Origin of the sequence: Nocardiopsis sp. CNS-639, assembly GCF_000381685.1 — a bacterium.
Taxonomy (GTDB): domain Bacteria; phylum Actinomycetota; class Actinomycetes; order Streptosporangiales; family Streptosporangiaceae; genus Nocardiopsis; species Nocardiopsis dassonvillei.
Map to the genome: position 1 here is coordinate 56,513 of NZ_KB906859.1, position 230,686 is coordinate 287,198.

Annotated in this window: 184 protein-coding genes, 3 tRNA genes and 1 riboswitch (2 of these 188 cut by a window edge); of the genes, 123 read left to right on the top strand and 64 right to left on the bottom strand. The window is 72.5% G+C overall.

Annotated features, from left to right (window positions below):
• Positions 1–918 carry the 3' portion of a PhoH family protein gene (locus G011_RS0111405; protein WP_019608586.1) on the top strand. 348 nt of this gene lie to the left of the window's left edge, so 918 of the gene's 1,266 nt are visible here — the last part of the coding sequence; its start codon lies off the left edge, out of view; its stop codon occupies positions 916–918.
• Positions 919–1,065: 147 nt separating this feature from the next.
• On the opposite strand, the gene G011_RS0111410 is transcribed toward G011_RS0111405, so the two are convergent.
• Positions 1,066–4,479, bottom strand: coding sequence for an SCO7613 C-terminal domain-containing membrane protein (locus tag G011_RS0111410; RefSeq protein WP_019608587.1), 3,414 nt, complete (start codon positions 4,477–4,479; stop codon positions 1,066–1,068).
• Between the two features lie 415 nt (positions 4,480–4,894).
• Here G011_RS0111410 and G011_RS0111415 point away from each other — a divergent pair, with 415 nt between their 5' ends.
• Both G011_RS0111415 and G011_RS0111420 read left to right on the top strand, forming a co-directional pair.
• Complete coding sequence (locus G011_RS0111415) at positions 4,895–5,614, top strand: lytic transglycosylase domain-containing protein (protein ID WP_019608588.1); 720 nt, start codon at positions 4,895–4,897, stop codon at positions 5,612–5,614.
• A gap of 58 nt (positions 5,615–5,672) precedes the next feature.
• Entirely contained in the window at positions 5,673–6,311 is a 639-nt protein-coding gene (locus G011_RS0111420) for a transglycosylase SLT domain-containing protein (RefSeq protein ID WP_019608589.1), read from the top strand.
• Positions 6,312–6,431: 120 nt separating this feature from the next.
• On the opposite strand, the gene G011_RS0111425 is transcribed toward G011_RS0111420, so the two are convergent.
• The 5 genes from G011_RS0111425 to G011_RS0111445 form a co-directional block, all read right to left on the bottom strand.
• Positions 6,432–8,456 carry a serine/threonine-protein kinase gene (locus tag G011_RS0111425; RefSeq protein ID WP_019608590.1) on the bottom strand — a complete coding sequence of 675 codons (2,025 nt, stop codon included), beginning with the start codon at positions 8,454–8,456 and terminating at the stop codon, positions 6,432–6,434.
• Positions 8,457–8,674: 218 nt separating this feature from the next.
• A complete protein-coding gene (locus tag G011_RS0111430; RefSeq protein WP_013151165.1) occupies positions 8,675–10,063 on the bottom strand; it encodes an aspartate ammonia-lyase in 1,389 nt (462 codons plus the stop codon).
• A gap of 158 nt (positions 10,064–10,221) precedes the next feature.
• Positions 10,222–10,812 (bottom strand): DUF1707 domain-containing protein, encoded by a 591-nt coding sequence (locus tag G011_RS0111435; protein ID WP_019608591.1) that lies wholly within the window; start codon positions 10,810–10,812, stop codon positions 10,222–10,224.
• A 218-nt stretch (positions 10,813–11,030) separates the two neighbouring features.
• The gene (locus G011_RS0111440) at positions 11,031–11,459 is read right to left on the bottom strand and encodes an RNHCP domain-containing protein (RefSeq protein WP_019608592.1); all 429 of its coding nucleotides are present in this window, start codon (positions 11,457–11,459) and stop codon (positions 11,031–11,033) included.
• On the bottom strand, positions 11,456–11,839 hold the full coding sequence (locus G011_RS0111445; RefSeq protein WP_019608593.1) for an RNHCP domain-containing protein: 384 nt from the start codon (positions 11,837–11,839) through the stop codon (positions 11,456–11,458). The genes G011_RS0111440 and G011_RS0111445 overlap by 4 nt, the downstream gene beginning before the upstream one ends.
• A 431-nt stretch (positions 11,840–12,270) precedes the next feature.
• On the opposite strand from G011_RS0111445, the gene G011_RS0111450 reads away from it, so the two are divergent.
• Both G011_RS0111450 and G011_RS0111455 read left to right on the top strand, forming a co-directional pair.
• The gene (locus G011_RS0111450) at positions 12,271–13,197 is read left to right on the top strand and encodes an ABC transporter ATP-binding protein (RefSeq protein WP_019608594.1); all 927 of its coding nucleotides are present in this window, start codon (positions 12,271–12,273) and stop codon (positions 13,195–13,197) included.
• A complete protein-coding gene (locus G011_RS0111455) occupies positions 13,194–14,021 on the top strand; it encodes an ABC transporter permease (protein WP_019608595.1) in 828 nt (275 codons plus the stop codon). The genes G011_RS0111450 and G011_RS0111455 overlap by 4 nt, the downstream gene beginning before the upstream one ends.
• 72 nt (positions 14,022–14,093) lie before the next feature.
• Here the strand turns inward: G011_RS0111455 and G011_RS0111460 are convergent, their stop codons facing one another.
• Both G011_RS0111460 and glpX read right to left on the bottom strand, forming a co-directional pair.
• Entirely contained in the window at positions 14,094–15,758 is a 1,665-nt protein-coding gene (locus G011_RS0111460; RefSeq protein ID WP_019608596.1) for a hypothetical protein, read from the bottom strand.
• 200 nt (positions 15,759–15,958) lie between these two features.
• Positions 15,959–16,999, bottom strand: coding sequence for a class II fructose-bisphosphatase (gene glpX, locus G011_RS0111465; protein WP_013151171.1), 1,041 nt, complete (start codon positions 16,997–16,999; stop codon positions 15,959–15,961).
• 153 nt (positions 17,000–17,152) lie between these two features.
• On the opposite strand from glpX, the gene G011_RS0111470 reads away from it, so the two are divergent.
• Both G011_RS0111470 and G011_RS0111475 read left to right on the top strand, forming a co-directional pair.
• On the top strand, positions 17,153–17,752 hold the full coding sequence (locus G011_RS0111470; protein ID WP_013151172.1) for a TetR/AcrR family transcriptional regulator: 600 nt from the start codon (positions 17,153–17,155) through the stop codon (positions 17,750–17,752).
• A gap of 50 nt (positions 17,753–17,802) precedes the next feature.
• Positions 17,803–18,357 carry a DUF4245 domain-containing protein gene (locus G011_RS0111475; RefSeq protein WP_019608597.1) on the top strand — a complete coding sequence of 185 codons (555 nt, stop codon included), beginning with the start codon at positions 17,803–17,805 and terminating at the stop codon, positions 18,355–18,357.
• A 119-nt stretch (positions 18,358–18,476) separates the two neighbouring features.
• Here the strand turns inward: G011_RS0111475 and G011_RS0111480 are convergent, their stop codons facing one another.
• Positions 18,477–19,448 carry a 4-hydroxy-3-methylbut-2-enyl diphosphate reductase gene (locus G011_RS0111480; RefSeq protein WP_174546873.1) on the bottom strand — a complete coding sequence of 324 codons (972 nt, stop codon included), beginning with the start codon at positions 19,446–19,448 and terminating at the stop codon, positions 18,477–18,479.
• A gap of 296 nt (positions 19,449–19,744) precedes the next feature.
• Here G011_RS0111480 and G011_RS32400 point away from each other — a divergent pair, with 296 nt between their 5' ends.
• The 4 genes from G011_RS32400 to G011_RS0111500 all read left to right on the top strand — a co-directional run bounded on the left by G011_RS32400 (position 19,745) and on the right by G011_RS0111500 (position 22,920).
• On the top strand, positions 19,745–20,650 hold the full coding sequence (locus G011_RS32400; protein WP_026338219.1) for a hypothetical protein: 906 nt from the start codon (positions 19,745–19,747) through the stop codon (positions 20,648–20,650).
• Positions 20,651–20,786: 136 nt separating this feature from the next.
• The gene (locus tag G011_RS0111490) at positions 20,787–21,299 is read left to right on the top strand and encodes a DUF3060 domain-containing protein (RefSeq protein ID WP_013151183.1); all 513 of its coding nucleotides are present in this window, start codon (positions 20,787–20,789) and stop codon (positions 21,297–21,299) included.
• A gap of 118 nt (positions 21,300–21,417) precedes the next feature.
• The gene (gene xseA, locus G011_RS0111495; protein ID WP_019608599.1) at positions 21,418–22,650 is read left to right on the top strand and encodes an exodeoxyribonuclease VII large subunit; all 1,233 of its coding nucleotides are present in this window, start codon (positions 21,418–21,420) and stop codon (positions 22,648–22,650) included.
• Between the two features lie 3 nt (positions 22,651–22,653).
• Positions 22,654–22,920, top strand: coding sequence for an exodeoxyribonuclease VII small subunit (locus tag G011_RS0111500; RefSeq protein WP_013151185.1), 267 nt, complete (start codon positions 22,654–22,656; stop codon positions 22,918–22,920).
• A gap of 43 nt (positions 22,921–22,963) precedes the next feature.
• On the opposite strand, the gene G011_RS0111505 is transcribed toward G011_RS0111500, so the two are convergent.
• Together G011_RS0111505 and rmuC are read right to left on the bottom strand one after the other, a co-directional pair.
• The gene (locus G011_RS0111505; protein WP_013151186.1) at positions 22,964–23,503 is read right to left on the bottom strand and encodes a DUF6542 domain-containing protein; all 540 of its coding nucleotides are present in this window, start codon (positions 23,501–23,503) and stop codon (positions 22,964–22,966) included.
• A gap of 35 nt (positions 23,504–23,538) precedes the next feature.
• Complete coding sequence (rmuC, locus tag G011_RS0111510) at positions 23,539–24,963, bottom strand: DNA recombination protein RmuC (RefSeq protein ID WP_019608600.1); 1,425 nt, start codon at positions 24,961–24,963, stop codon at positions 23,539–23,541.
• 303 nt (positions 24,964–25,266) lie between these two features.
• Here rmuC and G011_RS0111515 point away from each other — a divergent pair, with 303 nt between their 5' ends.
• Positions 25,267–25,965 (top strand): alpha/beta fold hydrolase, encoded by a 699-nt coding sequence (locus G011_RS0111515; RefSeq protein WP_019608601.1) that lies wholly within the window; start codon positions 25,267–25,269, stop codon positions 25,963–25,965.
• Here the strand turns inward: G011_RS0111515 and G011_RS0111520 are convergent.
• Positions 25,962–26,942 carry an FkbM family methyltransferase gene (locus tag G011_RS0111520; protein ID WP_019608602.1) on the bottom strand — a complete coding sequence of 327 codons (981 nt, stop codon included), beginning with the start codon at positions 26,940–26,942 and terminating at the stop codon, positions 25,962–25,964. The genes G011_RS0111515 and G011_RS0111520 overlap by 4 nt on opposite strands.
• A gap of 473 nt (positions 26,943–27,415) precedes the next feature.
• Between G011_RS0111520 and ychF the strand changes: the two genes are divergently transcribed.
• The gene (ychF, locus tag G011_RS0111525; RefSeq protein WP_019608603.1) at positions 27,416–28,501 is read left to right on the top strand and encodes a redox-regulated ATPase YchF; all 1,086 of its coding nucleotides are present in this window, start codon (positions 27,416–27,418) and stop codon (positions 28,499–28,501) included.
• Between the two features lie 100 nt (positions 28,502–28,601).
• On the opposite strand, the gene G011_RS0111530 is transcribed toward ychF, so the two are convergent.
• Positions 28,602–29,177 carry a 1-acyl-sn-glycerol-3-phosphate acyltransferase gene (locus G011_RS0111530; protein WP_019608604.1) on the bottom strand — a complete coding sequence of 192 codons (576 nt, stop codon included), beginning with the start codon at positions 29,175–29,177 and terminating at the stop codon, positions 28,602–28,604.
• 438 nt (positions 29,178–29,615) lie between these two features.
• On the opposite strand from G011_RS0111530, the gene G011_RS0111535 reads away from it, so the two are divergent.
• The 3 genes from G011_RS0111535 (at position 29,616) to G011_RS32870 (ending at position 35,531) form a co-directional block, all read left to right on the top strand.
• Positions 29,616–30,566 carry a conjugal transfer protein gene (locus tag G011_RS0111535; protein WP_019608605.1) on the top strand — a complete coding sequence of 317 codons (951 nt, stop codon included), beginning with the start codon at positions 29,616–29,618 and terminating at the stop codon, positions 30,564–30,566.
• Positions 30,567–30,638: 72 nt separating this feature from the next.
• Positions 30,639–30,956, top strand: a complete 318-nt coding sequence (locus G011_RS0111540; RefSeq protein ID WP_013151193.1) for a hypothetical protein — start codon at positions 30,639–30,641, stop codon at positions 30,954–30,956.
• 18 nt (positions 30,957–30,974) lie between these two features.
• Positions 30,975–35,531, top strand: coding sequence for a TcpE family conjugal transfer membrane protein (locus tag G011_RS32870; RefSeq protein WP_026338220.1), 4,557 nt, complete (start codon positions 30,975–30,977; stop codon positions 35,529–35,531).
• Between the two features lie 232 nt (positions 35,532–35,763).
• Here the strand turns inward: G011_RS32870 and thpD are convergent, their stop codons facing one another.
• Positions 35,764–36,672 (bottom strand): ectoine hydroxylase, encoded by a 909-nt coding sequence (thpD, locus tag G011_RS0111550; protein ID WP_019608606.1) that lies wholly within the window; start codon positions 36,670–36,672, stop codon positions 35,764–35,766.
• Between the two features lie 511 nt (positions 36,673–37,183).
• Between thpD and G011_RS0111555 the strand changes: the two genes are divergently transcribed.
• The 4 genes from G011_RS0111555 to G011_RS0111570 all read left to right on the top strand — a co-directional run bounded on the left by G011_RS0111555 (position 37,184) and on the right by G011_RS0111570 (position 43,305).
• The gene (locus tag G011_RS0111555; RefSeq protein ID WP_019608607.1) at positions 37,184–37,846 is read left to right on the top strand and encodes an HNH endonuclease family protein; all 663 of its coding nucleotides are present in this window, start codon (positions 37,184–37,186) and stop codon (positions 37,844–37,846) included.
• A 233-nt stretch (positions 37,847–38,079) separates the two neighbouring features.
• The gene (locus G011_RS0111560) at positions 38,080–40,551 is read left to right on the top strand and encodes an ATP-binding protein (RefSeq protein ID WP_013151197.1); all 2,472 of its coding nucleotides are present in this window, start codon (positions 38,080–38,082) and stop codon (positions 40,549–40,551) included.
• 273 nt (positions 40,552–40,824) lie between these two features.
• On the top strand, positions 40,825–41,859 hold the full coding sequence (locus G011_RS0111565) for a hypothetical protein (protein WP_019608608.1): 1,035 nt from the start codon (positions 40,825–40,827) through the stop codon (positions 41,857–41,859).
• 153 nt (positions 41,860–42,012) lie between these two features.
• Complete coding sequence (locus tag G011_RS0111570; protein ID WP_019608609.1) at positions 42,013–43,305, top strand: DUF6891 domain-containing protein; 1,293 nt, start codon at positions 42,013–42,015, stop codon at positions 43,303–43,305.
• 211 nt (positions 43,306–43,516) lie between these two features.
• Here the strand turns inward: G011_RS0111570 and G011_RS0111575 are convergent, their stop codons facing one another.
• Positions 43,517–44,020 (bottom strand): DUF3995 domain-containing protein, encoded by a 504-nt coding sequence (locus G011_RS0111575; protein ID WP_019608610.1) that lies wholly within the window; start codon positions 44,018–44,020, stop codon positions 43,517–43,519.
• Between the two features lie 93 nt (positions 44,021–44,113).
• The gene (locus tag G011_RS30580) at positions 44,114–46,093 is read right to left on the bottom strand and encodes a serine/threonine protein kinase (RefSeq protein WP_051104353.1); all 1,980 of its coding nucleotides are present in this window, start codon (positions 46,091–46,093) and stop codon (positions 44,114–44,116) included.
• A gap of 1,341 nt (positions 46,094–47,434) precedes the next feature.
• Between G011_RS30580 and G011_RS0111595 the strand changes: the two genes are divergently transcribed.
• Genes G011_RS0111595 through G011_RS31680 form a run of 4 tightly spaced genes read left to right on the top strand, consistent with a single transcriptional unit; the run spans position 47,435 to position 52,415 of the window.
• Positions 47,435–49,786: a type IV secretion system protein gene (locus tag G011_RS0111595; protein WP_026338221.1), complete on the top strand. Its 2,352-nt coding sequence runs from the start codon at positions 47,435–47,437 to the stop codon at positions 49,784–49,786.
• 19 nt (positions 49,787–49,805) lie between these two features.
• A complete protein-coding gene (locus tag G011_RS0111600; protein ID WP_019608612.1) occupies positions 49,806–50,480 on the top strand; it encodes a hypothetical protein in 675 nt (224 codons plus the stop codon).
• 5 nt (positions 50,481–50,485) lie between these two features.
• Complete coding sequence (locus G011_RS0111605; RefSeq protein WP_019608613.1) at positions 50,486–51,664, top strand: bifunctional lysozyme/C40 family peptidase; 1,179 nt, start codon at positions 50,486–50,488, stop codon at positions 51,662–51,664.
• Positions 51,657–52,415, top strand: coding sequence for a hypothetical protein (locus G011_RS31680; protein ID WP_155979750.1), 759 nt, complete (start codon positions 51,657–51,659; stop codon positions 52,413–52,415). The genes G011_RS0111605 and G011_RS31680 overlap by 8 nt, the downstream gene beginning before the upstream one ends.
• A gap of 75 nt (positions 52,416–52,490) precedes the next feature.
• Here the strand turns inward: G011_RS31680 and G011_RS0111615 are convergent, their stop codons facing one another.
• Entirely contained in the window at positions 52,491–53,042 is a 552-nt protein-coding gene (locus G011_RS0111615; RefSeq protein ID WP_013151206.1) for a thymidine kinase, read from the bottom strand.
• Positions 53,043–53,638: 596 nt separating this feature from the next.
• On the opposite strand from G011_RS0111615, the gene G011_RS0111620 reads away from it, so the two are divergent.
• From G011_RS0111620 to G011_RS0111670, 11 genes are all read left to right on the top strand, one after another.
• Positions 53,639–54,490: an ion transporter gene (locus G011_RS0111620; RefSeq protein ID WP_337797685.1), complete on the top strand. Its 852-nt coding sequence runs from the start codon at positions 53,639–53,641 to the stop codon at positions 54,488–54,490.
• Between the two features lie 322 nt (positions 54,491–54,812).
• Complete coding sequence (locus G011_RS0111625) at positions 54,813–55,823, top strand: STM4015 family protein (RefSeq protein WP_019608616.1); 1,011 nt, start codon at positions 54,813–54,815, stop codon at positions 55,821–55,823.
• A gap of 165 nt (positions 55,824–55,988) precedes the next feature.
• Complete coding sequence (locus G011_RS0111630; protein ID WP_013151209.1) at positions 55,989–56,216, top strand: hypothetical protein; 228 nt, start codon at positions 55,989–55,991, stop codon at positions 56,214–56,216.
• Between the two features lie 274 nt (positions 56,217–56,490).
• Positions 56,491–56,805, top strand: coding sequence for a hypothetical protein (locus tag G011_RS29740; RefSeq protein WP_064972191.1), 315 nt, complete (start codon positions 56,491–56,493; stop codon positions 56,803–56,805).
• A complete protein-coding gene (locus G011_RS30585; protein ID WP_231391427.1) occupies positions 56,802–58,073 on the top strand; it encodes a zeta toxin family protein in 1,272 nt (423 codons plus the stop codon). Before G011_RS29740 ends, G011_RS30585 begins: the two co-directional genes overlap by 4 nt.
• A gap of 35 nt (positions 58,074–58,108) precedes the next feature.
• A complete protein-coding gene (locus G011_RS0111645) occupies positions 58,109–58,690 on the top strand; it encodes a DUF4913 domain-containing protein (RefSeq protein ID WP_155979751.1) in 582 nt (193 codons plus the stop codon).
• Between the two features lie 786 nt (positions 58,691–59,476).
• Positions 59,477–60,529, top strand: coding sequence for a M48 family metalloprotease (locus G011_RS32410; RefSeq protein WP_231391428.1), 1,053 nt, complete (start codon positions 59,477–59,479; stop codon positions 60,527–60,529).
• 5 nt (positions 60,530–60,534) lie between these two features.
• A complete protein-coding gene (locus tag G011_RS0111655) occupies positions 60,535–61,905 on the top strand; it encodes a type IV secretory system conjugative DNA transfer family protein (protein WP_019608621.1) in 1,371 nt (456 codons plus the stop codon).
• A complete protein-coding gene (locus tag G011_RS0111660; RefSeq protein WP_231391429.1) occupies positions 61,902–63,065 on the top strand; it encodes a hypothetical protein in 1,164 nt (387 codons plus the stop codon). The genes G011_RS0111655 and G011_RS0111660 overlap by 4 nt, the downstream gene beginning before the upstream one ends.
• A 248-nt stretch (positions 63,066–63,313) precedes the next feature.
• Entirely contained in the window at positions 63,314–63,937 is a 624-nt protein-coding gene (locus tag G011_RS0111665; protein WP_019608623.1) for a DUF5956 family protein, read from the top strand.
• A 213-nt stretch (positions 63,938–64,150) separates the two neighbouring features.
• Positions 64,151–65,158 (top strand): STM4015 family protein, encoded by a 1,008-nt coding sequence (locus tag G011_RS0111670; protein ID WP_019608624.1) that lies wholly within the window; start codon positions 64,151–64,153, stop codon positions 65,156–65,158.
• A 60-nt stretch (positions 65,159–65,218) separates the two neighbouring features.
• Here G011_RS0111670 and G011_RS0111675 read toward each other — a convergent pair whose 3' ends face one another.
• Both G011_RS0111675 and G011_RS0111680 read right to left on the bottom strand, forming a co-directional pair.
• Positions 65,219–66,154, bottom strand: coding sequence for a hypothetical protein (locus G011_RS0111675; protein ID WP_231391431.1), 936 nt, complete (start codon positions 66,152–66,154; stop codon positions 65,219–65,221).
• A gap of 192 nt (positions 66,155–66,346) precedes the next feature.
• Entirely contained in the window at positions 66,347–67,513 is a 1,167-nt protein-coding gene (locus tag G011_RS0111680) for a DUF695 domain-containing protein (RefSeq protein ID WP_019608626.1), read from the bottom strand.
• Between the two features lie 189 nt (positions 67,514–67,702).
• Between G011_RS0111680 and mnmA the strand changes: the two genes are divergently transcribed.
• The 7 genes from mnmA (at position 67,703) to gatA (ending at position 77,267) form a co-directional block, all read left to right on the top strand.
• Complete coding sequence (gene mnmA, locus G011_RS0111685) at positions 67,703–68,791, top strand: tRNA 2-thiouridine(34) synthase MnmA (protein WP_174547162.1); 1,089 nt, start codon at positions 67,703–67,705, stop codon at positions 68,789–68,791.
• A 156-nt stretch (positions 68,792–68,947) separates the two neighbouring features.
• The gene (locus G011_RS0111690) at positions 68,948–69,478 is read left to right on the top strand and encodes a DedA family protein (RefSeq protein ID WP_019608628.1); all 531 of its coding nucleotides are present in this window, start codon (positions 68,948–68,950) and stop codon (positions 69,476–69,478) included.
• A 59-nt stretch (positions 69,479–69,537) separates the two neighbouring features.
• On the top strand, positions 69,538–70,581 hold the full coding sequence (locus G011_RS0111695; RefSeq protein ID WP_019608629.1) for a methionine synthase: 1,044 nt from the start codon (positions 69,538–69,540) through the stop codon (positions 70,579–70,581).
• A 40-nt stretch (positions 70,582–70,621) separates the two neighbouring features.
• Entirely contained in the window at positions 70,622–72,964 is a 2,343-nt protein-coding gene (gene ligA, locus G011_RS0111700; protein WP_019608630.1) for an NAD-dependent DNA ligase LigA, read from the top strand.
• 308 nt (positions 72,965–73,272) lie between these two features.
• The gene (locus tag G011_RS0111705) at positions 73,273–75,321 is read left to right on the top strand and encodes a bifunctional diguanylate cyclase/phosphodiesterase (RefSeq protein WP_019608631.1); all 2,049 of its coding nucleotides are present in this window, start codon (positions 73,273–73,275) and stop codon (positions 75,319–75,321) included.
• A gap of 144 nt (positions 75,322–75,465) precedes the next feature.
• Positions 75,466–75,765: an Asp-tRNA(Asn)/Glu-tRNA(Gln) amidotransferase subunit GatC gene (gene gatC / locus G011_RS0111710; protein ID WP_013151219.1), complete on the top strand. Its 300-nt coding sequence runs from the start codon at positions 75,466–75,468 to the stop codon at positions 75,763–75,765.
• 2 nt (positions 75,766–75,767) lie between these two features.
• On the top strand, positions 75,768–77,267 hold the full coding sequence (gatA, locus tag G011_RS0111715) for an Asp-tRNA(Asn)/Glu-tRNA(Gln) amidotransferase subunit GatA (RefSeq protein WP_013151220.1): 1,500 nt from the start codon (positions 75,768–75,770) through the stop codon (positions 77,265–77,267).
• Between the two features lie 253 nt (positions 77,268–77,520).
• Here gatA and G011_RS0111720 read toward each other — a convergent pair whose 3' ends face one another.
• The 5 genes from G011_RS0111720 to G011_RS0111740 form a co-directional block, all read right to left on the bottom strand.
• A complete protein-coding gene (locus G011_RS0111720) occupies positions 77,521–78,759 on the bottom strand; it encodes a thioester domain-containing protein (RefSeq protein ID WP_019608632.1) in 1,239 nt (412 codons plus the stop codon).
• Positions 78,760–79,166: 407 nt separating this feature from the next.
• Complete coding sequence (locus G011_RS0111725) at positions 79,167–80,105, bottom strand: Clp protease N-terminal domain-containing protein (RefSeq protein ID WP_019608633.1); 939 nt, start codon at positions 80,103–80,105, stop codon at positions 79,167–79,169.
• Positions 80,102–80,347 carry a hypothetical protein gene (locus G011_RS0111730; RefSeq protein ID WP_019608634.1) on the bottom strand — a complete coding sequence of 82 codons (246 nt, stop codon included), beginning with the start codon at positions 80,345–80,347 and terminating at the stop codon, positions 80,102–80,104. Before G011_RS0111730 ends, G011_RS0111725 begins: the two co-directional genes overlap by 4 nt.
• Before the next feature lie 249 nt (positions 80,348–80,596).
• Entirely contained in the window at positions 80,597–81,823 is a 1,227-nt protein-coding gene (locus tag G011_RS0111735) for a thioester domain-containing protein (protein ID WP_019608635.1), read from the bottom strand.
• 413 nt (positions 81,824–82,236) lie between these two features.
• A complete protein-coding gene (locus G011_RS0111740) occupies positions 82,237–83,406 on the bottom strand; it encodes a thioester domain-containing protein (protein WP_019608636.1) in 1,170 nt (389 codons plus the stop codon).
• Positions 83,407–83,704: 298 nt separating this feature from the next.
• On the opposite strand from G011_RS0111740, the gene gatB reads away from it, so the two are divergent.
• The 9 genes from gatB (at position 83,705) to cimA (ending at position 99,731) form a co-directional block, all read left to right on the top strand.
• Positions 83,705–85,201 (top strand): Asp-tRNA(Asn)/Glu-tRNA(Gln) amidotransferase subunit GatB, encoded by a 1,497-nt coding sequence (gene gatB, locus G011_RS0111745; RefSeq protein ID WP_019608637.1) that lies wholly within the window; start codon positions 83,705–83,707, stop codon positions 85,199–85,201.
• A 567-nt stretch (positions 85,202–85,768) separates the two neighbouring features.
• Positions 85,769–88,474 carry a bifunctional diguanylate cyclase/phosphodiesterase gene (locus tag G011_RS0111750; RefSeq protein WP_019608638.1) on the top strand — a complete coding sequence of 902 codons (2,706 nt, stop codon included), beginning with the start codon at positions 85,769–85,771 and terminating at the stop codon, positions 88,472–88,474.
• A 697-nt stretch (positions 88,475–89,171) separates the two neighbouring features.
• Positions 89,172–90,932 carry an acetolactate synthase large subunit gene (locus G011_RS0111755; RefSeq protein WP_019608639.1) on the top strand — a complete coding sequence of 587 codons (1,761 nt, stop codon included), beginning with the start codon at positions 89,172–89,174 and terminating at the stop codon, positions 90,930–90,932.
• A gap of 20 nt (positions 90,933–90,952) precedes the next feature.
• Positions 90,953–91,477: an acetolactate synthase small subunit gene (gene ilvN, locus G011_RS0111760; RefSeq protein ID WP_013151229.1), complete on the top strand. Its 525-nt coding sequence runs from the start codon at positions 90,953–90,955 to the stop codon at positions 91,475–91,477.
• A gap of 103 nt (positions 91,478–91,580) precedes the next feature.
• Positions 91,581–92,576, top strand: a complete 996-nt coding sequence (gene ilvC, locus G011_RS0111765; RefSeq protein WP_013151230.1) for a ketol-acid reductoisomerase — start codon at positions 91,581–91,583, stop codon at positions 92,574–92,576.
• A gap of 198 nt (positions 92,577–92,774) precedes the next feature.
• The gene (gene serA, locus G011_RS0111770) at positions 92,775–94,364 is read left to right on the top strand and encodes a phosphoglycerate dehydrogenase (RefSeq protein ID WP_013151231.1); all 1,590 of its coding nucleotides are present in this window, start codon (positions 92,775–92,777) and stop codon (positions 94,362–94,364) included.
• A 770-nt stretch (positions 94,365–95,134) separates the two neighbouring features.
• The gene (locus tag G011_RS0111780) at positions 95,135–96,199 is read left to right on the top strand and encodes a 3-isopropylmalate dehydrogenase (protein ID WP_013151232.1); all 1,065 of its coding nucleotides are present in this window, start codon (positions 95,135–95,137) and stop codon (positions 96,197–96,199) included.
• 249 nt (positions 96,200–96,448) lie between these two features.
• On the top strand, positions 96,449–97,564 hold the full coding sequence (locus tag G011_RS0111785) for a branched-chain amino acid aminotransferase (RefSeq protein WP_019608642.1): 1,116 nt from the start codon (positions 96,449–96,451) through the stop codon (positions 97,562–97,564).
• A gap of 556 nt (positions 97,565–98,120) precedes the next feature.
• The gene (gene cimA / locus G011_RS0111790; RefSeq protein ID WP_019608643.1) at positions 98,121–99,731 is read left to right on the top strand and encodes a citramalate synthase; all 1,611 of its coding nucleotides are present in this window, start codon (positions 98,121–98,123) and stop codon (positions 99,729–99,731) included.
• A gap of 190 nt (positions 99,732–99,921) precedes the next feature.
• Here the strand turns inward: cimA and G011_RS0111795 are convergent, their stop codons facing one another.
• The gene (locus G011_RS0111795) at positions 99,922–100,743 is read right to left on the bottom strand and encodes a DUF3152 domain-containing protein (RefSeq protein ID WP_019608644.1); all 822 of its coding nucleotides are present in this window, start codon (positions 100,741–100,743) and stop codon (positions 99,922–99,924) included.
• A gap of 336 nt (positions 100,744–101,079) precedes the next feature.
• Here G011_RS0111795 and G011_RS0111800 point away from each other — a divergent pair, with 336 nt between their 5' ends.
• From G011_RS0111800 to G011_RS0111835, 8 genes are all read left to right on the top strand, one after another.
• The gene (locus G011_RS0111800) at positions 101,080–101,880 is read left to right on the top strand and encodes a fumarylacetoacetate hydrolase family protein (RefSeq protein WP_013151236.1); all 801 of its coding nucleotides are present in this window, start codon (positions 101,080–101,082) and stop codon (positions 101,878–101,880) included.
• An 88-nt stretch (positions 101,881–101,968) separates the two neighbouring features.
• Positions 101,969–102,988: a GDSL-type esterase/lipase family protein gene (locus G011_RS0111805; protein WP_019608645.1), complete on the top strand. Its 1,020-nt coding sequence runs from the start codon at positions 101,969–101,971 to the stop codon at positions 102,986–102,988.
• Between the two features lie 112 nt (positions 102,989–103,100).
• Entirely contained in the window at positions 103,101–104,546 is a 1,446-nt protein-coding gene (gene gltX / locus G011_RS0111810; protein WP_081642953.1) for a glutamate--tRNA ligase, read from the top strand.
• 135 nt (positions 104,547–104,681) lie between these two features.
• Positions 104,682–104,753: transfer RNA gene (locus tag G011_RS0111815), tRNA-Gln, on the top strand.
• 51 nt (positions 104,754–104,804) lie between these two features.
• Positions 104,805–104,877: transfer RNA gene (locus tag G011_RS0111820), tRNA-Glu, on the top strand.
• Positions 104,878–104,986: 109 nt separating this feature from the next.
• Positions 104,987–105,062 (top strand) — tRNA-Glu (locus G011_RS0111825).
• A gap of 230 nt (positions 105,063–105,292) precedes the next feature.
• On the top strand, positions 105,293–105,556 hold the full coding sequence (locus tag G011_RS0111830) for a hypothetical protein (protein WP_013151239.1): 264 nt from the start codon (positions 105,293–105,295) through the stop codon (positions 105,554–105,556).
• Positions 105,557–105,742: 186 nt separating this feature from the next.
• Positions 105,743–106,660 carry an AlpA family transcriptional regulator gene (locus tag G011_RS0111835; RefSeq protein ID WP_013151240.1) on the top strand — a complete coding sequence of 306 codons (918 nt, stop codon included), beginning with the start codon at positions 105,743–105,745 and terminating at the stop codon, positions 106,658–106,660.
• Positions 106,661–106,798: 138 nt separating this feature from the next.
• Here the strand turns inward: G011_RS0111835 and G011_RS0111840 are convergent, their stop codons facing one another.
• A complete protein-coding gene (locus G011_RS0111840; protein WP_019608647.1) occupies positions 106,799–107,485 on the bottom strand; it encodes an IclR family transcriptional regulator in 687 nt (228 codons plus the stop codon).
• Positions 107,486–107,638: 153 nt separating this feature from the next.
• On the opposite strand from G011_RS0111840, the gene leuC reads away from it, so the two are divergent.
• From leuC to G011_RS0111855, 3 genes are all read left to right on the top strand, one after another.
• Positions 107,639–109,045 carry a 3-isopropylmalate dehydratase large subunit gene (gene leuC / locus G011_RS0111845; protein ID WP_019608648.1) on the top strand — a complete coding sequence of 469 codons (1,407 nt, stop codon included), beginning with the start codon at positions 107,639–107,641 and terminating at the stop codon, positions 109,043–109,045.
• Positions 109,046–109,070: 25 nt separating this feature from the next.
• Complete coding sequence (leuD, locus tag G011_RS0111850) at positions 109,071–109,667, top strand: 3-isopropylmalate dehydratase small subunit (RefSeq protein WP_013151243.1); 597 nt, start codon at positions 109,071–109,073, stop codon at positions 109,665–109,667.
• 349 nt (positions 109,668–110,016) lie between these two features.
• Positions 110,017–110,298, top strand: coding sequence for an HU family DNA-binding protein (locus tag G011_RS0111855; protein WP_013151244.1), 282 nt, complete (start codon positions 110,017–110,019; stop codon positions 110,296–110,298).
• 318 nt (positions 110,299–110,616) lie between these two features.
• Here the strand turns inward: G011_RS0111855 and cofC are convergent, their stop codons facing one another.
• On the bottom strand, positions 110,617–111,309 hold the full coding sequence (gene cofC / locus G011_RS0111860; protein ID WP_051104354.1) for a 2-phospho-L-lactate guanylyltransferase: 693 nt from the start codon (positions 111,307–111,309) through the stop codon (positions 110,617–110,619).
• Positions 111,310–111,477: 168 nt separating this feature from the next.
• Here cofC and G011_RS0111865 point away from each other — a divergent pair, with 168 nt between their 5' ends.
• The 4 genes from G011_RS0111865 to G011_RS0111880 are packed head-to-tail and all read left to right on the top strand — an operon-like array spanning position 111,478 to position 115,812.
• Positions 111,478–112,323 carry a 1-acyl-sn-glycerol-3-phosphate acyltransferase gene (locus G011_RS0111865; protein ID WP_026338224.1) on the top strand — a complete coding sequence of 282 codons (846 nt, stop codon included), beginning with the start codon at positions 111,478–111,480 and terminating at the stop codon, positions 112,321–112,323.
• Between the two features lie 8 nt (positions 112,324–112,331).
• Complete coding sequence (locus G011_RS0111870) at positions 112,332–113,387, top strand: NAD(P)H-dependent glycerol-3-phosphate dehydrogenase (protein WP_036552616.1); 1,056 nt, start codon at positions 112,332–112,334, stop codon at positions 113,385–113,387.
• Positions 113,388–113,398: 11 nt separating this feature from the next.
• A complete protein-coding gene (locus G011_RS0111875; RefSeq protein ID WP_026338225.1) occupies positions 113,399–114,628 on the top strand; it encodes a PLP-dependent aspartate aminotransferase family protein in 1,230 nt (409 codons plus the stop codon).
• 59 nt (positions 114,629–114,687) lie between these two features.
• Complete coding sequence (locus G011_RS0111880) at positions 114,688–115,812, top strand: D-alanine--D-alanine ligase family protein (RefSeq protein ID WP_019608653.1); 1,125 nt, start codon at positions 114,688–114,690, stop codon at positions 115,810–115,812.
• A gap of 265 nt (positions 115,813–116,077) precedes the next feature.
• Here the strand turns inward: G011_RS0111880 and G011_RS0111885 are convergent, their stop codons facing one another.
• The 7 genes from G011_RS0111885 to G011_RS0111915 form a co-directional block, all read right to left on the bottom strand.
• Positions 116,078–116,929, bottom strand: coding sequence for an EI24 domain-containing protein (locus G011_RS0111885; protein ID WP_019608654.1), 852 nt, complete (start codon positions 116,927–116,929; stop codon positions 116,078–116,080).
• Between the two features lie 59 nt (positions 116,930–116,988).
• Positions 116,989–117,768: an RNA ligase family protein gene (locus G011_RS0111890; protein ID WP_026338226.1), complete on the bottom strand. Its 780-nt coding sequence runs from the start codon at positions 117,766–117,768 to the stop codon at positions 116,989–116,991.
• 340 nt (positions 117,769–118,108) lie between these two features.
• Positions 118,109–119,875: a thiol reductant ABC exporter subunit CydC gene (cydC, locus tag G011_RS0111895; RefSeq protein ID WP_019608656.1), complete on the bottom strand. Its 1,767-nt coding sequence runs from the start codon at positions 119,873–119,875 to the stop codon at positions 118,109–118,111.
• Positions 119,872–121,659 carry a thiol reductant ABC exporter subunit CydD gene (gene cydD, locus G011_RS0111900; RefSeq protein ID WP_019608657.1) on the bottom strand — a complete coding sequence of 596 codons (1,788 nt, stop codon included), beginning with the start codon at positions 121,657–121,659 and terminating at the stop codon, positions 119,872–119,874. The genes cydC and cydD overlap by 4 nt, the downstream gene beginning before the upstream one ends.
• A 226-nt stretch (positions 121,660–121,885) precedes the next feature.
• Positions 121,886–122,938: a cytochrome d ubiquinol oxidase subunit II gene (gene cydB / locus G011_RS0111905; RefSeq protein WP_019608658.1), complete on the bottom strand. Its 1,053-nt coding sequence runs from the start codon at positions 122,936–122,938 to the stop codon at positions 121,886–121,888.
• Between the two features lie 12 nt (positions 122,939–122,950).
• Positions 122,951–124,396, bottom strand: coding sequence for a cytochrome ubiquinol oxidase subunit I (locus tag G011_RS0111910; protein WP_019608659.1), 1,446 nt, complete (start codon positions 124,394–124,396; stop codon positions 122,951–122,953).
• 400 nt (positions 124,397–124,796) lie between these two features.
• On the bottom strand, positions 124,797–125,528 hold the full coding sequence (locus tag G011_RS0111915; RefSeq protein ID WP_019608660.1) for a DUF305 domain-containing protein: 732 nt from the start codon (positions 125,526–125,528) through the stop codon (positions 124,797–124,799).
• Positions 125,529–125,617: 89 nt separating this feature from the next.
• Between G011_RS0111915 and G011_RS0111920 the strand changes: the two genes are divergently transcribed.
• Positions 125,618–126,412: a DUF3105 domain-containing protein gene (locus G011_RS0111920; protein WP_019608661.1), complete on the top strand. Its 795-nt coding sequence runs from the start codon at positions 125,618–125,620 to the stop codon at positions 126,410–126,412.
• Between the two features lie 391 nt (positions 126,413–126,803).
• Here the strand turns inward: G011_RS0111920 and G011_RS0111925 are convergent, their stop codons facing one another.
• Together G011_RS0111925 and G011_RS0111930 are read right to left on the bottom strand one after the other, a co-directional pair.
• Positions 126,804–127,271, bottom strand: coding sequence for a DUF3515 domain-containing protein (locus G011_RS0111925; protein ID WP_019608662.1), 468 nt, complete (start codon positions 127,269–127,271; stop codon positions 126,804–126,806).
• A 30-nt stretch (positions 127,272–127,301) separates the two neighbouring features.
• Positions 127,302–127,535, bottom strand: coding sequence for an Lrp/AsnC family transcriptional regulator (locus G011_RS0111930; RefSeq protein WP_013151260.1), 234 nt, complete (start codon positions 127,533–127,535; stop codon positions 127,302–127,304).
• A gap of 130 nt (positions 127,536–127,665) precedes the next feature.
• On the opposite strand from G011_RS0111930, the gene G011_RS0111935 reads away from it, so the two are divergent.
• Together G011_RS0111935 and G011_RS0111940 are read left to right on the top strand one after the other, a co-directional pair.
• Complete coding sequence (locus tag G011_RS0111935) at positions 127,666–128,658, top strand: thiamine-phosphate kinase (RefSeq protein WP_019608663.1); 993 nt, start codon at positions 127,666–127,668, stop codon at positions 128,656–128,658.
• 254 nt (positions 128,659–128,912) lie between these two features.
• Complete coding sequence (locus G011_RS0111940) at positions 128,913–129,578, top strand: cellulose binding domain-containing protein (RefSeq protein WP_026338227.1); 666 nt, start codon at positions 128,913–128,915, stop codon at positions 129,576–129,578.
• A 159-nt stretch (positions 129,579–129,737) separates the two neighbouring features.
• On the opposite strand, the gene rpmB is transcribed toward G011_RS0111940, so the two are convergent.
• Positions 129,738–129,923: a 50S ribosomal protein L28 gene (gene rpmB / locus G011_RS31085; RefSeq protein ID WP_013151263.1), complete on the bottom strand. Its 186-nt coding sequence runs from the start codon at positions 129,921–129,923 to the stop codon at positions 129,738–129,740.
• Positions 129,924–130,473: 550 nt separating this feature from the next.
• Between rpmB and recG the strand changes: the two genes are divergently transcribed.
• From recG to smc, 10 genes are all read left to right on the top strand, one after another.
• Entirely contained in the window at positions 130,474–132,681 is a 2,208-nt protein-coding gene (gene recG / locus G011_RS0111945; protein ID WP_019608664.1) for an ATP-dependent DNA helicase RecG, read from the top strand.
• A gap of 173 nt (positions 132,682–132,854) precedes the next feature.
• Positions 132,855–133,436, top strand: a complete 582-nt coding sequence (rsmD, locus tag G011_RS0111950) for a 16S rRNA (guanine(966)-N(2))-methyltransferase RsmD (RefSeq protein WP_019608665.1) — start codon at positions 132,855–132,857, stop codon at positions 133,434–133,436.
• A gap of 412 nt (positions 133,437–133,848) precedes the next feature.
• Complete coding sequence (coaD, locus tag G011_RS0111955) at positions 133,849–134,343, top strand: pantetheine-phosphate adenylyltransferase (protein WP_019608666.1); 495 nt, start codon at positions 133,849–133,851, stop codon at positions 134,341–134,343.
• A gap of 206 nt (positions 134,344–134,549) precedes the next feature.
• Positions 134,550–135,128 carry a DUF177 domain-containing protein gene (locus tag G011_RS0111960; RefSeq protein ID WP_051104355.1) on the top strand — a complete coding sequence of 193 codons (579 nt, stop codon included), beginning with the start codon at positions 134,550–134,552 and terminating at the stop codon, positions 135,126–135,128.
• A gap of 137 nt (positions 135,129–135,265) precedes the next feature.
• Positions 135,266–135,442 (top strand): 50S ribosomal protein L32, encoded by a 177-nt coding sequence (rpmF, locus tag G011_RS0111965; protein ID WP_013151268.1) that lies wholly within the window; start codon positions 135,266–135,268, stop codon positions 135,440–135,442.
• A 549-nt stretch (positions 135,443–135,991) separates the two neighbouring features.
• A complete protein-coding gene (rnc, locus tag G011_RS0111970) occupies positions 135,992–136,747 on the top strand; it encodes a ribonuclease III (RefSeq protein WP_019608668.1) in 756 nt (251 codons plus the stop codon).
• Between the two features lie 7 nt (positions 136,748–136,754).
• Positions 136,755–137,609 (top strand): bifunctional DNA-formamidopyrimidine glycosylase/DNA-(apurinic or apyrimidinic site) lyase, encoded by an 855-nt coding sequence (gene mutM / locus G011_RS0111975; protein ID WP_019608669.1) that lies wholly within the window; start codon positions 136,755–136,757, stop codon positions 137,607–137,609.
• Between the two features lie 59 nt (positions 137,610–137,668).
• On the top strand, positions 137,669–137,956 hold the full coding sequence (locus G011_RS0111980; protein WP_013151271.1) for an acylphosphatase: 288 nt from the start codon (positions 137,669–137,671) through the stop codon (positions 137,954–137,956).
• Positions 137,957–138,312: 356 nt separating this feature from the next.
• On the top strand, positions 138,313–138,504 hold the full coding sequence (locus G011_RS0111985; RefSeq protein WP_019608670.1) for a hypothetical protein: 192 nt from the start codon (positions 138,313–138,315) through the stop codon (positions 138,502–138,504).
• Between the two features lie 370 nt (positions 138,505–138,874).
• A complete protein-coding gene (gene smc / locus G011_RS0111990; protein ID WP_026338228.1) occupies positions 138,875–142,420 on the top strand; it encodes a chromosome segregation protein SMC in 3,546 nt (1,181 codons plus the stop codon).
• Between the two features lie 310 nt (positions 142,421–142,730).
• On the opposite strand, the gene G011_RS0111995 is transcribed toward smc, so the two are convergent.
• Positions 142,731–145,382 carry a S8 family serine peptidase gene (locus G011_RS0111995; RefSeq protein WP_019608672.1) on the bottom strand — a complete coding sequence of 884 codons (2,652 nt, stop codon included), beginning with the start codon at positions 145,380–145,382 and terminating at the stop codon, positions 142,731–142,733.
• Between the two features lie 639 nt (positions 145,383–146,021).
• Here G011_RS0111995 and G011_RS0112000 point away from each other — a divergent pair.
• The 18 genes from G011_RS0112000 (at position 146,022) to G011_RS0112085 (ending at position 163,984) form a co-directional block, all read left to right on the top strand.
• On the top strand, positions 146,022–147,023 hold the full coding sequence (locus G011_RS0112000; RefSeq protein WP_019608673.1) for an ABC transporter substrate-binding protein: 1,002 nt from the start codon (positions 146,022–146,024) through the stop codon (positions 147,021–147,023).
• 1 nt (position 147,024) lies between these two features.
• Complete coding sequence (locus G011_RS0112005) at positions 147,025–148,059, top strand: iron ABC transporter permease (protein ID WP_019608674.1); 1,035 nt, start codon at positions 147,025–147,027, stop codon at positions 148,057–148,059.
• 131 nt (positions 148,060–148,190) lie between these two features.
• On the top strand, positions 148,191–149,375 hold the full coding sequence (ftsY, locus tag G011_RS0112010) for a signal recognition particle-docking protein FtsY (protein ID WP_019608675.1): 1,185 nt from the start codon (positions 148,191–148,193) through the stop codon (positions 149,373–149,375).
• A gap of 504 nt (positions 149,376–149,879) precedes the next feature.
• Positions 149,880–151,220 carry an ammonium transporter gene (locus G011_RS0112015; RefSeq protein ID WP_019608676.1) on the top strand — a complete coding sequence of 447 codons (1,341 nt, stop codon included), beginning with the start codon at positions 149,880–149,882 and terminating at the stop codon, positions 151,218–151,220.
• Between the two features lie 399 nt (positions 151,221–151,619).
• The gene (locus tag G011_RS0112020; RefSeq protein ID WP_026338229.1) at positions 151,620–152,834 is read left to right on the top strand and encodes a hypothetical protein; all 1,215 of its coding nucleotides are present in this window, start codon (positions 151,620–151,622) and stop codon (positions 152,832–152,834) included.
• A 160-nt stretch (positions 152,835–152,994) separates the two neighbouring features.
• Positions 152,995–154,590, top strand: a complete 1,596-nt coding sequence (gene ffh / locus G011_RS0112025; protein WP_019608678.1) for a signal recognition particle protein — start codon at positions 152,995–152,997, stop codon at positions 154,588–154,590.
• A 402-nt stretch (positions 154,591–154,992) separates the two neighbouring features.
• Positions 154,993–155,457, top strand: a complete 465-nt coding sequence (gene rpsP / locus G011_RS0112030; RefSeq protein WP_013151281.1) for a 30S ribosomal protein S16 — start codon at positions 154,993–154,995, stop codon at positions 155,455–155,457.
• A 1-nt stretch (position 155,458) separates the two neighbouring features.
• Positions 155,459–155,701 carry an RNA-binding protein gene (locus G011_RS0112035; protein WP_013151282.1) on the top strand — a complete coding sequence of 81 codons (243 nt, stop codon included), beginning with the start codon at positions 155,459–155,461 and terminating at the stop codon, positions 155,699–155,701.
• A gap of 137 nt (positions 155,702–155,838) precedes the next feature.
• Positions 155,839–156,351, top strand: coding sequence for a ribosome maturation factor RimM (rimM, locus tag G011_RS0112040; RefSeq protein WP_019608681.1), 513 nt, complete (start codon positions 155,839–155,841; stop codon positions 156,349–156,351).
• Positions 156,352–156,362: 11 nt separating this feature from the next.
• Complete coding sequence (trmD, locus tag G011_RS0112045; RefSeq protein WP_013151284.1) at positions 156,363–157,127, top strand: tRNA (guanosine(37)-N1)-methyltransferase TrmD; 765 nt, start codon at positions 156,363–156,365, stop codon at positions 157,125–157,127.
• 186 nt (positions 157,128–157,313) lie between these two features.
• Positions 157,314–157,658 (top strand): 50S ribosomal protein L19, encoded by a 345-nt coding sequence (gene rplS / locus G011_RS0112050; protein ID WP_019608682.1) that lies wholly within the window; start codon positions 157,314–157,316, stop codon positions 157,656–157,658.
• A gap of 92 nt (positions 157,659–157,750) precedes the next feature.
• Positions 157,751–158,626, top strand: a complete 876-nt coding sequence (gene lepB / locus G011_RS0112055; RefSeq protein ID WP_019608683.1) for a signal peptidase I — start codon at positions 157,751–157,753, stop codon at positions 158,624–158,626.
• A gap of 206 nt (positions 158,627–158,832) precedes the next feature.
• A complete protein-coding gene (locus tag G011_RS0112060) occupies positions 158,833–159,162 on the top strand; it encodes a DUF2469 domain-containing protein (protein WP_013151287.1) in 330 nt (109 codons plus the stop codon).
• 152 nt (positions 159,163–159,314) lie between these two features.
• Positions 159,315–159,680, top strand: coding sequence for a YraN family protein (locus G011_RS0112065; protein WP_013151288.1), 366 nt, complete (start codon positions 159,315–159,317; stop codon positions 159,678–159,680).
• On the top strand, positions 159,680–161,203 hold the full coding sequence (locus tag G011_RS0112070) for a YifB family Mg chelatase-like AAA ATPase (protein ID WP_026338230.1): 1,524 nt from the start codon (positions 159,680–159,682) through the stop codon (positions 161,201–161,203). The genes G011_RS0112065 and G011_RS0112070 overlap by 1 nt, the downstream gene beginning before the upstream one ends.
• Before the next feature lie 32 nt (positions 161,204–161,235).
• Positions 161,236–162,402, top strand: a complete 1,167-nt coding sequence (locus G011_RS0112075) for a DNA-processing protein DprA (RefSeq protein ID WP_019608685.1) — start codon at positions 161,236–161,238, stop codon at positions 162,400–162,402.
• A 353-nt stretch (positions 162,403–162,755) separates the two neighbouring features.
• On the top strand, positions 162,756–163,112 hold the full coding sequence (locus G011_RS0112080) for a RidA family protein (protein ID WP_013151291.1): 357 nt from the start codon (positions 162,756–162,758) through the stop codon (positions 163,110–163,112).
• Positions 163,113–163,114: 2 nt separating this feature from the next.
• The gene (locus tag G011_RS0112085) at positions 163,115–163,984 is read left to right on the top strand and encodes a tyrosine recombinase XerC (protein WP_019608686.1); all 870 of its coding nucleotides are present in this window, start codon (positions 163,115–163,117) and stop codon (positions 163,982–163,984) included.
• Here G011_RS0112085 and G011_RS31090 read toward each other — a convergent pair.
• Positions 163,957–164,745 carry a M23 family metallopeptidase gene (locus tag G011_RS31090; RefSeq protein WP_081642954.1) on the bottom strand — a complete coding sequence of 263 codons (789 nt, stop codon included), beginning with the start codon at positions 164,743–164,745 and terminating at the stop codon, positions 163,957–163,959. The genes G011_RS0112085 and G011_RS31090 overlap by 28 nt on opposite strands.
• A 291-nt stretch (positions 164,746–165,036) precedes the next feature.
• On the opposite strand from G011_RS31090, the gene rpsB reads away from it, so the two are divergent.
• The 6 genes from rpsB to G011_RS0112125 all read left to right on the top strand — a co-directional run bounded on the left by rpsB (position 165,037) and on the right by G011_RS0112125 (position 170,684).
• Positions 165,037–165,996 carry a 30S ribosomal protein S2 gene (gene rpsB, locus G011_RS0112095; RefSeq protein WP_019608687.1) on the top strand — a complete coding sequence of 320 codons (960 nt, stop codon included), beginning with the start codon at positions 165,037–165,039 and terminating at the stop codon, positions 165,994–165,996.
• A gap of 124 nt (positions 165,997–166,120) precedes the next feature.
• Entirely contained in the window at positions 166,121–166,957 is an 837-nt protein-coding gene (gene tsf, locus G011_RS0112100; RefSeq protein ID WP_013151294.1) for a translation elongation factor Ts, read from the top strand.
• A gap of 183 nt (positions 166,958–167,140) precedes the next feature.
• Positions 167,141–167,866: a UMP kinase gene (gene pyrH / locus G011_RS0112110; protein ID WP_036552624.1), complete on the top strand. Its 726-nt coding sequence runs from the start codon at positions 167,141–167,143 to the stop codon at positions 167,864–167,866.
• A gap of 46 nt (positions 167,867–167,912) precedes the next feature.
• Positions 167,913–168,470 (top strand): ribosome recycling factor, encoded by a 558-nt coding sequence (gene frr, locus G011_RS0112115; protein ID WP_013151297.1) that lies wholly within the window; start codon positions 167,913–167,915, stop codon positions 168,468–168,470.
• A 3-nt stretch (positions 168,471–168,473) separates the two neighbouring features.
• The gene (locus tag G011_RS0112120) at positions 168,474–169,409 is read left to right on the top strand and encodes a phosphatidate cytidylyltransferase (RefSeq protein WP_019608689.1); all 936 of its coding nucleotides are present in this window, start codon (positions 168,474–168,476) and stop codon (positions 169,407–169,409) included.
• Positions 169,410–169,502: 93 nt separating this feature from the next.
• Complete coding sequence (locus G011_RS0112125) at positions 169,503–170,684, top strand: pyridoxal phosphate-dependent aminotransferase (protein WP_026338231.1); 1,182 nt, start codon at positions 169,503–169,505, stop codon at positions 170,682–170,684.
• Positions 170,685–170,728: 44 nt separating this feature from the next.
• Here G011_RS0112125 and G011_RS0112130 read toward each other — a convergent pair whose 3' ends face one another.
• The 6 genes from G011_RS0112130 to G011_RS0112155 form a co-directional block, all read right to left on the bottom strand.
• Entirely contained in the window at positions 170,729–172,156 is a 1,428-nt protein-coding gene (locus G011_RS0112130) for an APC family permease (protein ID WP_019608691.1), read from the bottom strand.
• Between the two features lie 249 nt (positions 172,157–172,405).
• Positions 172,406–173,068: a GNAT family N-acetyltransferase gene (locus G011_RS0112135; protein ID WP_019608692.1), complete on the bottom strand. Its 663-nt coding sequence runs from the start codon at positions 173,066–173,068 to the stop codon at positions 172,406–172,408.
• A gap of 217 nt (positions 173,069–173,285) precedes the next feature.
• Complete coding sequence (gene glgB, locus G011_RS0112140; protein WP_378812314.1) at positions 173,286–175,451, bottom strand: 1,4-alpha-glucan branching protein GlgB; 2,166 nt, start codon at positions 175,449–175,451, stop codon at positions 173,286–173,288.
• Between the two features lie 426 nt (positions 175,452–175,877).
• A complete protein-coding gene (locus G011_RS0112145) occupies positions 175,878–177,266 on the bottom strand; it encodes a maltokinase N-terminal cap-like domain-containing protein (protein ID WP_019608694.1) in 1,389 nt (462 codons plus the stop codon).
• Between the two features lies 1 nt (position 177,267).
• On the bottom strand, positions 177,268–179,316 hold the full coding sequence (treS, locus tag G011_RS0112150; protein WP_019608695.1) for a maltose alpha-D-glucosyltransferase: 2,049 nt from the start codon (positions 179,314–179,316) through the stop codon (positions 177,268–177,270).
• A gap of 109 nt (positions 179,317–179,425) precedes the next feature.
• A complete protein-coding gene (locus G011_RS0112155) occupies positions 179,426–181,396 on the bottom strand; it encodes an alpha-1,4-glucan--maltose-1-phosphate maltosyltransferase (protein ID WP_026338233.1) in 1,971 nt (656 codons plus the stop codon).
• A 736-nt stretch (positions 181,397–182,132) separates the two neighbouring features.
• Between G011_RS0112155 and G011_RS0112160 the strand changes: the two genes are divergently transcribed.
• The 9 genes from G011_RS0112160 to ligD all read left to right on the top strand — a co-directional run bounded on the left by G011_RS0112160 (position 182,133) and on the right by ligD (position 195,142).
• Positions 182,133–184,829 carry a transglycosylase domain-containing protein gene (locus G011_RS0112160; RefSeq protein WP_026338234.1) on the top strand — a complete coding sequence of 899 codons (2,697 nt, stop codon included), beginning with the start codon at positions 182,133–182,135 and terminating at the stop codon, positions 184,827–184,829.
• A 62-nt stretch (positions 184,830–184,891) separates the two neighbouring features.
• Positions 184,892–184,999, top strand: a riboswitch (TPP riboswitch).
• A gap of 108 nt (positions 185,000–185,107) precedes the next feature.
• Positions 185,108–185,725 carry an ECF transporter S component gene (locus G011_RS0112165; protein ID WP_019608698.1) on the top strand — a complete coding sequence of 206 codons (618 nt, stop codon included), beginning with the start codon at positions 185,108–185,110 and terminating at the stop codon, positions 185,723–185,725.
• A 2-nt stretch (positions 185,726–185,727) separates the two neighbouring features.
• The gene (locus tag G011_RS0112170) at positions 185,728–187,359 is read left to right on the top strand and encodes an ABC transporter ATP-binding protein (protein WP_026338235.1); all 1,632 of its coding nucleotides are present in this window, start codon (positions 185,728–185,730) and stop codon (positions 187,357–187,359) included.
• Positions 187,360–187,624: 265 nt separating this feature from the next.
• Positions 187,625–188,401, top strand: coding sequence for an energy-coupling factor transporter transmembrane protein EcfT (locus G011_RS0112175; protein WP_019608700.1), 777 nt, complete (start codon positions 187,625–187,627; stop codon positions 188,399–188,401).
• A gap of 57 nt (positions 188,402–188,458) precedes the next feature.
• Positions 188,459–189,247: an enoyl-CoA hydratase/isomerase family protein gene (locus G011_RS0112180; RefSeq protein WP_019608701.1), complete on the top strand. Its 789-nt coding sequence runs from the start codon at positions 188,459–188,461 to the stop codon at positions 189,245–189,247.
• A 408-nt stretch (positions 189,248–189,655) separates the two neighbouring features.
• Positions 189,656–191,920, top strand: coding sequence for a protein kinase domain-containing protein (locus G011_RS29760; protein WP_081642955.1), 2,265 nt, complete (start codon positions 189,656–189,658; stop codon positions 191,918–191,920).
• 460 nt (positions 191,921–192,380) lie between these two features.
• The gene (locus G011_RS0112190) at positions 192,381–193,160 is read left to right on the top strand and encodes an electron transfer flavoprotein subunit beta/FixA family protein (protein WP_036552590.1); all 780 of its coding nucleotides are present in this window, start codon (positions 192,381–192,383) and stop codon (positions 193,158–193,160) included.
• Positions 193,161–193,194: 34 nt separating this feature from the next.
• The gene (locus G011_RS0112195; protein WP_019608703.1) at positions 193,195–194,139 is read left to right on the top strand and encodes an electron transfer flavoprotein subunit alpha/FixB family protein; all 945 of its coding nucleotides are present in this window, start codon (positions 193,195–193,197) and stop codon (positions 194,137–194,139) included.
• Positions 194,140–194,263: 124 nt separating this feature from the next.
• Positions 194,264–195,142: a non-homologous end-joining DNA ligase gene (gene ligD, locus G011_RS0112200; RefSeq protein ID WP_019608704.1), complete on the top strand. Its 879-nt coding sequence runs from the start codon at positions 194,264–194,266 to the stop codon at positions 195,140–195,142.
• Positions 195,143–195,158: 16 nt separating this feature from the next.
• Here ligD and G011_RS29765 read toward each other — a convergent pair whose 3' ends face one another.
• From G011_RS29765 to G011_RS0112215, 3 genes are read right to left on the bottom strand one after another with little or no spacing between them, the layout of a single operon-like run.
• A complete protein-coding gene (locus G011_RS29765; RefSeq protein WP_036552592.1) occupies positions 195,159–195,659 on the bottom strand; it encodes a hypothetical protein in 501 nt (166 codons plus the stop codon).
• A 14-nt stretch (positions 195,660–195,673) separates the two neighbouring features.
• Positions 195,674–197,338, bottom strand: coding sequence for an alpha/beta hydrolase (locus tag G011_RS0112210; protein WP_019608706.1), 1,665 nt, complete (start codon positions 197,336–197,338; stop codon positions 195,674–195,676).
• A gap of 40 nt (positions 197,339–197,378) precedes the next feature.
• Positions 197,379–197,705, bottom strand: coding sequence for a hypothetical protein (locus G011_RS0112215; RefSeq protein ID WP_019608707.1), 327 nt, complete (start codon positions 197,703–197,705; stop codon positions 197,379–197,381).
• A gap of 295 nt (positions 197,706–198,000) precedes the next feature.
• Here G011_RS0112215 and G011_RS0112220 point away from each other — a divergent pair, with 295 nt between their 5' ends.
• Both G011_RS0112220 and G011_RS0112225 read left to right on the top strand, forming a co-directional pair.
• Entirely contained in the window at positions 198,001–199,266 is a 1,266-nt protein-coding gene (locus G011_RS0112220) for a hemolysin family protein (RefSeq protein ID WP_019608708.1), read from the top strand.
• A 126-nt stretch (positions 199,267–199,392) separates the two neighbouring features.
• Positions 199,393–200,877, top strand: coding sequence for an aldehyde dehydrogenase family protein (locus tag G011_RS0112225; protein WP_019608709.1), 1,485 nt, complete (start codon positions 199,393–199,395; stop codon positions 200,875–200,877).
• 138 nt (positions 200,878–201,015) lie between these two features.
• Here G011_RS0112225 and G011_RS0112230 read toward each other — a convergent pair whose 3' ends face one another.
• The gene (locus G011_RS0112230) at positions 201,016–201,774 is read right to left on the bottom strand and encodes a class I SAM-dependent methyltransferase (protein ID WP_019608710.1); all 759 of its coding nucleotides are present in this window, start codon (positions 201,772–201,774) and stop codon (positions 201,016–201,018) included.
• Positions 201,771–202,544: a class I SAM-dependent methyltransferase gene (locus G011_RS0112235; protein WP_019608711.1), complete on the bottom strand. Its 774-nt coding sequence runs from the start codon at positions 202,542–202,544 to the stop codon at positions 201,771–201,773. Before G011_RS0112235 ends, G011_RS0112230 begins: the two co-directional genes overlap by 4 nt.
• A 134-nt stretch (positions 202,545–202,678) precedes the next feature.
• On the opposite strand from G011_RS0112235, the gene G011_RS0112240 reads away from it, so the two are divergent.
• Entirely contained in the window at positions 202,679–204,739 is a 2,061-nt protein-coding gene (locus tag G011_RS0112240; protein WP_019608712.1) for a hypothetical protein, read from the top strand.
• On the opposite strand, the gene G011_RS0112245 is transcribed toward G011_RS0112240, so the two are convergent.
• A complete protein-coding gene (locus tag G011_RS0112245; protein WP_019608713.1) occupies positions 204,736–206,055 on the bottom strand; it encodes an acyltransferase in 1,320 nt (439 codons plus the stop codon). The two genes, G011_RS0112240 and G011_RS0112245, sit on opposite strands and share 4 nt — an antisense overlap.
• Positions 206,056–206,227: 172 nt before the next feature.
• On the opposite strand from G011_RS0112245, the gene G011_RS0112250 reads away from it, so the two are divergent.
• From G011_RS0112250 to G011_RS0112265, 4 genes are all read left to right on the top strand, one after another.
• Positions 206,228–207,151, top strand: a complete 924-nt coding sequence (locus tag G011_RS0112250; protein WP_026338237.1) for a DUF3068 domain-containing protein — start codon at positions 206,228–206,230, stop codon at positions 207,149–207,151.
• Positions 207,152–207,223: 72 nt separating this feature from the next.
• Entirely contained in the window at positions 207,224–208,192 is a 969-nt protein-coding gene (locus G011_RS0112255; RefSeq protein ID WP_019608715.1) for a decaprenyl-phosphate phosphoribosyltransferase, read from the top strand.
• Complete coding sequence (locus G011_RS0112260; RefSeq protein WP_019608716.1) at positions 208,189–209,556, top strand: FAD-binding oxidoreductase; 1,368 nt, start codon at positions 208,189–208,191, stop codon at positions 209,554–209,556. The genes G011_RS0112255 and G011_RS0112260 overlap by 4 nt, the downstream gene beginning before the upstream one ends.
• A 328-nt stretch (positions 209,557–209,884) precedes the next feature.
• Complete coding sequence (locus G011_RS0112265) at positions 209,885–210,637, top strand: SDR family NAD(P)-dependent oxidoreductase (RefSeq protein ID WP_019608717.1); 753 nt, start codon at positions 209,885–209,887, stop codon at positions 210,635–210,637.
• Between the two features lie 285 nt (positions 210,638–210,922).
• Here the strand turns inward: G011_RS0112265 and G011_RS0112270 are convergent, their stop codons facing one another.
• The 7 genes from G011_RS0112270 to G011_RS0112300 form a co-directional block, all read right to left on the bottom strand.
• A complete protein-coding gene (locus tag G011_RS0112270; protein ID WP_051104359.1) occupies positions 210,923–212,305 on the bottom strand; it encodes an MFS transporter in 1,383 nt (460 codons plus the stop codon).
• A gap of 53 nt (positions 212,306–212,358) precedes the next feature.
• Positions 212,359–213,408, bottom strand: a complete 1,050-nt coding sequence (locus tag G011_RS0112275) for an oxygenase MpaB family protein (RefSeq protein ID WP_019608719.1) — start codon at positions 213,406–213,408, stop codon at positions 212,359–212,361.
• A gap of 74 nt (positions 213,409–213,482) precedes the next feature.
• Positions 213,483–214,475, bottom strand: a complete 993-nt coding sequence (locus tag G011_RS0112280) for an oxygenase MpaB family protein (protein ID WP_019608720.1) — start codon at positions 214,473–214,475, stop codon at positions 213,483–213,485.
• A 237-nt stretch (positions 214,476–214,712) separates the two neighbouring features.
• Positions 214,713–215,294 (bottom strand): ATP/GTP-binding protein, encoded by a 582-nt coding sequence (locus G011_RS0112285; protein ID WP_019608721.1) that lies wholly within the window; start codon positions 215,292–215,294, stop codon positions 214,713–214,715.
• On the bottom strand, positions 215,275–215,718 hold the full coding sequence (locus G011_RS0112290) for a DUF742 domain-containing protein (protein ID WP_013151332.1): 444 nt from the start codon (positions 215,716–215,718) through the stop codon (positions 215,275–215,277). The genes G011_RS0112285 and G011_RS0112290 overlap by 20 nt, the downstream gene beginning before the upstream one ends.
• A gap of 8 nt (positions 215,719–215,726) precedes the next feature.
• Entirely contained in the window at positions 215,727–216,182 is a 456-nt protein-coding gene (locus G011_RS0112295) for a roadblock/LC7 domain-containing protein (protein ID WP_013151333.1), read from the bottom strand.
• Between the two features lie 2 nt (positions 216,183–216,184).
• The gene (locus G011_RS0112300) at positions 216,185–218,770 is read right to left on the bottom strand and encodes a nitrate- and nitrite sensing domain-containing protein (protein WP_026338238.1); all 2,586 of its coding nucleotides are present in this window, start codon (positions 218,768–218,770) and stop codon (positions 216,185–216,187) included.
• Positions 218,771–219,243: 473 nt separating this feature from the next.
• Between G011_RS0112300 and G011_RS0112305 the strand changes: the two genes are divergently transcribed.
• Positions 219,244–220,341: a hypothetical protein gene (locus tag G011_RS0112305; RefSeq protein WP_019608723.1), complete on the top strand. Its 1,098-nt coding sequence runs from the start codon at positions 219,244–219,246 to the stop codon at positions 220,339–220,341.
• On the opposite strand, the gene G011_RS0112310 is transcribed toward G011_RS0112305, so the two are convergent.
• Genes G011_RS0112310 through G011_RS0112325 form a run of 4 tightly spaced genes read right to left on the bottom strand, consistent with a single transcriptional unit; the run spans position 220,304 to position 224,387 of the window.
• Positions 220,304–220,699: a DUF3592 domain-containing protein gene (locus tag G011_RS0112310; RefSeq protein WP_013151336.1), complete on the bottom strand. Its 396-nt coding sequence runs from the start codon at positions 220,697–220,699 to the stop codon at positions 220,304–220,306. The genes G011_RS0112305 and G011_RS0112310 overlap by 38 nt on opposite strands.
• 16 nt (positions 220,700–220,715) lie before the next feature.
• On the bottom strand, positions 220,716–221,381 hold the full coding sequence (locus tag G011_RS0112315; protein ID WP_019608724.1) for a TetR/AcrR family transcriptional regulator: 666 nt from the start codon (positions 221,379–221,381) through the stop codon (positions 220,716–220,718).
• A gap of 50 nt (positions 221,382–221,431) precedes the next feature.
• Positions 221,432–223,540, bottom strand: coding sequence for a YhgE/Pip domain-containing protein (locus G011_RS0112320; RefSeq protein ID WP_026338239.1), 2,109 nt, complete (start codon positions 223,538–223,540; stop codon positions 221,432–221,434).
• On the bottom strand, positions 223,527–224,387 hold the full coding sequence (locus G011_RS0112325) for an ATP-binding cassette domain-containing protein (protein WP_019608726.1): 861 nt from the start codon (positions 224,385–224,387) through the stop codon (positions 223,527–223,529). The genes G011_RS0112320 and G011_RS0112325 overlap by 14 nt, the downstream gene beginning before the upstream one ends.
• Positions 224,388–224,588: 201 nt before the next feature.
• Between G011_RS0112325 and G011_RS0112330 the strand changes: the two genes are divergently transcribed.
• Positions 224,589–225,365 (top strand): endonuclease V, encoded by a 777-nt coding sequence (locus tag G011_RS0112330; RefSeq protein ID WP_019608727.1) that lies wholly within the window; start codon positions 224,589–224,591, stop codon positions 225,363–225,365.
• Between the two features lie 212 nt (positions 225,366–225,577).
• Here G011_RS0112330 and G011_RS0112335 read toward each other — a convergent pair whose 3' ends face one another.
• Positions 225,578–227,017, bottom strand: coding sequence for a GuaB1 family IMP dehydrogenase-related protein (locus G011_RS0112335; protein WP_019608728.1), 1,440 nt, complete (start codon positions 227,015–227,017; stop codon positions 225,578–225,580).
• Between the two features lie 225 nt (positions 227,018–227,242).
• Here G011_RS0112335 and G011_RS0112340 point away from each other — a divergent pair, with 225 nt between their 5' ends.
• Complete coding sequence (locus tag G011_RS0112340; protein WP_019608729.1) at positions 227,243–228,193, top strand: CDP-alcohol phosphatidyltransferase family protein; 951 nt, start codon at positions 227,243–227,245, stop codon at positions 228,191–228,193.
• A 104-nt stretch (positions 228,194–228,297) separates the two neighbouring features.
• On the opposite strand, the gene G011_RS0112345 is transcribed toward G011_RS0112340, so the two are convergent.
• Complete coding sequence (locus tag G011_RS0112345) at positions 228,298–229,461, bottom strand: acyltransferase family protein (RefSeq protein WP_019608730.1); 1,164 nt, start codon at positions 229,459–229,461, stop codon at positions 228,298–228,300.
• A gap of 490 nt (positions 229,462–229,951) precedes the next feature.
• Between G011_RS0112345 and G011_RS0112350 the strand changes: the two genes are divergently transcribed.
• On the top strand, positions 229,952–230,686 hold the 5' portion of the coding sequence (locus G011_RS0112350) for an amidohydrolase (RefSeq protein ID WP_019608731.1). It continues 1,038 nt past the right edge of the window; only the first 735 of its 1,773 coding nucleotides appear in the window; its start codon is at positions 229,952–229,954; its stop codon lies off the right edge, out of view.

Below are 230,686 nucleotides of genomic sequence, written 5' to 3' on the forward strand. Positions count from 1 at the left end.
GTGAGCAAGGACCTCCCCATGCGGATCAAGGCGGCCTCCATCGGGCTGGCCGCCGACGAGTACCGGGCCGAACTGGCCATCGAGCACGGCTGGACGGGCATGGCCGAGCTGGACGTGCCCGCGCACCAGATCGGCGAACTGTTCGCCAGCGGCGAGAGCGACATCGACGCGGCCCGCGATCTCCCCTGCCACACCGGGCTGGTGCTGGTCTCCGAGCGCGGCAAGGCGCTCGGCCGGGTCCAGCCCGACAAGTCGGTGAAGCTGGTGCGCGGCGACCGCGACGTGTTCGGCCTGCACGGCCGCAGCGCCGAGCAGCGCGTCGCCCTGGACCTGCTCACCGACCCCGAGGTGGGCATCGTCTCCCTGGGCGGGCGCGCGGGCACCGGCAAGTCGGCGCTGGCGCTGTGCGCCGGTCTGGAGGCCGTCCTGGAGCGCCGCCAGCACCGCAAGGTGATGGTGTTCCGGCCGCTGTACGCGGTCGGCGGCCAGGAGCTGGGCTACCTGCCCGGGACCGAGAACGACAAGATGACCCCGTGGGGCCAGGCGGTGCACGACACCCTGTCCGCGGTGACCAGCGAGGAGGTCATCGAGGAGATCGTGGACCGGGGGATGCTGGAGGTCCTCCCGCTCACCCACATCCGCGGCCGGTCGCTGCACGACGCGTTCGTGATCGTGGACGAGGCCCAGTCCCTGGAGCGCAACGTCCTGCTCACGGTCCTCTCCCGCCTCGGCCAGAACTCGCGGGTGGTGCTCACCCACGACATCGCCCAGCGCGACAACCTGCGTGTGGGCCGCCACGACGGCGTGGTCGCGGTGATCGAGAAGCTCAAGGGCCACCCCCTGTTCGCGCACGTCACCCTGACCCGGTCCGAGCGGTCGCCGATCGCCGCCCTGGTCACGGAGATGCTGGAGAACTGACGCGGTACCGCGGCGGGCCCGTCGGTCTGACGGGCCCGCCGCCCCGTGGAGCCCCCGGCGGGTTCCGGCCCGCGCCCCGCGGGCGCGTGTGCGCAGGCGGTCGGCGTCGGGTCCGGCCCGCGTCCCACGGGCGCGTGGCCGGGCTTCTCAGCGCATTCCCGCCACCAGGCGGCCCAGGCGCCGCACCCGTTCCAGGTTGGCCTCGTAGCGGGCGCCGATCACCAGCAGCAGTACACCCGCGACGGCGAACGGCACCCAGTTCGGCACCAGCCGGGTCAGGTCCCACAGGGGCGGCCCGAACGCCCGCAGCGAGGTGGCCACCAGCACCAGCCCGCCCATCACCAGGGCCGCCTGGAGCCGTCGGCGCAGCCCCCACACGGTCACCGCGAGGCCCAGCACGAGCACGGCGGGCACCCGCCACACCATGCCGTCCTCCGCCAGCACCAGCACGACGGTGGGCAGGAACAGCAGGGCCAGGCCGCCGCCGTGGGCGGCCCAGCTCGAAGGCGGTTCGGCAGCCCTGCGGCTCCACTCCCAGCCCACGGCCAGCGCCGCCAGGGCGGGTGGCACCGTGTACGCCTCGGGCACGGCCACGTCCCACGCGGAGAGCACCGTCCACAGTGCCGCCAGCATCAGCAGCGCGCCCACCAGCGCGAACCAGCGCCGCTCGGGCCGCGCGGCGGTCGCCAGCGCGACGACCCCGACCACGGCCAGCGCCAGCGCGACCAGTTCCAGCCGCGCCCCCGCCGCCGCGGTGACGCCCAGCGAGACCGCCGCCCACACCCAGGCGGGGACCTCCGTCGCCGGTACGAGCGGTCCGCGCAGACGCGGCGCGGCCACGGCCACCGCGGCGACCATCGCGATCGGCGCCAGCGCCGCGTGCTCCACCGGAGCCCCCAGCAGCAGGGGCAGGGCCAGCGCGAACCCGCCCGTCGCCGCCGTCGCCACCGCCGTGGCGCCGACCGCCGCGACGGCGGTCCGGGCCAGGGCCGCGACCACCGCGGCGACCACCGCGACACCCATCAGGGCGCCCGTGGTCGCGTGCTCCTGGACCAGCGCCCAGCCCGTGCCGAGCAGCAGGGTGAGGAGGCCGGTCAGCCCCGCCAGCCAGCCGAGCCGTCCGTCCCGGGTCAGCGCCGACCACAGCGCCAGGGCCGAACCCACCGCGAACACCCACAGCAGCGCGCCGAGGAACGGCGCGTCCAGGACCAGGGGCAGCGCGACGAGCGCGGGCGGCGCGGCGAGGACCGCCGCCGCCGCCGTCCGTCCGCGGTCGAGCAGGGCGACCAGGGCCACCGCCGCCGTACCGGCCAGCAGCATTCCGGCCGCCGTGCCGACGGCCTCCGCCGGGCCCGCCACGCGGTGCAGCCCCAGGACGGAGTAGGCGGGGTCGCCCAGCGCCCGCACGGGCGCCGTCCACGGCCCGTACGCGCCGGACAGCAGCGGCAGGCCGGGACTGTGCCCCCGCCCGACCAGCAGCGGGGCGGACGAGAGCAGGAGCAGGCCCACCACGGTGAACACCGGCCGGGGGTCGCCCCCGGCACCGCCCGCCCACGGGAGGGGGATCCGTCCGAGCACCACCGCGTTCGCCCCGGCCAGAAGCGCGCAGGCGGCCAGCAGCCACCACGCCGGAGGCGGCACGGTGTCCGAGATCACGAGGCCGAGCCCGAAGAACGCACCGGTCAGCAGGGCCAGCGCCCACAGGAGCAGGCCCGTCGCGTGGAGCACCGCGGGGCGGCCGGACCGGGCGTACAGCAGCAGCGCGACCAGGACGGTCGCCTCCACCAACACGAGGGCGGCCAGGGAGGTGTACCGGTCCGGGAGCGACCACAGGCCGCCGGTGAGCAGGGTCAGGGTTCCGGTGAGCGCGGGCGCCCAGGCGCCGGGCCGACGCGGTACCAGGGCCGTGGCCAGGACCAGCGCGGCGCCGACCAGGAGGGCGCACACCACGGCCACCGCGTGCGGCGGGTCCAGCAGGTGCACGACCGTCAGCAGTGCCGGGGGAGCGGTCAGGGCGGCGGCGGGCACCAGCGCCCGGCGGCGCAGCAGGAACACCGCGCCCAGGGACAGCACGGCGCAGACGAGCACGGCGAGCAGGTGGAACCCCGCGTCCGGGGTGGTCGTCGTCGGCAGGCCCAGCACGCCGGACACCGGTGCGGTCGGGGGTCCGCCGTTCCACGGGGGCAGGGGCGCCCTGGGCAGCGCGGGCAGGTGCGCGGGCCCGGCGACCATCGGGGCCGCCCCCAGGACCAGCAGGGCGATGGCCGCGAAGACCCTGGACGCGCCGGTACCGCCCGGGGCGCCCGGGCCAGCGGCACCGCTCACGGCACCCACGGGACCGGGGCCCTCCGGGACGTGGCGCAGCGGGCCGCGGGCCAGCAGCAGGCCGGTCACGCCCGACAGCAGCAGGACCGCGGCCACGGACCACCGGGCTCCGACGTGATCGGCGCCCGCGGCGGAGGCGGCCAGGACGAACGCCGTGTACAGCAGCGCCAGAACCGTGGTCAGCGCCCACAGCACGGTCGCGCTGACCCGGAGGGCGCGCACGGGGACGCCCGCGCGGGGCCGTCCGAACCAGAGAGCCAGGAGCAGGTCGGCGAGTCCGGTCGCGGCCAGGACGGGCAGCGCCCAGGACCAGAGGCCGGGGGAGTCGGACGCCGCCAGCAGCAGGACGGGCACCGGTTGCAGGAGCAGGACGGCCAGGACGCGCGGCGTCCGCAGCGGCACGAGCAGCGGATAGGACGCCAGCAGCGCGCCGATGACGAGCAGCGCGGTCGCGGTGTATCCGGGTCCGCTCCCGAGCCGCTCCGACATCAGCAGCCACAGCGCGAGGGCGTCGACGCACAGCAGCGCGGCGGCCAGGCATCCGAAGGTCTCCGCGGTCGCCCTGAGACCGCGCCGGTGCAGCGGCAGGGCCAAGGCGGCGAAGGCCGCCGTGGTGAGGCCGAGGACACCGGCGCGGGCGCCGGTGCCCATGTCGCTCCACGTCCAGATGGCGAAGACCAGGGCCGCGATGCCGACGAGCACGCCGCCCAGCCCGAGGATGACGTTCTGCGCCGAGCGGCGGGTGACCTCCCCGGGCGCCCGTCCGGCCGGCGCCCCTTCGGCCCGCCCGTGCGCCGACGTGTACGGGACCCGCACGTGCGCGTGGGCTCCGTGCCCGTCGGGAGGCGCGCCACCGGGCAGGACGGCCGGTTCCGGCGCGGCACCGGGCGCCTGTCCGGGGACCCGCGCGGGCCCCGGCGGCCGTCCCTGCGGCCCCGGAGCCCACGGCCGCTCCCCGTCGGCGGATTCGGGAACGGCTCCGGCCGGGGACGCGCCTCGGTCCGACTCCTCGCGCAGCAGTGCCACGACGGCGGCGCGCTCCTCGCGCAGGTGCCGCTCACGGCTGTTGAGCAGCGCGATCTCGGTGTCGATGTGCCACAGGCGCTGGGCGGTGGCGCCGACGAGCAGGAGCCCGCACCGCTGGCAGGAGCGGGGCCGCGCGGCAAGCGGGGCGCGGCAGTCCGGGCACTTGAGCCGTGGGCCCGCGGGGGACGGCGGGGATCCGTGGACGTTCATGGCGCCATCCTGACCCCCGGAGCCGCCCGCGCACATCCGTACGGGTACTCAGGAACACCGTTCCCGGTGACCCCCGTCTCCTTTCGGCAGGTGCGGAGACCCTCGCCACAGTGCCGGGAGGGCTTGACTCCTTCTTGACTGTGCGTATCGACGTGCAGGTCAAAGCACCGCATCGCGGATGCATTCCGTGATGTGATCCAAGGCATAGTAAATCTGGCGTTACTTCATCGTGACGATGATGCAGGCTGAACCCGCTGCACGAACATCCCCTCCCACGTGGGAACCCGCGCCGCGGTCGGTCGAACGGCTACCCCTTCCCTCGCGCGCGACACCCCGGGCCACGTGGTCAGCGGCGGCGAACTCTCACACACGCGGACCCCGTGGGGCGCGTGTGCGTCTACGCGAAAGGGCGATTTTGCTACTCAACCTCATCTCACTGCGACATGCGGGCGCCGTCGGCGCCGCGACCCTCGTCGCCGGCGGCACCTTCTCGGTCGCCGCGTTCGCCCAGAGCGACGCGGCGGACCCGAGCCAGCTCGCCTCCGCCGCGGTGGTCCCCGACCAGCAGGCGGCGGCGGGCGGCGACGGCGGGTCCGACCGGCCCGAGGACTTCTTCGCCGCGCAGCCCGGGCAGAGCGACCAGGAGCGCCAGACCCAGCGCGAGGAGAGCATGGAGCAGGCCAGGGCGGCCGTCGACGGGGCCGTCCGCGCAGACAGCGGGACGGCCAGCGACATCGCCGAGCCCGAACCCGAACCCGAGGAGGAGCCCGAACCCGAGTCCTCCGGCGGTTCCGACTCCTCCGGCGGTGGATCCGCCGGGTCGGCCTCCTCCGGCGACCCCAAGGACATCGCGCTCCAGATGGTCCTGGACGAGGGCTGGGCCGCCAGCGAGTTCCACGACTGCCTGGAGCCGCTGTGGGAGAAGGAGAGCAACTGGAACCACACGGCCGAGAACCCCAGTTCGGGCGCCTACGGCATCCCGCAGTCCCTGCCGGGCGACAAGATGGCCTCCCACGGCTCCGACTGGCGGACCAACCCGGCCACGCAGATCGCCTGGGGCATCGACTACATCAAGGACCGCTACGGAAACCCCTGCGGCGCCTGGTCCCACTCCCAGGCCAACAACTGGTATTAATAGGGCTTTCCCTGCCAATAACCCCCTCTTGGGAAAGGCAATCGTGCTAATCAACCGAATGTCGCTGCGTAGTACGGCGGCGGTCGGTGCGGCGACTCTCGTCGCGGGTGCGACCTTCGCCGTCACCGCGTTCGCGGATGACGAGCTCGATCCGGACACGGTGGCCAGCGCCGCCATTCCGGAGACCGAGGAACCCGCCGCCGACACCGAAGCCGGGGAGGAGTCGTTCTTCTCCGAGCAGTTGTCCCAGGAAGAACTCCAGACCCTGCGCAGTCAGGCTCAGGAGCAGCGTGACGCGGCTCTCACCGAAGGGGTCCTGACGGCCCAGGTCGAGGGAAGCGACATCGAGGAGGAGGAAGAAGAGGAAGAGGAGGAGGAGACTCCCGTCTTCACCGGCGACCCCAAGGGCATCGCCCTCCAGATGGTCACCGACCAGGGCTGGGCCGCCAGCGAGTTCCACGACTGCCTCGAGCCCCTGTGGCAGAAGGAGAGCAACTGGAACCCCAGCGCGCAGAACCCCAGTTCGGGCGCCTACGGCATCCCCCAGTCGCTGCCGGGCGACAAGATGGCCACCCACGGCGACGACTGGCAGACCAACCCGGCCACGCAGATCGCCTGGGGCATCGACTACATCAAGGGCCGCTACGGCACTCCCTGTGAGGCCTGGGCCCACTCCCAGTCCGTCGGCTGGTACTGACCCGCCGGGGCGCCCCCTGCCGGAGGGCGCCGTCTCCGGTGCACACGCGAGGCGCGGGGCCGTTCCCTTCCGGAACGGCCCCCGTCGTGTCGGGCCCGCCGCGGTCGGCGGGCGGCGCGCTCACAGCAGCGGGTCGAACGTCTCCATGACGTCCTCGTGCAGGTCGTCGTAGTAGTCGGCGTCCTCGCGCGGAACGTTCACGCTGACCAGGTAGAACACCCGGTCGCCCTCGTGCTCGGTGCTGATCGCGTAGGCCCAGAAGCGCCGTTCCTGGCTCGCCCAGGTCTCGTTGACGAGGTCGGACTCCACCAGGGCGACGTCCCAGCCCTCCTCGAAGTCGCCGTCGTCGAACTCCTCCAGCTCCAACTGCGTGTAGCCGGTGGTGACGTCACCCTCGACCTTCGTCCCGCCGTTGGTGTCCTCCAGGTACTCGGCGCTCGTCCCTGTGAACTCCTGCTCGGTCCAGCCGGTCACCCACACCTGGTGGTCGCTGCCCGGCGCGACGAACACCGCCAGCGTGTTCTCGATCTCACTGTCGTCCACCTGCCACCCGGCCGGGTAGTCCACGTGGAACCACTGCGACCGGAAGGTCTCCAGCTCGTCGTAGGACGGCGGCTCCCCGTTCTCGTCCCCGCCGCCGGTCTGGCCGCCCTCGCCCCGGCCCTCACCGCCGCCGCTGCCGGCACCGCCCTCGTCCCCGCCGACGGAGGTAGAGGGCTCCGCAGGCGGCCGCGCGCTCTCGGACGCCGACAGCGCCTCGGCGGCGCCGCCCTCGGCCTCGGCGCCGGCGAACAGGGTGGCACCGACCACGGCAACGCCGCCGATCAGCGTCAGGACCACCACCGCGGCGCCCACGCCGACGAGGAGCCTGGTGTTCCCCGAGCCCGAACCCGGACGCGCACCGCCGTGGCCGCCCGAGTGGAGCGGGACACCCGGACCCCCGGGTCCACCCGGGCCACGGCCCGTGCCGCCGAGACCGCCTCCCGCGGAGTGGGGCGGCCGGTGCTGGTGGACCGTGCGGTGCCCGTGCGCGAAGGGTGTCGCGGGTGTCACCGGGTCGGCCGGTCCGCCCCGCGGCAGGTGCTGCCCCGTCATCGGGCCCTGAGGCAGCGGGGTCCGCGTGTGGGGGTAGCCGCCCCGCGGCCCCGTGCCGGGGTGGCCACCGCTCGGCGTGTGGTGGGGGCTCTGCCGACCGCTGACCCCGGGGGCCGTGTGCGGGCCGCTGCCGAAGGCCGGGGTACCGCCCGAGAACGCGCCCGCCCCCGCGGCTCCCACGGCGCCCGCCGCGCCGAAGCCGCCGCTGTCGTCGCCGCCCGCGTTCGGCCCGCCGCGCTCGCGCAGCAGCGCCAGCGCCTCGTCCGCGCTCAGCCTGCGGTCCGGGTCGCGCTCCAGCAGACCGGAGATGACCGGCTCCAGCCACCCGGCGCGCGTCATCGGCGGCAGCGGCGCGGACATCACCGCCGCGATCGCCGCGGTGATGCTGTCGCGGCGGAACGGGGAGGTGCCCTCGACCGCCGCGAACAGGGTCACGCCGATGCTCCACAGGTCGCCCCGGTGCTCGGCCGGGCCGCCCGCCAGCCGCTCGGGCGGCATGTACTCGGGGGAGCCGATCAGCGCGCCGGTGCGGGTGATGCTCGGCCCGCCCTCCATCGTCGCGATGCCGAAGTCGGTGAGGATCACCCGGCCGTCCAGGGACGTCATGATGTTGCCCGGCTTGATGTCGCGGTGCAGGACCCCGGCCGCGTTCGCGGCCCGCACGGCGCGCAGCAGCGACCCGGCGATCTCCGCGACCTCGTCCGGAGGCAGGGCGCCCCGCTCGTCGAGCCGGTCCTGGAGGGACCCGCCCTCGACCAGCTCCATGACCACCCACGGGTTGCCGTCGTACTCGAAGACGTCGTGGATGGTGATCACCGTGGGGTGGCTGATCCGGGCGGCGGAGCGCGCCTCGCGCCGGACCCGGCCGTGGGCGTCCGCGCGTTCGGAGTCGGTGAAGTGGTCGGGAAGCAGCACCTGCTTGATCGCGACGTCGCGGTCCAGCGTCGGGTCGAAGGCCTGCCAGACCACCCCCATACCGCCGCGGCCGAGTTCACGGCGCAGGACGTAGCGGTCCGCGACGATGCGTTCACTGCCGCTGTTGCTCGACATGTACTGCCCTCTCGAAGGCGGGCTTCCAAGGTGCTCTGTTCAAGAATGTCGGACGCCTCCCGCGCCCGGAAGGTTCCTGGTCCGGGCCCCTCGCGGCCGGGTGAGACACAACCGCGACCCGTGCGCACCGTGCGCCCCGCCCGGCACACGACCGCCCCGTCCGGCGCGCGGAAGGGGCACCCCGCGTGCGGGGTGCCCCGTGGCGGAACGGGTCCGGACTACTGGGAGTTGGTCATCCGCAGCACGTCGAGGGCCTCGTCCAGCTGCGCCTCGGTGAGCTTGCCGTCCTCGACGTATCCGCGCTCGATGACCACCTCGCGGATGGTCTTCTTCTCCTTCAGCGACTGCTTGGCGACCTTGGAGGCCTCCTCATAGCCGATGTAGCGGTTGAGCGGGGTCACGATCGACGGCGAGGACTCGGCGTAGACGCGGCACTGCTCGACGTTGGCCTCGATGCCGGACACGCAGCGGTCCGCGAACACGCGCGAGACGTTGGAGAGCAGGCGGATCGACTCCAGCACGTTGCGGGCGATCATCGGCAGCTGCACGTTCAGCTCGAAGTTGCCGCTCGCGCCGCCGAAGGCCACCGCGGCGTCGTTGCCGACGACCTGCGAGGTCACCTGGAGCACGGCCTCGCACAGGACCGGGTTGACCTTGCCCGGCATGATCGAGGAGCCGGGCTGGAGGTCGGGCAGGAGGATCTCGCCCAGGCCCGTGGTCGGACCCGAGCCCATCCAGCGGATGTCGTTGGCGATCTTGGCGAAGCCGACCGCGATGGTCCGCAGCTGGCCGGACAGCTCGACCAGGCCGTCGCGGGCGCCCTGCGCCTCGAAGTGGTCGCGGGCCTCGGTCAGCGGCAGGCCGGTGTGCTCGGCGATCTCGGCGATGACCCGGGCGGAGAAGCCCTCGGGGGTGTTGATGCCGGTGCCCACGGCGGTGCCGCCCAGCGGCAGCTCGGCCACGCGCGGCAGGACGGCCTCCAGGCGTTCCACGCCGTAGCGCACCTGGGCGGCGTACCCGGCGAACTCCTGGCCCAGGGTGACCGGGGTGGCGTCCATGAGGTGGGTGCGGCCGCTCTTGACCACGGAGGCGAACTCGGTGGCCTTGGCGCCGAGCGCCTCCTCCAGGTGCCGCAGCGCCGGGACCAGGTCGTTCTGCACGGCGGAGGTGGCGGCGATGTGGATGGAGGAGGGGAACACGTCGTTGGAGGACTGCGACGCGTTGACGTGGTCGTTGGGGTGCACCGGGGCCCCGAGGCGCTCGGTGGCCAGCGTCGCCACGACCTCGTTGGTGTTCATGTTGCTGGAGGTGCCCGAGCCGGTCTGGAAGACGTCGATCGGGAACTCGTCGTTCCACCTGCCCTCGGCGACCTCCAGGGCGGCCTCCCGGATGGCCTTGCCCAGGTCGTCGCTGATGACGCCGAGCTCGGCGTTGACCTTGGCCGCGGCGGCCTTGATCTGGCCGAGGGCGGCGATGTGCGCGCCCTCCAGGCCCTGGCCGGAGATCGGGAAGTTCTCGACGGCACGCTGCGTCTGGGCCCTCCACTTGGCCTCGGCCGGAACCCTGACCTCACCCATCGAGTCGTGCTCGATACGGAACTCGCTCATTGCAACCCAACTCTCCCTGGGAAAACCTGTGAGCCCCAGATTGCCAGACGCACCGGAGCACACCGCCACCTCACCCGGGGTTGGCGGTGTTGCGCGCGTCATGTTGACACCGTCGCCGCCCCCCGTGCCCGGTCGGCGGTCCCCGCAGGTCGGCGCGGTCAGGCCCCGATGCCGCGTCGGCGATCGCGGCGGCGCCAGCCCAGGAGGCGGCGCCTCTTGGGGGCGCGCACGCGCACCACGCCGAACAGGGAGAACCCGTCGATCTCCAGCACCGGGGGGTGGGACAACTCGGAGCGGCGCGCGGTGGTGGTGCGCCTGCCCAGGAACGACCAGCCGGTCATCCGCACCTCGACGCCCTCGGGGACGTCGATCTCCACGCGGCCCAGGACGGCGGTCACGGTCATGCGGTGGTGGTTGTGCATCAGGAGCGCCTCGCGCATGTCCACCTCGACCCTGCCGACCAGCGCCACGGCCAGCTCGTCGGGATAGGCCACCCAGCGGCCCCTGCGCTCGGCCCTGCCGAACAGGCCCAGGACGGGCTGGCGGTCCAGGCGGATGGGCTGCTGCTCGGCGGGGAGGAGGTCGGCGGTGATGCCGGGCAGCTCGCCCAGGGTCCGGGCCTCGTGCGCGAGGGAGGAGCGCTCCTCGAACTCCTCCAGGTCCAGACGGCCGTCGGCGGCGGCCTCGCGCAGGACCCGCAGGACCCGTTCGCGGTCGGTGTTGGAGGCGCGGAGCCGATCGGGGGACACTTCCTCACTCACACCGCCCACACTAGGCGAAACCCCGGGCCGGTCGCCCGTCCGGGGAGCACCGCGCGTCGGCGCGTCCGGGGAGCGCTCCGCGTCCGCCCGCCCGGGCTCACGGGCGGACTCCGGCCGGAAGGCGCGGCGCCCCGGCCCGATCGGAAAGCGCGGCGGGCCGGACCCGGACGGGGCGGAAAGCCCTGCGGCCCCCGCCCCGTCCGCCGTCACAGGTCCATCAGCGCCCGCCGAGCGACCGCGTCGGAGGCGGCGGCCAGCGGCCGGACCGCCACCCTGACCAGCGCGCGGGCGTTGTCGTCGCCCGCCACGCGGTTGGGGCCGAGCTCACCGCACCGCACGCAGCGGTGGACGATCATCCACTCCCCGTCCGGCCGCGCCGCCATGCTCAGCGCGTCCATCGCGCCCCGGCAGCCGGACGCGCGGTCGCCGGGGATCCGCAGGTCCACGTGCAGGCTGGTCAGGCAGTGCGGACAGTGGTTGCGATGGGCCGTCCCCGGCGCGCGGGCCGGGATCTCCAGACGGCACCGCACACAGCGGAACGAACCCGCGCCGCCCGCCTCGCCGTGGGCGTGCAGCACGGTCTTGGGGCGCTGGGGACGCCTGGTGACACGGGTGTTGCGTCGGCCCACGCTCACACCTCCCCGAACAGGTCGAGCGGGAAGGGCGGTTCGGCCAGCGGCCGGACCGCGATCCGCATGAGGACGAGGTGGTTGTCGTCCGGTGAGACGGCGCTCTCGGACATCTCGTCGCACACGCCGCAGCGGTGGATGAGCGTCCAGGCGCCGCCGCGCGGTACCGCGACCGAGATCGGGGCCATGCGCCCGCCGCAGTCGGAGGCGCCGCCCCCGACCCGGTCCAGGACGTGGCGGGAGCTCAGGCAACTCGGGCAGTGGTCGCGCGGTTCCCCGTCGGGACCTAGGCGGGACACGGACAGGCCGCAGCGCACGCAGGCGAAGGCGCCGGTGCGGGTGGCGGAGCGGTGGCCGGAGCGGCCGGAGGAATCGGTGGTGGACACCCGGAAGGTACTCCTTGCTGGGAAAGGGTGACAGACAGCAGGGAGCAGGCCGAGCGCTTCTCGACGGAAAGGGGCGTGGCCGCCTCAGGCACCCGGGACCCGGGTACGGCGGTGGCACGCGTGACTGTGAGGCGCGCTCGGCGCGTTCCGGGGCATACTCACCCTTCTCCGTCCGGAGTCGTCCTCCGGATTCTCGTTCCTACGGGTCCGGAGGACGATCGTAGGCGGGCGCCCCGGCCGGGACAACGGGTTTTTCCGCCGGTCGGACCGCCCTGCGGGGCCCGCACTGCCCGCAGCGCCGCAGACGCGCACGGCTCGGCGGGGTGTTTCCACAGCCGGAGAAACCCGCTGGAAATCCCTCGCCCCCGCTGTCTACGGTTGTGTTCATGACCACACCTGTCCCCGGTCGCCGTCCGTCCGGGAGCGCGACCATGGACGCCGGTGACACACCGTCCGTCCCCGCCCTGCGACTCCGGGGAGTCGTCAAGCGCTTCGGTTCGCTCACCGCCGTCGACGGGCTCGACCTGGAGGTCCCGCAGGGCGTCGTCCTGGGCCTACTCGGGCCCAACGGCGCGGGCAAGTCGACCACCATGAAGATGCTCACCGCCCAGTCCCTCGCCGACGAGGGCGAGATCCGCGTCCTCGGCCACGCCATCCCCGACGAGTCCAAGTGGGCCCGGGCCCGCATGGGCGTCGTGCCCCAGCACGACAACCTCGACGAGGAGCTCACCGTCGAGCAGAACCTGCGGATGTTCTCCTACCTGTACCGGGTGCCGCGCCGCCGACGCCGCGAGGCCATCGCCCGGACCATGCGGCTGGCCCAGCTCGCCGACCGGGGCGCGACCCTCGTCGACGACCTGTCCGGGGGCATGCGCCGCCGCCTGCTCATCGTCCGCGCCCTGCTGCACCGGCCCGAACTCGTCCTCATGGACGAGCCCACCGTGGGCCTGGACCCGCAGGTGCGCCAGGACCTGTGGAGCGTCATCTCCGCGCTGCGCGCCGAGGGCGTCACCGTGCTGATGTCCACCCACTACATCGAGGAGGCCGAACGCCTCTCCGACGAGGTGGCGCTCATGGCCGCGGGAAGGATCGTCGAGCGCGGCGCCCCCGCCGACCTCGTCGCCCGGTACGCGGGGACCACCGTGGAGGAGTACACCCCGGGTGAGGAGGGCGTCGACGGACTCGAAAGCCTCGTCCACGGTCACGGCTTCACCACCCGGCGCACCGGCACCACCGTGTCGGTCCTGCGCGCCGAGGAGCTGCCCGACTCCCTGCGCGACCGGCTGGGCGCGCCGCTGCGCCGGGTGAGCACCCTGGAGGACGTCTTCGTGGCCCTGACCGGGGAGAGTGTGGAGTGACGGACCAGACACGGCAGGCCCGGGAGGACGCCCGGCCCGAGATCCACGCCCGCCCCGGCCGGTTGGAGGCCGACGCGGTGATGGGCGTCGTCGCCCGCGAGTGGATCCTGTACGGCCAGTCCTGGCGGGCGACCACCTTCGCTGCGGTGGTCGAGCCCACCCTCTACCTGCTCTGCTTCGGCTTCGGCATGGGCGCCCTCATCGGCACCCTCGCCGGGTACAGCTACATCGACTTCCTCGGCACGGGCATCGTGGCGGTGTCGGTGCTGTTCCAGTCGATGATGCCCGGGGTCATCAACACCTTCATCAAGAGACGATTCCTGCACACCTACGAGGGCATCCTCGCCGCCCCCGTGGACGTGCGCGAACTCGTCACCGGCGAGGCGCTGTGGCTGGCGATGCGCTCGGGCGTCTACGGGTGCGTCCCGCTGCTGGTCGCGGTCGGTTTCGGGCTGCGCCCCGGCCCCGGCCTGCTGCTCGTGCCGCTCATCGCCTTCCTCTCCGGGTTCGCCTTCGCGCTCTTCGGGATCTGGATCTCCGCCCTGATCAACTCGGTGCGGTCCATGGACTACGTGTTCAGCGGCCTGTTCACCCCGCTGTTCCTGGTGGCGGGCACGTTCTTCCCGCTCACCGAGCTGCCCGACTGGGTGCGGAACGCGGCCATGGCCAACCCGCTCTACCACTCGGTCGAGCTGATCCGCGGGGTGGTCTTCGGCGACCTCGGGGCCGGAGCGGCGCTGTTCCACCTCGGAGTGCTGCTGGTGTTCGTGGTCCTGATGTGGTTCCTGGCGTGCGCACGGATGAGACGACGCGTGGTCGGCTGAAACCCCCCGCACACGCGGACGGCGCGGGGGACACCGCCTCCCGCGCCGTCCGCGCGCTCACGCCTCCCGCGTCTACTCGCCGCCGCTGGGCGACCAGCGCAGCTCCACGCTGCTGCGCTGTCCCTCCTCGGTGACGCTCAGAGCCAGGCCCATGGCGCCCCACTGGCCGGGGGCCTCCACCTCGCTCTCGGTCAGCACCTGGCGCAGGTCCATGTACCCGGCCATCACCGCCGAGTCCATCTCCTGCATGGTCTGCTGGAAGACCGGGTCGTCGCCCAGGCGCCCGGTGGCGCTGCTCCCCTGGGACACCACCACGGCGTCGCCGTCGGTGCTCACCCCCGGCGGGGTGCTGTAGGAGTCGACGACCGCGCTCTCGACGAAGTCGCCCAGGATCTGCTCGTCACCGCCCACCGCGCGGTACTGGAAGGACGCCTCCCCGCCACCGTTGTAGGAGGACCCGAAGAAGCCCTCCAGGTTCATGTCGGTGACACCGAACGCGGTCGAGGAGCCCAGCAGCTGGGTGAACCCCTCCGGCAGCGGGGCGCCCATCGAGTTGAACTGGCGCTCCATCTCCTGCATCTGGCCGCTGCTCGTCATGAACGGGATCGAGTCGCTCTCGTAGGCGTCGGCCAGCGCCGTGTCCAGGCCGCTGGTGCCCACGGCCATGACCGTGCTCTCGGGCAGCGACTCCATCGCCGCCACGCTCGTCCCCGGCGTCTCGGCCAGCCACGCCAGGTCGGTGCCGTCCACCGTGAGGTCGAAGATGTCCGTGCGCGCCTCCAGGTACTCGCCGTCCACCCGCAGGGACGCGGTCATCCGGCCGCTCAGCTCACCGGTCTCGGCGGCCAGGTCGGCCTCGAACTCCCGGGCGAACTCCTCGACCTCCATCAGGCCCGCGAGGTCCGACCACGCCGCGGCCAGGCTGCCGCCGGGCACCTCGGCCATGTCACCGGAGAAGGTGTCGGCGTCGGCCAGGGGGCCGTGCTCCTCCACCTGCGCGTGCAGGTCGGCCAGCGCCGCGTCGGAGGTGGTGAGGAGCGCGAAGTCGTTGATCACCTCGAAGTAGAGGTCGTCGTACTCGCCGCTGAGCCGCTCCAGGTCCTCCTGGGCGAGCCGCTCGTCCTCCACCGCGAGCGCGAACGCCCCGGCCACACCGGCGCCCTCGCCCAGCTCGGCCTCACCGCTGGCGGGCCACATCGCGAAGCCCACGCGCTGGCCGATCCACTCCTCGACCTCGGACTGCCGGGCCTCGGGGAAGGCGGCCACGAAACCCTCGGCGACCAGCCCCGTCATGTCGCCGTCGGGCTCGTCCATCTCGGCCGTGACCTCGTCGGGGAGCTGGTCCACGAACCGCAACAGCTCCATGGCCTGGGAGCCGTCGATGGACAGGTCGACCTTGCCGAACGCGAGCGCGCTGCCCGGGAGCACGTCCTCGGGCTGGGGGCCGCCGAAGCTGACCAGCGAGACGGTGGCCCACACCGTGCCGCCCATGAGGAGGAGCGCGGTGCCCGCGGCGGCCGGGATCAGCCAGCGCCTGTTGCGGCCGCCGCCGGAGGGCGGCGGCACCTGACCGCCGGAGTACTGGCCCCCGGGGAAGGGGCCCGCGGGCGGCGGACCGCCGGGCGCGCCCGCGCCGAAGCCCGCGGGGTGCTGGCCGGGAGCCTGGGGCGGAGGATAACCCTGCCCGGGCGGCTGAGGCTGCCACTGGGGCTGCTGTGGGGGATCGGGGTAGGACATCAAACCTCCGGCGGGGAATTCCTCGGCGCGTGCACCGCGCAACCAACGCCGGGTCTGATGCCGCGTCGACCCGGTGTGGTTCGCGTCCCGTGCCTTTTTCGGTCGGCCGGTGGGGAAGGGGCCCGGTGTCCCGTACCGGCCGGGACGGGACACCGGGGTGGAGCTCTCCGCGGAGGTCTTCCGGTGGGGGTGTGACGGCCCTAGACCGACTCGGGCTCCTCGCCCCGGTAGGGGGCCGAGGTCAGGTCGACGCCGCTGTAGGAGGCCAGCTTGCCCAGGCGGTGCTCGCTGAGCACCTGGCGGACGGTGCCGCTGCGGCCGCGCATGACCAGGGAGTCGGTGACGACCCGCGCGGACTCGTAGCGGACGCCGCCGACCAGCTCCCCGTCGGTGATGCCGGTCGCGGCGAAGAACACGTCGTCGGACGAGACGAGGTCGTCGGTGCGCAGCACACGGTCCAGGTCGTGCCCGGCGTCGAGCGCCTTGCGGCGCTCCTCCTCGTCCTTGGGCCACAGGCGGCCCTGGATGACGCCGTCCAGGCACTTCATCGCACACGCGGTGATGATGCCCTCGGGGGTGCCGCCGATGCCCAGCAGCAGGTCCACACCGGTCCCCGCGCGGGCCGCCATGATCGCTCCGGCCACGTCGCCGTCGCTGATGAACTTGATCCGGGCGCCCGCGTCGCGCACGTCCTGCACGATCTGCTTGTGGCGGGGGCGGTCCAGGATGACGACGGTCACGTCCTGCGGCGACTTGCCCTTGGCGCGGGCCACGGCCCGGACGTTGTCGGCCACGGGAGCGGCGATGTCCACCACGTCGGCGGCCTCGGGGCCCGTGGCGAGCTTCTCCATGTAGAACACCGCGGAGGGGTCGAACATGGTGTTGCGCGGACTCATCGCGATCACCGACACGGCGTTGGGCATGCCCATGGCGGTCAGGGTGGTGCCGTCGATCGGGTCGACGGCCACGTCCCAGTCCTGGCCGCCGCCGTCGCCGACCCGCTCGCCGTTGTAGAGCATCGGGGCGTTGTCCTTCTCGCCCTCGCCGATCACCACGGTCCCGTTCATGGACACGGTGCTGATCATGTGCCGCATGCCGCGCACCGCGGCGCCGTCCGCCCCGATCTTGTCACCCTTGCCCACCCAGCGGGCCGCGGCGAGCGCCGCGGTCTCGGTGACGCGCACCAGCTCCAGCGCGAGGTTGCGATCCGGGGCCTTGTGCGGGCTGCTGGACTGCGACATGGACACACCTTCCATCGGGAGAACAGGTCGGGGGCAGGTCTTAGGGTAGTCACCCGACGTGACACCCGCGGGGCCACGGGCCCCCTCGGGGCGGTGCCGGGTGGACGGGGACGGACTACTCTGGCGTGACCCGGACTGGAGTGAGGCGTGACAGTGGACAAGACGGACAGGCCCGCGAGGGTCTCCCCGCGCGGCGCGGCCACCCGCGGCGCCCTGCTCAAGGCGGCCTCCCAGGTCTTTCGCACGGTGGGCTTCGCCAAGGCCGGGGTGAGCGAGGTCGTCGCCGCGGCCGGGGCCAGCGTCGGCAGCCTGTACCACCACTTCAGCGGCAAGGCCGACCTCTACCTCGCCCTGTACGAGGAGTTCCAGCAGCGCCAGCAGGACCGCACCCACCAGGCGGTCGTGCGGGCCCGCTCCGAGGGGGAGAAGGACCCCACGCGGCTGATGAACATCGCCGCCCGCGCCTACCTGCTGGGGTGCATCGAGGAGAGGGAGACCACACGGCTGTTCTTCAGCGGTGACGGTCCCCCCGGGTTCGACTACCAGCTGCGGACCCGGCTCACCCAGTGGACCGACCGCAACGTGGCGCTGTTCCGCAAGGCCGACGAGCCCGTGGACGAGGCCCTGCTCATCGTCGTGAGCGGCGCGATGCTGCTGGCCGTGGCCGAGGTGGTCCAGCGCGAGGACGCCGAGGCCCGCCGACTCGCCGACGACATCACCGGACTGCTCACCCAGCTCGAACCCCGGCGCTAAGCGCACCCCGGGTCCGCGGGGCCCCGGACCTGGGGCAAGCTGGAGACGTCATGAGTGAGTACAGCCGGTCCAGCGCGACCTTCAAGAACTACGCCATCTCCCTCGGGATCATCGTCGGCATCGTCCTGATCATGGCGTTCGTGGTCTCCACGCGCTCGGGCGAGAGCATTCCGTCGGTGGAGTACCGGCCCGACGCCGACGTCCTGCGCGACGCGGCGGACTATCCGGTGACGGTGCCCTCCGCCGACCTGGAGCAGGAGGGGTGGACGCCCACCAGCTCCACGGTGGACGTGTCCGGACCGGTCCAGTGGAGCGTGGGATTCGCCACGGCCGAGGACAGCCACGCCATGGTGACCCAGAGCGACGCCGAACCCGGCGCCGTCCTCGCGGAGAGGGTCCCGGGCGCCGAGAGGGCCGGTACGGTCCAGGTCGACGGCCGCGAGTGGGAGCACCACGCCTCCCAGGACGAGAACGCCCTGGTCCTGCGCGAGGAGGGCGTGACCCTGGTCGTGTTCGGCCCCGCCGACATGGACGAGCTGACCCGCCTGGCCGAGGGCCTGGAGACCGACACCGACGGTGGCGAGGGGTCCGCGGACGGAGCCTGAGCGGGGAACGCGGGCCCCGGCCGTCTCCGCTCCCGCACGGCGAGGCGCCCGGTCGGTTCCTCCGACCGGGCGCCTCGTGTACCGGCTGTGTGCGCTCCCGGGGTGCGGGGGCCTGTGCGCTACTCGGCGCGCAGGTCGCGGCGCAGCTCCTTGGGCAGCGAGAAGGTCAGCGTCTCGTCGGCGGTGGTCACCGGGGTGACCGTGCCGTAACCGTGCCCGGCCAGCTTGTCGAGCAGCTCGCGCACCAGGATGTCCGGCACGGAGGCGCCGCTGGTCACGCCGACCGTGGTCACGCCCTCCAGCCAGGAGTCGTCCATCAGCGAGGCGTTGTCGATCAGGTGGGCGGCGTCGGCGCCCGCGTCCAGGGCCACCTCCACCAGGCGGACCGAGTTGGACGAGTTGTCGGAGCCGACCACGATGACCAGCTCGCACTCGGGCGCCATCGCCTTGACCGCGTCCTGGCGGTTGGAGGTGGCGTAGCAGATGTCGTCGCTGGGCGGGTCGAGCAGGTTCGGGAACCGCTCGCGCAGGGCGTCCACCGTCTGGGTGGTCTCATCCACCGAAAGGGTCGTCTGGGAGAGCCACGACACGTTGTCCGGGTTGCGCACCTGGACCTTGTGCACCTCGTCCGGGCTCTCGACGATCTGGATGTGCTCGGGGGCCTCACCGCTGGTGCCCTCGACCTCCTCGTGGCCGATGTGGCCGATGAGGATGATGTCCCGGTCCTCGGCCGCGAAGCGCTTGGCCTCCTTGTGGACCTTGGTCACGAGCGGGCAGGTGGCGTCGATCGTCTTGAGGCTGCGCCGGTGCGCCTCCTCGTGCACGGCCGGGGAGACGCCGTGCGCGGAGAAGACCACGATGGCCCCCTCGGGCACCTCCTCGGTCTCCTCGACGAAGATCGCGCCGCGCTCCTCCAGGGTGCGCACCACGTGGGTGTTGTGCACGATCTGCTTGCGCACGTAGATCGGCGCGCCGTACTGCTCCAGGGCCTTCTCGACGGTGATGACAGCGCGGTCGACACCGGCGCAGTAGCCCCGGGGATTGGCGAGGAGCACACGGCGTTGGTTCGTGGCAGTCGTCATCGCAGTCATGTGTTACATCCTAGGTGGCTTGGGCGGCGTGCGACCCGGGTGTGGGAGAGGGCACTGAACAGGCCGCTTCGACGTGCGACCGGTGCCAAGGTGACGGTATCGCAACGGGGCGCATCCGGTTGCGCCTCGAAGTGGCGAAATCGTTCACTTCTCCCCTGCTCATGGTGTTCAACCCTCCTCTATCCTGGTTCACCATCACACGCATTGCAGGCGGTTCGCCCTCACCTCGGCCCTGCCGGTCGGCTGTTCGCGCGCCGCTCACCCCACTCGCCGAGACCACCAGGAGCCCCCGCCCTATGTCGAAACCGACGCTCGCCACGAAGCTGGTCACCCTGGTCAAGGGCATCTTCGGGCGCAAGGAAACGGCGTCCGCGCCCGAGCCCGCGGCTCAGGAGGCGACCGGGACCGCCCAGTCCCCCGCCCCCGCCCCCGCGGAGACCGAGGACGTGACCGCGCGCGGCACGGACCAGGCCCAGCCGTCCGCGGAGAAGAGCACCGAGGCCGGGGCGCACGGGGCGGAGAGCGCCGACGAGCCGCAGGCCGCGCCGAAGACCGAGGAGCCCGCTGCGGCCGTCGAGGCCGAGAAGGCTGAGGCCGCCGAGCCCGCCGCGGCCGTCGAGGCCGAGAAGGCTGAGGCCGCCGAGCCCGCCGCGGAGCAGGAGCCCGTGAAGGCGGAGGCCGAGGAGCCCGCGACCGCCGCCCAGGAGGGGGCCGCCGCTCAGGACGAGCCCGCCGAGCCCGCCGTGCAGGAGAAGGCCCCGGCCAAGAAGAAGCCCGCCGCCAAGAAGAAGTCCGCGAAGGCCGCCGAGGCCCCTGCCGCCCCCGAGACCGCCGAGCCGACCGCGGCCGAGGAGGCCGGAAGCGGTCGGGAGGAGCGGACCGGGCCCGCCACCCCCGCCACCGCGGACGTCCCCGAGGAGGGCGCCGCCATCGCGGAGGAGATCGCCGTCGCCGAGGCGCACACCAAGGTCAGCAGCGACGAGATCCTGAAGAGGGTGCGCAAGGGCGCCGCCCCCTCCCTGGAGGACCTCGCCGTGCCCACCTACGACGAGCTCACCCTGCCCTCGGTCCGCGCCCGCCTGCGCAAGCTCACCATCGAGCAGGTCCGCGACCTGCGCGCCTACGAGGTCGCCCACCAGAGCCGCCCCGAGTTCATCAAGATGTACGACAACCGCATCGCCAAGCTGGAGGCCGGGGCCTGACGCGCGCGGACCGCCGGGGCGGGAGCGCCTCCGGCCCCGCCGACGGCCGCGTCCGCGGGGCACGGGAACCGCGGGGCGGTACGGAACGTCATAGGAAGCGACCACACCGGCGCTTCCCGTCCGAAGGGACACCAACATGCGTTCCGCTGCCCCCGCCGCCGCGCTCCTGGCGGCCACCGCGTTCTGGCTGACCGGATGCTCGGTCGGTATCCCCGGGACCGACCAGGAGGTCTCCGTGGACCCCGACGGCGTGTCCGTCGGCAGTGAGGACGGAGAGGTCTCCGTGGACTCCAACGGCGACGTCTCGGTCGGCAACCAGGACGGCGACGTCACCCTCGACGAGGGCGGCGGCATCTCCGTGGACAGCGAGACCGGCGACCTCACCATCGCCACGGTCGAGGGCAGCGTCACCGAGGAGTGCGACGGCCAGAACGTCAACGTGACCGCCAGCGGGGCCGAGGTCGTCCTCAACGGCCAGTGCGGCGAGGTCTCCATCCTGGGCAACGAGCTGACGGTGCACATCGGCAGCGCCGACTCCATCCGCGTGACCGGCGCCGACAACACCGTCCACCACGCCGAGGGCGAGCCCTCCGTCACCGACATCGGCCTCAACAACACCGTCTCCGCCGGCGGCGAAGCGACCGCCTGACCGCCTCCCTCCGCATCCGGCGTCCGCCCGGCCCCGCCGCGCCGCGCCCGGCCGCCCGGCCCCCGCGCCTGGCGGGCCTGCCCCGAACTGTCCCCGCCCTGGCCTAGGCTCGGTTGGCATGGGCATGGACAGTTCCGCCGAGGCGCCGCAACCGGTACGCGTCGTCCTCAACGCCGTCGGCCAGTGGATCGGCCGCCTGGGCCGCATCTGGGTCGAGGGCCAGATCGCCGAGCTGAACCGGCGCGGCCGCATGGCCTACATCACGCTGCGCGACCCCGTCGCCAACGTGTCGGTGCGCGTGGTCTGCCAGACCTCGGTCCTGGACGCGCAGAGCCCGCCCCCCGAACCCGGTGCGCGCGTGGTCGTGCACGCCAAGCCCGACTTCTACGAGGTCCGCGGCACCTTCTCGCTGCGCGCCCTGGAGATCCGTCACGTCGGCCTGGGCGAGCTGCTGGCCCGGCTCGAACAGCTGCGCCGCACCCTGACCGCCGAAGGGCTCTTCGACGCCGCGCGCAAGCGCCCCCTGCCCTTCCTGCCCAACACGGTCGGGCTCATCTGCGGACGCGACTCCGCCGCCGAGCGCGACGTGTTGGAGAACGGGCGCCGCCGCTGGCCCGCCGTGCGCTTCGAGGTGCGCCCGGTCGCCGTCCAGGGGGACCGGGCCGTGCGCGAGGTGACGGAGGCGCTCAAGGACCTGGACTCGCACCCCGACGTCGACGTCATCGTCATCGCCCGGGGCGGCGGTTCCCTGGAGGACCTGCTGCCCTTCTCCGACGAGGCCCTCGTGCGCGCCGTCGCCTCCGCGGGCACTCCCGTGGTGAGCGCGATCGGCCACGAACAGGACGCCCCGCTGCTCGACCACGTCGCCGACGTGCGCGCCTCCACCCCCACTGACGCCGCCAAGAAGGCGATCCCCGACGTCGGCGAGCAGCTGGAGATCATCCGCCAGCTCCGCGACCGGGGCCGCCGGGTGCTGCGGGGCGGCGTGGAGCGCGAACTCGCCTGGCTGGAGGGCATGCGCTCGCGTCCGGTGCTCGCCAGCCCGGTGCGCGAGGTCGACCGGCTCGCCGAGCAGGTCGCGGACCTGCGCGACCGGGCCCGCCGGAGCCTGACCGTGTCGCTGGACCGGTCCGCCGACGGCCTCGGCCACACCCGGGCGCGCCTGCACGCCCTGTCCCCGGCGACCACGCTCGCGCGCGGTTACGCGATCGTGCAGCGCGAGGACGGGTCGGTGGTGCGCTCGGCCCGTGAACCGGACGCGGGGGAGTCCCTGCGCGTACGGTTCGCCGAGGACAGCCTGACCGCGACCGTGGAGTCAGTCCACACCGAAGACACCTCCGAGGAGGGGTAGGAGATGGCAGCCAAGGGCGCCAAGACCCGTGAAGAGGGCACCGCCGAGCCCGAGCTCAGCTACGAGGAGAGCCGGGAGGAGCTCAACAACGTCGTCCGGCAGCTGGAGTCGGGCGGACTCAGCCTGAAGGACTCGCTGGCCCTGTGGGAGCGCGGCGAGGAACTGGCCCGCGTGTGCGAGCAGTGGCTGGAGGGGGCCCGCGCCAAGCTGGCCGCCGCCATGGACGAGCGGCGGGGGGACGAACCGGGGGACGGCGACACGCCCTTCTGAGGTTCGGGGCCACGCCTGTCGGCCCGCGTCCTGCGGCCCGCGGCTACCTGCGGCCGTTCAGCTGGTCGCCCAGGTCGCGGATGTTGCCGGGCAGGCCCCGGAACACCCCGATCACCAGGACCAGCGCCGTACCCAGGAACAGCCAGGGGGCGACCTCGGCCAGCCGTGACGCCAGCCCCAGGAGCAGCACCCGGGCGAACCCCTCGCTGCCCAGGGCCAGCACGCTCTCCGCGGCGACCATGGCGACGAAGAACGCGATGGGCGGGCTGACCGACAGCGACAGCAGGTCGCTGGGCCGGACCAGGAACGCGCCGAGCACGCAGGCGAGGGTGAAGGCCACGCCCGGGGCCGCGGGGGTGCCCGCCCACTGCGCGATCATGGCCCCGGCGAAGCTGAACACGACGATGGCCAGCACACCGCCGCGTCCGGTCAGGCGGGGCGGGGCCCCGGGGACGTTCTCCTTCGGCCTGGGCACCGGACGCTCCCTCTTCCTGACATGCGGCACGTCCCTGACGCGGCCGTCGGGCCGCACGAAGTACGGTGCGCGCCCGCGTTCGGGGCCGTCCGCCTTCCGCGGGGGCATAGCCGTCCGCCTCCCCAGTGTGTTGCTCACGGTGTTTAGTGTGTCACTTCTCGTGAATGTTCGGTGTCTTTTCCGCGGATCGTGTCGCCCTTCCGGTTACTTGTCCCATCCGCGACGAACACGCCTTCCTCCCCGTTGGACACCGGCTTGGGCCACTGCGGTTCCGAGGTTTCGCGGACAACGTCCGTTCCGTTCCCCTGCCCGCCCGATCCCGGTCCACTCCGCTCCCGCGCGGCCGATCCGGCGCCGCCCGGGTCCGACAGCTCGGGCGCCACCACCGCGCGCGGACGCTCCTCCACGCCCACCGGCCGGTCCAGCTCGCCGTCCACCAGCCCCAGCTCCCCGAAGCGGCGGGCCGTCACCAGCACCCGGCTCTCCAGCGACCCCACGGTCTGGTTGTAGGCGCTCACCGTCCGGGTCAGGGCCCGGCCCAGCCCCTCCACGTGCCCGCCGAGGGTGCCCAGCCGCTCGTGCAGCTGCTTGCCCAGGTCGAACACGGCCCGCGCGTTCTCGCTCAGCGCCTCCTGCTGCCAGGCGTACTGCGCCGTCCGCAGCAGCGAGATCAGCGTCGTCGGCGTCGCGATGTGCACCCGCCGCCCCATCGCGTACTCCAGCAGCTCCGGGTCGTACTCCAGGGCCGGGGCCAGGAACGCCTCCCCGGGGATGAACAGCACCACGAACTCCGGCGCCGGGGTGAACGCCGACCAGTACGCCTTGGCCGCCAGCTGGTCCACGTGCGTGCGCAGGTGCCTGGCGTGCACGCGCAGGTGCCGCGCGGCCTCCTCCGCGCCCGCCTCCACGGCGTCCAGGTAGGCCGCCAGCGGGACCTTGGAGTCCACCACGATGTTCTTGCCGCCCGCCAGGCGCACCACCATGTCCGGGCGCCGCGACCCGTCGCGCGTGGCGGCCTGCTCCTCGAAGTCGCAGTGCGAGCCCATCCCCGCCAGTTCCGCCACCCTGCGCAGCTGGAGCTCGCCCCACCGGCCGCGCGCCTCGGGCCGCCGCAGCGCCGTCACCAGCGACTGGGTCTGGTCGCGCAGCCGCTCCGAGCCCTCGCGCACGTACTCGACCTGCTTGGCCAGCTCCGCGTGGGCCGCGGCGCGCCCCGCGTCGGCCTCCCTCAACTGGCGCTCCACCCGGTCCAGGGTCCGCGTGAGCGGCTCGACCATGCGCTCCACCGCGCGGCGCCGCTCGTCCAGGTCGCCCCCGGCCTCGGCGCTGACCGCGCGCAGCCGCCCCTCCGCCAGTTCCATGAAGCGCTGGTTGGTCTGGTCCAGGGCCTGCGCGGACAGGGCGCGGAACCGGTCGGCCAGCTGTTCCTCCACGTAGGCCGCCCGCTCCTGGGCCGCGCGGGCGTCGGCCCGCGTCTCGGCCTCCCGGCCGCGGGCCAGGATCCAGCCCACGGCGGTGCCGACCGCCAGACCGATCAGGAGCATGAGTACGAGTGCGAGGCCGTCCATGGCCGTCTATGGTGTCAGGCCGCGCCGTCGCGCGGCTCCCCGCCACGCAGGACATCGGTGAGCAGACCCGCCAAGTCCGGCATGTCCGCCGGCCCCGGAACCCGCCGGGGCCCGACGTGGGAACGCGGATCCCGCAGGTGCGCGGTTCCAGAGGGGAGCGGGGACGCGCGCGAGGCCGCTTCCGGACATCCACTTCCCTTGTGCAAAAGTTTTCGAGAACCTGAGGTCTCCGTCCGGGGCCGGACCACCTCTCACCGGTTCCCGTACCTGGCAGTCCCTCACTTCCCCAGGAGGCCCGCTCCCATGAGACTGGAGACCTACACCCGCGGCACCGGAGACCTCACCGTGCTCCTCGTCCACGGATCCATGGCCACCCACGAGACCTGGCACGCCGTCGAGGACGCGCTGGTCGAACGCGGCCGCCGCGTGGTCAGCGTCGACATGCGCGGCCACGGCGACAGCCCGCGCGGCTCCTACTCCGTGGCGGCGCTCGGCGACGACCTGGCGGACTCCCTGCCCGCCGGAGCGGACCTGGCCATCGGCCACTCCATGGGCGCGGTGGCGCTCTCCCTCGCGGTGGAGAGGCTGTGCCCGGCCCGCGCGGTGTACGTGGACCCGGCCTTCCGCCTTCCCCCCATGCACGCCGACGCGGGCGAGCGCGTGCGCCGCGTCTTCGTCACCGCCGACGCCACGCGCGTGCGCCAGAGCAACCCCAGGTGGACCGACGACGACGTCGAGAGGGAGGTCAGGGGCTTCGCCGCCTTCGACCCGGAGTTCTTCGACTTCGTGGCCGAGGAGATCGCCGGGCACGACTTCCTCCCCGGCGAACCGGTCGTGCCCTCCCTCGTCCTGCGCGCGGGCGACAGCGTCACCGTCACGCCCCAGACCGCGGACGAGCTGACCGGGCGCGGCTTCACCGTCCGGGTCGTGGAGGGCGCCGGGCACTGCGTCCACCGCGACGACCTGCCCGGGTTCCTCGCCGCGCTGGAGGGCTGGCTCTAGGGGGCCGGGTTCCCGCGGGAGCCGGGGCGGCAGGACTCCAGAGCCCTGCGCCAGCCGCGCACCGAGGGCCAGAACTCCTCCGGCACCGGCTCCGGCGTGAACAGCCACATCCGCTCCCAGGCGGGGGAGGCCCGGCCCGAGATCTCCGGGCGCGGCTCGTAGGGCGGCGGCCCGCTCACCGGGTACCAGGTGTACTCCAGCGGGTCGAGCAGCGCCATGAGCCGCTCCTCCACGCCCCGGTCGGGCCGCACCTTCACCAGCATCCACGGCCGGTACCGGCGCAGCACCTCCAGGCCTCCGGCGACCACGTCCGGCTCCGTGCCGACCGTGTCGATCTTGAGCACGGTCGGGAAGGCCGACGCGTCCTCGTTCCACCGCGCCAGGGTGGTCACCTCCACGGCGATGTGCGACAGGTCGGCGCGCGCCGAGTGCACGAGCGTGTTGCACATGTCGTTGTGACGGGCCCGCCGCAGGTGCGCGGTGCCGGTGTGGTTGCTCAGCGCCAGTTCCACCACGGTGAAGCCCAGGTCCGCCGACGAGGACACCACCCGGGCCGCCGCCGCCACCTCCGGGGTGGGTTCGAACGCGAACACCGGGCGGCGTGTGCGCGCGGCGGCCAGCAGCGAGTACACCCCCACCCCGGAGCCCACGTCGAACACCGCTCCGGGGCGGGTGTGGTCGAGCATCGCCATGAAGCAGGCCAGGCTGTCGGGCTCGTGCCGGGCCAGCCCGAAGGCGGCCAGCCGCCGCGGAACGGTGAGGTCGCCGGGCAGCCGCAGGGTGAGGCCGTCCGGGCCGATGCGGCGCGTGTCCGAGTCCAGGCGGGGCAGGGAGAAGGCCACCTCGCGGGTCCACGGTGGAACCCGGTCCGGGTCCAGCCCGCCCAGCCGTCTGGGCAGCCGGACGCGGATCTTGCGGGTCGCGAAGCGCACGAGCGGGTAGCGGCGCACGAGCGCCCTCAGTTGGTCGGTGACCACGGTTGTCTCCCCCCAGGAAAGGTGCTGCGACGGCGGCGCCGGTGCACGGCGTCAGCCGTGTGCCCGGGCGCCTTCGTCCGACGCGGTCCGGGGCCGGTCCCTCCCACCGGCCGCCGTACCGCGCGCCTGCCGTGTCAGCGGCGGTGTGTCGGTCCAGGTCCGGGAGGCGGAGCCGTGCGTGCGACGGGTGGCCCGCGCACCGGACGGCCGCCGCCCCGGATTCCCGGCAGCGTTTGACGAACCTACTGTGAGTAGCTTCTCCTGTGCACTGCGTTTCGGTGATTGGCCCTGTTTTTCCGGTCCGGCACCGCACGCGGACCCGCGCCCCGCCTTCGGCCCCGCCGTCCGGGGCGGGGGCCGCCCCGTTGACCGGCGCGGTTCGCCGACGGTGAGGTTTCCGGCCGCGGGCGGGAGACCGGCGACCCGGACGCGGCGGGACCGCCCACCCGCGGGTCCGCATAGACTCTGACCTTGTGAGTCTGTCTATCGGGATCGTCGGCCTGCCCAACGTCGGCAAGTCCACCCTCTTCAACGCGCTGACCAAGAACGACGCCCTGGCCGCGAACTACCCGTTCGCGACCATCGAGCCCAACGTCGGGGTCGTGGGCGTTCCCGACGCCCGGCTCGGCAAGCTGGCCGAGATCTTCGACTCGGCGAAGGTCATTCCGGCGACGGTGGACTTCGTCGACATCGCGGGCATCGTGCGCGGCGCCTCCACGGGTGAGGGCCTGGGCAACAAGTTCCTGGCCAACATCCGCGAGAGCGACGCCATCTGCCAGGTGATCCGGGCCTTCGACGACCCCGACGTCACGCACGTCGACGGCGACGTCGAGCCCTCCCGCGACATCGAGACCATCAACACCGAGCTGATCCTGGCCGACCTCCAGACCCTGGAGAAGGCGCTTCCCCGCCTGGAGAAGGACGCCAAGCGCAACGCCAAGGACAAGGACGCCCAGGAGCTGCTCCAGGCCGCCCGCGACGCGCAGGAGGTCCTCGACGGCGGCACCTCGCTGTCCGCGGCCGAGGGCGTGGACCTGGACCGGCTGCGCGAGCTGAGCCTGCTCACGGTCAAGCCGTTCATCTACGTGTTCAACCTCGACACCGACGAGCTGGCCGACGGGGCGCTGCGCACCAAGCTCCAGGACCTCGTCGCCCCGGCCGAGGCGATCTTCCTGGACGCCAAGATCGAGGCGGAACTGGCCGAGCTGGACGAGGACGAGGCGCAGGAGCTCCTGGAGTCCATGGGCCAGACCGAGTCGGGCCTGGCCCAGCTCGCCCGGGTCGGCTTCGCCACCCTGGGCCTGCAGACCTACCTGACCGCCGGGCCCAAGGAGGCCCGCGCCTGGACGATCCGCAAGGGCGCCACCGCCCCCGAGGCCGCCGGAGTCATCCACACCGACTTCCAGCGCGGCTTCATCAAGGCCGAGGTGGTCTCCTTCGACGACCTGGTCGCCGCGGGCGACATGCAGACCGCCCGTGCGGCGGGCAAGGTCCGCATGGAGGGCAAGGAGTACGTGATGGCCGACGGCGACGTCGTGGAGTTCCGCTTCAACGTCTGACCGAGCCGACGAGGGGCCGTGGGAACGCGCCGAGCGCGCGTCCCCGCGGCCCCTCAGCGCGCTCCGGGTCCGGGATCCCTCCGGCCGGCCCGGACGGGGGTCAGTCGGCGCCGCCCTCCTCGCGCAAGCGCGGTTCGACGCGCCGCTCCGGGCTGTGCCCCGCCTTGTCGGCGTAGAAGGCGCGGACGCGGCCCATGTCCTCCGCGACGTCGCCGGTCAGTTCGAAGGTCGGGCCGAGCCCGGTGGTCATCGTGGTGCGGTCGACGAAACCGAGCGTCACCGGCATCCCCGTCTCGCGGGCGATGCGGTAGAAGCCGGACTTCCAGTGCGTGTGCGCCCCGCGGGTGCCGTCGGGGGTGATGACCAGGCCGAAGGTCTCGCCGGACCGCACGCGCCGGACGACGTCGTCGACGACCCGGCCGGGATTCGCGCGATCGACGGGGATTCCACCGAGCGCGCGCATGATCGGGCCGCGCCAGCCCCTGAACAGGCTCTGTTTACCCAGCCAGTGCAGCTCCAGCCCCAGGCGCCAGGAGATGGCGAGCATGAGCACGAAATCCCAGTTGGAGGTGTGCGGGGCACCGATCAGCACGGTGGGGCGTTCGGGCTTGGGTTCGGTGGTCAGCTTCCACCGGCTGAGGGACCAGAACACCCGGGCTGCGAGGTATCGGAGCATGCCGCCAATCTAGGGCACGCTCCCGGGCTCACACGGTGGATCCGTGCTCGGGGCCGGATCGGCCCGAAAACGGGGGGCGCGGCCGGGAGGCGGCGGCCGCTTCGCCCGGCGCGGGGAGATCCCGGTTACATCCCGTCAACGGTTTCCCGGACCGCGGGGACACATCTTGCTGCCTTCGGGGGAACTAATCCCTTTCCGGTCCGACCATAATTGCGGCGAAGTGTGTGGCCGCAGCAGGAGTTAGTGCAACTCTTGCCGTATTGTGCCCGTTTTGGGAAGTTAAGCCCATGTGCGCAATGTGCGGTTGGCGGGGAAACGCGGAGTCACCAAGGACGCTCCCAACCCGCACAATGCCTCACTATAGGGATGGGGTAGACAAGGGCATGGCGGAGACGCCGTCCGGAGCGGGCGGCACGGACCTGTGTGCAGGAGGCGGGGATGGCGAAGGCGTCGCGGCGCGGTGCCGCCGCGGGTGAGCCGGACGACGGCGGTGTGGGGCTCGACGCCCCCCGCGCCCGACGGCCCCGGGCCGGAGCCGGAGGGCGCTGGTGGGTCGGTGTGGGCCGCGCCGTCCTGTGGGCCTTCATCATCGTGGTCGTCTTCAACGGCATCTGGTTCCCGCTGCGCGGCGGGTTCGCCCTTCCCGACACCTCCGAGGAGCCCGAGCAGAGCGACACCGTGACCTATCCGGAGACCGCCGCCGCGGCCTTCGGCATGCGGTTCGCCGAGGCCTACCTCGACACCGCCGACCCCGAGGCGCGCCTGTCCGACCTGGCGGCGTACGTCCCCGAGGGGGAGGCCGCCGCCCTGGACGTCCCCGCCGACAGCCTCACCGGCGACAACCTCACGGTGGTCGCCGTGCACGTGGAGGACGACCACAACGGCCTCGTCGTCGTGCGGGCCGACGTCAACGGCCAGCCCATGCGCCTGGACGTGCCGGTCTACGCCGACGGGGAGTCCCTGGTGGTCTCGGGCAACCCGGCGCTGCTGGCCGCGCCGACGCAGGCCAGCCTGCCCGAGGGGTCGGCCTTCGAGACCGACCCGGAGGCCGAGGAGCAGCTCGGGGAGGTGCTGTCCGGCTTCTTCGAGGCCTACGCGGGGGAACCGGCGCACCTGGAGCGCTATGTGGAACCGGGTGTCACCATCGCCCCGCTTCCGGAGAACAGCCTGGAATTTGGTGAACTGTCCGATATCACGGTGCCAACCCGGGCCTCGACCGGGAATGATGACGTACGACAGGTAGCGGCCACCGTCCGGTGGAACGTCCCGGCCTCCGACGGGGCCGACACCGGGCAGATCACGCAGAACTACCTGGTCACCGTCGTGGACTCGGGCAGCGAGTGGCACGTGCGTGACATCCAGGGAGCCCCGCGCTCGTTCGGCGGATGACGGGGCCTGTAGGCAAGGAGAAGAGAAGGACCATGCGCACACCAGAAACGACACCGGGGGGCGGCGCCTGACATGCTCCCCCTGCTGTCCTCCACACCGGACGTGTTCCACGCCGCCGGAGGTGCCGACCTGCTCTTCCTCGCGGCGCAGACCACCGAGAACGCCCCCGACACCGGTGGCCTCGCCGACTTCCTGAGGGGTTTCTTCGGACCCCTCTTCCTCGTCATCGTCTCCATCGTGGCGGTGTTCTTCCTGTTCACGAGGGAGATCACGAGGTTCGCGCAGTTCATCATCCTGGCGATCTTCATCGGGATCGTGTTCTACGTCCCCGGCATCATCGAGGTCATCGCCGTGGCGCTCGCCCGAGCGATGGGCGTATCGACCGAATAGGCGAGGGAGGCCGGGAACGTGGACCTGCCCACGTACACCAACATCTGGCGTATCGAGAAGCGGCTCTACAAGCTCTACGATTTCCGGCTGCCCATGCCGCTCCCGGTGGGCACCTTCGGGGTCGCCCTGGGCGTGTTCGCGCTCTGGGTGGTCCTGCTCAGCCTCGTCAACGCGCCCTTCGTGTTCGGCAACGGCTGGCACCTGGTGCTGTGGGTGGTCCCGCCCGGTGTGATCACCGTGCTGGCCACCCGGCCGGTGATCGAGGGCAAGCGCCTCACCGAACTGCTCATCTCCCAGGCGCGCTTCCTGGCCGAAGCGCGGGTGTACAACCGCCTGGCCCCCGAGTACGAGCCCGCCGAGGTCCGCGTGACCGTGCGGGTGTGGCACCGCGACCCCGCGTCCGGACCGCTCCCGCCGGCGTCGCGGCGCCGCGCCGAACCCGAGGCGGAGACGGCCGGGGACGGGGCCGCCGAGACCGCTGAGACCGCGGTCCGCCCGTCCCGCTCCGGCGCGCCGCCGCTGCTCGGTGTGCGCGCTCCTGCCGACCCCGCTCCGTCCGCCGAGACCGAGGAGGCCCCCGCCCGGGGCGGCTCCGGGAGGCCGGACCGGGGACAGGAGAGGGCCCCCGCCGAGGCTCCGCGCATCCGGCCCCGAAGAGACGGGGAGACCGGGAGGCGGGTTCCGGTCCGGGCGGAGGCCGTCCCTGCCCGGTCGGAGACCGTGTCCGCCGGGGCTGAGAGCGCTCCGGCCGAGCCGAAGGCCGTTCCTGTCCGGTCGGAGGCCGCTTCCGCCCGGACCGGGAACGCTCCGGCTCCGGAGCGGGAGACCCCGGCGGAAAAGGCCCCGGCCGCTCCCGAACGCGCACCCGTGGCCGTCGCCGCGCGCCCCGAGCCCGAGGAGCGGCGCGCCCCGTCGCGACCGCACGGGGAGCGGCCCGACGCGTCCGCCGCCTCCGGCGGCGACGGTGGAGCGCCAGACGGGCCCCGGCGCGGAGTCGGCCGCCGCGTGCTCAACTACTTCGGCTTCGCCCTGGGCTCCGCACCACGGGAACCCCGGGAGGAGGAGCCCCGCGGGCCCGAGGCGGACACCGGGGAGGAGCCCGACGACGGCTTCGCGCGGGAGAGGATCTACGAGACCGAGGGCGAGGAGCAGCGCGACAGCGACGAGTGGTTCGCCCGCCTGCGCGCCTCCTCCGGCGAGACCCCCCTCGGTCTGACCTCCAAGAGCGCCTACAGCGTCGGCGACACCACGGCCATGAGCCGGGGGGAACTGGCCGACGCGGTGGACGAGCGGCGCGTCTCCGGCTCCGACGAGGAGGAGACCGCCGCGGCCCGGCGCCTGCGCGGCCGTACGCAGGGCCTCAGGGTCGCCAAGGACCTGGAGGAACAGCGCCGCACCGAGCGCGTGCGGGAGCGCGGCCCGAGGGAGCTGCCGACCTCCCGTGCCCGGGGCCAGGGGCTTCCCGGCACCGGTGAGGAGCCGGAGCCGCCCCGCCGCAGGGGGCGCCCCCACGCCGCCCCGTGGGAACTGGAGAAGAAGGCCGAGCCCGCGGCCGGCTACGGCGACCTGTCGGACTACGCCGCCCGTTACGCGGCGGCCACCGGCCGCCCCCCGGCCGAGGCCGGTGCCCTGCCCTGGCTGCCGCCCTCCTCCGCGACGCCGCAGGAGGAGGCCCGCGCGACCGAGGACGCAGACGCGCCCGCACGCACCGAACGGCGGGAGGACCCGGTCGGCGCCGAGGACACCGCGAGTGCGCCCGGGACCACGGACGAGGACGGGGCGGCGGACACCGCTCGTCCGGTGACGCGTGCGGAACGGGGCACGGCACAGGACGAGCCCGAAGCCTCCGCGGAGGCCGCTCCCGGCACGGGTACGCGGGACGCCGAGGCCTCCGGTCACGCAGTCGCCTCCGGACCGGAAGGTCCCTCGGTCGCCCCCCGCCGGAGCACCACCGGCTCCGGGGACGCCCAGCGCGGGTCCGTCACGGGAGACGAGGAGACCGTCCCGCAGCGCGGCCTCGCCGGACACGGGGACACCGCCGAGCCCGAGGACGTCGGGTACCGGTCCACCACGGGGCACGAGGCCACCACCGGACACGGGGACACGGCCGGGAGTGCGAGCACCGCCGTGCCCGGGGACGTCACCGGGCCGGGGAGCCCCACCGGGGCAGAGGAGACCGTCGAGCACCGGCCCGCCACGGGGCGCGGCGACACCGTTCCTCCCGAGGACACCACCCAGAACGGGGACACCACCAGCACCGAGACCGCCGCCGCGCGGACCGCTCCCCGCGGCGTGGACGCCCGTCCCGCTGTGGACGCGGCGGCTCAGGGCACGACCGCCCCGGAGGACACGACCACTCCGGACACCCCCGACACCCGGGTCACTCCGGACACCGCCGTGCCCGTGGCGCCCGCGGCCGAACGCTCTCCCCACAAGCCCGCCCTGGAACTCGACCACGGCACCGGCGAGCAGGACGCCATGCCCGGGGCGCCGCGCGAGGAGTCCCAGGACCGCGGCCCCGAGTGGAACGAGCACATGTCCGTGCTCGACAACCACCTCATCACCGCCGACACCCCGGCGCCGCCGCGCCCGAAGTTCGCCGACGCCGTTCCCACACAGGAGCGCGACGCCAAGGACCCCTCGCGGTGGTTCGAGGACGGCAGGAAGCGCCACCCCGACCAGCCCAAGGTGGGTGACCGGGGCAACCCCCTCATCCCCGCCAACGAGCTGCGCGAGGAGAACGCCGTCCCGGCCGCCTCCGGGGACGGCGCCGAGACCACCACCGGCGAGGTGGTCGGTGAGGCCGCCCCGGCCGGGCGGGCCCCGGCCGACGAGCCCAAGCCGCCCACCCAGCTCGACCACGGAACCGGCGAACTCGTCAGCTTCGTCGAGGTCCGGGACGACCACGGGCGCGGGGACGGCAACGTCCGCGTGGACCCGGGCACCGACCAGGTCCGCCGACGCACCGCCTCCGACCTGGAGAGGGCCGAGGCCGAGGCCCTGGCCCGCCGTCGGCAGAACGTGCGCCGGGACGGGCGGGACCCCGGCCAGGCCCGGGGATCCGACGGCGCAGCGGCCCCCGCGGCCTCCGGTTCCGCCGGAGCCGCCGGAGCCGACCGCGGCGACGCGTCCTTCCGCGCCCGTTGGAGCATGCGCGCCACCGGCACCGCCGACTCCGCGATCCGGGACACGGACACCTCCGCCAAGCCCGACCCGGCCGCCGGCCGCCGGAGCGGGCACCAGGGCGCCGGGACCGCCCGCGCCGCCTCCGGGGCGCGGGAGGACCGCAACGGCGCCGCACGCGACCCGAGGGCCAACCCCAGCATGGCCGACGCCCTCGCGCAGGAGCGGACCTCCACCGAGGAGGAGCGGACCTCCCCGCCGGCCGTCCAGGACACCGGGCGGGCCGAGGACGAGGCCCTCACGGACCGTCCCACCCCGACCGCCGGTCAGGAGCACCCCGCCGAGGAGCCGCGGGAGTCCGAGGATCCGCACGACGGCGTCTTCCACCGGGTGGCGCAGAACGCGCGCAGGCTCGGCCAGCTCTTCGGCCAGCCCGCGCCCGGAGAGGAGCCCGAGCCGTCCGCGCGCGAACCCAGGACCGCGCTGGAACTCGACCACGGCACCGGCGAACAGGAGCGCCTGGGCGACACCCCCAACGGCGTCCCCGCCCACCGGGCCGAGGAGCCCGAACCCCGACGACGGACCGAGGAGCCCGCCGCCAGCGACTCCGGCGGCACCCGGGGCTGGCGGCGCCTGGCCAAGGTCGTCACCGGCGGGGCGGCCCCCGTGCGCTCCGACCTGCCGCCCAGCGACATCGAGCGCCTGCGCACCCCGCTGGACGGTCCGCGCAGCCTCGTCGTGCTGGGCTGCACCGGCGGCGCCGGGCAGACCGTCACCGCACTGATGATCGGCCACACCCTGGCCGCGCACCGCGACGACCTCGTCGTGGCCGTCGACGTCAACCCCGGACCCAACGGCCTCTCCCGCCGCGTCGGCGCACAGACGCCCGAGACCCTCACCGGGCTGCTGGCCAACGCCGAGGCGATCCAGGACTACTCCCGGATGAGCGGCTACACCAGCCGGACCGCGACCGGCCTGGAGGTCGTGCAGACCCTGGACGACCCCTACGTGCAGACCCTGGACGACCGCGACTACGGTCAGCTGGCCTCGCTGCTCGGCGGGTTCTACGGCGTCACCCTGCTGGACCCGGCGGCCACGGGCGTGGCGCGGGCCCTGCCGGTCGCCGACGGGCTGGTGCTGGTCGCCCCGGCCAACGCCGACGCCGAGCGCGCGGTCTCCATGACCTTCGACTGGCTGGACGGCAACGGCTACGGCGCCCTGCGCGCCAGGTCCGTGCTCGTGGTCAACGGGGTCAGCAAGCGCAGTCTCCAGGATGTGGACGCCGCCGAGCGGGTGGCCCGCGGCCGGTGCCGCGCCATCGTCCGCATCCCCTGGGACGACCACCTGGGCTCGTCCTACACCAGGATCGACGTGGGCGCCCTGCGCCCCGCCACCAAGCGCGCCCACGGCGCCCTGGGCGGGGTCCTGGTCAACTCCCTCACCCAGCAGTAGCGCCGGAGGCGGGTCTCCCGGCCCCCTCGGACGCGGGCCCGGGCGGCTCCGGCCCCGGAGTCAGGGCCGGAAGGTCCCGGTCCCGGTGGCCGCGGCTTCCCGGCACGGGAGAACCCCCGTGCGGGGCGGGCTGTGGGGAGCCCGCCCTACACGGGGGCGCGGGAGCATGTCCTCCGGGCGGGCACGCGTTCCGCTCGCGGCGGCCTGCGGCCACGCGGCGTGCTCGGGCGCGTCAGCGGCCCACGGGGGTGAACTCGCGGGCGGAGAGGAACTCCGGGCGCGGGGCGGGGGCGCTGAACGGTCTGTCGCAGGCGTTCTCGACGCTGTTGAAGACGATGAAGACGTTGGACCGGGGGTAGGGCGTGATGTTGCCGCCCGAGCCGTGCATGCAGTTGGAGTCGAACACCGTCACCCCGCCCGCCGGGCCGGTGAGCACGTCGATGCCGTGCTGGTCGGCCAGGTAGGACAGGGAGCTCTGGTCCGGGGTGCCCACGTGCTGGCTCTTCAGCGAGTCGCGGTAGTGGTCGTCCGGGGTCTGGCCCACGCAGGAGACGAACGTCCTGTGCGATCCCGGCATGATCATCAGCGCGCCGTTGTACGCGTGGTTGTCGGTCAGGGCGACCGAGAAGCTGACCGCCCGCATCCGCGGCATGCCGTCCTCGGCGTGCCAGGTCTCGAAGTCGGAGTGCCAGTAGAACGAGCCGCCGCCGAAGCCCGGTTTGTAGTTGACGCGGCTCTGGTGCACGTACACGTCCGAGCCCAGGATCTGGCGGGCGCGGTCGACCAGGCGCGGGTCGTTGACCAGGTCGGCGAAGACCTTGCTGACCTTGTGCACCTCGAACACCGAGCGCACCTCGTCGGAGGAGGGTTCGACGACCACGCGCTCGTCGCCGCGCAGGTCGGGGTCGGAGCTCAGCCGCTCCAGTTCGGCGCTGTAGGCCCCGACCTCGTCCGGGGTGATGAGGGAGTCGATCTGGGTGTAGCCGCGCTCGTCATAGGCGCACAGCTCGTCGTGGGAGAAGGGGCCCTCGTCGGTCCCCCAGACGGCGGGGTCCCTGCGGTACAGCAGGGCGGGTTCGGTGCTCTTACGTGTGGGGTACTCGTCCGCGGTGCTGGTCGGAAGGTCCATCTGCAGAGTCATGGTCGATCCCCTGGCGGGGTTCATCCTCTCCGATGTCGACGGTTTCTCCTACGACATGCGAACTTAACAAAGGGCGGGAAAGCCTACTTACGGCTTCTTTATGTGCGGTGTTTAGTGTCCTTTTTGCCGGGTATGACAGTTATACTATATGGAGGAAAACCGTGAGGGCGGCCGGTTTTCCTTTTCATCCCCATCTTTGCCTGGGTTCAGGGTTGTTCGCTCACCTGCGTTGCGTCACGCAGGGTAAAAACCCGCGTACTGAGCGTGCGTCTTCCCAGGTCGTCCGCTCGTACCCTTCACCTTCGGGGCTGCTTGTGAAAGAACCCACTTTCAGAGTGTGCTAGATCACACGAATACGGTTCAGGGGCTGGTGCAGAACCCCGGGCGAAGGGTTGGGAGGTCATCCCCGATTCCGACGGAATTTTCCGCGGGGTACTGGTGGGAGAGGAGCGGTTGTCGCACAGTGGTGGGGTCCGTGCTTTCCTCCCACCCGCTCACAGAGGAGAAAAACGTGCCCTCCCCCCGCCCCCGTGCGCTTCCCCGCGCGCTCGCGGCCCTCAGCGCCGCCGTCCTCGCCGTCGTCCTGGGCTGGTCGGCCCCGGCCTCAGCCGACCACGTCCTGCCCCCGGGCATCCCCAGCACCTCCACGGCCCAGAGCCAGCTCGACTCCCTCACCGTCCGGGCCAAGGGGCCCCAGACCGGCTACGACCGCGGCCTCTTCCCGCACTGGAGCGTCGTCGACAGCCCCTGCACCGCCCGCCAGTACGTGCTCGTCCGCGACGGCCACGACGTGGTCACCGACTCCGACTGCCAGCCGACCTCCGGCCGCTGGTACAGCACCTTCGACGACGTGTGGTGGGACGGCGACGTCTCCCAGATCAGCGTCGACCACATGGTTCCGCTCAGCGAGGCCTGGAAGACCGGCGCGGCCGACTGGACCACCGAGCGGCGCCGCGACTTCGCCAACGACGTCGACTCCCCCCAGCTGTGGGCGGTCACCGTCAGCAGCAACAGCGCCAAGGGCGACAAGGATCCCTCCCAGTGGATGCCGGAGAACACCGCGATCCACTGCGACTACGTCAAGGCCTGGGTCAACGTGAAGCACCGCTACGACCTCACCGTCACCTCAGCGGAGAGGTCCGCCATCCAGGACACCATCGACACCGCCTGCTAGGGCGCCGCAGGGCGGGACGCGTGCCGACGAACACGCCACCGCCCCCCCGCGGCAGGTCGGGCCCGTCTCCCCCGGAGGCGGGCCCGTCACCGTCCTCCGGGGTTCTGGCGCGCCGTAACCCCGTCCGCTTCTCCCGTTCCGGGGCGATACTCCACTATGAAGGGGGCGAGGGCGGCGGGTCCGGGTAGGAACGACGGAACCCCGCCACGCGACGCGACCAGAAGGGCGAAGAGATGACCGGCACCAGGGGGACCCGTGGCACGACCCGCCTCGCGGTCCGCTACTTCGACGACCGCGTGCTGTTCAGCGACAGCGAGGCCTGGGCCTACTTCCGCCTGCCCACGGTCTCCTACGAGTTCACCACGCCCGAGGAGCGCCAGGCGCTGGCCACCAACGTCACCATCGCCCTCGCCGCCATCCGCATGAACGACGCCGAGGTCCACCTGCGCGTCGCCCACCGCACCTACCCGGCCGCGGAGTGGGCCACCCGGCTCGACGCCACCTCCGACTCCGGCCCCGGCTGGTACGACTACCTCGACGAGACGTACCGGCACGTGTGGGCCAAGGACTTCTGGACCAAGGAGGTCTACCTGGGCGTCCGCCTCGGCCAGCGCAACGCCGGCGCCGGACTCGGCCTGTTCTCCCAGGTCTTCGGCGCCTACCAGCGCACCGAACAGGTCCTGGGCATCAACGACGACGCCGTGGACGACCGCGAGATCGCCCGCTGGACCGACCAGGCAGAGCGGCTCGGCCGCGCCCTGGCCGCCAGCTCGCTGCACGCCCGCCACGCCACCTCCGACGAGATCGCCTGGCTCATCCGGCACGCCGTCAGCGGCACCGCCGAGGAGATCCGCCCCTCGGCGGCCGGACGGCGCACCTGGGGCCGCGGCGAGATCGAGGCACTGGTCGACGGCGTCGTGCACAACGGCCGCTCCGCGCTGCGCCTCGAACAGCCCGCGGGGTCCACCCACGTCGCGTTCCTGTCCTTCGCCCGCTTCCCGGACCTGATGCCCTTCCCGGACGGCGAGCCCTGGATGCACCACGCCGACGCTCTCCCCTTCCCGGTGGAGATGTCCCTGCGGATGAAGCTCATCCCGCCCGCCAAGGCCTCCAAGGACGTCGGCCGCAAGCTCGCCCACGCCCGCGACATGGACGCCCACATCCGCGAGGCCGGGGTGGAGGCGCCCATCGCGCTCGCCGAGCAGATCGACGCCGCCCGCATGCTGGAGCACGGCATCACCAAGGAGCGCCTGCCCTTCGTCTACGGCTGGCACCGCCTCATGGTGTCCGCGCCCACCGAGCGCCTGCTTGGCCAGCACGTCGAGGCGGTCATCGAGCACTACCGCGACATCGGCATCGACGTCATCAACTCCACCGGCGACCAGTTCTCGCTGTTCAACGAGTCGCTGCCCGGCGACCGCATCCGCCTCAACGCCTACGCCCAGCGCCAGCCGCTGCGCACCATCGCGGGCGGCATGCCCACCGCCACCGTCGACGTCGGCGACCGCGTCGACCACTCCGGCGGCGGCTGGGTGGGCCCCTACGTCGGTGAGACCATCGGCCGCGCCCGCTCCATCGTCCACTTCGACCCCATGGTCGCCGCGGCCCGCAACCGCCCCACCGCCATCGCCATCACCGGCGAGCCCGGCGGTGGCAAGACCACCCTCGCCCTCCTGCTCATCTACCAGCTCGCCCTGCGCGGGGTCACCGTGGCCGCCATCGACCCCAAGGGCGACGCCGAGTCCCTGGTCGAACTCCTGCAAAGACGCGGCCGCAAGGCCCGCATGATGTCCCTGGGCTCGGCCCAGCCGGGCCTGCTCGACCCCTTCGCCTTCGGCGACGACCTGTCCGCCAAGAAGACCATGGCCACCGAGACCCTGCGCCTGCTCCTGCCCCGCATGAGCGAGGAGCGCGAGTCCGCCATGATCCAGGCCGTGGCCGCCGTCGCCAACCAGCCCCAGCCCTCCCTGGCCAAGGTCGTGGACCACCTGGTCTCCTCGCCCGGCGCGGCCTCGCGCAACCTGGGCGCCGTCCTGCAGTCCATGTCGGAGATGCGGCTGGCCAGCCTGTGCTTCGACCCCCAGGGCGAGGCGCGGATCGACACCGAGGGCTGGACCACCGTGTTCACCCTGGGCGGGCTCACCCTGCCCGACTCCGGCGTGGGCCGCGACGACTACTCCTACGAGCAGCGCCTGTCCGTCGCCCTGCTCTACCTGGTCTCCCAGTTCGCCCGCCGCCTGATGAACGGCCTGGACCGGCACCTGCCCAAGGCGATCTTCCTGGACGAGGCCTGGGCGGTCACCTCCACACCCGAGGGCGCCAAGCTCGTCCCCGAGGTCTCGCGCATGGGCCGCTCCCGCAACACCGCGCTCATCCTCGTCTCGCAGAACGCGGGTGACCTCCTCAACGAGCAGGTCACCAACTGCCTGTCCTCGGTGTTCGCCTTCCGCTCCAGCGAGCGCTTCGAGGTGGAGAGCGTCATGTCCCTGCTGGGCGTGGAGACCAACGAGGACCACCTCGCCGTGCTGCGCAACCTCGGCAACGGCGAGTGCCTCTTCCGGGACCTGGACGGCAGGGTCGGGCGGATCGGCGTCGACCTGGTCTCGGAGAACCTGCTGCGCTGGCTGGACACCAACCCCACCCGCCAGCGCCCCGGCGAGGAGGAGAACCTGGTGCCCGCGGGCGGACGCGACGAGCAGCTCTAGGCGGTCATCCCAAACTGTTGCGGGTGTGACGCAGGAGCCCTCTCCCGTCCGGTGATCCTGCTGCCGGAGGCGTTGTGGGACGCCGACGGCCCCTCGGGGAGCAGGATCACCGCGGAGGGGGCGGGACGGCGGGTCCTTCCGGGCAAGGGGTGCGCGGCGCCTGGTTCGGGGCGCTCCCGGGTGGGAATCTCCTACCCTGTCGGGTTCCGCCCCGGGTGCCCGACCTCCCCAGCCCCGGCATTCCGACCCCCCACCGCTCACGAGGGACCGCCCATGCGTGAGGACGCCATCCGGCCGCGACCCGTCATCGACCCCGCCCTGCCCGACCGCCAGCGCCGGGAGGCCTCCCTGGGGGCACGGCCTCCGGAGCCCCCGCCCAGAGGCGGCGGAGGGCTCTCCGAGGCCCGCCCTCCGAGGCTGTCCGACAGCGGCGTCCACCTGCTCGGCGTCGGGTTCACCACGACCCTGGCCCTGATCACTGCGGGCTGGTACCTGGGCATGGTGATCGCCAGCGTCAGCCTCGTCGCCTACGTCGCGGCCCTGGCCTTCCGGCGGGACGCCCACCCCGCCGTGCGGGCCGCGGGCGCCGCGGCGGGGGCGGGCACGCTGGTCACCGCACCGGCCTGGCTGCTGGACGTCGTTCCCCAGGACCCCTCCCCGGGCATCCCGTGGGTGGTGTTCGGGGTGCTCGTCGCCGTGGTCACCGCCGACACCCTCACCTCGCGGGTGCGCCGGACCGACCGGGAGCTGCACCGGGAGCGCGTGGTGCTGCCCGACGACGTCAGCGAGGGCGACCACGCCCTGCTGGTGGAGGTGCAGCGCACGATCGACCTGGTGCGGGGGGCCCGGACCGAACTCGGCGGGGAGTCCCTGGACACCGACCGGGCGCTGACCGTCCTGCACGAGCAGGAGTGGCGCATCGCCTCGCTCCTGGCCCGGCAGCGCGAACTGCGCCGCTCCCACCAGCGCCGCTGGCAGCGGGCGGTCTCACCCCGCGTCAGGGAGGCGCTCAAGCCCCAGCGAGAGCACCTGCACGCCGTCGAGGAGGCCGTGCGCGCCCGGGTCGCCCAGATCACCGAGTACGGACGCCTGGTCGAGCAGGCCGTCGCGGCCCACCGGGAGTGGGAGCAGTGCCAGGACGCGGTGGACTCGACCGCGGAGTACACCGAACACCTGGCCGCGGCGGGCTTCCTCGGCACCCGGGCCGCGGACGTCGCCGAACTCGCCGCCACCGCCGCCCTCGCCCGGCAGGTCCGTGACGAGCGCGTCAGCCGCCTGGCCGGACACGACCTGGTCGCCCACGGGTGAGCCCCCGCGGTCACCGCGTCCGGGGCGCGCGGCCGTGGGCCCCGGACGCCGCGGCACCGGTTGTGACCAGCAACGCGGTAGTTGTCCGGATGCGGACAGTGGGGACTTCGGCAATCGTCCCCAAACGCCTCCGGCTTCTGACACATTGGGCGGATGAGTGAAGTCAGGGAGAGCGTCCACCCCCTCACCTCCGCCAAGGAGACGGTGTCGGTCGGGGTCGCCTCGGGCCGGGGCGGGTTCGTCGAACTCCTCCGGGACGCCCGCCGGAGCCTGCTCGACACGCTGGAGGACGGCGACCCCGGCGGGCGGGAGGTCCGCGAGGCCTCCGCCCGGCTCCACGACCACGTGGACCGGGCCCTGGCCGAACACGTCCAGCGCCAGCGCCGCTGGCCCGCCCGCACCGACGGCGAGCGCCTCACGCGCGCCTTCCGCGCCCTGGACGAGTCCGGCGTCATCGCCCGCGAGGAGTTCACCTGCTGCGAGCGCTGCGCCAGGACCGCCCTGGAGGGCGAACTCGCCGCCCGCAACTCCCGGCCCGCCGACACCCCGGCGCGCGGGTACGCCTTCTACCACGACCAGGACGCCGCGCACGCGGTCGCGGGATCCTCGCTCACCATCGGCTTCGGGGCCAGCCACCCGATCCGCCGCGCGGCCGTGGGGGAGGAGGTCGCCGAGGCCCTGCGCGCCCACGGGCTCACGGTCGAGTGGGACGGCGACCCCGACCGCAAGCTCCACGTCGGCATGGACTGGAACCGCCGCCGCTTCGGCCGGGGGGCCGCCTTCCCCGGGCCCGCCGTGGACGGCGAGCCCATGGTCCACGTGTCCTTCAACAACCCTGGGCCCTACGAGGTCCCCGAGTGGGTCTCCCACTACCAGGGCCGCGTGAGCGTCCGCGAGCTGTCCCGGATGGTCCTGCCCTGGCTGCCGCGCTTCTTCGTCGCCACGCTGAGCAGCGACCGGGGCCACACCATCGCCCTCGAACGCGACTTCGACCTCCTGCGCGTCCGGCACGGACCGGCGCTGTCCCGCGAGCGCGTGGAGGAACCCCTCAGCCGCTGGGTGGTGGGCGCCGTCTGGCCGCGCGAGGAGGCCCGCTCCGCCCACACCGGGCTGGTGGAGGTCCACTACGCGGACGCCGCCGAGGAGGGCCTCGGCTTCATGGACTACGCCGAACCCCTGGAGACGGCCGCCGCGCGCCTGATCGTCCACCAACTCACCCCGAGCAAGGGCACGTTCGCGGTGTTCACCGCCCCGAGCGGCGCCGTCGTGCAGATGGTGTGGGAGAGCGGTCCCCGGCTGTGGATGGAGAGCCCCTCGCCCGCCGAGGCCGTGTCGCGGGGCCGCTACGTCACCCTCTCCGAGGCGGAGGAGACGGTGCGCGTCCTGGCGGAGGAGGGGCGTGTGGCCCTGGCGGAGCTGGGAGAGCTGAAGCTCACCCACTGGTGAGCGGTCCGGGGCGGGCGGGGGCCGGTCGCCCGCGGCCGGCCCCCGTGGGGGCGCGGGTCCTCCGTTCGCCCGCTTTCCGCGCGTGGGGTGCCGGCGTCCCGCGCTGGAGAGGGGGACGGGGACGGCTCATCGCCGACGCCGTGGTCACGTGGTCCCCCGCCCGGTGTTGCGCGGTGCTCCCCGGAGTTGACCGGTGTTCCGGGCCGCGCCCTCAGGGGTCGCCGTTCCCCGGTTCACGCGTTCGCGCGAAACCCAGCGCGGCCAGACCGAAGACGAGTCCGCCGACCAGGAACCAGGGGTTCCACAGCAGCAGCGTCCACATCCGCTGTTCCGGGCTGACGGTGATCTCCCGGCCCGCGGGGTCGGCCAGCAGCATCACCTCGACGGTGACGGCGCGCAGCAGCAGCACGGCGCAGACGCACCAGCCCAGGGTCCTGACCACCTGTCCCGTCGGGCCCGGGGGACGCGGCCTGGCGAGGAGCCAGCCCAGCGCGCCGCCGACGAGGCACAGCAGACCCACACCCCACAGGCCCACCGCCACGAACCACCCCGGGCGTTCCGCGGCCACAGGGCCCGCCGAGACGCCCAGGCCCCAGTCGCCGCCCAGCGCCCAGTAGAGGTGGAGCACGGCGAAGGCGACCGCCCAGGCGCACGCGACGCGCCCCCACAGCCCCGACGCCGCCCCGTCCCCCCTGTCCCGCGGATCTTCGTGCATAGCGAGCAGCATGCCACCGCCCCGGCGCCCACTGTGCCGTGAGAACCAGCGCGCCCGGCCCCGGGGCCCTGCGGAGGGGCGCCCGGGACGGGGTCAGCGGAAGTCCGCGCCGAACCCGAAGTAGGCCCGGGCCCTCGCCGGGATCAGCAGCAGGCCCGCGACCGCCAGGTTCAGCAGCAGCACCAGCACGTAGACCGGCAGCTGTTCGGGGGCGTAGACCACCACCGTGAACATGTTGAGCACCAGGACCACCGCCGCGACCATCTGCAGGAGCACGACGCCCCCGTAGACCAGACGCGACCGGGTCAACAGGGCGGGCGCCGCGACCGTCGACAGCAGGCCCCAGACGTAGAGCTGGGCCATGGAGGCCCCGTTCACCTCCAGGGACCCGCTGGTGGACTCCACGGTGAACAGCACCGCCAGGACCAGCAGGTAGAGCCCGTTGAGCACCAGCATCACGGCCGCGGTGACCACGGTCGCGGGCATGCCCGTCCGGGGGCGCTCCCACGGCGTCTGGGAGCCGGTGGCCGGGCCGCCGCCGTGCCCGGGGAACATCCCCGGGTGCCCCGGGCCGCCGACCGGCTGGCCGGGCAGCGGGCCCCGCCCCGTCGGCGTGCCCGCGGAGGGGAAGGGGAGGGAGAACTGGCCGGTCGCCCCGGGGGGCGGGGGCAGCTGCGGCGCGGGCTGGTGGCCAGCTGCGTGCGGCGCCTGCGGGTAGGCCCCGGGACCCGTGCCCGGGCCGTGCGCCGCAGTGCCGCCGGGGAGGTTCGGGCCGGTCTGGCCGCCCGGGAAACCGGGACCGTGGGGACCGGAGGGGAACGCCGGGTTGTGGGGACCGCTCGCGAACCCGGGGCCGTTGGGGCCGCTCTGGGGGCCGCCGGGACCGTGGGGGGTGTGGGGCCCGCTCGGGAACGCCGGTCCGCCCTGAGGAGCGCCGGGGCTGTTCGGGCCGCTCGGGGCCGCGTGCCACGGCGGGTGGGGGCCGGTGCCGGGAGCGCCCTGGCCCGGACCCGCCTGACCGGGGGTGCCCGGACCCGCGACGGGGAACGGCGGTCGGTAGCCCCCCGAAGGGCCGGTGGGCACGGCGCCGCCCGGCACGCTCTGTGCTCCGGTGCCGGGAGCCCTCCACGAGCCGCTGTCCGCCTCCTGGGGGTCGGTGAGGGGCACGGGCTGGCCCCCGGTGCCGGGGGAGTCCTGCGCCGCGGTGCCGACGCCGCCGTCGCCCTCCTGCGCCTGCTTCTCCCGCTCCAGGAGGGCCAGCGCCTCGTCGGGGCTGGGCCGCGCCGACGCGTCCCGGGCCAGCAGCGCCGCGATCAGCGCCCGCAGCGGCGCGCTCGCGGGGCTGTGCTCCGCGTCGTCCAACGACAGCCGCGGAGGCATCGGCGCGGTCAGCACCGCGCTGATGATCCCCGTGATGCTCTCCCGTTTGAAGGGCGAGCGGCCCTCCAGGAGCGCGTACAGGGTGACGCCCAGGCTCCACAGGTCCGACGCGGGCAGCGCGCGCTTGCCCTCGAACCGCTCCGGCGCCATGTACTCGGGCGAACCGATGTACACGCCGGTCTGGGTGAGGGCGGCGCCGCCGTCGACGTTCGCGATCCCGAAGTCGGTCAGCACGGTCCGGTCGTCTTCGGTGAGCATGATGTTGGCGGGCTTGACGTCGCGGTGGGTGACCCCGCCCGCGTGCACCGCCCTCAGACCGCCGAGCAGCGACCTGGCGGCCTCCTCGACCCGCTCCACCGGCATCGGACCGTGGTGGTCCAGCTGGTACTGGAGGGACTTGCCGCTGAGCAGTTCCATCACGATCCACGGGCTGTCCTCGTGCTCGAGGACGTCGTGGACCGTCACCACCGCCGTGTTGCTGATCCGCGCGGTGGCCTGGGCCTCGCGCAGTGTGCGGGCGTGCGCCTCGGCGCGGGCCTCGGGGTCCATGCCCTGGGGGAGGAGGACCTCCTTGATGGCCACGTCACGCTGGAGGGAGGGGTCCCAGGCGCGCCACACGGTGCCCATCCCGCCGGCGCCGAGCCTCTCCCGCAGCTCGTAGCGGCCGACGGAGGAGTGACCGGGGGTGGACATAGGCGCGCATCCCTTCAGGGGGTCGGGAGAGGGGTGACGATGCGCAGGACAATCTATCCGAGAAAAGCCCTACAGCAGCACTTTGTGACACTCGTCCGTGTTTCCTGAACCATTCTCCCTCCATTGCGGACAGTTCCCCACACCCCGGTGTGAGGGTGGCCGGTAGCGGTCACCCGCGCGGCACGGTACGGCGCGAAGAGGTGGCGGGACCCCTCGTTTCGGGTGTTCGCGAAATGTCGTTCCGTGACCGCCGAGGCGTTCTCCTCGGCCTCTCCCGGCCTGGCCGGTCGGCCGTCCCCGGACAGTTCCACCATGCCGATGCGGGGGACTCCGTGGTGGGAGCGCCCGTCTCGTCGGTCGGCGGATCCGTGGAGAGCGTGGCCCCGACGCCCTCGGCGATCACCATGCGGGCCTGGAGCGACCCGACGGCGTCGTCCGCCGAGACGGCGATGACGACGTCCCCGTGTTCCTCGCACGACCGTGGTCCACCCTCCAGGACGCACCCCTCGTACAGAGACGTCCACGCCGGGTCGTGCGTCCCCTCCAGGGGGTGGTTGCGCGGGATGAGACCGAACCCGTCGGGCTCGGGGGAGGGGCCGACGGGCACGTACCTCGTACCGGCGCTCCAGGGGTCCTCGTGGAACCACGTCTGCGCCGGTTCCCAGTCGGGCGAGTCCGACACGGCGATCACCGGGGGAAGTCGGCGACGTCGCGCACGAGCTCGGCCCGGGCCCGCCGGTCCTCCTCCTCGGCCGTCATCCACGACATGCCCGCGAGCAGCAGCGACGCCGTGACGACCGGGGAGAGCGGGAGGGCGAAGGGCTGTCCGGGTGGGAAGGGGCTGTTGAGCCGGAAGGGAACAGGGCGATGCCGTTGTGGACCTAGGTCAGGTTTCGGTCCTGCGGCAATGCGGACTCGGGGTTCCACCGAAGGCGGTTCTGGTATCGGGTGTCAGTCCGGTTGATGTCTCGGTGTCCGCTTTTGATGGTGAAACTGAGTGTGACGCCCCTCATAGTGCGGAGATGGCTAGGAAATTGTGGCCTTGTGGTTTCTGGGTGTTTCGGAAGGCCGTTCGCGCCCACTACCTGCACAAACGTTGACAGAGGTCGTCTTTGTCCTCCAGGGTCTGGCCGCATCGGGGGAGAGAAGGGGAAAACCCGACGCGTTGCGCCGGTTCCCCGACCCTCTGATGGCGCACCATAGAGGATGGGGTAGAGACATGCGGGGGCCTTGCGGTCGCGCACGGCCGCGTGCGGTGTGCACGCGTGTACGGGCGCGTCGACGGGGCCCCGGTGTCTGCGAACATCGCCTTCGGCCGAACCACGACGCAGGAGCCAGCAGATGACGCATCAGCACGTCCGACGGCGGGGATGGCGACGCCTCCTGATGACGTTCCTCATGCTGACCGGTCTCGTCGTGCTGCCCCTCACCGGGGCCCAGGCGAACCCGCTGTGCCCGGGCGAGCCCGCGCCGCTGCCGGAGTCGGCGGGAAGCGGTTCCGACGGCCTGCTCGTGCCCCCGCAGTCGCAGTCCTCCATCGAGGGCTCCACGGACGGTCTGCCGCCCGACGCCAGCATGTACGGCCAGTACGGCACCGCCGGGCAGCAGTGGCACATGATCACCGAGTCCTGCGTCGACGGGATCAGCAACGGCGCGCAGGCGACCCTGGCCAACACGGCCTGGGACCTGTCCAAGACCATCAACCAGTCGACGATCACGGTGTACCAGGCCGCGACCTCCGACGGTCTCCTCGCCAGCTTCAACGAACTCGTCGAGAACGTGGTCGTCACGCTGAGGGAGGGCATCTGGCGTCCGCTGATCCCCACGGTCGTCATCCTCGGGGCCCTGTGGCTGGGCTGGTACGGGCTCATCCGGAAGCGGATGACGCTCACGATCGAGTCCAGCATCTGGATGGTCGCGGCCACGGCTCTGGGACTGTGGATCCTCGTCAACCCGTCCCAGATCATGGGTATGGCCAGTGGCCTGGTGAACTCCGGCAGCCAACTGGTGACGAGCACGATCGGACAGGTGCCCTACGGAGGCGGTTCGGGGACCTGCCCCTCAGGGGCAGAGCCACCGGAGCGCGCTGATTGGGAGTCCGAGGCCGACTTCCAGGTCAGGCGCAACGCGGACATGCTGTGGTCCAGTCTCGTCTGCCAGCCCTGGCTCGCCGGGCAGTTCGGCAACAGCGATGTTGGCGAGGTAGCCGCCTCATTCCATGCAACCGACCTGATAGCCGCTCAGGGGATCAGCAGAATTGAGCAGCAGCAGATCGCTGACGAGGAGATCGACGCCAACGAACTCGTTGCGGAGAAGCAGGAGGCCTATGAGGCCATCGCCGCTGACGTGCAGGAGTTCTATCCCAGCGTCTACCCTCTCTTCGCGGGTGATGACCAGGGAAGCCGTCTGGGAGTGGCCACACTCGCGCTTTTCGCCTCGGTCTTCGCCGGGGGACTGATCCTCGCGGGGTCCGTGGCGCTCATCGTGCTGAAGATCGCCTTCCTCCTGCTCTTCCTCCTCGCTCCCATATTCCTGCTCATCGGGATCCACCCGGGTTACGGACGCATGGTCCTGCTGCGCTGGGTCGAGTTGATGATCGGTTTCCTGCTCAAACAGATCTTCGTCGTACTCCTGATCTCGCTCCTGGTCATGTGCTATGGCATGGTCATGTCCACCAGCCTCGGCTGGGGCCTGCAGATGATCCTGCTGGCGCTCTTCACCGTGGCCCTCCTCGTCTACCGCAAGCCCTTCGCGTACCTGTTCTCCTCGGTCAACGCGAACACCTTCACCTCGCGCATCGTCAGTGACGCCGCGCAGAGCCAGGCGCTCAGCCGGAGCGCGGTGGTGCTGCCGCCGGTCGCCAACCTCAAGGCGCAGGCCTGGGGGCTGCGCCGGGGGCCGCAGATCGCGGGAGCGGCCGCGGGGGTCCCCGCGGGCGGGGGAGGAGTCCAGAACGGCGGTGTGGACACCGGGGTCGGCGACGAGGTCCCAGCCGACGGCGGTCCGGTCCGCGCGGACGGAGCGCGGGCACGCGGCACCGCCGGGTACGGCAGGGTCCGCGACAACGCGGCCCCGCCGCTCAACGTCACCAGGAGTGCTCCGGCCAGTGGCGGTGGCGGCACCCGGCCCGCCGGGTCCGCGCGCAGCGGTGACCAGGCGCCGAGCCTCTCCGGCGGCAGCGCGGCCTCCGGGGCCATCCCGCCCCGACCCAGCGGCGGCTACACCGGCACCGGCGACAGCGGCTGGGCCTCCGTGTTCGGCACCGCCTCGGGAGGCCGTGGCGGCTCCGAGCGCCGGGACGGCGGTGGAAGCAGTGGCGGCGGTTCGGTGTTCGGCGGGGGCGCCCCCGCGGCCGGGAGCGGACGCGCCGCGAGTTCCGAGCGGCCCGAACCCAGTACCGGCCAGGGCATCTTCGGTGGGCGCGCGGACACCCCGGCCCGGGGCAACCCGAACGCCAGGGCGTCGCGCTGGGGCTCACCGAGGGAACGGCGCGAACGCCCCGCCCCCCAGCGTCCCGCCCGTCCCGCGCCCTCCGGTGAGAGCCGGGGCCGGGGCGACGGCGACGGCGGTTGGCTGACCGGGTCCGGCAAGCGCAGGGACAACGCTCCCATCACCCCCTTCTGGGGGGAGAGCGGTTCCTCCACGACGAGGGACCGCAAGCGGGACGTCCCCTTCTGGTTGAACGACGACTGACGAACAAAGGCCCGAAGCGATGCCCAACCCTCTCCCCGAACGCGCCCAGCGGGCTGTCTTCATCGGACTGATCGTCGTGCTGGTCGTCTTTGGGCTCTACCTGAGCCTCGGAGGCTTCGGGGGCGCCGAGGAGGACGATCCCTCCTCGGCCTCCCCGGAACCCGAAACCGCCCAGGAGGAGCCGCCGGGCGGACCCGGCGGCCCGGACGGGCTGTCCACCGTCGAGCCGAGCCCGATCCCGACCACCGCCGCCGAGGACGTGGACGTCCTCGACTGGTTCCCCTTCACGGAGGCGGAACTCCAGGCGGCCGGTGCGGCGGCCCGGGCCTTCGCCGAGGCCTACGGAACCATCGACTACACCCAGTCCCCCGAGTCCTACTACGCCTCGATGGAGGAGCTTGCCACCCCCGAGTTCGCCGGGGTGCTGGCCGAGACCAGCAGGGTCGGCGCCTTCTGGAGCGAGATGTCCGAGGCCGGGGCGGTCGCCGAGGGGCGGGCCCGGGTCGACTCGGTACGGACCTTCGGCGCCGACTCGGTCACCTTCGTCGTGACGGCGCAGTCCATCACCGAGACGGGGAGCGCCGAGTTCGACGAGAACCTCGGTGAGTTCGCCGTCACCGTGGTGCGCAGCGGCGGCTCCTGGAGGGTCTTCGATTTCCAGCCCGCCGACGCCGGGCAGTTCGGAGAGGAGTGACCCCCGTGATCTCCCTTTTCACCCGCAGGCCCTCCGACAGGGGTGCGGCGGGCCTGTGGTTCGGCGCCGCCGTCGCCGTCACGGTCGCCCTGATGACCGTGTTCGCGATGCTGGTGATCCCCGTGATCACCAACACCACCCAGCAGATCGGCTCCATGATGGCGAACGGCCTGGTCTGCGGGCCGGACACGGACGCCGAGCAGCCGGACGCGAGCGGCTACGCCATGAACTCCATTCCGGAGAACTACCTGCGGATCTACATGGAGGTCGGGGAGGACCGCGGGATCCCGTGGAACATCCTCGCGGGTGTGGGCCAGGTCGAGTCCCACCACGGGCGCTGGGAGGGCCCGGGGATCACCGAGGGGCACAACGACTGGGGTGCGGCCGGGCCGATGCAGTTCGGTTCCCTGGACGGCTCCGCGGCGGGCAACAGCTGGGGCGGCGAGCCCGTGCAGCCGGTGGACGAGCGCCCCGAGCAGGGGTACGGCGTCGACGGAAACGACGACGGGATCGTCAGCGTCTACGACCCCGCCGACGCGATCCCGGCCGCGGCCGACTACCTGATCGCCCACGGCCTGAAGGAGGGCGTCCGGCAGGCCATCTACGGCTACAACCACGCCTGGTGGTACGTGGACGACGTGCTGGAGTGGGCGCGGCAGTACGCGGAGGGGGAGTACGACACGTCGGGTTCCATCGAGACCGCGGTCGCCTGCCAGCTCGACGCCCAGGGCGCCCCGATCGGAAGTGCCCCGGACGAGCTGACCCAGGCCGTGGTCGACTGGGCCCTGGCCCAGCGTGGCAAGCCCTACATCTGGGGTGGCGTCGGTCCGACCGGGTTCGACTGTTCCGGTCTGATGCAGAAGGCCTACGAGAGCATCGGCGTCACCATTCCGCGGATCTCCCAGGACCAGTGGGGTTTCGGCCCCGAGGTCTCACAGGGGGAGGAACAGCCTGGCGACCTGGTGTTTTTCCACGTGAGTCGGGCGGGGGAGCCCCCCGGTCCGGGGCACGTGGGCATGGTGATCGGTGACGGGCTGATGGTCGAGGCCTGGTGCACCAACTGTGGTCCGATCGCGGTGCGCGAGTACGATGACCCCAATCGTGCGGACATCATGGGTTTCACGCGTCCGCTGGAGCACCCGGACGTGCAGGCCCAGTTGGAGGCGCAGGACAGTCGTGGTTGACCAGAAGGCACCGCCCAACAAGCAGGGGCTGCACGGGTGGAAGGCCGCCGCGGCTGTTTTCGGGTGCGGAACCCTGGCTGCCTTCGGTGCTTTCGGCATCGTCGTTGCACTCCTCGGTAGCTTTCTGACGACCCTGGCTTCGGGTTTTGGTGATACGGAGCAGCCCCAGGGAGCAGCCGGGGCGGGGGCAGCTGAAACTACTTCGCCACGAGACGAGTTCGTGGCGGACAAGTTTGACCTTTGCCGTATATCTTTGCCTTCGATATCAGGAGTAAGCCTTAACCTTAACGAAGATTCGGAAGGTCCAGTAGACACGGCCATTGAAGGTGGAGAGCCTTCAGAAGATAACCTTGTCCGTTCCGACGAGTGTTCCGGTGTCGTGCATCCAACAGCCACCACAACTAATCCTTGGAGCTTTCAGTTCTCCTATCGTGCTGTTATCTTCTCCCCGGATGGCGGTCGAGACCAACTGTCCCAAGGTGACCTGGAGCAGTGGAGGGATGAGGCTGAGGCCTCATTGCCTGATTTTCAGGAAAGCGAGAATTTGGATTTCCTGGATCAGGCCTATTACGTTTATGGAACGACTCCGGCTGGCGGGGCCGAGTACATAGCGATAGCCCGAAAAAGGAGCGCCGTCCTCCAGTTCTCCATGGTGTCGGAGGATGGAAACACCCCTGCGCACTTCGAGAACGAGGTGGCCAAGTTCGAAGATCACCTCGACCTGGCTTTGCAGAACCTTATCCCGGAGTGAGGTGGCAGGGCGTAACCCATCGTCTCCACGTCCACGGCACCTGGACCGTCGTGGGCATCCACGGTTCTGGACCGGTCAGGCGACTCCGGCCATGAAGTGGTGGCGGCACAGGGTCGCGTACGACTCGTTGCCGCCGATGTGCACCTGCTCGCCCTCGTAGATCATGACCCCGTCCACCACACGCGCGTTGTGGGTGGCGCGGCCGCCGCACCAGCAGCGCGCGGACACCGGCAGGACCTCGATCTTGTCGGCGAGTTCCACCAGGCGCTTCGAACCGGGGAACAGCTGCCCCTGGAAGTCGGTGAGGATCCCGTAGCAGTACACGTCGATCCGCATCCCGTCCACCACGCCCGCGAGCTGTCCCACCTGCTTGTAGGACAGGAACTGGGCCTCGTCGCAGATGACGTAGGGGGCCTTGCGGTCGGCGATGTCGTCGTACAGGTCCAGGTCGTCGCCCACCTCCACGGCGGGGGACTCCAGGCCCAGGCGGGACGAGATGATGCCCGCTCCGGCGCGGTCCTGCTTCGTGTACAGCACTCCTTCGCCGCCGCGTGAGTGGTGCTCCTGGAGGGCCATCGTGCTCTTGCCCGAGTTCATCGAACCTGTGAAGTACTTCAGCTCCGCCATGTCTCTTCCTGTGTCGCGGGCGCTGGCGCTGTCGACGGCTCGGGCTCGTCACCGTGTCGGGCTTCCTGCCGTGGCCAGCAGTGAACATACCAGTGACGTGCGGGACCTCCCGAACCACCGTCCGCCCGCCTTGCGCATCCCCGTTCGCCGCTTCCTCCTCCTCGCGGCCCCCCGCGTCCTCCTCGTCGGGGAGGGTACGACGGGCGCGGTGTTTTCGGTCTCACCGCCTTCGGACACTGATCGGACCGGAAGCCGACGGTATGGGATGCGGCACCTGCCATTTCCCCTTCCGGCGCCTTCTGGGCGGTCGTCGGAACCATGAGGGTGCGCCTTCTGTGAAGTGTGGGCACGGGGTGGGGCGGTCTCTGCCGGTGTGAGCGCGAAGCTGTACACGCCCGACCAAAGGCAGGCGCGCCGCGCAGAAGTTGAGTCCGCTTCGATATATTTGGTGCCCCATGTCCGAATCGCTCGGAAGTGGAATTGACGAGGGGGAAGCGGCATTGCGGCGTGCTCAGGTCACCAGGCTTGTGGAGAGTCAGTGGTTCTCCAACATCATGCTCGCGGTGATTCTGGTCAATGCCGTGATTTTGGGTTGGATGACTTATGGGGGTTCCGCCCTTCCGTATCTGGTGGTCATCGAGTACGTCGTCGTCGGCGTGTTCGTCGTCGAGATGATCCTCAAGATCCACGCATGGCGGGGACGGTTCTTCCGGAGCGCCTGGAACTGGTTCGACTTCCTGGTGGTGCTGGTATCGGTGATCCCGGCCACCGGCCCGTTCGCCGTGCTCCGCATCCTGCGGGTGCTGCGGATCCTGCGAGTGATCACCGCCGTCCCGCAGATGCGGCAGATCATCACCGCGCTGTTCAAGGCCATGCCGGGGGTGGGGACGGTGATCGGCCTGCTCCTGGTGGTCATCTACACCTCGGCGATCATCGCCCACCAGCTGTTCGGTGAGGCCGTGCCGGTGTTCTTCGGCAACCTCGGCACGTCGCTGTACACGATGTTCCTGCTGATGACGACGGAGGGCTGGCCGGACGTCTCGGACGCGGTGCTGGCGGAGCATCCGACGGCCTGGATCTTCTTCGTGTGCTACATCGTGCTGACCGCGTTCATCATGCTGAACCTGGTCATCGCGGTGATCGTCACGTCCCTGGAGCAGGAGATCAGCGAGGTCCGCTGGGCCGAGGACCAGCAGTTGGAGGAGGTCCAGCACGAGGCGGTCATGGCCCGCCTCGTGGAACTCGGGCAGCAGGTCGAGCGCCTAGACCGCATGCTGCGCGAGCGGGACGCGGATCCCGGCGCCGCCGGCCTTCCGGGGAACGTCCAGGTGGACCGGGCGCCCCAGACAGCCCAGGCCGTCCGGACGATCCAGCCCGGGGAGCCGGCCGAGTCTGTCCGGCGCGGGAACGGGGACGCGGCGCAGCCGCAGCCTCCCTCACCCCTGTAGCCGAACACCCGCGGGCCCGGAGGAGGGCTGCCGGGTGTCCGCGTGCTCGTGTCACGCCCCGCGGACCAGAGGCGGCGAAAAGGACGGGGGAGGGTGGGGGCGCTCGCAGCTTCCGGCCACGAACGTCGTTGAGGCGGGTGGACCGCCCGGAGGCGGGGGACGAGTGTTCCTCCGGCCCTGCCCACCGAGTCCAGCGGCTTCCCCGACTCGGCGGCCTCCGGGCCTCCATGCTCCGCGCGGCTTCCGGTCCCCCGTCTGTCATCCCGAACTGCTAGGCATGGGGGCAGTATTTCACCCCCTGAAGCCCGAGAAGAGAGTCCCCATGTCCGACCTCACCGAGTTCGCGGGCCTGCCCGTGGTCGAGTTCCCCGCCAGAGGCACGTGGGAGGAACGGCTCGAACGTATCCGGGAACGGGGAGGCGACCCGCGCGACCCCGCCTCCAGGGCCTGGCGGCTGCGGACCAGCGAGCACCTCCTGAGGACCCCCGAGGACAAGGGCGCCGACTACCTGGCCCGGTTCCTGTCCGAGGTGGACACCGAGCAGTTGACGGCACTCGTCATCGGCGAATGGGGTTACGCCTCCGACGGGGGTCTGTACCAGGCCGCGGACCTGCTGGTCGAGCACGCCGACGCGCTGCCGAACCTGCGCTCGGTCTTCTTCGGTGACATCACCTTCGACGAGTGCGAGCTGTCCTGGATCTCCCAGCCCGACCTGGCGCCGCTCGTGGCCGCCTTCCCCCGGTTGGAGGAGCTGACGGTGAAGGGCGCCGACGGCATGGAGGGGCAGCTCGGGCTGCACGTGCCCTCACACGAGGCGCTGCGCTCCCTCACCCTGGAGAGCGGGGGCCTGCCGGGCCGGGTCGTGCGCGAGGTGGCGTCCTCGGGTCTGCCCGCGCTGGAGCACCTGGAGCTGTGGCTGGGGATGGAGGAGTACGGCGGCAGCACCTCCCCGCAGGATCTGGCGCCGGTGCTCTCGGGTGAGGCGTTCCCCCGGCTGAGGTACCTGGGCGTGCGCAACGCCGAGCACTGGACCGAGTGGGTTCCGGTGCTGGCCGGGGCACCCGTCGTCAAGCGCCTGGAGGTGCTCGACCTGTCCCTGGGCATCCTGACGGACCAGGGGGCCCGGGAACTCGTCGACCGGGCCGAGGCCTTCTCCGGTCTGCGCAAGCTCGACCTGCACCACCACTTCCTGAGCGAGGGGATGGTGGAGCGGGTGCGGGCCGCGTTCGCCGGAACCGGGGTCGAGCTCGACCTCGACGAAGGGAGGGACGACGAGGACGAGGACTACGACGAGGACGAGGAGCCCTACTACTACACCGCGGCTTCCGAGTAGCAGGGTCGCGTGCCCGGAGGGAGAGTCCGGCCAGTGGGGGCTCGGTCCGGTCGGGGTGACGCGGGGCCGCGCGTCATCGCCCGTCGCCGTGTGTACCCGTAGGGCGGGTTGGGCAGTGGGATTCCGGCAACGGAAAGACACGACAACGACAGCGAGGAGGTTGTCATGGCTGAGCCCGAGAGCCCGCTCAAGGACAAGAACTACAACCTGGTCTGGGCCGTCCACCAGTCGCTGGAGAACGTCTGGCGCCTGGAGGGCTACATCAAGGACGCCGAGAAACAGGGCGACGACGAGCTCGCCCAGTGGTTCCGCCGGATCCAGGAGAACAACCAGAAGGCCGGCGAGCAGGGCAAGAAGATGCTCGTCGAGCGCATCAAGAAGGAGAACGGCTGAGGCACCGCGAAAGCGGCTCCACCAGCCGAGGCGGTTGACTCCGCCCCTCTCCTGAACCCGGCACCGAAAGGCGCCCCCGGTTCCGACCGGGGGCGCCTTCGTGCGTGCCGGGGTTCTGCGCTCCGTGCGCGGCGAGACCTCCGCGTGCCGGTGGCGGTGGGCGCGTGGCCGCTCCCGGCCACACCGTATGTCCACCCTGCCCTGGTTCGGTGTCCTTGTCTCGCGATAGGAACGAGCGAGACGACTCCTGTGGAACCAGTGAAGGGTGCTGCCCGTGAACGACGAGCAGAAGGACGAGCGCTGGGTCCCAGACGTGGGCGAGAACGCCAAGGCGCGTCGCTCCCGCTACGCCGAGGTCAAGCGCCGCGAACAGCTCAGGGGATGGGTGGGCCGAGTTCAGCGCGTCTACAGCCGGCTTTCCCAGATGGCAGAGGAAGGGTCGCCTGAACAGGAGCACTTCGAGAGGCAGTGGGACTACTACCTGCAAGTGGGGAAGTCTCTTGGCTCTCTCACGAGAGAGGAACAGGACCGTGTCCTGGAGGAGTATCCACGTCTGGTCGCTCAGCTTGAGGCGGAGCACGGGCTTTGACCGCCGCATGGTTACTGAGTGACAGGCAGAAAGAAGACGCTGTTCAGAAGAGGTTGCGGCAACTCACCCCGTTGGATACTACGGAGCGGCCTTCGGGACAACGTCCCAGAGCGGTCATCATCGGTGGTCAGCCCGGTGCTGGTAAGAGTTCGACCCAGGAGAGGACCGTAGAGGAACTCGGCGAGTCGCAGGTAGTTCTCTACGACGGTGATGACAACGCAAGGATGCATCTCTTCTACGACGAGATTGTCGCCCAGCACCCCTTCGACGGGCACGACGTAGCCGGACAACACCTTCCCGATGACCTCCACCAGAGGTGCATGGACCACCTGCGTGCCGGTGACACCAAGTACGACGTCGTCGCCAGCCATCCCCTCGGCAGAGCAGACTGGGCCGAAGGCTGGGTGAAGGGCTTCTCCGACGAGGGCTACCACGTCAGCGTCGCCTTCGTCGCCACCCACGAGTCCAACAGCCTCCTCGGTATCGCCGACCGGTACCAGACTGCCCGGGACCAACACGGGGGCGGCCGTTGGCTTCCGGCCCAGATCCACGACCGGTTCTACTCGGAGATTCCCGACGTCGCCCACCACCTGGAGTCCCGAGGCCTCGTCGACTCCATGTACGTCACCAACCGCGACGGCGACCTCCTCTACGAGAACCACCGTGGTCCCGACGGAAACATGCGCCACCAGTTGGGCGCCCGCGACACCATCGTCCAGGAGCGCGCTCGGGAGCCGACGGACGAGGATGTCCGCGGATTCGGGGAGAGCACGGCCTACTTACGCGATCCGGAGCGGTTGGGGCCCGGCCAGAAAGCCGAACCCGTGCACCCCCTCGTCACCGACACAGCGGCCGAGGCCGAGCGCCGCCACAGGGAGCACCGGCTGGAGAGTACGGGCAGGGAAGGCCCCCCGGTGTTGGAGACCACCCTCCCCGAGGTGCTCCGGGAAGCCGCCAGACGCGACGCCGAACGGATCGCCGGACCTGGGCGGGAAACCCCCGAACCCCGGCACTCCCCGGAACAGTCCTCGCCCCCAAGCCCAGCTCCGTCCCCGCCTCCACCCTCTCCCACTCCGGAGCCCGCCCCCGAACGCGTCGGCAGCGCACTCCAGGACCGTTCCAAGGACCTTGACGCCAAACTCGAACGGATCCGGCGGGAGCGGCTCCTCCGCGAGGAATCCCGGAACCCGGTTGCGGAGCGAGACAACCGCCGCCGGAGGGAGGCCAGCGACGACCTCGGCCGCGAGGCCCTGGAGCCCGAGCGCTGACCAAGGCCCCCAGCAGGAAAAGCACCCCCATGCACATGAGCGACCCATCCCCCCAGAGCCCTGGACAGCCCGAGCCGTCTGGACGGTCCGACTCCTCCACCCGGCTCGACAGGATCGAAGACCAGGTGCACCGGCTCGCCGACGAGGTCCTCTCCCTCGTCTCCGTCAGCGGCCCTGAGGCCCCGACCGGCACGGACCGGCCGGGGCAGCCCGCCGCCGCGTGGGTCGACATGGACGGACGGCAGGCAGCGGTCGCCCTGGAGCGCCTCCAGGAGTGGATCACCCGGGTCCTCGTCCACCACCCCCGCACCATGACCCGCCTGCGTCCCTGCTGGTACCGGCACCCCGCCGTGGTCCAGATGCTGTTGGACCTCCACCGCGCCTGGGAACACGCCTACCGCGACAGGTCGGAGGACCCCTACCTCGCCCTGGAGTGGTGGCAGCGCCACCTTCCCCGCCTGGACCAGGACATGTCCGCCGAACTGGGACACTGCACCAGCGTCCGGCACGACCCCGACCGGGTGCCTCCGCCGCACGCCGACCCCGGGGACGTTCGCGCCTACACGGCCTGGTGGGGCGGCGGACGCGTACCCGGAGACGAACCCCCGGCGCTCTGAGGCGGCACCGCCAGTCCCCGACGTACAGGTCCACCCACATCCGCCCCGCACCCGCCCGTCCCCGCACGCTCAGGTCCTGCACGGCCCCGCCCACCCGCTCCAGCCTCCACACACCAGCCCCGTACCCGATCCCCCGTCCACCGGAGAGCCCTCATGTACTGCGACCAGTGCGGCACCCGTCTGCCCGCCGTCGCCAGCACCTGTCCCGGGTGCGGCACGGCGCCACTCCCGTCCGCACCGCGCGGGCGGAGCGGGCCAGCGGCGCGTCGCACTTCCTCCCGCGCCGCAGATGACGCCCTGGCACCGCCCTGGTCGCTGACGCGCTCCTCACCGGAGTCTCCGGGGGAGGGGGTGGCGCGGGAGCCCGGGGGCGACACCGGGGGTTACACGGGGCTCTCCCACATCGCCGGTCCCCACCCGGATCCGTCCCACCACGCCGGTCCGAGTTCCCGCCCGGACCTGGTTTCCGGCACGGAGCCGTCCCGCCGCGCCGACCCGGGGCCCGGTCCCGAACCGGATCCCCGCTCCGACCCGGAGCTCCCACGCCTTCCGCGCTCCACACCCGGCCCCGCAGGGGCGCCTCCGCGTACGGTCTCCGCACCCGAGGAGACCCTGACCGGGCGGCCTCGGCCCGGACAGCCCCGGCCCGAACGAACCGGGGACGGACGGTCCGCGCCGCCGCGCGACGCGCCCCGCCGGGCCGGGCGCGGGCCGGCCCGGCTGCGCGACAACGCGGCGGGGAACGCGGTCGCGCTGCTCGCGGCTTGGTTCAACCTGCCCCTCGCCGTGTTCCTGACCGCTGTCGGCGCGGTCTTCGGCGCGGTCGGCGGACTCGTCTCCGGCACGTTCGCCGGTGCCGGGGTGCTGCGCCAGCTCAACACGGTCTTCGCGTGGATCCTGCCGCTGCCCGTGAGCATGGACGACCTGTTACCGACTGCCGCCGTCCAGATCGGCGGCGTCATCGGCGCGTTGCTCGGGGCCGCCAACGGCGGGGCCACCATGGCCTTCCACGCCCTGGTATCCCCGTGGCTCATGTTGTGGGAGGCCGACCCCGTCTGGCCGTTCGCCCTCGCCGTCGGCCAGGTCGTCACCGCCGTGGCCGTCGCCTCCGCCTACGTCGCCTACTGCGGCGCAGCCGAGCCTGCGAGGCTGCGCGTCTCCGGCGCCCGCCGCCCCAGCCGCCGCGAGGCCGAACTGCTGGAGCCGGTGGTCGCCCGGGCGGCGGCCCGCATGGGTCTGGAACGCCCGCCGAAGCTCCTCATGGACGACAGTCGCGAGCCCAACGCCTACGCGGGAATCCGGCACATCGTCGTCAACCGCGGCCTGCTCGACGCCCTGGACCACGACGCCGAGGCCGTCGCCGGGGTGATCGCACACGAGGTCGCCCACTACAAGCACGGGGACGCCGTCAGCCTCGCGTGGAACCGGGGCATCGCCTGGCCGGTCTTCCTCGTCCACGAGCTCGCCCACCGCGCCCAGGCCTCCGCCGTGTACTGGAGCTTCCTCCTCGCTCTGGTGCGCGTCCTGCTGTGGAGCGTGACCGTCACCATCCGCCTCCTGGTCATGCCGGTCAACGCCCGGCACTGGAGGCGTGCCGAACTGCGTGCCGACGCCGAGGCGCGGGCCGCCGGGTACGGCCCGGGGCTGTACACCGCCCTGGCCAGGCTCGGCGAGGGCTTCGACGGAGCCCACAGCGGCTGGGACGCGGCCGTCCTCGCCACCCATCCACCCACCGAACTGCGTCTGGAACACCTGGAGACCCCCGGGACGCACCATCCGCTCTCCCCGACCCGGGGGCCGATGACCGGCCGTCCCCACTCCCAGCTGCTCAAGGACTGAACTCCATGACCGAGACCTTCGCGCCCGCCCCACCGGTCCGGTTGGATCTCCGCGACCGGGTGTACCTGGGCCTGGATCCGGCCGACGGATACAAACGGGTGTGGTCCTCCCCCGCGGACTCCGTCGGCGTGGTCGGGCCTCCCCGCTACGGCAAGACCTCCGGGATCATCATCCCCACCCTCCTGTACTGGGCCGGGCCCGTCGTCAGCACCACCACACGGGGCGACGTCCTGCGGTTCTGCGGGGACCGGCGCCGTCGGATCGCGGCCCCGGGCGGACGGGTGTACGTCTACGACCCCTTCGACAGCGAGGGATTCGGCACGATGCGGTGGTCCCCGCTGGCCGGGTGCGAGGACCCGTCGGTGTGCTACCGGAGGGTGCAGGCGATGACCGCTGCCGCCGGAGGGCTCTCCGACGGGGAGCACTGGCGCGGCGGGGCCGCGCTCGTCCTGCGCGGCCTGTTCCACGCGGCGGCGCTGTCGGGGGCGCCGATGGCCGAGGTCCGACGGTGGCTGGCCGCCCAGGAGACCCGGCGCCCCGCACAGGTCCTGCACGCCCACCCGGGGGCGGCCCCCGGGTGGGCGGACGACCTGGAGTCCGTGCAGCTGCTGGGGGAGCGTGAACGCGGATCGTTCTACTCGGTGGCCCGCAACTGCCTGGACGCCACCGCCGAGCCCAAGGTCCTGGACTCCTGCTCGGCCGTCGACCTGGACATCGACGCGTTCCTGGACACCAACTCCACCCTGTTCATCGTCGGACCGAGCCACTACCAGGCCGTGGTGGCACCCATGGTCGTGGGACTGGTGGACGCGATCGCCCAGCGTGCGGCGGAGCGGGCCGCGGCTCGGGGAGGGCGCCTGGACCCGCCGCTCCTGCTGGCCCTGGACGAGGTCGCCAACATCGCGCCGCTGCCGAGTCTGCCCGCTCTGGTGTCCGAGGGCGGAGGTCGGGGCGTGGTCACGCTGTGGGCGGCCCAGTCACTCGCCCAGCTGCGGGTCAGGTACGGAGCCGACGAGCAGCAGGCCATCCTGACCGCCACGACCGCCAAGGTCATCTACGGGGGCATGTCCAACGAGACCGACCTCCGCAACGTGTCGTCCTGGGGAGGGGAGGCGCGGGAGACGGACGTGACGACCCACGGCGGGGGAGCCTCCCCGGGACACGGGCGGATGGCGGTCGTCCAGCCCGACCCGGCCCGCCAGTACTCCCTCAGCCCGACCTACCGTCCCGCGCTGCCGTTGGAGGCCATCCAGCGGATGCCGCCCCACAACGCCTGGCTGTGGTGGCGGTCCGAACCGCCACTGCACGTGGAGACCCGGCCCGCAGGGCTCGTCGGGGAGTATCTGCGGGTCAGCGGCTACACCCCGAAGCCATGACCGGGAAGCGTCGTTCGTGCACGGCCTGCGGGGCCACTGCCGCCCGCCGCGAGTCCGTGTTCTGTACGGAGTGCGGTGCGCGTCTGTCGGAAGGGCGTCGCGGGTGGTGGGCCGGGCGCCACGTCCGGTGGACCGCGGCCGCGGTGTGCGCGGTCCTGGTCGTGGTCGCCCTGGCACGGGTGCCCGCATCTCTGACCGCTGATCCGAGCGCTCCGGTGCAGGAACTCGTCACGGCCCTGGAGGAGCACGACACCGAGAGGCTGTTCGACATGGCGGGGTTCGACGTCGGCGACGCGGAGTCGTTCAGCGGACTCCGGCCGCCGGAGTCCTCCGGGCTGCTGAGGCCCGACGTGCTGGTCGAGGGCTACGACCCTCCGGATATCCGGCTGGGCGAAAGCCACGGGACACACGATCCCGCGACCGGAGACGTCGGGCGTACACGCGGACCTCAGCCGCGTGCCACGCCGGTGACCTTCGACGGCGACTGGACGGTACGCGTCTGGACGGACCGCTCGGACACGGGATGGATCCGGGACTGGGAACTGCGCGAGGAGACGGTACTGCCCGCCGTCCTGGGCGAGATCACCCTGCCGTACACGCCGGTCGGGCCCCTGGTCGTCGCCGACGTGAGGTTCGAACCCACCGGGTCGGACCGCGTACCGGGGTCGCGCAACCGTGCTGACGCCCTCGTCGGCACCTACACGGCCACCTACGAGCACCCGCTGTTCGAGCCGGTGTCGGAGACCTTCGTGGTGCGGTCGGGCGCCACCACCGAACTCGCGCTCCCGGTCGGCGGGGTGCGCACGGGTGTGGCCGATGCGGTTGACGAGCAGATCCGCGCGCACGTCGAGACCTGCGCGGCGGAGGCCACCGAGCTGCGGCCGCCGGGGTGCGTCCTGCACCACGATCCGGGGCACTACTTTCCGCTGCGGGATGAGGCGCGCTGGGAGGTCGAGAGCATGCCGGAGGTGGTCCTGGAAGCCGTGGACACAGCCCATGGGCCCGACCAACCGACGGCCACTGTGACCACGGTCCACCCCGGGACGGCGTCGGTGACCTACGCGATCCTCGACGAGGAGGAGCGCACGGTGTCCGTCGACATCGTGGTCGGCGGGAACGTGGAACTCGACGACTCCGGGCGTCCGGTGTGGCGGCCGTGACCCGCATGGGTTCCCGTCCCGGTACCGGGACTCCGCGCGTATCCGCGTACCGGTCCCAAGGCCCCTCCTGCGGACGGCGGCTCCGGGCCGGGGCCTGCTGCGGGGACCGCCCGCGGGCCCGCCCGACAACGCGGACGTGGCCGCTCCCGGCCACACGACCGGACCCTTCGCCCCTGGTTCCGGTCCCCGCCGCACGATAGGAACGGGCTGGGACGGACTCCTCGAAACCCCTGGGAAGGCTGCTGTCCATGAGCGACGGGCCGCACGACGACCGCTGGACCTCCGGGAGGCGGAAGGAGGCCAGGGCGGAGATGGTCTACTTCCACGTGGGCGGGCACCGCAAGGACCTGAGCGGACGTACCTGGTCGGAGTACCCCGTCCTGCCCCTGCCCCCGCACGAGGCGGACACCGGCGAACACCCCGAACTCCGCGGAAGGAGGTTCGTCGAGGTCCCCGAATCCGGCTGGCACGCCCTGGTCGCCTGGGCGGTCGGCCCCGAGCACGCCGTCCGGTGCCCGGAGCGGCACCCGCCCTCCCCGGTGCACGTGACCTGCGAGAACCGCGGCAGGCGCGTCCAGCGGTGGGAGGAGAGGACGCGCACCGACCGGGCGGGCGTCGACCGCGGCATCGACGACTTCCTGACGGAGGCCGGGGCCCCGCACCAGCCGTGCGGGTACCGGTGGTTCGCCGAGCTGCCCGAGGGGATCCGCGACGGCGACCACCTCTTCGGCTCGTTCTCCTCCCACCTGGCGTCGGTGGGCTCGGACGAGCAGGACCCGCCGGGGATGCGCCGGTCCATGAGGAACCTGGCCCGGCGCCTGTACGGGGACGCCGGCCGGTCCGCGCTCCCGGACTCGCCCGGCGGCTCCTGAGGGGTGTTCGGGGGCGGTCCCGCGCGGCGGAGCGGAACCCGGGACGGCGGGGTGCGGGCGGTCGGGCGGTACCCGCACGGTGCGGCGGTGCGAGGGGCGGCGCGAGCAGATGGGCGGAACCCGGCCCAGGTGGCGGCTCCGGGCGTGCCGGGCTGTCCTCCCGGGCTGCTAGGTATGGGAAACCACCTCCACCTCCCCGGAAAGAGAGCCCCCATGGCCGATCTCACCGAGTTCGCAGGCCTGCCCGTGGTCGAGTTCCCCGCCGAGGGCACTCGGGAGGAGCGGCTCGAACAGGTCCGAAGGCGCGGAGGGGACCCGCGCGACCCCGCGTCCACGGCCTGGCGGCTGCGGACCAGCGGAAGCGACGGCAGGCGTCCCGAGGACGACTACGACCAGTACTTCTCCCTCTTCATGTCCGAGGTGGACACCGAACGCGTGACGGCGCTGGTCCTCGGTGACTGGGTCAGCCCCGGCCAGTGCGGTCCCGACGAGGCCGTGGAGCTGCTGGCCGAGCACGCCGACGCGCTGCCGAACCTGCGCTCGGTTTTCGTCGGCGACATCACCGCCGACGAGTGCGAGCTCTCCTGGATCAACCAGGGGGACATGGCACCGCTGCTGGCCGCCTTCCCCCGCCTGGAACGGCTGGCCACACGGGGCGCCGACAGCGTCCTGGGCGGGAGCGGCCTCAGTCTGCACGTGCCCTCCCACACCGGCCTGCGCTCCCTCACCCTGGAGAGCGGCGGCCTGCCGGGCCGGGTCGTGCGCGAGGTCGCGTCCTCCAGGCTGCCCGCGCTGGAGTACCTGGAGCTGTGGCTGGGCGTGGAGGACTACGGCCGCGACGTCTCGCCCCGGGACCTGGAACCGGTGCTCTCGGGTGGGGCGTTCCCCGGTCTGCGGTACCTGGGCGTGCGCAACGCCGAGGACGTGGACGCGTGGATCCCGGTGCTGGCCGACGCGCCCGTGGTCGGTCGTCTGGAGGTCCTGGACCTGTCGTTGGGTGTCCTCACCGACCGGGGAGCCCGGGCGCTCGTCGAACGGGCCGACGCCTTCGCCGGTCTGCGCAGGCTGGATCTGCACCACCACTACCTGGACCAGGAGGCGGTGGAGCGCGTGGGCGCCGCGTTCGCCGGGAGCGGGGTCGAGGTCGACCTGTCCGACCCGCGGGAACCCGAGGACTACGGAGACGGCGAACTGGAGTACTACACCGCGGCGGCGGAGTAGCCGGGACGCTCGGGGAGCGGTCGGCCGGACCGGGCAGGGCGGGGGCGGGCCCGCGCCGCCTCACGCGGTGACGGCCTCCACGAGGTCGCGGCGCTCACCGGGCTCCTCGGGACGCAGCGCCCGGGACACCCCGAGCAGGTCGGTGGGCGTGCCCGGCTCCGGGAGCAGGCTCGCCACCGTGCCGTCGTCGAGGTGCGTGCGCAGCTCGCTCGGGTGGCCGTCGGCGTGGTGCACGACCACCGCCTCCCCCAGGTCGCGGCACCACGTGCCGGGGAAACCGCAGCCCGCGTCCAACCCGGCGTCGGCCGAACGCGTGCCGTCCCACGTCAGCACGTGCAACGGCGCCCCGTTCCCGTCGCGGTAGGTCAGGCGCAGACCGTCCTCCACCTCGTGCACCTGGGCCAGCGACCAGCCCGGGTGGTCCAGCACCGCGATGGTCCGCTCGAAGGACATGATCTGCGCGCGCGAACGCTCGTCGGCCGCCCGCGCGAGCACCGCGTCCTCCACGGCGGGCAGTGCCGCGAGCAGGGCGGCGACCACCGCCACGGCGGGCAGCACCCCCGGCCGCCAGCGGTCGGAGGGCCGGTCCACCAGCACCGCCGCGCCCATGCCCAGCGTCGCGACGGTCCCGGTCAGGAAGGCGGTGTTGGCGGCCGTCCCCCAGGGCAGCGGCATGGCCTCCGGGGCCAGGAACGCGACGACCACGGGTGTGACCATGGCGGTGGCCGTCACGAGCGCGGCCGACGCGAAGGGGTGGTTCACGCCGGACCTCTCCAGCCACTGGGACGCCAGCCAGAACATGAGCAGGACGACCCCGGCGACCACCGGCGCGAGCAGCAGCGCCCCCTGGCCCGCGCCGCTCATCGTCAGGGCGCGGGCGGTGTCCCAGATCCCCACGGGGAACAGGGACATCAGCGGAGCCCCCACCAGGCACAGGGCGAGGATCGCGCCGACCGCGGCGACCCGAGGCCGACCCGATGGTGCTCGTGGCTGCACACCGTCCAAGGCCGCATCATCCTCCTGGCGGAAATGACACGTTACGCCTGTTGTGACTTGGGGGCCAGATGTGCAAGGTGGGATTTCGGGTTGACCCTGACGCCCCCGGAGTCGGCGGCGGACCAAGAATCGGTGATCCGTTTCCCCCGCGGCGGTGAACAGCCGTCCCGGCCGCTTCCCCGCCGCCGCGCCCTACTCGCCCAACTGGCGGCGGAACGGCCTGCGCGCGGCGTTGAACTGCGCCCAGGACGGGTCGAGCTGGCTGCGCAGCTTGACCTCCCCCTCGGACCAGTCCGTCAGCACGGCCTCGAACTCGGGCAGCACGCCCGAGTCCGGGTCCAGGTAGTAGCGGTAGTCACGCCTGCCGCCCACGGTCTGGCGCATGAACAGCGCGCCGTTGTCCCCCAGCACACCCGAGATCCGGGCCTCCAGGTCGTCCAGCGCCGAGGCGGAGGCGCCGGTGGGCAGCTTGTCCTCGTCCGTGTGCGTGTACGGCACGATCACCTGCACGAACAGGGTGAACGCCGGGAAGTCGCGACGGGTCAGCGGGTGGCGGAGCAGGATCTCCACCGCGCCCTGGAGGGGGATGCGCCCGTGCAGCGTCGCCCAGCCGCCCGACCCGCCGAGCATGTCCGCCATCTGCCGCACCACGGCGGGCATCGACGTGGGCGGCAGCGGGTCCAGCGGCGGCTCGTCCAGCGGCGCCGTCTCACCGATCCACCGCACCCGGTCGTCCTCGCCCAGCGCCAGCAGGGTGACGTGCTCGGCCACGGCGGCGCGCGTGCTCTCGGGCAGGAACATGTTGTCGGGGTGGTACACGCCCACCTCGACCTTGCCGGTCGCGTGGTCGACCCGCATGGACACCGACACGTGCGACAGGTCGAGCTCGTGGTCGTCCAGGTTGACGGTGGAGGACAGCTGGTCGTGGTCGGCGGGCCGCACCGGCCGGAACAGCCACCGGGAGTCCTCGGGGGCCGAGCGCGCCCAGCGCTCGGACAGGATGCGCGCCTCCTCCGAGCCGCCGGGGCGCAGCGTCAGGGCGTAGGCGGGGCCATCGGTCAGCCGGGAGGGGTCGTCCAGGGCGGCCAGCTGCTCCAGGAGCTTGCCCGGGTCGACGTCGGTCGACAGGTCGAGGTCCTCCAGGCCGCCGCTCGGCTTCGGGGCGCGGCCCACCTCCCACTCCATGTCCGGGTGGATGGAGCGGACCAGCGCGGTGACGCGCTCGGACACCTCGGCGGGCACGGGCTGGTCCGACTCGACCGCGCTGGCCAGGGCCTCGCGTTCGGCGGGCCAGGCGTCCCAGAAGGCGGTGACTGAGGAGGCGGAGTCGGTGGAGCGGCGACGACGGAACAGAGCCATGCCCCGATTTTCGCAGAAGCGGACGACCACACTCGCCGTCGCGTCCGGGGGCCGCCCGGCGGACGGTTCGCCCTCCCGTGGCCGCGGCCTGGTTCCCTGCCGGGCGCCGCCGTCGACCCCCGGTCGGAGGTTCCCGTCCCCCCAGGCGGGGATTCCATCCTCTCCACGAGCGCATACCCTGGACCCACTATGACTTTGCGTGTACTCGCCGCCATGTCGGGCGGGGTCGACTCCGCGGTCGCCGCGGCCCGTGTGGCCGAGGCGGGCCACGACGTCACCGGTGTCCACCTGGCGCTCTCCAAGAACCCGCAGTCCTACCGCACGGGCGCTCGCGGCTGCTGCACCGTGGAGGACTCCCACGACGCGCGGCGGGCCGCCGACGTCATCGGCATCCCCTTCTACGTCTGGGACATGTCGGAGGAGTTCGACCGCGAGGTCGTACAGGACTTCGTGGCCGAGTACGAGGCGGGCAACACCCCCAACCCCTGTCTGCGCTGCAACGAGAAGATCAAGTTCGAGGCGGTGCTGGACCGGGCCGTCGCCCTGGGCTTCGACGCCGTGGCCACCGGACACCACGTCCGCAAGGTCGACGGGCGCCTGGTGCGCAGCGTGGACGCGGCCAAGGACCAGTCCTACGTGCTGGGCGTGCTCAACGCCGAGCAGCTGGAGCGCGCGGTGTTCCCGCTGGGGGACTGCACCAAGGACGAGGTGCGCGCGGAGGCCGAGCGGCGCGGCCTGTCGGTGGCGGACAAGCCCGACAGCCACGACATCTGCTTCATCGCCGACGGTGACACGGCGGGCTTCCTCAACCGGCGCATCGGCGAGCGGCCGGGGCCGATCCGGGACGAGGACGGCACGGTGGTGGGCACGCACAACGGCTCGCACACCTTCACCGTGGGCCAGCGCAAGGGCCTGGGTCTGGGCGGCGCCGCCCACCCCCGGTACGTGCTCTCCATCGAGCCGGTCGACAACTCCGTCACGGTGGGGCCGCGGGCGTCCCTGCGGGTGGACGCCATCACCGGCGTGCGCCCGGTGTGGAGCGGCAGCGAGCCCCTGACCGAGCCGACCGACTGCCACGTGCAGCTGCGCGCCCACGGCGAGGTCTACCCGGCGAGCGTGTGGCAGCGCGAGGGCGACGGCGGCCCCGAGCTGGTCGTCCGGCTGGCCGAACCCGCGACCGGCGTGGCCACCGGGCAGGCCGTGGTGGTCTACCAGGGCGACACGGTGCTGGGGTCGGCTACGATCTCCGCCACCTCCAGAACCGGCGCCGCGGTCTGAGGGAGGCCGGCGCGGCGGTCCGGGCGGGCGCGGGGACGTGCCGCCCGGGGGCGCGGCGGCGGAGTGGGCTGTCCCACCTGGTTCGTCGCCCGCGATCCCTTGCCGAACTTAGGTAAGGCATAGCATAGTTGCGGGGCGAGGTGAGGGGGCCTGCCCATGCCGGAGTTCGATTTCCTCGACGGCCAGCCGTTCTGGATCGTCTACTTCACGCTGCTCGGCGTGGTCCTGTGCCGTGCCCAGGCCACGTACTGGATCGGCCGCGGCCTGGGCGCCGGGGTGACCCGCAGCCGTATGGGCGCCAGACTCGGCCCCCGGCTGGACGCCGCCCGGCGGCGCATCGACCGCTACGGCGCGCCCGTGGTCACCCTGAGCTTTTGCACCGTCGGCGTGCAGACCGCCGTCAACCTCGCCGCGGGCGCGATGCGCATGCGCTTCCCGCGCTACCTCGCCGCCATGTTCGTCGGCTCGCTGATCTGGGCGGGCCTGTGGGGCGTGGTCATCGGCGGCCTGGTGGGCACCTGGTTCTCCCTGTTCCTGGACTCGCCCTGGGCGGCCCTGGGCGTGGCCGCACTGGCCTCGGCCGTCGTGGCCGTGATGGTGCTGCGCGCCCGCCGCTCCCGCGCCGCCGAAGAGGCCTTCGAGGCGCCCGAGGACGCCACCGACGCCCACCGCGCCTCCGCGGGTTAGCCCCGACGCGTCCCGACGGTAGCGCCTGACCGGGGCGCGTTGCCCTAACCTTGGGCGATGTGAGCGAACAGCACCCCTACCCCTGGCCCGCGGCGTCCTCCACCGGGGTCGGGTCCTGGCCGGGCGAGGACCCCGACGAGGCGATGCGCACGGTCCTCGGCGAACTCCCCGACCTGCCGCACCTGCCCGAGCTGCCCGCGCGCGGCGTCGGCGCCGACATGGTCGGCCGCACCTGCGGCCTCCTGGTGGATTTCCCCGTGCAGGTCCAGCCCAGCGGCTGGCGGGTCGCCGACAGCCCCGGACGCGACCTGGGCCGCGCGGCCAGCCTCATGTCCTACGACCTCGACGCCCTCACCGAGCACGCCCACGGCTTCACCGGCACCCTCAAGGTGCAGGTCGCCGGGCCGTGGACCCTGGCCGCGTCGGTCGAACTGCGCAACGGCCAGCGCCTGGTCTCCGACCCGGGGGCCTGCCGCGACCTGACCGAGTCCCACCTGGAGGGCGTCCTGGCGCACCTTGGCGAGGTCCGCAGGCGGGTCCCCGGCGCCCGGCTCCTCGTCCAGGTCGACGAGCCCTCCCTGCCCGCCGTCCTGCTCGGCGCCCTGCCCACCGCCAGCGGCTACGGCCGCCTGCCCGCCGTCGACCGGGTGCGCGTCGAGGCCACCCTGCGCGTCCTCTTCGCCGCGATCGACGCCACCGGGGCCGTCCCCGCCGCGCACTGCTGCGCCCCCGGAGTCCCCGTCGACCTGCTGCGCCGCAGCGGCGCCCGCGCTCTGAGCCTCAACGCCCTCCTCCTCACCCGCGACCACGACGAGACGGTCGGCACGGCCGTGGAGGCGGGCACCGGACTCCTGCTCGGCGTGGTCCCCTCCAGCGACGGCGCCGAGCCCGCGCGGACCGCCCGAATGTCCGACCCCGCCGCTACTGTCGATCCTGTTCGCGAGTTGTGGAACCGGCTGGGATTCTCCCCCGACCTGCTCTCCCGCGCGGTGGTCACCACGCCCACATGCGGGCTGGCGGGCGCCTCACCCGGCCACGCGAGGGCGGCCCTGAACGCCTCCCGAGCCGGTGCCCGGGTCCTGCGGGACGAACCCCGAAGGTAGCGCCCGCAGCAGGCGAGCACGAGAGCGAGAAAGGTACCGAGTGAGCGCGCCCGACACCACCACCGACATCCCCGACGAGGTTCGCGCCCGGCACACCGAGCTGTGCCAGGAACTGGACGACCACAGTTACCGGTACTACCTGGGCACACCGGTGATCTCCGACGCCGAGTACGACACCCTCATGCGTGAGCTGGTCGGCATCGAGGACTCCTACCCCGCCCTGGCCACCCAGGACTCGCCCACGCAGAAGGTCGGCGCGCCCATCAGCGTCGACTTCGCCGCGGTCGAGCACCTGGTGCGGATGGAGAGCCTGGGCAACGCCTTCGACGTCGACGAGCTCAACGCCTGGGCCGACCGGGCCAGCGCCGAGGTGCCCGTCAACGGCTACCTGTGCGAACTCAAGATCGACGGCCTGGCCGTGGACCTGGTGTACGAGAAGGGCCGCCTCGTGCGCGCCGCCACCCGCGGTGACGGCCGCGTCGGCGAGGACATCACCCTCAACGTGCGTACCATCGGGGTCGTCCCCGAGCGCCTGGACGAGAGCGTGCGCCCCGCCCCCGAGCTGCTGGAGGTGCGCGGCGAGGTCTTCCTGCCGGTGGAGGACTTCGGAAAACTCAACGAGCGCATCACCGCCTCGGGCGAGCACACCCCCTTCGCCAACCCCCGCAACGCCGCCGCCGGGTCGCTGCGCCAGAAGGACCCCCGCGTCACCGCCACCCGGCCGCTGTCGATGATCGTGCACGGTGTGGGCGCCTACTCCCCGGCGAAGGACGGCGGCGGGGAGGTGGCCTTCACCAGCCAGTCGCAGGCCTACCGGCTGCTGGGGGAGTGGGGGCTGCCGCTCAGCGACCGCTACCGGGTCGTCACCACCATGGACGAGGTCCGCGAGTACGTGGCCCACTACGCGGCCCACCGCCACGAGCCCGCCTACGAGATCGACGGCATCGTCATCAAGGTCGACGACTTCGCCCTCCAGCGGCGCCTGGGCTCCACCAGCCGCGTCCCGCGCTGGGCGATCGCCTACAAGTACCCGCCCGAGGAGGTCACCACCCGCCTGCTCGACATCAAGGTGGGCGTGGGCCGCACCGGGCGCGTCACCCCCTACGGGGTCATGGAGCCGGTGGTCGTGGCCGGGTCCGAGGTCGAGTTCGCCACCCTGCACAACGCGCGCGAGGTCGAGCGCAAGGGCGTGCTCATCGGCGACACCGTCGTGCTGCGCAAGGCGGGCGACGTCATCCCCGAGATCGTCGCCCCGGTGCTCGACCGCCGCGACGGCACCGAGCGGGCCTTCGCCATGCCCGAGACCTGCCCCGAGTGCGGCACCACGCTCGGCCAGCAGAAGGAGGGCGACGTCGACCTGCGCTGCCCCAACGCCCGCTCCTGCCCGGGCCAGCTGCGCGAGCGCCTGTTCTTCGTGGCCAGCCGCAAGGCCCTGGACATCGAGGCGCTGGGCTACGTGGCCGCCACCGCCCTCACCCAGCCGCTGGAGCCCGCCCGGCCGCCGGTGCGCGACGAGGGAGACCTGTTCGACCTCACCGTCGACATGCTGCTGCCCATCCGCACCCACGTGCTCGACCCCGACACCACCGAGCCCAAGACCGACCCCAAGACCGGCGAGCCCAAGGTGGTGTCCTTCTTCGCCAACAAGAAGGGCGAGCCCAAGAAGACGGTCGAGAAGCTCTTCGAGCAGCTGGAGGAGGCCAAGTCCAAGCCGCTGTGGCGTGTGCTGGTGGCGCTGTCCATCCGGCACGTGGGTCCGCGCGCGGCGGAGGACCTGGCCCGCCACTTCCGCTCCATGGACGCCATCCGCGCGGCCAGCGAGGAGGAGCTGGCGGCGGTCGACGGTGTCGGCCCGACCATCGCCGCCTCCATCCGCGAGTGGTTCTCGGTGGACTGGCACGCCGAGATCGTCCGCAAGTGGGCCGACGCCGGGGTGCGCATGGAGGACGAGGACGACGGCTCCAGGCCGCGCCACCTGGAGGGGGTCACCGTGGTGGTGACCGGATCCCTGGAGGGCTTCAGCCGGGACGGGGCCAAGGAGGCGATCGCCGAGCGCGGCGGCCGGGCCACGGCGTCGGTGTCCAAGAAGACGGGTTTCGTGGTGGTCGGCGACAACCCCGGCTCCAAGTACGACAAGGCCGTCAAGCTGGGGGTGCCGGTCCTGGACGAGGAGGGCTTCCGCGTCCTGCTGGAGGCCGGTCCCGAGGCGGCCGAGGCCATGCGGGTCAACCCCGCGCCCCGGGAGCCCGGGACCGAGGACGCCGAGGCCGGGGCCACGGGGACCGAGGGCGCGACCGGGACCGACGCCGTCCCCGGAACAGCCGAAACCGGAACGTCCGAAACCGTCGCCGACGCCGAGGAGGCCGTCAGGGGCGAGGCCTGAGGGCACGGGCCGCACCCGCCGACCACGGCCGCGGAACCCGGGGCGTACCGGGCCCGCGGCCGTATCGGACCCGCGTACCTTTTCGGGGATCTCTCACCACACGCAGCCCCGCCTTGGTTAACTGATAGTTCCCGGCAAGCGACAGTTGGTGACGAAACCGCGTAAGGTGGACAGTAACGCACAGGATGCGGGTGTATCCGAAACCGGAATTCGGCCATGAGGGGTGGCCGGGTGCCGGGAACCCCGAGCAGGAGCGGCGGCGCCGTCCGGCGCCGCCGTACTCCGCGGCCCCCTCGCAAGGACCAGGCATGAAGGATCCCAACAGCACAAGGGACATCGGTCCCCGGGCCGGGACACCGCTCTGGCTGTACATGCTGGGCGCCACGGCCGCCGGGGCGGTCCTGCTCCTCGTCTCCGGACTCGGTCTGCGCACGGACGAGCTGCGCGCTCTCGCCGTCGAACCGCTCACCTGGGTCCTGCTGTGCATGATCGTCCTCGGCGAACTGCGCCCCCTCACCCTCCCCGGCCAGGCGCCCGGTGACGGAGTGCCCACCTCGCTGCCCTTCTCCCTCGCGCTCGTCATCCTGCACGGCCTGCCCGTGGCCGCCCTGGCCCAGGTCACCGCCACCGCGGTCTCCGGCTTCGCGCGCGGCCACGCCCCCCACCGCATCGCCTTCAACGCCGCCCAGTACACGCTCTCGCTCGGCGTCGCCGACGCCGTCCTGCGCCTCCTGCTGCCCGGAGCGGTCCAGGGCACGTGGCTGCCCGCCGCGGGCGAACTCCTGACCGTCGCCCTCGCCGGGGCGGGCTACTTCGCGGTCAACCGCGTCCTGGTCCTGTGCGCGGTGGCCATGCACGAACGCGTGCCCCTGCGACAGGTCATGTCCAAGGGCCTGGCCCAGCAGGTGCACGTCAACAGTGTCCTGCTCAGCCTGGCCCCGCTCGTGGTCGTGGCCGCGACCCACTCGGTGCTCTACGTCCCGCTGTTCGCGCTCCCGCTCGGCGCGCTCTACACGAGCGCCATGCTGTCGGTCCAACGCGACCACCAGGCCAACCACGACGAGCTCACCGGCCTGGCCAACCGCAAGCTCCTCACCCTCCGGGCCCGCGAGGAGATCGCCCACGCCCAGCAGCGCGGCGGCAGCGTCGGCCTGCTCCTGCTCGACCTCGACCGGTTCAAGGAGGTCAACGACACCCTGGGCCACCCCACCGGCGACCGCCTCCTCCAGACCGTCGCGCGCAGGCTCACCCACAGCGTCCGACCCGGAGACCTCGTCTCCCGCCTGGGAGGGGACGAGTTCGCCGTCCTGCTGCCCCAGGTCCGCGACAGCGCCTCCGCGTGCGAGGTGGCCTTCCGGCTGCGCGGCGCCCTCGCCGAACCGGTCCGCCTGGACGGCATGGACTTCGACCTCCAGGCCAGCATCGGCATCGCCCTGCACCCCCACGACGCGCCCGACTTCGCGCTCCTCATGCAGCGCGCCGACGTGGCCATGTACGTCGCCAAGGCCGACCGCACCGGCGTCGAGTCCTACGACCCCGGCAAGGACCGCAACTCCACCGCCCGGCTCAGCCTGTACACCGAACTGCGCCGCGGCCTGTCCGAGGGCGCCCTGGAGATGCACTACCAGCCCAAGGTCGACCTGGGCGACGAACGCCCCATCGGCCTGGAGGCCCTGGCCCGCTGGCGCCACCCCAGCCGCGGACTGCTCACCCCCGAGGAGTTCATGCCGGTCGTGGAGCAGTCCAACCTGCTGCGAGCCTTCACCGGCCAGGTCCTGGACATCACCCTGGCCCGCGCCGCCGGCTGGCACGCCGAAGGCCTCGACCTGCCCGTCGCCGTCAACCTCGGCGTGCGCGAACTGCTCGACCCCGCGCTGCCCGCCACCGTCGCCTCCGCGCTGCGCGAGCACGGAGTACCGGCCGACCGGCTGGTCCTGGAGATCGGCGAGCACGCGCTGATCACCGACACCGACGCCGCCACCGCGGCCGTCCGCCGCCTGCGCGACCTCGGCGTCGGCCTGTCCCTGGACGACTTCGGCACCGGCCACTTCACCCTCGCCCAGCTCGCCGGTCTGCCCCTGGACGAGGTCAAGATCCACGAGTCCTTCACCGCCCGCCTGGTGGACCGGACCGACAACGGCCACACCGTCGTCCGCGCGGCCATCGCCCTGGTCAAGGCGCTGGGCATGCGCGCCACCGCCGAGGGCGTCCAGAGCGGCGAACTCGCCCGCGCCGCCCGCGACACCGGCTGCCACGCCGCCCAGGGCCACCACTTCTCCGAGCCGTTGACCGCGGGGGAGGTCGCCGACTGGGTCGCCGCCCGCGACGGCGGGACCGCGGCCGGCACCCGCGTCTGACCGGGGAGCCGCCGACCGGCGCCGACCCCGGGGCCCGCGCCGGTCGGCCGACCGGCGTTCGCGGACCGACCGGCGCCGGGACCGGCCCCGGAGCCATAGGATTGGTCCCGATAGTCCTTCCGCCGAAGAAACGGTTCGCATTCCATGACCGCCATCACCCGCGATGAGGTCGCGCACCTCGCACGGTTGTCGCGGCTGGCGCTCGACGAGAGCGAGCTCGACACGCTCGCCGCCCAGCTCGGTGACATCCTGACCGCCGTGGCCAAGGTGCAGGAGGTCGCCCAGGGCGACATCCCGCCCAGCTCGCACGCCCTGCCGCTGACCAACGTCTACCGCCCCGACGAGGCCAGGCCCGGCCTCGCCCACGACCAGGCACTGGCCGGTGCCCCGGCGGTGGAGGACCAGCGCTTCCGGGTTCCGCGGATCCTCGGGGAGGGTGAGTAGCGGTGAGCGACGTCATCAGCCTGACCGCCGCCGAACTCGGCGAGGCCATCCGGGAGGGACGGGTGACCTCCGAGGAGGCCACCACCGCCTACCTGGACCGGATCGAGTCCGTGGACGGCGAGATCAACGCCTTCCTGCACGTGCGCCGCGAGACCGCGCTGGAGCAGGCCCGCGCGGTGGACGCCCGCCGCGCCGCCGGTGAGGAACTGGGCCCGCTCGCCGGTGTCCCGGTCGCCCACAAGGACGTGTTCACCACCAAGGACATGCCCACCACCGCCGCCTCGAAGATCCTCGAGGGCTGGCAGCCGCCCTACGACGCCACCGTCACCGCGCGCCTGCGCGAGGCCGGGCTGGTCATCCTGGGCAAGACCAACATGGACGAGTTCGCCATGGGCTCCTCCACGGAGAACTCCGCCTACAAGGTCACCCGCAACCCGTGGGACACCGACCGCATCCCGGGCGGCTCCTCCGGCGGCTCCTCCGCGGCCGTGGCCGCGTTCGAGGCGCCCCTGGCCACCGGCACTGACACCGGCGGCTCCATCCGCCAGCCCGCCGCCGTGTGCGGCCTGGTCGGCGCCAAGCCCACCTACGGCGGCTCCTCCCGCTACGGCATGATCGCCTTCGCCTCCTCCCTGGACACCCCGGGCCCCTTCGCGCGCAACGTGCTCGACGCCGCCCTGCTCCACGAGGCCTTCTCCGGGCACGACCCGCGCGACTCCACCTCCATCGACGCACCGGTGCCGCCGGTCGTGGACGCCGCCCGCCTGGGCGACGTCGAGGGCCTGCGCGTGGGCGTGGTCAGCGAGCTGGACAGCGACGGCTTCCAGCCGGGCGTGCGCCAGCGCTTCCACGAGACGCTGGAGCTGCTGGAGTCCCTGGGCGCGAAGATCGTGGAGCTGTCCTGCCCGAGCTTCGACGCGGCCCTGTCGGCGTACTACCTCATCGCGCCCAGCGAGTGCTCGTCCAACCTCGCCCGCTTCGACGCCATGCGCTACGGCCTGCGGGTGGGCGACGACGGCACGCGCAGCGCCGAGGAGGTCATGTCGCTGACCCGGGCCCAGGGCTTCGGCCCCGAGGTCAAGCGCCGCATCATGCTGGGCACCTACGCCCTGTCGAGCGGCTACTACGACGCCTACTACGGCAGCGCCCAGCAGGTGCGCACGCTGATCAAGCGCGACTTCGACGCCGCGTTCGAGAACGTGGACGTGCTGGTCTCGCCGACGACACCGACCACGGCGTTCCCGATCGGCGAGCGCGCCGAGGACCCGATGGCCATGTACCTGGCCGACCTGTGCACGATCCCGTCCAACCTGGCCGGGAACGCGTCGCTGTCGGTGCCGTGCGGCCTGGCCCCGGAGGACGGCCTGCCCGTCGGCTTCCAGATCATGGCCCCGCCCCTGGCCGACGACCGCACCTACCGGGTCGCGGCCGCGGTCGAGCGCGCGCTGACCGAGCGCGACGGCGACCTGCTGGCCCGCAGCCCCTACGCGGTCGCCCGCTAGGAGCCGGCCGCCGCAGCGGAGTCGCCGAGCGCCCGCCGTCCCCGCGAGGGACGGCGGGCGCTCTGTCCACAGGCCCGAACCGGGTCTGGTGCGGCGTCCGCGCGCGGCTCTAACGTGGATATCGGGGGGTCCCCAGGGGCTCCCGGCTTCGTGCTGCCCCGGCGGTACGGGACGGCGCACAACCGAGGGCCCGCCCCGGAACTGTTCCGGAACGGGCCCTCGGTCACGACCGCTCCACGGCGGCCGGAAGGGGCTAGCCCTCCAGGTCCTGGTTGCCCGCGGCCTTGCGCTTGCGGCTCAGGTAGAGGGCGCCGCCGCCCGCGCCGAGCGCGGCCACGCCGGCGGCGACCAGGCCGACGAGCGCGCCGCCGGTCACCGGCAGGCTGGGCTCGTTCTGGTCGTCGGCGGGCTCGGACGGCTTGTCGACGGGCTCGGAGGGCTCCTCGCTCGGGGTCGGCTCCGGGCTCTCGGGCTCGCTCGGCTCCTCGGAGGGCTCCTCGCTCGGCTCCTCCGTGGGGGGCGGGGTCTCGCCGCCGCCGGTCCAGGAGACCGAGGCCGAGGCGGAGACGGTGACCTCGCTGTCCTCGGCGGTGATCAGGGTCTGGGTCGGCTGGTACTCCTCCTCGCCCTTGAACAGGCGCCCCGACCGCACGGTGGCCGTGGTCTCCAGGGAGAAGGAGGCGGTGCCCTCCGCCGCGCCCTCCGGAACGGCCAGGCCGACGGTGTCACCGTTGTTGACCGTGGTGACGGCCTCGCCGGTCTCCAGGTTGACCAGGTCGACCTCGACACCCTCGGGGGCCTGGACGCTGACCTCGATGCCGTCCGCGTCGCTGGTCTCGACGAGGAACTCGCCGATCGTCTCGCCCGCGCTGCCGGAGGCCTCGCCCGGGGTGATGCTCAGGGTCGGACCGGGCTCCTGAGGGAGGTCCTGGGCTTCCCCGACCAGGTAGTCATAGACCGCCCTGACGCCGTTCGGGTCGTTCGCGGTCACCTCGGCGCCGTTGCTGAAGTGCCAGATGGCGGCCTGGGTGGCGGCGATCGCCTCTTCGTCACCGAAGTGGCGGGCGTTGCCGCGGTTCAGTCCCGCGTTCTCGGCGAGCTGGGCGGCGCTGACGGTCGGGTAGCTGTTCTGGAGGATCCAGTGCACCTTGCCCGGCTCCGCGAAGTCGCCCCTGCCCGGGTAGTTCGCCCAGTCGTCCTCCAGGTACCAGGCGTTGTCCTTGATCCTGGTCTCAAGGTCGATGCAGTAGGCGGTGAGGGCGGTGCCGTTCTCCAACCGGAGGTCGAAGAGACTCGTGCTCTCCATCTCACCGTTGATCCGAACGTCCACGCCGGACGCGGCGGTGGCGGGGTACTGGGCGCGGACGGAGCCCTCGTAGGTCTCCACCGGGTCGGCGGAGGCCGGAGCGGCGAGCCCGAAGGCGAGGAGCGCGGCGGCGGAGGCGGCGAGAGTCGCGCGCCCGACGGAATGGGGGAGGGACACGTACGTCACGTCTTTTCCTGTGGGTGGTCTCAAGGGGAGCCAACCGGGTCTTTCACCGGGGCCAAAACGCCGGGCGGCGGACTGGTTGGTCCGATGGGAGTTCACAGAGAAGACGTCGAGCCCTCCTGCCGGGTTGTCCGCTTCCTGCGTGGAGGACATGAATTCCGGGAGAACGTGACGGGTTCGTTCCCGGAGGCCACGAGGGCTTCGTGCCCGAGGAACACCTGGGTCTGCGTCCCCTCGGCCCGGCCCCGGACACCGTCCCCGGTGGTCCGCGCCGCCAGCACCCGTATGGCAGCCCTGACCCCTTGGGGCCGGTGTGCTCCCTCTGGGCGGGGCCCGGACCCCGGCGGTACGGATTCCGGCAGCACGCGTCCTGGCGACACGGGCCCCGGACCCACACCCGCCGGTGCCCGCTACGACGCGGCGGCCTGGGCGATGGACTGGGCGCGCCCCCGGACGTTCTGCCAGGCGATCCACTTGACTACGCGGTTGGCGACGGCCCGGTGCTTCAGGCCGTTGCGCCAGGACCAGCGCAGGCGCAGCCTGGAGCGTTCCCCCAGCGGTTCGATGAGGATCCGCAGCGCGCGTTCGCCGCCCTCCTGCGTCCAGGTGACCTCACGGCCGGGCACGCTGTGCGTGATCGACTCCCTGACCGCGTCCTCCGTGAGTCTGTTGGTCAGCTCCACGACGCCGTCCCCGAGCTGCCGCGACGAACCGGAGGCCGGATCCCACTCGCCCCGGCGCTCCGGGTCGCTGACCAGTTCCCACACCCGGTCGGCCGCCACGGGCACCTCGAGGTCGTAGTTCGTGTACTCCCACCCCTCGGGCGGCTGTTCGGCGGTGGCGTCGCCGTCCGCCGGGGACGGCTCCGGGGCCTGCGGACTCTCCGCCAACGCGCCGAGGTCGCGCCGGATCCGGTCGGTGTCCGCGCCCAGCCGGTCCAGGACCCGCCGCACCCGGCCGCCCTCGTCGTCGATCAGGGCCGTGAGCAGGGCCGCGTCACCCCCTGCCAGCGGGACGTCGTACTCGATCTCCTCCAGGCGGGGAGTGAACCGGAGCCATCCCCTCTCCTCCTCGTCGGACGGGACCGGCACGGCGACGTCGACGCCCAACAGGGCGAGGTCCTCGCGGAGGAGCCCGTCGATCGCCGCGCGCGCCTCGGCCAGGCCCACCCCGGAGTCCATGAGCAGACGGGCCCCCGGTCCGCCGGTGACCAGCACTCCCAGGAACAGGTGCTCGAAGCCGACTTCGGTGTGGCCCGCGCGGGCGGCCTCGCGGTTCGCGGCCCCGGAGATCGCGATCCGGTCGAAGCCCCTGTTGAGGATGCTCCGTTTCGCCGACGGTTTCGTCATCGTTGTCCCCTCTTGGATGGTTCGATGTGGCTCAACCGTTTCCCGTACTTCTTGTGGACGGCCTGACGGGTCACCCCGAGCGCGGCGGCGATGGAGCTCCATGACTCGCCCGACCGCAGCGCCTGTTCGACCTGCCGTAGCTCCAGAGAGTCGACCACCGCGCGCAGGGAGGCGACGGCGCGCAGCCCCTGCACGGGGGTCGAGGTGTCCGAGGCGGTGGCCGCCAGCTGTACCGCATCCATGGCGTCAACCTAGGTTGCGCAACTACGGATGTCAACCTAGGTTGCGCGCCCTCGTGTTGTCAACCCGGGTTGCGCGCGTGCCGGAGCTCACCCGCGCGACAGGCGGATTCGGTACCCCGGCCCCTCCCCGGGCCGTCCCGGGGCACGGCCGTCCGCTGTCCCCGCCGGGCAACGCGAAGGGCCCGCTTCCGTGGTCTCCCACGGAAACGGGCCCTCAGACTCCACCGTCCTCGGACGGCGGGAGGGGTGTTAGCCCTCCAGGTCCTGGCTGCCCGCGGCCTTGCGCTTGCGGCTCAGGTAGATGGCGCCACCACCGGCGCCCAGGGCGGCCACACCGGCGGCGACCAGGCCAGCGAGCGCGCCACCGGTCACCGGCAGGGTCGGCTCGTTCTGGTCGTCGGCGGGCTCGGACGGCTTGTCGACGGGCTCGGAGGGCTCGTCGCTCGGGGTCGGCTCCGGGCTCTCGGGCTCGCTGGGCTCGGGGGACTCCGGCTCGCTGGGCTCCGGGGACTCCGGCGGGGTCTCGCCGCCGCCCACGGTCCAGTCGGCCGAGGCGGACGCGGACACGCTGGTCTCGCCGCCCTCGGCGGTGATCAGGGTCTGGGTCGGCTGGGACGCCTCGTCCCCCTTGAACAGGCGGCCGGTCGCGACGGTCGCGCTGGCCTCCAGGGAGAAGCTGGCCTGGCCCGCCTCGGCGTCGGCCGGGACGGCGAAGCCGACGGTGTCACCGTTGCCGACCTCGGTGACGGCCTCGCCGGTCTCCAGGTCGACCAGCTGGACGCCCTCGGGGGCCTGGAGGTCCACCGGGATGGAGCTGGCGTTGGTCTGGATGAGGAACTCACCGACGGTCTCGCCGGCGGTGCCGGAGGCCGTGCCCGGCGTGATGCTCAGGGCCGGGGCGGGCTCGGCGGTCTGCGGCAGCTCCTCGGCGTTCTCGACCAGGTAGGTGTAGACCGTCCTGACGGCCTGGGAGTTGCCCTCGTCCTCGAGGTTCACGCCGTTGCTGAAGTGCCAGATCGCGGCCTGGGTGGCGCCCAGGGCGTCCCGCTGGCTCAGGCCCTCGACACCGGCGTCCGCGCCCAGCTCCTCGGCGCTCAGAGCCGGGTAGGCGTTCTGCAGGATCCAGTGGACCTTGGCGGGCGCGGCGAACTCGCCCTTGCCGGGGTAGTTGGCCCAGTCGTCCTCGTTGTAGAAGGCGCCGCCGCGGATCTGGGTCTCGAAGTCGATGCAGTAGGTCGTCAGGACCGTGCCGTCTTCGAGCTCCAGGTTGAAGAGGCGGGTGCCGATGGTTTCGCCGGTCATGCGGACGTCGGCGCCGTTCTCGGCGTTGCCGATGTACTTCCCGCGGGCGGCACCATCGTAGGTCTCCGCGGGGTCCGCGGCCGCGGGGGCGGCCAGGCCGAAGGCCAGGAACGCGGCTGCGGTGGCCGCCAGGCCGGTACGGCCGACGGTGCGGGGGAGGGAGGAGATACTCAAATTGTGTCCCGGTGTGTTCTAGGGGTAACCGGATGGAAGTGATGTCCGCCCAAAGGACGACGGGAACCGATGGGGCGGACGGCGGTGGCCACGGTGCGACGGTCGCCGGAGGGAAAAACCGGTGCCGCCTGCTGCGTTCACCCGTTCCGGGGGGTCACCACGTCGGGGTCGGATCGTGGCGCCGTGTGGGGTGGGCGCGATCTTCCGGTGTGGCTCGCTGTGACGCGGGAGCCGGTCGCGCTCGCCGTGGGGGCCAACGCTCGCCTGATACTAGCGATCCCCTTCGCTACTTCCAAGCTGGTTCGCGGAAAATGTGACCGGATACGGGCAGGAAAAAAATCCCTCGCAGGTAGATCCGCATTATGTCCAAAAGCTATGCAACGAAAGCGGGACTTCCGCGTCCCCCAACGCGGTCAGTCGCGTCGTTTGCGTCCCACGACCAGGATGATCAGGCCGGATACCACCAGGGCCCCCGCGATGACCAGCAGCCCGGACAGCCAGGTTCCGGTGAGGGCCAGATCGTCCTCGGGGATTCGGTCCTCCGGTGTGGGAGATACCTCCTCGGCGGGAACCTCCTCCTCGACGGCCTCCTCGGTGGCGGGGGGCTCCTCCGCCGGCACGGGCTCCGGGCTCGCCGCGGCCACCGGCTCCTCGGTCTGCTCCGGGTGCCACGTGAACGTCGCGGTGGCCGAACTCGTCGCCGAACCCGCCTCCGCGGTCACCAGGGACCGGGTGCGCACGCCGTCCCTGCCGGTGAACAGGCGTCCCTGCGGCAGCGGGAAGTCCCGGCCGTGCAGGTGCAGGGTCGCCACGCCCGCCGGGACCGACGGGTCCACGTCCAGGAAGACCCGCTCGCCGTCGCCCATCTGCGTGATCTGCTGCCCGTCCGCGTCGACCAGCCACGACGCCGGGGCGCCGCGCACCGACACCGACACCGGCTCCGCTCCGGAGCTGTGCACGGTCAACGGCCCCAGCGGCTCCTCGGGGGCGACCGCCTCCACGTGGGACGGCGACACCGCCAGGGACCGGGAGACGGTGTTGTCCGGCGCGGACGCGCTTCCCTCCACCAGGTGGTCGTACAGCGCCATGACGCCCGGGTCGTTGGCGTCGGGGTCCGGCCGCACCCCCTCCAGCACGTGCCACAGGGCGGCCTGGGTGCCCGCGATCGCCCGTGCCTCGTCCAACCGGGGCAGGTCGCTCCCCTCCAGCAGGGACTCCAGGCCGACCGTCGGATAGGAATGGGAGACGATCCAGTCCGCCCGGTCGGCGGGATCCGTTTCCTGCGGGGTTTCGGTCCACTCCGGAACGTCCGACCACGCTGACTCCACGTAGGCCGCGTACGGGTGGACCTCCTCGTCCGCGGTCACCGTGTAGGCCCGGACCGAGGCGTGTTCGGCCACGCGCAGGCTGAACAGCGCCGTGTCGGCCTCCCGGCCGTCGGTGAGCACGAGCGGCGCGCCCTCGACGGGGTCGCGGTCCACACGTGAGAAGTCGTCGGCGCTGGCCGCCGGGGCGCCCAGCAGGGTGCCGATCAGGGCCGAGGTGGAAAGCAGCGCGGCGTACCGACGCAGGATGCCGGACATGCTCGTGCGCTCCCGTGAGAAGGCGGCGGCCGCAGTGCGGGGCCGCCGGCGAAATCGTCTTCCTGGGCCACCCAGACTAACGGTCCGGCACCCGGTGGCAGCGGACATTCCCCTGACAGCGTCCCAATCGTGTACTGGCCGTGATGTCCGGTGACCCGGCCGTGACTCCGCTGTCGGGCACCCCACTCCCGCGCGCTCGGTAGGCTGAGCTGGAAGGTATGTCGTCTACGGAAGCGGGTTTGCGGCGATGGCCCACGCGGTACGTCCCAGTTCTGCCACGAACAGCGGTCCTGCGCCGGTGGCCTACGAGCAGGCACTGGCCAGGTACGAGCCCGTGCTCGGCCTGGAGACCCACATCGAGCTGGGCACCGCCTCCAAGATGTTCTGCTCCTGCCCCACCGCGTTCGGCGCCGACCCCAACACGCAGGTGTGCCCGGTCTGCCTGGCGCTGCCCGGCTCCCTGCCGGTCGTCAACGAGAAGGCGGTCGAGGGCGCCATCCGGCTGGGCCTGGCGCTGAACTGCTCCATCGCCCCCTGGGGCAGGTTCGCCCGGAAGAACTACTTCTATCCGGACATGCCGAAGAACTACCAGATCTCCCAGTACGACGAGCCGATCTGCGTCGACGGCCACCTCGACGTCACCGTCGACACCCCCGACGGCCCCCGCGTGTTCCGCGTGGACATCGAGCGGGTCCACATGGAGGAGGACACCGGCAAGACCTCCCACGTGGGCGGGGCCACCGGCCGCATCCACGGCGCCGACTACTCCATCGTCGACTACAACCGCGCGGGCATCCCGCTGCTGGAGATCGTGACCAGGCCCGTCACCGGCACCGGCGACCTGGCGCCCCTGGTGGCCCGCGCCTACGCCGCCGAGCTGCGCGACCTGGTCCGCTCTCTGGGCATCTCCGACGTGCGCATGGAGGAGGGCTCCATGCGCTGCGACGTCAACGTCTCCATCAACCCGCGCGGGGCCTCGGAGTGGGGCACCCGCAGCGAGACCAAGAACGTCAACTCGCTGCGCTCGGTCGAGCGGGCCGTGCGCTCGGAGATCGAGCGCCAGGCGGGTGTGCTCGACGCCGGGCAGAAGGTCGTGCAGGAGACCCGCCACTTCCAGGAGAACACCGGCCGCAGCATCTCCGGCCGCTCCAAGGAAGAGGCGCAGGACTACCGCTACTTCCCCGACCCCGACCTGGTGCCCGTCGCGCCCTCCGAGGAGTGGGTGGAGGAGCTGCGCGCCACCCTGCCGGAGCTGCCCGCCGCCAAGCGCGCCCGGATCCGCGCCGAGTGGGACCTCACCGACACCGAACTGCGCGACCTGGTCAACGCCGGCGCCATCGACCTGGTCGCGGCGACCGTGGCCGAGGGCGCCCCGTCGGCCGAGGCCCGCAAGCTGTGGCTCAACGAGCTGTCGCGCCGCGCCACCGAGCAGGAGGTGGAGCTGGCCGCCCTGCCCATCACCCCGGCGCAGGTCGCGCGCGTCATCGCCCTGGTCGCCGAGGGCACGCTCACCAACAAGCTCGCCCGCCAGGTGGTGGAGGGCGTGCTGGCCGGTGAGGGCGAGCCCGACGCCGTGGTCGAGGCCCGCGGCCTCAAGGTGGTCAGCGACGACGGCGCCCTCGGCGCGGCCGTGGACGAGGCCATCGCCGCCAACCCCGACGCGGCCGACAAGGTGCGCGGCGGCAAGGTCGCCGCGGCCGGAGCCCTGGTGGGCGCCGTGATGAAGGCGACCCGGGGCCAGGCCGACGCGGGACGCGCCCGCGAGCTCATCCTGGCCAAACTCGGCGCGAGCTGATCCGTTACGGCGGCCTCCGTGCGGCACCGGGCCCGTGTGCCCGGTGCCCTTCGTCCGTCCCCCGCGGCGGACGGCCGTTCCGGGGAGGCCGTACTGTCTGTCACCCGGTTCGTCCCGTTCTGTCGGTACCGGGTGGCACCCTGCATGGGCCGTGGGCTGCCGGGTGGGCGGGAGGGGCCCGGGACCCGCTTCCGGGAACCGCGCCGTGCCCGGAGAACGGGGACGGGTGCCCCGCGGGGCCGCGACGCGCCGGGGCGGGTACCGGAGGGGCGGGAGTCGGACATCACTGTGGGTGATGGTTCCGTCGTCATCTCTCATCCGGTCCTCAATCGCTGTGTGACCTTGGTTGCGTAGGGTTGCGACGCACGGGGACGTGTACGGTCCCCCGGGCCGTTCCGCCACCGGGCCCGTCCCAGTCCCGCGAGATCCTGGGCGGCAGACGCGGTGCCGGGTGCTGTGCCGCGCCCGGACTCGAACGACGCGAGGTGGGTGCTCCATGTCCGAGGAGAGAGCGTGACCGCGGCAGGACGCCGCGTCGACCGTGACGCGCCCACTGGGAGGTCGGTGATGGGAACCCGGGCACGCCGCCTGTGGATCGTGGCCCTGGTGGCGCTGTTCCTGCTCTACCTGGTGGGGACCCTCGTCCCCTCGGCGCAGGACAGCGTGACCGCCGCGCTCGGCGAGTGGCCCACGTCCGTGGCGGCCGGGGCCGCCGGACTGTCGCTGCTCTACGCCTCGCGCCGCTGGGCGGCCACCGGCGCCGACCGGGACGCCCACGCCGACGGCGCGGACGGACCCTCCGCCCTGCGCCACCTCGGCTTCGCCGCGCTCGCCTGGTGCGCGGGTGGCGTCACTCACGGTCTGATCCGCCTGTTCAGCTCCGCCACGGCACTGTCGCTCACTCTGGGTGACCTCTTCGCCCTCGCGGCCCTGCCACTCTTCGTGATCGGCTTCACCAAGTTCGCGCCGTGGCCGGGCGGCCTGCGGACCGCCGTGCGCCACGTCACCGACAGCTACGTGTGCGCCGCCGCGGTCTTCTCCGTGGTCTGGCTGCTGCTGTTCTCCCCGCTCTACCAGGAACTCGGGGAGGGCGCCGGGTTCCTCGGCTTCGCCCTGGTCTACCCGGTCGCCGACATCGTCGTGCTGTGCCTGCTCGTGCCGCTGGTCTTCATGTCGCCGCACAGCACGCGGCGCGCGGTGCTGGTGGCCATCGGCGCCCTCATCGTCATCGCCGGGGCGGACATCCTCGGCGCGCTCACCCGCCTGACCGGCCCGCCCTTCCTCGGCGGGGTCGAACACCCGGTCAGGTTCCTGGGCTTCGCCCTGCTGGGGGCCCTGCCGTGGCTCGTGGAGCACCGGCCCGGCACCGACCCGCGCCGGATCACCGGCCGGGGGCTCTACCGGTTCGCGCCCGAACTCGCCGCGATCGGCGCCGTGTTCGTGGCCGCCGTGGTGCTGACCGTGGCGGGGGTCCGCCTGGTCGGGGTGGCGCCGGTGCTGCCGCTCGCCGCGGGCACCGCGGTGGTGGTGCTCCTGGTGCGCATGGTGGGCATGCTGGAGGAGAACGCCACGCTCTCCCGGATGGTGCGCAACCGCGAGGTCCACTTCCACGAGCTGGCGCGCAACAGCGGCGACGTCATCCTCGTGCTGGACCGCGACGGCGGCGTGAACTACGTCAGCCCGGGCACGGCCGAGGCCTTCGGCTACCGTCTCGACGACGTGCTCGCCGCCCCCGTCACCGCGCTCATCCACCCTGAGGACCTGGGGCGCACCAAGGCCGTCACCGACCTGTTCTCCGAGCGCGGCGCGCAGGGGGTGCACATGCGGCTGCGGGTGCGGGCGGCCGACGGGACCTGGCGGCACACCGAGTCCACCATGTCCCTGTACGAGCAGCCGGGTGAGCCCGACCGGCTGCTGGTGACCACCCGCGACATCAGCGCGCAGGTGGCGCTCCAGGACGAGGTGGAGCACCTGACGTTCCACGACGGTGTGACCGGCCTGCCCAACCGCGCCTACCTGGAGGAGCGGGCCAGCGACGTCCTGGCGCACCGGGTGATCAACGAGGAGCCCGCGGGCGAGGTCGCGGTGATCTTCCTGGACCTGGACGGGTTCACGGCGGTCAACGACTCCGCCGGGCACGTGCGCGGCGACCACCTGCTCGGCCAGGCGGCCCGCAGGCTGCGCGGCGAGCTGGACTCCGACGCGACCCTGGCGCGCTGGGGCGGCGACGAGTTCGCGGTGCTGGTCGAGAACGTGCCCCGGGTCCAGCGGGTGGTGGACCTGGCCGAGCGCCTGGGGAGGGTGATCGCCTCGGAGCCGTTCCCGGTCGCCGATCGGGACATCATGCTGACCGCCAGCATCGGCGTGGCCTTCGCCGAACAGGTCACCGACAGCGGCGAGCTGCTGCGCAACGCCGACGTGGCCATGACCCGCGCCAAGGAGCGGGGGTCGGGCCACGTGGAGGTGTACGCCGCGCACATGCACGACACGGTGGTCTCGCGCCTGGAACTCCAGATCCGCCTGCGCGAGGCGCTGGCCAAGGACGAGTTCTTCCTGGAGTACCAGCCCGTCGTGGACCTGGGCAGCTCCCAGGTGACCTCGGTGGAGGCGCTGGTGCGCTGGGACCGCGACGGCGAGAGGGTCGGCCCCGAGGACTTCATCGGCGCGGCCGAGGAGTCGGGCCTGATCGTGCCGCTGGGTGAGCGGATCCTGCGCGAGGCCTGCGAGAAGGTCGCGGTGTGGCGGCTCTCGGACTGGGACATCGGCCTGTCGGTGAACCTGTCGGTCAAGCAGGTGCTGTCGCCGCGCTTCGTGGAGTCGGTGGCGGGGATCCTCGCCGAGTCCGGGCTTCCGGCCGAGGTGCTGACCCTGGAGGTGGACGAGGAGGTCCTGCTCGACGACGGCGGGGAGGCCGTGCAGCGCCTGGGTGAGCTGCGCGAGCTGGGCGTGCGGCTGGCCATCGACGACTACGGGATGGGCTACGCGTCCCTGGCGCACCTGCGCAGGCTGAGCGTGGACGCGATCAAGATCGACCCGTCGTTCGTGGCCGACCTGGGCCGCGACGACACGGTCACACTGCTCACGCACACGATCATCCAGCTGGGGCGCGACCTGGGCGTGCAGGTCGTGGCCGAGGGCATCGAGCGCTCCGAGCAGCTGGAGCAGCTGCGCGCCATGGGCTGCGACCACGGCCAGGGGTTCCTGGTGGCCCGGCCCATGCCCGCGAGCGGCGTGGAGTCGCTCGTCGGCGGCGAGGCCGGGGTCAGCCTCTGACCGGACGGAACGCTGACCGCGGTCCCGCCCGCGACCGCCCCGGGCTCCCCGGAGGAGACCATGGCCGCGCGGCCGCGGGTTCCGGGCCGGACCGGTCGGCCGCCCTTCCCGGAGGGCGGATCGAGGGCCGGATCGAGGCGATCCCGGGTGTGCTGGACGCCCGGGGGATCGCGGTGCCGAACCAGGTACGCGAGCGGATCAACGCGTCCTCGGACCCCGACGAGCTGGACCGGGGGGTCCGCCGGGCGGCGGAGGACGGCAGCGCGGAGGACCTCCTCCTCCGAACGGGCGGGGACGGACGCGCGCTGACCGCGCGCTCCGTTCCGCTCCACGAACCCCGGCCGCCGCCCGTGCGGTGTGCGTCACACGAAACCGGGGTGACTTGTCGGCATTCGCCCAGTTCGTAGGGGTTGTCACGTCATCGGGTGAGGCCGCATGCTGACATTGACGTCTCAATATATGAGACAATATGTCGTTCTGGTTGACGGGTGCCCTCTCCGTCGGCCAATGTGGTCAGCATGCAGAGCAACTCCCTGATTCTCGTACTTGGTCGGCGCGCAGCCCGCTGAGTTTCCTCTGCTGCGCGCCACCCCTCAACCGCCGTCGGCGGTGGGGGTTTTTTTATTGCCAGGCCCAGAGTCAGACCCACCAGGCCAGAGCCCCCGTGCCGCTCTGACCCTCGCTGAAGGATCTTGAGATGACCGAGCAGATGACCGGCGCCCAATCGCTGATCAGGTCGCTGGAACAGGTCGGCGTTGACACTGTCTTCGGGATTCCCGGCGGCGCCATCCTCCCGGCCTACGACCCGCTCTACGACTCGGCCAAGGTGCGCCACATCCTCATGCGCCACGAGCAGGGGGCCGGTCACGCCGCCGAGGGCTACGCCTACGCCACCGGCCGTCCGGGGGTGTGCATGGCCACCAGCGGGCCCGGCGCCACCAACCTGGTCACCCCGCTCGCCGACGCGCACATGGACTCGGTTCCGATGGTCGCCATCACCGGCCAGGTCGCCTCCCCGATGATCGGCACCGACGCCTTCCAGGAAGCCGACATCTGCGGCATCACCATGCCGATCACCAAGCACAACTTCCTGGTCAAGGACGTGCGCGAGATCCCGCGGATCGTCGCCGAGGCCTTCCACATCGCCTCCAGCGGACGCCCCGGCCCCGTCCTGGTCGACATCTCCAAGGACGCCCTGCAGAACTCTGCCGAGTTCGTCTGGCCCGAGCGCCTCGACCTGCCCGGCTACCGCCCGGTCACCAAGCCGCACGGCAAGCAGGTCCGCGAGGCCGCCCGCATGATCGCCGAGGCCCGGCGCCCGGTGTTCTACGTCGGCGGCGGCGTCCTGCGCGCCGGCGCCTCCTCCGAGCTGCGCGTCCTGGCCGAGCTCACCGGCGCCCCCGTCGTCTCCACCCTGATGGCCCGCGGCGTCTTCCCCGACAGCCACCCGCAGTCGGTGGGGATGCCCGGAATGCACGGCGACGTGGCCGCCGTCGGCGCCCTCCAGAAGGCCGACCTCATCGTCGCCCTGGGCGCGCGCTTCGACGACCGCGTCACCGGACGTCTGGACAGCTTCGCCCCCGACGCCAAGATCGTCCACGCCGACATCGACCCGGCCGAGATCTCCAAGAACCGCCACGCCGACGTGCCCATCGTCGGCGACTGCCGTGAGGTCCTCGCCGACCTGGTCGTGGCCGTGCGCGCCGACCAGGAGAAGGGCCGCCAGGGCGACTACGAGGCCTGGTGGCAGCAGCTCAACCGCCTGCGCAACACCTACCCCAAGGGTTACGAGGCGCCCGAGGACGGCAGCCTGTCCCCGCAGGCCGTCATCGAGCGCCTGGGCAAGGTCGTCGGCCCGGAGGCCACCTACGTCGCGGGCGTGGGCCAGCACCAGATGTGGGCCGCCCAGTTCATCGACTACGAGCGCCCCGGCTCCTTCGTCAACTCCGGCGGCCTGGGCACCATGGGCTTCTCCGTCCCCGCCGCGCTCGGCGCCAAGGTCGGCGACCCCGACCGGACCGTGTGGTCGGTCGACGGCGACGGCTGCTTCCAGATGACCAACCAGGAACTGGCCACCTGCGCGATCGAGGGCATCCCGGTCAAGGTCGCCGTGGTCAACAACGGCAACCTGGGCATGGTCCGCCAGTGGCAGACCCTGTTCTACGAGGGCCGCTACTCCAACACCGACCTCCAGACCTCCCCGCGCGACGAGAAGGTCCGCATCCCCGACTTCGTCCGCCTCGCGGAGGCGTACGGTTGTGTCGGCCTGCGCTGCGAGCGAGCCGAGGACATCGACGCCACCATCGAGAAGGCCATGGCGATCGACGACGCCCCCGTCGTCGTGGACTTCACCGTCAACCACGACGCCATGGTCTGGCCGATGGTCGGCCCCGGCGTCAGCAACGACAACATCCAGTACGCGCGCGACATGGCGCCGAACTGGGAACACGAGGACTAAGAGGAACAGGCGAAGCCACCATGAGCAGTCACACGCTTTCCGTTCTGGTGGAGGACACCCCGGGTATCCTCGCCCGTGCCTCCGCCCTCTTCTCCCGTCGAGGCTTCAACATCGACTCGCTCAGTGTGAGCAACACCGAGTACCCAGGACTGTCCCGGATGACAATCGTGGTCAACTGCGACCTCCACCCCTTGGAGCAGGTGACCAAACAGCTCAACAAGCTGGTCAACGTCGTCAAGATCGTGGAGATGGACACCACCGCGTCGGTCCGGCGCGAGCTCCTGCTCGTCAAGGTCAAGGCCGACGCGTCCAGCCGCACCCACGTGCTACAGACGGCCGAGCTGTTCCGCGCGCACGTCGTGGACGTCAGCCCGGACGTCGTCGTCATCGAGGCCACCGGCGACCCCGAGAAGCTCGATGCCCTGGTCAGGAACCTGGAGCCGTTCGGCATCCGGGAACTCGTCAAATCAGGGCTGGTCGCCCTGGGACGCGGACCCCGGTCGATCACCGACCGATCCCTCCGCACGGTCGAGCGCAGCGCGTAGCGGTGACCTTCGGTTCACCGCTCCCGCTGGTGGACCCGGGGCCCGGGCGCACACGGACCCCACCGCGTCCCACACGAAACTGAGAAACAAGGAGCAACCCCAAGTGGCAGCACAGATGTACTACGACGACGCCGCGGACCTCTCGCTCATCCAGAGCAAGAAGGTCGCCGTGATCGGCTACGGCAGCCAGGGCCACGCGCACGCGCTGTCGCTGCGCGACTCGGGCGTGGACGTGCGGATCGGCCTCGCCGAGGGGTCCAAGAGCCGGGCCAAGGCCGAGGAGGAGGGCCTGCGCGTCCTCACCCCCGCGGAGGCCACCCGCGAGGCCGACGTCATCATGATCCTGGTCCCCGACCACATCCACCGGGACCTGTACGCGGCCGAGATCGCGCCGAACCTGGAGGCGGGCAACGCCCTCTTCTTCGGCCACGGCTTCAGCATCCGCTACGGCCTCATCACCCCGCCCGAGGGCGTGGACGTGGCCATGGTCGCCCCCAAGGGCCCGGGCCACCTGGTCCGCCGCCAGTACGAGGCCGGGCGCGGCGTGCCCTGCCTGGTCGCGGTCGAGAAGGACGCCAGCGGGCAGGCCTGGGACCTGGCGCTGTCCTGGGCCAAGGGCATCGGCGGCACCAAGGCCGGCGTCATCAAGACCACGTTCACCGAGGAGACCGAGACCGACCTGTTCGGTGAGCAGGCCGTGCTCTGCGGCGGCACCGAGGAGCTGGTCAAGGCCGGTTTCGCCACCCTGGTCGAGGCGGGCTACCAGCCGGAGATCGCCTACTTCGAGTGCCTGCACGAGCTCAAGCTCATCGTGGACCTCATGTACGAGGGCGGCATCTCCAAGATGAACTGGTCGGTCTCGGACAACGCCGAGTACGGCGGCTACACCCGCGGCCCGCGCCTGATCACCGAGCAGACCCGCCAGGAGATGCGCAAGATCCTCGGCGAGATCCAGGACGGCTCCTACGCCAAGGAGCTCATGGAGGAGTTCGACGCCGGGCAGCCGACCTTCACCAAGCGCCGCGAGGCCGAGCAGAACGAGCAGATCGAGAAGGTGGGCGCGGAGCTGCGCCCGCTGATGAGCTGGCTCAAGGCCTAGGCAGTGCCTTTTTGGGGCTCCGCTCCGCTTCGCCCCGTGCTCGGGACCCGGTGAACCACGGGGACGGGCGGCCCTTGGCCACCCGTCCCCGTCGGGCTTCCCTACCTCGCCGGTAGACTTCCGACCAGCCGTCACCCCCGATCCGGGCAGCGCCCACCACCTGCGCGGTCGGGCCGCACCACCCGAAAAGGAACCGTTGTGCCCAAACCCGCCGTACTCGTAGCGGAAAAGCTCTCGCCCGCCGGAATCGCGCTGCTCGAGGAGGACTTCGAGGTACGCCACGTCGACGGCGCCGACCGGTCCCAGCTCCTGCCCGCCCTCGCCGACGTCGACGCCCTCATCGTGCGCAGCGCGACGCAGGTGGACGCCGAGGCGATCGCCGCCGCCTCCCGTCTCCAGGTGGTGGCCCGGGCCGGTGTCGGTCTGGACAACGTGGACGTGGAGGCCGCCACCAAGGCCGGCGTCCTGGTGGTCAACGCACCCACCTCCAACATCATCAGCGCCGCCGAGCAGGCCATCAACCTGCTGCTGGCCAGCGCGCGCAACACCGCTCCGGCGCACAACGCCCTGGTCAACGGCGAGTGGAAGCGCTCCAAGTACACCGGTGTCGAGCTCTACGAGAAGACCGTCGGCATCGTCGGCCTCGGCCGCATCGGCGCCCTGGTCGCGCAGCGCCTGTCGGCCTTCGGTACCCAGGTCATCGCCTACGACCCCTTCGTGCAGCCCGCCCGCGCGGCCCAGATCGGCGTGGAGATGACCACGCTCGACGAGCTGCTGGAGCGCTCGGACTTCATCACCATCCACCTGCCCAAGAACAAGGACACGCTGGGCCTGATCGGTGACGAGGCCCTGAGCAAGGTCAAGCCCACCGTGCGCGTCATCAACGCCGCGCGCGGCGGCATCCTGGACGAGGACGCGCTCTACCGGGCCCTCAAGGACGGCCGCGTGGCGGGCGCGGGCATCGACGTCTTCGCCAAGGAGCCGTGCACCGACAGCCCCCTCTTCGAGTTCGAGAACGTGGTCGTGGCCCCCCACCTGGGCGCCAGCACCGCCGAGGCCCAGGAGAAGGCGGGCACCCAGGTCGCCCGCTCGGTCAAGCTGGCCCTCTCCGGCGAGTTCGTCCCCGACGCCGTGAACGTGCAGGGCACCGGCGTGGCCGAGGACGTCAAGCCGGGTCTGCCGCTGACCGAGAAGCTCGGCCGCGTGTTCACCTCCCTCGCGGGCACCATCGCCAGCCGTATCGACGTCGAGGTGCGCGGTGAGATCGCCTCGCACGACGTCAAGGTGCTGGAGCTGGCCGCCCTCAAGGGCGTGTTCGCCGACGTGGTCGAGGACACCGTGACCTTCGTCAACGCCCCGCTGCTCGCCAAGGAGCGCGGCGTCGAGGTCAACCTCGTCACCAGCGACGACAACACCGACTGGCGCAACCTCATCACGGTCCGCGGCGTGCTCGCCGACGGTACCCGCGTGTCGGCCTCGGGCACCCTGACCGGTCCCCGCCAGGTCGAGAAGCTGGTGGAGATCAACAACTACACCATGGAGATCGGCCTGGCCGAGCACATGGTGTTCCTGTCCTACGAGGACCGCCCCGGCGTGGTCGGCACGGTCGGCGCCCTGCTGGGCGACGCCGGTGTCAACATCGCGGGCATGCAGGTCATCCGGGACCAGGAGGGCGGCAAGGCGCTGATCGCGCTCACCGTGGACTCCGCGGTGCCCGACGAGACCCTCGCCTCGATCTCCGCCGAGATCGACGCCGACATCAGCCGCCAGGTCGACCTGGAGGACTAGCCGGGAGTTCCCTCCGGGTGGTCGCGGCAGGGGCCGCACCGCATCCGGCGCCCCCGGGCGCCGCGTGCGGTGCGGCCCCTCGTGCTGTCCGGGGTCCGCACGGCGCGGTGAGTTGTGCGGCCTTCGCGGCCCTTCTCCGCTTTTGTGTGGTCGCGGCCTGGACCCGAGGCGTGTCGCGTCCGCGCTCCGACCAGCGATGACAACAGGTCGTCTCGTATGGTGAGAAACCCTGGCCATATAGTTGGACATCCGATATTCTGAGGTCCTAGGAGTCAGCGGCACCGGTTCCACAGCCGGAGGCCGCCGCCCGGCGCCGCGAGCGCCCCCACCGGGGCCCGTGCGGGCGTTCCACGGCAGTCGATCCCGCCCGGAAGGCTCCTTGTTCCGTGGACACCGTCGCCCACGTTCCGCGCTCCGCCGCCGTTCGGCGCGATCCGCCCCGAACCCCGGTCCCGTAGTGCACCTCGTCGCAGAGCATTCCCTGGCCGCGCCGTTCCCGGTTCCGGTCACGCAACGCATCCGGAGGATCGCATGTACGACATGATCGAGTACCCGTCCGCGCCCGACTCCCAGGACGAGATCAACCGCGCCCTGCAGGACGCCCTCAACCGGCGGGCCTGAGGGCCCGGCCGCGGAGACGGCCGCGCGAACCCCCGGCCGGAGGCGTCCGCACTCCGCCGGGGCGGTAGGGTTGTCTCATTCAGTGTTCATCCTGGTCTCACCATATGAGAAGCGGCCGGTGGGGCCGTGTCGAAGCAGAGGCAGTCCGTATGGCAGCGCGCACCGTGAAACTGGCGGTCATTCCCGGCGACGGGATCGGTCCCGAGGTCATCGCCGAAGGGCTCAAGGTGCTGGAGGTCGCGGCCTCCCAGCACGACCTCGCCGTGGAGACCACCGAGTACGAGCTGGGCGCCAGGCTCTGGCACCGCACCGGTGAGACCCTGCCCGACTCGGTCGAGGCCGAACTCGCCGGGCACGAGGCCATCTACCTCGGCGCCGTCGGCGACCCGTCGGTCCCCAGCGGCGTCCTGGAGCGCGGCCTGCTCCTGCGCCTGCGCTTCGACTTCGACCACTACGTCAACCTGCGCCCCGTCCGCCTCTACCCGGGGGTGGACAGCCCGCTCGCGGGTGTGGGCCCCGAGGACATCGACATGCTGGTGGTCCGCGAGGGCACCGAGGGCCCCTACGCGGGCGCCGGGGGCGTCCTGCGCAAGGGCACCCCGCACGAGATCGCCACCCAGGACAGCGTCAACACCCGCTTCGGGGTGGAGCGCGTCGTGCGCTACGCCTTCGACAAGGCCGCCTCCCGCCCCCGCCGCAAGCTCACCCTGGTCCACAAGGACAACGTCCTGACCTTCGCCGGCGAGCTGTGGCAGCGCGTGGTCCGGGAGGTCGGCGCCGAGTACCCGCAGGTCTCCGTGGACTACTGCCACGTCGACGCCGCGTCGATGTTCTTCGTCAACCAGCCCGCCCGCTTCGACGTGGTGGTCACCGACAACCTCTTCGGCGACATCATCACCGACATCGGCGCCGCCATCACCGGCGGCATCGGGCTGGCCGCCAGCGGCAACATCAACCCGGACAACACCTTCCCCAGCATGTTCGAGCCCGTCCACGGCTCCGCGCCCGACATCGCGGGCCAGGGCAAGGCCGACCCCACCGCCACGGTGCTCTCGGCCGCGACCATGCTGGAGCACCTCGGAGTGCCCGAGGCGGCCCGCCGGATCGAGGCCGCGGTCGCCACGGACCTCAAGACCCGTGCCCAGAACGGCGCGGTCCGCTCCACCTCCCAGATCGGCGACGACCTCGCCGCGCGAGTAGCCGAGCAGGGCTGACGCACACGCCGGAAGCCCTGCCCTCCCTCCCTGCGGCGCGGCTGACGGCCTGGTCCACCCTCACCGTCGACGGGCGCGCCCGGGTTCCCGAGCGCGCCCGTCGCCGTGTCCGCACGCGGCTCCGCTCCCGAGCGGTGCCGCCCTCGCGTGCATCACTCCTGCTCTGGCACCGGGTGCGCTCTTCAGACAGACTAGATCCCAGGCCGGCGATGCTGCCGACCTGATGCACCCGAGAGGACCACCGACACCATGAACAACGACACCACCACAAGCGGGTTGACGTTCGACATCCAGCTCTCCGACAGGCGGAAGACCCCGCAGGAACGAGAGGCACTGCTGGAGAGTCCCGGGTTCGGCAAGGTGTTCACCGACCACATGGTGAGCATCCACTACACCGAGGGGAAGGGGTGGCACGACGCGAAGCTGGAGCCGTACGGTCCGCTGAGCCTGGACCCGGCCACCGCCGCCCTCCACTACGCCCAGGAGATCTTCGAGGGCCTCAAGGCCTACCGGCACCCCGACGGCTCGCTCGCCTCCTTCCGCCCCGAGTCCAACGCGGCCCGCTTCAACCGCAGCGCGGCGCGCATGGCGATGCCCGAGCTCCCCGAGGAGCTCTTCCTGAAGTCCATCGAACTCCTCCTGGAGCACGACGGCGACTGGGTGCCGACCAAGGAGGACTTCAGCCTGTACCTGCGCCCGTTCATGGTCGCCACGGACGTCGGCCTGGGCGTCAACCACCCGTCCCGCTCCTACGTCTACCTGCTGATCGCCTCGCCGGTCGGCTCCTACTTCTCGGGCGGCGTCCAGCCGGTGACGGTGTGGCTGTCCAGGGACTACACGCGCGCCGCGCCGGGCGGCACGGGCGCGGCCAAGTTCGCGGGCAACTACGCGGCGAGCTTCCTCGCCCAGGCGCAGGCGGTGGAGCAGGGCTGCGACCAGGTGGTCTGGCTCGACGCCCGCGAGCACCGCTGGGTCGAGGAGATGGGCGGCATGAACCTGTGGTTCGTGTTCGGCTCGGGTGAGAACGCGCGTCTGCGCACGCCCCCGCTGACCGGGACCCTGCTGCCGGGCATCACCCGCGAGTCGCTGCTGACCCTGGCCCCCGACCTCGGCATCCCGGCCGAGGAGGCGCCCATCTCCACCGACGAGTGGCGCGAGGCGGCCGAGTCCGGCGAGCTCACCGAGGTGTTCGCCTGCGGCACCGCGGCCGTCATCACCCCCGTCGGCCGGGTCAAGGGCGACGACAGCGAGTTCACCGTCGGCGACGGCACCCCGGGCCCGGTCACCATGCGCCTGCGCGAGGAGCTGGTGGGCATCCAGACGGGTCTGCGCGCCGACAAGCACGACTGGATCACCCGGTTCTGACACGACCCCGGCGGGCCGTCCTCCCCCGGGCGGCCCGCCCCGGTTCTCCCCTCCCCCTCCTCCGGGAGCCTCCGTGCCCGGCGTCCGAAGCGGCCGAGGCCGACGGGGCCGCCGCTGTCGGACCCTCCGCCGAGGAGGCGGGACCTCCGCGTGCCCCGGCCCGTGGCCGCGGACGGGTCCAGGGCGGACGGCCGCCCCTTCCTCCCCGGTGACGTCGGTCACCGCCGAGCACAGGCCCGCCCGATCCGGGGGGCGTGCCCCCGGGCGGTTCACGAGGGGAGACGGTGCTCCCGGGCGCCTTCGGCGGGGTGCCGGGTATGTCCGGTACGAGAAACCGATGTCTCGCATGGTGGGACAATCCGCCGTTGAGCACCGAGAACTCCGCCACCGTGTGGCACACTGACCTCATGCCGTCTCAGGTGCTCATTATCGTGAGGCGCGCTGGCTGACCATCGGACGCCGCCAGCGCGCTGACCTCTCGTGTCCACGAGGGGTCTTTTTTGTTGGCGGGGCCCGGTCGGCCACACCACAGCATCCACCTTCGGGAGTTCCACCCATGAGGGACGACAGTTTCCACGTCTTCGACACCACGCTGCGCGACGGGGCCCAGCGCGAGGGGATCAACCTGCGGGTCTCCGACAAGCTGGCCATCGCCAAGCTGCTGGACGACTTCGGGGTGGCGTTCATCGAGGGAGGGTGGCCGGGGGCCAACCCCAAGGACACCGAGTTCTTCCAGCGGGCTTCACGAGAGCTGACGCTGGAGCACGCGCAACTCACCGCGTTCGGCGCGACCCGCCGTGCCGGTGTGCGGGCCGCCGACGACCCACAGGTGGCCGCACTGCGCGACAGCGGCGCACCGGTCGTCACCCTTGTCGCCAAGAGTGACGACCGGCACGTCGAGCGCGCGCTGCGCACGACCCTCGACGAGAACCTCGCCATGATCGCCGACACGGTGTCCCACCTGCGCGAACACGGCCAGCGCGTGTTCGTGGACTGCGAGCACTTCTTCGACGGATACCTCCACAACCCCGACCACGCGCTCGACGTGGTCCGCGCCGCCGCCGGGGCCGGTGCCGACGTCGTCGTCCTGTGCGACACCAACGGCGGCATGCTCCCCACCGACGTCACCCGTATCGTCACCGAGGTCCGCGAGGCCACCGGCGCACGCCTGGGCATCCACGCCCAGGACGACACCGGCTGCGCCGTCGCCAACACCCTCGCCGCCGTGGACGCGGGCGCCACCCACGTACAGTGCACCGCCAACGGCTACGGCGAGCGGGTCGGCAACGCCAACCTCTTCTCCGTGGTCGGCGCGCTCACGCTCAAGCGCGGTCAGGAGGTCCTCCCCGAGGGCTGCCTGGCCGAGATGACCCGTGTGGCCACCGCCATCGCCGAGATCGTCAACCTCACCCCCGACACGCACCAGCCCTACGTGGGGGTGTCGGCCTTCGCGCACAAGGCGGGGCTGCACGCCTCCGCGATCAAGGTCGACCCCGACCTGTACCAGCACACGGACCCCGCGCTGGTCGGCAACGCCATGCGCATGCTCGTCTCCGACATGGCCGGGCGGGCCTCCATCGAACTCAAGGCCAAGGAGCTGGGCCTGGACCTGTCCGGAGACCGCGCCCTGTCGGGGCGGGCCGTGGAGCGGGTCAAGGGCCTGGAGCTGTCGGGCTACAGCTTCGAGGCCGCCGACGCCTCCCTGGACCTGCTGCTGCGCGAGGAACTGGGGCAGCCGGTCCGCTACTTCGACACCGAGTCTTGGCGCGTCATCACCGAACGCCGACCCCGGGCCGGGTCCAGCCCCCTGGCCAGCGACTACGAGAGCCTCACCGAGGCCACCGTCAAACTGCGGGTCAAGGGCGAACGCGTGATCGCCACCGCGGAGGGCAACGGCCCCGTCAACGCCCTGGACCGGGCGCTGCGCAGCGCCATGGAGGGCGTGTACACCGCGCTGGCCGGGCTGGAGCTGACCGACTACAAGGTCCGCATCCTGGAGGGCAGCTCCGGCACCAACGCCATCACCCGCATCCTCATCACCTTCAGCGACGGGGTGGGGGAGTGGACCACGGTGGGCGTGGGCCCCAACGTCGTCGACGCGTCCTGGGTCGCCCTCGAACAGGCCGTCACCTACGGGCTCCTGCGCCAGGGCTACCCGCAGGGCTGATCCGGGAGCCGGAGCCCTCCGGGGAGCGGACGAGGGGGCGGGGCGGCAGCCGCCCCGCCCCCTCGCGACGACCGCGGCCGCCCTCCAGGACGGCCCCCCGTCGCTTTTCGTGTCAATATTGTTACCTGGAGTGACGGGCTGGGCGTGCTCGGTCGGCCGGAAAAAGCACGGACGGCATCCGGACGGGCCCTCAGTCCCCGGAGTCGTTCTCGGGGTGGACCCAGCCGTTGGGCTCGCACCCCTGGAGTCCCAGGGTCTGCTGCTGCATCACCGGGGCCGGCTCCCCCTCGCCGGGGCAGTCCACGTGGCCGTGGCCCAGGGTGTGGCCCACCTCGTGGTTGATCAGGTAGATCCGGTAGGTCTCCAGGTCGTCCTCGAAGTGGGGGACGCCCGACACCCAGCGGTTCTGGTTGATGATCGCCCGGTTCCCGTTCGCGCAGGACACGTACCCGTCGGTGTTCAGCGGGGCGCACAGCCGGTCCACGGTGTCCGGGGCCGCCAGCAGCACGCGGACGTCGGCGTCGTCGCCGTCCACCCGCTGCATCGCGCGCTCGCCGTCGTCGCCCCAGCTGCGCGGGTCGCCCAGGATCTCCTCCACGGCGGCCGCGAAGTCCTCGGACTCCCCGGGCAGCCCCTTCTCGACCTCCACGGCGAAGGTGGTCACCGGGCCGTCGCCCATGACGTCGCTCTCGCCCTCCAGCACGGAGAACTCGCCGTCGGCGCTCTCGACCTCCTCCTCCACGGAGCGGAGCAGCAGCGGGGCCTCTTCCTCCTCGGCCCGCTCGGCGGGGTCGGCGGAGGACTCCGCTTCGGGCGCGGAGGCCCCGCCCGCCGAGTCCCGGTCCTCCGCGGAGGTGCGCCGGTCGCCGCCCTCCTCGGGGACCCCGTCGCCGACCGGTCCCGTCGCGGAGGTCTCGGCGGGCTCGCCGAAGTCGGGCCCGGAACCGGGCACGCTCACCATGAGCACGGTGGAGGCCCCGGAGACCAGGCACAGACCCAGCGCCAGACCCATCGGGTACCGGCGGCGCTTGCGGTGCCGGGCACGGGGACGACCCCCGGGCGAAGCGGACGTGGGCACGGGAACCAGCCTCTCGACGGCGGACGACGGACCCAGCATGCCAGAATCCGGCCCAAGGAAAGGCCAAGGCATTGTCCGGGAAGAGCAGGTATGAGAGGGAGTCAACGTCCTGCGGTCTTTCGCGGCTTCTGTGTGCTTTGGTGCCGTCCGCGGCGCGGTCCGGATGTGTCCTTCGACTCCCCCCGGACGGGTCCCGTCCGCTTCCGGCCACCCGCCGCGCCGATACCCTTCAACCGCAAGCGAGACAACAGGGCTGCTGGGAGGCATCAGGTGCGCATCGCGCGGTTCGCGTCCGGTGACGAGGTCGGGTTCGGCCTGGTAGAGAAGGATTCCGACACCGGGGAGGAGTTCGTCGCCCGGCTGAGCGGCCACCCCCTCATCGGGGACATCCAGCTGACCGGCGAGCGGGCCAAGCTCTCCGACGTCCGGCTGCTGTCACCGGTGCTGCCGACCAAGGTGGTCTGCATCGGCAAGAACTACGCGGACCACGTCGCGGAGATGAAGGACGTCACGGGGGAGTCCACCGACGAACCCGTCGTCTTCCTCAAGCCCTCCACCGCCGTGACCGGGCCCCGCGACCCGATCTTCCGCCCCGCCGTCTCCGAGCGGGTGGACTACGAGGGCGAGCTGGCCATCGTCATCTCCCGCCCCTGCCGCGAGGTGCCGCGCGAGCGCGCCAAGGACGTCATCTTCGGCTACACCGTCGCCAACGACGTCACCGCCCGCGACCTGCAGAAGAAGGACAAGCAGTGGACGCGGGCCAAGGGCTTCGACTCCTTCTGCCCCATCGGCCCCTGGATCACCACCGGGATGAGCATCGAGGAGGCACAGGACCTGGCCGTCACCACCACCGTGGACGGCCAGACGCGCCAGGACGGGCGCACGTCGCAGTTCATCCACGACATCCCGGACATCATCGCCTACGTCACGTCCTTCATGACGCTGCTCCCCGGTGACGTGGTCCTCACCGGAACCCCCGCCGGGGTGGGCCCGGTCGAGGTCGGCCAGGAGGTCGCGGTCACGGTGGAGCGGTTGGGCACCATCACCAACCGCGTGGTGGCCCGCGACTGAGGGCCCCGCTCCGCGCGCCGGTCCGGCGCGGGCCAAGGGGTCGGCGGCGCCCGCGCCGCCGACCCGCGCACGAGTGGAAGGCAGTCCGTTGACCATCCCCCGACGCCGCCGCACCGGTGCCCTCGTCCTCGCCGGTGCGCTCGCCCTCGTGCTCCTGGCCGGGGGGACCGCCTACTGGACGGCCGCGCGCACCGACGACGGCGGCACCGGCACACCGACAGGGGGACCCGTGAGCGAACCGCACCGCATCATGCTGGCGGGAGACTCGATGACCCAGGGCGCCAACGGCGACCGGACCTGGCGCTACCACCTGTGGAACCACCTCTCCCCGCACGTGGAGGAACTGGACTTCGTCGGCCCCTACAGCGACCCCGCGAGCCGCGACATGATCCTGCCGGTCCCCACCGCCGAGGACGAGGCGACGCCGAGCCCGGACGGCGACCCCGCCGAGGACTACCGGGAGGACGGCGCCGAGGGGACCGCTCCCGAGTCGGGCCCCTCCGCTCCCGGGGAGCGGATCCCGCAGGACGGTGCCGTCTGGCCCGGCGCGGACGGCGACCCGGACACCGCCGAGTACCGGGACCCCGACTTCGACCAGGACCACAACGCCCTGTGGGGCCGCACCCTGCGCGACGCCTCCTCCTCCATCCGGGAGGACGTCCGCGTCCACCGCCCGGACGTGCTGTGCGTCATGCTCGGCGTGAACGACCTGCTGTGGCCGGTCACGATGGAGGAGATGGAGTACCGGCTGCGCGGCTACGTGGAGGCGGCGCGCGAGGCCAACCCGGACCTGCGCGTCGTGCTCGCCGAGACCGTGCCCATCGCCCTGGCCGAGTCCGACGAGGGCTTCGCCCTGCGCGTGTACGCCTACAACGTCCTGATCCGCGAGGTCGCCGCCGACATGTCCACGGAGCGCTCGCCGGTGATCAGCCTGGACGTGGCGGGCGGCGAGGACTGGGACCCGGCCGCCGACACCTACGACGGCACCCACCCCAACGCGCGCGGGGAGGTCAAGATCGCCGCGGCCTTCGCCGACGCCCTCGCGGAGGGCTACGGGATCGGGCGCCCCTACCCGCGCCCGCTGCCCACGGCCTCCGCCGGGGAGTGAGGCGGGCGCCGGGTCCGCCCCGGCCCGTTTTCCGGACGGGGCAGGTTCCGTGCGCGCGGCGGGGACCAGCGGGTTTCCCCGGGCCCCCGTCCGGCGCGGATACCCTGGGCGCGTGACTGAGACTTCGATTCGTACCCGCTTCGCCCCGTCCCCCACGGGCATGTTCCACGTCGGCGGCGCGCGCTCCGCGCTGTTCAACTGGGCGCTGGCACAGCAGCGGCCCGAGGGCCGCATGGTGCTGCGCGTCGAGGACACCGACGCCGCACGCAACCGCCCCGAGTGGACCGAGGGCATCATCCGCGCGCTGGCCTGGCTCGGCATCGGCGAGGAGGACCCGCACTTCGAGGGCCCCTACTTCCAGTCGGAGTACGCGGACAAGCACCGCGAGACCGCGCAGGAGCTGTACAAGAACGGCCGCGCCTACTACTGCGACTGCACCCGCGAGCAGGTGCAGGAGCGGCGCGACAACCCCAACCTGGGCTACGACGGCTTCTGCCGGGACCGGAACCTGGCGCCCGGCCCGGGCCGGGCCCTGCGCTTCCGCGTGCCCGAGGGCGGCCCCACCGTCGTGGACGACCGGATCCGCGGCCGCGTGGAGTTCGAGCACTCCGCCATCGAGGACTTCGTGATCGCCCGCGCCGACGGCTCGCCGCTGTTCGTGCTGGCCAACGTCGTCGACGACGTCGAGATGCGCATCACCCACGTCGTCCGCGGCGAGGAGCACCTGTCCAACACCCCCAAGCAGCAGTTGCTGTGGGAGGCGCTGGGGCTGACCCCGCCGGTGTGGGCGCACCTGCCGGTCATCGTCAACGAGCAGCGCAAGAAGCTCTCCAAGCGCCGGGACAAGGTCGCCCTGGAGTCCTACCAGGAGGAGGGCTACCTGCCGGAGGCGATGGTCAACTACCTCATGCTGCTGGGCTGGGCGCCGGGCGACGACCGCGAGATCATGCCGTGGTCGCAGATGCAGCCGCTGTTCCGGGTGGAGGACGTCAACAGCTCCAGCGCCTTCTTCGACGAGAAGAAGCTGCGCGCCTTCAACGGCGAGTACATCCGCGAGCTCTCCGCCGAGGAGTTCGTCGAGCGCTGCCAGCCGTGGCTGACCGGCGACGCGGCCCCGTGGGACCCGGCCGACTACGATCCGGCGGTCTTCGCCGCCGTCGCCCCGCTCGCGCAGAGCCGCGTGGCGGTGCTCAGCGAGATCGTGCCGAACGTGGACTTCCTCTTCCTGCGCGAGCCCGTGGAGGACGAGAAGAGCTGGGCCAAGGCCATGAAGCCGGGCGTGGGGCGGGAGATGCTCCAGGCCGCCCTGGCGCGCTTCGCCGACCCGGAGCTGCCGTGGGCCGCCGAGGACCTCAAGGCCGCCACCGAGGAGGTCGGCGCCTCTCTGGGCCTGAAACTGGGCAAGGCGCAGGCCCCCGTGCGCGTCGCGGTCACCGGCCGCACCGTCGGCCTGCCGCTGTTCGAGTCGCTGGAACTGCTCGGCCGCGAGCGCGTCCATGAGCGGCTGACCGCGGCCCTGGCGAAGCTGGACGCACAGGACGGCCCCGCCGGGTCCTGAGGCGGACGGGGGTGGTCGGAGCCACAGCCCGGCCGCCCCGATTCCGGTTCGCGACCACTCCGAATGTCCGCTAGAGTTGTCCACGTCGCCGAGGGGGACGGGGAAGCGAAAGCGGACCGGGTCCTCCCAGAGCACTGGGGTATGGTGTAATCGGCAGCACGACTGATTCTGGTTCAGTTAGTCTAGGTTCGAGTCCTGGTACCCCAGCGCAGGTCAGCGTTGAGGCGCTGACCGCGCGGGTCGCAGACCCGAAAGCGCGCCCCCGTCGTCTAGTGGCCTAGGACGCCGCCCTCTCAAGGCGGTAACGGCGGTTCGAATCCGCTCGGGGGTACACAGAGGGAGAAGCTCTCACCAGGTGAGGGCTTTCTTTCTGGCCGGTGCACGCCACCGGTGTCCGGTTGGGGCGGGTATCTTGGTAGAGGTCCGCCCGGACCAGTCCGGCCCCCGTCGTCTAGTGGCCTAGGACGCCGCCCTCTCAAGGCGGTAACGGCGGTTCGAATCCGCTCGGGGGTACCAGCAGGCAAGGCTCCATCCACCAGGATGGGGCCTTTCGTGCTCTCCGGCCCCGGGAGCCCTCCGGAGCCGCGCGGGCCCCCCGGGCCGCGGAAGGCGGGTCCGCGGCGCTGAGACGCCCCTGGGATACTGGGTGGGCGCGGTTCCCCGACCCCTCAACCCCTGTCGGAGCGTATGAAGAGCGACCCTGCCTCCCCAGCCGTCCGGACCGGACCGGCGCCCCCGGGCGCGCCGTGACCGGCCGTGAGCTCGGCCCGGGCAACCACCAGGACAAGGAGCTGCGCGAGGTCCTCAAGGACCTGTGCGAACAGGGGTGGGTGCTGAGGCAGGAGGGACACTGGGGGCGTCTGTACTGCGACTGCGGCTGCACCCGCATCCAGGTCCCCGGGACGCCGCGCAACTCCGGCCGTGCCGCGCGCCGCATCCGGCAGGAGGCGCGGCGCTGCCCGATGCCCCCGGACGACCCCCGGCGGGGTGCGGGCGGACCCCGCGAGTGAGGACGGTCCGGGCTTAGGCGGTTCCGGCGGCCCAGGCCGTGGTGGGGCCCGGCCGTTCCGGGTATCCTTATGTTGACGTTTGCCAACGGGTGGGCGGCGCCCGGCGGGTTCGGTGGTGCCGCGGCCGTTGACCGCGGCCGGTAGCCCGGCGCACACCGGAGGACGCTCCGGAGGAAGGCGAGGCCGATGGCCGAGTACGAGTTCGTCTTCGTCGTGGACGGGTTCGACCTGGACGACCACGACACCGTCCAGGCCCTCAGCGAGAGCTTCGACGCCCTCGTCTCCTCCTGGCACGGGTCCCTGCGCCTGTCCGTGGCCGCGCTCGGCCCGGACGCGGTCACGGCGGCCAGGTCGCTGGTGGAGCGCGTCCACGTGACGGTGCCCGGCGTGCGGATCGTCCGCCTCGACCGGGAGCTGGTCGGGATCTCCGACATCGCCGAGATCACCGGTAGGAGCAGGCAGAACGTCGACCAGTGGGTCCGCGGGCAGCGGCACGACGGCGTCCCCTTCCCCGCGCCCGAGGCGGCCGTGGGCCGCTCCCTGGTGTGGCTGTGGTCCGAGGTCAACGCGTGGCTGCGCGGGATCGGCCTGGACGACGGTCAGCTGCGGCCCACGCGGACGGAGATGTCCGAGATCGACTGGCTGCTCCAGACCTCGCGCAAGGTCGAGCTCGCCCTGGTCCGCCACGCCAACAGCCCCGACGCGCGCCGGGTGGCCAGGCTGCTGGCCGCGCACGCCCGCACCACGCGCGAGTTCATCCACTACCTGGTGAAGAACCCGCGGGTGCGCGACGCCCGCGGCCGCTACACGGTGCTGGTCTGCTCGCCCCGGGACGAGGCGGTGGACGTCTTCCGCAGACTGGAGGCGTTCGAGCACCCGGTCGTGCTCGCCACGGTGACCAACCGCATCCACGCCCTGGTCATGGTCGACGGGGAGGGCGAGCGCGGTGACGCGACCGAGCTGGTGCCCGGGATGACCGTGCGCGACTGGCTGGGGATGATCGCCCTGTCGCCCGAGAGCGAGTTCACCGTCGCCTCGGAGGGCGCGTCCACCAAGACCGCGCCCATCACCGCGCGGTCGCCGATGGACCTCGTCGGCGCCTGAACCCGGGGCCGGTCCCCGGCGGCGGGCCGTCACGGAGGAGCTCCGCGCCCGCCCCGGGAAGGGCCGCCGCCGGCGCTTCACCACGGCCCCCTCCGGTGGGCCGCCTTCGGGGCGGCCCGCCGGGGTGGGGCGGCCCGGCTAGTGCGCGCCCTCGTAGCTGTGCAGGGACTCGCTGATCTTCTCCGCCGCCGACAGGACCGCCTGGGAGTGGATGCGGCCGGGGGAGCGGGTCAGGCGCTCTATGGGGCCCGACACCGACACGGCGGCGATCACGCGCCCCCCGGGGCCCGACACCGGCGCGGACACCGAGGCCACGCCCTGCTCGCGCTCGGCCACGCTCTGGGCCCACCTGCGGCGGCGCACCTGGGCCAGGCTGGCCGCCGTGAACCGCGCCCCCAGCAGGGATCGGCGGATGCGGTCGGAGTCCTCCCAGGCCAGCAGCACCTGGGCGGCCGAACCGGCGTTCATGGGCAACTCGCTGCCGACCGGGACCGTGTCGCGCAGCCCGCTGCTGCGCTCGGAGGCGGCCACGCACACCCGCAGGTCCCCCTGGCGGCGGTAGAGCTGCGCGCTCTCCCCGGTCAGGTCGCGCAGCTGCACCAGGACGGGGGAGGCCACGGCCAGCAGCCGGTCCTCGCCGGTCGCTATCGACAGCTCACCCAGGCGCGGGCCCAGCACGAAGCGCCCCTGGCTGTCGCGGGTGACCATGCGGTGGCGCTCCAGCGCCACCGCCAGCCGGTGGGCCGTCGGCCGGGCCAGACCGGTGATCTGTACCAACTGGGCCAGGGACGCCGGTCCCGACTCCAGGGCGTCGAGGACGGACATGGTCTTGTCCAGGACACCGACGCCGCTGGATGAGCTAGAGTTGTCCATGGCTTGATATTGCCGTCTCGAAATATGGAATGCAAGTCAGGCCGCAGTCCGCGCAGGGCTCCACACGAGACGCGCCCGAGACGATTACGAGAGAGGCGATCGCCCATGGCACGCACGATGGCCGAGAAGGTCTGGGAGGAGCACGTCGTCCGGCGTGCCGACGGCGAGCCGGACCTGCTCTACATCGACCTCCACCTCGTCCACGAGGTGACCAGCCCGCAGGCCTTCGAGGGCCTGCGCCTGGCGGGCCGGTCCGTGCGCCGCCCGGACCTGACCATCGCCACCGAGGACCACAACGTCCCCACCCGGGACCTGCTGGCCCCCATCGCCGACCCGGTCTCCCGCAAGCAGGTCGAGACGCTGCGCAAGAACTGCTCCGACTTCGGCGTGCGGCTGCACCCGATGGGCGACATCGAGCAGGGCGTGGTGCACGTGGTCGGCCCCCAGCTGGGCCTGACCCAGCCGGGCATGACCATCGTCTGCGGTGACAGCCACACCAGCACCCACGGCGCGTTCGGCGCCCTGGCGTTCGGTATCGGCACCAGCCAGGTCGAGCACGTCCTGGCCACCCAGACCCTGCCGATGGCCCCCTTCAAGACGATGGCCGTCACGGTGAACGGCACGCTGCGGCCGGGAGTGTCCGCCAAGGACGTCATCCTCGCGGTCATCGCCAAGATCGGCACCGGCGGCGGCCAGGGCTACGTCATCGAGTACCGGGGCGAGGCCATCGAGGCCCTGTCCATGGAAGCCCGTATGACCGTGTGCAACATGTCCATCGAGGCGGGCGCCCGCGCCGGGATGATCGCCCCGGACCAGACCACGTTCGACTACATCCGCGGCCGGGCGCACGCGCCGCAGGGCGAGGACTTCGACGCCGCGGTCGAGCACTGGAAGAGCCTGCGCACCGACGAGGGCGCGGTCTTCGACGCCGAGGTCGTGCTGGACGCCGACGAGCTCAGCCCGTTCGTCACCTGGGGCACCAACCCCGGCCAGGGCGTGCCGCTGGACGCCGCCGTGCCCGACCCCGCCTCGTTCGAGGACCCCTCCGCCCGCGCCGCCGCCGAGAAGGCCCTGGCCTACATGGACCTCGCGGCCGGAACGCCGATGCGCGAGGTGAGCGTGGACACCGTCTTCCTGGGCTCGTGCACCAACGGCCGCATCGAGGACCTGCGCGCCGCCGCCGAGATCATCCGCGGCCGCAGGGTGGCCGAGGGCGTGCGCATGCTCGTCGTCCCCGGCTCCATGCGGGTCAAGGAGCAGGCCAACGAGGAGGGCCTGGGCCGGGTCTTCGAGGAGGCCGGCGCCGAGTGGCGCGAGGCCGGATGCTCGATGTGCCTGGGCATGAACCCCGACCAGCTCAAGCCCGGCGAGCGCAGCGCCTCCACCTCCAACCGCAACTTCGAGGGCCGCCAGGGCCGCGGCGGACGCACCCACCTGGTGTCGCCGCAGGTCGCCGCCGCCACCGCGGTGCGCGGCACCCTGTCCTCGCCCGCCGACCTGGCCGCCCTCTAGCGCGCCCCGTTAGGAGAGACCTCTCATGGAGAAGTTCGACGTCCACACCGGTCGGGCCGTGCCGCTGCGCGCGAGCAACGTCGACACCGACCAGATCATCCCGGCCGTCTACCTCAAGCGGGTCAGCCGGACCGGCTTCGAGGACGGCCTGTTCGCCGAGTGGCGCAAGTCCGACCCCGACTTCGTCCTCAACCGCCCCGAGTACCAGGGCGCGTCCGTGCTGGTGGCCGGACCGGACTTCGGCACGGGCTCCTCGCGCGAGCACGCCGTGTGGGCGCTCCAGGACTACGGCTTCAAGACCGTGCTGTCCTCGCGCTTCGCCGACATCTTCCGCGGCAACTCGCTCAAGGGCGGTCTGCTGACGGTCCTGCTGGCCCAGGAGGTCATCGACCGCGTCTGGGCGGCCGTCGAGGCCGACCCCGCCACCGAGGTGACCGTGGACCTGGTCGAGCGCGAGGTACGGGTTCCGGCGGCGGACGTGCGGGAGCCCTTCGAGCTGGACGACTACACCCGCTGGCGGCTCCTGGAGGGCCTGGACGACATCGCCCTGACCCTGCGCCACACGGACGAGATCGGGGAGTTCGAGGGCACCCGCAAGCCCTGGCTGCCGGTGACCCTCTAGACACTGATCGGCTTCTGGGCCGGGGATTCGTGGCCTGTGTGACGCAGGCCACCCCCGGTCCAGAAATATTTTACCTTTACATGCTGTGAGCGCCTGCTTACGGGTCTTCCGTCCTTAAGCTCAGCGTGTCTCGTGCCCGGAATCCGGTTATACGTAGGCATTTGAGGCTCGCAGAAGGGGTCAAAAGGGACTGTAGCCGAGGGTGCCTCCGGTCTGGACCGGAGTCCCGCGGAAGCTGCCGCGCAGGTGGGGATGGGCCCGACACGCCCTGCCCGTAGGCGTTTGTATTTGTGTAAGGGCCTCTGCTTCCCCTAATTTCGTGCGAGCAAGGGGGAACCGGAGGAACCTTATGAACAAGCGTGACCTGATCGACGCGATCTCCGATCGGCTCGGAGACAAGAAGACCGCGACCGAAGCGGTCAACGCTGTGCTTGACACCATTCAGGCCACCGTGGCGTCGGGCGACAAGGTCGCCATCACCGGCTTCGGTGTTTTCGAGAAGTCCGAGCGCGCGGCCCGCACGGCCCGCAACCCCGCCACCGGCGCCACCATCAACGTCCCCGCGAGCTTCGTTCCGAAGTTCCGCGCTGGCGCTGACTTCAAGGCTCTGGTCAACGGCGACAAGAAGTAACCCGCCACCGCACGGCGACGGGTCCGTCCGCCCGGGTCCCCTTCGAGGGGCCCGGGCGGAACGCGTTTGTGGGCTCTGTGAGGTCCGTAGGACGCATGGGGAGTCCAGGAGGGGTGCGCCAGGGTCTTGTGAGGCTCATGTGGCGCAGGAGGAGTCCCAGGAGGGTGTGCAAGGGTCTCGTGAGGCTCATGGGACGCACGAGGAGCGCCAGGAAGGCGCGTCAGGGCCTCATGAGGCCCATGGGACGTATGAGGGGCGCCCCAAGGCCTTCCGCGGCGCCGAGCGGCGGGACGGGGCGTTCCGGGCCCTCAGGAGGGCTCAGGGCGCCTTCTGTGGACACAGACCGCCGTCCACGAGCTCCCACAACCCGCGCGTCCTGGGGCCCACGCCCAGCGCCACCGCGGCGCGCAGGTCCTCGAACGTGTCCACGTCGCGCCGCACCGACGCCACGTCCGGCACCACCAGCTCCCTGACGCCCCCGGACAGGTGGCGGGCCCGCGAGGGCCCCTCGAAGGCCGGGGTGAACGGGTGCCCGGGCGCGGCGGCGAACAGCGTCGTGCCCACACCGGGAGCATCCGGCAGGAAGGAGCGGCCGTGCCCGGCCGCCGCGTCCAGGACCCGCTCCAGTTCCTCGGGGCGCAGCGCGGGCAGGTCGGCGGACAGGGCGCACACCCCGAGCCCGGGCAGACGCCGCCGCGCGACGGCCGCCCCGTGCTCCAGCGCCGGGTTCAGCCCCGTGCCGGGCTCGCCGCCCACCACCACCGCGCCCAACCGGGCCAGTTCGGCGCCCGCGCGCGCGTCCTCGGTCACCGCGAACACCGCCGCCACCCCGGGGCAGGCCCGCGCCGCGGCCACCGTGTCGCAGGCGATGGCCAGCGCCAGGTCCTCGCGGCGGTCCCCCGCCACCGGGGCCAGCCGCGTCTTGGCGCGGCCGAGGCGCTTCACCGGGACGACCAGGGACCAGCGCGCCCCGGGGCGCGGCGCCCCGCCCTGTTCTCCACAGCCGGTCACGGTCCCCCCGGAACGTCGGTACGGCACGACAGTGACGAGGGTAGGCGTTCGGTGGGGAGCCGTCGGCTGCGACGCCCGCGACGGGCCGTATCCGCCGAACACGCCCTACACTGAATCGGTTGTGCTGTGCGGCCTCGACGGGCCCGGAGTGATGGAGTGAGGAGTCCCGTGGCCAAGCAACGAGAATCCCGGTGGGTGAAGGCGGTCGTCTCCCGGATCGTCCGGTTCGTCCTGTGGTTCGTGACCAAGCCGGACTGGAAGGGCACCGAGCACGTCCCCGCCAAGGGCGGCGCGATCATCGCCCTCAACCACCTGTCCCTCGCGGACCCGCTGACGGTCGCCCACTTCCTCTACATCGGCGCCCGGCGCTGGCCGACCTTCACCATGAAGGAGGGGGTCATGCGCATCCCCGTGGTGAGCGCGGTGGCCAGGAGCACCGGCCAGATCCCCGTCAAGCGCGGCAGCACCGACGCCGTCAAGGCGCTCCACGAGGCCGAGCTGGCGCTCACCCGGGACGGGGCCTCGGTGATCTTCTACCCCGAGGGCACCTGCACCCGGGACCCGGACCTGTGGCCGATGACCGCCAAGACCGGTGTGGCGCGCCTGGCCCTCACCACGGGCGTGCCCGTGGTCCCGGTGGCGCACTGGGGCGAGCAGCACATCATGCCCTACGGCACCAAGAAGGTCAGGCTGTTCCCGCGCAAGCGCGTGGAGTTCCTCGCCGGACCGCCCGTGGACCTGTCCCGGTTCCGGGACCAGCCGCTGACCGGAACGGTCCTGCGGGAGGCCACCGAGGCGATCATGGCCGACATCACCGCCCTCCAGGCGCGGATCCGCGGCGAGGAGCCGCCCGCGGTCCCCTACGACCCCAGGAAGGCGCGGGCCGCGGCCGCCGGGAGCGAGGAGCGGCCCCCCGTGGAGGGCGGCACGGCCGCCGCGGCGGACAGCACGGCACCGGCCGACGACCAGGCCGGGGCGAAGAGCGACAACGGCGGGAACAGCGTGGGGGCATGACGGAGCCGATGGGAAGCGACGACGTGAGGATCGCCGTTCTCGGCGCGGGATCGTGGGGCACCGTGTTCGCGAACATCATCGCGGACGCGGCCGACCTGACCAGGGAACGCCGTCCGGACGGCCCCGCCGCCGAGGTGGTCCTGTGGGGGCGGCGGTCCTCGGTGGTCGACGCGGTCAACGAGACCTCGCAGAACCCCGACTACTTCCCCGGGATCGCCCTCAACCCGCGCCTGCGCGCCACCACCGACGCCCCCAAGGCGCTGGCGGAGGCCGACGTGGTGGTGCTGGCGGTGCCGTCGCAGACGCTGCGGGCCAACCTCGTGGACTGGCGCCCCCACCTGCGAGAGGACGCGGTGGTCGTCAGCCTCATGAAGGGTGTGGAACTGGGCACCCGCATGCGGGTGAGCCAGATCATCGCCGAGGTCCTGGAGTACTCCGAGGAGCGCATCGCGGTCGTGTCGGGCCCCAACCTGGCCCGCGAGATCGCCGAACGCCAGCCCGCCACCGCCGTGGTCGCCTGCCCGCACGAACCGACGGCCGTGCGGCTCCAGAGCCTGTTCAAGTCGGCCTACTTCCGCCCCTACACCAGCACCGACCTGGTCGGGGTGGAGATCGGCGGCGCGATGAAGAACGTGATCGGCCTGGCCGTCGGCGTGGCCGAGGGCATGGGCTTCGGGGACAACACCAAGGCGTCCCTCATCACCCGCGGCCTGGCCGAGACCACGCGCCTGGCGGTGGCCCTGGGTGCGGACGAGCACACCCTGTCCGGCCTGGCCGGGATGGGTGACCTGGTCGCGACGTGCTCGTCGCCGCTGTCGCGAAACCGGACTTTCGGTGAGAAACTGGGCGCTGGCAAAACCCTCGAACAGGTCGTCGCGGAGACCAAGCAGACGGCCGAGGGGGTCAAGTCCTCCGAGTCCGTCCTGGAACTCGGATGGGCCCACGGGGTCGACATGCCGATCACCGAGGCCGTCGTCAAGATGATGCACCACGACCTGAGCCCGGCCGAGGCGCTGGCCGCCTTCATGGCGCGCAGCGCCAAGCCCGAGCGCTACGGGGTCTGAGAGCGAGCACGATGTCACACACACCAGGGTCCGCGGCGGGAGCCGGGGCCGAGGGCGAGTACACGCGGGCGGTCTCCCTCCCGCAGGCGCCGGTTCCCGCCGAGCGCCCGATGCGCATGCCCGTCCACCGGGCCACCACCTACGCGTTCGACACCTCCCAGGAGTACGCGGACGTGCTGGCGGGCACCCGGCCGGGCTACTCCTACGCGCGCATCGACAGCCCCACCGTGGACGCGTTCGCCGACGCCGTCGCGGCCCTGGAGGGCGCCGGTGTACCGGGTCCGGTGCGCGGACAGGCCTTCTCCTCGGGCATGGGCGCGCTCAGCACGGTGTTCATGGCGCTGACCGAGACCGGGTCGCACGTGGTGGCCTCGCAGTCCATCTACGGCAACACCCACTCGCTGCTGGACCGGCTGCTGCGCCGGTTCGGCGTGCGCACCGACTTCGTGGACATCACCGACCTCGACGCCGTGCGCGCCGCCGTGGGACCCGACACCCGGATGGTGTTCACCGAGACGCTGTCCAACCCCACCATGACCGTCTCCGACCTGCCCGAGCTGGCACGGATCTCCCACGAGGTCGGCGCCGCCCTGGTGGTGGACTCCACCTTCGCCTCCCCGGCCGTGTGCCGACCGCTGGAGCACGGCGCCGACGTGGTCGTGCACTCGGCCACCAAGTACATCGGAGGCCACAGCGACACCACCGGCGGCGTGGCCGTGGCCTCGCCCGACCTGATCGGGCGCATCCGCTCCGCGCGCGTGGATCTGGGCCCCTGCCTGGCCCCCGACGAGGCCTACCTGCTGCACCGGGGGCTGGAGACGCTGCCGCTGCGGGTGCAGCGCCAGTGCGAGAGCGCGGCGGCCCTCGCCGCGGCACTGGAGGGACACCCCCTGGTGGAGCGGGTGGACCACCCCTCGCTGACCTCCCACCCCCAGTCGGCGCTCGCCGGCAAGCTGTTCGACCGCGGCCGCTACGGCGCGGTCGTGACCGTGCACCCGCGCGGCGGACGCGAGGCCGGGATGGCCTTCGCCGACCGGCTGCGCGTGGCCACCATCGCCGCCTCGCTGGGCGGCACGCACACGCTCGCCGGACACGTCGCCTCCACGTCGCACCGCAGCATGAGCGAGCGGGAACTGGCCGCCGCGGGCATCTCCCCGGGGGCGGTGCGCTTCTCCGTCGGCCTGGAGGACCCCCGTGACCTCGTCGAGGACGCCCTGGCGGCCCTCGGCGGGGACAGCTGACACACCGCGGGGTTCCACCCGCTCCGGTTCCAACCAACGGCGAGATAGGGTCAGGCAGCATGTCGTCCGAACAGCGCAAGATTCGGGTGGCCGTCGTCTTCGGCGGGCGTAGCTCCGAACACGAGATCTCCTGCGTCACCGCGGGCAGCGTGCTGTCCGTCGTCGACCACGACCGCTACGAGATCGTGCCGGTCGGTATCACCCGTACGGGCAACTGGGTGCTGACCTCGGGCGACCCCGAGAGCCTGCGCATCGACGCGGGCACCAGAGCGCTGCCGTCGGTGTCCGAGGACGGCGTCGACCTCGCGCTGCCCTTCGACTCGGCGGGCCAGCTGATGGTCGTGGACCCGGTCAAGGGCCCCGAGCGCCTGGCCGGGGTGGACGTGGTGCTGCCGCTGCTGCACGGCCCCTTCGGCGAGGACGGCACCATCCAGGGGCTGTTCGAGATGATGGGCGTGCGCTACGCCGGGGCCGGGGTGTTCTCCAGCTCCGCCTCCATGGACAAGGTCTTCATGAAGGCCATGCTGCGCGGCAACGGCATCCCCACCAGCGACTTCGTGGCCATCACCGACCGCCAGTGGCGCACCGAGCGCAAGAGGGTGCTGGACGACGTGGCCGAGCTGGGCGCCACCGTGTTCGTCAAGCCCGCCCGCGCGGGCAGCAGCGTCGGCATCAGCAAGGTGGAGGACTCCTCCGACGCCGACGCGGTGGTCGCCGCGATCGAGGCCGCCCGCGAGCACGACCCCAAGGTCCTGGTGGAGGCCCAGGTCGTGGGCCGCGAGGTGGAGTGCGGCGTGCTGGAGTCCGAGGACGGCGGTACGCCCGACGTGTCCCTCCCGGCCGAGGTGCACGTCGCTGACGGCTTCGACTTCTACGATTTCGAGGCCAAGTACCTGTCCACGAGCAGCCTGACCATTCCGGCCGAGCTCCCCGAGGAGGCCACGGCGCGTCTGCGCGCGCTGGCCGCCGAGGTGTTCGAGGCGATGGGGTGCGAGGGCCTGGCCCGAGTGGACTTCTTCTACACCGAGGACGGCGACATCCTCGTCAACGAGCTCAACACCATGCCCGGCTTCACCCCGGCGTCGGCCTTCCCGCAGATGTGGGCCGCCACCGGCGTGGACTACGCGGCCCTGGTGGAGCGGATGATCTCCACGGCGCTGCGCCGCGCCCCCGGCCTGCGGTAGTAGGAGCCCTCTCCGGGCGGGCGAAGGTCCGGGCCGGGATCTCCACAGGCGGGCGACCGGACGGTTGCCCGCCTTCGGCGTCCCCGAGGACACTGGTACACGGGGGGTGGCCCCCGGGTGCACGGGCCCGCGGAGGTCCCTCCGCGAGCCTACGCCCACCGCGACCGAGCCACCAGCCCTTCCCGCCAGCCTGTGGACGGCCCCCCGGCTCCGGCTGGCGGAACGCTGATCGCCGCCGGTGGCGCCGGGGGGGGTCCGGCTCCGGTCAGCCCCGACCGTGTCCGCCCGGGAAGGAGCCGCCGGGAAGCTGCCCGTCCGGAGAGCCCGACCCCGGCAGGGGGCTCTTGGGGTCCGGCCGGTGCGGCGGGGTGGGGACCAGCTCGCGGGTGAGGAGCACCGCGCCCGCGGTGGCGGCGGGGAAGACCACGACCGCCAGGAACGGGATCGCCAACAGGAAGTACGTCGGCACCGCGTAGCCCAGCACCCGCGCCCGCCGCGTGCCCATGTACCGGCGCCGCTCGCGGATGGTCGTCAACCCGCGCCGGTCGAACGCGCTCGCCAGCAGCTCGACCGCCAGCAGCCACCCGCCCAGCACGGCGGCCAGCACCGGACCGGCCACCTGCCCCACCAGCGGGATGAAACCGATCGCGAACACGAACACCGTCACCAGCAGGGACACCGCCACGACCGCCAGCGACTGCCGGACGGCCCGCCACATCGACGCCATCAGCGGCTCGTCGAGCTCGCCGGGGTCGTTGCCCAGCTCCTTCTCGACCAGTTCGGTGACCTTGTCGTAGATCGGCCCGCCCAGGGTCAGCGTGACCGTCGTGAACGCGACCACCATCAGCAGGAGCGACCCGGCCAGGACCGCCACGGACACGGCACCGCGCAGCAGTCCCTGCCACAGGGGGTCCCAGCCGTCGGCGAAGGGCGTCGCCCAGTCGGCCAGGCCGGTCAGGTTCACCACCAGGAGCACGAACAACGCCAGGAACACCAGCGACGTGATCAGGGCGGGAAGGGCGCCGAGCAGGAACAGGCGCGGTTTACGCAACAGCAGGGTGAAGCCGCGCAGGAGGGCGCCGACGCCACCGAGGAACTCACGAACAGGATTGGCCACGGGGGAACCCTAGAGGAGACCGCTCCCGCTGTCAGATCCGGGCCCGGCGCCCCCGGCCGTCATCCTCCGCGCTGGGACCGGCGCTTGAGCGTGCGCCGGTAGTCCTGGAAGCGGGCCTTGGCGATCACCGACCGGTCCGTGGTGCGCAGCACGATCCCCTCCGCCCGGCCGCCAGCGCCCCCGTCCAGCGCCACCCGGGTGCCCGGCAGGTGTTCGGCGACGAACTCCGAGGTCGCGGCGACGCCTTGGGGCAGCTTGTCGGCGGGCACGGTGGCGAGCCGGGGTGTGAGCTCGATCCCCTCGCGCTCGGCGAGCCGGGAGAGCGCGCCCTCGGGGAGGAAGTCCTGGCCCCCGCCCTCGCGCCAGGCGGAGACCTCCTGACGCTGCCGGGACAGCACCTCGGCCGGGACGGCCGCCGAGTCGAACATCCGGTACCCGACGGCGCGGTCGCCGGTGTACTCGCGGCTGGCCGCGGTGACCCTGCCCCCGTACACCTCCAGGTAGTGGACGGCGACCCCGGACATCGGAGGGGTGATCCGGTCGGCCAGGGCGCGCAGGGCATCGACGATGCCCAGGGCGGGGTTCCCGATCAGGTCGCCCCTGGCGTACAGCAGCTCCTCGCGGCTGCCCAGCACGTAGTCCCCGGAGGGAAAGGAGACAATACGGGCATTCGTCCCATCCACTTTCTCGGTCAATACGACGTCACCGGTGAAGGCGGTGACCTCCTCCAGCAGGCCCCCGTTCTTGGGATCGAGGGTGTGGTAAGTGGGAATGCTGGGGTACTTGGTGGCGGAGTTGAGAACGGACAGGTCGAGCGCGCGCAGGTCGGGGTCGGTCATGATCACTCCAGGGGGCTCATCCGGCTCATCGGGCTCGCCCGTTCCAAACGGTCTGTCGGGGCGGCACGGTGGGACGGTATCCCAGTGCCGCCCGTCCCGTCCCCCCGTTTTCGGCCAGCCCCCCGCACGCGTGCGCCGCGGACTCCGGGGGAGTACGGCCTGTCCACAGGCGCGAACCAGGGGTGGTGGTGGAGGGCCGGGCGGGGCATGCTCGTGATGGGGGCTCCTGCCGGTCCCACGGCGCGGTACGCGCCCCCGTACCAAGGTCTGCCCCGACGTCCGCCGCCTCGAACACCGTCGCCCGAGCCTGTGGACAGGTGTGCCGGTTCCCCGGCCTCGGTCAGTCCGCGCTGACGTCGCGGTACCAGCCCTCCTGCCGGGACAGCTCCTCGTGCGTGCCCTGCTGGATCACCCGGCCGTCGCGCACCACGTAGATCCGGTCCACGCGGTCCAGGCCCGTCAGGTCGTGCGTGACCAGCAGGGTGGAGTACCCCTCGGCCGCGGCTAGCAGGTCCTCCACCACCGCGTCGCGCGTGTCCGGGTCCAGGTGGGCGGTCGGCTCGTCCAGCACCAGCACCCGGGGCGCCGCCAGCAGGGCGCGGGCCAGTGCCAGCCGCTGCACCATCCCGCCGCTCAGGCCCAGGCCGTGCGTGCCCACCCGCGTGTCCAGCCCCTTGGGCATCGCCGTCACCTCGTCGGCCAGCCGCGCGCGCCGCAGCGCCTCCCACAGCTCCTCGTCCTCCGCGCCGGGCCGGGCCAGCCGCAGATTCTCCCGCAGCGTCGAGGCGAACACGTGCGGGTCCTGCGGCACCCCCGACACCACCCCGCGCACCTCGTCGGCCGGGTAGGACGTGACGTCCTCCCCGCCGATCTCCACCAGGCCGCCGTCCGGATCGCGGAACCGCAGCAGCACCGAAGCCAGTGTGCTCTTGCCCGCGCCGCTGGGACCGATCACCGCCACCGTCCATCCGGCGGGGATCTCCAGGTCCACCCCGTCCAGCGCCCACGGTTCCCCTGGTCCGTAGCGCACTCGCAGGTCACGTACCCGCACCGTCGCCTCCCCGTGCGGATCCAGGCCCGTGCGCGTGGGCGCGGCGACCGCGGGCGGGGTGTCCAGGACCCCGAACAGCCTGGCGCCGCTCGCCCGGATCGCCCCCAGCCTTGCCGCCACGGCGGGCAGCGGCGCCACGATCTCGAACGCCGCCAGCGTCACCAGCACCAGCACCGCCAGAGACACCGCGTCCAGCGTCCCGCCCGCCACGGCGGCCACGCCCAGGAACAGCGCGCCCCACACGGTCAGCCCGGTGATCAGCGCGCTCGCCCCGGCGCCCAGCCCCAGGATCGCGGAGTCCCTGCGCGCCAGCCGGGTCAGCTCCTCGTCGGCCGCGTACACCCGCGCCACCTGCCGGTCCATGGCGCCGTAGGCGACCAGGTCGGGCGCCCCGTGCAGGGTGTCCACCAGGGTCGTCGACAGCTCCCCGCGCGCTCTGGCCTGGCGCCTGCCCGGTTCCCGGCCCAGCGCGGCCGCGGCCAGCGGCACCGCCAGCCCCGCCAGCAGCAGGCCCGCCGCCAGCAGCAGCCCTCCCGGGACGTACAGCGCGGTCAGGACCAGCACCGTGACACCGCCCGTCACCACCGAGACCAGGGGCGGCGTCAGGCCGCGCACCAGCAGGTCCAGGGTGGCCTCGGTGTCGTTGACCAGTCGGGACACCAGGTCGCCGGACCGGAAGCGGCCGAACGGCTCGGTCCCGGCGAGCCGCTCGTACACCCGCACCCTGACCTCGGCCAGCGTGCGGAACGCGGCGTCGTGGGTGACCAGCCGCTCCAGGTAGCGGGCCACTCCGCGGCCCACGCCCAGCGCGCGGGTGGCGACCACGGCCACGCCCAGCGCGGTGATGGGCGGGTGGTCGGCGGCGGTGGCCAGCATCCACGCGGCCACGCCCAGCAGGGCCACGGCCGCGCCGGTCGCTGCGGCGCCCAGCAGCACGCCGAGCGCGAAGCGGCCCCCGCGGGGCCGGGCCAGGGCCGTCATCCGCAGCAGCGGGTCGCGGCGGCGTTCGCGTTCGGGCACCCGGAGCGTGTCGGGGGCGGCGGTGTCGGCGCTCATCGCGACACGTTCCCTTCCTGGGTCGGCAGCGGTAGCGACGCGGTCCGCAGGGTGTCCCCGAGGACGCCGCGCGCCCACCCGGTGTCGTGGGCGACGATGACGGCTGTCCGTCCCTCCAGGAGCCGGGCGACAGCCGTGCGCACCGCCGCGGCGCTCTCCGGGTCCAGGTGGGCGGTGGGCTCGTCCAGCAGGACGAGCGGGGCGTCCCGGCACAGCGCCCGCGCCAGCGCGATCCGCTGCCTCTGCCCGGCCGACAGCCGGGCGCCGCGCTCACCGAGACGGGTGTCGTAGCCGTCGGGGAGGGCGCGGACGAACGCGTCGGCCTCGGCCAGCCGGGCCGCCTCGCGGACCCGCTCCAGGGAGGCGTCGGGCGCGCCCAGCCGGATGTTGTCGGCCACGGACACGTCGAACAGGTAGGGGTTCTGGGGGACCCAGGCGGTGCCGAGGCGCCAGTCGTCGGCGTCGATCCCGTCCAAGGGCTCCCACCGCCCGCCCGGCGCGCGCACGCTGACGCGCCCGCGGGTGGGCTCGTTCAGCCTCAGCAGCAGTGACAGCAGGGTGGACTTGCCCGCCCCGCTGGGGCCGGTGAGCAGCAGGTGCTCCCCGGCCGCCACCTCCAGGTCCAGTCCGGACAGGGCGGGCACGTCCCGTCCGGGGTAGAGCAGTTCCACGTCCTCGAAGCGGATGTCGCCCCCGGCCGCGGGGGCGGGTCGGCCGGTCGCCGGGGCGGGGGAGGAGGAGCGGCCGGATCCCGCCGCCGGGCCCTCGGCGGTGTCGTCGGAGGCTGCGGCCCCGGCCCGCGCCGCTTCGCGTCCGCGTTCCAGCTCGGTGAACACCTGCTCGGCGGCGGACACGCCCTCCATGCTCGCGTGGAACCGGGCGCCCACCTCCCGCAGCGGCAGATAGGCCTCCGGCGCCAGGATCAGCACCAGCAGCGCCGTCTGGTAGTCCATGTGGCCGCCCAGCAGGCGCAGGCCCACCTCCACCGCGACCAGCGCCACCGCCAGGGTGGACAGCAGCTCCAGCGCGAACGCCGACAGGAAGGCGATCCGCAGCGTCCCCATCGCCGCCCGCCGGTGGTCCTCGCCCACCCGGCGCAGGATCTCGGCCTGCGCCTTGGCCCGGCGGAACACGGCCAGGGTCGGCAGCCCCTCCACCACGTCCAGGAAGTGCCCGCCCAGACGGCTCAGCAGCTTCCACTGCCGGTCGGTGCGCTGCTGGGTATGCATGCCGATCAGCGCCATGAACACCGGGATCAGCGGCACCGTCACCAGGATGACGATCCCCGAGATCCAGTCGGCCCAGAACACCACCGCCAGCACGGCGAGCGGCACGATCGCGGCCAGGACCAGCTGGGGCAGGTAGCGGGCGAAGTAGTCGTCGAGCGCGTCCAGGCCACGGGTGGCCAGGGTGACCAGCTCTCCCGCCTTGGGTGAGCCCTGTTCGCCGCCGGGTTCGGCGGCCCACACCCTGCCCGATCCGGTCACGTGCGCCACCAGTCGGCGGCGCAGCTGCGACTTGGTGCGCGCTGCGCTGTGCAGCGCGGAGGTCTCGGCCACGTAGGACAGCAGGGCCCGGACCACGGCGACGGCCGCGACCGCGCCGACCACCCAGCCCAGGGTGTCCAGCCCCTCGCCCCGCCAGGCGCCGGTGACGGCGCGGGCCAGCAGCCAGGCCTGGACCAGGATCAGGCCGGTGATGAGCACTCCGCTGGCCACGGAGACGGCCAGGTGCGCGCGTACCGCGCTGGCGGTGCGCACCAGGCGCGGGTCAAGGGGCTTCATAGGCGCGGGACCTCACGACGTCGTTCGGGTCGGGTGCACGGCTGACCCGGAGTGGCTGGGGCCTTCACGGTGGCACGGTGCCGTCCAGGCTGGCCGGAGCGGGCGCGACGGCCCCAGTATCCACCGGGTGCGCCCCGCGGACCGGCCGACCCCGCGGCCCCTCCTCCGGACGGGCGGCCGGAAGCCTCCCGGGCGGGTGCGTCCGCCGGGAGGCTCCGCGGCGCGCTCAGGCTGCGGGTTCGGGGTTCCTGCCCCCGTGGTCGGTGCGGGTGACGGTCGCCCCCGTCACGGTCTCGCCGGTCACCCTCCTGCGGAACACCCAGTAGCTCCATCCCTGGTAGAGGAGCACGAGCGGCAGGAACACCACCGCCACCCACGACATCACGGTCAGCGTGTACTCGGCGGAGGAGGCGTTCGCGACGGTCAGGCTGAACGCGGGGTCGGTGGTGGAGGGCAGCACGTTCGGGAACAGCGCGGTGAACAGGGCGGCGAACGCGGTGAGGATGGTCACCGCCGTGCAGGCGAACGACCACCCCTCGCGGCGCCGCCAGGCCGCCGCGACCCCGCCCGCCAGGGCGGCGGCGGACAGGGCGACGAGCGGCAGGGTCGTGGTCCCGTCGCCGTGGGCGAGCTGGGTCCAGGCCAGGAAGACCGAGCCCAGCGGGACCGCGGCGCACGCGGACCACAGGGCGGCCCGGCGCGCGCGGGTCCGCACCGGCCCGTCGGTCTTCAGGGTCAGGAAGATCGCCCCGTGCAGGGTGAACAGGGACAGCGTCGTCAGCCCGCCGAGCAGGGCGTAGGGGTTGAGCAGGTCGGCCACCGAGGAGGTGACCACCTGGTCCGAGCCCATGGCCACGCCCCGGACGACGTTGGCGAAGATCACGCCCCACAGGAAGGCGGGCGCGGTGCTGCCCGCGAAGATCGCCCGATCCCACCAGGCGCGCCACACGGAGCTGTCGCGCTTGCCCCGGTACTCGAACGCCACACCGCGCAGGATCAGCGCGACGAGGATGAGGAACACCGGTGCGTAGAACCCGCTGAGCAGGGAGGCGTACCAGGCGGGGAAGGCGGCGAAGGTCGCGCCGACGGCGGTGATCAGCCACACCTCGTTGGCGTCCCAGACCGGCCCGATCGCGTTGATGGCGACCCGACGGTCGACGGAGTCGCGCCTGCCCATGAAGGGCATGAGCGTGCCCACCCCGAAGTCGAACCCCTCCAGGACGAAGTACCCGATCCACAGGACCGAGATGGCGGTGAACCAGATGACGGCCAGTTCCATGGTCCTTGGCTCCTAGTAGCTGAAGTGCGGGATCTTGGACTCGTCCTCGTCGTCCTCCAGGTCGGGGACGAGGTGGGAGGGCCCGGCCTTGACGTACTTCAGGAGCAGGCCGACCTCGACGACGAAGAGCACCCCGTACACCGCGGTGAACCCGGCCAGGCTCGCCGCGACGGCCCCCAGGCTCACCCCGGGGGAGACGCTGGCCGCGGTGAGCAGCTCACCGTGCACGGTCCAGGGCTGGCGGCCCATCTCGGTGAGCACCCAGCCGAAGATGTTGGCGGCCAGCGCCGAGGGCAGCGCGAGCATGGCCGCGTAGTAGAACCACTTGCTGGTCGGGGTGCGCTCCCTGCCCCAGGTGAGCAGGAGGCCGAGCGCGGCCACCGCCACCCCGAACATGCCCAGGCCCATCATCAGGCGGAAGGACCAGTACACGACGAACACGTTGGGGGTGTAGTCCCCGGGGCCGTAGTACTCGTCGTAGGCCTCCTCCAGGTTGTTCATCCCGTGCACCTCGCCGTCGAACTGGCCGGTGGCGAGGAAGCTGAGCACGTTGGGGATGGTGATGTCGATGGGGTTGTAGCGCTCCTCGGTGTCGCCGACGGCCAGGGCGGAGAAGGCCGCGCCCTCCTCGGTCTCCCACAGGGCCTCGGCGGCGGCGAGCTTCATCGGCTCGTACTCGGCGGCGAGCTTGGCCTGGTGGTCGCCGGAGAAGACCACCAGGGCACCGGCTACCAGGGTGAAGATCAGACCGACCTTGAGCGTGCCGCGGAACAGGGCGAAGTCCTTCCGGGGCGGGACCACCCCGGGGACGCCGGTGTCGTTGTGGTGGCTGTTGCGCCAGAGCTTGTAGGCGCTGACCGCCACGACGAACAGCCCGGCGGTGACGAACGCGGCCGAGACGGTGTGCAGGTAGGTGGACCAGGCCTGGTCGTTGCTGAGCACGGCCCAGATGTCGGTGAGCTCGGCGCGTCCGTTCTCCTCGTTGACCGTGTAGCCCACGGGGTGCCGCATCCAGGCGTTGGCGGCGAGGATGAAGTACGCCGAGAGGTTGGTGCCGATGGCGACCGCCCAGATGCAGGCCAGGTGGACGCCCCGCGGCAGCCGGTGCCAGCCGAAGATCCACAGCCCGATGAAGGTGGACTCCAGGAAGAAGGCGAGCAGGGCCTCCATGGCCAGCGGGGCGCCGAAGACGTCGCCGACGAAGCGGGAGTACTCGCTCCAGTTCATGCCGAACTGGAACTCCTGCACGATGCCGGTGACCACGCCCATGGCGAAGTTGATGAGGAAGAGCTTGCCGAAGAACTGGGTGGCCTGCAGGTACTCGTGCCTGCCGGTGCGGTACCAGAGGGTCTGGAGCACGGCCACGATGAACGACAGCCCGATGGTCAGGGGTACGAACAGGAAGTGGTAGATCGTGGTGACACCGAACTGCCACCTCGCGAGTTCAAGGGCTTCCATACCCGCCTCTCCAAGTACCGACCGCCGGTAGTACTACGAATCGTAGTTCTACAGCGTGTCGTAGTTCCAGCGGGTCCCGCGGAAAACGGTGTTCCGTGCGTCTCGCCGGTGGGTGTGCGGGCTCTCCGGGGCGCGTCGGGGAGGGCTGCCGACGGACCTCCACCGCCGTCACCTGCGGGGAAGCCGCCCGGGAGGAAGGGGCGAGGCCGCGAGACGAGCCGTCGTGTGCGTTCGGACACACGCGCTCAGGGGCGCCTGGCGCTCGGGGCGGGGCCGGGCGCGGACGGTCGCAGGCGGGACCGGCTCGGTCCACGCGACAGCCGGGCGCGCAAGGTCCCGGACACGGCGACGGCGGCCCACCCGCGGGTGGGCCGCCGTCGCCGTGTCCGGGGAAGCGGGGTCAGTCGCCGGAGGCGCCGTCCCGGCGCTGGTCGATCATGCCCTCCATCAGGTCGATCTCCTTGAGCTGGGAGTCGGCCATCCCCTGTGCGAAGTTGGTGACCAGGTCCTCCTGGCCCAGCTCCACCTCCGCCTCGGCCATCTCGATGCCGCCCTTGTGGTGGGCGATCATCAGCTCAAGGAAGAGGAGCTCGGCCTCCTCGCCCGTGGCCTCCTCCAGGGAGACCATCTCCTCCGAGGAGGCCAGGCCCGGCATCGTGTCGGGGACCTCGCCGCCCTCGCCGCCGTGGTCGTGGCCCTCCATCCAGGCCATCGGCTCCCGCACGCCGCGCGCGTTGAGGTCCCAGGCCATCAGCCACCCCTGCATGATCCCGATCTGGGCCTGCTGGGTGCGGGCGATGTCGGTGGCCACCGTGCGCAGCTCGGGATCCTCGGTCCTCTCCAGGATGAGCATCGACATGTCCACGGCCTGGGCGTGGTGCGCGCTCATGTCGCGCAGGAACCCGGCGTCGGCACCGGTGTCCAGCGGGTAGGACGGGCGTCCCAGCAGGTAACCCCCGCCCAGGGCCAGTACGACGAGGATCACAGTGATCCACATCGGTACCGAGCGCCAGGACACCCGCGACGAAGTCTCCTCGTCCGCTGCCCCGTCCTCCCACGGGGGCCCGTCGTCGTCCGGGGCATCGCCGACGTGGTCGGCGGTCCCGGCCGCGGGACCGTTTTTCTGTTCCATAGGAACCATCCTGGTCGAATCGCCCAACTCTGGTGCCAAAGTAGAGGATAGGTAAGTCCCTAATGTCACCATCCATCCCAGGAGACCCAGTGGCCAAGAAGAAGACGGCGGAGGAGCGTCGCCGCCGCGCCGCCGAGCTGAAGGCGCAACGCCTCAAAGAGGAACGCCGCCGCAAAATCCTTACCACCACCGGTATCACGACCGCTGTGGTCCTGGTCGTGGGTTTGATCGGTTTCCTCGTCTTCATGGAGTTCCGCAGCCGCACGATCTCGGGGGTGGAGGAGTACGAGGTCGGCTCCTACGTCCACGTGGACACCGGGCAGCGCGTGAACTACGAGCAGTCCCCGCCCGTGGGCGGCGACCACTGGAACGCCTGGCAGAACTGCGGCGTCTACACCGAGCCGGTGACCCACGAGTTCGCGGTGCACTCCCTGGAGCACGGCGCGGTGTGGATCAACTACCGGCCCGACCTGCCCGAGGACCAGGTCCAGACGCTGACCGACATGTACAGCTCCGGCGACTACCTGGTGATCAGCCCCTACGCGGGTGAGCTGGACGCGCCGATCGTCGCCTCCAGCTGGGGACGCCAGATCACCGCCGAGAGCGCCGACGACGAGAACCTCCAGCGCTTCGTGCGGCTGTACGAGCGCGGCACCGACGTTCCCGAGCCGGGCGCCGCCTGCTCCGGCGGCGTGGCGGAGAACGCCGAGGAGGTCGACGCCATGCTCGGCAGCGGCGCCGGCGTGGACGCCGAGACCATGGAGGGCCCCGAGGGCGGCGACGCCGGAGCCGAGGAGAGCACCGGGGACGAGGCGTCCGACGCCCCCTCCGACGCCGCCGAGGACGAGCCGTCCGCCGAGGAGTCGGCCGGGGCGGAGAACTGACGGGACTTTCCGCCGTCACCGTGACCCCGTGATGACCGACGTGGGGCCGTCAGCGTCCGCTGGCGGCCCCACGCGCGTGTCGGCCACAGGTCGTGCGGGTTATCCACAGGCCGCGCGGGCCACTGGTGGGCGGGTTCGGCGCGGGCTTAGCGTGGTAAAGGGGGAGGCCGCGCCTTCGCCCGCTTCGGCGTGCCCGCACACCGGGCCCCGTCGTCAGCGCACGCGCCCGCCCCGCCCGGCCGGGAACGCCGCCGCGCCGCGGCCGTGCCGGTGTCCGTCGGGAGGGCCCGGCGGGGACTCCCGCGCCACCGCACCGATCGCTCCGAGCGCGGGCGCGGAGACAACCCTCCCGACGGGAGGACGCTCCCGGCCCCTCATCACGGGTGCCGGATCACAGCTCCCCTTCGGGAAGCGCGGGGACGTGTTCGACGATCAGGTCGCTGACCGTGGACAGCGCGGCGGCGGGGGCGCCGTGGGCGGCCGGGATCGACAGCTCCACGTACGCTTCGTGGCCGATCGCCGTGTACATGGTGGGGGCGTCCTCCGGCTGCGGAAGCCACGGAACACCGTTGACCTCCTGAAGGTAGGAGGTGCTGGTCAGCGTCACCGGGCGCTCCACCCCGCAGCGCAGTCCGATGGGCGGGTCGCCCCAGGCCGCCGTGAGCTCCGAGTCGGGCCGCACCTGTGCCCGCTCCGCCCCCAGCAGGGTGTCGGGGAGCGCCGCGACGAGGTCGGCGCAGACCTCGGCGGTCGCCGCGTCCGCCTCGGGCGGCTGCATCCGCACCGTCTGCGCGCCGCAGCCCGTCGCCACCAGGGCCAGGGCCGCGACCACACCGGCGCACGCGAACCGACTCAGCACAGCAGACCCCGCTCCGGACGACGCGATGCGTCAGATGTTGACGATGGGACAGGTGAGAGTCCGGGCGATGCCGTCCAACCGCTGGATCCGGGCCACCACCAGGGTGCCCAGGGAGTCGATGTCTTCGGCGCTGGCCTGGACGATGACATCGTAGGGCCCGGTCACGTCGTGGGCCTTCTCGACCCCCTCGATGCCCCGGATGCGCCCCGCCACCTCGGCTGCCTGACCGACCTCGGTCTGGATCAGGATGTATGCCTGCACCATGAGTACTCCTTCGTGTCGCCGGTCGGAGCGGCGAGTGGTTCACGGCCGAGCCAGGGTGCGGCCGATGACGGACGGATGACAAGCGTGGGTCCGGACCACCGCGCCGGAGCGTCACCGTACCCTGATCCCTGTGCGGAACACCATTGGGGGTCTTGGTGAGTTCGCTCTGATCGCACGCGTGACGAGCCAATTCCCCACCACGGACGATGTAATCCTCGGACCAGGGGACGACGCGGCCGTCGTCGCGTCCCCCGACGGCCGGACGGTCGCGACCACCGACCTGCTGGTCGAGGGCCGCCACTTCCGGCGCGAGTGGTCCACCGCCCGTGACGTGGGGCACCGGGCCGTCGCGCAGAACTTCGCCGACGTCGCCGCGATGGGTGCCCGCCCCACCGGCCTGCTCATCGGCTTCGCCGCGCCCGCCGACCTCCCGGTGCCCTGGGCGGAGGAGTTCACCGCCGGGGTCCGCGACGAGTGCGCGGTCGCGGGAGGCGCCGTCGTGGGCGGGGACATGGTCGGCTCGGACACCCTCACCATCGCGGTCACCGCGCTCGGAGACCTCCAGGGGCGGGCGCCGGTCCGCCGCGACGGCGCCCGCCCCGGCGACGTGGTCGCCTACACCGGCCACCTGGGGCTGTCGGCCGCCGGGCTCGCCCTGCTGGAAAAGGGGATCGACGGCCCGGTCGAGTGCCTGTCCGAGCACCGCAGGCCCAGCCCGCCCTACGCCCGCGGGGCGGAGGCGGCCCGGCTCGGGGCCACGGCCATGCTCGACGTCAGCGACGGCCTCGCCCAGGACCTCGGGCACGTCTGCCGGGCCAGCGGGGTGCGCATCGACCTGGAGGGGGAGGCGCTGCGCCCCGAGCCCGCGCTCGTCGAGGCGGTCCGCGTCCTGGGGGCCGGAGCCGACACGGCCGAGCGGGCCGCGCGGGACCTCATGGTCGCCGGGGGAGAGGACCACGCCCTCGCCGCCGTGTTCCCGCCGCACACCGTTCTGCCCGCTCACTGGTCCAGAGTGGGAACCGTCGTGCGAACAACAGGTGAAAAAGCGGAGGAAAAAACAATTCCGGTCACGGTCGACGGGCGGGTTCCACCTCGCGGAGGATGGGATCATTTCCGGCGCTGAGGCGCCCGATGGGATTTGTCCTGTTTAACTCTCGCGCTAGGCTTTGCGAACGCGGCCTTTCCGGGCGCGGCACCCGCCCTGCGGGAAGCGGCGGCCCCAGGAAGTCCCGGGAGCGACCGACGGTCGGAGCAGGGAGCCACGGCTTCGCCGGTGTCCCCCGCGCCGGACGGGGCACACACGGCGGAGGGCGACGGGGGAGGGACCGGAAACCGGCGCTCTCGGTGGAGGGCGCTGGCAACGTCGAGGGGCGGTTTATGGGGCGGCATGGCTGGCGGAACGGCAACCGCCGGGGTGTGCACCGCAGCGAGCCGGAGGACGTCGGCGTGCTGCGGCGGCTCGGCGGCCTCATCGAGAGCACGGTCCCCAAACGCGTCGAACCCCCGCGGCTGCTCAACGTGCTCGTCGTCTCCGGCGTGATCCTCGGCCTGCTCCTGTTCGGGTACAGCACCACCCAGATCTACCTCCAGTTCGGCGGCACCCCGGGCGCGACCGAGGCCCCCGGCACCCAGGACGGGGTCCAGCCCACGCACGACGCCTCGCCGGGGACCGACACCGAGGAGCCCGCGGCCGAGGGCGAGGGGGCGCAGGGGCCGCAGACCCAGGCGGGTTCGGAGCCGACCACGGTCGTCTACCGCGTCACGGAGTCCACGGCGGCCGGTTTCAGCGGCCACGTCACCGTCACCAACACCTCGCACGCCAGCCTGGACGGCTGGGAGCTGGCCCTGGCCTTCGACTCCGCGGAGATCACGCACGTCAACGGCGCGGACTGGGCGGAGATCGAGAACGGCATCCTGGCCCGCCAGCCCGCCGACCAGGACAGCCTGGAGCCGGGCGACTCGGTGGCGCTCACCTTCGAGGCGGTCGGCGTGCCGCAGAGCCCGGTCCGCTGCTCCCTCAACGGGCACGTCTGCGAGCTGTGAACCGGGGGGAAGCGGGGACGCGGGCCGTCTCCGGGTCCGCCGGGGCCCCACCGGGATGCCGGGGCGGGTCCCGGCCTCCGACAGGCCCCCGACAAAGGGCGAAGGCCTCCGACCGAGAGGGTCAGAGGCCTTCATGGAAGGTCCGGAGGGCTGGGAACCCTAGCGGGTCACCTTGCCGGCCTTGATGCACGAGGTGCAGGCGTTCACGCGCTTGGGCGTGCCGCCCACACGGGTGCGGACGGTCTGGATGTTGGGGTTCCAGCGGCGGCGGGTGCGACGGTGCGAGTGGGAAACACTGTTACCGAACCCTGGTCCCTTGCCGCAGACGTCGCAGACAGAAGCCACGGTAACTCCATTCAAGCGCTCGGGATCGCGCACGTCGCCGCACGCGAAGGTTCATCCGACCGGGAGAGGTCGGGCGGACTGGTCGGCGGTGACGCCAACCGTGGAAGGTTACACGAAGGACATGGCCAGGCGCGCAGCGCGGGCCGACGACCGGTGTCCGTACGCGTGATGGCGGGCCGCACCGTGGTCGAGTAACGACCCGGGCGAGCGCCGGGAGCATCGAATACGCCACGCGGGCATGGCGGGAACGCGATGAACTTCCACGAGTATATCCCGGTTGGGAGGGGCGGGAACCGCGGGCGGGGAACCGCCGCCGGAATCCGGAGGGCCCGTCCTCCCGAGACGTGCCCGCACAGCCGAGGGGCGTCCGCCGGAGCCGGGGCGCCCGCCCTCCCACGGGACGCCCTCCAGGACCGGCGATGCCGCCGGAACCCTCCGGCCCGGGGGTCCCCGGGTTCCAGCGGGCCGACCGGGCCGGAGGGAAGGCGCGCGAGCGTCGCACCGGAGGACTACCGTGGCGGTGACCGGCGATCCGAGACGGGAAGCACACGTGAGCACCTGGGACGAACCGCTGAGCAGGGGGCCCCTCAGGGGCAAGACGGCCAAGGCCCTCGCCGAGAAGCTCGACCTGCACACCCTCGGCGACCTGCTGCGCTACTACCCGCGCCGCTACGACCGGCGCGGCGACCTGACCGATCTCGCGGCACTGCGCGAGGGCGAGGAGGTCACCGTGCAGGCCCGCGTCCTGGACGCCAAGCGGCGCACCGTGCCCGCACGGCAGGGACGACGCCGCATGGACATGATGGAGGCCACCGTCACCGACGGCACCGGGCGCCTGCACCTGACCTTCTTCAACCGGGGTTCCTACCACCAGGGTGCCCTCGTCCCCGGGCGCCTGGCGATGTTCTCCGGCCGGGTCTCCACCTTCAAGGGCCGCCGCCAGCTCGACCACCCCCAGTACGAACTCCTCGACGAGGACGGCCACGAGGGCGAGCGGGCCCGGGCCTACGCCGAGGAGCTCATCCCCGTCTACCCGGCGGTCAAGGGCCTGGACTCCACCACCATCGCCCGCACCGTCGACATCGTCCTCGCCGACGTGGACAGCCTGCCCGACCCGCTGCCCCCCGAACTGCGCGAACGGCGCGGGCTCCTCGGCGTCGCCGACGCCCTGCGCCGGATCCACCGGCCCGCCGAGTGGTCCGACGTCGGCGCCGCCCGCCGCCGGTTGAAGTGGGACGAGGCATTCGTCCTCCAGCTCGCGCTCGCCCAGCGGCGCCACCGCGCGGAGGACCTGCCGGCCAAGCCCCGGCCCGGCGCGGTCGGCGGTCTCCTGGACGCCTTCGACGCCCAGCTGCCCTTCACGCTCACCGAGGGCCAGCGGGAGGTGGGCGAACGCCTCGCCGAGCGGCTCGACGCGGCCCACCCCATGCACTGCCTGCTCCAGGGCGACGTCGGCGCGGGCAAGACCCTGGTCGCGCTGCGGGCCATGCTCCGGGTCGTGGACTCCGGCGGCCAGGCCGTCATGCTCGCGCCCACCGAGGTCCTGGCCCAGCAGCACCACCGGTCCATCAGCGCCATGCTCGGCGCGCTCGGCCGCGCCGGACAGATCGACGGCGCGGAGGACGCCACGCGGGTGGCGCTGCTCACCGGTTCCATGAACGCCGCCGCCCGCCGGGAGGCCCTGCTCGACGCGGCGTCCGGCGCCGCGGGGATCGTCGTGGGCACCCACGCCCTGCTCCAGGAGCACGTGTCCTTCGCCGACCTGGGGCTGGTGGTGGTCGACGAGCAGCACCGGTTCGGCGTGGAGCAGCGCGACGCCCTGCGGGAGAAGGCCGTGGACGGGCGCCCCCACGTGCTGGTCATGACGGCCACCCCCATCCCGCGCACCGTCGCGATGACCGTCTACGGCGACCTCGACGTGGTCGCGCTCACCCAGCTGCCCACCGGTCGCGCGCCCGTGTCCACGCACGTGGTGCCCGCGAGCGAGAAGCCGCACTTCCTGGCCAGGGCCTGGGAGCGCATCCGGGAGGAGGCGGGCGGCGGGCACCAGGCCTTCGTGGTCTGCCCGCGGATCGGCGACGACGCCAAGGAGGAGGCGGAGGAGGAGGTCGGAGCGGGCGAAGGCGAGGAGGCCGCGGGCGCCCGGCCGCCCCTGGCGGTGCTCGACGTGGCGGCACGGCTGCGGGAGGGGCCGCTCTCCGAACTGCGCGTGGAGGTCCTGCACGGCCGGATGGCGCCCGACGACAAGGACGCGGTGATGCGCCGGTTCTCGGCCGGGGACACCGACGCCGTCGTCTCCACCACCGTCATCGAGGTGGGCGTGGACGTGCCCAACGCCACAGTGATGGTCATCATGGACGCGGACCGCTTCGGCGTCTCACAGCTGCACCAGCTGCGCGGCCGGGTCGGCCGGGGCCAGCTGCCGGGGCTGTGCCTGCTGGTCACCGACGCCGAGGAGGGTTCCCCGGCGCGTGAACGGCTGGCCGCGGTGGCCGCGACCACCGACGGCTTCGAACTCTCCCGGGTGGACCTGGAGATGCGCCGCGAGGGCGACGTGCTGGGCGACTCGCAGTCCGGAGCCCGGTCCAGCCTGCGGATGCTCACCCTGCTCAAGGACGAGGAGCTCATCGGGGAGGCACGCGAGGAGGCCACGGCCTACGTGGCGGCCGATCCCGGGCTGATCGGGCACCCGCCGCTGGCCCAGGCGCTGGAGACGCTGCTGCCCGAGGAACGGGCGGAGTACCTGGACAAGGCCTGAGCGACCGGGGTGCCCGGTCGTCCACGGGCCGCGGCGTCGTCCACAGGCCGTGGTTGGACCTGGTGCGGCCCGCGCGCCGGGGCCTAACGTGGAAAGCGGGGGTCCCCGGGCCGCCAGCCTCGTGCTGCCCGCGTACCGGGGCGCCCGCGCACCCCGGCCGCTACCGTGGGGGCATGACCCGCATCATCGCCGGTACGGCCGGTGGACGGCGCATCTCCGTCCCCGAGGGCCGTAACACCCGCCCCACCAGCGACCGGGCCCGCGAGGCGCTGTTCTCCTCCGTGCAGTCCGACCTCGGCTCCCTCGACGGCGCCCGGGTGATGGACCTGTACGCGGGCTCGGGGGCCATCGGCCTGGAAGCCCTGTCCCGGGGCGCCGCGCACGCGCTGCTGGTGGAGGCCGACCGCCGGGCGGCCCAGGTGCTGCGGGGCAACATCCAGACGCTCGGGCTCCCCGGGGCGCGTCTGGTCGCCGACCGCGTGGAACGGGTCGTCGGCGCGGACAACACCGGCGACCCCTACGACGTCGTCGTCGCCGACCCGCCCTACGCCGTCACCGACGCCGAGGTCGCCGGGGTGCTGGCCGACCTGGTCGGCCGCGGCTGGCTGGCCGAGGACGCCGTGGTCGTCGTCGAACGCTCCAAGCGCGGTGCCGAACCCTCCTGGCCCGAGGGCCTGGAGCGCGACCGCAGCCGGGGGTACGGGGAGGCGGTTCTCTGGTACGCCCGCCCGTCGCCCACCACCACCCTCACCTGACGCCTGCGGCGCGGTACTTCCGTGCCCGTCGCCCACCACCACCCTCACCTGACGCCTGCGGCGCGGTACTTCCGTGCCCGTCGCCCACCACCACCCTCACCGGTCACCCGCACCACACTCGTCCCAGCCCCGCGCGCTTGGCCTCCCGCCCCGTACGCCTCGCCCCCAGCCCCGGCGCGCCTCCCGGGAGACGGCGGGAAGCGGGGTTAGAACACGGCCAGGAGGAGGGCGCCGGTTCGGGAGGGGGAGGCCCGGTTCGGCGGTCATGGCTGGCGGTGCGCCCGAAGCGCGCACACGTCCCGACCACGGACGGAGGCGACCGCTAAGCGGGTGTTGCCCGAATCCGCGCGGGGGCCAACCCCTACCATCGCGGTACCCGAACGTCGTTCGTTGCTGAAAGGGGCGATCCACCGTGCGCCGTGTCGTCTGCCCGGGTTCCTTCGACCCGGTGACCTACGGTCATATCGACATCATCGGCCGGGCGGCCAAACAGTACGACGAGGTCGTCGCCGCCGTGCTCAACAACGTCAACAAGCGCGGCCTGTTCACGGTCCCGGAGAAGCTCGACATGCTCCGGGAGGGCACCGCCGGGTTCGACAACGTCCGGATCAGCGAGTTCGACGGCCTCCTCGTCGACTTCTGCCGGTCGAATGGCATCGAGACCATCGTCCGCAGCCTGCGCTCGGTCAGCGACTTCGACTACGAGCTCCAGATCGCCCAGATGAACTACCAGCTCTCCGGCGTGGAGACCGTGTTCATGACGGCGAACCCGCAGTACTCCTTCCTGTCCTCCAGCCTCGTGCGCGAGATCGCCCAGCACCGCGGGGACGTCTCCAGCCTGGTCACCCCCTACGTCCAGGAGCGCCTGCGCGAGAAGTACGAGCAGAAGAGGTCCGAGGGCCTCTGATCCGGGGCCTTCCGGGCGCTCGGTTCCGCCGCCCTCCCCGCCACCGGGCCGGGGGCTGATTTGGGCGGCAGGGTACATGCTGGGTACAATCTCGGTTTGACCATGGGTACCGTCGGTTCTCGGCGTGCCCCGACACCGGCCGTGCCCGTCGCACGCGACGCCTCCCGCACGTCCGGTGCTGCGCCCGCAATCCTCGTGAAAGCCCGATGACCCTGTCTCGCCTAGATCCTCGTGACCCGTTCGTGGTCGACACCCGCCAGCTGGGCCGCCAGCCGGGGTCGATGCGGACCGTCAACCGCATCGTGACCGTCCCCGAGGCGTTCGCCACGGCGATGGCGGCCGTGCCCGAGGGCAGCGAGGTCGAGTTGGACCTGCGCCTGGAGGCGGTGATGGAGGGAGTCCTCGTCACCGGCACCGCCCGCGGCCAGCTCACCGCGGAGTGCTCGCGCTGTCTGGACCCGATCTCGGAGGGCGTCGAGGCCGGATTCCAGGAGCTGTACCGGTACTCCGCCGACGACGAGGTGGCGGTGACGGGCGAGGACGCGGACGACGAGGATGAGGACTACTATCTGGAGGGCGATCTCCTCGACCTCGGACCCGTGGTCCGAGACGCCGTCGTGCTCGCGCTCCCGCTCACGCCGTTGTGCGGTCCGGACTGCCCCGGCCTGTGCTCCGAGTGCGGTGCCAAAATCGCCGAGGCCGGGCCCGACCACGGCCACGGCGACAACATCGACCCGCGTTGGGAGGCGCTCCGCGAGATCGCGGACGACCCCGGCGAACGATGAGCTCGTGCACCGATCGCGGACGGCCGCCCCCGGGCGCGCCCCCGCCGACCGGGGCACACCTTCCCCGCCACAGTGCGCGGGGTGACCGAGAGAAGCGACCTCCCGCGACCGCGCGGGGGTGACCCAGGAGGATTGAAGTGGCCGTCCCGAAGCGGAAGATGTCGCGGAGCAACACCCGGACCCGCCGTTCCCAGTGGAAGGCGTCGCGCCCGGTGCTGGTCAACTGCCCGCGCTGCCGCGACCCCAAGCAGCCCCACATCGCGTGCCCGACCTGCGGCACCTACAACAACCGCCAGGTCACCAACCCGGCCTAGGCGCGCCGTGGATCACATCGCTGGTCCTGCGCACCGCAGCCGAACGCGTCCGGCGGATGACGGGTTCCGGGTCCTCGTACCCGGTTCCCCAGCCATCTCGGGGCGGATCCCGCACAGGGGTCCGCCCCGAAGTGCTGTCACCGGTCGGCGGGCGGTCTGAGCGGCCGTGCCCGTGCACGTGCTGAGTCACGTGCCCGTGCCCGTGCCTCCCCGCGTGCGCGGCGGGTGCCCGCGCCGGTGCGGGCGGTGTCCACGCGGATTCGGACCCCTGTCCCCGTACTCCCCGAGCGCCGCCGTACGCGGGTTTGTAGAGTGATGTCAAGGAACAAAGCGTGATACACGACGAGCACCGGCGCGCGGGAGCGTGCGCGCGCCGCACGGCGGTCCGGGTTCTCCCGGGTTCCCGAGTTCGTGGTGGTTGCCGGGGGAGCGGAGCCTCCCGCGACGGTCACCTCGTTTTCGAGCACCCTGACGGAGCCGCGGGGGCCGCACCCGACTCCAGCCGTCCGCGCGCCGCAGCCCGGCGCGTACGAACAGGGAAGTGAACGAGTGGCCAACCAACTCCCCGTCTCCGAAGCCAAGGCGTTCCACCAGGCCATCGGGGTCGAAGTCGATCCGAAGATCCTGCTCAGGGCGCTGACCCACCGCTCCTACGCCTACGAGAAGGGCGGTCTGCCCACCAACGAGCGCCTGGAGTTCCTCGGGGACTCCGTGCTCGGCCTGGTGGTCACCGACACCCTCTTCCGCAAGCACCCCGACCTGCCCGAGGGGCAGCTCGCCAAGCTGCGCGCCGCCGTGGTCAACATGCGCGCCCTCGCCGACGTCGCCCGGGGGCTGGGCGTCGGCGCCTACATCCGGCTCGGCCGCGGTGAGGAGGGGACCGGGGGCCGCGACAAGTCCTCGATCCTCGCCGACACCCTGGAGGCCGTCATCGGCGCCGTCTACCTGGACCGCGGTCTGGACGTGGCCTCGGAGTTCGTGCACCGCCTCTTCGACCCGCTCATCGCCACCGCCTCCGGGCTGGGCGCGGGCCTGGACTGGAAGACCTCCCTCCAGGAGCTGACCGCGGCCGAGATGTTGGGCGTCCCCGAGTACCACGTGGACGAGAGCGGGCCCGACCACCAGAAGACCTTCCGCGCGACGGTCCGCGTCGCGGGGGAGAGCTACGGCCTGGGCGAGGGGCGCAGCAAGAAGGAGGCCGAGCAGCAGGCCGCCGAGTCCGCGTGGAAGGCCATCAAGGCCCGTTCCGAGGCCGCCGCCGGCGCGGGCGCGGCCGGTGCCGTCTCCGGCGACGGGCAGGGGTGAGGCGGCCGTGCCCGAACTCCCCGAGGTCGAGGTCGTCCGGCGAGGCCTGGCCGAACACGCCCTGGGCCGCACTGTCGGCGCCGTCGAGGTCCTGCACCCCCGCGTGGTGCGCCGCTACCTGCCCGGCCCCGCCGACTTCGCCGCCCGCCTGTCGGGCCGCGTGCCCACCGCCGCGCGGCGCCGCGGCAAGTACCTGTGGCTCGTCCTGGACAACGGCGAGATGCTCCTCACCCACCTGGGCATGAGCGGGCAGATGCTCGTCCAGCCCGAGGGCAAGCCCGACGAGAGGCACCTGCGGGTGCGCCTGCCCCTGTCGGACGGCACCGAGCTGCGCTTCGTCGACCAGCGCACCTTCGGCCACCTGATGGTGGACGTGCCCGGGGCGCGCGAGGACGTGCCCTCGTCGGTGGACCACATCGCCCTGGACCCGCTGGACCCCGACTTCGTCGCCGAGGACTTCGTGCGGGCGCTGCGGGCCCGGCGCACCGAGGTCAAGCGGGCTCTGCTGGACCAGTCGCTGATCAGCGGGGTGGGCAACATCTACGCCGACGAGGCGCTGTGGCGGTCCCGGCTGCACTGGGCGCGCTCCACGCGGGAGCTGTCCGACGCCGAGGCGGTGGAGCTGCTGGGCCACGTGGGCCAGGTGATGAACGAGGCACTGGAGGTGGGCGGCACCACCTTCGACGGCCTGTACGTCAACGTCAACGGGGAGAGCGGTTACTTCGAGCGCGGGCTCAACGCCTACGGCCGCCGCGACCGCCCGTGCGGGCGGTGCGGCGCCCTGATCGTCCGCGAGGCGTTCATGAACCGCTCCTCCTACAGCTGTCCCACCTGCCAGAGGGCGCCCCGCGGCCGCACATAAGGCCCCTTTGGCGTGTCGGCAAGCAAAGTATGTCTGCCAGGTAAGTAAGGAGTCCGTCCGTGGGGGACGAGGTCGAGGCCGTCCGGGTGACCGCGTGGGTGCGCGGGCACGTGCAGGGCGTGGGTTTCCGCTGGTGGACGCGGTCCAAGGCGCTGGAACTGGGTCTGGTCGGGGCGGCGACGAACCTGCGGGACGGTCGCGTCGAGGTGGTCGCCGAGGGCCCCAGGGACGCGTGCGAACGGCTTCTTGGCCATCTCAGGGGCGGTGCAACACCCGGTCGTGTGGACTCCGTGGTCGAACGTTGGTCCTCGTCTGGGGGGACGTTCACCGGATTCGACGAACGGTGAGTATGCTTGTGGGGTAACGCGATTCGAGCACACCGCGCGACCGCGGCGGTCCCCAGGGACTCGCGGCGGGACCTCGCGGGGTGTGAGGCGACCGTCGTGCGGCCAGTCCGCGCGTTCCGGCTGGACCCGGGGTGGCCGTGTTCGGATCGTGCGCTGCCACCTGCCCTGGATACCTGTCCGGGGTGTGGCCGTTACTGACTGTCGTAATCCAATCTTGACCAGCGGCGCGCACAGTGAGATTCTGGAAGGCACATCGCGCAGATCTTCCACCCGGGCCGGACCACCATCGGTCGGCTTTCCACGGGACATCACGTGCGCGGATCATCACTGGTCACTCAGTGTGGAGGACCCACATCATGGCGAAGGCTCTGTTTGGCCACGTCGGCGTCTCCGACCCTCGGATGGTCTCGGAGGTGCGGCGGCTCCAGAACCGGGTACGCGACCTTGAGGACGAGATCAGCCGTCTCCAGGCACAGAACGACCAGCTCAGCATGGCCGTCACCGATGCCGCCTCCGGCGCGACCGACCGCGAGCCGGCGCTCGCCTGACCTGACGACGTCGACGTTTCGGGCGCAGCCAGAGCTGCTCTTTCCGATGTGCTCGACCCACTGACGGGGACGCCGAACACGCGAGCCAGGCGTCCCTGGCCGGAACCGTCGACGGACCGGGTCTGTTTGTCCTCAGTCCGCTTCGCCGCAGTCTTTCCTTTCCCTTGCGGCTCTTTTTACCGTTGTACCCGGCGGACCCTTTCGCAACCCTACGTGTCCGCCGGACATCCCCCCTCTTCCCCGCCCGGGCGCGGGCCCCAGGGCCGTCCGCTCGGGGACACCAGCCCGAACCCCGCCCTACGGTCACCGCTTCGTGGCACCCTTAGGTGGTCGCGCTGTGTATCAACGGTGACCGTCGTGGGAGGTGTGGGTGTACCTGAAGAATCTGACGCTGCGCGGCTTCAAGTCGTTCGCGTCGGCCACCACCTTGCGTTTCGAGCCCGGGATCACCTGTGTGGTCGGTCCCAACGGCTCGGGCAAGTCCAACGTGGTGGACGCCCTGTCCTGGGTGATGGGGGAGCAGGGGGCCAAGTCCCTGCGCGGCGGCAAGATGGAGGACGTCATCTTCGCGGGCACCTCCACCCGGCAGGCGCTGGGCCGGGCCGAGGTCAGCCTCACCATCGACAACACCGACGGTGCGCTGCCCATCGACTACACCGAGGTCACCATCCGGCGGACCATGTTCCGCAACGGCGGCTCGGAGTACGCCATCAACGGCGACACCTGCCGCCTCCTGGACATCCAGGACCTGCTCAGCGACTCCGGCATCGGCCGTGAGATGCACGTCATCGTCGGCCAGGGGCAGCTGGACACCGTCCTGCACGCCGGCCCCGAGGAGCGCCGCGCCCTCATCGAGGAGGCCGCGGGCATCCTCAAGCACCGCAAGCGCAAAGAGAAGGCGATCCGCAAGCTCAACGCGATGCAGGGCAACCTGGACCGGGTCACCGACCTCACCGCGGAGCTGCGCCGCCAGCTCAAGCCCCTGGGCCGCCAGGCGGAGCTGGCCCGCAGGGCCGCCGTCATCCAGGCCGACCTGCGCGACGCCCGCCTGCGCCTGCTCGCCGACGACATCGTCACGCTCACCGGTCAGCTGGCCAAGGAGGAGGCGGACGAGAAGGAGGTCCTCGCCCGCCGCGGGGCCGCCGAGGCCGCCCTCACCCAGACCCAGGAGCGCGAGACCGAGCTGGAGGCGCAGGCCGCCGAGGCCGCGCCCGCCCTGGCCCGCGCCCTGGAGACCTACCACGCGCTGTCGCGCCTGACCGAGCGCCTGGACGCCGTGCGCGGCCTGGCCAACGAGCGCCACCGCAACCTGGCCTCCGTCTCCGACGAGCCCGTCCACCGCCGCGACCCCGAGGAACTGGAGATGGAGGCCGAGGAGGCCGCCGCCCAGGAGGAGGAGCTGCTCACCCGGCTGGAGGAGGCCCGCGAGGCACTGGAGGCCACCGTCATCGAGCGCTCCGCCGCCGAGGACGCCCTGCACCGCGAGGAGAAGCGGCTGGAGGCCGCCAACCGCGCCTCCGCCGAGCGCAGGGAGGGCCTCGTGCGGCTGTCCGCGCGGGTGGAGAGCCTGCGCGGCCGACTGGCCTCGAACGGGGACGAGATCACCCGGCTGGAGGAGTCCGCCCGCCAGGCCGCCGAACGCGCGGAGCGGGCCCAGGCCGAGTACGAGATGGCCGCCGAGGAGGCGGCCGGTCTCGACGAGGGCGACGCCGAGCTCGACGCCGCCCAGGAGGAGGCGGCCCGCCGCCTGTCCGAGGCCGACGCCGGGATCAACCGGCTGCGCGACGCCGAGCGCACCGCCGAGGGGGAGCGGGCCGCGCTCGCCGCGCGCAAGGAGGCTCTGGAGCTGGGGCTGGCGCACAAGGACGGCGCCGACACCCTCCTGGGCGCCGACCTGCCGGGGATGCTCGGCAGCCTCGCCGCCCTCGTCCAGGTCGAGTCCGGTCAGGAGACCGCCGTGGCCGCCGCCTTCGGCACGGCCGCGGGAGCGGTCGCGGTCAGCGACCCCGACACCGCCGTGGCCGCGCTCGACCTGCTCCGGTCCGAGGATGCGGGCCGCGCCGGGATCGTCATCGCCCAGGCGGTCCCTGCGGTGCCCCGCGGGGAGTGGCCCGTGCTGCCCTCCGGGGTCCGCTACGCCCTCGACGCCGTCGTCGCCCCCGAACACCTGGCCGGAGCGGTCACCGCCCTGCTGGACCGCACCGCGCTGGCGGCCGACGCCCACACCGCCCGCGACCTGGTCCGCAAGGTCCCCGGCGTGCGCGCCGTCACCCCCGAGGGGGACGTGTTCTCCGCCGCGCTGGTGCACGGCGGTTCGGCCGCCGCGCCGAGCCTGCTGGAGGTCCAGGCGGCCGTGGACGAGGCGGCCGGGAGGCTGGAGACGGCCACCGAGGCCGCCGGACGGATCGCCGCCGAGCTGGAGGAGCGCAGGCGCGAGCGCGCCGACCTGGCCGCCGAGGTCGAGGAGCTGACCGCGCGCCGCCGCCAGGGCGACCGCAGGCGCAACGAGTCCGCGCAGCGGCTGGGCAAGCTGGGCGGGCAGGCCCGTTCCGCCGAGGCCGAGTCCGAGCGGTACGCGGCGGCCGCCGCCAAGGCCGCCGCCGCGCGCGGCGAGGAGGCCGCCAAGCTGGAGCGTCTGGAGGAGGAGCTGGCCGAGGCCGAGGAGGTGGCCGCCTCCATCGAGGAGGACGCGCCCGACCCCGAGACCCGCGACGAGCTCGCCGCCCAGGCCTCGCGGGCCCGCGCCACGGAGATGGAGCGCCGCCTGTCGGTGCGCACCGCCGAGGAGCGCGCCCGCTCGATCGAGGGCCGCGCCGAGCGGTTGCGCGCCCAGGCCTTCGAGGAGCGCCGCGCCATGGAGCGCGCCGCCGAGCGCCGGCGCACCCGCGCCGCACAGGCCACCATCGCCGAGGCCGCCGCCGAGGGCGCCCGCCTGGCCCTGGAGCGGATCGCGGTGTCCCTGGCCGCGGCCGAGGCCGAGCGCACCGCCGCCGAGGCGGACAAGGAGGCGCGTGACGCCGAACTGCGGACCGTGCGCGCCCGCGTCCGCGAGCTGTCCGTCGACCTGGAGAAGCTGACCAGTTCGGCGCACAGCGGCGAGGTGGCCCGGGCCGAGCGCCGCCTGCGCCTGGAGCAGCTGGAGGTCAGGGCGAGCGAGGAGATGGGCGTCGACGTGCCCACCCTCGTCGCCGAGTACGGGCCGAACGTGCCCGTGCCCCCTCCGGGCGACGCCGAGGAGGACGCGGTCCCGCTGCCGTACGTGCGCGAGGTGCAGGCCAAGCGGGCCAAGGCCGCCGAGCGCCAGCTCAACCAGCTGGGCAAGATCAACCCGCTCGCGCTGGAGGAGTTCGCGGCGCTGGAGGAGCGGCACGCCTTCCTCAACGCCCAACTGGAGGACCTCAAGAAGACCCGCCGGGACCTGATGGACATCGTCCAGGAGGTCGACGCCCGGGTGCAGGAGGTGTTCTCCTCCGCCTACCTGGACGTGGAGCGGGAGTTCGCGGCGATCTTCGGGCGGCTCTTCCCCGGGGGCGAGGGGCGGCTGCTGCTCACCTCGCCCGAGGACATGCTGACCACCGGTGTGGAGGTGGAGGCCCGTCCGCCCGGCAAGAAGGTCAAGCGCCTGTCTCTGCTCTCCGGCGGTGAGCGCTCCCTGACCGCGGTGGCCTTCCTGGCCGCGATCTTCAAGGCGCGGCCGTCCCCGTTCTACGTGATGGACGAGGTCGAGGCGGCCCTGGACGACACCAACCTCCAGCGCCTGCTGGTGATCTTCGAGGAGTTGCGGGCCGCCTCGCAGCTGATCGTGATCACCCACCAGAAGCGCACCATGGAGGCGGCCGACGCGCTGTACGGCGTGACGATGCAGGGTGACGGCATCTCCCAGGTGATCAGCCAGAAGTTGGAGCGCCCCGCCTGACGCACGGCCGGGGCCGCCCTCCCGGAGGGGAGAGCGGCCCCGTGCTTTCTTCGGGCCTCCGCTTCGCTTCGGCCCGCCCGTCACCCGCCATCGCCCGCTGGGGGCGCTTCGCGCTGGGGCGGGCTGCCACCCCCAACGGACGCTGCGCGCGGTTTTCCCTGTTCGGGCGTCCGAAGAACGGGAACCTTCGGATCCTCCGGTGTGACGGCTCGTTCCCCGCAGTCCCACCCACGGATCCTCCAGAGCCCCGTGGACGCCCGAACCAACCCCCTTGGGGAACCGGTCCGAGCGGAGTCCCCAAGGGGTACTGCTAGCCGCGGTCGATGGTGATGACAGGGGAGGTCCAGGTCTCCCAGTGGTCGGGGTTGTCCGGGTCGCCGAGCGCCTTGAGCGCGCGGGCCTCCAGGCGGTACTGGCCGTCCCGGACCGGGGTGATCCGGTCGTGGCGGTCCAGGACCGTGCCGTCCCACGAGTAGCTGAAGAACGACGTCCCGGTCGCGCTGCGGTTCACGTGGTCCACCGACACCCCGACGTTGCGGTCCGGGTGCACGGGGCGCCCGGTGCGCTCGTCGACGACGGTCATCTCCAGCAGGGTGACGTGGTGGTCGAAGTGCGCGATGACGTACGGGACGTCGGGCAGGCCGTCGACCCACTCCAGGGTGTAGGCGGCGCCCTCGGGCTGGTTCTCGAACGTGCCGCCGCCCTCGTCCACGCACTCCAGGCCGGAGAACGCGTCGCACTCGGTGATCCTGGTCAGCCACGGCAGTTCGAGCACGTTGCCGCTGCCGTCGGTGATCGGGGTCATCGCCTCGATCTGCTGGTAGTCGCCGTTGTAGGCGGCGTAGGGGACCCGGTAGGTCTCGCCGCCGGTCTCGGCCACGGAGACGTAGCCGCCGTAGATCATCTGCTGGAAGTCCTGGGCGGGCGGGGTGAAGGTCACCTGCACCTCGGCCGTGCCGCCAGGCGCGACGGTCACCTCGTTCCGGTCGAAGGCCACCTCGGCGGAGGCGTCGTTGTAACCGGGGGTGAAGGTGTTGCCGTGGGTGCCCAGGGCGCTCTCGTGGTCCAGGGTGTAGGTGGCCTCCTCGTCACCGTCGTTGGCGATGGTGATCGTCTCGGTCACCTCGCCCTCGGTGGCGCCCAGGGACAGCTTGCCCGGGGTCACGGCGGTGGTGGCCAGCACGGCTCCGGGCACGTCCATCATGCCCGCGCCCTGACGGTGGACGTTGTCGGTGTAGCCCGCGTCGGGGTCGCCCCACCAGGCCTTGGGGTCGGCGCTGTTCTGGAGGACGTCGCGCACCTCGTGCGCGCCGAGGTCGGGGCGGGCCTCCAGCAGCAGCGCGACGCCGCCCGCCACGTGCGGCGAGGACATCGAGGTGCCGCTGATGGTGGCGTAGCCGCCCTTGGCCATGGGGTAGGTGGAGTTGATCAGGCCGCCGGGCGCGCCGATGTCCGGCTTCAGGGACAGGTCGGGGGACAGGCCGAAGGAGCTGAAGGAGCTGATCAGCCCGCCGGTCGGGTTGGGGATGGTGGTGCTCTCACCGGTCCAGGACAGGGTGACGGGCTCGTCGCCCTCCAGGAGCTCCAGCAGGTGGGCACCGGAGGTGTCGGAGATCCCGATGGAGAACGCGCCCTGGTCGACGATGCCGCTGCCCGCGAACATGCCGGGGACGTTGTTGTACATCACCACGCCGGTGGCACCCGCGGCCACGGCCGCGTCGTACTTCTCGGCGAAGGTGCACGCGCCGCGCACCATCAGGGCTGTTCTGCCCTCGGGGTCGGCCTCCAGTTCGTCGCCCAGGGAAGGGCAGCCCCGTCCGACGTGGACGAGTTCGTCGGTCTCGCCCGAGGTGGGCGGCGGGGAGGCCTCGCCCATCTCCATGTAGGCCAGGGTCTCGCCGCTGGGGTTGGCGGTCGCCGACGCGGACCGGATGTGGGTGTTGTCGTAGGAGGCGACGCCGATCACGTCCTCGCCCAGGCCGGGGGCGCCCGCGGAGTACAGGCCGGTGTCGCCCTCGTTGCCGATGGAGGCGACCACGACCATGCCCTCGTCGACCAGGTTGTCGGAGGCGACCGCGGTGGGGTACTGCGGCCAGGAGTGCGCCGAGCCGATGCTCATGTTGAGCACGTCCATGTCGTCGGCCAGGGCCCGCTCCATGGCGGCGATCATGATGTCGGAGGTGGTGGAGCCCTCGCAGCCGAACACCTTGTAGGCGCCGAAGTCCACGCCGGGCGCCACACCGGTGACCTCGCCCCGGGCGCCGACGATCCCGGCCACGTGGGTGCCGTGGCCGTGGCAGTCCTGGGGGTCGTCGTCGGGGGCGGGCACGGTGGTGGGGTCACCCGCGTTGAAGTCGTCGCCGACGAAGTCGTACCCGGTGACCACCCGGTCGTTCGGGAAGCCGCCGCCGCCCAGGTCGGGGTGGGTGTAGTCGACGCCGGTGTCCATGACGGCCACGCGCAGTCCCTCGCCGGTGAGGCCGAGTTCGTTCTGGGCGATGTCGGACCCGGTCATCGGCAGCGCGGTGTCCAGGTCGGGGACGCTGGTGTCGCCCTCGGGGACCTCGTAGGTGACGACGGGGTAGATGGCGCTGACACCGGGGATCTCCCGTGCCGTGCCCACCTGCGCGTCGTCCATCTCCACGGAGAAGCCGTTCCAGAGGTCGCCGAACGAGTGCCGTTCGGTGTACTCCAGGCCCGACTCCTCGGCCTCGGCGCGGAACGCCTCGTGCTCGTTCTCGACCTGTGCCGAGGAGGTGCCGGCGGTGGTCGGGGGGCTCTCCAGTTCGATGAACCACAGGCCGTCCGCCTGATGGGTCAGTTCGCCGTTCTCGGCGGAGGGGGCGGGGTGCAGGGGGGCGAGCTCGGAGGCGTCGTCGGCGCTGGCCGGTGCGGCCGCGACCAGGCCCGCGACGAGTGTCAACCCGGCGAGCGACGCCAGGCGCGTGCGGTGGGGTACCACCTTGTCAACACATCCCTTCTCGGTGCGCGCCTCAGGACACCGGGGGAGCGGGGGTACCCCACTGGGTAAGGCCGTGGTGCTCAGGGGGATACGCCGCTTAATGTCCGTCATCGGTTAGTCGGCGCGCATAGCAACGAGATCATTGCCGTGCGCCATGAAAGTGTCAATGCTCACCAAGGCTCAATCTGGACACACAGGGGCCTGAACCATCCCTCTGCTTTACAGACGTAATCAAAACCGGCATTCTTCTCTTTTTGCGCGAAAGAAATAAAAGATGCGAAAAAGGGTGGCCCGTTACCGTGCGGCGCCTTCCCGGCCGCCCTCGGTGAAGAGGCGCGGCCCCGCCGGAGAAAGCGCAGGCCAGAGTAGCCGTCGGGGTGCCCGCGGGGGTGTGCGGCGGGCCGAGTACGCTGGGGGTTCCGGGCCGCCCGCGGGCGGCCCGAGCGGTGTCGACGGAGCGAAGTCCGGTGGCGCGGCCACAACCGGCCGTCCAACCCGGCGCTGTCCCGCAACTGTGAGGCCCCCTCGGGGGACGAGCCAGGTCGCCTTCCCGACACCGACGTCCCCGTCCTCGTGGGAAGGACAGGCCGCCTCCGTCGGGACCGCGCTGCTCCTTCCCCCCGCCCGACAAGGAGCACCGTGCGGACCGCACGCCACCTCTCCCCCGTCCTTCTCGGCGCCGTGCTCGCCCTGACCGCCTGCGGTGCACCGGACGGCGGCGAGCCCGAGGCCGAGCCCGCCACCGAGGCCGCCTCCGTCCCCTGCGGGCCCCCGGAGCCCGACCCCGAGCGCCTCTCCGTGGGCGACGGCACCTTCCCCGTCACCGTCACCGACGCCACCGGCGAGGTCACCGTCGAGGAGGCCCCCGAGCGGATCGTCTCCCTGTCGGCCAGCCACACCGAGATGCTCTTCGCCATCGGCGCGGGCGACCGGGTCGAGGCCGCCGACGAGTACTCCGACTACCCGGAGGAGGCCCCCACCACCTCGCTGAGCGGCTTCGAGCCCAGCGTGGAGGCCATCACCGAGTACGACCCCGACCTGGTCCTGCTCGCCCGCAGCGCCGAGGCGACCGCCGCCCAGCTGGAGGACGTCGGCATCCCGTCGCTGGTCCTGGACGCCGCCCAGGACCTGGAGGACACCTACGCCCAGATCCGCATGCTCGGCGACGTCACCGGCCACACCGAGGAGGCCGACGCCGAGGCCACCCGGGTCGAGGACGAGTTCAACGCGATCGTCGAGGGCGTGTGCGAGGAGACCGGCGACGCCGGCCTGTCCTTCTACCAGGAGCTCGACGAGACCTCCTACTCCGCCACCTCCGACACCTTCGTCGGTCAGATCTACGCGTCCTTCGGCCTGGTCAACATCGCCGACGAGGCCGACGCCGACGGGGCCGCGGGCGGCTACCCGCAACTGTCCCAGGAGTACGTCGTGGAGCAGAACCCGGACCTGATCTTCCTGTCCTACGGGGACGAGTCGACGGTCGCCGACGTGGCCGGGCGCCCCGCCTTCGACACCGTCACCGCGGTGCGGAACGACGCCGTCTACCTGCTCGACGCCGACATCGCCTCCCGCTGGGGGCCGCGCGTGGTCGAGTTCGCCGAGCTGGTCGGCCAGGCCGTCACCGAGAACGCGGCGGACTGACGTGCGGGGCGGTGTCGGCTTCCCTCTGGGGTGGGTCGCGGGAGGGCTGGTCGCGCTGCTCGCGGCGGCCCTGCTCGGCGTCTCCGCCGGAGCGGCCTCCCTCTCCGCGGCCGACATCGCCCGGCACCTGCTCAGCCTCCTGCCGTTCGGTGCGCAGTCCCCCCTCACCGAACGGGAGGCGGCCGTCCTGGTGGAGCTGCGCCTGCCGCGCGTGGTGATGGGCGCGCTCGTCGGCGCCCTCCTGGCCACCGCGGGCGGCGCCTACCAGGGCGTGTTCCGCAACCCGCTGGCCGACCCCTACCTCCTCGGCGCCGCCGCCGGGGCCGGGCTCGGCGCGACGACGGTCATCGTCTTCGGCGCGCAGTTCAGCGACTCCCCGCGCGCCCTGGTCCCGGTCGCCGCGTTCGCCGGCGCCCTGCTCGGCGTGGCCGCCGCCTACCTGCTCGGGTCCACCGCGGGCGGGGGCGGCACCGCCGCGCTCGTCCTGGCGGGCGTGGCCGTCTCCTCGTTCCTGTCCGCCGCCCAGACCCTGGTCCAGCAGATGGGCGTGGACGAACTCCAGCGCATCTTCGCCTGGCTGCTCGGCGGACTCGGCAGGGGCGGCTGGGACGACGTGCGGCTGGTCGCCCCGTACGCGGTGGTCGGACTGGTCGTCCTGCTGGTCAGCGGTTACCTGCTGGACATGCTCGCCCTGGGCGACGACAAGGCGGTCAGCCTGGGACTGAACCCGGCCGCCGTGCGCATCGTGGTGATCGGCGCCGCGTCCCTGGCCACGGCCGCCGCCGTGTCGGTGAGCGGCCTGATCGGCTTCGTGGGGATCGTCGTCCCGCACGTCGTGCGCCGGCTGGTGGGCTCCAACTACCGGGCGATCCTGCCGGTCACCGTGCTCCTCGGCGGCGCCTTCCTGGTCCTGGTGGACATCGTCGCCCGGACGCTCATCGCCCCCGCGGAGCTGCCCATCGGCGTGGTCACCGCGTTCCTCGGCGCGCCCTTCTTCGTGCTCATCCTGCGCACCACGCGCCACCGCGGCACCTGAGTTCCCGCTGTCACCGGTGGTTCCGGGGAGCCGCGGAAGGGGAGGGGGCCTACCGGTACCCGCTTCGTTCCCGGCGCGCCACCCGGCCGTGACGCGAACGCGTCGCACACTCTGGAACACTGGAAGGTGCTATGGACATCACCTTGCTCGTCGCCATCATCATCGCCGTCGTGCTCCTGGCCGCCGGTGGGTTCTTCCTGGTCACGACCCGGCGCTCGGTCGAACCGGGCAAGGACGAGACCGGACCCGAACCCACCGGCGCCGCCGCCGGGGCCACCGCCGTGGAGGACCGGGAACGGGACCCGGGGACCGTCAGCACGCCCCCCGCCCAGGCGCCCCCGCCCGTGCGGGAGACCGTCGAGCCCGCCCCGCCGGAGCTGGAGACCCCGCCGCCCTCGGCCGGGCGCATGGTCCGCCTGCGCGCGCGGCTGGCCCGCTCGCAGAACGCCTTCGGCAAGGGGCTGCTCAACCTCCTGTCCTCCGACTCCCTGGACGAGGACACCTGGGAGGAGATCGAGGACACCCTCATCACCGCCGACATCGGTGTCACTTCCGCCGCGCAGATCGTGGAGAACCTGCGCACGCGCGTCAAGGTCCTGGGCACCCGCGGTACGGAGGAGGTGCGGACGCTGCTGCGCGAGGAGCTGCTCGCCCAGATCACCACCGAGGCCGACCGCGCCGTGCGCACCGGCCCGCACGACGGGCGCCCGGGCGTGGTCATGGTCGTCGGGGTCAACGGCACCGGCAAGACCACCACCACCGGCAAGCTGGCCCGCGTCCTGGTCGGCGACGGCCGCAGCGTCGTGCTCGGCGCCGCCGACACCTTCCGCGCCGCCGCCACCGAACAGCTGGAGACCTGGGGCAGCCGCGTGGGCGCCCCGGTTGTGCGCAAGGAGGAGGGCGCCGACCCCGCCAGCGTGGCCTTCGACGCCGTGGCGCGTGGCGTCGAGGAGGGCGCCGACACCGTCATCATCGACACCGCCGGACGCCTGCACACCAAGACCGGGCTCATGGACGAGCTGGGCAAGGTCAAGCGGGTCGTGGAGAAGAAGTCCCAGGTGGACGAGGTCCTGCTCGTCCTGGACGCGACCACCGGGCAGAACGGCCTGCGCCAGGCCCGGGTGTTCGGCGAGGTCGTCAACGTCACCGGCATCGCCCTGACCAAGCTCGACGGCACCGCCAAGGGCGGCATCATCGTGCAGGTCCAGCGCGAACTGGGCGTGCCGGTCAAGCTCGTCGGGCTCGGCGAGGGCCCCGACGACCTGGCGCCCTTCGACCCCGAGGTCTTCGTGGACGCGATCCTGTCCACGGAGTGACGGGGGACCCGACGACGCACGGCCGGACATCCGCACGGGTGTCCGGCCTTCTCGTGTCCGGCCCCCTCGCGGCCGGGGGCGGGTCCGCCGACGCGCGACACCGCCCGCGCCCCGTCCGTCCCGCCCGTGTCCGGGGGCGGGACGCGGATGTGACGCACGACACGCGGTGGAAATCCCGGCGCAACACGGGCGCGCCGGTACCTGACCGCGCCCGCGCCGACCCCGTGAGATGTCACCGTGCGTGTCCGTGGTGTCGCCCACCGGTGGTGTGACGGGGGTCGCTCTGTGCCGATGCACGTGCGTTCGCGCGGACTGGGGCTTCGGTTCATGGCGCCTTAACACTGCCGTCTGTCCTTTTACCGGCGCGCAACACATCGGGTCCTGGCGAGAAACACCCCGGTCCGACAGTTGCCTGCGTGGTGTTCTGCATCGGGCCCGATGATGCGCTCGCTGACCGCCGCCCTCACAGACACAATCCCCCGTCCGTCCTATGGAGGCGACGCAATGATTGACTCCGGCAACACGGCGTGGCTGCTGATCAGCGCAGCCCTCGTGATGCTCATGACCCCGGGCCTGGCCTTCTTCTACGGAGGCATGTCACGGGCCAAGAGCGTCCTCAACATGATGCTGATGAGCTTCGCGAGTATCGCGGTCGTGAGCGTGCTCTGGGTCGTCATCGGCCACTCGCTCACCTACTCCGACGGGCCCGGGGCGCTCGACACCTTCATCGGCGGCCTGGACTACGTCGGCCTGTCCAACCTGATCGGTGAGATCGAGCCCGCGGCCGAGGACGGCACCGGCGGCTACCCGCTGCTGGTCGACGCCGGGTTCCAGATGATGTTCGCGGTCATCACCGTGGCCCTCATCAGCGGCGCCATCGCCGACCGCGCCAAGTTCGGCGCCTGGCTGCTGTTCGTCCCGGTCTGGGCTCTCCTGGTCTACTTCCCCGTCGCCCACTGGGTCTGGGGCGAGGGCTGGATCGAGCAGCTGGAGATCGGCGGCTACACGGTCATCGACTTCGCGGGCGGCACCGCGGTGCACATCAACGCCGGCGCCGCCGCGCTGGCCCTGACCTTCGTCCTGGGCCGCCGCAAGGGCTTCGGCTCGGAGTCGATGCGCCCCCACAACCTGCCGTTCGTCCTTCTGGGCACCGCGCTCCTGTGGTTCGGCTGGTTCGGCTTCAACGCGGGCTCGGCCTACGCCGCCGACGGCACCGCCGCCCTGGCCCTGGTCAACACCCAGGTCGCCACCGCCGCCGCCACCGGCGCCTGGATGCTCGTCGAGCGCTTCCGCTACGGCAAGGTCAGCGCGCTGGGCTTCGCCTCCGGCGCCGTCGCGGGCCTGGTCGCCATCACCCCGGCCGCCGCCAACGTCACGCCGCTCGGCGCCATCGCCGTCGGCCTGCTCTCCGGTGCGGTCTGCGCCTACGCCATCAGCTGGAAGTTCAAGTTCAAGTACGACGACGCGCTCGACGTGGTGGGCATCCACATGGTCGGCGGCATCGTCGGCTCCCTGATCCTCGGCCTGGTCGCCGCGGGTGTGGCGGGCGGCTCCGACGGCCTGCTCTACGGCGGCGGCGTCGGCCTGCTGGCCGTCCAGACCATCGCCGTCATCGGCGTCATGCTCTACTCCTTCGCCGTCACCTGGGTCATCGCCAAGGTCATCCACCTCGTCATCGGGTTCCGCATCCCCGAGGAGGTGGAGACCAACGGGCTGGACCACGAGCTGCACGCCGAGTCCGCCTACGCCTTCGACGAACTCGACGAGCTCGAGGACGCGACGGAAGCGGTCTCCCTGCCGACGCCTCCGGGCGGGGAGACGGCCTCGCCGAAGGCCAAGGCCTAGACCTCAGCGTCGAGGCCGCGGGCCTTGCGCCACTGATCCGGCGAGGTGTCCAGGGGCTGACGGAGAGAGATCTCCGTCAGCCCCGTTCGTGTGCTCAGCCACTTTTCATGGCATATATGGGCATTTCTGGCACCGTATTGGCTGTGGCCTGTGTATCCGTTCGGTACCCTCTGAGCGGTACGGCGGTAGAGCCCGGGCGCACGGCGCCCGACCGACGGCTCCGCCACGCGGGCGGCCCCGTTCCCGGCTCCCCCGAAAAGGGGCACGCGGCACAACCGGGAGCCGCGCATTCGCATCCCACACCAGGAACGGGTCGGGGACCGGCGCGTCCACCCCGCCGTCCACCCGGAAACCATGCTGATTCGTACAGTGCCCCACATGTCGGGGTCAGGAGGCAAGATGGCGCCGGTTAGTCACATCACGGGTCGCAGAGGCGGGCGCGTGGCCCTCGCCGCCGCGGGCGCGGTCGTCGCCCTCGGCTTGTCCGGCTGCTCCATCGACCTCAGCCACCTGCGCCCCGGGGGCGGCGGCGAGGAGGAGCCCAGCCCGGAGGCCGCCGAGCCGGTCGCCGCGGCGCCGCTGATGGAGCAGGCCCTGGCCGACCTGGCCGCCTACCCGGCGCTCACCGCCACCGGTCAGGTGGCCGAGAGCGTCGGCTCCGCCGACGTGCGCGACGCCTCGCTGACCGTCGCCGACGGCGGCACGGCCAGCGGCACCATCCGCGCCAACGGCATCGAGGCCGAGCTGATCAGCGCGGACGGCAGGATGTTCCTGCGGGCCGCGGAGGACTTCTGGCTCGACCAGGGCGTCTTCAGCCCCGACTTCGACGACTTCGACGGGAACTGGGTGCGGGCCTCCTCGGCCCAGGCCGGGTTCAACCCGAGCGTCTCCCTGGCCCCGCCGGAGCTCTCCGCCATCCTGGGCGGCATCGAGCTGGACTCGGAGGAGGCCGTCGAGGAGAACCTGGACGGCACGCTCACCTACCGGGTCGACCTGGCGGGCGAGCGCAACCAGGTCTGGATCAACGCCGAGACCAGCCAGATCCAGCGCATCGCCATCGAGGAGCTCGTCCCCGAGGAGGCCGAGACCGGCCCCCAGGTCCGCCTGGACCTGGCCGAGGCCGAGACCGCCGCCGTCGAGGAGCTCTACGACGGCGTCACCGCCGCCACCGAGGAGGAGCTGACCTCCTCCCGGGACGCCCGCATCGAGGTCGGCTGGGAGGGCAGCCCCTCCATGACGTGCGAGGACGGCCCCAACTGCACCTGGACCGGGACCGTGCGCGACGCGGGCGGCGACGGCAGTGGCGAGGTGGCCGTGAGCATGGCCGTCACCTTCAGCAACGCCGACATCGGCGAGCAGACCTGCGAGGACAGCGGCACCCTGGAGGCGGGCGGCACGCTGGAGCTCTCGTGCAGCGCCGACTACAACATCGTCAGCTCCGTCCAGCAGACCTACCCGATCGACGGTGAGGCCCAGCTGTCCACGCGCGGCCTGACCGGCGGACAGCAGGAGGAGATGCTGGCGGCCCTCGCCGAGCAGCGCGAGGCCACCCTGTCGGGCGGGGCCTCCCCCTCCGAGGAGGCGTCGGAGACGGCCGAGGAAGAGGGCAACTAGAGGTACCGGCGGGGCGCGGCCCCGAGCGCACGGCGGCCGAGGGCGGGGACGGTGTTCCCGCCCTCGGCCGTGTCCGGACCCGCCCGCCGAGGGATACTGCAAGGTGATCCCGGCCGGTAGGCTGGGAGACCAACTCCGAGACGAAGGACTGGCCACACTCGTGTTCGAGACGCTTTCCGACCGGCTGACATCGGTCTTCTCCTCGCTGCGCGGTAAAGGGCGCCTGTCCGAGGAGGACATCAACGCGACCGCGCGGGAGATCCGTCTCGCGCTGCTGGAGGCGGACGTCGCGCTGCCGGTGGTCCGCGAGTTCATCGCGCGGATCAAGGAGCGCGCCCGGGGCGAGGAGGTCTCCAAGGCCCTCAACCCGGCCCAGCAGGTCATCAAGATCGTCAACGAGGAACTGGTCGGGATCCTCGGCGGCGAGACCCGGCAGATCCGCTTCGCCAAGAACCCGCCGACCGTGATCATGCTCGCGGGCCTCCAGGGCGCCGGTAAGACCACCCTGGCGGGCAAGCTCGCCCGGTGGCTGGCCGCCGACCGCAACACGCCGCTGCTGGTCGCCGCCGACCTCCAGCGCCCCAACGCCGTCACGCAGCTCCAGGTGGTCGGTGAGCGCGCCGGGACCCCCGTGTTCGCGCCCGAGCCCGGCAACGGCGTCGGCGACCCCGTCCAGGTCGCCCGCGAGTCCGTCGAGCACGCCCGCCGCAACAACCACAACGTGGTGATCATCGACACTGCGGGCCGTCTCGGCGTGGACAGCGAGATGATGCAGCAGGCCGCGGACATCCGCGACGCGGTCAACCCGGACGAGATCCTCTTCGTCGTCGACGCGATGATCGGCCAGGACGCGGTCAACACCGCGCAGGCCTTCCTCGACGGGGTCGGCTACGACGCGGTCGCGCTCACCAAGCTCGACGGCGACGCGCGCGGCGGCGCGGCCCTGTCCATCCGCCACATCACCGGCCGTCCCATCATGTTCGCGTCCACCGGCGAGAAGCTGGAGGACTTCGACCTCTTCCACCCGGACCGGATGGCCTCGCGCATCCTGGACATGGGTGACGTCCTCACCCTCATCGAACAGGCCCAGCGCACGTTCGACGAGGCCGAGGTCGAGAAGATGGCCTCGACCATGGCGTCGGACGAGGACTTCACGCTCGACGACTTCCTCCAGCAGATGCAGATGGTCCGCAAGCTCGGCCCGATCGGCAACCTGCTCGGCATGATGCCCGGCATGGGCCAGATGCGCGAGCAGATCGACAGCATCGACGACAAGGACCTGGACCGCATCCAGGCCGTCATCCAGTCGATGACCCCGGGCGAGCGCGCCAACCCCAAGATGATCAACGGCTCGCGCCGCCTGCGCATCGCCAACGGTTCGGGCACCCAGGTCAGCGATGTCAACGGCCTGGTCACCCGCTTCTTCGAGGCGCAGAAGATGATGCGCAAGATGAAGAGCGGCGGCATGCCGGGTATGCCCGGGATGCCGGGCATGAGCGGCGGCGCCAACCGCAAGAAGGCCAAGGCCCAGGCCAAGAAGGCCAAGAAGGGCAAGCAGCGCAGCGGCAACCCGATGAAGGCCCGCCAGCAGGAGGCCGACCGCGCGGCCGAGCGCCAGCGCCGTCAGGAGGAGGGCGGCCAGCAGCCGCCGCAGCTGCCCCCGGGCCTGGGGGGCGGCGGCCAGCCCACGCTCCCGCCCGGCTTCGGCGGCCCCAACATGCCCGACCTGTCCAACTTCAAGCTGCCCAAGCAGTAGGCGCGGCCGGTACCGGCCCTCGTACCCGTCGGCCGACGGGCGGAGCGCTACCATGCGTGTGGCGCGACCGACCGCACCGCGGACGCGGACGGGCCCACGGCCCGGACCGCGTGCCCGCCTCCTCGGAGGCGGGCGGTTGGCGCCGCCCGGGAGACCGGGCGGGGCGGCCCGTCCACGTTCCGGGGACGGGCCGCCTCCGAGTCCGCCGCCCATCCGTGCACAGGTGTTCCGGTGTCGTGTCCGGGGAACACGTCCGCGTCTGGCACAATGAGTAGTCGACTAACGGTGCCGGGCCAGCCCTCTAACTAGCCCGCCACCCACGTCTGTCCCGTCGGGTGCCGCAACCCCACGTGGTTTCGCCGCCGGGCGCCTTACACCGTTAATCGGGAGAAGACCACTCCAGTGGCTGTCAAACTGAAGCTCAAGCGTATGGGCAAGATCCGTACGCCCCAGTACCGCATCATCGTCGCCGACGCCCGCACCAAGCGGGACGGCAAGGCGATCGAGGAGATCGGCAAGTACCACCCCAAGGAGCACCCGAGCCTCATCGAGGTCGACTCCGAGCGGGTCCAGTACTGGCTGTCCGTGGGCGCCCAGCCCTCCGACGCGGTCAAGGTCCTCCTGCGCAAGAGCGGTGACTGGCAGAAGTTCAAGGGCCTGCCCGCCCCGGCTCCGCTCCAGGTCGCCGAGGCCAAGGACCCCGAGGCCAAGGAAGCCGCCTTCCAGGCCGCTCTGAAGGAGCTCGTGCTCCCCGGCGCCGAGGGCAAGGGCAAGGGCCGCAAGTCCGAGAAGAAGGCGGACAAGGCGGACAAGCCCGCCGAGACCGCTGAGACCACCGAGACTGAGAAGTCCGAGGGCGAGGCCTGACGTGCTGGAAGAGGCGCTTGAGCACCTCGTGAAGGGGATCGTTGCGAACTCCGACGACGTCCAGGTGAGAGCCAAGCGGCTCCGCAAGGGCAAAGTCCTGGAGGTCCGGGTCCATCCCGACGACCTCGGCAAGGTGATCGGCCGCAACGGCCGCACCGCCAAGTCCCTGCGGACCGTCATCGGCGCCCTGGCCGGGGGCCGTTACGTCCGCGTGGACCTGCTGGACCTGCACGAAGTGCGCTGACGCGCCTCTCGGGGCGCCGACCGCCAGCGGTCGGCGCCCCGCAGCCGTGCCCGGGACCCCGGGGTCCGTGCCCACCGCACGCGCCCGGTCCCGGGCACAGTTTTCTCACCCCCCGAGGGGCGGAAGGAAGAATCCCCATGCGACTCGTTGTCGGCCGGATCGGCCGCGCGCACGGCGTCCGCGGCGACGTCGCGGTGGACGTGCGCACGGACGACCCCGCGGCCCGGTTCGCCGACGGCTCCGTGCTGGCCACCGACCCGGCCGAGGCCGGTCCGCTCACCGTCGTCTCCACGCGCCGCCACAGCGGCCGCCTGCTCGTGCGCTTCGAGGGCGTGGCCGACCGCGACGCCGCGGAGGGGCTGCGCGGCACCGCCCTGCTCGTGGACTCCGAGGACATCCCGCCGCTGGACGACCCGGACGAGTTCCACGACCACGAACTCATCGGCCTGGCCGCGGTGACCACCGGCGCGGAGCCGGTCGGCACGGTCGCGGACGTGCTCCACCACGCGCAGGACCTCCTGGTGGTGACCACCCCGGGCGGCTCGGAGGTGTACGTGCCCTTCGTGGCGGCCCTGGTCCCCGAGGTGGACGTGGCCGGTGGCCGGATCGTCATCGACCCGCCGCCCGGCCTGCTCGACCTCGCCGACTGAAGGGGCGCGCCGTGCGCATCGACATCATCAGCATCTTCCCCGAGTACTTCGGCCCCCTGGACCTGTCCCTGATCGGCAGGGCCCGCGTGTCCGGGCTGCTCGACGTGCGCGTGCACGACCTGCGCTCCTGGACCCACGACCGCCACAACACCGTGGACGACACCCCCTACGGCGGCGGCCCCGGCATGGTGATGAAGCCCGAGCCGTGGGGCGAGGCGCTGGACGAGGTCGTGGGGGAGGGCCCCGCGCGGCTGATCCTGCCCACTCCCAGCGGGCGCCCCTTCCGGCAGGCCGACGCCGAGCGCCTGGCCAAGGAGGAGCGGCTGGTCTTCGGCTGCGGCCGCTACGAGGGCATCGACTCGCGGGTCGCGGCGGACGCCGCGGAGCGGATGCCCGTCGAGGAGGTCAGCATCGGCGACTACGTGCTCAACGGCGGCGAGTCCGCGACGCTGGTGATGGTCGAGGCGATCACCCGGCTGCTGCCGGGTGTCCTGGGCAACACCGAGTCCGCGGTGCAGGACTCCTTCGCCTCCGGCGGCATGGAGAACCTCGTGGAGGGGGCGGTCTACACCAAACCCGCCACCTGGCGCGGCCGGGAGGTGCCGCCGGTGCTGCTGTCGGGCAACCACGGCGCCGTGGACCGCTGGCGCCGCGACCAGGCTCTGCGCAAGACCGCGCGCAACCGCCCCGACCTGGTGGAGGCCCTGCCCGAGGAGGCGCTGGACCGGCGCGACCGGGAGGTCCTGGCCGAGGAGGCCGTTCGAGACGCCACCTGAGATGTGGCAGACTGGGTGGGTTCCCCCTCGGTGACCGGCGGCATCCGCATGCCGGCGGTACGACGTCGGCCTCTGTGACGGTCACCCGGGCGGTTCGACAGTACAGACCCATTCGGGCCCTCGCCCGCGTACCCCCTCCCCTGCCGGGGAGCAGGACGCGGAGCGCTATCGATGAGGATTCGCGAGATGCACACCGCCATTCAGGAGCTGGAGAAGGCCCAGCTTCGTTCCGACGTCCCGGAGTTCCGTCCGGGTGACACCCTCAACGTCCACGTCCGTGTGACCGAGGGCAACCGTACCCGTGTCCAGGTCTTCAAGGGCGTCGTCATCCGCCGCCAGGGCTCGGGCAACCGCGAGACCTTCACCATCCGCAAGGTGAGCTACGGCGTGGGCGTGGAGCGTACCTTCCCGATCCACACCCCGGCCATCGAGAAGTACGAGGTCGCCGCCCGCGGCCGCGTGCGTCGCGCCAAGCTGTACTACCTGCGCGACCTGCGCGGCAAGGCCGCCCGCATCCGCGAGCGCCGCTAGTCCGCGACCGGGTGGCCCGGGGCCTCCTCCCGACGTTTTTCCGTGTCGAATCTCTCCGCTCCCGCCAGGGAGGCAGGATAGGCTTCGGCTCGATGAGCAAAGACGAGAAGGACCTCGGCTCGGACGGGGTCCAGGACGAGGAATCCGCCCAGCCCGGTCCGGAGGAGCACGACTCCGCCACTGGCTCCCGAGCTCATGAGAGCTCGGGAGCCAGTGCTGTCTCCGGTACCGACGGCGAGGAGTCGGATGAGGGGGCGGACGACGAGATGAGCAAGTCCCAGAGCACCGAGAAGAAGGGGTCGTTCTGGAAGGAACTCCCCGTCCTGATCGTGATCGCCGTGGTCCTGGCGTTCGTGATCAGGACCTGGCTGGTGCAGGCCTTCTACATTCCCTCCACCTCGATGGAGAACACCCTCCTCGTCGGGGACCGGGTGCTCGTCAACAAGGTCGTCTACGAGCTCCGCGACATCGAGCGCGGCGAGGTGGTCGTCTTCGACGGCAACGGGTCCTGGGACGACCCGAACACCGTGTCGGTCCCCGAACCCACCAACCCGGTCTCGGCCGCGTTCACGTGGGTGCAGCAGCAGCTGGGCGCGGCGCCCACGGGCAAGGAGTACATCAAGCGGGTCATCGGCCTGCCCGGTGACACCGTGGAGTGCTGCGACGAGCAGAACCGCGTCCTGGTCAACGGGGTCCCCCTCGAGGAAGAGGCCTACCTGTACCCGGGCAGCGTGGCCACGCACACCGAGTTCGGCCCGGTCGAGGTGCCCGAGGGGCACCTGTGGCTGATGGGGGACCACCGGGCGATCTCCTCCGACTCGCGGCTCAACCAGAACAACCCCGGCGGCGGCGCGGTCCCGATCGACCACGTCGTGGGACGGGCCTTCGTGATCATCTGGCCGGCCGGGCAGATCGGCCCGCTCAGCATCCCCGAGTCCTTCGAGGAGCTCAACGCCGCGGACGAGTGACGTACCGCGCGGGCGGTCCGACGAGAAAATCCGCACGGCGGAGTACACGGGGCCCTTCCGTGACGCATGATGGAGGCTGGACGGTATCGGCGTCCCCCGACGCGCGGGGCCGCCGTCGACCGGGAACATCCCGGCCGTCGGCGGTGTCCGGGTAGGAGGGGACCGGCACACCACGACCGGAGAGTGCGACGAAAGCGAGCGCGTGGATGAGTTCTGAGGACCTGGAGAAGTACGAGGCCGAGATGGAGCTCCAGCTCTATCGCGAGTACCGCGACGTCGTCGGTCTGTTCAGCTACGTGGTGGAGACCGAACGGCGGTTCTACCTCACCAACCACGTCGACCTCCAGCCGCGTTCGACCGAGAACGGGGAGATGTACTTCGAGGTCGTGATGGAGGACGCCTGGGTCTGGGACATGTACCGTCCGGCCAGGTTCGTCCGCAACGTCCGCGTGGTGACGTTCAAGGACGTCAACGTCGAGGAGATCACCAAGGCCGACCTGGAGATGCCGCCCGCCGAGGGGAGCGGGCAGAGCTGATCCGGCCACCGGGCGGCCGGGGAGACCCCGGGGTCCCGGCCCCCGGGGCCGGCCTCCCCCTCCCGGACGCCGCCGGGGTTTTCCACAGGAGAGAACCGGCTCTGGCGCCGTGAACGGCGATCACCGACCGTGGTTACGGGAGGTGGTCGACCTTGGACCGGTGGGCCGAGTACCGAAGGACGCTGGGCGGCCGCGGCGAGGACCTCGCCGCGGCCTTCCTCCGACGCGCCGGGATGCGGGTGGTCGCCCGCAACTGGCGCATCCCCGACGGGGAGATCGACATCGTCGCCCGGGACGGCCCCGTCCTGGTCGTCGCGGAGGTCAAGACCCGTACCTCCGTCCGGCACGGGCACCCGGTGGAGGCCATCACCCCCGACAAGAGGCGCCGCCTGCGCCGCCTCGGACACGCCTGGGCGGTCCGGCACCGGGTGCCCGCCCACCCCCTGCGCGTGGACGGCGTCTGCGTCCTGATCAGCGGCGGGCGCGTGTTCGTCTCCCATGAGCGGGGGATGGCATGATGACGCTCGCCCGCACCCGCTGCATCGCCCTGCTGGGCGTCCAGGGGCACATCGTCGAGGTGGAGGTGCACCTGGGCGGCGGCGACTTCGGGGTGACCCTGGTGGGGCTGCCCGACGCCGCGCTCCGCGAGGCCAGGGACCGCATCCGCGCCGCCGTCGTCAACAGCGGCGAGGAGTGGCCCAGCGGCCAGATCGTCATCAGCCTGTCCCCGGCCAGCCTGCCCAAGTCCGGGAGCCTGTTCGACCTGGCCATCGCCGCCGCCGTCCTCGCCGCGGCGGGCTCGGTGCCGGTGGAGCGGCTGGAGGACAGCGTCCTCATCGCGGAACTCGGCCTGGACGGCCGGGCACGGCCGGTGCTGGGGGTCCTCCCGGCGGTCGTGTCGGCCGCCGAGCAGGGCTACCGCAGGTTCGTCGTCGCGCGGGGGAACGCCGCCGAGGCCCGGCTGGTGCCCGGCGCCGAGGTGACGGCGGTGGACAGCCTGATGGACCTGTGCCAGTGGCTGCGCGGGGAGTACTTTCCCGAGGCGCACGAGGATGAGGCCGTGCCCCGCCCCCGGGAGCCGCGCGGCCAGGGGCCCGACCTGTCCGACGTCCTGGGGCAGCCGGTGGCCCGCCGCGCGGTGGAGATCGCCGCGGCCGGCGGCCACAACCTCATGATGCTGGGGCCTCCCGGCACCGGCAAGAGCCTGCTCGCCGAACGCCTGCCCACCGTGCTGCCCCCGCTCAGCCCCGCCGAGGCGCTGGAGGCCACCGCGATCCACTCGGTGGCGGGCATGCTGCCGCCCGGCGCGCCCCTGGTCACCGCGCCCCCCTTCGCGGCTCCGCACCACACCTCCACCCGGGCCTCGATCATCGGCGGCGGCAGCGGCTACCCCACGCCCGGCTGGGTGTCCAAGGCCCACCGCGGCGTGCTCTTCGTCGACGAGGCCCCGCAGTTCGGGCGCGGGGTGCTGGACTCCCTGCGCGAACCCCTGGAGCGCGGCGAGGTGGTCCTGGCCCGCGCCTCCTCGACGGTGACCTTCCCGGCCCGCTTCCAGCTGGTGATGGCCGCCAACCCCTGCCCCTGCGCCAAACCCGGCGCCCTGTGCACCTGCCCCGCCGGTGAGCGGCGCCGCTACTTCTCCCGCCTGTCCGGGCCCCTGCTGGACCGGATCGACCTCAAGGTGGAGCTGCAACCGGTGTCGAGGGCCGAGCTGCTCGCCGACCGCGCCTTCGCCGAGTCCTCCGAGGTGGTGGCCGCCCGGGTGGAGAAGGCCCGCGCCCGCGCCGCCGAGCGGTTGGCGCACACGCCCTGGACCACCAACGCGGCCATCCCCGGGGCGCAGCTGCGCCGGGAGTTCCCGGTGGAGTCCGCCGCGCTGCGGGTGCTGGGCAGAGCGATGGACCTCGGACAGATCAGTGCCCGGGGGGTGGACCGCGCCCTGCGGGTCGCCTGGACCCTGGCCGACCTCGCCGACCGGGACCGCCCCGGCGAGGAGGAGGCGGCCTACGCCTTCGCGCTCTGGGCGGGGCGCGCGTGGTGAACGCGGACACGACGGAGGGGAGCGGGGGAACGGTGCGGGACGCGGAGGACGAGGCGGACGCGCGGGCGCGGGCCTGCCTGACGGCGGTGGCCCCGCCGGGGGACCTGTGGCTGGGGGCGATGCTCGCCGAGCACGGCGCGGAACGGGTGTGGGCGCTGCTGGTGGCGGGGGCGCCCCCGCCACCGGTGCCCGCCAGCGCCGGGGAGGAGGGGCCGGGGCCGGAGGCACAGGCCCTGCTGGAGCGCAGGTGGGCGCGGTGGGGCGCCGCGGCGCGGGCGGTGGACCCCGACGGGCTGCTCGGCGACTCGGCGGCGGCCGGCATCCGCTTCGTGGCCCCGCGGGACCCCGAGTGGCCGGGCCGCCTCGACGAACTGGACCTGCCCGGAGGGCGGCGTTCGCACGGACTGTGGGTGCGCGGTGCGGGGGACCTGCGTCACCTGTGTCTGCGCTCGGTGGCCGTGGTGGGCGCGCGCTCGGCCACGCCCTACGGGGAGCACGTGGCGGCGGAGATGGCCTACGAGCTGGCCGAGAGCGCGGTCGTGGTGGTCTCCGGCGGCGCCTACGGGATCGACGGGGCCGCGCACCGGGCGGCCCAGGCCCACGGCGGCACGGTCGTGGTGCTGGCCTGCGGGCTGGACGTGGACTACCCGCGCGGGCACGCGGGCCTGTTCGCCGACGTCGCCCGCACCGGGGTGCTGGTGAGCGAGCGGCCGGTGGGCGCCACCCCGCGCGCACCGGACTTCCTCGTACGCAACCGGCTGATCGCCGCGCTCACCCCGGGCACGGTGGTGGTGGAGGCCGGACGGCGTAGCGGTGCCCTCAACACCGCCTCGCACGCGGCCGAGCTCAACCGGGCGCTGATGGCGGTCCCCGGCCCGGTCACCTCGGCGATGTCGGTGGGCTGCCACCTGCTGCTCCGAGACTGGAACGCGAGCTGCGTCACCTGCGCGGACGACGTCGTCGCCCAGGTGAGCGCGCTGGGTGAGCTGCCGCCGGAGTCCGGGCCGCTGCGGGTGTCGGCCGAGCTCGACCAGGACAGCGCCCGCGTCCTGGCGGCGGTGCCCAGGTCCGGCGCCGGGCCCGCGGTGATCGCCGTGGCCAGCGGGACCCGTCTGGAGAGGACCCTGCGCTCCCTGGGGATGCTGGCCGCGGCCGGACTGGTGGAGCGCTGTCCGGCGGGCTGGCGGCTGCCGCAGTGAGCGGGCGGAGGCCGCGACCGGCAAGCCGGTCCCCGGCGTGCGACGCGGGGTCGGAGCGGTCAGGGGCCGCCGGACGGCCGCCGGGGCCGGGGCCGTGCGGCACCGTGGACGGTTACGGCCGCCGGGCCTGGCGAAGACGGGTCCCACGCGCCGCGTACGCTCCGTGGCCCGCTCCCGCCACATCCGGTCTCCGGCCCGCGCGGGGCGAAGCGGTGACGGAACTCCGTCTGGGTCACCCGCGGTCCGGTCCCGGCCCGCGCGGGGGCGAAGCCGGTACGCGGTTCCGGGGGGGCGGCACGCGGACCGGCGTGCGGCGACGGTAGCGCGCCCCGCATGACGGGTACGGTGACGCCATGACCAAACCCTACAGTGACGCCCTGGTGGCGGACGGGCCGCTGTTGTTCGTCTCCGGACAGACCCCCGAGGGGCCCGGGGGAGAGGTCGCCGGGGACATCGGGGGGCAGACGCGCCAGATCTTCCGCAACCTGGAGGCCGTCCTGTCCCGCCACGGCGCGGATCTGGGCCACCTGGTCAAGCTCACCTACTACCTGCGCCACATCTCCGACCTGGAGGAGTTCCGCTCCGCCCTGCTGGAGTGCCTGCCCGACGGGCACCTGCCCGCCGCCTCCCTGGTGGAGGTGAGCGGACTGGTCGACCCCACCCACCTCGTGGAGGTCGAGGGGGTCGCCTGTCTGCCCTCCGGGAGGTAGGCGTGCTGGAGCGCTTCGCCGCGCACCTGTCGGGCGAGCTGGGGCGCTCGCCCCACACCGTGCGCGGCTACCTGGCCGACCTGCGCTCCCTCCTGGCACACCTGGAGGAGCGGGGGCGGAGCGTGCGGGACCTGGACGTGGACCTGGTGCGCGGGTGGCTGTCCCGCGCCCGCGACGCGGGCGCGAGCCGCGCCACCGTGGCCCGCCGCGTGGCCGCCGTCCGCGCGTTCACCCGGTTCCTGCACCGCGAGGGCGTACTGGCGGCCGACCCCGGCCCGCGCCTGGCCAGCCCGGCGCAGCAGCGCTCCCTGCCCACGGTGCTCGACGAGCGCCAGGCCGCCGCGGCGCTCGCGGGGGAGCCCGACGGGACCCCGACCGGCCTGCGCCGCCGCGCGGTGGTGGAGACGCTCTACGCCACCGGCGTGCGCGTCGCCGAGCTGTGCGCTCTGGACCTCGCCGACGTGGACCGCGAACGCGACACCGTGCGTGTCCTGGGCAAGGGGGCCAAGGAGCGCACGGTCCCCGTGGGCGGTCCGGCCCTGGACGCCCTCGACGCCTGGCTGAGCGGCGGACGCCCGGAGATGGCGGGCGCCACCAGCGGCTCCGCGCTGTTCCTCGGGGCACGGGGCGGCCGCCTGGGCGTCCGCCAGGCCCGCGAGGACGTGCACGCCCACCTGCGCGCCGTCGGTGCGGACAGCGCGCCGCACGGTCTGCGGCACAGCGCGGCCACCCACCTGCTCAACGGCGGCGCCGACCTGCGCAGCGTGCAGGAGTTCCTGGGCCACGCCAGCCCGCGCAGCACGCAGATCTACACCCACGTGTCCGTGGAGCGCCTGCGCGACACCTACCGCCGGGCCCACCCCCGCGCCTGACCGCCCCCCGCGCCGCCTCGGGCACGTCGCGGTGCGCCTGGTCGGCGTACTACGCGCCCGCGTCCTCCCGCCGGTGCCCGGCCGGAGCGGTGTAGAGGCCCGTGTCCGGTCTGCGTACCGCGCGCCCGCGCCCCGCCCGCGGTGGTGGGCGGGAGAGCGCGGACGCGGCACCGCCCGCACGGGGGGCGGTTCTCCGGGGCGGCCCGGGGCCCGGGAGCCGTCCGCTCCGCCGTCGGTGGGCGCCGGCGGGGCCGGGGCCGTCCGCGCCCGTGCGGCGAGGCGGGCGGCGGGACCGGCAGCAGGCGGAACTCGCCCAGGCCGAGCAGGGAGAGCGGATCGAGGTGGACGTCGCCGCGGAGCAGGCCCCAGTGCAGGCAGGGCCGGTCCGGGCGGTGCGGCGGCGCGGCGGCGAGCGTGCCCAGAACGTCCCCGGCGGCGACCGGGTCGCCGCGGACCAGGTCGGACTCCACCGGCAGGTAGGTGGTGCGCAGGTCGCCGTGGGTCACGCTCACCAGCGGTGTGCCCGCCACCCGGCCCGCGAAGTGCACCCGCCCGGCACCGGCCGCGCGGACCTCCTGGCCGGGCTCAGCGGCCAGGTCCACGCCCAGGTGCCCGGGCAGCCAGCGCTGTTCGGGCGGGTCGAAGGGGCGCAGCATCCGGACCGGCGGGTCCACCGGCCAGCGCCAGTCGGCCTCGGCGGGGTGGTGCGGGGACAGGAGGGAGAACACCAGGGACAGGGTCAGGAGCAGCGAGGGGGTCATACCCCCAGGGTCCGGACGCGGGGGCCGCGACACCAGGGGGAGTCCGTGCCTGTGGACGATCCCGCCGCGGAAAGGGGGCGCCACGCGGCGCAGGTCCCGACGTATTCCCGATGGAGATAGAATCATCTGTGGCCCGTCGGGCCGATCACAATACGCACGTCCACGAGCCTCCTCAGCGAGGGGCCGCACCCGCGGTCCGTGCCGCCTCCGGGCGGTGCGGCGGTACGGCCGGGGCGTCAGGAACAACCGAGGGCGGGGTCCCTCCCCGCCACCATCAAGGAGGACCAGGTCATGGCCACAGTCGTGACGATCCGCCAGCTCCTGGAGAGCGGCGTCCACTTCGGGCACCAGACCCGTCGCTGGAACCCCAAGATGAAGCGCTTCATCTTCACCGAGCGCAACGGCATCTACATCATCGACCTCCAGAAGTCGCTGGCCTACATCGACCGCGCCTACGAGTTCGTCAAGCAGACGGTCGCCCACGGCGGCACCGTCCTGTTCGTCGGCACCAAGAAGCAGGCGCAGGAGGCCATCGACGAGCAGGCCCGCCGCGTCGGCATGCCCTACGTCAACCAGCGCTGGCTGGGCGGCATGCTCACCAACTTCTCCACCGTGCACAAGCGGCTCCAGCGCCTCAAGGAGCTGGAGGAGATCGACTTCGACGACGTCGCCGGCTCCTCGCTCACCAAGAAGGAGCTCCTCAACCTTCGCCGTGAGAAGGAGAAGCTGGAGCGCACCCTCGGTGGTATCCGCGACATGTCCCGCGTGCCCAGCGCGGTCTGGATCGTGGACACCAAGAAGGAGCACATCGCGATCAGCGAGGCTCGCAAGCTGAACATCCCGGTCGTGGCCATCCTGGACACCAACTGCGACCCGGACGAGGTCGACTACCCGATCCCGGGTAACGACGACGCCATCCGCAGCGTCAGCCTGCTCACCCGCGTGGTCGCCGACGCCGTGGCCGACGGTCTCATGGCCCGCTCCGGCGCCTCGGAGGCCTCCGGCGAGCGCAAGTCCGCCGAGGAGCCCCTGGCCGAGTGGGAGCGCGAGCTCCTGGAGGGCAAGGCCGACCCGGCCGAGGCCCCCGCCGAGCAGGCTCCCGTCGAGGCCGCCGAGACCGCCGCCGAGCAGGCTCCGGTCGAGACCGCCGCCGTCGCCCCGGCCGACGAGGTCGCGGCCGAGGCCCCGGCCGAGGCCACCTCCGAGGACTCCCCGGTCGACGCGCCCGCGAAGGCCCCCGACGCCGAGTAGTTCCGTGCCCCCGAGCACCGTCGCCGCCCCGCCGCTCCCGGCGGGGCGGCCGCTCGGTGCCCGGGACCGGATCCGCTTCACTTTCCGTACAGACTCTCCACTCCAAGGGAATCCGAGAACAGTCATGGCGAACTTCACCGCCGCGGACGTCAAGAAGCTGCGCGACATGACCGGCGCCGGCATGATGGCCTGCAAGAAGGCCCTGACCGAGGCCGACGGCGACTTCGACAAGGCCGTCGAGGCCCTGCGCGTCAAGGGTGCCAAGGACGTCGGCAAGCGCGCCGAGCGCACCGCCGCCCAGGGCATGGTCGTCCTCAAGCAGGAGTCCGAAGGCAAGGCCACCCTCGTCGAGCTCAACTGCGAGACCGACTTCGTCGCCAAGAACGACCAGTTCATCGCGCTGGCCGACCAGGTCGCCGACTTCGTCGCCGCCCAGGACAGCGACGACCTCGCCACCGTCGCCGCCGCCGAGATCGAGCCGGGCAAGACCCTCCAGTCCTTCATCGAGGCCAAGAGCGCGGTCATCGGCGAGAAGCTGGAGTTCCGCCGCTTCGCCAAGTTCGAGGGCGCCTACGTCGCCAGCTACCTCCACAAGTCCGACCCGGACCTGCCCCCCACCATGGGCGTCCTGGTCGAGCTGGACAAGGCTGACGAGGAGGTCGGCAAGGACCTCGCCCAGCAGATCGCCGCGCTGGCCCCGCAGTACATCGGCCGGGACGACGTCCCCGCCGAGGTCGTGGAGAACGAGCGCCGCATCGCCGAGCAGACCACCCGCGAGGAGGGCAAGCCCGAGCAGGCCATCCCCAAGATCGTGGAGGGCCGCCTCAACGGTTACTTCAAGGACGTGACGCTGCTCGGCCAGCCGTTCGTCAAGGAGAACAAGAAGACGGTCCAGAAGGTCGTCGACGAGGCGGGCGTGACCGTCAAGCGCTTCGTCCGCTTCAAGGTCGGCCAGGCCTGAGGGTTTTGAGATGATGGAGGTGCCGGGGAGACTGCTCCCCGGCACCTTCGGTGGATATGGGCGGGTGGCGGGGCGCATGAGCCCGGCCGACCGCATCGAGGATCACTCGGGGGACCCTGTGCCGCTCGGGGACGACAAGGGAGGCCACAGGCTGTGAACGAAGCGACGAGCACCGAACCGGCGATGCACGGTTCCGGGTGGAAGCGCGTGATGCTCAAACTCTCCGGAGAGGCGTTCGCGGGCGGCGGCGGCCTGGGCATCGACCCCGAGGTCGTCCAGTACGTGGCCGAGTCCATCGCCGAGGCGGTCTCCGAGGGCATCCAGGTCGCGGTGGTCGTCGGCGGCGGCAACATGTTCCGCGGCGCCCAGCTCACCGAGGGCGGCATCGAGCGCGGCCGCGCCGACTACATGGGCATGCTCGGCACCGTCATCAACTGCCTCGCCCTCCAGGACTTCCTGGAGCGGCTCGGTGTGGACACCCGCGTGCAGACCGCGATCCACATGAGCCAGGTCGCCGAGGCCTACATCCCCCGCCGCGCCGTCCGCCACCTGGAGAAGGGCCGCGTGGTCATCTTCGGCGCCGGTCTGGGCGCACCCTTCTTCTCGACCGACACCACCGCCGCCCAGCGCGCGCTGGAGATCGGCGCGCAGGCGGTCCTCAAGGGCACCCAGGTCGACGGGGTCTACGACTCCGACCCCCAGCGCAACCCCGACGCGGTCAAGTTCGACAAGCTCAACTACAACGAGGTCCTCACCCGCGGCCTCAAGGTCATGGACGCCACCGCGGTCAGCCTGTGCATGGACAACGGGCTGCCCATCGTCGTGTTCGACCTGATGAGCCAGGGCAACATCCTGCGCGCGGTACGCGGTGAGAAGATCGGCACCATCGTCGGGCCGACCCCGGTCTAGACAGCCTCCGCGACCACAGCAAGCCACGACACCAGGGAGCGCCCACATGATCGAAGAGACCCTCCTCGAGGCCGAGGAGAAGATGGAGAAGGCCGTGACCGTGGCGAAGGAGGACTTCGCCACGATCCGCACCGGACGCCCCACCCCGGCGACCTTCAACAAGATCACCGTCGACTACTACGGTGCCCGGACGCCGATCAACCAGCTGGCCTCCTTCTCGGTCCCCGAGCCGCGCATGGTGGTCATCTCGCCGTTCGACGTCAACTCGCGCACCGACATCATCAACGCCATCCGCAACAGCGACCTGGGCGTGAACCCCTCCGACGACGGCCAGGTCATCCGCGTGGTCTTCCCCGAGCTGTCCGAGGAGCGCCGCAAGGAGTACGTCAAGGTCGCGCGGACCAAGGCCGAGGACAGCAAGGTCTCGATCCGCAACGTCCGCCGCCGCGCCAAGGACACCTTCGAGAAGGCCGTCAAGTCCGGCGACATCGGCGAGGACGAGGCGCACCGCGCCCAGGCCGAGCTGGACGAGCTGTCTTCGAAGTACGTCGCGTCCGTCGACGAGCTGCTGAAGCACAAGGAATCGGAACTGCTCGAGGTTTAGCCGGTGACCCTTCCTTCCTCCAGCGACTCGGGAGGCGATGACCGCTCGCCCGAGCACAGACCCGGCGGCGGGCCGCGGGGCGGTCCCGATCCGGACGGGCAGCGCTTCGTGCTGCACAAACCGGGGGGTGAGCCGGTCCGGACGGGCCGCAACCTCCCGGTGGCCATCGCGAGCGGGTGCGCCCTGGGCGCCCTCGTGTTCTTCTCCATCTTCCCCCTGCCCCAGCTGTTCACGATCATCACCTCCCTGGGGGTGCTGATCGGCCTGCGCGAGGTCAACCGGGCGTTCGCGGGCAAGGGCATGGGCCTGGCAGTGGCACCGCTGGCCGTCGGCGGCGTGGCCATGCAGGTCGCCGCCTACTTCGGGGGAACCGACTGGCTGGTGGGCACGACCGCGCTGACCGCGATCGTCGCCCTGGTGTGGCGGCTGCGCGGAGGTACGGAAGGGTTCGTGGCCGACGTCGCGGCGAACCTGTTCACCCTGGTGTACCTGCCGTTCCTCTTCGGCACGTGGCTGCTGCTCATCTCCCATCCCGAGGACGGCCAGTACCGCCTGGTCACGTTCATCGTGGTGACGATCTCCAGCGACATCGGCGGGTACTTCGCCGGGATCCTGCTGGGCCGGCACAAGATGGCGCCGGTGATCAGCCCCAACAAGACCTGGGAGGGCTTCGGCGGATCGGTCGTGGGCTGCGCCGTCGCGGGCGCGCTGTGCGTGACGCTCATGCTGGACGGCCCCTGGTGGGTCGGCGTGGTCCTGGGCCTGGCGGTCGTGCTGGCCGCCACCGTCGGGGACCTCATCGAGTCGCTGTTCAAGCGCGACCTGGGGGTCAAGGACATGGGCAGGTTCATGCCCGGGCACGGCGGCCTCATGGACCGCCTGGACTCGCTGCTGATCGCCGGTCCCGTGACGTGGATGGTGCTGAGCCTGCTGCTGTAGGCGGCGGCGGACGGGGCGGGTCCTCCCGGGGACCCGCCCCGTCGGCGTCCCCGCGTCTGGCCCGCCGACCGGGCGGGTGGATACGCTCGTCGGGTGGAAGAACCGCTGATCGAACGAATGCGCGTGTACGGCGAGACGGTCTTCGCCGAGATGACGCGGCTGGCCGTGGAGACCGGATCGGTCAACCTGGGGCAGGGGTTCCCCGACACCGACGGTCCCCGCTCCCTGCTGGAGGCCGCCTCCGGGCACATCCTGGAGGGGGTGAACCAGTACCCGCCCGGGCCGGGCCGCCCCGAGCTGCGGCGGGCGGTGAGCCGGTACCGGGCCCGCCACTACGGCATCGAGCTGGACCCGGACACCGAGGTCTACGTGACCGTCGGCGCCACCGCCGGGATCGCGGCCGCGATGCTCGCCCTGGTGGAGCGCGGAGACGAGGTGATCGTCTTCGAGCCGATGTACGACTCCTACGCCGCCATGATCACGCTGGCGGGCGGGGTGCGCAGACCGGTGACGCTGCGGCCGGACCCCGTGTCCGGCCGGTTCACCTTCGACCCCGCGGAGCTGCGCGCGGCCGTGGGCCCCCGCACCCGGATGGTGCTGGTGAACACGCCGCACAACCCCACGGGGACCGTGTTCACCGCCGAGGAGCTGGAAGAGGTCGCGCGGGTGTGCCGCGAACACGACCTGGTCGCGTTCACCGACGAGGTGTACGAGTTCCTCACCTTCGACGGGCGGCCGCACGTGCCGCTGGCCACCCTGCCGGGCATGCGCGAGCGGACGCTGTCGGTGTCCTCGGTCGGCAAGATGTTCGCCGTGACCGGGTGGAAGACCGGCTGGGTGATGGGGCCCGAACCGCTGGTCAGCGCGGTGCGCACGGTGAACCAGTTCCTCACCTTCTCCGCGAACGGCGCGCTCCAGCTGGCCACGGCCGACGCCATCGACCAGGAGGAGGAGTGGGTCGCCGCCCAGCGCACCGCCCTCCAGGGCAAGCGCGACCGCCTGGTGGAGGGGCTGACCGGGGCCGGTTTCGAGGTGGACGCGTGCGAGGGCACCTACTTCGTCATGGCCGACATCCGCCCGCTCGGGTACGCCGACGGAGTGGAGGTGGCCCGCGCGCTGCCCCGGGAGGCCGGGGTGGCGGCGGTGCCCGCCCAGGTGTTCTACGACCATCAGGAGGAGGGCGCGCACCTGCTCCGGTTCGCGTTCTGCAAGAGGGACGAGGTGCTGGACGAGGCGGTCGCCCGCCTCTCCGGCTGGCACGCGCGCGGGCGGTAGGAACCCGCCGCCGTGCGCTCAACCGGAGCGCACGGCGGCGTCCGTCAGGCCCGCGGGCCCGGGCGCGAGCGCGCGTCCATCACCTCGACCAGGCGCCGCTCGGCGTCGGGACCCGCGGCGATCCGGGGCAGACGCCACATCAGGGCGGCCCCGGCCACCCACCACACGAGCACCATCAGCCACTCGTTGGGCCAGCTCAGCGCCGCGGGCATGCCGGGCAGGTAGAGCAGGAGCAGCCCCACGGACAGTACGAGGGCCACCACGCCGACGGGGACGCCCGCCGGAACGGTGAAGGGCCGCTCCATGGCGGGTTCGCGGCGGCGCAGCACGAGGAAGCTGACCACCACCGTGACGAAGCCGACCACGATGTTCAGGCCGCCCGCGTTGACCAGCCAGCCCAGCATCGGCTCGCCGAAGAACGGGGACACCAGGGAGAGCGCGCCGACGAACAGCACGGCGTTGGACGGGGTGCGAAAGCGCGGGTGCAGGCGGCCGAACCAGGCCGGGAGCATCCGCGAGGCGGCCATGGCGTAGATGAGGCGGCTGCCGCCGATGAGGAAGGCGTTCCAGCTGGTGAGCAGGCCCGCGACGCCGCCGAGGACGAGCAGGTTGCCCATGGCCGCGCTGTCCCACATGGCGGCGACGGCGTCGGCGGAGGCCAGCTCCGAGTCCGCCAGTTCGGCCGGGCCCAGGCCCGAGCCCGCCGTCAGCATGACCATCACGTACCAGGCGGTCGCGCAGAACACCGACAGCACCAGCAGGGTGCCGACCATGCGGTACGGGAGTCTGATCTCGGAGGCCGACTGCGGGATGACGTCGAAGCCGACGAAGAGGAACGGGACCGCGACCAGGACCACGAACATGCCCGGGGCGCCGCCGGTGAACAGCGGCCGCATGTTGTCCACGGAACCGCCGACGAACGCGCCGGTGACCATGGCGGCCCCGGTGAGCAGCAGGAACAGCACCGCGATGGTCTGGAAGACGCTCGCGGGCTTGATGCCGACGTAGTTGACGGCGGTCATCAGCACGGCCGCGGCCACGCCGACGGCGACCAGGCTGGCGTGGACGTCGTACCCGGCCACGGTCCACAGGCGGCCGACCGCCATGTCGGGGAAGAGGTAGACGAGGGTCTGGGGGACGGCCACGGCCTCGAAGGCGACGACGGAGACGTAGCCCAGGATCATGGCCCAGGATGCGGTGAAGGCCCCCTTGGGGCCGATGGCGCGCATGGCGTAGTGGTGCTCCCCGCCCGCGTGCGGCATCGCGGCGACGAGCTCGGCGTAGGCGAGGCCGACGAAGGCCATGATGACGCCGCCGATCACGAAGGCCAGCGCCGCGCCCGCGCTGCCCGCCGCGCTGACGAAGTCGCCCACCAGCACGATCCAGCCGAAGCCGATCATCGCGCCGAAGCCGAGGGCGAGGACGTCACCCCTTCCCAGCACCCGGACGAAACTCTGGCTGTTGTCGGACACGGGGCCTCCCAACGGTCGTGCCTGTGGTGCAGGACACACAAGCACGCGGCGGCGGTGAGCGGAAGGGCCCGTCGCGGAGGTTTTTGCTCCTGTTTCGCTTCCGCCACTCACACCACTTGCGCACCGGGGCGGCGTCCGGGCCCCACCGCCGATCGGTGCGGACGTCCCACCCGCGAACGCGCGGTTCGGCGGTCGGACGCGGTGGGCTTTCCCGACGGCCGGTCGGGCTTCGTCCGTGAGCGCGGCCTCTCAGGGCCGGGAGGCCGACGGGCTCCACACCATGGTCCGCTGGTGCACGTGCCCTCCCTCGAAGCGCACGCCCGGTACCACGGGGGCCGGTCCGTGGGGTTCGAACCCGGCCCGCGCGAAGAAGCGCACGGCGCCGGTGTTCTCCACGAGGGTCTGCAGGTGGCAGCCGCGGGATCCCTGCTCGCGCAGCCGCTCCTGCCACTCGCGCACCAGAGCGGCGCCCACACCGGTGCCGCGTGCCCGGGACTCGACGTTGACGTGCAGGTGGGCGGGCCAGCGCGGGTCCGAGAGCTCGCCCGCGGTGGGCCTGCGCCGGAGGGCGGACACCGCCGTGTCCAGCAGGGCCCGGGCGAAGAAGGCCGCCGGTCCTCGTCGCAGCGCGAGCCGGTGCTCCCGGATCGCGCGGTCCATGAGCTCGCTCTCCCCGGGCATCGCGGAGGGGTCGGGGCAACCGGTCAGGTAGCCCGCCATCCGTCCGTCGACCAGGGCGACCAGGAGCGATTCGGGCACGTGGTCCATGTAGGGATCCAGGTAGATCGCGGCCTCGGACGGCAGGTGTCCCCAGAGCGTTCCCGACGGCGACCCCTCGCCCGCACGGGCGAACAGCGCCCGCAGTTCGGCGCGGTCGTCCTCGCGGAAGGTCCGGATCTCGGTACTGGCCACAACGGAGCCCCTCAACTGTGTATCAAATACAGTGTATAAGATACACAGTTCGGCGCCCGGGCCGACAGGGGCCCGGGCGCCGAACCGGTCGCTCCGCTGGGATGCTGCTTTCCAACCGGCCTCAGCTCGCGGGGGCCGGCTCGGGCGCCCCCGGGGTTCTGGAGGCGGCGGGCGGCGGGTGGGACGAAGCGAAGCGAAGGCCCGGAGAGGACACCGCCTAGGACCCGGGCTCGAACCAGACCGCGCCGAGCGGGGGCAGGACGACCTCCGCCGAGAACGGCTGCCCGTCCCAGGGCACGGGCTCGGCGTCCACGCGGGCGGGCGCCGGGTGGTCCGATCCGCCGAAGCGCGCCTCGTCGGTGTTGAGCACCGCGTTCCACCGGCCCCCGGAGGGCAGGCCCATCCGCCGCTCCGTACGGGGCACCGGCGAGAAGTTCACCGCGCAGGCGAGCACCGAGCCGTCGTCGCCGTGGCGCAGGTACGACAGCGTGTTCCCCTCGCGGTCACCGCCGTCCAGCCAGGTGAAGCCCGCCGGTTCGGTGTCCTGGGACCACAGCGCGGCCCGGGGCCGGTAGGCCTCGTTGAGCGTCCGCACCAGGCGCTGCACCCCCGCGTGGTGCTCGAACTGGAGCAGCCACCACGGCACGCCCTCCCGGTGCGACCACTCGTCGCCCTGGGCGATCTCCCCGCCCATGAACAGCAGCTGCTTGCCCGGGTGGGACCACATGAACGCCAGGAGCGCGCGCAGGGTCGCCGACCGCTGCCACTCGTCGCCGGGCGGCTTGTTGAACAGCGACTGCTTGCCGTGCACCACCTCGTCGTGCGACAGCGGCAGCACGTAGTTCTCGCTGTAGGCGTAGACCATCGAGAACGTGACGTCGTCGTGGTGGTACTGGCGGTGGACCGGCTCCTTCTTGACGTACTCCAGGGTGTCGTGCATCCACCCCATGTTCCACTTGAACCCGAAGCCGAGCCCGCCGTGGTCCACCGGCGTGGTCACGCCCGTGTAGGCGGTGGACTCCTCCGCGATCATCGCCACGTGCGGGTTGCGCCGGTAGACGGTGGTGTTGAGCTCCTTGAGGAAGTCGATCGCCTCCAGGTTCTCCCTGCCGCCGAACACGTTCGGCTCCCAGGCCCCGGAGTCGCGCGAGTAGTCCAGGTAGATCATCGAGGCCACCGCGTCCACCCGCAGGCCGTCGACGTGGAACTCCTCCAACCAGTACAGGGCGTTGGCCACGAGGAAGTTGCGCACCTCGGTCCGCCCGTAGTTGAAGATCAGCGTCCCCCAGTCCGGGTGCTCGCCCCGGCGCGGGTCGGGGTGCTCGTACAGCGCGCTCCCGTCGAAGCGGGCCAGCGCCCACTCGTCCTTGGGGAAGTGCGCGGGCACCCAGTCCAGCAGCACGCCGACCCCCGCGCGGTGCAGGGCGTCCACCAGGTGGCGGAACTCGTCCGGCGTGCCGAACCGGGGCGTGGGCGCGTAGTACGAGGTCACCTGGTATCCCCAGGAGCCGTCGTAGGGGTGGCCCGCCACGGGCAGGAACTCCACGTGCGTGAACCCCATGTCGGTCACGTAGGCGACGAGTTCCTCGGCCAGCTCGGCGTAGCCCAGCCCGGGCCGCCAGGAGCCCAGGTGCACCTCGTACACGCTCATCGGCGCCCGGTGCTGCTCCACGCCCTTGCGCTCGGCCATCCACTCCTGGTCGGACCACACGTGCGTGGAGGAGGTGACCACGGAGGCGGTCGCGGGCGGCATCTGCGTGCACCGCGCCATCGGGTCGGCCTTGTCGCGCCAGTGCCCGTCGGCGCCCAGGACCTGGAACTTGTACAGGCCGCCCTCGCCGATCCCGGGCACGAACAGCTCCCACACACCGCTGGAGCCCAGGCTCCGCATCGGGTGCCCGACGCCGCTCCAGTGGTTGAAGTCGCCGATCATCCGCACGCCGCGCGCGTCCGGCGCCCACACCGCGAACCGGGTTCCGGCCACCTCGCCCATCGCGGTGTCCTCGACCCGCACGTGCGCTCCGAGGGCGTTCCACAGCTCCTCGTGGCGGCCCTCGCCGATCAGGTGCAGGTCCAGCTCGCCCAGGGTCGGCGCGAACCGGTACGGGTCGGCGGCCACGTGCTCGGCGCCGTCCTCGTAGCGGGCGCTGATCCGGTAGTCGGGCACGGAGCCGAGCCTGCTCCGGGACACCTTCGCGGAGAACACGCCCCGGTGCAGGTGGTCCAGGCGCAGCCGCGAGCCGTCGGCCAGGACGGCGTGCACCTCCACCGCGCCCGGCCGCAGGGCCCGCACCACGGTGCCCCGGCCCTCGGCGTGCACGCCCAGCAGCGCGTGCGGGTCGTGGTGGTGGCCGTCCACCAGCCGGTCCAGGGCGGCGACCAGTTCGGGGTCGGGCCCCTTGCGCCGGGAGGCGGCCGGGGGCTTCGCCGTCGCGGCCTTGCCGTTCGTCGCGGCCCTGCCCTTGGAGGCGGCCGGGACCCGCTTCGCGGCCGGGGCCTTCTCACCGGTCCCCGCCGTCGCGGTCTTCCTGACAGCCTTGGCCGCCTTGCCCCCCGCGGGCTTACCGGTGGCGGGTTCCACCGCGGCCGCCGTCTCGGCGACCGACACCTCCTCCACGACCGGGATGCTCTCCACGGCCTTCTTCTTCGGGTTCTTCCCGTTCGTCGCAGTCTTGGCTGCGCTGGCACGCGGACGTTGTTCGCTGCGCGGCGAGGTCAATGCGGACTCCGTGGTACTCGTGCGGACGGATCGGGGGGCGTGGTGGTCGAAGGGGCGGCCGCCGCGCTCGGGAGACGGCCGCCGACGTGCTCAACCGGGCACGGGAGGCGCGGCGGCGGTGGCGATGGACTCCAGCGGGACCCGCAGCCAGTTCGGCCGGTTCCGGGCCTCGTACAGCACCTCGTACACGGCCTTGTCGAACTCGAAGGCCCGCAGGACCGCCAGGTGCTTCTCCGGGTCGGCCCCTCCGCCGTCGGCGTAGCCCCGGCAGAACGCCTCCCGGTTGTGCCGGGCCCAGGAGCGGGCCGCCCACTCCAGACCGGGGTCGCCCGGGTGCCCGATCAGCAGGTACCCGGCCGCGTAGTCGAAGGAGCGGAGCATCCCCGCCACGTCCCGCAGCGGGCTGGACAGGCGCTGGCGGTCGCGCACCGGCACGGTGGGCTCGCCCTCGAAGTCCAGCAGCACCCACCCGGACGCGGTCCGGATCGCCTGCCCCAGGTGGTAGTCGCCGTGGATGCGCTGTATCGGCAGCGGCTCGTCCACCTCGGAGAAGTCGGCGTAGGCCTCCATCACCCGGGGCGCGTGCTCGGCCAGCTCCGGCACCTCGGCGCTGGCCATCGCCAGGCGCTCCACCATGGCGTCGGCCATCTCGGCCGCGCCCGTCGGGGTGAGCACGTCCGTGGGCAGGGTCCGGGCCAGCGACCGGTGCACCTCGGCGGTGGTGCGGCCCAGCCGGGCCGCCTCGCCGGTGAACGCGGACTCGCGCCCGTCCCCCGGCCCCTCCAACAGGGCGCGCACGTTGGCGGTGGCGAGCACCCACCCGTCCGTGGCGTGCGGGATGTAGGTCTGGAGCATGGCCAGAGTCGTGGGCGTGGAGTGCCCGGCCAGGTCGGCCTCGATCCACCCGCACGGCCGGGCCACGTACGGGGTCCCCGACAGGGCCATGTTCAGCTCCAGGTCCGGGTTGGGCCCGGGCCAGAGTCTGCGGAAGGTCTTGAGGACGTAGTCCTCGCCGAAGACCAGCGACGTGTTGGACTGCTCGCCGGTGAGCAGCCGCCCGGACGACCCGGTGCGGATGCTGTCGCCCGGCAGGCTGCGGAAGCGCACCTTTCCGGAGGGTTCGGCCCCGGTGGGGGCGGCGAACCGCTCCAGGAGCATCCGGGTCAGCTCCTCGTCGTGGGCGGCGTCGTAGACCACCCTGGGTCTGCCGCCCGCCACCTGGCACACGCCGATGGCCACGCGCGCCAGGTCCGGCGGCAGGGAACGCGGCGGCCGCGAACCCAGCAGCACCTGGTAGCGGGAACTGCGGCCCCGCTGCCCGGCCTGGAGGACCAGGACGTTCAGGTCGGGGCCGTCGGGGCCCGACGTCACCAGCGTGTACCTGCTCTCGACCCGGATCTGGCGGATGGGGATCCCCTTGCCGGAGAACCAGCGCTGTCTCGGTAGCCAGACGGCCAGGAGTTCTTCGAGTTGGGACATGTCAGAGCGACCCGTTTCCCTTCTCGCCCCCACCCCGGCCCGTGCACTCCGCGGCCGGGCCGGAGGGGCCCGACGCGCGCACCGCGCTCCCGCGGGAGGGGGTGCGGGCGCCGTCGCCGAACGCGGGGGAGAACCCGGACGGGATGCTGGACGTCGTGCTCACTGGGTGGCCCGGTGCGTGCGTCCGGGCCGCGGCCGCCGACACCGGCGAGGTCTCGAAGGTGGCGTGCACCCGGGCCCCGGCCTCGGGCAGTCCGTAGGACGGCATACCGTCCCGGTTCGTGCCCGCGGACTCCCGGTCGGCGGTGGTGGGCAGCTGGAACCAGTAGAAGCCGTGCCCGGGCAGGGTGAGCAGGTAGGGCAGCTCCCCGATCTCGGGGAAGCGCACACCGCCCACGCACTCCACCGGGGCGACCCCGGCGTAGCGCCCCAGGTCCAGCTCCACGGGCTGCGGGTACCGCGACAGGTTGTTGACGCAGAGCATCCGGTCGTCGCCGTGCTCGCGGATGAAGGCCAGCACGCTCGGGTTGGTGGCGTTGAGTTCGGTGAAGGCGCCGGTGCCGAACACGGGGTGGCGCTTGCGGATCTGGATCATGCGCCGCGTCCAGTGCAGCAGCGAGCCGGGGTTGTCGCGCTGGGACTCCACGTTGAGCGCCTGGTACCCGTAGACCGGGTCCATGATCAGCGGCAGGTACAGGCGGGCCGGGTCGCCCTTGGAGAACCCGGCGTTGCGGTCCGAGCTCCACTGCATGGGCGTGCGCACGGCGTCGCGGTCGCCCAGCCAGATGTTGTCGCCCATGCCGATCTCGTCGCCGTAGTACAGGACGGGCGAGCCCGGCAGGGACAGCAGCAGGGCCGTGAACAGCTCGATCTGGTTGCGGTCGTTGTCCAGCAGGGGCGCGAGCCGCCTGCGGATCCCCACGTTGGCGCGCATGCGGGGTTCCTTGGCGTACTCGGAGTACATGTAGTCGCGCTCCTCGTCGGTGACCATCTCCAGGGTCAGCTCGTCGTGGTTGCGCAGGAAGATCGCCCACTGGCAGTTGCGGGGGATCGGCGGCGTCTGGGCGAGGATCTCCGAGATCGGGAAGCGCTGCTCCTGCCGGACCGCCATGAACATGCGCGGCATCAGCGGGAAGTGGAAGTTCATGTGGCACTCGTCGCCGCCGGACTCGAAGTCGCCGAAGTAGTCGACGACGTCGGACGGCCACTGGTTGGCCTCGCTCAGCAGCACGCGGTCGGGGTAGAGCCGGTCCACCTCGGCGCGCACGCGCTTGAGGAACTCGTGCGTCTCCTTGAGGTTCTCGCAGTTGGTGCCCTCGCGCTCGTACAGGTAGGGCACGGCGTCCAGGCGGAACCCGTCGATGCCCAGGTCCAGCCAGTAGCGCAGGACCTCCAGGATCGCCTCCTGGACGGCCGGGTTCTCGAAGTTGAGGTCGGGCTGGTGGGAGAAGAACCGGTGCCAGTAGTACTGGCCGCGGACCTCGTCGTAGGTCCAGTTGGACGTCTCGGTGTCGACGAAGATGATGCGGGCCTCGTCGTAGCGGTCGTCGGTGTCCGACCACACGTAGAAGTCCCCGTAGGGCCCGTCCGGGTCCTCGCGGGAGGCCTTGAACCACGGGTGCTGGTCGCTGGTGTGGTTCATGACCAGGTCGGTGATGACCCGGATCCCGCGCCGGTGCGCCTCGTCCAGGAGCTCCACGAAGTCGGCGGTGCGGCCGAACTCCGGGAGGATCTTGAAGTAGTCGGAGATGTCGTAGCCGCCGTCGCGCAGGGGCGACTCGTACATCGGCAACAGCCACACGCAGTCGATGCCCAGCCACTGGAGGTAGTCCAGCTTCTGCACCAGCCCGGCGAGGTCGCCGGTGCCGTCGCCGTTGGAGTCGAAGAAGCCCCGGGCGAGGACCTCGTAGAAGACGGCGTGTTTGTACCAGTGGGGATCACTGGTGCCGCCGGAGGACATCAGCGGGCCGGTGGCGGCCCCGGTGGCCGGGGCGAGCGGACCGTGTTCGGCGTGACCGCGTCCGCCGGGGCCGGGCTCGTCTTTGCTCATCTACTGCTCCCCACCAAGAATGTTCGACGTCGGTTCAACAGGCGTTTCGGACACGGCGGGGCTCCGGCGGAGCAGCTCCGCCGGGCCCCGTGCGCTGGTTCCGGGGCCGCTATCTGCCGCTGACGGTGAACACGTGCGCGGGACCGGCCGCGGGGTCGAGACGGACGTAGTTGTCCGCACCCCAGGTGTAGGAACGGCCGGTCAGCTCGTCGGTCACCCTGAACTCCTCCTCCCTTGTGAGGCCGATGGACGGCAGATCCAGGTGCACCGTCGCCTCGCGTGCGTGGTGCGGGTCGAGGTTGACGACGGCGATCACGGCGTCGTCGGGGTCCTTGGGGCCGCTGCCGGGCCGGTGCTTGGAGAAGCAGACGATCTCGGGCCGGTCCACGTGGTGGAAGCGCAGGTTGCGCAGCTCCCGCAGGGCCGGGTGCTCCCGGCGCAGCCGGTTGAGCAGCGTGAGGAGGCCGGTGAGGGTCTCGCCGGAGGCCTCGGCCGCGGCCCAGTCGCGGGGGCGGTACTGGTACTTCTCCGAGTCGAGGTACTCCTCGCTGCCCGGCCCGGCGGGGGTGTTCTCGCACAGTTCGAAGCCGGAGTAGACACCCCAGGTGGGGGAGAGCAGGGCCGCCAGCACGGCGCGGACGGCGAACGCGGGCCGACCGCCGTGCTGGAGGTAGGCGTGCAGGATGTCCGGGGTGTTGACGAAGAAGTTGGGGCGCAGGTAGTGGGCGCTCTCCCGGCTCAGCTCGGTGAGGTAGTCGGTCAGCTCGTCCTTGCCGTTGCGCCAGGTGAAGTAGGTGTAGGACTGGTGGAAGCCGACCTTGGCCAGCGTGCGCATCATGGCGGGGCGGGTGAAGGCCTCGGCGAGGAACAGCACGTCGGGGTGCCTGTCGGCGACGTCGGCGAGCAGCTTCTGCCAGAACGCGACCGGCTTGGTGTGCGGGTTGTCGACGCGGAAGATGCGTACGCCGTGCGCGATCCAGTGCTCGACCACCCGCAGGACCTCCGCGTACAGGCCCTCGAAGTCGCGGTCGAAGTTGAGCGGGTAGATGTCCTGGTACTTCTTGGGCGGGTTCTCGGCGTAGGCGATGGAGCCGTCGGCCCGGGCGGTGAACCACTCGGGGTGCTCGGTCACCCAGGGGTGGTCGGGGGAGCACTGCAGGGCCAGGTCCAGGGCGATCTCCATGCCGTGCTCGCGGGCCTCGGCGACGAAGGCGTCGAAGTCGGCGAGGGTGCCCAGGTCGGGGTGGACCGCGTCGTGGCCGCCGTCGGCCGACCCGATGGCCCACACCGATCCGGGGTCGCCGGGACCGGCGGTCAGCGCGTTGTTGGCGCCCTTGCGGTGGGTGGTGCCGACCGGGTGGATGGGCGGCAGGTAGACCACGTCGAAGCCCATGTCGGCGATGGCGGGCAGGCGCTTGGCCGCGGTGGCGAGGGTGCCCGAGAGCTCCTGGCCGGGCGCGGTGTCGACTTGGGCGCCCTCCGAGCGCGGGAAGAACTCGTACCAGGAGCCGAACAGCGCGCGCTCGCGGTGGACGACGACGCTGGTGCGTTTGGACCTGGTGACCAGCTCGCGCAGGGGCGAGCGCTCCATCTCGGCCAGGACCTCGGGGGTGAGCGCCGCCTCGAAGCGCTCCACCGGGGTCATCGAGGTGTCGCGCAGCGTCTTGGCGGCGGCGTTCAGGAAGGGGCGGCGCGGGACCCGTCGCCCGGCGCGGGCGAGCAGACGGGCCCCCTCCTCCAGGACGAGGTCGGTGTCCTGGCCCAGCGGGAGCTTGACGCCCGCGACGTGGTGCCAGGTGGCGAAGGGGTCGGTCCACGACTCGACGGCGAAGGACCACGTCCCCTCCGTGGGGAGGCTGACGCAGGCCTCGTAGCGGTCGGTGCCGGGGGCGTGCTCGCGCATGGGGACGAGCTGTTCGCGGCGTCCCTCGGGGGAGTAGACGACGACGCCCGCGGCGAGGGAGTCGTGGCCCTCGCGGATCACCGTCGCTCCCACGGTGAAGCGTTCGCCCGGAACGGCTTTCACCGGTCCGAGGTCGTTCTCTGGAGAGATATCGAGGATGGGCAGGCGTCCGATCACTGGCTACACCGTAATTGTCGTGGTTCGACGTTCGGAACCGTGCTGTTTTTCGGCAGGCGGAAATAACCGGGAGTTAATCCGGGGCAAGACGGAGTTCACGGAGCATCCGGAACAGAAACTGTCCGGATTAAGGCTTCGGTGCCCTCCGCTGTCTATCGTCTGCCCTCTTGTGGTGTTTGGCGGAGTGCCAGGGCCGGATAATTTCTGTGATCCTTGTCACACCAGGTGTGTGTGCTAAGAGCCGGTGTTTGTCGGGTTTCTGCTGAGTAAACCTCTCAAGGCGGTCATAAGGACGCAGCAGATTCAGGTGTCTCTGTGGTTGTTTTCCGATGCATTCTGTGGAAATGACGGAAAACTGATCGGTCATGTTGGGCGGTGTGCTGCGGTGGGTAGGGATGACCGAATGCGCGCGCGAGCTGTATGGCCGTATTCCGGACATCCGCGCGTGGCCGAATGGTCGCCTAAGGAACTTTTTCCCCGGATTCGGTCACCCGTGGCCCGGGTGGTCTCCTCGGTGCTCGCTCCCCCTCCCGGGTCCGGGTGTGTGACGCGCCTGTTTCGTGGTGATTGACGAAATATGTTCGTTCTGCGGTGCTTTGCTTGGCATTGAGGAAGTTTTTCGCTGACGCGCCCGTTAACCCGGCCTGCCCTTTGCGTCCGCCCTGAGACCGTGGTCGATGGAGTTGCCTGCCCGCGCGTCCCGCGGGCGGGGCGGCACACGGCCGTAGGGGGCGACGTGACGGAGTCCAACCAGCGCCCGCCGCGTGGGCGGCGGCACGAGGCCCCGCGCCGGAACTGGCGCGGGGCCCTCTCCCGTGCGGTACCGGCCGCCGCGGGTCCGCGTGTGCGGCGGTGGGCCGAGGCCCTGCGCCGGAAGGTGTCGGAGCCGACCCCGGCGGGGGACCGCCGGGAGACGGTCCAGCGCCTGGCCGGAACCGGCGCGGTCGCCGGGCTGCTCACGGCGGCGCTGGTCATGCCCTGGGTCGGCGGCCTCGGCCTGGTGGCCAGGGACTCCGCGGCGGCCTTCATGGCCCTGCCCAGCGACCTGGCCGTGCCGCACCCCGCCGAGCGCGTGCTGCTGACCGACGTCGACGGGGAACCGATCGCCGAGGTCGCCGAGCGCGAGCGCGACGTGGTGCCGCTGGACGAGATCAGCCCCTGGGTGCCCGCCGCCCTCATGGCGATCGAGGACGACCGCTTCTACGAGCACGCCGGACTGGACCTGCGCGGCACGCTGCGCGCCGCCGTCCGCACCGTCCTGGGCAACACCCAGGGCGGGTCCACCATCACCCAGCAGTACGTGAAGAACCTCCTCATGGAACAGGCCGACACCGAGGAGGAGCTGGCGAGCGCCAACGCGCGCACCCTGACCCGCAAGGTGCTGGAGCTGCGCTACGCCGTCGAGCTGGAGGAGAAGCTCACCAAGGACGAGATCATGGAGGGCTACCTCAACCTCGCCTACTTCGGCCAGAACGCGTACGGCATCGAGGTAGCCGCCGAGCGCTACTTCTCCGTCCCGGCCTCCGAGCTCGACCCCGCTCAGGCCGCCACGATCGTGGCACTGGTGCGCGCGCCCTCGTACTACGACCCGCTCACCAACCCCGAGGCCTCCGTCGAGCGCCGCAACCTGGTGCTGGACCGGATGGCCGCCACCGGACACCTGGAGAGCGCGCAGGCGCGGGAGTACAAGAGCCGGGGCCTGGAGGTGGACGAGACCCCGCGAGCGGGCAGCTGCTTCAGCAGCGAGCAGCCCTTCTTCTGCGACTACGTCATGCGGTGGCTGGGCGGCTCCGACGCGCTCGCCGGGACCCAGGAGGAGCGCGACCGGATACTGGAGCGGGGCGGCATCACCGTGCGCACCACCCTGGACCTGGACATGCAGGAGGCCGCCGAGCAGGCGATCGAGCGCTACGTCCCCGCTGGCGACTCCCACAAGTTCGCCGCCGAGGTCCTCGTGGAGCCCGGTACCGGCCGGGTGCGGGTGATGGCCCAGAACATGCGCTACGGCTTCGACGACGAGCCGGGCACCACCTCGATCAACCTGTCCGTGGACCACGAGGACGGCGGGTCGCTGGGCTACCAGGCGGGTTCGACGTTCAAGCCGTTCACCCTGGCCGCCGCCCTGGACGCCGGGCTCAAGTACGACACCAGCTTCTCCTCGCCCGAGTCCACGACGGTGAGCGGCCTGGAGAACTGCGAGGGCGGCAGGATGGCGCCCTGGGACGTGCGCAACGCCGGGGAGAGCGACGGCGGCAGGCACAACATGATCAGCGGGACGAAGGGCTCGGTGAACACCTACTTCGCCCAGCTCCAGGAGCGCGTCGGCCTGTGCGAGACGGCGGAGATGGCCCAGAGCCTGGGCATCCACCGCGCGGACGGCGAGGACCTGCAGGTGTGGAGCTCCTTCACCCTGGGCGACCAGGAGGTCTCCCCGCTCACCATGGCCAGCGCCTACGCCGTCTTCGCCTCCCGGGGCACCTACTGCGAGCCGGTCCCCGTGGCCTCGGTCCTCTTCGAGGGCGAGGACGGCGAGGAGGTCGAGATGGGCACCGAGTGCGAGGAGGGCGCGCTGGACACCGAGGTCGCCGACGGCGTCAACCACCTGCTCCAGCAGACCTTCGAGGGCGGTACCGCCAACGGCCTGGAGATCGGACGCCCGGTGGCGGGCAAGACCGGCACCACCGACAGCGCGGCCTACGCGTGGTTCGCGGGCTACACCCCGAACCTGGCCGGGACCGTGGTGGTCGGCGACATCCGGGGCGGGGAGCAGCACACGCTCCAGGGCGTGACCATCGGCGACCGCTACTACGGCATCGTCTACGGGGCCACGCTGCCCGGCCCGATCTGGCAGGCCACCATGCGCGAGGCCGTGGCGGACCTGCCGAAGGAGGAGTTCGCCCCCTCGCCGAAGGTCTACGGCAAGGCCTCGGACAAGCCGTCGGGCGGCGGTGGCGACAACGGTGACAGTGACGACAGCGACACCGGTGGAGACGATGGAGGCACGGCTGGCGGTGACGGTGGCGTCGCGGCCGGTGGTGGTGGCGGAGGCGCTGGCGGTGGCGGCGGCGCCGGGGGTGACGATGGCTCGACCGGTGGCGGTGGCACCGGTGACGGCGGTGGGGGAGCCACCGGTGGTGGTGGCGGGGGTTCGACCGGCGGCGGTGGCGGTACCGGAGGCGGCGGGGGCTCGACCGGCGGCGGTGGAGGCACCGGTGACGGCGACGGCGGGGGTTCAACCGGTGGCGGCGGCGGTACCGGTGGAGGCGGCGGCGGTGGAGACGGCAGCGGTACCGGCGGAGGCGGCGGCGGTACCGGCGGAGGCGGCGGCGGTACCGGTGGCGGCGAGTCCCCGGGCGGGGACGGCGGCGCGCCCTGGGGCGGCGCGACCCCGGGACCGCAGGTGCCCGAGGGCGGCGCCAGTCCCGGGGGCTGAGGCCCCGACGTGCGCTGACGCGACCCGGGAACACCCCGGCGTTCCCCCTTGTTCATAATGGACGAAACCGACAGGGGAGCGCGCGAGCGCTGAGAGTGCGGCACCAGGCCGCAGACCCTTACACACCTGATCTGGGTCATGCCAGCGAAGGAAGTCGTAGGAACCGTCACCGGTGGCGTGCTCCCGCGCACCGGGGACGTCCCGGCGCGCACGGAACGCGTTCCGGCGCCGCTCTCGGCCGCACGGGCCCCTCGCATCCCCCGGCGAAGGGACACCATATGAAGAGGAACACCACCCCCCAGGGCGTCGGCTTCCGGCGCGACCTCCTCGGCCGACTGCGGAGCTGGCGCACCGTCGACATCGTCGTGGCCTCCGTGATCGGCGTCGCGGTCGGCGTGGTCTTCTGGCTCTGGAACATCGTCTGGTCGGTCACGACCCCGCTGTTCGTCGGCTTCCCGCCCGCGCAGGCCGTCGTCTACGGCATGTGGCTGATCTCCGGCGTACTGGGCGGCCTGATCATCCGCAAGCCCGGTGCGGCCCTGCTCACCGCCATCGCCGCCGCCTCGGTCTCGGCGCTCCTGGGCACCCAGTGGGGGATCATGGTCATCCTCGACGGCGCCCTCCAGGGCATCCTGCCCGAACTCGTCTTCCTCGCCTTCGGCTACCGCCGCTGGGGCATGGGCGTGGCCGTCCTCGCGGCGGCGGTCGCGGGCGTCTCCCCCGCCATCCGCGACAACCTCGCCTACAACGTGACCTGGCCGCTGTCCTACCAGGTCACCTACGGCGTCATCGTGGTGGTCAGCGCCGCCCTCATCGCGGGCGTGGGCTCCCGCCTGCTCACCACCGCCCTGGCCCGCTCCGGGGCGCTGGCCCCCTTCCCGTCCGCGAGGGGCTGACCGTGGCCTCCGTGAACGGGCGCCGGACGGCGGCAGGGGGCCCCGGCGCGCGCGTGGAGCTCTCCGGCTGGGGCTGGCGGCACTCGGGCCGCGGGTCCCACGCGCTGCGCGGCGTGGACCTGGTGATCGAGCCGGGCGAGCGCGTGCTGCTGCTGGGCGCCTCCGGCGCGGGCAAGTCCACCCTGCTGCACTCACTGGCCGGTCTGACCGGTGAGGACGCCGCCATCAGCGGCGACCACGAGGGCACCCTGCTCCTGGACGGCGAGCCCGCCGACCGGAGCCGGGGCTCGGTCGGCCTGGTCAGCCAGGACCCCGAGACGCAGCTGGTGATGGCGCGCGCGGGCGACGACGTCGCCTTCGGCCCGGAGAACCTGGGCGTGGCCCCCGACCTCATCTGGCCCCGGGTCCACGAGGCACTGGAGGCCGTGGGCTTCCCGTACGGACCGCGCCACCCCACCGGGGCGCTGTCGGGCGGTGAGAAGCAGCGCCTGGTGATCGCCGGGGCCCTGGCGATGCGCCCCCGCCTGCTGCTGCTGGACGAGCCTACCGCCAACCTCGACCCCGCCGGGGCCGCGCTGGTGCGCGGCGTGCTGGCCCGCCTGCTCGCCGAGACCGAGGCGACCCTGGTGCTGGTCGAGCACCGCGTGGCCGACGTCGTGGACCTGGTGGACCGGGTCGTGGTCGTGGCGCCCGGCGGCGGGGTCGTCGCCGACGGGCCGCCGGGAACGGTGTTCGCCGAGCACGGGCGCTCGCTGGCCGCGCAGGGCGTGTGGGTACCCGGGCACGAGCCCGCGCCCGTCCTCGAGCCCGCGCCGGGCGGGGAGCCCCTGCTGGAGGCCGTGGGCGTCACGGCGCGCACCCCGAGCCAGCTCGGCGTGCGCGCGGCGCCCCGGCGCACGGTGTTCGAGGGGGTGGACGCCACCGTCCGAGCCGGAACCGCGACCGCCCTGACCGGCCCCAACGGCGCGGGCAAGTCCACGCTGCTGACCCTGCTCGCCGGACTGTCCAGGCCCCACCGGGGGGCGGTGCTGCCGCGCGGGCCGCTGGCCGGGGCCGACCCGCGCCCGCTCGTGCGCTGGCCCGCCCGCAGGCTGGCCCGGCACGTGGGCACGGTCTTCCAGCACGCCGAGGACCAGTTCGTCACCGCCACCGTGCGCGACGAGCTGCGCTTCGCCCCGCTGCGCGCCGGGATGGGCGAGGCCGAGACCGAGGCCTGGGTGGGCGAGCTGATGGAGCGCCTGCGCCTGTCCGCGCTGGCCGACGTGCACCCCTACACGCTCTCGGGCGGGGAGAAGCGGCGGCTTTCGGTGGCCACGGCGCTCAGCTCGGGCCCCGCGCACGCGCCCGACGCGCTCGTCCTCGACGAGCCCACCTTCGGCCAGGACACCCGGACCTGGACCGAACTCGTGGAGCTGCTCGCCACCCTGCGGTCCGCGGGCCGCGCGGTGGTCATGGCCACCCACGACGACCTGCTGTTGCGCAGTCTGGCCGACGCGCGGGTGCGCGTGGCCGGGGGCCGGGCCGTCCAGGAGGCCGCCGCACCGGACGCGGGCGCCGGGGCGGAGCCGCCCGGCCCGCCGGAGCCGACCGGGCCCGCGGGGCACGCGGCGGCGGGAAGGGGGAGCCGTGGCTGACCGGAGGCTGTCGGACACATCCGGGAAGGGGACCCGTACGCCGGACGGGATCCGGGAGACGGACGAGGTCCGTCGTGCACCGGGCGAGGTTCGTGCACCGGAGGGGGTGCGAGAACAGGACGAGGTCGGCGCCTCGGCCGGGGTCCGGGGATCTGGCGGGGTTCGTGTGTCGGAGGCGATCCGGGAAGCGGATGAGGTCCGTGTGCTGGAAGGGGTTCGAGAACAGGGCGAGGCCGGTGTCCCGGCTGGGGCCCGGGGGACTGGCGTGGCCAGCGCCCCGGCAGGGGACGCGCTCACCCTGGAGGCCCCCGAGGACGGCGGGGCGCGCTTCTGGCTGGTCGGGCTCAACCCGGCGGCCAAACTGCTCGCCGCCCTGCTGCTGGGCGTGGGACTGGTCCCGGCCGTGGACGCCGTCACCGGCGGAACCGTGCTGGCGGGCGTCCTGCTGCTCCTGCCGTTCAGCGGGATCGACCGGCGCACCCTGCTCGTCCTGGGCGGGCCCTTCCTGCTCATGGGACTCTCCAGCGGACTGGTCAACTACCTGTACGGGGAGCACGGCGCGGAGGGCGCGCTGGGCGCCGCGGTGCGCCTGCTGGCCATCGCCCTGCCCGGACTGCTCGCCGCCGTGAGCAGCGACCCCACGGAGACCGCCGACGGCCTGGTGCAGCGGCTCCGGGTCCCCGAGCGGCCCGCCATGGGCGTGCTGGCGGCGCTGCGGCTCGTCCCGCTGCTCGCCGACCAGTGGCGCACGATCACGCTGGCGCGGAGGGCGCGCGGCCTGGAGGCCGGGCGCAACCCGGTCAGGGCGGTCACGCTGTTCTTCGGCCGCCTGTTCGCCCTGCTGGTGCGCTCCATCCGCACCGGGACGCTGCTGGCCGCGGCGATGGACGCGCGCGCCTTCGGGACCGGGCCGCGCACCCGAGCCCGGGAGAGCCGCTGGCGGACCGCGGACACGCTGCTGCTGGCGGGGGCCGCCCTGCTCCTGGCGGCGGCCTACACCCTGTCCGCTCGGCTGGGCACCCTGGTGCTGCTCTTCTCCTGAACCGGGTGGTAAGCAGTTCGGAGACAGTGACGTCCGAGTAGTGAGGGGCAGTGGACCGTGGGCGAGTTCGTGCGTGTGGAGACCGATCCGGACCACCCGGCCGTGGCCGTGATCCGGCTGGACAGGCCGAAGGTGAACGCGCTCAACGCCGCGCTCACCGCGGAGATCGCCGAGGCCGCGACCCGGGTCGCCAAGGACCCGGACGTGCGCGCCGTGGTCGTCTACGGCGGCGAGCGGGTGTTCGTCGCGGGCGCCGACATCAAGGAGATGGCCGACCTCACCGCCGCGCGGATGCTGGGCTACGCGCGCGACCTCCAAAGCGCCCTGAACCTGGTGGCCCGCATCCCCAAGCCGGTCGTGGCGGCGGTCACCGGGTACGCGCTCGGCGGCGGCCTGGAGCTGGCCCTGGCCGCGGACTTCCGCGTGGCGGGGGCCGGGGCCAGGCTGGGCGTGCCCGAGATCCAGCTCGGCGTCATCCCCGGCGCGGGCGGGACCCAGCGCCTGCCCCGCCTGATCGGTCCCTCCCGGGCCAAGGAGATGATCTTCAGCGGCCGCCACGTGAAGGCGGACGAGGCCCGGGAGATCGGTCTGGTGGACCAGGTCGTCCCGGACGAGGAGGTCTACCGGGCCGCCGTGGCGCTGGTCGCCCGGTACGCCGAGGGACCGGCCGTCGCGCTGGCCGCGGCCAAGGAGGCGGTGGACCGGGGCCTGGAGACGGACCTGGACACCGGTCTGGAGATCGAGCGCCTGCACTTCGCGGGTCTGTTCTCGACCGAGGACCAGAAGGACGGCATGCGCAGCTTCGTCGAGCAGGGACCCGGCAAGGCCGTTTTCAAGGGGCGCTGAGGAGGCGCCGCGCAGAGCTGATCGGGCACCGGAACAGCAGGTCGGGGCGGCGGCACGCGGTGCCGTGCCGTCCGCTCCGCCGCCGTTTCGGTGGATTCGAGAACTTTTCGCCCCGCTCGTTGGATCGAACGGTGTCACGGGGGGTTCGGCCGAACGTCCGCATCCGGCCGGTCCGGACGGGAGGGAGGGAACCGCCCACGCCAGTTTTCCGTCATACTCGTGAGGGTCGCCCCCGGACGGACGCGCCGCCTGAACCCCGGACGCCCGGCGGTGCGGAAGCGACCACACGGGCCCGAGACGGGACGAACAAGCCAATGGTGACCCATCCCCCGGCCGTTAAGCTGGACGCGGTGGTATGTGGTCTTTTGAGGGGATGAGTTCTCGATGGCAATGTCGGCAGGTTTCCCCATGGGTGAGGAGCTGCCGGAGCGCATCGGCCACTACGTCATCCGCCGCCGCATCGGGCAGGGCGGCATGGGCGTGGTGTACCAGGCCGAGGACCCCCGGACCGAGCAGTTCGTCGCGGTGAAGGTCCTCAAGCCGGAGGTCGCGGGCGACCAGATCGCCCGGGCCCGCCTCGCCCGCGAGGTCGAGACCATGCGCCGCGTGCACAGCCCCAACGTGGCCGAGGTCATCGAAGCCGACACCCAGGCCGAGCTGCCGTGGGTGGTCACCGAGCACATCCCCGGCCCGACCCTGGACGCCACGGTCACCAACCACGGCCCGCTGCGCGGCCGGGCCCTGACCCGCTTCGTCACCGGCATGGCCCGCGCGATCCGCGACATCCACGCGGTGGACGTGATCCACCGCGACCTCAAGCCCGGCAACGTGATCATCTCCAACGGCGAGCCGATCGTCATCGACTTCGGCATCGCGCACGCGGTGGACGGCGCCAAGCTGACCCAGACCGGCACGTTCGTGGGCACGCCCAGCTACCTGTCCCCGGAGGTCATCGAGGGCACCGACCTGGGTCCGGCCACCGACATCCACGCCTGGGGCGGCACCGTCGCCTTCGCCTCCACCGGCCGCCCGCCCTACGGCGCGGGCACCTTCGAGGTCATCTTCTTCCGCATCCTCAACGGCGAGATCGACATGGACGGGATGCACGAGGCGCTGCGGCCGCTGGTCAACCGCGCCGTCTCCCGCGACATGCGCAGCCGCCCCACGGCGGAGGAACTGCTGGAGGAGGCCAGCCGCCTCAACCTCGACCTGCCCTGGACCGAGGACGCGGGAGGCCGTCCCAGCGGGCTCACCGGCAGCCACACCGTGTACCACCCGACCACGGCCGGGGGCACGGGGGAGGAGCCGGGCAGCGGCGGTCCGGGCGGCGCCGCCGCTGCGGGCGCGGCCGGAGCCGCGCTCGGCGGTGCGGCGGGCTACCTGGCCGGTCGCGCGGCCCAGGGAGACCAGGGCTGGGGTCCCCCGCACACGGGCGGCGGCCCCGCCTCCAGCGCCTGGTCCCCGTCCGGGGACCCCGCGCGCCCGGCCTCCGCCGCGCACTCCGGCGGTCTGCTCGACGACCCCGGGTCCACCGACGACCTCTCGGGCGCGGCGAACGGCCGCCGCGCCGGCGACCCGGAGTCCACCGACGACCTCTCGGGCGCCCGGCGCGGCTGGGGCGACGAGGACGACGGGCTCCCGGGCACCGAGCGCATCGCCCCGCGCGACGCCGAGGACCCGGACGACCCGCAGGGAACGATGCGGATCAGCCCGGTCCGCGACGAACCGGACGACGCGCTGGGCACGCGGCACATCCAGCCCGACGAGTTCTCCCGCGAGGACCCGCAGGGCACGATGATGATGGACCCGGTGGACCGCGACGGGTACGCCCGGCGCCCCGTCGACGAGCGCGAGGACGAGGGCTACCAGGCCCCGCACACGCAGTTCTTCAACACCCCGCTGCACAAGGGCGACTTCGCCGACATCCTCACCCCGGTGGACGACGGCCGGGGCAGCAACCAGACGCAGGAGTTCGACGAGGACGGGTACGAGGAGCGGCGCGGCGGCCTGCTGGGCCGGTTCCGGCGCGGCGGCAACGACCGGGTGAGCGACTACTTCCAGGACGACTCCGACGAGGAGGGCGAGGAGTACGAGGAGCGGTCGTGGCGGATGCACCCGCTGACGATCCTGCCCATGCTGGTCTCCGTGGCCGGTGTGTCGCTGCTCTTCCCCTGGTTCGGGCTGATCCTGGGCGTCGTGCTCATCGCCGCGCTGGGCGCCCTGGACGTGGTCAAGGCCGAGCACGCCCGCCGCCTCCAGACGCGCGGCCCGCGCAGCTCCGACAACATGGTGGTGGCGCTCAGCTTCCCGTGGGCCTTCGGGCGCATGGCGCTGCGCACGCTCGGCTTCGGGCTGGTCTACCTGCTGGCGGGCATCCTGGTCGGCATGATCTACGCGCGGATCGCGGACGTGCCGGGTCAGGGCGCCAACTACACCGGCGCCTTCGCGATCTTCGTGATGATCCTGCTCAGCTACGTCATGCCGAGCGGGCGCGAGGCGCGGCACCAGGCGGTGTGGCTGGTGCGCCGGGTCCACTACCGCAACCTCTACGTCTACGTCGGCGTGTGCATCGGCCTCGTGCTGCTGACCATGCTCATCCTGTCGTTCGGCCTGTCGGCGGCCCCGGACTGGGTGCCGATCGGCGGTCCCTCGGACTGGTTCAACGGACAGTGACCCCCGCCCGGCGGCCGTACGGCTCGCCGGGCACCGCGAAGGCCCCGGGCCCCGGCCCGGGGCCTTCGGCGTCCCCGCCGGGCGGGGGAGGCCCCCGCCTGTTACCGGTGGTGTGACCGGTTCCGGCGGGATCGGCGGCGACTAGGGTGGGAGCGGGAGGCGGGCGCCCACGACCGGTGTCCGGCGCCGGCGGTCCGACCCGGGTCGGAGCATCAGCGGCGGACCGGCGGTACAGCGGTGGTTAGGGTTGCCTCAGTCACACCGGGGGCCAGGGGTTGGCCTCCAAGCTACTAGCCAGTAACATCTGGGCTATGAGCACATCGCGGGACCTGCCTGGACGTGAAGGCGGCCCCGCCGTCGGATGACCGAACGGCATTCGGCATTGTTGGCAGTAGGGGGCGCGCCAGCGTCCGGCCGCCGCACGGCGGATCATGGAGTGCAGGGAGGTCGGCCACCGGCCATGAATATTGTCGTTTTGGTCAAGCAGGTCCCGGACACGGCGACCGAACGGAAGCTCAACCCCGATGACAAGACGCTGGACCGCGCCGCGTCCGACGGTGTCATCAACGAGCTCGACGAGTACGCGATCGAAGAGGCGCTCCAGCTCAAGGAGAAGCACGGCGGCGAGGTCACCATCCTGACGATGGGACCGGACCAGGCCACGGACTCCATCCGCAAGGCCCTGTCGATGGGCGCGGACAAGGCCGTCTTCGTCAACGACGACGCCCTCCACGGCTCGGACTCGCTCCAGACCGCCTACGCCCTCGCGCAGGCCCTGGGCACCATCGAGTTCGACGTGGTCGTCCTGGGCTCGGAGTCCACCGACGCGCGCACCGGCGTGGTCGGGGCCGCGCTCGCCGAGTACCTCGGCCTGCCGCAGCTCACGTTCGCCCGCAAGGTCGACATCGACGGCAGCACCATCAGGATCCAGCGCCAGACCGACTACGGCTACGACCTCGTCGAGGCCCAGCTCCCGGCGGTCGTCTCCGTGGTCGAGAAGATCAACGAGCCGCGCTACCCGTCCTTCAAGCTCATCATGCAGGCGAAGAAGAAGCCGGTGGACAAGAAGTCCGCCGCCGACGCGGGCATCGACACGGCCAGGGTGGGTCTGGCCAACGCCACCACGGAGACCGTCGACTTCGACGCCGCGCCGCCGCGCGCCGCGGGCACGGTGGTCAAGGACGAGGGCGACGGCGCCGCGAAGATCGCCGAGTTCCTCGTCGAGAAGAAGTTCGTCTAGGTCGAACGAGAGACTCAGGGAAGGTTCAAGGGATATGGCTGAGGTCCTCGTCCTCGTCGACCACGTCGACGGACAGGTCAAGAAGGTCACCACCGAGCTGCTGACCGCCGCCCGCCGCATCGGCGAGCCCGCGGCCGTGTGGATCGGTGACGGCGCCGAGTCGGGCAGGGCCGTCCTGGCCGAGTACGGCGCCGAGAAGGTCTACGTGGCTTCGGCCGAGCTGAACGACCACGTCGTGGCCCCCAAGGCCGAGCTGCTCGCCAAGCTCGCCCAGGACAAGGGCGCCGCCGCCGTCCTGGTCTCGGCCACCGCCGAGAACAAGGAGATCGCGGGCCGCACCGCGGTCAAGCTGGGCTCGGGCGTGCTCACCGACGTCGTGGACGTCAACGCCGAGGTCGTCGCCGAGCACAGCGTCTTCGGCGGCACCACCATCACCCACGCCCGCGTGCGCACCGGCGTGCCGGTCGTCGCGGTCCGCCCGAACTCCGTCCCGGCCGAGGCCGCCTCCGGCGCCGCCGCCGAGGAGCAGGTGTCGGTGGAGGTCTCCGACGCCGCGAAGACGGCCAAGGTCGTCGAGCGCGTCCACGAGGAGCAGGGCGAGCGTCCCGAGCTCACCGAGGCCGCCATCGTGGTCTCCGGCGGGCGCGGCGTGGGCTCCGACGACTTCTCGGTCGTGGAGAATCTGGCCGACTCGCTGGGCGCGGCCGTGGGCGCCTCCCGCGCCGCCGTCGACTCCGGCTGGTACCCGAACCAGTTCCAGGTCGGCCAGACCGGTAAGACGGTCAGCCCGAACCTGTACGTGGCCCTGGGCATCTCCGGCGCGATCCAGCACCGCGCGGGCATGCAGACCGCCAAGAACATCGTGGCGATCAACAAGGACCCCGAGGCCCCGATCTTCGAGCTGGCCGACTTCGGCGTCGTGGGCGACCTGCACGCGGTCACCCCGCAGCTGACCGAGGAGATCAACAAGCGCAAGTAGCAGCGCGCTTCGACACGCGAACGCCCGGCCGGGGACCTCACCGGCCGGGCGTTCGCGTGCCCGGGGGCCGTTTCCGGGACCGCCGCCCGGGTAGGCGGGCCGCACGGCGGCGAACGGGGAGGCCATGGCGACGGAGACCGCGAAGGTGCGCGCGGGACGGCGGGTGGTGGAGGTGCGCAGACCCGGCAAGCCGCTGTTCGGCGAGGGCGGGGCGACCAAGGAGGACCTGGCGCGGTACCACGCCCGGATCGCCCCCCTGATGCTGCCGCACGTGCGCGACCGGCCGGTGGCCCTGGCGAGGTTCCCCGACGGTATCGACGCGCAGGGGTTCTTCGTCAAGCACCCGTCGGTTCCGGACTGGGTGGCCACCGTGGAGACCAGCGGCGGCCGGATGATGCTGTGCCAGGACGCGGCCGCGCTGGTCTGGTGCGCCGACCAGGCGGCGGTCACCCTGCACGCCTGGCAGTCCCGGCAGCCGAACCTGGGCCTGCCCGACCGGATGGTGATCGACCTCGACCCCGCCGGGGACGGCCCGGAGGACTTCGCCGCCTGCCGCGCCGCGGCGCGGGACGTGCGGGAGGTGCTCGACGGCCTGGGCCTGGCCGCCTACGTGATGACCAGCGGCTCCCGGGGGCTGCACGTGCGCTCGCCGCTGCGGCCCGAGGCCGACGACCAGGAGGTCCGCGTGCTGGCGGAGGCGGTCGCGGACCGGGTGGCGGCCCGGCGGCCGGACGAGCTGACCACCGAGGTGCGCAAGGCCGCGCGCGGGGACCGGTTGTTCGTGGACTACCTGCGCAACGGCCGCGAACAGCTCGCGGTGGTGCCGTACTCGGTGCGGGCCAGGCCGGGCGCGCCCATCGCGGCACCCCTGACCTGGGAGGACCTGGAGAAGGTGGAGACTGCCCGGGACCTCACGATCGACCTGGAGCGCGAGGAGTGCCCGTTCGCGGGGATGGGCGGGCACGCCCGTTCCCCGCGCCGGGCCCTGGAGCGCCTGGGCTGAGACTCGCCGGAGGGCGTCAGGAGTCCGGGGCGCCCTCGGGCCAGACGCAGGGGGACGAGGCGCCGATGGAGAGGTGTCCCTCGACGCTGGCTTGGACCGACATCCTGAATGCGTCCTCCTGGTTCTCCACGGAGACGAACACGTCGTCCGGGCGGGAGTCGGTCAGCACGCGGTAGCCGTTGGCGGCCCAGTACTCGGTCAGGAGGTCGATGTTGGCCTCGTTGTCCTCGACGGGCAGGCCGTCCAACCAGTAGGAACGGCCCACCGTGACGCGGCCCTCGGGTCCGCCGTCGGTGGGGTCATCGCAAGCGGCGACGTTGACCCCGCCCACCGGTTGAAGTTCCAGGGTCTCGGGCAGCACGTTCACCGCTTTGTCGATGTGCTCCTGGACGTTCTCCGCTGCCTCGTCCTGGTTCATGGTCTCTCCCCCTCCGGTCTCCTCCGGTGCGTTGGAACCGCAACCGGCCACCACCCCCGTGAGAACGGCGGCGCACACCCAGTGTCGTGCTCGGCTCATCAGGTAGATCGTCCCTACTCTCGTCCCGCGATGACGGAGCCCATGTGCCTCAGCGAACTCGTGTTCTCGTCGAAGTACTCCGAATGGGCGTCACCGAGGGGCCACGTGCCGCCCTCACTGCCAGGGTCGGACTCGAACACGTTCGCTCCGAATTCCGGATCGGTCGGGTCCATGCCGTGCGTGAGGCCCGTCAAGTTGGTGATGCCGTCGTTCTCCGCCGTTGAGACGTGCACGTCCTCGGCGGGAAGATTCAGGTCGGTCACGTGGTCGGCGTTGGTTCCGGGGCTGCCCACGAGTATCACTTCGTCCGTGTCGAGCCCGGCGTCGCTCTGCGCGGTGTGCCCGACCACCGTGGAACCGTAACTGTGGCCTATGACGGTGTTGTGGGACGGCGGTCCCTGGTGGGTGGAGCGCAGTCCGTCCTGGAAACTGCTCAGCTCGCTGACCGCGTCCTCCGCCCGTCCTTCGAAGGCCGCCTCGGGAACGTTGGGGGCGTCGTAGCCGATCCAGCTGATGACGGAGTGGTCCTCGTCGCGGCTGACCCGGTTCGCGGAGTCCGCCAATGCGTCCGCGCGTCCCATCTGGTCGTTGATGCTCTCCCAGGTCGTCGTGGTGCCCGGCACCAGGGTCGCCACGTTGTCGGCGGTGTCGGGGTTGCCGTTGGCCACGATCGCCCGTCCGTCGCCCTCGGTGTCCAGAGCCAGCAGGTACCTGTCAGCGCTTTCGTCCTCCAGGCTCTCCCGCAGCTCCTTCAGCTCCTGGAGTTGGCTGTCGAGCGTGTCGTCGTTCGCCATGGCCAGAGCGATCGCGTCGGACCCGTTGCTGCCCCGGGCGGCCGCCTCCCCGATCTCCTCGTCCCGTTCGGCGATCTCCTCCTCGAACCGCTCGATCTCGTCGTCGAGATGGTCGCGGTTCAGCCGGTCGCGCACGGCCGCCGGGATGCCGTCGAGCTCGCGCAGGAGCTCGGGATGGTCCCGCACGGCCTGCTCCTGCTCCTCCTCGGTCATCGAGGTCCACCACAGGTTGACGACGGACGGGTGCTCGTCACCGCTCAGTTCGTCCGGGACCATGCCGGGGACCGCGTCACCGAAGTAGGTCAGCTGGCTGCCGGTGAGCAGGGACGACTCGACCAGGCGTTCCAGGGACTCCTGGCTCGGGCCGTCGCGCAGGTCCCTCTCGGTCTGCTCGGCCTGCTCCATCAGGGTTTCCCAGTGTCCGGAGTGCTCGGAGAGCAGTTCCTCGCGCAGGCTCTCCAGCTGGGCGACCTTCATCCCCTCACGGGTTCCCTCACCGAGGATGGAACCGCTCCCCTCGGAGGCGCCGACGGCCGCTTCGGCGTCGGCCTTCTCCTCCTCCCAGCGGGTCTCCAGCTTGGCGCGCTCGGCACGGTAGGTCTCGATGTCGAGCCCCCACTGGCGCAGGACCGCCGCGCCGTAGGTCAGGGAGGCGGCGGCCTCCTGCCAGGAGGACAGTTCCTGGGAGGAGCTGGAGACGATGTTCCAGGCGACGAGGTCGGTGAACTCTCCGGCGGAGGACCGGAACCGGCTGTGGGTGCCCTCGGACTGGCCGAGCATGTTCTGGCGAACGGTGTCGAGCTGGTCGGCGCCCGACTCGATGGCGCCGACGTCGGCGTCGATGTCCTCGGGCAGGCCGAGGGACATGGAGGAGAGGTCGCTCACGGCAGGGGTCTCCGCGGTCGGTGGGGACGGGGGACAGGGATCAGAAGTTGATCCGGATGTCGAGGGACTCCAGGCCCTCCTGGTACTCCTCGGCGTTCTCGTGGTCGGTGTCGGTGATGGCCAGGTCAGCGCCCTGCACGTTCTGCGCGAGGTTGATGCCGTTCTGGGCGACCCTCCGGATGTGCTCCATGGTGTCGAGGTCGTAGTCGTCCAGACCGCCCGTCACGTGCTCGGACACGGCTCCCGTCAGGCCTTCGACGGCTGCCTCGAAGTCGGTGCCGAGGAAGACCATCGCCTCGGCCAGGGCTTCGGCCTCCTGGGCCTCGGACATGGCGTCGACGGGGTTGACGCCGGTCGAACCGGACACGGGAACTCCAGAGGGTGAAAGAGGGGTATCGGAGAGGAAGGTTACAACAGGTGCGTAAGAGCCTCCTGGAGGGGGCGACCGCCCTTCGCGGTGACCCCTGTGCGTTCCTACCTGCGGTAACAGCGCTGAAATGAACGAGAGGCCATTCGGACTCGTCTTTGTCCGCATGTGGTCAGGCCGTGCCGCGGGCGGGGCCCGGGCGGTGCGTGGACCACGGCCCCTGGTGGTGTGGCCCCCGGGTTTCGGGGAAGGAATCCCAGCTCCAGACACCGACAGTCGACCGCGGGGGAGTCCCATGGAGGGCATCGGGGCCCAGATCGGCCTCGTCCTGGTCCTGGTCGTGGTGAACGCCGTGTTCGCGGGCAGCGAGATCGCCCTGATCACGCTGCGGGAGGGGCAGATCAGGCGGCTGGAGGAGCGCGGCCCGGGCGGGCGCGCGGTGGCCCGGCTGGCCCGCGACCCCAACCGGTTCCTGGCCACCATCCAGATCGGCATCACCCTCGCGGGCTTCCTCGCCTCCGCCACCGCCGCCGTCTCCCTGGCCCGCCCGCTGGTGGAGCCGCTGGGCTTCCTCGGCTCCTACGCGGCCCCGGTGTCGGTCGTTCTGGTCACCGTCGTGCTCACCTTCGTCACCCTGGTCCTGGGCGAACTCGCTCCCAAGCGCATCGCCATGCAGCGCGCCGAGCCCTGGGCACTGCTCGTGGCCCGCCCGCTCAACGCGCTGGCGCTGCTCTCGCGCCCCGCGATCTGGCTGCTCAGCGCCTCCACCGACCTGGTCGTCCGGCTCGGCGGGGTCGACCCGCACGGCGCCAGGGAGGAGGCCACCGAGGAGGAGCTGCGCGACATGATCGAGGCCCAGGGCCAGATGACCCCCGAACAGCGCACCATCCTCTCCGGGGCCTTCGACATCACCGGGCGGACGCTGCGCCAGGTCCTGGTCCCGCGCCCCGACGTGGACACCGTCCCGGCCGACCTGCCCGCGCGCGAGGCGGCCCTGCTCCTGGCCGAGCACGGCCACTCGCGCGCCCCGGTGGTCGGCCGGGACGACGTGGACGACGTCGTCGGCGTGGTGCACTGGTCCGACCTCCTGCGGGGCGAGGGCACGGCCCGGGAGCTGGCCCGCGAACCGCTGCTGCTGCCCGACTCGCTGACGGTCTCCGCCGCCCTGCACCGGCTCACCGTCGAACGCCAGCAGCTGGCCGTCGTGATCGGTGAGAGCGGCGAGGTCAGCGGCATCGTGAGCCTGGAGGACCTGCTGGAGGAGGTCGTCGGCGAGATCTACGACGAGACCGACACCGACGAGCGCGCCCCCGCCCGGCTGGACGGCGGCGCCCTGCGCCTGCCCGGCGTGTACCCCGTCCACGAGTTGGAGGACCTCGGCGTCGTCCTCACCGACCGGCCCCGGGGCAGTTACGTGACCGTCGCCGGGATGGTCCTGGTCCTGCTCGGCCACATCCCCGACGAGCCCGGGGAGAGCGTGGACCTGGGCGGCTGGACGGCCACGGTCACCGAGGCCGACGGCCGCGTCGTCAGCGAACTCCTGCTCACCCCCGCCCGCTGAGGACACCGGGCGACAAGGGCGGTCGCGGAGTCGCTGAACAGTTGGCCAAGAGGCGGCAAGTCCCGTTGCCCGCGCCCCGGGCAGGGGCGACCGTGGCACCAGTGACGCCGAAGCAGGGGAGGGCCGATGCACGCGGATCGCAGGCCGGACGCCTACACGGGACTGGACCGGATGCCGATCGGGGACCAGTGGCGGCACGGGTCGTCCGGGAGCGTCGTCCAGGACGTGGACCCCTACGACGACACGGTCCTGACCGAGTTCCGCCTGGCCGACGAGGGCGACGTGGACCTGGCCTACCGCGAGGCGCAGCGGGCGTGGCCGGGCTGGGCCGCGACCCCCGCCGCCGAGCGCGCCGAGGTCTTCGTCCGCGCCCTGCGCGTCCTGGACGCGCGCCGCGAGGAGATCGTCGACTGGCTGGTCCACGAGGCCGGGGCGATCCGCGAGCGCGCCGAGTTCGAGTGGGGGCTGGTGCGCAGCGGCATGGTCGAGGTGATCTCCTACCCCACGCGGGTCATGGGCCGGATCCTGCCCGGCATCACCCCGGGCAAGGAGAACCGCGTCTACCGCGAACCCCTCGGCGTGGTCACGGTGATCAGCCCGTGGAACTTCCCGTTCCAGCTCTCCCACCGCTCCCTCGCGCCCGCCGTCGCCCTCGGCAACACCGTGGTCCTCAAACCCGCCGAGAACACCCCGGTCACGGGCGGGCTGCTGCTCGCCCGGATCTACGAGGAGGCCGGGCTGCCGCCCGGGGTGGTCAACGTGGTCGTCGGCAGGGGCGGCGAGATCGGTGACGCCCTGGCCACCCACGAGCTCTGCCGGATGATCTCGTTCACCGGCTCCACCGAGGTCGGCCGCCACATCGCCCGGCAGGCCCCGCTCACCAGGCGCGCGCTCGAACTGGGCGGCAACGGGCCGCTGGTGGTGCTGGAGGACGCCGACCTCGACCTGGCCGCGGACGCCGCCGTGTTCGGCTCCTACTACCACCAGGGCCAGATCTGCATGGCCACGAACCGGGTCGTGGCCACCGCCGCCGTCCACGACGAGCTGGTCGAGCGGATGCTCGTGCGCGCCCGGGCGCTGCGGGTGGGCGACCCCTCCGACCCCGCCACCCGGATCGGCCCCGTCATCGACGACGAGCACTGCGCGGGCGTGCGGGACGTGGTGGAGCGCTCCGTCGAGCAGGGCGCACGGCTCCTGCTGTCCGGCGAACCGACCGGACCGGCGGGCAGGGTCCTGCCGCCCCACCTGCTGCTGGCCGACAACAGCGCGCCGAGCGCGGCCGAGGAGGTGTTCGGCCCGGTGGCCACGGTCATCCGCGCCGAGGGGGAGGAGGACGCGCTGCGCATCGCCAACGACACCGAGTACGGGCTGTCCAGCGCGGTGTACACCCGCGACGCCGAGCGGGGGGTGCGCTTCGCCCGCCGCCTGAGGGTAGGCATGACGCACGTCAACGACTCCACGCTCAACGACGAGGCCAACACCGCCTTCGGCGGCGAGAACCACTCCGGGATCGGCCGGTTCGGCGGCGAGTGGGCGATGGAGGAGTTCACCGCCGACCACTGGGTCAGCCTCCAGCACACGCGCCGCAGGATGCCGTTCGGCCTGGAGTGAGCGGGCCCGGACCCCCGGCTTCCTTCGCCGCGACCCCGTGCCCGTGGCGGGTTCCGACCGTCCTGCCCCGCCATGGGTACGGGACCGTCGCGGGTCGGAGCCTCATCCGCCCCACCGGCCAGGACCCGGGCCCGCCGGTCAGCGCCTGCGCAGGACCAGCAGCAGGTTCCAGGTGACGACCTCGCGCAGCAGCGGCACCCGCACGACCGGCCTGGCCCATCCGGGCAGGTAGCGGGGGCGCACGTCCACCACGTCCACGTCGGTGCGCCCGCGCGTCCAGCGCAGCATCTCCCCGGCGTGCGCGGCGTACATGGTGCGGCCGAAGTCGTTCTTGGGCCGACGGCCGTGGCGCCGCGCGAACCTCTCCGCCGCGTACGCGCCGCCCAGGTAGTGCCACGGCGAGGTCTCGTGCCCGCCCCACGGGGACAGCCACAGCGTGTACGACAGGTACACCAGCCCTCCCGGCCTGGTCACCCGCACCATCTCGTCGGCCATCCGCGTCCGGTCCGGCACGTGCTCCAGCACGTTGGAGGAGAAGCACACGTCCACCGAACCGCTGCGCAGCGGCAGGTCCAGGGCGCTGCCCTGGACGCCGTACGCGTCGGCGTCGCGCCCGTGCAGCGTCATCTCGTGGGCGTCGGCGTCCACGCACAGGCAGCGGGCCCCGGCCGCCCTCAGCTCGTCGGCGAAGTAGCCCGGGCCGCCGCCCACGTCCACCACGAGCCTGCCGTCCAGGGGCGTGTAGGAGCGCAGCTGGGCGACGGTGTCGCGGGCGAGCGTGCCGTAGAAGAACGCCGGGTCGGTCTGCTCCCTGCGGAAGGCGGTGAACAGCCGCACCGACCGGCCCAGGGTGGCGCGGAAGGGGACGGTGCCCTCGTCGGCGGCGTTCGCGGTCACGTGCCCGCCTCCAGCACCACGAAGTGGCGCAGGTGGCGCCAGTGGTCGCCGCCCCAGTACTCGTCGGAGGCGGCGATCCGGCCGCCCGGGACCAGCTCGGCGATCCGCTCGGTGCGCAGTGTGTGCATCCGCATCGGCGCCGGGTAGCGCAGCAGCACCCGCTGGGCGAGGGCCACCAGCGGCCACGGCGCGTACCGGAACACCAGCCCCTTGAAGGTGCGCCGCTCGGACTCGGGCACGCCCAGCACCATGGCCCCGCCGGGGCGCAGCACCCGCGCGAACTCGCGCACGTAGCCCTCGGCCAGGGCGGGCGGCAGGTGCTGGAGGACCAGGTCGGTGTAGACCAGGTCGAAGGAGGCGTCCCCGAACACCGACAGGTCCGGGCGCTCGTTCAGCACGAACTCGATCCGCCCCCCGGAGCGGTCCAGGCGGCGGGCCTCCTCCAGCATCGGTGCGGAGATGTCCACCCCCACGACCTCGGGGAAGTGCGCGGCCAGGGCGTTGGACAGCCGTCCCGCGCCGCACCCGAAGTCCAGCACCCGGCCTCCCTCGGGGCGGATGCCCAGCTCCTCCAGGCGGGCGACGGACGGGTCGATGTCGGCCCGTCCGGAGGCGAGGAACTCGTCGTCGTCCCAGCCGCCGCCCCTCTTGGCGGGGTCCACGCACACCGCCCACAGGGGTTCGGTGGAACCCAGCCGCGTCCAGTCGCGGCGGACCTGTTCGAGCCCCACCCGCATCACCTCCACGGTGCTCGCGACCCGCCGGAACACGGCACCTGGATCGTGTTCCTGTTCCGGGCATCCAGGCCGGGAAGGCCTGCGACAAGGGTCCAGGGAAAAAGTGGAACGTGTTGTATTCTGGCACCCCTTCTCCGGATCGGCCAACTACGGCGGGAGAGATGCCGATGCCGCCTGTTCCCCCCACCGCGCGCGGGCACGACGGTCCGGGCGCCGAAGCCGCGCGGCCCGGCCCGGTCGGGGCACCCAGGGTACGCCGCCCCGCTGAGGAACCCCCCGGGAAGGGCCCCGGCCCCGGTGGAACGGTCCGCGCCGCGTGGGCTGCCGCCCGCCGCCTGGCCCGCGACCGGCTGGTCCTCGTGGGGTTGGTGGTGGTGCTGGGGGCCGTGGGGCTGCGGGCCTACGTGCTGGGCGAGTCCTACTTCGTGGAGGACGACTACCTCTTCTTCGCCAACGCCCACGCCAGCGACCTGGGGCCGGACTACCTGCTCACCCTGCACAAGGGCCACCTGATGCCCGGGGCGCTGTTCCTCGTCTACCTCCAGACCGCCCTGTGGCCCTACGAGTGGTGGGTCAGCGCGGGCACCATGCTCGCCCTCCAGGCCGCCGCGCTCGTGGGGTTCCTGCGCCTGGTGTGGGAGCTGTTCGGCCGCCGCTGGGCGCTGCTCGTCCCGCTGACCGTGTACGCGCTGGCCCCGCTGACCGTGCCCGTGCTGGGCTGGTGGTCGGCGGCGCTCAACGCGGTCCCCCTTCAGCTGGCCCTGGTGCTCGCCGTGCTGTGGACCGTGCGCTACCTGCGCACGGACGACCACCGCCTGGCCTGGCGGGCGGGCGGCGCGGTCGCGTTCGGCATGCTGTTCACGGTCAAGGCGATGTTCCTGCCACCGGTGCTGTTCGCCGTGGCCGTCGCCCACCTCTACCCCGGCGGGCTCATCGCCGGGGCCCGGCGGGCGTGGGCCCTGCACCGCCCGTTCTGGACGGCGATGGGCGCGCTGCTGGCCGCCTACGCGGTGTTCTACCTGGTGCGGATGCGCGCGGCCGGGGGCGGGGAGGGCGCGGGCGTGCCCCAGAGCGAGCCCGCCCTGACGATGCTGCGCGGACTGCTCACCGAGGTGTTCCCGGTCGGCGCCCTGGGCGGACCCCTGGAGTGGGGTCCGGTCACCCCGACCGGTGGCCTGGTCGACGTGCCGGGCGTGACCGTGCTGGCCGCCTGGGCGGTCTTCGCCGTGATCGTGCTGGTCAGCCTGCGGATGCGGCGCGGGGCGTGGCGGGCCTGGGTGCTGCTGCTTGCCTACCTGGTGGTCGTGGACGTCATCCCGACGATCATCGCGCGCGGCCGGTTCCAGGACGTGGCCGCCGCCGATCCCCGGTACGTGGCGGACGCGGCGCTGGTGTTCGCCCTGTGCCTGGCCCTGGCCTACCTGCCCACCAGGGAGGAGCGGGCGCGCGCCCTGGTCGGCGGCGCCTCGCCGGCCCCGGAGGGCGGGGAGCCCTACCGCGTGCGGCCCCGGCGCGCCGCCCGGGTCGCGGCCGCGCTGGCGACGGCGGTGTACGCGGTGGCGGCGGGCTACTCCACCCACGCCTACGCGCAGACACTGAGCGGCGACCGCCTCCAGTGGTACCTGGACACGGTGCGCACGGCGCTGGCGGACGTCCCGGAGGAGGGCGGCCTGTACGCGCGCCCTGTCCCCGAGGACGTGGTCCTGGAGTGGAACGGCCAGCGCCGCCTGAGCTCGTGGGTGCTGCCGCCGCTGGCGTCGGACGACGTGGCCGAGCGGATGGCCGTGCCCGAGGCGGCCGCCACCGCGTACGTGTTCAACGACGCCGGGTTCCTGGTCCCGGCGCGGCCCTCCGACGACAGCGACATGTTCGCACCCGGGCCCGCGGACGAGTGCCTGGAGCCCTGGGAGGGGCTGGTGTCCTGGCCGGTGGAGGCGCACGGCGGCGTCGCCCAGGTCGTCACGCTCGGCTACACGGCCGAGGAGGACGTCGGCGTGGTGGTGGCGCTGGGCGACGACTGGATCGAGGTCGAGCTGCCCGCCGCGGAGGAGAACGGCACCTGGTACGTGCCCGCGGGCGCCCCCGGCGAGCAGCTGTCGGTGTTCGTGCCCGAAGGCCCCGAGGACCGGGGCGGGCTGTGCCTGAACTGGGTGTCGGTGGGCGGCATGGCGCCGACGGTGGAGGGCAACCCGTGGGCGCCCGAGGAGGACGACCGGGCCGGGGGCTAGGCGGAGGACCGTCCGCGGGAGAGGCGGTGGGACCACCGGCGGCTGGGCTCCTCCACCCACCGGTGGCTCGCGGCGGCCAGCAGCACGGTCCCGATCGTCACCGGCACCGCGTCCAGCCAGAACGACCCGGTGAAGATCTCCTGGCCGGTGAAGTCGCGCCACAGGTAGAGCACCATGAACTGCCACAGGAACACGCCGTAGGAGATCCGCCCCAGGAACTGGCACACCCTGTGCCGCAGCAGCGAGTCCAGCCACCGGCCCCCGCGCCAGGCCCGCGCCTCCCGCAGCGGGAGGGCGGGCCCCGACGGGCGCGGAGCCAGCGCGCACGGGGCGATCAGGAAGAACGCGAACCCGATCCCGGCCAGCGAGTCCACGGCCGAGGTCCAGATGTCGCCGGAGCCGATGAAGCGGCCGCCGGAGGCCTCGGTGGCCTTCAGGGCGAAGAACCCGCCCGCGACCAGCCAGCACACCCCGGGAGAGGAGCTCAGGGTCCGGCACAGGCGGCGCACCGGGCCGTCGGCGCCGGGTTCGCGCCAGGCCCACTCCGAGAGCACGGCCAGCGCCATGCCGGCGGCGAACAGGCCCGCCGCACGGGGCAGCCAGGCGTGCATGTACTCGCGGGGCTCGGGATAGAACTGCGGGACCAGCGCGGCCAGGCCCAGCAGCGCCATGACCCCCAGGCCCGCGAGCAGCCGCCGGCCCCGGGCGTCCACGCTCCGGCCGCCGCGCGCCCACAGGGCCAGGACCAGCCCGAACAGCGGGAGCAGCAGGTAGAAGCTGACCTCCACCGACAGGCTCCACATCTGGCCGAGGCCGTAGGGGCCGGTGCCCACCCACGGCGGGTCGGTGTTGAAGGGGAAGGTGAGGGTCAGGACCTCCCACCAGTACCGGAGCGAGCCGAGTTCGTCCCGGGAGTAGACGAGCAGCGCCGTCACGGCCACCAGCCAGTAGGCGGGCAGGACGCGCACGGCGCGGCGCCACAGGTAGGGGCGGGCGCGCGGCCCGCGCACCCCGTCCAGGGCCGCGCGGGCCCAGGGGCGGTACAGCAGCACGCCCGAGAGCGCGAAGAACAGCGGCACGGCCACGTCGAAGGCGGACAGCAGGCCGCCCAGCACCCCCGGCGCCAGGGAGTCGCCGGTCTCGGTGGCCACGTGGAACACCAGGACCATCAGGGCGGCCACGGCGCGGACACCGTCGAGGGACTCGTGGCGGCCGTCGACCTGCGGCAGCACCAGCGAGGGGTCGGGGGTGCGCGCGCTGGCGAAGTGGGCACCGGCGGCGGGGTCCCCGGGCGCGGAGGAGGAGGTGGGCGCCATGGGCCTTCCCGGACTGGGTGGAGGGAGGAACGAGTAACACTAGAACGCGTTATAAAAATTTCGACACGCCCTGGTGACGTCGTTCGCTACTGGGCAGTACTCTACCCGGAACTGAACCTAGTTCCACTAGACCCAGTTCCAGATCTGGACTCTCATACGCCCAGGAGGGCACATGCGCCGTACTGTTGCGGTCGTTCTCGTCGCGTTTGGGGTCTTCTTCCTCGCCTTTGCCCCCATGATGCGCACGTGGCTGTCGAGCTCCCTGATGAAGACCCCTCTGGACTACTACAGCGAAACGGTCCTCGAGGCGGACGGGGCCACCTACTTCAACATCGAGGATGTCGAGCTCGTCGAGGACGCCACCCTGGAGGCGCGTTCGACCATCCGGGCCGACGTGGCCTCCAGCACCGACGAGACGGTGGTGTGGGACCAGTTCACCTGGGTCAGGGACGCCGAGACCGACTTCGGCATCACCTCCAGCAGCCGCCGCGCCGGGCACGACCGCGTCACCGGGGAGGCGGTCGACTGCTGCGACTCCATGGTCAACGACGAGTCCGTCGCCCAGAGCGGCCAGGCCTGGAAGTTCCCCTTCTTCACCGAGCAGCGCGACTACGACTTCTACGAGACCACCGCGCGGGAGGTCGTCCCCATGGAGTTCCAGGGGATCGAGGAGGTCGGGGGCGTCGAGGCCTACAGGTTCGTCCAGGAGGTCGAGGACGAGGTCATCGGCGAGCGCACCCTGCCCCGCTCGGTGGCCGGGATGGAGGGCGAGGGCGACGTCACCGGCGACGAGGTCTTCTCCATCACCCGCACCTACTGGATCGAGCCCGTCACCGGCTCCCCCCTCAAGATCGGCGAGGACCAGAACCGCGTCGTCGTCGTGGACGGCGAGGAGGTCCTGACGCTGTTCGACGCCGAACTCGTCTCCAACGACGAGTCCGTCCAGAACGCGGTCGCCAACTCCGAGCAGGGACGCACCGTGCTGCCCCTCCTCCAGACCACCCTGCCCGTCGTCTGCCTCGTCGTCGGTGTCGGATTCATCGGCGTCGCGGTCGTCCTGTTCGTCACGGGCCGCCGTCGTGACCACCACCACTGACCCCCGCGCCCGTCCCTCGCCGACGCGCCCGACCGGGCGCGTCGGCGTGCGTCACCGCGCCCCCCGGCCGCGGTGACGGAGAGGACGCGGGCCACGGGACCGGCGGCGGCCGGGGCTCCGCGCGGCGACGGGGGGACGATCGGCGCGCTCGTCCGCGCGTGCCGCCCCCGGCAGTGGCTCAAGAACCTCCTCGTCCTGGCCGCGCCCGCCGCGGCCGGGGCCCTGACGCAGGCCGGGGCGCTGCTGACCAGCGCGGCGGTGTTCGCCCTGTTCTGCGCGGCCGCCAGCGGCACCTACCTGCTCAACGACGTCCACGACGCACGACGCGACCGCGCGCACCCGCGCAAGCGCCACCGCCCGGTGGCCTCCGGCGCGCTCCCCGCCCCCGTGGCCGTCGCGGTCGGGACCGCTCTCAGCGCCGCCGCGCCGCTGGCCTCCCTGGCGCTGGGCGACCCCGTGCTGTCCGCGCTGGTCGCCGGGTACGTGCTGCTCACGCTCGTCTACACCCGCTACCTGCGGGACCTGGTGGTGTGCGACCTGGTCGCGGTCGCCGCCTGCCACGTGCTGCGCGCGGTGGCGGGCGGGGTGGCCGTCGGCGTGCCGCTGACCTCGTGGTTCGTGATCGTGGTGTCGCTGGCCGCGCTCCTGGTGGTGGTCGGCAAGCGCGAGGCCGAACTGCGCGCGTCCGGCGCCGCGTCCGCTGCGAACGGCGACGCCCCCGCGGGAGCGGCCGCCGCGGCGGCCGCGGTCCGGCCCGCCCTGCGCGGCTACAGCACCGCCTACCTCTCCCAGACCCGCACCATGGCCTCGGGCGCCATGATCGTCACCTACTGCCTGTGGGCGCTGGAACCGGGCGACGGGCCCAGGACGGTCTTCCACGCGCTGAGTATCGTGCCGTTCATCATGTTCGTCCTGCGCTACAACCTGCTCGTGGACCGGGGAGTGGGGGAGGAACCCGAGGAGATCGCCCTGCGCGACCGGCCCCTCCAGCTCATCCTCTGCGGACTCGCGGTCCTGGTCGCAGCGGGGATCCACCTGTGAACCCGCAGCCGGACCGGCCGGTCCTCCTGCGCGGGTGGGGACGCACCGCGCCCACGGCCGCCCGCGTCGTGCGCCCCCGCACGCCCGCCCAGGTCGCCGAGGCGCTCGCCCGGGCGGGGGAGCGCGGGGCGCTGCCGCGCGGGCTCGGGCGCTCCTACGGCGACGCCGCCCAAGACGCCGGGGGCCTGGTGCTGGACTGCACCGGGCTCACCGGCCCCGTGCGCGTGGACGCCGAACGCGGCGAGGTCACCGCCCCCGCGGGCACCAGCGTGGACGCCCTGCTCGCACACCTGCTGCCCCGCGGCCTCTTCGTCCCCGTCACCCCCGGGACCCGCCGCGTCACCCTGGGCGGGGCGGTCGCCGCCGACGTCCACGGCAAGAACCACCACACCGACTCCTCCCTGGGCGCGCACCTGCGCTCCCTCACCCTGGTCACCCCGGACGGGCGCACGCGCCGCCTGGGACCGGAACCCGGCGGCGACCCCGACCTGTTCTGGGCGACCGTCGGCGGCATGGGCCTGACCGGGGCGGTCACCGAGGCCACCCTGGGCGTGCTCCCCGTCCGGACCGCGTACATGCGGGTGGACACCGACCGGACGCCGGACCTGGAGGCCACCCTGGAGCTGATGGCGCGCCCCGGCCACCGGTACTCGGTGGCCTGGCTGGACCTGTTCGCCCGCGGGGACGGTCTGGGCCGGGGCGTGGTCACCCGCGCCCACCACGCCGAGCCCGGCGACCTCCCGGAACCGCTGCGCCGCGACCCGCTGCGGTACCGGAACACGAGCCTGACCGTGCCGCCCCTGACCCCGCCGACGGCGACCCTGAACCGGTGGACCGTCGGCGCGTTCAACGCCCTCGAACACGGCCGGGCGCCCAGGAGGCGGCGCGGCCGGATCCAGCCGGTGGGCGGCTACTTCCACCCGCTGGACGCGCTCGACGGGTGGAACCGGCTGTACGGCAGGCACGGTGCCGTGCAGTACCAGTTCGTGGTGCCCTTCGGCGCGCAGGACGTCCTGGAGTGGATCGCCGGGGAGCTGTCGCGCACGCGCGCGCCCTCGTTCCTGGCGGTCCTCAAGCGGATGGGGCGGCCCACACCGGGACCGCTCTCCTTCCCCCGGCCGGGGTGGTCGCTGGCCGTGGACCTGCCCGCCGACCTGCCCGGTCTAGGCCCCCTGCTGCACCGCTTCGACGAGCGCGTGGCCGACGCGGGGGGCCGCCTGTACCTGGCCAAGGACAGCCGGGCCAGCCCCGAGGCCGTGCACGCCATGTACCCCGGCCTGCCCGCCTGGCGCCGGGTGCGCGGGCGGGCCGACCCGGACGGGGTCCTGGTCTCGGACCTGGCCCGCCGACTGCGGCTGCTGTGACAGCGCGGCCCTTCGGTGGCACGATGACGGCCGTCCCCGGACCTCTTCTTCGAACGAGCTCAGCGCGAGAGGAGTTGTCCGGGCGCCCACGGGGTTCTGGACGTGGCGGAGGCGAGACTGCGAGGGACGGGCCGTCTCACCGGAGGCACCGAAGGTTCCCGCATCGGAGGACGCCCGAACAGGACAAGTGCTGCGCGTAGCGTCCGTTGAGGGTGGTAGCCCGCCTCGGCGCGGAGCGCCCCCCGGCGGGCGGTGGTGGGCGACGGGCGGGCCGAAGCGGAGCGGAGGCCCAAAAGAAACACGAACTTCCGGAAAGGCAGGGACAGCCGTGCGCGACTCGGTGGGAGCGGTGCGGAGCGTGCTGCTGCTCGGCGGCCGCAGCGAGATCGGCCTGGCCATCGTCGAACGGCTGGTCCGCGAGGGCGCCCGCGAGGTGGTGCTGGCCGCCCGGGGCGGGGTGCCCTCGCCGCCGGGCGCGCTCACCGCTCTCGGGGCGCGGACGCACTCGGTGGACTTCGACGCCGGTCTGCCCGACACCCACACCGGTACCGTGGCGGCCGCGGTGGAGCTGGTGGGCGATCTGGACGTGGTGGTGGACGCGTTCGGGGTGCTGGGCGAGCAGTCCGAGTACGAGGCCGACCCGGCCGCCGCCGCCCGCGCCGCCGCCGTCAACTACACCGGGCACGTGTCCGCCGACCTGGCCGTGGCCGCCCGCCTGCGCGAGCAGGGCCACGGGACGCTCGTGGTGCTCTCCTCCGTGGCGGGGGTGCGGGTGCGCAGGTTCAACTTCGTGTACGGGTCGGCCAAGGCGGGCCTGGACGGCTTCGCGCAGGGCCTGGCCGACTCCCTGCACGGGTCCGGCGCGCGGGTGCTGGTGGTGCGGCCGGGCTACGTGCCGACGCGGATGTCGGCGCACGTGGCGCCCGCACCCTTCCCGGCCACGCCTGGCCAGGTCGCGGACGCGATGTCGGCCGGGCTGCGCTCGGGGGCCACCACCGTGTGGGCGCCGCGCGTGCTCCAGCCGCTCTTCGCGGGGATGCGGCTGCTCCCGCGCCCGCTGTGGCGCCGCCTGGGCCGCTGAGGCGGGGACCCTTCGGGGGTGGTCGTTCCGGAACGACCACCCCGTGGTGCCCTGTGCCGGTCACCGCTCCGGGAGGCGGCCCGGGGCGGACCGGAGGCGGGGACCCCGCGCCGCTCACCGCTCCGGGGCGGCCCGTGCCCACCGGGAGCCGGCCCCCGGTCACGGGCGCGGCAGGATCGTCCTGCTCCCCTGAGGGGGTGGCGGAACGCTCGTGCGTCCCGCCACCGAGGCCCGTCGGGCCGCTGGAGGCGGCGACCCCGGGTGCCGCGCCAGCCACACCTCCGGTCAGCGCGGGGCCGCCTCCTCGGCGGTCAGCCGGTAGAAAGCCAGCGGCACCAGGCAGCACAGCATCACCGCGGCGGGCACCAGCGTGCTGCCGACCAGCATGCCGCGCAGCGCCTCGTCGCTCTGCCGGACCGCCTCCCCGGCCCCGGACTCCACGTAGCCGCTCACCGCCAGGGCCAGCGACAGCAGCCCGGTTCCCACCGACTGCGCCATGGCCTCCCCGGCGGTCCACACGCCCGAGAGCACGCCGCCCTGCCGCCGCCCGGAGGCGTCGGCGGTGGCCAGGCAGTCGGCCAGCATCGACCACGGCAGCAGCGTCGTCCCCGACAGGCCCACGCCCACCAGCACGGAGGACAGCACGGCGCCGGGGAGGCCCCAGATCGGGATGAGCAGCAGGCCCAGACCGCCCAGGGCGAACACCGCCGCCGCGTACCCGGCGGCGCGGCGCTTGTCCACCCGCAGGGACAGCCGCCGCCACAGCGGGGCCGACGCGATCAGCGGCACCAGCACGCACACCATGAGCACGCTCGTGTAGCCCGGCTCGCCCATGACGTTGGCCGTCACGTACGGCACGCCCGCGACCATGGTGCCGCCCGCCGTGGCCATCAGGAGGTTGGCGGGGAAGAGCACCCGGAAGTGCCGGTGGGCGAAGGCCACCCGCAGTTGGGCCGCCAGACCCTCCGTGCGGTGCGCGAACACCGGGCGCGGCGCCCGGCGCGTGCCCACCACCGAGCCCAGCATCGACACCAGCACCACGCAGCCCATGAGCAGGCCCATCAGCCGGTATCCGGCCACGGGGTCCGCGGGGGCCGACTGGACGACCGGCGCCAGGGCGCCGCCCAGCATCAGGGCGAGCCCGACGAACGCGGTCCGCCACGTGTTGAACGTGGACCGCTCGTGGTAGTCGGAGGTGATCTCCCCGGGCATGGCCGTGTGCGGCACCTGGAACACCGACGAGGCCAGAGCGGCGGCCACGAACACGGCCGCCACGTACACCGCGGCGGAGCCGCCCTCCAGCGGCGGCCCGGCGAACATCGCGGCGAACAGCACCGGCAGGGTCAGCGCCCCCGCCAGCATCCACGGGCGCCGCGGCCCCCACGGCGAGCGCGTCCTATCCGACCAGATCCCGATATACGGACTGACCAGAAGGTCGACCACCTTGGGCAGGAGCACCACCGCCCCGGCCAGGGCGGGGCTCACCGCGAGCGTGTCGGTCAGGTAGATGAGGAGCAGCAGCCCGGGCACCGTGTTGAAGATCCCCGTGGCCACCGCGCCGCTGCCGTACCAGGCGTGCACGGAACGGGGCAGCGGAGCACCCGGCCCGCCGACCGTGCTCCGGGCGGCGGCCTCCGGAGCGGCCGCCCCGGACGCGGTCCCTCCCAGCGCGGCGCCCCCGGGCCTGGTGCCCCCGGACGCCGCGGGGTCGGCCGCGGCGGTCACGCGCGCCCGTCCGTGGAGGCCGCGGCCTCCGGAGCCTCCCGGGTCCGCGCGGCGGGGGAGGCCTCCGCGGCCTCCGGCGCCGCGGCGGACGGTGCCGTCCTCGGTGCCTCCCGGCCCTCGGGAGCCGCGCCGCCCTCCCCACCGCCGTACAGCTCCTCGTGCCCCACCGGGTCCACGTCGTGCGCCACGGGGCAGCCCGCCGGGAAGGTGCCGATCCGGTTGACGTCGTACCCCTTCGGGTAGCTGCGGATGTTCGGGTTGTCCTCCGCCCACAGCGGCTCCTCGCGCGGCTTCATCCGGCGCACCACCAGGGCCCGCAGCCTCAGCGCCAGGTCCGCCGCCCGCCGCCACGCCCTGCTGGGCGGCTCGTAGCGGAAGGTCTCGATGAGCGACTCGTCCAGGATCGCCATGGAGAACTTCCGGGCCAGCCCGGACACGCGCCGCGGGTAGAAGGACACCATCAGGTCGAGGGTGGCGTCGGAGACGGCCCGGCCGCCCTCGGTGTAGGCGAAGTGCTCGCGCTCGTAGGAGTCGAGGAGCTCCCGGAACTGTTCGTAGGTCTCGGGGACGTCCTTGATCCCCATGTACCGGCCGAGCCTGCGGTAGTAGTGCGTGATCGCCGAGATCTCGTGCTGGCTCAGCCTGCGCCAGCCGTAGCCGTGGTCGTTGATCCAGCGCACCGGCATGACCACGAACGTGCTGAGCACGTAGCGGTAGTCGTCGTTGCTGATGTCGTAGGAGCGGTGCATCTGGTTCATCCGGCGCAGCGCGTCGCGGCCCTGACCGGGCTCGAACCCGTACCGCATCATGTTGTTGAGGATCAGCGCGGTGTCGTCGTAGCGCTTCTGGGTGCTGCCGGTGAACTCGTCGGTGCGGCCCAGGAGTTCGCCGATGCTGGGCACGGCGTAGGTGCGGTACAGGGCGATGCCCAGCGCCCGGCCCATGTCCCAGGGGAACTCCTGGGAGTTGAGGATCTGCATGATCCGTACGCAGTCGGCCTCGTGGTCCAGGTGGTGGATCTCGTCTCTGAGGTCGAAACGCTTCATCGGCGGTTCCTTCGGGGAGAGGGGGTCGGTCCGGGGGGATCGGGGTCGGGAGGACGCTACCTCTGCGCGTCCTCCTAGGAGGCCGGCGCGGACGCCTCCCCGTCAGACCCCGCGGACGCCTCCCCGCCCGCCGGTGCGACCGCCTGGTCCGGCGCGGGCACGCGGGCGCCCGTGGCGGCGACCTCGCGGGTCACCATGCCGTGCGGGACCGGGCAGCCCTGGGGGAAGGTGCCGATCCGGGACGGGTCGTAGCCCCGGGGGTAGCTGCGGATGTTGGGGCTCATCCTGGCCCAGCGCGGCTCCCGGCGCGGCGGCATCAGGCGCACCACCCGGGCCCGCAGCCTCAGCGCGCCCGCGCTCAGCCGCCGCCAGGCGACCGAGGGCTCGGGGTAGCCGAAGGCGCGGATGAGCCGGTCGTCGAGCAGGGCCTTGGTGAAGGGGCGCACCAGGGGCCGCTGCCAGGCCGGGTAGAGGTCCACCATCAGCCCCAGGGTGGCGTCGGAGACGGCCCGGCCGCCCTCGGTGTAGGCGAAGTGCTCGCGCTCGTAGGAGTCGAAGAGTTCGAGGAACCCGGCGTAGGTCTCGGGGATGTCCTTGATCCCCATGTGCCTGCCGAGCTTGCGGTAGTAGTTGGTGTTGGCGGCGATCTCGTGGTCGCTCAGCCTGCGCCAGCCGTAGCCGTGGTCGTTGATCCAGCGCACCGGCATGACCACGAAGGTGCTCAGGACGTAGCGGTAGTCGTCGTTGCTGATGTCGTAGGAGCGGTGCATCTGGTTCATCCGGCGCAGCGCGTCGCGGCCGCGGCCCGGACCGAATCCGTGCTCCATGATGTCGTTGAGGATCAGCGCCGTGTCGTCGTAGCGGTGCTGCGTGCGCTCGGTGAACTCGCGCGTGTGCGCCAGCAGCTCGCCGATGCTGGGCACGGCGTAGGTGCGGTACAGGGCCAGGCCCAGGGCCTGTTCGATGTCCCACGGGAACTCGTGGCTGCCGAGGATGCGCACGATCTGCTCACAGTCGTCCTCGGCGTCCAGGGTATGGATCCGGTCGCGCCACTCGAACCGCTTCATGGGCAACTCCAGTCACCTTCGTGCGGGCCCGCTCGGACGGGGCCATGGTCTGCGGGTGTGGCGCGCCCGCGGCGCTCCACGGGGCGCACTTTACCTGGAAGCCCCTTGTGTACACCGGTTCCGGGGGGTCGAACGTGTCCGCAAACCCGGCAGGACGTCCGAAACCCCGAAGTCCGTCCCCGGCGGGCCACGCGAAAGGGGCGGGGGACCGGCCCCCGCCCCTTCCGTGGAGCGGACTCAGGCGGCCATCCGCTCGGCCACCCGGTTCACCAGCGTCACCAGCACCGCCTTGGCCGACTCGCGCTCACGCGCGTCGCACAGCACGACCGGGATCGCGGGGTCCAGGCTCAGCGCGGCGCGGACCTCCTCGGGCTCGTACTGGTGGGCGCCCTCGAAGCAGTTCACCGCCACCACGAACGGCACGCCGCGCCGCTCGAAGAAGTCCACCGCGGCGAAGCACGTCTCCAGACGGCGGGTGTCGGCGATGACCACCGCGCCCAGCGCCCCCTCGGACAGCTCCTCCCACATGAACCAGAACCGCTCCTGGCCCGGGGTCCCGAACAGGTACAGCACCAGGTGGTCGTTGATGGTGATGCGGCCGAAGTCCAGCGCCACGGTCGTGGTCGTCTTGGCCTCCACGCCCGACAGGTCGTCGATCCCGTAGCTGGCCTCGGTCATCACCTCCTCGGTGCTCAGCGGCGCGATCTCGCTGACCGATCCGACCATCGTGGTCTTACCGGCTCCGAAACCCCCCGCCACGAGGATCTTGAGCGCCGCCGGAACGGGCGCCTGCGTGTCGTCAGAGTCGCTGGATGCCATCGAGAACCGCCTGGAGTACGTCCCGGCTGACCGGGCTCTTCGCTGTGTAGGGGGCGCGGGCCAAGGCGAGGCCGCGGTTGAGCAGGTCGCTGAGCAGGACCTTGACCACGGCCACCGGGATGTCCAGGTGCGCGGACACCTCGGCGACCGACTGGGGCCGTCGGCACAGCTCCAGGATGCGTATCTGCTCGGGCTCCAGCGCCATCTCGTCGACCTCGGCCCGCTTGGCCGCGATCACGACGCTGATCATGTCCAGCTGCACGGTGTCGGCGTGCTCGCGCCCCTGCGCGATCACGTACGGCCGTACCAACGGTCCGGCGTCCTGCTGTCCGACCGCCGCGCCCTCGTCGAACCCGCCGACCGCGTCCCTCTGGGGCAGGCCGTGCGGATCCTCCTCGGGCGGCAACTCGTTGTGCGCTTGCATGGCGTCCCCTATCGCGTGGCTTCCCCGGAAGCGCCCTCGCGTCTGGGCGCGGCGTCCAGATAACGGCCCACCTGCTCGACCAGCACGTTCATCTCGTAGGCGATGAGGCCGACGTCGGCGCTCTCCTCGGCCAGGACCGCCAGGCACGCCCCCCGGCCGGCACCGGTGACGAACAGGTACGCGCTCTCCATCTCCACGACGGTCTGGAGCACCTCGCCCCCGCCGAAGTGGCGGCCGGTGCCCCGGGCCAGGCTCTGGAACGCGGACGCCACCGCGGACAGGTGCTCGGCGTCCTCCTTGACCAGCTCGCGGGAGCGGCCGATCAGCAGCCCGTCGGCGGAGAGCACGATCGCGTGGCGGGAGCCCACCGCACGGTCGAGCAGCTCGTCCAGCAGCCAGTCGATGTCCTTCTTGCCCGCGCCGCTTCCACTGTCACGCTGGGCGCTTTCGGGAGTACTCGTCACGGTTACGCGTCCTTGTCGGTGTCGTTGGTCTGCTGCTTGCCTTCGCGCCGTCCGCGGTCCGTACCCTTCTGGAACGCGGACATGTTCCGGCGCAGGCGCGCCAGACGCTCCTGGCCGTCCTGGGCCGCGTTCGAGGAGGACCCGCCCGCCGTCGCGGGGCCGCTCTGGGTGTCGGCCGCGGGGTCGGCGGCCAGCTGCGGAGCCAGGTTCTCCTGGGGCCGCCGCTTGGGCAGCGGCGGCCGTCCCCCGCCCGCCTCGACCATGGCGGGCGGTTCGGCGGCGGAGGGGTCGGGGTCGGGGACCGCGCTGACGGCCGGGGTCCGGGTGGGCAGCGGCGTCCGGGTGGGCAGCGGGGGGCGGTCGCCGTCCGCGTCGAGGAGGTCCGCGCCGCCCGCCGGGGCCTCGGCGGCCTCGGCGGTCACGGTGTCGTCCCCATCGCCCCCGGCGGAGTCCGCGGGGTCCTCGTCCTTGCGGGCGGGGGCCTCCTCCTTCGGCGCGGACACCGAGGTCAGCACGGGCTTGACGCGCCTGCCGGACGACAGCTCGCCGCCGGGCGTGCGGTCCAGGATCTCGCGCACGTCCCACACGTGCTCGCCGCTCTCGTCGGAGGGCAGCGGGGAGCGGTCGCCGGAGATCAGCTCGTGCGGCAGCAGGACGATGGCCTGCACGCCCCCGTACGGCGACGGGCGCAGGTGCACGCGGATGCCGTGGCGGTGGGCCAGGTGCGAGACCACGAACAGGCCGAGGCGCATCTTCTCGTTCAGGCGCATCACGTCGAACTCGGGCGGGCTGGACAGCAGCGCGTTCGCCGAGGCGAACTCGCTCTCGGTCATGCCCAGGCCCCGGTCCTCGATCTCGACCGTCACGCCGTTGGGCACGTCCTCGCTGCTCAGGCGCACGTGCGTGTGCGGCGGGGAGAACATCGCGGCGTTGTCGACCAGTTCGGCGACCAGGTGGATGACGTCGGCCACGGCCGGGCCGTTGAGGTGCACGCGGGCGATCCGCTCGCGCTTGACGCGGGTGTAGTCGCCCGACTCGGAGATGGCGCCGCGCAGCACGTCGATCAGCGGCATGGGGCGGTGCCAGGTGCGGCCGGGCGCCTCTCCGCCCAGGATGAGCAGGTTCTCGGCGTTGCGGCGGGAGCGGGTGGCCAGGTGGTCGAGCTTGAACAGCTGGGCCAGCTGCTCGGGGTCCTCCTGCTCGCGCTCCATCCGGTCCAGCAGGCGCAGCTGGCGGTGGACCAGCGTCTGGCTGCGGTGCGCGATGTTGAGGAACACGCGGTTGACGCCCTGGCGCAGTTCGGTCTGCTGCACCGCCGCGTTGACGGCCGCGCGCTGGGCGGTGTTGAACGCCCTGGCCACGTCGCCGAGTTCGTCGTCGTCGGCGGCCAGCGCGGGCAGGGCCGCCTCGGTGTCCACGCGCTCGCCCTCGTGCAGGCGGCGCATGAGGTCGGGCAGGCGGTTCTCCGACAGGTCGTTGGAGTCGTCGCGCAGGCGCAGCAGGCGCTCGGTGAGCGCGTTGGAGGAGCGGCGGGCCAGCACGAAGGCGAACGCGATGACGGCGGCGACGCCGAGGCTGCCCGCCACGGCGAAGACCAGGGCCTGGTTGGCCTCGGCGCGGGTGACCTCCGCGGCGTACAGGGCCTCGTCGGCGCCGATCGCGGTGAGCTCGGACAGGACGTGGTCGTAGGCCTCGTCCCACGCGGCGTAGTCCACCGGCATGGACAGGTCCTGGACCTCGCTGGGCACCAGGGTCACCGGGTCGGTGACCGTCTCGGTGGTCACCTGGCGGTCGATGATCTCGTCCTGCATGCGCTGGAGGTCGGCGTACTCCTGGCTCGCCAGAAGGTTCTCCAGCCGGGCCTCCTGGCCCTCGCCCTCCAGGTAGTGGCCGTTGGCGGCGAGCATGCTCTCGTAGGAGCCGACCAGCTCGGTGAACTGGCGCTGCTCCTCCAGGGTCAGCTCGTCGGTGGCGAAGGCGTGGGCGATCTGGGCGTCGGACCGCGCGAAAAGGTCCACCGTGCGGAACATGTAGGTCGCGGTGAAGCTCGGGTTGACCGCTCCGTTCCCGTCGCTGCCCGCGCGGGTCTGGCTGTCGAAGCTGTCGGCGCCGTGCAGGATCAGCTCGTTGTAGTAGTCCAGGACGTCGGTGCGGGAGGCCTCTCCCGAGTCCACCGCCGCGCGGATGGCGTCGATCTCGCCGTACTGCGCGTGCAGCATCTCGATGTGGTGGCCGCTCTCTCCGGGGGCGATGTCGGCGAAGCCGATGAGCTCGCCCACGACCGCGCCCAGGGATTCGTCGGTGCTCTCGCGGGCCTCGGCCAGCTGGTCCTCGATCTGAGTGTCCCCCGGGTTCTCGATGTGGGCGATCGTCTGCGTCCGCTCCCGCATCACGTCCACGAGGCCGATCGCCGCCGGGGCGACCAGGTCGTCGGTGGCGTCGGCGCGGAGGCGCTGGACGACCGCGTCCCCGGCCAGGGCCACGGTGAGGACCAGCCAGAGCACCACCAGGGCGGTGGTGGGGATCATGACCATTGCGCGGATGCGGGAGGTGATGCTCCGACCGCGTCGCTCGGGTACTGCCTGCACGGTTCTCCTGTCGATCCGCGTCCGGGGTCTTGTGGGGGTGGGGGCCGCCGGGGGGAGTCGGCGCGTCCCGGTCCGCCTGTGCGCGGCCTCGTGCCCCGCGGGTTGCGTCCGTGGGGGGCTCTCGACACGGGACGTACCGCAGGGTAACCACAAACGCGGCATTTCGGCGTGGGGGATCGTACCTCGCCGGTGAAACGCTGAAATATCCGGGTGGTGGAGGCAGTCTGCCATGGGAGGCGAGAATGTCCACCTCTCGGGTGGGCGGTAGGGGTGTTTCCTCCTGTGAAGCCTTGTGACAATAGGGCAAAGGTCACATATGGCGGAGAGTATGGCAAGTCCTGCTCCGGGTGACCGAACCCACCCTCCCCGGGCCCGGTCGCCGCCGCGAATGTCCGCGTTCGCCCCTCGCCCCGGCGCCGCGCGTACTAGCGTTGCGTGTCGAAGGGGGAACACCACGTGACGGGGGGACGCGCATGGGCCAGCCGACGGGCGGGGGATCGCTCGCCGTGGAGGCCGCGGTCGCGGGGGTCCCGCTGCTGGTGGTCTGCGCGGCGGCGCTCTACCTGAGCCTTCAGTACCGCCGCTACGGCCGCCCGCACGGCTGGCCGGGCCTGTGCACCGCGGCCGCCCTGGCCGCGGGCGCCGGTCTGGCGGCGTACGCGGTCTGGCCGCTGCCCGCCTCCGTCGACGGCCTGTGCGCGGACCCCCTCGGCGGCCGGTCCGGCCGGGAACTCCTGCCCGCGCCCGGGGAGGCCGGGCTCCTCGCCCTGTTCCTGGCGGTCGGACTGCTGGCCAGGCACCGCTTCCGCCGCGGCGCCGCGTTCACCGTGCTGCTGGGGGCGGCCCTGGCCGCTGCCGTGGTCGCCGTCCGCGCCACCGGCCTCCTGGGCCTGTACCCGTGCGCCTACGCCGAGGCCCCGCCGGGGCTCGTGGCCTGGGGCGCGGCCGCGACCCTGCTCGGCTGGCTGCTCGCCCGGTGGGCGCTCCCGGCCGGGTACGCCCGTGGCTGGCCCGCGGCCGTCGCGGACCGCGCTGTGCCCGGACCGGTGCGCAGGCTCACCGGCGCCCTGCTCGACCTGGGCCTGTGGTGGTTCGGCGCGGCCGCCCTCGCCGTCTCGGCGCACGCGCTCGGCGCCGCGGGACCGGGAACCGGGACGCGTACGACCGCCCTGCTGTGCCTGGGCGGGGCCCTCGCCCTGGTTCCCGCGCTGACGCGTCGCGACCGCGCCACCCCGGGCGCCGCCTCGGTGCGGCTGGCGTTGCGTGACCGCGGGTACCCGGCCCCGGCGGCCCGCTGGCGGGTCCTGACGCGCACCTGCCTGCTCCAGGGGCCCGTCGTCGTCCTCCTGGCCCTGGGCCTGCCCTGGTACGCGCTCGCCGTGGCCGCGGTGCACGTCAGCAGCGCTCTGGTCCGGCCCGACGGCGCGGGCGTGGCCGATCTGCTGTGCGGGGTGCGCGTGTGCGCCCGCGCCACCCTGGACGGCGCCCTGCCCTCACGCCTGGTCCGCTACTCCGCCCCGCGCGGGGAGCCCCTCAGCGCCAGGCCAGGTAGCCCAGCAGCAGCCCCGTGAACACCAGGATCGCGCCCAGGCCCCCGAACAGCACCCGCACGTAGTGCGACAGCCAGGGCGCGGACACGATCCGGGCCCGCTCGGGCGTGTCGGGGTCGTAGGCGACGGTCACGATCTCCCCGGCACGGGAGGCCGTCCATCCGGTGTTCTCGTGCTCGGCGTGCACCTCGTGCCCGTCCTCGGTACGGAACTGCACGATCATCCGGGAGGCCGTGGAGGTCTCGTGGTAGCCGATCACACGCGCCTTGGCGCGCATCCCGTGTCGGCGCAGCCGCAGTTCCAGGCGCGTGTCACGTGTGACCGCCCAGAGCATGACCACCCCGGCCAGGAGCGGGATCAGGGGATAGAGGGTGGCCATCGCGCAGTACGTCCTCTCAGGTGTCCGGGGTGCTCGTGCGGTCGGGGGAGTCGGAGGGGTCGACCAGGCCGCCGACCATGCGGGCCAGCGTCGCGTGGACCTCCTCGACGGGGCGCCCGGGCTGGAGCGTGCGCCAGTCCAGGGCCACCGTCACCACCATGCCGAACAGGGCGGACCCGGCCAGGCCGGTGTCCAGGTCCGGTCGCAGCGACCCCTCCGCGGCCAGGTCGTCCAGCAGGCCGGTGATGACCCCGATCGCCTCGGTGCGGATCTGGAGGATCGTCGCGTACCAGGCCCGGTTGGTCCGCCAGGCCTCCGCCATGAGCAGGCGGGCCAGGGACTCGTGCTCGCCGATGAACACCACCCCGGCGCGCAGTACGGCGGCGAGCGCGTCGCGGGGGGCGGCGCCGGCCCCGGGCGGGGGCACCGCGTCCTTGAGTGTGTCGGCCAGCCGGGTCACGCCCCACTCCATCAGGGCCGCGTACAGCTCGCCCTTGCCGCCGAAGTTGTAGTAGACGGTGCCCTTGGCCACCCCGGCGCGCTCGGCGATCTCGTCGACGGTCGTGGCGCCGTACCCCTGCTCGGAGATCAGCGTGACCGCGGCCTCGAACAGGCGGCGCCGGGTGGCCTCGCGGCGGCCGCTCACGGGGTGGTCGGACGTGCTCGCACTCATCCGGTCCATTCTCGCCCATACTCGTACAGGTCGCGCCATGTCCGTCACCCTGGCGCACGTCACAGCTTCAGCGCCGGGTGGAGCGCGCCCATCGTCCACACGCGCTTGCGTTCCACCGTCCACCACGTGAGCAGCAAGGGCACCACCAGCCACAGCGCCATTACCCCGAACGCCGCCCGGACCAGGTCCGGGTCGCCGCCGCCGATCATGTGGCGCAGCGCGGTCACACCCCAGTGCAGCGGCAGGAACGGCCCCACGGCCTGGAAGAAGGCCGGGCTGGTCTCGATCGGGTACGTTCCGCCCGCCGAGGTGAGCTGGAGCACCAGCAGCGCCAGCGCCACCACCCGTCCCGCCGCGCCGAAGGCCACGTTCAGGTACTGCACCGTCGCGGCGAACGCGGCGGCGGTCAGCACCAGGAAGGCGATCAGCAGCGGCCAGTTCCCCGCCTCCAGGCCCAGCAGCAGGTGCAGGGCGGCCATCATGACCAGCACCTGGCCGACGCCGAGCAGGAGCGGGGCGACCCGCCCGGCCAGCGCCACCCGCCAGGAGGGGGCCGAGGAGGCCAGGGCCCGCGAGGACAGCGCGGGCAGCACCATGAACACCACCATCGCGCCCACCCACAGCGACAGCGGCACGAAGAACGGCGTGAACCCCGTCCCGTAGTCGGGCGCCTCGTTGGAGACGGCGCTGTCCAGCCGCACCGGACGGCTCATCGTCGAGGAGGCGTCGTCGCGCCCCTGTTCGGAGTAGGTGGGAACCTGGTCCGCGCCCTCGTCGAGCCCCTCGGCCAGCTCGTCGGAGCCCGAGGCCAGCTCCTCCAGGCCCGAGTGCAGCTCGTCGGCTCCGCCGCTGAGCTCGCCCAGCCCCTCGTCGAGGTCACCGGCGCCGTCGGCGGACTCAGCCAGCCCGTCGCGCAGCTGCGCGGACCCCTCGGCCAGCTCGGCCAGGCCCTCGTCCAGCTCGTCGGCCCGCTCCCGTGCGTCCTCCGCCCTCTCCACCATCGCGGGCAGGTCCTCCGAGAGCGCGGCGGCCTCCGCGCTCAGCGCGGCGGCGTCCTCGGCGGTCGCGGTGATCGCGTCGCGGTTGTCCTCGACGAACCCGGCCGCCGACCCGGCGACATCCAGGGCCTCCTGGAGGTCGCACAGCAGGGTGTACAGGTCGGGGTCCTCGGTCTCCAGCTCGGGGTGCTCCTCCAGGTAGGCCGCCAGGCGTCCGTCCACCTCCTCCAGGGCCCCGGTGTCGACCTCCGGCAGCTCCTCCAGGGCCGCGGACAGGGCCGCGGTGACCTCGGCGGCGTTCCCGGCGTGCTCCTGGAGGGAGGGGATGTCCTCCTCCAGCTGCGGGAGCCACTCGTCGGCCAGCGCGTCGAGCTTGTCCACCTGGGCCGAGACCTCCTCGGAGGCGGTCGCGGCGCCGCTGGCCAGGTCCTGCGAACCGGCGTACAGCTGGTCGAGGCCGCCGCTGAGCTCCCCGGCGCCCGTGTGCGCCTCGCCGACGCCCCCGGACAGCTCCGAGGACCCCTCCTCGGCCTCGCCCGCGCCGCCGGAGAGCTCGTCGGCCCCCTCCGCGGCCTCCTCGGTCCTGCCGTGGATCTCGTTGAACCCGAGGAAGATCTGGTCCAGGTAGCCGTTGATCGCCGACGCCGCGGCGGCCTCCTGGATCTCGCGGAACGCGCTTCCGGCCAGCTGGCGGACGATGAAGCTGTTGGAGTCGTTGTAGTGCGCCTCCAGGGTCGCCGGGGTGGGGGACTCCCGGTCTCGGGAGGGGGAGGTCAGGTCGGCGCTGAAGTCGGAGGGGATGGTCAGGGAGACGTAGTAGGTGCCGTCGGCGACACCGCGCGCGGCCTCCCGGGCGCTCACCAGGTGCCAGTCCAGGTCCCCCCGCTCCAGGAGGGTGTCGGTGAGCTCGCCCCCGGCGTCGACCTCGCGGCCCCCGACCTCAACCGGCTCGTCCTCGTTGACGAGGGCGACCGGTAGGCGTTCCATCCGGCCGAAGGGGTCCCAGAACGACCACAGGTACATCCCCGAGTAGAGCAGCGGGATGAGCAGGAGGGCGGCCAGCGCGGCGGCGGGCAGCGGCGAGCGCAGGAAGGAGCGCACGGTCAGCAGCCCGAGCCGGGGTACCGCGAGGGGGCGCACGAGCGGGCGCGAACGCCTACGCCCGGCCACGGTCCCCGCCCTCCTCCCGGCCGCCGCGCAGGATGTCCAGGCCGACGTGGCGGCGGTGCCGCCCGCGGCGTCCGCCGGTACCCGGCCCCGCGGCGGACGCGCCACCGGGGGAGCCCGCGCCTCCGGTGCCGGTCGCGGAGGCGGACGGGGACCCGGCGCCGGAACCGGAGCCGGACGGGTCGCCCGCGTCCTGGCGCAGCGGGATCGGCCCCTGGGTGTCCGGTCCCGCAACCTCGGCCAGTTCGCCGGAGTCGGCGCAGGTGGCGACCACCGTCAGCCCCTCGTCCGACAGCGCCTTGAGGGTGCGCCACAGGTCGGCCTGGTGCCCGGGTTCCAGGCCGCCGTCGACGTCGTCCACGGCCAGCAGCCGGGGTTCGGCCAGCAGGGCCAGGGCCAGCCCGAGGCGGCGCCGCTCGACCATGGACAGCTCCCGCACCAGCGACCGGCGGTCCAGCCCGCCCAGCCCCGCGGCCTCCATGGCCTCGTCGGCCAGGCTCCGCGCGGCGGGGCGCATGCGCAGCAGCAGCCCCTCGGACAGGTGCTCGCGGACCCGGAGCCGCTCGTCCAGGGGGTTGACCTCGTCCATTAGCCCGAGCGAGCTGATCCGGCGGACCCGGCGCGCGTGCCGGGGCAGGGCGTGGCCGTCCACGTACAGGGTTCCCTCGGAAGGGCGCATCCGGCCGGTCAGGGTGAGGAGCAGGGCGCTGCGCCCGCCCCCGGAGTCGGCCCGGAAGACGGTGAGCGTGCCCGGCCGGGCCGTGAACCCCACGTCGGTGTACACGGGGCCCTCCCGGGTGGCGAGCCCGACGCCCTCGGCCTGTACACGAGCTCCGGTCGCCCGTCGCATCCCTCGGCCCCCTCCGGTTTTTGAACTGACCAGTCAGTGCAAAACTGCGGAAACCACCGTACAGCGCGCATACGCCTCCTCCGGGCACCGGGAGCTGTGGAGTGTCGCACAGCGCCGCCGCCCGCTCCCGTGCGCCGCGCGCGAACGGGTAATGGGATTGGATGGGAGGGCGCGTACCACCGAACGAACGGGAGGATCGGGATGTCGGAGATCTCCGAGCGGGTCGCGAGGGTCCTGGACGACCCGGAGAACTGGCCGAGCGACCCCAAGGAGGCCGTCGCGCTCCAGCGCAGGCTCGCCGACCGGGTCCGCGTGGAGCCGTTGGACGTGGACGCGGTGCGGCTGGTGGCCGGGCTGGACGTCAGCTACTCCACGGACAACACGGCGCTCTCCGCGGCGGCCGTGGTCATGGACGTGCGGACCCTGGAGGTGGTCGAGTCCGTCGCCATCTCCTCCGAGCCGTCCTTCCCCTACATCTCGGGCCTGTTCGGGTTCCGCGAGTCCCCGCCGGTCCTGGAGGCGCTGGGGCAGCTCAAGGTGACCCCGGACGTGTACCTGTGCGACGGCTTCGGCCTGGCGCACCCCCGCCGCTTCGGGGTCGCCTGCCACCTGGGGGTGCTGCTGGACCTGCCGGTGGTGGGGTCGGCCAAGTCGGTGCTGTTCGGCAGGCACAGCGTGCCCGGTGAGGAGCGGGGGTCGTGGACGCCCATGGTGGCAGGGCGCTCGGAGGTGGTCCCCGACTCCTTCGCGCTGGCCGACCAGGGCAAGGAGGTCCTCGGACGCGTGCTGCGCACCCGCAGGGGGGTCAAGCCCGTCTACGTGTCCGTCGGCCACCGGGTGGACTTGGAGGGCGCGGCCGAGCTGGTGCTGCGGCTCTCACCCAAGTACCGCGTGCCCGAGCCGGTCCGGCACGCCGACAAGCTCTGCGGCGAGCACCGCAAGGCGGTACTCGCCGCGAAGGAGGGCCGGACCGACTGACCCGGGCGGGGACGACGGACCCCTGGCTCCCGGCGCCCTGAGCCCCGGCCGAGCCCGCGAGGGCGCGGGAACGCGAGGGGCGCGCCGGGGTTGTGCAGGACGAGCCGAGCCGCTGGCGAGGAACGAGCGTCAGGCGTGGGCGAGGACGAAGAACTCCTGGCTCCCGGCGCCCTGAGCCCCGGCCGAGCCCGCGAGGGCGCGGGAACACAGCCCTACCAGCTGGTGGGGACCGGGCGCCCCTCGTTGTACCCGGCGGCGCTCTGCACGCCCACCACGGCGCGCTCGTGGAACTCCGCCAGCGAGGAGGCGCCCGCGTAGGTCATCGAGCTGCGCACACCGGCGACGATCTGGTCGATCAGGTCCTCCACACCGGGGCGCTCCGGGTCCAGGTACATCCGGCCCGTGGAGATGCCCTCCTCGAACAGCGCCTTGCGGGCCCGCTCGAACGGGGAGTCCTCGGCGGTGCGCAGCCGGACCGCGCGGGCCGACGCCATGCCGAAGCTCTCCTTGTACTGCCTGCCCTCGGCGTCGCGCATGACGTCGCCCGGCGACTCGTAGGTACCCGCGAACCACGAGCCCACCATCACGTTGGACGCGCCCGCCGCCAGGGCGAGGGCCACGTCGCGCGGGTGGCGCACGCCGCCGTCCGCCCACACGTGCCCGCCCAGCTCGCGCGCGGCCTCGGCGCACTCCAGCACGGCGGAGAACTGGGGGCGGCCCACGGCGGTCATCATGCGGGTCGTGCACATCGCGCCCGGGCCCACGCCGACCTTGACGATGTCGGCGCCCGCCTCGATCAGCTCGCGCGTGCCCTGGGCGGTGACGATGTTGCCCGCCACGATCGGCACCCGCGGCGACAGCGCGCGCACCTTGGAGACCGCGGTCAGCATCTTCTCCTGGTGGCCGTGCGCGGTGTCGATGACCAGGGTGTCCACCCCGGCCTCCAGCAGTTCGGCGGCCTTGCCCGTCACGTCGCCGTTGATGCCGACGGCGGCGGCCACGCGCAGGCGGCCGTCCGTGTCCACGGCGGGCGTGTACAGGGTGGAGCGCAGCGCGCCCGTGCGGGTCAGCACGCCGACCAGGGCGCCGTTCCCGTCCACGACCGGGGCCAGCCGGTGGCGGAAGTCGTGCAGCATCCCGAACGCCTCGCGCGGCTCGGTGCCCGCCGGGATGGTCATCAGCTCGGCGGACATCACGTCGCGCAGCTGCGCGAAGCGATCCGTTCCGGCGCAGTCGGCCTCGGTGACCACGCCGACGGGCCTGCGGTCCCCGTCCACCACGATCACGGCGTTGTGCGCGCGCTTGGGCAGCAGGTTGAGCGCCTCGCCGACGGTGCTGGACGGGTTGAGCGTGATGGCGGTGTCGTAGACCAGGTGCCGCTTCTTGGTCCAGGAGACGACGTCGGAGACCACGTCGAGGGGGATGTCCTGCGGGATGACCGCGACACCGCCGCGCCTGGCGACGGTCTCGGCCATCCTGCGCCCGGCGACCGCGGTCATGTTCGCCACGACCAGCGGGATCGTGGTGCCGGTGCCGTCCGGCGACGACAGGTCCACGCTGAGCCGGGAGCCCACGGAGCTCCGGTTGGGGACCATGAACACGTCGCTGTAGGTCAGGTCCTGCTGGGGTGCCTGGTCGTTGAGAAAACGCAATGCCTCTACCTCGGTCGAGACCGAAGGGGGTGGACCATCCGCCGCATGCCGCGCGCGGCCGCCTGTTGATCCCCCTCTTACCGGTCAAGTATGCCGTCACGAATTAGGTCGGTCGACATCCGATCTGGCATGATGACCCGGATCCCCGCCGACACAGCCCTTCCCCGCCCCTGTCAGCGCGTCGTCGGGCGCCGGGGCCCGGATGGGCGTTCCTGGAGAGCCCGCATGCCGCGTTTCACTTTCGCGCAAGTCAAGGAAGAGACCTACAAGGCGAAGGACGCCTGGTGGACGGTCTTCCTGGTGGACCCCCTGGCCGGACGCCTCGTCGTCTGGACCGCGAACCGCACCGACATCACGCCCAACCAGCTGACGCTGGGGGCGGGGGTCTTCGGTCTGCTCTCCATGCTGTGCTTCGTCGCGCCGGTCCTCGTGCCTGGCGGTGGGGGATGGAACTGGGCCTGGCTGCTGGCGGGCGGACTGCTCTTCCACCTCAGCTTCGTGCTGGACTGCATGGACGGCAAGATCGCCCGGCTCAAGGGCACCGGCACGGTCTTCGGCAGCTGGGTGGACTTCGTCTTCGACCGCATCCGCTTCTTCGGCTGCGTGATGGCGCTGCTGATCGGCCAGTGGCTGCTCACCGGACACGAGATCTACCTGATCGCGGCGCCGGTGGTGGTCTTCTTCGACCTGCTGCGCTACCTCAACGGCCCGCAGGTCGCCAAGACCCGCCGGACCATGAACCAGACCCTCGCCGAGCTGACCGGGGACACCGACCGGCTCGCCGCCGCCCAGCGCGAGGCCGACCCCGAGGACGAGGACATGGGGGAGGCCCCCGCCCGGCCGGGCGTCCCCGCCCCGACCGGCTTCTACCCGCGCGTGCGCGACCGGCTCCTGCGCCACCGGGTGCGCCCGCACCTGTTCAGCGGCATCGAGTTCGAGATGTTCCTGTGCGTGGTGGCTCCGGTGACCGCGCTGGTCTCCCTCTTCACCCCGCTCAACAGCCTGATCATCCCGGTCGCGGTGTTCTCCGTCCTGGCGCTGGCCTTCTTCGAGGTGGTCCTGGTGCTGCGGCTGTGGAAGGACACGAACAGGTTCGAGGCGCGCCGCCGCCAGCTGCTGGCCTCGGGCGCCGTCCCCGGCACCGCCGCGGCCCCGCACCCGACCAGCGGGAGCTGAGCCGGCCCTCCCCACCGCGGGCGGGAGCGACACGGGAGGGGCGGGTCCGCGCCGAAGCGGACCCGCCCCTCCCGTGTACGCCGCGCCCCTCGCGCGGGGCCGGGTCAGACCCCGGCCTTTTCCTTCTCGCGCCCGCCGTCGCCGTTCCCGCCGCTGCCGGTGTTCCCGTCTGCGTCGGTCTTACCGGCGCCGCTCGGCGCGCGCAGCGCGGAGTCCTGGCGCAGGAACCACGTCAGCTGCGGTTCCACCGCCCAGCGCAGGCCCGCGCGCACCCACGGGGTGCACAGCAGCAGCGTCAGGGCCACGCCCAGCAGGACCGTGACGACCATCTCCGTGGCCCCGGACATCAGGCTGTACCAGGGCGAGGCCTGCAACAGGACGATCACCACCGAGTGCCCCAGGTACACGTACAGCGTGTAGGCCCCCAGGGACGTGAACCACGTGCGCTGCTTGGGCATCAGGGCCAGGACCGCGAAGGACATCACCAGCGCGAGGGCCATGAAGCCGACCCGCACTCCCAGACTCGGCAGGATCGGGTCGATCTCGCGGTCGGTGAGGCTGTTGGTCCAGAAGAGCCAGGAGCGGCTCATCTGCTCGGAGATGGGCACGGCCAGCGCCGCCGTCACCCCCAGCACCAGCACGGACGCGACCCGCACCCAGAGCCGGTCCAGGTAGGCGAAGTGCTCGCGGCGCAGGCTCAGCCCCAGGACGAAGAACGGCAGGAAGCTCACCACGCGGCCCAGGGAGAGCGTCTCCCCGAGGCTCGCCGTGGCCCCGAACACGGAGATGAGCACCGCGACGAGCACGGGCCAGCGCAGCCGCTTCCAGACCGGCACGCTCAGGCGCCACACGAACAGGGCGACCAGGAACCACAGGGCGTAGGTCGGCTGGAGCACCGACATGGTCTCGGGCAGGCCGCCGCGTTCGACCGCGTAGATGGACTGGTGGATGGTCCAGAAGATCAGGTAGGGCACCGCGAGCGTCACGACCAGCTTCTCGACGCGGTTCGACGAGGCGTCGAAGGACCGCGAGAGGTAGCCGCTGATCATGATGAACGCGGGCATGTGGAAGAAGTAGATCCAGTAGTAGAGGGCACTGGCGGGCCCGTACTCGCGTAGTGGGCCGATCGCGTGGCCGACGACGACCAGGGCGATCAGGACGAACTTGGCATTGTCCAGACGGGCGTCACGGCCTGGACCCGGGGCCGCCGTGGTGGGGGCGACCGCGCCGTGCCCCGGTTCCTGACGCTGGGATGCCGGACTGGTCATGGATGAGGCCACGAGTGGACTCCGAGATCATCTGCTTCTGGGACGTGTGTGCTCTCCTCCGGCCGTGCACGCGGCCCGCGGGCCGGCCGCGGGGCCGGAACGCGGGTGGCGCGGTGCCGCGCGGGGCGCGAGGGGGACACCGTAAGGTCGGATGAATGAACATGTGCTGCGTTACCTTACTGTGATGTAGCAAAGTATGCCAGCGGTTCTCCGGAGATCGGTGGAAAGTCGCCGGAGTCCTGCCTCGGTTGAGGTGGGGTTGGGGCTCGTGAAACATGTGTGGCACGAGCGGCTCGGCCGGGGGTAGCTTTCCGTGTGCAGACCCTAACCCATCAGCGCCACCGCCTTCTACAGAGGGTGACGGGCCAGGTCTGCTCCGGACCCGGCCCGCGGAGGTCACGCCGCTGACTGTGTGGCCGCGGCGGGCGCGCCGCTAGGCTGCTCTCGTCAGACGGGCGGTTCCGACCCGGTCGAGATACGGAAGAAGGCGGTGGAAGCCGTGCCGCACGCGGTGGACCCCAACCGTGCCGCTCAGCACGGGAACGTGGTCATGCGACTCCTCGACGAGCTCTTCCCGCTCGTGGAGGGGTTCTACGTCGACCTGCACAAGAACCCCGAGCTCTCCCACGCGGAGCACCGCACCGCCAGCGGTGTCGCCGAGTGGCTCACCCGGACCGGTTACGAGGTCCACAAGGGTGTCGGGGGGACCGGTGTGGTCGGCATCCTGCGCAACGGACCGGGGCCCACGGTGATGCTGCGCGCCGACATGGACGCGCTCCCGCTGGAGGAGCGGACCGGGCTGCCCTACGCCAGCACCGCCCGCGCCGCCAACGACGAGGGCGCCGAGGTCCCCGTCATGCACGCCTGCGGGCACGACGCCCACACCGCCTGCCTGGTGGGCGCCGCCGACCTGCTCTCGGAGACCCGCGACGAGTGGGCCGGAACCGTGATGGTCGTCGCCCAGCCGGGCGAGGAGACCCTCGACGGGGCGCAGGCCATGCTGGAGGACGGGCTGTTCGACCGCTTCGGCCGCCCCGACGTCATCCTCGGCCAGCACCTGGGCCCGCAGCCCGCCGGACTGATCTCCCACCGCGCCGGGGTCATCCTCGGCGCCTCCAACTCCTACCGCGTGCGCGTGTACGGGGAGGGGGGCCACGCCTCCCAGCCGAACACGACCGTGGACCCGGTGCTCATCGCGGCGAGCATCGTCACCCGCCTCCAGGGC

Bases quoted from the DNA above. Each gene is read 5' to 3' on its own strand.
- G011_RS0111410 (WP_019608587.1), bottom strand. From the start codon at position 4,479: ATGAACGTCCACGGATCCCCGCCGTCCCCCGCGGGCCCACGGCTCAAG.
- G011_RS0111420 (WP_019608589.1), top strand. From the start codon at position 5,673: ATGTCGCTGCGTAGTACGGCGGCGGTCGGTGCGGCGACTCTCGTCGCG.
- G011_RS0111425 (WP_019608590.1), bottom strand. From the start codon at position 8,456: ATGTCGAGCAACAGCGGCAGTGAACGCATCGTCGCGGACCGCTACGTC.
- G011_RS0111430 (WP_013151165.1), bottom strand. From the start codon at position 10,063: ATGAGCGAGTTCCGTATCGAGCACGACTCGATGGGTGAGGTCAGGGTT.
- G011_RS0111450 (WP_019608594.1), top strand. From the start codon at position 12,271: ATGGACGCCGGTGACACACCGTCCGTCCCCGCCCTGCGACTCCGGGGA.
- G011_RS0111460 (WP_019608596.1), bottom strand. From the start codon at position 15,758: ATGTCCTACCCCGATCCCCCACAGCAGCCCCAGTGGCAGCCTCAGCCG.
- glpX (WP_013151171.1), bottom strand. From the start codon at position 16,999: ATGTCGCAGTCCAGCAGCCCGCACAAGGCCCCGGATCGCAACCTCGCG.
- G011_RS0111475 (WP_019608597.1), top strand. From the start codon at position 17,803: ATGAGTGAGTACAGCCGGTCCAGCGCGACCTTCAAGAACTACGCCATC.
- G011_RS0111480 (WP_174546873.1), bottom strand. From the start codon at position 19,448: ATGACTGCGATGACGACTGCCACGAACCAACGCCGTGTGCTCCTCGCC.
- G011_RS32400 (WP_026338219.1), top strand. From the start codon at position 19,745: ATGTCGAAACCGACGCTCGCCACGAAGCTGGTCACCCTGGTCAAGGGC.
- G011_RS0111490 (WP_013151183.1), top strand. From the start codon at position 20,787: ATGCGTTCCGCTGCCCCCGCCGCCGCGCTCCTGGCGGCCACCGCGTTC.
- xseA (WP_019608599.1), top strand. From the start codon at position 21,418: ATGGGCATGGACAGTTCCGCCGAGGCGCCGCAACCGGTACGCGTCGTC.
- G011_RS0111500 (WP_013151185.1), top strand. From the start codon at position 22,654: ATGGCAGCCAAGGGCGCCAAGACCCGTGAAGAGGGCACCGCCGAGCCC.
- G011_RS0111505 (WP_013151186.1), bottom strand. From the start codon at position 23,503: ATGCCCCCGCGGAAGGCGGACGGCCCCGAACGCGGGCGCGCACCGTAC.
- rmuC (WP_019608600.1), bottom strand. From the start codon at position 24,963: ATGGACGGCCTCGCACTCGTACTCATGCTCCTGATCGGTCTGGCGGTC.
- G011_RS0111515 (WP_019608601.1), top strand. From the start codon at position 25,267: ATGAGACTGGAGACCTACACCCGCGGCACCGGAGACCTCACCGTGCTC.
- G011_RS0111530 (WP_019608604.1), bottom strand. From the start codon at position 29,177: ATGCTCCGATACCTCGCAGCCCGGGTGTTCTGGTCCCTCAGCCGGTGG.
- G011_RS0111535 (WP_019608605.1), top strand. From the start codon at position 29,616: ATGGCGAAGGCGTCGCGGCGCGGTGCCGCCGCGGGTGAGCCGGACGAC.
- G011_RS0111540 (WP_013151193.1), top strand. From the start codon at position 30,639: ATGCTCCCCCTGCTGTCCTCCACACCGGACGTGTTCCACGCCGCCGGA.
- thpD (WP_019608606.1), bottom strand. From the start codon at position 36,672: ATGACTCTGCAGATGGACCTTCCGACCAGCACCGCGGACGAGTACCCC.
- G011_RS0111560 (WP_013151197.1), top strand. From the start codon at position 38,080: ATGACCGGCACCAGGGGGACCCGTGGCACGACCCGCCTCGCGGTCCGC.
- G011_RS0111565 (WP_019608608.1), top strand. From the start codon at position 40,825: ATGCGTGAGGACGCCATCCGGCCGCGACCCGTCATCGACCCCGCCCTG.
- G011_RS0111570 (WP_019608609.1), top strand. From the start codon at position 42,013: ATGAGTGAAGTCAGGGAGAGCGTCCACCCCCTCACCTCCGCCAAGGAG.
- G011_RS0111575 (WP_019608610.1), bottom strand. From the start codon at position 44,020: ATGCACGAAGATCCGCGGGACAGGGGGGACGGGGCGGCGTCGGGGCTG.
- G011_RS30580 (WP_051104353.1), bottom strand. From the start codon at position 46,093: ATGTCCACCCCCGGTCACTCCTCCGTCGGCCGCTACGAGCTGCGGGAG.
- G011_RS0111595 (WP_026338221.1), top strand. From the start codon at position 47,435: ATGACGCATCAGCACGTCCGACGGCGGGGATGGCGACGCCTCCTGATG.
- G011_RS0111600 (WP_019608612.1), top strand. From the start codon at position 49,806: ATGCCCAACCCTCTCCCCGAACGCGCCCAGCGGGCTGTCTTCATCGGA.
- G011_RS0111615 (WP_013151206.1), bottom strand. From the start codon at position 53,042: ATGGCGGAGCTGAAGTACTTCACAGGTTCGATGAACTCGGGCAAGAGC.
- G011_RS0111620 (WP_337797685.1), top strand. From the start codon at position 53,639: ATGACTTATGGGGGTTCCGCCCTTCCGTATCTGGTGGTCATCGAGTAC.
- G011_RS0111625 (WP_019608616.1), top strand. From the start codon at position 54,813: ATGTCCGACCTCACCGAGTTCGCGGGCCTGCCCGTGGTCGAGTTCCCC.
- G011_RS0111630 (WP_013151209.1), top strand. From the start codon at position 55,989: ATGGCTGAGCCCGAGAGCCCGCTCAAGGACAAGAACTACAACCTGGTC.
- G011_RS0111645 (WP_155979751.1), top strand. From the start codon at position 58,109: ATGAGCGACCCATCCCCCCAGAGCCCTGGACAGCCCGAGCCGTCTGGA.
- G011_RS0111655 (WP_019608621.1), top strand. From the start codon at position 60,535: ATGACCGAGACCTTCGCGCCCGCCCCACCGGTCCGGTTGGATCTCCGC.
- G011_RS0111660 (WP_231391429.1), top strand. From the start codon at position 61,902: ATGACCGGGAAGCGTCGTTCGTGCACGGCCTGCGGGGCCACTGCCGCC.
- G011_RS0111665 (WP_019608623.1), top strand. From the start codon at position 63,314: ATGAGCGACGGGCCGCACGACGACCGCTGGACCTCCGGGAGGCGGAAG.
- G011_RS0111670 (WP_019608624.1), top strand. From the start codon at position 64,151: ATGGCCGATCTCACCGAGTTCGCAGGCCTGCCCGTGGTCGAGTTCCCC.
- G011_RS0111680 (WP_019608626.1), bottom strand. From the start codon at position 67,513: ATGGCTCTGTTCCGTCGTCGCCGCTCCACCGACTCCGCCTCCTCAGTC.
- mnmA (WP_174547162.1), top strand. From the start codon at position 67,703: ATGACTTTGCGTGTACTCGCCGCCATGTCGGGCGGGGTCGACTCCGCG.
- G011_RS0111690 (WP_019608628.1), top strand. From the start codon at position 68,948: ATGCCGGAGTTCGATTTCCTCGACGGCCAGCCGTTCTGGATCGTCTAC.
- G011_RS0111705 (WP_019608631.1), top strand. From the start codon at position 73,273: ATGAAGGATCCCAACAGCACAAGGGACATCGGTCCCCGGGCCGGGACA.
- gatC (WP_013151219.1), top strand. From the start codon at position 75,466: ATGACCGCCATCACCCGCGATGAGGTCGCGCACCTCGCACGGTTGTCG.
- G011_RS0111725 (WP_019608633.1), bottom strand. From the start codon at position 80,105: ATGACGAAACCGTCGGCGAAACGGAGCATCCTCAACAGGGGCTTCGAC.
- G011_RS0111730 (WP_019608634.1), bottom strand. From the start codon at position 80,347: ATGGATGCGGTACAGCTGGCGGCCACCGCCTCGGACACCTCGACCCCC.
- G011_RS0111740 (WP_019608636.1), bottom strand. From the start codon at position 83,406: ATGTCCGGCATCCTGCGTCGGTACGCCGCGCTGCTTTCCACCTCGGCC.
- G011_RS0111750 (WP_019608638.1), top strand. From the start codon at position 85,769: ATGGGAACCCGGGCACGCCGCCTGTGGATCGTGGCCCTGGTGGCGCTG.
- G011_RS0111755 (WP_019608639.1), top strand. From the start codon at position 89,172: ATGACCGAGCAGATGACCGGCGCCCAATCGCTGATCAGGTCGCTGGAA.
- ilvN (WP_013151229.1), top strand. From the start codon at position 90,953: ATGAGCAGTCACACGCTTTCCGTTCTGGTGGAGGACACCCCGGGTATC.
- G011_RS0111780 (WP_013151232.1), top strand. From the start codon at position 95,135: ATGGCAGCGCGCACCGTGAAACTGGCGGTCATTCCCGGCGACGGGATC.
- G011_RS0111785 (WP_019608642.1), top strand. From the start codon at position 96,449: ATGAACAACGACACCACCACAAGCGGGTTGACGTTCGACATCCAGCTC.
- cimA (WP_019608643.1), top strand. From the start codon at position 98,121: ATGAGGGACGACAGTTTCCACGTCTTCGACACCACGCTGCGCGACGGG.
- G011_RS0111795 (WP_019608644.1), bottom strand. From the start codon at position 100,743: ATGGGTCTGGCGCTGGGTCTGTGCCTGGTCTCCGGGGCCTCCACCGTG.
- G011_RS0111835 (WP_013151240.1), top strand. From the start codon at position 105,743: ATGGCCGAGTACGAGTTCGTCTTCGTCGTGGACGGGTTCGACCTGGAC.
- G011_RS0111840 (WP_019608647.1), bottom strand. From the start codon at position 107,485: ATGTCCGTCCTCGACGCCCTGGAGTCGGGACCGGCGTCCCTGGCCCAG.
- leuC (WP_019608648.1), top strand. From the start codon at position 107,639: ATGGCACGCACGATGGCCGAGAAGGTCTGGGAGGAGCACGTCGTCCGG.
- leuD (WP_013151243.1), top strand. From the start codon at position 109,071: ATGGAGAAGTTCGACGTCCACACCGGTCGGGCCGTGCCGCTGCGCGCG.
- G011_RS0111855 (WP_013151244.1), top strand. From the start codon at position 110,017: ATGAACAAGCGTGACCTGATCGACGCGATCTCCGATCGGCTCGGAGAC.
- G011_RS0111870 (WP_036552616.1), top strand. From the start codon at position 112,332: ATGGGAAGCGACGACGTGAGGATCGCCGTTCTCGGCGCGGGATCGTGG.
- G011_RS0111875 (WP_026338225.1), top strand. From the start codon at position 113,399: ATGTCACACACACCAGGGTCCGCGGCGGGAGCCGGGGCCGAGGGCGAG.
- G011_RS0111880 (WP_019608653.1), top strand. From the start codon at position 114,688: ATGTCGTCCGAACAGCGCAAGATTCGGGTGGCCGTCGTCTTCGGCGGG.
- G011_RS0111890 (WP_026338226.1), bottom strand. From the start codon at position 117,768: ATGACCGACCCCGACCTGCGCGCGCTCGACCTGTCCGTTCTCAACTCC.
- cydC (WP_019608656.1), bottom strand. From the start codon at position 119,875: ATGAGCGCCGACACCGCCGCCCCCGACACGCTCCGGGTGCCCGAACGC.
- cydD (WP_019608657.1), bottom strand. From the start codon at position 121,659: ATGAAGCCCCTTGACCCGCGCCTGGTGCGCACCGCCAGCGCGGTACGC.
- cydB (WP_019608658.1), bottom strand. From the start codon at position 122,938: ATGGAACTGGCCGTCATCTGGTTCACCGCCATCTCGGTCCTGTGGATC.
- G011_RS0111910 (WP_019608659.1), bottom strand. From the start codon at position 124,396: ATGGAAGCCCTTGAACTCGCGAGGTGGCAGTTCGGTGTCACCACGATC.
- G011_RS0111915 (WP_019608660.1), bottom strand. From the start codon at position 125,528: ATGGAACAGAAAAACGGTCCCGCGGCCGGGACCGCCGACCACGTCGGC.
- G011_RS0111930 (WP_013151260.1), bottom strand. From the start codon at position 127,535: ATGGTGCAGGCATACATCCTGATCCAGACCGAGGTCGGTCAGGCAGCC.
- G011_RS0111940 (WP_026338227.1), top strand. From the start codon at position 128,913: ATGGGGCGGCATGGCTGGCGGAACGGCAACCGCCGGGGTGTGCACCGC.
- rsmD (WP_019608665.1), top strand. From the start codon at position 132,855: ATGACCCGCATCATCGCCGGTACGGCCGGTGGACGGCGCATCTCCGTC.
- G011_RS0111960 (WP_051104355.1), top strand. From the start codon at position 134,550: ATGACCCTGTCTCGCCTAGATCCTCGTGACCCGTTCGTGGTCGACACC.
- G011_RS0111985 (WP_019608670.1), top strand. From the start codon at position 138,313: ATGGCGAAGGCTCTGTTTGGCCACGTCGGCGTCTCCGACCCTCGGATG.
- ftsY (WP_019608675.1), top strand. From the start codon at position 148,191: ATGGACATCACCTTGCTCGTCGCCATCATCATCGCCGTCGTGCTCCTG.
- G011_RS0112015 (WP_019608676.1), top strand. From the start codon at position 149,880: ATGATTGACTCCGGCAACACGGCGTGGCTGCTGATCAGCGCAGCCCTC.
- G011_RS0112020 (WP_026338229.1), top strand. From the start codon at position 151,620: ATGGCGCCGGTTAGTCACATCACGGGTCGCAGAGGCGGGCGCGTGGCC.
- rimM (WP_019608681.1), top strand. From the start codon at position 155,839: ATGCGACTCGTTGTCGGCCGGATCGGCCGCGCGCACGGCGTCCGCGGC.
- rplS (WP_019608682.1), top strand. From the start codon at position 157,314: ATGCACACCGCCATTCAGGAGCTGGAGAAGGCCCAGCTTCGTTCCGAC.
- lepB (WP_019608683.1), top strand. From the start codon at position 157,751: ATGAGCAAAGACGAGAAGGACCTCGGCTCGGACGGGGTCCAGGACGAG.
- G011_RS0112060 (WP_013151287.1), top strand. From the start codon at position 158,833: ATGAGTTCTGAGGACCTGGAGAAGTACGAGGCCGAGATGGAGCTCCAG.
- G011_RS0112070 (WP_026338230.1), top strand. From the start codon at position 159,680: ATGACGCTCGCCCGCACCCGCTGCATCGCCCTGCTGGGCGTCCAGGGG.
- G011_RS0112080 (WP_013151291.1), top strand. From the start codon at position 162,756: ATGACCAAACCCTACAGTGACGCCCTGGTGGCGGACGGGCCGCTGTTG.
- G011_RS31090 (WP_081642954.1), bottom strand. From the start codon at position 164,745: ATGACCCCCTCGCTGCTCCTGACCCTGTCCCTGGTGTTCTCCCTCCTG.
- rpsB (WP_019608687.1), top strand. From the start codon at position 165,037: ATGGCCACAGTCGTGACGATCCGCCAGCTCCTGGAGAGCGGCGTCCAC.
- tsf (WP_013151294.1), top strand. From the start codon at position 166,121: ATGGCGAACTTCACCGCCGCGGACGTCAAGAAGCTGCGCGACATGACC.
- pyrH (WP_036552624.1), top strand. From the start codon at position 167,141: ATGCACGGTTCCGGGTGGAAGCGCGTGATGCTCAAACTCTCCGGAGAG.
- frr (WP_013151297.1), top strand. From the start codon at position 167,913: ATGATCGAAGAGACCCTCCTCGAGGCCGAGGAGAAGATGGAGAAGGCC.
- G011_RS0112145 (WP_019608694.1), bottom strand. From the start codon at position 177,266: ATGTCCCAACTCGAAGAACTCCTGGCCGTCTGGCTACCGAGACAGCGC.
- treS (WP_019608695.1), bottom strand. From the start codon at position 179,316: ATGAGCAAAGACGAGCCCGGCCCCGGCGGACGCGGTCACGCCGAACAC.
- G011_RS0112165 (WP_019608698.1), top strand. From the start codon at position 185,108: ATGAAGAGGAACACCACCCCCCAGGGCGTCGGCTTCCGGCGCGACCTC.
- G011_RS29760 (WP_081642955.1), top strand. From the start codon at position 189,656: ATGGGTGAGGAGCTGCCGGAGCGCATCGGCCACTACGTCATCCGCCGC.
- G011_RS0112190 (WP_036552590.1), top strand. From the start codon at position 192,381: ATGAATATTGTCGTTTTGGTCAAGCAGGTCCCGGACACGGCGACCGAA.
- G011_RS0112195 (WP_019608703.1), top strand. From the start codon at position 193,195: ATGGCTGAGGTCCTCGTCCTCGTCGACCACGTCGACGGACAGGTCAAG.
- ligD (WP_019608704.1), top strand. From the start codon at position 194,264: ATGGCGACGGAGACCGCGAAGGTGCGCGCGGGACGGCGGGTGGTGGAG.
- G011_RS29765 (WP_036552592.1), bottom strand. From the start codon at position 195,659: ATGAGCCGAGCACGACACTGGGTGTGCGCCGCCGTTCTCACGGGGGTG.
- G011_RS0112220 (WP_019608708.1), top strand. From the start codon at position 198,001: ATGGAGGGCATCGGGGCCCAGATCGGCCTCGTCCTGGTCCTGGTCGTG.
- G011_RS0112225 (WP_019608709.1), top strand. From the start codon at position 199,393: ATGCACGCGGATCGCAGGCCGGACGCCTACACGGGACTGGACCGGATG.
- G011_RS0112240 (WP_019608712.1), top strand. From the start codon at position 202,679: ATGCCGCCTGTTCCCCCCACCGCGCGCGGGCACGACGGTCCGGGCGCC.
- G011_RS0112245 (WP_019608713.1), bottom strand. From the start codon at position 206,055: ATGGCGCCCACCTCCTCCTCCGCGCCCGGGGACCCCGCCGCCGGTGCC.
- G011_RS0112250 (WP_026338237.1), top strand. From the start codon at position 206,228: ATGCGCCGTACTGTTGCGGTCGTTCTCGTCGCGTTTGGGGTCTTCTTC.
- G011_RS0112275 (WP_019608719.1), bottom strand. From the start codon at position 213,408: ATGAAGCGTTTCGACCTCAGAGACGAGATCCACCACCTGGACCACGAG.
- G011_RS0112280 (WP_019608720.1), bottom strand. From the start codon at position 214,475: ATGAAGCGGTTCGAGTGGCGCGACCGGATCCATACCCTGGACGCCGAG.
- G011_RS0112285 (WP_019608721.1), bottom strand. From the start codon at position 215,294: ATGGCATCCAGCGACTCTGACGACACGCAGGCGCCCGTTCCGGCGGCG.
- G011_RS0112290 (WP_013151332.1), bottom strand. From the start codon at position 215,718: ATGCAAGCGCACAACGAGTTGCCGCCCGAGGAGGATCCGCACGGCCTG.
- G011_RS0112305 (WP_019608723.1), top strand. From the start codon at position 219,244: ATGGGCCAGCCGACGGGCGGGGGATCGCTCGCCGTGGAGGCCGCGGTC.
- G011_RS0112310 (WP_013151336.1), bottom strand. From the start codon at position 220,699: ATGGCCACCCTCTATCCCCTGATCCCGCTCCTGGCCGGGGTGGTCATG.
- G011_RS0112315 (WP_019608724.1), bottom strand. From the start codon at position 221,381: ATGGACCGGATGAGTGCGAGCACGTCCGACCACCCCGTGAGCGGCCGC.
- G011_RS0112325 (WP_019608726.1), bottom strand. From the start codon at position 224,387: ATGCGACGGGCGACCGGAGCTCGTGTACAGGCCGAGGGCGTCGGGCTC.
- G011_RS0112330 (WP_019608727.1), top strand. From the start codon at position 224,589: ATGTCGGAGATCTCCGAGCGGGTCGCGAGGGTCCTGGACGACCCGGAG.
- G011_RS0112340 (WP_019608729.1), top strand. From the start codon at position 227,243: ATGCCGCGTTTCACTTTCGCGCAAGTCAAGGAAGAGACCTACAAGGCG.
- G011_RS0112345 (WP_019608730.1), bottom strand. From the start codon at position 229,461: ATGACCAGTCCGGCATCCCAGCGTCAGGAACCGGGGCACGGCGCGGTC.